Source organism: Methanobacterium formicicum DSM 3637, from assembly GCF_000302455.1.
GTDB classification, from domain to species: Archaea; Methanobacteriota; Methanobacteria; order Methanobacteriales; family Methanobacteriaceae; genus Methanobacterium; species Methanobacterium formicicum_A.
Map to the genome: position 1 here is coordinate 1 of NZ_AMPO01000002.1, position 230,686 is coordinate 230,686.

214 protein-coding genes and 1 tRNA gene (1 of these 215 cut by a window edge) are annotated in these 230,686 nt (G+C 35.2%); 107 read left to right on the top strand and 108 right to left on the bottom strand.

Going from position 1 to position 230,686, the window contains the following annotated elements:
* Positions 1–544 precede the first annotated feature (544 nt).
* Entirely contained in the window at positions 545–2,314 is a 1,770-nt protein-coding gene (locus A994_RS02680) for an ABC transporter ATP-binding protein (protein WP_004029730.1), read from the top strand.
* A 45-nt stretch (positions 2,315–2,359) separates the two neighbouring features.
* Here A994_RS02680 and A994_RS02685 read toward each other — a convergent pair whose 3' ends face one another.
* The gene (locus A994_RS02685) at positions 2,360–2,659 is read right to left on the bottom strand and encodes a hypothetical protein (RefSeq protein ID WP_237739688.1); all 300 of its coding nucleotides are present in this window, start codon (positions 2,657–2,659) and stop codon (positions 2,360–2,362) included.
* Between the two features lie 185 nt (positions 2,660–2,844).
* Between A994_RS02685 and A994_RS02690 the strand changes: the two genes are divergently transcribed.
* The 11 genes from A994_RS02690 (at position 2,845) to A994_RS12810 (ending at position 11,802) form a co-directional block, all read left to right on the top strand.
* The gene (locus A994_RS02690) at positions 2,845–4,044 is read left to right on the top strand and encodes a nucleotidyltransferase domain-containing protein (RefSeq protein ID WP_004029732.1); all 1,200 of its coding nucleotides are present in this window, start codon (positions 2,845–2,847) and stop codon (positions 4,042–4,044) included.
* A gap of 124 nt (positions 4,045–4,168) precedes the next feature.
* Positions 4,169–5,158, top strand: a complete 990-nt coding sequence (locus A994_RS02695) for a glycosyltransferase family 2 protein (RefSeq protein WP_004029733.1) — start codon at positions 4,169–4,171, stop codon at positions 5,156–5,158.
* Complete coding sequence (gene pssD, locus A994_RS02700) at positions 5,155–5,598, top strand: PssD/Cps14F family polysaccharide biosynthesis glycosyltransferase (protein ID WP_004029734.1); 444 nt, start codon at positions 5,155–5,157, stop codon at positions 5,596–5,598. Before A994_RS02695 ends, pssD begins: the two co-directional genes overlap by 4 nt.
* The gene (pssE, locus tag A994_RS02705; protein WP_004029735.1) at positions 5,595–6,068 is read left to right on the top strand and encodes a PssE/Cps14G family polysaccharide biosynthesis glycosyltransferase; all 474 of its coding nucleotides are present in this window, start codon (positions 5,595–5,597) and stop codon (positions 6,066–6,068) included. Before pssD ends, pssE begins: the two co-directional genes overlap by 4 nt.
* 2 nt (positions 6,069–6,070) lie before the next feature.
* Entirely contained in the window at positions 6,071–6,778 is a 708-nt protein-coding gene (locus A994_RS02710; RefSeq protein WP_048204037.1) for a glycosyltransferase family 4 protein, read from the top strand.
* 31 nt (positions 6,779–6,809) lie between these two features.
* Positions 6,810–7,184 (top strand): glycosyltransferase, encoded by a 375-nt coding sequence (locus A994_RS13610; RefSeq protein WP_081580317.1) that lies wholly within the window; start codon positions 6,810–6,812, stop codon positions 7,182–7,184.
* The gene (locus tag A994_RS02720) at positions 7,184–8,356 is read left to right on the top strand and encodes a glycosyltransferase family 4 protein (RefSeq protein ID WP_004029736.1); all 1,173 of its coding nucleotides are present in this window, start codon (positions 7,184–7,186) and stop codon (positions 8,354–8,356) included. The genes A994_RS13610 and A994_RS02720 overlap by 1 nt, the downstream gene beginning before the upstream one ends.
* 123 nt (positions 8,357–8,479) lie before the next feature.
* The gene (locus tag A994_RS02725; RefSeq protein ID WP_004029737.1) at positions 8,480–9,121 is read left to right on the top strand and encodes a nucleoside/nucleotide kinase family protein; all 642 of its coding nucleotides are present in this window, start codon (positions 8,480–8,482) and stop codon (positions 9,119–9,121) included.
* Positions 9,114–9,728: a nucleotidyltransferase domain-containing protein gene (locus A994_RS02730; protein WP_004029738.1), complete on the top strand. Its 615-nt coding sequence runs from the start codon at positions 9,114–9,116 to the stop codon at positions 9,726–9,728. Before A994_RS02725 ends, A994_RS02730 begins: the two co-directional genes overlap by 8 nt.
* A gap of 30 nt (positions 9,729–9,758) precedes the next feature.
* Positions 9,759–10,874 (top strand): glycosyltransferase family 4 protein, encoded by a 1,116-nt coding sequence (locus A994_RS02735; protein ID WP_004029739.1) that lies wholly within the window; start codon positions 9,759–9,761, stop codon positions 10,872–10,874.
* A 49-nt stretch (positions 10,875–10,923) separates the two neighbouring features.
* Positions 10,924–11,802, top strand: coding sequence for a pentapeptide repeat-containing protein (locus A994_RS12810; protein WP_004029740.1), 879 nt, complete (start codon positions 10,924–10,926; stop codon positions 11,800–11,802).
* Positions 11,803–11,848: 46 nt separating this feature from the next.
* Here A994_RS12810 and A994_RS02745 read toward each other — a convergent pair whose 3' ends face one another.
* Both A994_RS02745 and A994_RS02750 read right to left on the bottom strand, forming a co-directional pair.
* A complete protein-coding gene (locus A994_RS02745) occupies positions 11,849–13,627 on the bottom strand; it encodes a hypothetical protein (RefSeq protein WP_048204039.1) in 1,779 nt (592 codons plus the stop codon).
* An 8-nt stretch (positions 13,628–13,635) separates the two neighbouring features.
* Positions 13,636–14,901, bottom strand: coding sequence for a glycosyltransferase (locus A994_RS02750; protein ID WP_004029742.1), 1,266 nt, complete (start codon positions 14,899–14,901; stop codon positions 13,636–13,638).
* Between the two features lie 588 nt (positions 14,902–15,489).
* Here A994_RS02750 and A994_RS02755 point away from each other — a divergent pair.
* Positions 15,490–16,647 carry a hypothetical protein gene (locus tag A994_RS02755; protein WP_004029743.1) on the top strand — a complete coding sequence of 386 codons (1,158 nt, stop codon included), beginning with the start codon at positions 15,490–15,492 and terminating at the stop codon, positions 16,645–16,647.
* Here A994_RS02755 and glf read toward each other — a convergent pair.
* From glf to A994_RS12815, 9 genes are all read right to left on the bottom strand, one after another.
* Positions 16,644–17,789 (bottom strand): UDP-galactopyranose mutase, encoded by a 1,146-nt coding sequence (gene glf / locus A994_RS02760; protein ID WP_004029744.1) that lies wholly within the window; start codon positions 17,787–17,789, stop codon positions 16,644–16,646. The genes A994_RS02755 and glf overlap by 4 nt on opposite strands.
* Before the next feature lie 8 nt (positions 17,790–17,797).
* A complete protein-coding gene (locus A994_RS02765; protein WP_004029745.1) occupies positions 17,798–18,691 on the bottom strand; it encodes a glycyl-radical enzyme activating protein in 894 nt (297 codons plus the stop codon).
* A complete protein-coding gene (locus A994_RS13230) occupies positions 18,672–20,762 on the bottom strand; it encodes a glycyl radical enzyme domain-containing protein (protein ID WP_337465626.1) in 2,091 nt (696 codons plus the stop codon). Before A994_RS13230 ends, A994_RS02765 begins: the two co-directional genes overlap by 20 nt.
* Positions 20,756–22,027 (bottom strand): flippase, encoded by a 1,272-nt coding sequence (locus A994_RS02775; protein ID WP_004029747.1) that lies wholly within the window; start codon positions 22,025–22,027, stop codon positions 20,756–20,758. The genes A994_RS13230 and A994_RS02775 overlap by 7 nt, the downstream gene beginning before the upstream one ends.
* Positions 22,028–22,090: 63 nt before the next feature.
* Entirely contained in the window at positions 22,091–23,185 is a 1,095-nt protein-coding gene (wecB, locus tag A994_RS02780) for a non-hydrolyzing UDP-N-acetylglucosamine 2-epimerase (RefSeq protein ID WP_004029748.1), read from the bottom strand.
* Positions 23,186–23,194: 9 nt separating this feature from the next.
* Positions 23,195–24,304 carry a DegT/DnrJ/EryC1/StrS family aminotransferase gene (locus tag A994_RS02785; protein WP_004029749.1) on the bottom strand — a complete coding sequence of 370 codons (1,110 nt, stop codon included), beginning with the start codon at positions 24,302–24,304 and terminating at the stop codon, positions 23,195–23,197.
* Complete coding sequence (locus A994_RS02790; protein ID WP_004029750.1) at positions 24,301–25,851, bottom strand: Gfo/Idh/MocA family oxidoreductase; 1,551 nt, start codon at positions 25,849–25,851, stop codon at positions 24,301–24,303. The genes A994_RS02785 and A994_RS02790 overlap by 4 nt, the downstream gene beginning before the upstream one ends.
* A gap of 261 nt (positions 25,852–26,112) precedes the next feature.
* On the bottom strand, positions 26,113–27,456 hold the full coding sequence (locus tag A994_RS02795; RefSeq protein ID WP_004029752.1) for a phenylacetate--CoA ligase family protein: 1,344 nt from the start codon (positions 27,454–27,456) through the stop codon (positions 26,113–26,115).
* Positions 27,457–27,549: 93 nt separating this feature from the next.
* Entirely contained in the window at positions 27,550–28,689 is a 1,140-nt protein-coding gene (locus A994_RS12815; RefSeq protein WP_004029754.1) for a CapA family protein, read from the bottom strand.
* Positions 28,690–28,997: 308 nt separating this feature from the next.
* Here A994_RS12815 and A994_RS02805 point away from each other — a divergent pair, with 308 nt between their 5' ends.
* The gene (locus A994_RS02805; RefSeq protein WP_004029755.1) at positions 28,998–30,344 is read left to right on the top strand and encodes a nucleotide sugar dehydrogenase; all 1,347 of its coding nucleotides are present in this window, start codon (positions 28,998–29,000) and stop codon (positions 30,342–30,344) included.
* Positions 30,345–30,443: 99 nt separating this feature from the next.
* Here the strand turns inward: A994_RS02805 and A994_RS02810 are convergent, their stop codons facing one another.
* The gene (locus A994_RS02810) at positions 30,444–31,358 is read right to left on the bottom strand and encodes an SDR family oxidoreductase (protein WP_004029756.1); all 915 of its coding nucleotides are present in this window, start codon (positions 31,356–31,358) and stop codon (positions 30,444–30,446) included.
* A 499-nt stretch (positions 31,359–31,857) separates the two neighbouring features.
* Here A994_RS02810 and A994_RS02815 point away from each other — a divergent pair, with 499 nt between their 5' ends.
* From A994_RS02815 to A994_RS02830, 4 genes are all read left to right on the top strand, one after another.
* Complete coding sequence (locus tag A994_RS02815; protein WP_004029757.1) at positions 31,858–32,889, top strand: CPBP family intramembrane glutamic endopeptidase; 1,032 nt, start codon at positions 31,858–31,860, stop codon at positions 32,887–32,889.
* Between the two features lie 113 nt (positions 32,890–33,002).
* Entirely contained in the window at positions 33,003–33,707 is a 705-nt protein-coding gene (locus A994_RS02820) for a nuclease-related domain-containing protein (protein ID WP_004029758.1), read from the top strand.
* A gap of 99 nt (positions 33,708–33,806) precedes the next feature.
* The gene (locus tag A994_RS02825; RefSeq protein ID WP_004029759.1) at positions 33,807–34,019 is read left to right on the top strand and encodes a type II toxin-antitoxin system HicB family antitoxin; all 213 of its coding nucleotides are present in this window, start codon (positions 33,807–33,809) and stop codon (positions 34,017–34,019) included.
* A complete protein-coding gene (locus A994_RS02830; protein WP_004029760.1) occupies positions 34,012–34,230 on the top strand; it encodes a type II toxin-antitoxin system HicA family toxin in 219 nt (72 codons plus the stop codon). The genes A994_RS02825 and A994_RS02830 overlap by 8 nt, the downstream gene beginning before the upstream one ends.
* A 459-nt stretch (positions 34,231–34,689) precedes the next feature.
* Here the strand turns inward: A994_RS02830 and A994_RS02835 are convergent, their stop codons facing one another.
* The 3 genes from A994_RS02835 to rfbA all read right to left on the bottom strand — a co-directional run bounded on the left by A994_RS02835 (position 34,690) and on the right by rfbA (position 37,500).
* The gene (locus A994_RS02835; RefSeq protein WP_004029761.1) at positions 34,690–35,256 is read right to left on the bottom strand and encodes a Rossmann-fold NAD(P)-binding domain-containing protein; all 567 of its coding nucleotides are present in this window, start codon (positions 35,254–35,256) and stop codon (positions 34,690–34,692) included.
* Between the two features lie 323 nt (positions 35,257–35,579).
* Positions 35,580–36,230, bottom strand: coding sequence for a DUF998 domain-containing protein (locus A994_RS02840; protein ID WP_004029762.1), 651 nt, complete (start codon positions 36,228–36,230; stop codon positions 35,580–35,582).
* A gap of 394 nt (positions 36,231–36,624) precedes the next feature.
* Positions 36,625–37,500, bottom strand: coding sequence for a glucose-1-phosphate thymidylyltransferase RfbA (rfbA, locus tag A994_RS02845; protein WP_004029763.1), 876 nt, complete (start codon positions 37,498–37,500; stop codon positions 36,625–36,627).
* Positions 37,501–37,791: 291 nt separating this feature from the next.
* Between rfbA and A994_RS02850 the strand changes: the two genes are divergently transcribed.
* From A994_RS02850 to A994_RS13235, 8 genes are all read left to right on the top strand, one after another.
* Complete coding sequence (locus A994_RS02850) at positions 37,792–38,100, top strand: hypothetical protein (RefSeq protein WP_004029764.1); 309 nt, start codon at positions 37,792–37,794, stop codon at positions 38,098–38,100.
* Positions 38,093–38,470 carry a toxin-antitoxin system TumE family protein gene (locus tag A994_RS02855; protein WP_192812692.1) on the top strand — a complete coding sequence of 126 codons (378 nt, stop codon included), beginning with the start codon at positions 38,093–38,095 and terminating at the stop codon, positions 38,468–38,470. Before A994_RS02850 ends, A994_RS02855 begins: the two co-directional genes overlap by 8 nt.
* Before the next feature lie 336 nt (positions 38,471–38,806).
* Positions 38,807–40,378, top strand: a complete 1,572-nt coding sequence (locus tag A994_RS02860; RefSeq protein WP_004029766.1) for an MFS transporter — start codon at positions 38,807–38,809, stop codon at positions 40,376–40,378.
* A gap of 323 nt (positions 40,379–40,701) precedes the next feature.
* Entirely contained in the window at positions 40,702–42,162 is a 1,461-nt protein-coding gene (locus tag A994_RS02870; protein WP_004029768.1) for a sensor histidine kinase, read from the top strand.
* 37 nt (positions 42,163–42,199) lie between these two features.
* A complete protein-coding gene (locus A994_RS02875; RefSeq protein WP_004029769.1) occupies positions 42,200–42,733 on the top strand; it encodes a hypothetical protein in 534 nt (177 codons plus the stop codon).
* Positions 42,734–42,831: 98 nt separating this feature from the next.
* Positions 42,832–43,119 carry a hypothetical protein gene (locus A994_RS02880; RefSeq protein WP_004029770.1) on the top strand — a complete coding sequence of 96 codons (288 nt, stop codon included), beginning with the start codon at positions 42,832–42,834 and terminating at the stop codon, positions 43,117–43,119.
* Positions 43,116–43,484, top strand: a complete 369-nt coding sequence (locus A994_RS02885; protein ID WP_004029771.1) for a toxin-antitoxin system TumE family protein — start codon at positions 43,116–43,118, stop codon at positions 43,482–43,484. The genes A994_RS02880 and A994_RS02885 overlap by 4 nt, the downstream gene beginning before the upstream one ends.
* 67 nt (positions 43,485–43,551) lie before the next feature.
* Positions 43,552–43,704, top strand: coding sequence for a hypothetical protein (locus A994_RS13235; RefSeq protein ID WP_237739689.1), 153 nt, complete (start codon positions 43,552–43,554; stop codon positions 43,702–43,704).
* A 67-nt stretch (positions 43,705–43,771) separates the two neighbouring features.
* Here the strand turns inward: A994_RS13235 and A994_RS02890 are convergent, their stop codons facing one another.
* The 3 genes from A994_RS02890 to A994_RS02900 form a co-directional block, all read right to left on the bottom strand.
* Positions 43,772–44,284 carry a metal-dependent hydrolase gene (locus tag A994_RS02890; protein WP_237739690.1) on the bottom strand — a complete coding sequence of 171 codons (513 nt, stop codon included), beginning with the start codon at positions 44,282–44,284 and terminating at the stop codon, positions 43,772–43,774.
* Entirely contained in the window at positions 44,250–44,714 is a 465-nt protein-coding gene (locus A994_RS02895) for a hypothetical protein (protein ID WP_004029773.1), read from the bottom strand. The genes A994_RS02890 and A994_RS02895 overlap by 35 nt, the downstream gene beginning before the upstream one ends.
* A 365-nt stretch (positions 44,715–45,079) precedes the next feature.
* Positions 45,080–47,494, bottom strand: coding sequence for a PAS domain S-box protein (locus tag A994_RS02900; protein WP_004029774.1), 2,415 nt, complete (start codon positions 47,492–47,494; stop codon positions 45,080–45,082).
* Between A994_RS02900 and A994_RS13240 the strand changes: the two genes are divergently transcribed.
* The 5 genes from A994_RS13240 (at position 47,479) to A994_RS02920 (ending at position 52,539) form a co-directional block, all read left to right on the top strand.
* Entirely contained in the window at positions 47,479–47,637 is a 159-nt protein-coding gene (locus tag A994_RS13240; protein WP_157787251.1) for a hypothetical protein, read from the top strand. The two genes, A994_RS02900 and A994_RS13240, sit on opposite strands and share 16 nt — an antisense overlap.
* A 405-nt stretch (positions 47,638–48,042) precedes the next feature.
* Positions 48,043–48,627 carry a rubrerythrin gene (gene rbr / locus A994_RS02905; protein ID WP_004029775.1) on the top strand — a complete coding sequence of 195 codons (585 nt, stop codon included), beginning with the start codon at positions 48,043–48,045 and terminating at the stop codon, positions 48,625–48,627.
* A 193-nt stretch (positions 48,628–48,820) separates the two neighbouring features.
* On the top strand, positions 48,821–49,198 hold the full coding sequence (locus A994_RS02910; RefSeq protein WP_004029776.1) for a desulfoferrodoxin: 378 nt from the start codon (positions 48,821–48,823) through the stop codon (positions 49,196–49,198).
* A gap of 446 nt (positions 49,199–49,644) precedes the next feature.
* A complete protein-coding gene (locus tag A994_RS02915; RefSeq protein ID WP_004029777.1) occupies positions 49,645–50,139 on the top strand; it encodes a hypothetical protein in 495 nt (164 codons plus the stop codon).
* Between the two features lie 222 nt (positions 50,140–50,361).
* On the top strand, positions 50,362–52,539 hold the full coding sequence (locus A994_RS02920) for a DHH family phosphoesterase (protein WP_004029778.1): 2,178 nt from the start codon (positions 50,362–50,364) through the stop codon (positions 52,537–52,539).
* 206 nt (positions 52,540–52,745) lie between these two features.
* Here the strand turns inward: A994_RS02920 and A994_RS02925 are convergent, their stop codons facing one another.
* The 6 genes from A994_RS02925 to A994_RS02950 all read right to left on the bottom strand — a co-directional run bounded on the left by A994_RS02925 (position 52,746) and on the right by A994_RS02950 (position 60,665).
* Positions 52,746–53,417 carry a UbiA family prenyltransferase gene (locus A994_RS02925; RefSeq protein WP_004029779.1) on the bottom strand — a complete coding sequence of 224 codons (672 nt, stop codon included), beginning with the start codon at positions 53,415–53,417 and terminating at the stop codon, positions 52,746–52,748.
* Positions 53,418–53,570: 153 nt separating this feature from the next.
* Positions 53,571–54,350, bottom strand: coding sequence for a helix-turn-helix transcriptional regulator (locus A994_RS02930; protein ID WP_048204041.1), 780 nt, complete (start codon positions 54,348–54,350; stop codon positions 53,571–53,573).
* Between the two features lie 555 nt (positions 54,351–54,905).
* Positions 54,906–55,547 (bottom strand): endonuclease III domain-containing protein, encoded by a 642-nt coding sequence (locus A994_RS02935; RefSeq protein WP_004029781.1) that lies wholly within the window; start codon positions 55,545–55,547, stop codon positions 54,906–54,908.
* Positions 55,548–55,633: 86 nt separating this feature from the next.
* Positions 55,634–56,101, bottom strand: a complete 468-nt coding sequence (locus tag A994_RS02940) for a GTP-binding protein (RefSeq protein WP_048204042.1) — start codon at positions 56,099–56,101, stop codon at positions 55,634–55,636.
* Between the two features lie 209 nt (positions 56,102–56,310).
* Entirely contained in the window at positions 56,311–57,732 is a 1,422-nt protein-coding gene (gene aroA, locus A994_RS02945; protein ID WP_004029783.1) for a 3-phosphoshikimate 1-carboxyvinyltransferase, read from the bottom strand.
* 176 nt (positions 57,733–57,908) lie between these two features.
* A complete protein-coding gene (locus A994_RS02950) occupies positions 57,909–60,665 on the bottom strand; it encodes a valine--tRNA ligase (protein ID WP_004029784.1) in 2,757 nt (918 codons plus the stop codon).
* A gap of 334 nt (positions 60,666–60,999) precedes the next feature.
* Between A994_RS02950 and A994_RS02955 the strand changes: the two genes are divergently transcribed.
* Positions 61,000–61,356 (top strand): hypothetical protein, encoded by a 357-nt coding sequence (locus A994_RS02955; protein WP_004029785.1) that lies wholly within the window; start codon positions 61,000–61,002, stop codon positions 61,354–61,356.
* A 245-nt stretch (positions 61,357–61,601) separates the two neighbouring features.
* The gene (pheT, locus tag A994_RS02960) at positions 61,602–63,272 is read left to right on the top strand and encodes a phenylalanine--tRNA ligase subunit beta (protein WP_004029786.1); all 1,671 of its coding nucleotides are present in this window, start codon (positions 61,602–61,604) and stop codon (positions 63,270–63,272) included.
* A 156-nt stretch (positions 63,273–63,428) separates the two neighbouring features.
* On the opposite strand, the gene A994_RS02965 is transcribed toward pheT, so the two are convergent.
* The 7 genes from A994_RS02965 to argC form a co-directional block, all read right to left on the bottom strand.
* The gene (locus A994_RS02965) at positions 63,429–63,839 is read right to left on the bottom strand and encodes a secondary thiamine-phosphate synthase enzyme YjbQ (protein WP_004029787.1); all 411 of its coding nucleotides are present in this window, start codon (positions 63,837–63,839) and stop codon (positions 63,429–63,431) included.
* Between the two features lie 200 nt (positions 63,840–64,039).
* Positions 64,040–64,744, bottom strand: coding sequence for a DUF169 domain-containing protein (locus A994_RS02970; RefSeq protein ID WP_004029788.1), 705 nt, complete (start codon positions 64,742–64,744; stop codon positions 64,040–64,042).
* A 309-nt stretch (positions 64,745–65,053) separates the two neighbouring features.
* A complete protein-coding gene (gene pyrI / locus A994_RS02975) occupies positions 65,054–65,527 on the bottom strand; it encodes an aspartate carbamoyltransferase regulatory subunit (RefSeq protein WP_004029789.1) in 474 nt (157 codons plus the stop codon).
* 229 nt (positions 65,528–65,756) lie between these two features.
* Positions 65,757–66,968 (bottom strand): preprotein translocase subunit SecD, encoded by a 1,212-nt coding sequence (locus A994_RS02980; RefSeq protein WP_004029790.1) that lies wholly within the window; start codon positions 66,966–66,968, stop codon positions 65,757–65,759.
* A complete protein-coding gene (locus tag A994_RS02985) occupies positions 66,965–67,807 on the bottom strand; it encodes a protein translocase subunit SecF (protein WP_004029791.1) in 843 nt (280 codons plus the stop codon). Before A994_RS02985 ends, A994_RS02980 begins: the two co-directional genes overlap by 4 nt.
* A gap of 349 nt (positions 67,808–68,156) precedes the next feature.
* Positions 68,157–68,651, bottom strand: a complete 495-nt coding sequence (locus tag A994_RS02990; RefSeq protein ID WP_004029793.1) for a flavodoxin family protein — start codon at positions 68,649–68,651, stop codon at positions 68,157–68,159.
* Between the two features lie 474 nt (positions 68,652–69,125).
* Positions 69,126–70,136, bottom strand: a complete 1,011-nt coding sequence (argC, locus tag A994_RS02995; protein WP_004029794.1) for an N-acetyl-gamma-glutamyl-phosphate reductase — start codon at positions 70,134–70,136, stop codon at positions 69,126–69,128.
* Between the two features lie 412 nt (positions 70,137–70,548).
* On the opposite strand from argC, the gene A994_RS03000 reads away from it, so the two are divergent.
* Positions 70,549–71,931 carry a hypothetical protein gene (locus A994_RS03000; protein ID WP_394295003.1) on the top strand — a complete coding sequence of 461 codons (1,383 nt, stop codon included), beginning with the start codon at positions 70,549–70,551 and terminating at the stop codon, positions 71,929–71,931.
* A gap of 158 nt (positions 71,932–72,089) precedes the next feature.
* Here the strand turns inward: A994_RS03000 and A994_RS03005 are convergent, their stop codons facing one another.
* Complete coding sequence (locus tag A994_RS03005) at positions 72,090–72,740, bottom strand: DUF166 domain-containing protein (RefSeq protein ID WP_004029796.1); 651 nt, start codon at positions 72,738–72,740, stop codon at positions 72,090–72,092.
* Positions 72,741–72,947: 207 nt separating this feature from the next.
* A complete protein-coding gene (gene argB, locus A994_RS03010) occupies positions 72,948–73,829 on the bottom strand; it encodes an acetylglutamate kinase (protein ID WP_004029797.1) in 882 nt (293 codons plus the stop codon).
* A 424-nt stretch (positions 73,830–74,253) separates the two neighbouring features.
* Here argB and A994_RS03015 point away from each other — a divergent pair, with 424 nt between their 5' ends.
* Complete coding sequence (locus tag A994_RS03015; protein ID WP_048204043.1) at positions 74,254–75,006, top strand: P-loop NTPase family protein; 753 nt, start codon at positions 74,254–74,256, stop codon at positions 75,004–75,006.
* Between the two features lie 155 nt (positions 75,007–75,161).
* On the opposite strand, the gene A994_RS03020 is transcribed toward A994_RS03015, so the two are convergent.
* From A994_RS03020 to A994_RS03050, 7 genes are all read right to left on the bottom strand, one after another.
* On the bottom strand, positions 75,162–75,854 hold the full coding sequence (locus A994_RS03020; RefSeq protein ID WP_004029799.1) for a hypothetical protein: 693 nt from the start codon (positions 75,852–75,854) through the stop codon (positions 75,162–75,164).
* A gap of 397 nt (positions 75,855–76,251) precedes the next feature.
* Positions 76,252–76,602 carry an ArsR/SmtB family transcription factor gene (locus A994_RS03025; protein ID WP_004029800.1) on the bottom strand — a complete coding sequence of 117 codons (351 nt, stop codon included), beginning with the start codon at positions 76,600–76,602 and terminating at the stop codon, positions 76,252–76,254.
* 366 nt (positions 76,603–76,968) lie between these two features.
* A tRNA-Gln gene (locus A994_RS03030) sits at positions 76,969–77,040 on the bottom strand.
* A gap of 337 nt (positions 77,041–77,377) precedes the next feature.
* Positions 77,378–78,310 carry a PAS domain-containing response regulator gene (locus tag A994_RS03035; RefSeq protein ID WP_004029801.1) on the bottom strand — a complete coding sequence of 311 codons (933 nt, stop codon included), beginning with the start codon at positions 78,308–78,310 and terminating at the stop codon, positions 77,378–77,380.
* A 273-nt stretch (positions 78,311–78,583) separates the two neighbouring features.
* Positions 78,584–79,024, bottom strand: coding sequence for a response regulator (locus A994_RS03040; RefSeq protein ID WP_004029802.1), 441 nt, complete (start codon positions 79,022–79,024; stop codon positions 78,584–78,586).
* A 3-nt stretch (positions 79,025–79,027) separates the two neighbouring features.
* Positions 79,028–81,673: a PAS domain S-box protein gene (locus A994_RS03045; protein ID WP_004029803.1), complete on the bottom strand. Its 2,646-nt coding sequence runs from the start codon at positions 81,671–81,673 to the stop codon at positions 79,028–79,030.
* A gap of 191 nt (positions 81,674–81,864) precedes the next feature.
* Positions 81,865–82,176: a hypothetical protein gene (locus tag A994_RS03050; RefSeq protein WP_004029804.1), complete on the bottom strand. Its 312-nt coding sequence runs from the start codon at positions 82,174–82,176 to the stop codon at positions 81,865–81,867.
* A gap of 1,631 nt (positions 82,177–83,807) precedes the next feature.
* Here A994_RS03050 and tsaA point away from each other — a divergent pair.
* The 7 genes from tsaA (at position 83,808) to A994_RS03085 (ending at position 90,248) form a co-directional block, all read left to right on the top strand.
* Positions 83,808–84,203 carry a tRNA (N6-threonylcarbamoyladenosine(37)-N6)-methyltransferase TrmO gene (gene tsaA, locus A994_RS03055; RefSeq protein WP_004029805.1) on the top strand — a complete coding sequence of 132 codons (396 nt, stop codon included), beginning with the start codon at positions 83,808–83,810 and terminating at the stop codon, positions 84,201–84,203.
* A gap of 513 nt (positions 84,204–84,716) precedes the next feature.
* On the top strand, positions 84,717–85,307 hold the full coding sequence (locus A994_RS03060) for a hypothetical protein (protein WP_004029806.1): 591 nt from the start codon (positions 84,717–84,719) through the stop codon (positions 85,305–85,307).
* A gap of 220 nt (positions 85,308–85,527) precedes the next feature.
* A complete protein-coding gene (locus A994_RS03065) occupies positions 85,528–86,226 on the top strand; it encodes a sulfite oxidase-like oxidoreductase (protein WP_237739691.1) in 699 nt (232 codons plus the stop codon).
* 124 nt (positions 86,227–86,350) lie between these two features.
* Entirely contained in the window at positions 86,351–87,775 is a 1,425-nt protein-coding gene (locus A994_RS03070; RefSeq protein WP_004029808.1) for a B12-binding domain-containing radical SAM protein, read from the top strand.
* Positions 87,772–88,605 (top strand): hypothetical protein, encoded by an 834-nt coding sequence (locus A994_RS03075; protein WP_004029809.1) that lies wholly within the window; start codon positions 87,772–87,774, stop codon positions 88,603–88,605. The genes A994_RS03070 and A994_RS03075 overlap by 4 nt, the downstream gene beginning before the upstream one ends.
* 334 nt (positions 88,606–88,939) lie before the next feature.
* Positions 88,940–89,815: a hypothetical protein gene (locus tag A994_RS03080; protein ID WP_004029810.1), complete on the top strand. Its 876-nt coding sequence runs from the start codon at positions 88,940–88,942 to the stop codon at positions 89,813–89,815.
* Positions 89,816–89,966: 151 nt separating this feature from the next.
* Positions 89,967–90,248, top strand: a complete 282-nt coding sequence (locus A994_RS03085; RefSeq protein WP_100222245.1) for a protease htpX — start codon at positions 89,967–89,969, stop codon at positions 90,246–90,248.
* A 72-nt stretch (positions 90,249–90,320) separates the two neighbouring features.
* On the opposite strand, the gene A994_RS03090 is transcribed toward A994_RS03085, so the two are convergent.
* Both A994_RS03090 and A994_RS03095 read right to left on the bottom strand, forming a co-directional pair.
* Positions 90,321–90,659: a zinc-ribbon domain-containing protein gene (locus A994_RS03090; protein WP_004029812.1), complete on the bottom strand. Its 339-nt coding sequence runs from the start codon at positions 90,657–90,659 to the stop codon at positions 90,321–90,323.
* 329 nt (positions 90,660–90,988) lie between these two features.
* A complete protein-coding gene (locus tag A994_RS03095; RefSeq protein WP_004029813.1) occupies positions 90,989–92,731 on the bottom strand; it encodes an ABC-ATPase domain-containing protein in 1,743 nt (580 codons plus the stop codon).
* A 155-nt stretch (positions 92,732–92,886) separates the two neighbouring features.
* Between A994_RS03095 and A994_RS03100 the strand changes: the two genes are divergently transcribed.
* Positions 92,887–94,383 (top strand): PP2C family protein-serine/threonine phosphatase, encoded by a 1,497-nt coding sequence (locus A994_RS03100; RefSeq protein ID WP_004029814.1) that lies wholly within the window; start codon positions 92,887–92,889, stop codon positions 94,381–94,383.
* A gap of 80 nt (positions 94,384–94,463) precedes the next feature.
* On the opposite strand, the gene A994_RS03105 is transcribed toward A994_RS03100, so the two are convergent.
* Positions 94,464–95,006 (bottom strand): manganese efflux pump MntP, encoded by a 543-nt coding sequence (locus tag A994_RS03105; RefSeq protein WP_237739692.1) that lies wholly within the window; start codon positions 95,004–95,006, stop codon positions 94,464–94,466.
* A gap of 310 nt (positions 95,007–95,316) precedes the next feature.
* Between A994_RS03105 and A994_RS03110 the strand changes: the two genes are divergently transcribed.
* A complete protein-coding gene (locus tag A994_RS03110) occupies positions 95,317–95,967 on the top strand; it encodes a tetratricopeptide repeat protein (protein ID WP_004029816.1) in 651 nt (216 codons plus the stop codon).
* 284 nt (positions 95,968–96,251) lie between these two features.
* On the opposite strand, the gene A994_RS03120 is transcribed toward A994_RS03110, so the two are convergent.
* The 4 genes from A994_RS03120 to A994_RS03130 all read right to left on the bottom strand — a co-directional run bounded on the left by A994_RS03120 (position 96,252) and on the right by A994_RS03130 (position 101,211).
* On the bottom strand, positions 96,252–96,632 hold the full coding sequence (locus A994_RS03120) for a hypothetical protein (RefSeq protein ID WP_004029817.1): 381 nt from the start codon (positions 96,630–96,632) through the stop codon (positions 96,252–96,254).
* 566 nt (positions 96,633–97,198) lie between these two features.
* Entirely contained in the window at positions 97,199–99,565 is a 2,367-nt protein-coding gene (locus A994_RS03125; RefSeq protein WP_004029818.1) for a PAS domain-containing protein, read from the bottom strand.
* A 464-nt stretch (positions 99,566–100,029) separates the two neighbouring features.
* Entirely contained in the window at positions 100,030–100,188 is a 159-nt protein-coding gene (locus A994_RS13245) for a zinc ribbon domain-containing protein (protein WP_004029819.1), read from the bottom strand.
* 528 nt (positions 100,189–100,716) lie between these two features.
* Positions 100,717–101,211, bottom strand: coding sequence for a hypothetical protein (locus A994_RS03130; protein WP_004029820.1), 495 nt, complete (start codon positions 101,209–101,211; stop codon positions 100,717–100,719).
* Between the two features lie 371 nt (positions 101,212–101,582).
* Between A994_RS03130 and A994_RS03135 the strand changes: the two genes are divergently transcribed.
* From A994_RS03135 to A994_RS03145, 3 genes are all read left to right on the top strand, one after another.
* Complete coding sequence (locus tag A994_RS03135) at positions 101,583–101,960, top strand: hypothetical protein (RefSeq protein WP_048204045.1); 378 nt, start codon at positions 101,583–101,585, stop codon at positions 101,958–101,960.
* 213 nt (positions 101,961–102,173) lie between these two features.
* A complete protein-coding gene (dmpI, locus tag A994_RS03140; protein ID WP_004029822.1) occupies positions 102,174–102,362 on the top strand; it encodes a 4-oxalocrotonate tautomerase DmpI in 189 nt (62 codons plus the stop codon).
* Positions 102,363–102,560: 198 nt separating this feature from the next.
* Complete coding sequence (locus A994_RS03145; protein ID WP_004029823.1) at positions 102,561–104,699, top strand: thioredoxin domain-containing protein; 2,139 nt, start codon at positions 102,561–102,563, stop codon at positions 104,697–104,699.
* 72 nt (positions 104,700–104,771) lie between these two features.
* Here the strand turns inward: A994_RS03145 and A994_RS03150 are convergent, their stop codons facing one another.
* Positions 104,772–105,164: a CopG family ribbon-helix-helix protein gene (locus tag A994_RS03150; RefSeq protein ID WP_048204046.1), complete on the bottom strand. Its 393-nt coding sequence runs from the start codon at positions 105,162–105,164 to the stop codon at positions 104,772–104,774.
* 148 nt (positions 105,165–105,312) lie between these two features.
* Between A994_RS03150 and A994_RS03155 the strand changes: the two genes are divergently transcribed.
* The 3 genes from A994_RS03155 to A994_RS03165 all read left to right on the top strand — a co-directional run bounded on the left by A994_RS03155 (position 105,313) and on the right by A994_RS03165 (position 108,012).
* Positions 105,313–106,200, top strand: a complete 888-nt coding sequence (locus A994_RS03155) for a metal ABC transporter solute-binding protein, Zn/Mn family (protein ID WP_004029825.1) — start codon at positions 105,313–105,315, stop codon at positions 106,198–106,200.
* A gap of 187 nt (positions 106,201–106,387) precedes the next feature.
* Entirely contained in the window at positions 106,388–107,152 is a 765-nt protein-coding gene (locus A994_RS03160; RefSeq protein WP_004029826.1) for a metal ABC transporter ATP-binding protein, read from the top strand.
* A 56-nt stretch (positions 107,153–107,208) separates the two neighbouring features.
* The gene (locus tag A994_RS03165; protein ID WP_004029827.1) at positions 107,209–108,012 is read left to right on the top strand and encodes a metal ABC transporter permease; all 804 of its coding nucleotides are present in this window, start codon (positions 107,209–107,211) and stop codon (positions 108,010–108,012) included.
* 150 nt (positions 108,013–108,162) lie between these two features.
* On the opposite strand, the gene rpiA is transcribed toward A994_RS03165, so the two are convergent.
* The 3 genes from rpiA to A994_RS03180 all read right to left on the bottom strand — a co-directional run bounded on the left by rpiA (position 108,163) and on the right by A994_RS03180 (position 110,804).
* Positions 108,163–108,879 (bottom strand): ribose-5-phosphate isomerase RpiA, encoded by a 717-nt coding sequence (gene rpiA, locus A994_RS03170; protein WP_004029828.1) that lies wholly within the window; start codon positions 108,877–108,879, stop codon positions 108,163–108,165.
* 248 nt (positions 108,880–109,127) lie between these two features.
* Positions 109,128–109,559, bottom strand: a complete 432-nt coding sequence (locus A994_RS03175) for a UPF0179 family protein (protein WP_004029829.1) — start codon at positions 109,557–109,559, stop codon at positions 109,128–109,130.
* Positions 109,560–109,757: 198 nt separating this feature from the next.
* The gene (locus A994_RS03180; protein WP_004029830.1) at positions 109,758–110,804 is read right to left on the bottom strand and encodes an NAD(P)-dependent glycerol-1-phosphate dehydrogenase; all 1,047 of its coding nucleotides are present in this window, start codon (positions 110,802–110,804) and stop codon (positions 109,758–109,760) included.
* 704 nt (positions 110,805–111,508) lie between these two features.
* Between A994_RS03180 and proS the strand changes: the two genes are divergently transcribed.
* The 5 genes from proS (at position 111,509) to A994_RS03205 (ending at position 116,282) form a co-directional block, all read left to right on the top strand.
* Positions 111,509–112,915 carry a proline--tRNA ligase gene (gene proS / locus A994_RS03185; protein WP_004029831.1) on the top strand — a complete coding sequence of 469 codons (1,407 nt, stop codon included), beginning with the start codon at positions 111,509–111,511 and terminating at the stop codon, positions 112,913–112,915.
* Between the two features lie 136 nt (positions 112,916–113,051).
* Positions 113,052–113,741, top strand: coding sequence for an ARPP-1 family domain-containing protein (locus tag A994_RS03190; RefSeq protein ID WP_004029832.1), 690 nt, complete (start codon positions 113,052–113,054; stop codon positions 113,739–113,741).
* 198 nt (positions 113,742–113,939) lie between these two features.
* Complete coding sequence (cofC, locus tag A994_RS03195; protein WP_004029833.1) at positions 113,940–114,611, top strand: 2-phospho-L-lactate guanylyltransferase; 672 nt, start codon at positions 113,940–113,942, stop codon at positions 114,609–114,611.
* A complete protein-coding gene (gene thiD, locus A994_RS03200) occupies positions 114,608–115,375 on the top strand; it encodes a bifunctional hydroxymethylpyrimidine kinase/phosphomethylpyrimidine kinase (protein ID WP_004029834.1) in 768 nt (255 codons plus the stop codon). The genes cofC and thiD overlap by 4 nt, the downstream gene beginning before the upstream one ends.
* 109 nt (positions 115,376–115,484) lie before the next feature.
* Positions 115,485–116,282 carry a zinc-ribbon domain-containing protein gene (locus tag A994_RS03205; protein ID WP_004029835.1) on the top strand — a complete coding sequence of 266 codons (798 nt, stop codon included), beginning with the start codon at positions 115,485–115,487 and terminating at the stop codon, positions 116,280–116,282.
* Positions 116,283–116,434: 152 nt separating this feature from the next.
* Here A994_RS03205 and A994_RS03210 read toward each other — a convergent pair whose 3' ends face one another.
* The 10 genes from A994_RS03210 to A994_RS03255 all read right to left on the bottom strand — a co-directional run bounded on the left by A994_RS03210 (position 116,435) and on the right by A994_RS03255 (position 123,194).
* The gene (locus A994_RS03210; RefSeq protein ID WP_004029836.1) at positions 116,435–116,773 is read right to left on the bottom strand and encodes a hypothetical protein; all 339 of its coding nucleotides are present in this window, start codon (positions 116,771–116,773) and stop codon (positions 116,435–116,437) included.
* Between the two features lie 132 nt (positions 116,774–116,905).
* Entirely contained in the window at positions 116,906–117,337 is a 432-nt protein-coding gene (locus A994_RS03215) for an ACT domain-containing protein (RefSeq protein WP_004029837.1), read from the bottom strand.
* Between the two features lie 157 nt (positions 117,338–117,494).
* A complete protein-coding gene (locus A994_RS03220; protein WP_004029838.1) occupies positions 117,495–118,796 on the bottom strand; it encodes a phenylacetate--CoA ligase family protein in 1,302 nt (433 codons plus the stop codon).
* A gap of 513 nt (positions 118,797–119,309) precedes the next feature.
* Complete coding sequence (locus A994_RS03225) at positions 119,310–120,017, bottom strand: superoxide dismutase (protein ID WP_004029839.1); 708 nt, start codon at positions 120,015–120,017, stop codon at positions 119,310–119,312.
* A gap of 142 nt (positions 120,018–120,159) precedes the next feature.
* Positions 120,160–120,846: a peroxiredoxin gene (locus tag A994_RS03230; RefSeq protein WP_048204047.1), complete on the bottom strand. Its 687-nt coding sequence runs from the start codon at positions 120,844–120,846 to the stop codon at positions 120,160–120,162.
* A gap of 329 nt (positions 120,847–121,175) precedes the next feature.
* Entirely contained in the window at positions 121,176–121,688 is a 513-nt protein-coding gene (locus A994_RS03235) for a ferritin (RefSeq protein WP_004029843.1), read from the bottom strand.
* 109 nt (positions 121,689–121,797) lie between these two features.
* Positions 121,798–121,959, bottom strand: a complete 162-nt coding sequence (gene rd, locus A994_RS03240; RefSeq protein ID WP_004029844.1) for a rubredoxin — start codon at positions 121,957–121,959, stop codon at positions 121,798–121,800.
* A gap of 310 nt (positions 121,960–122,269) precedes the next feature.
* Positions 122,270–122,428 carry a rubredoxin gene (locus tag A994_RS13020; protein WP_004029846.1) on the bottom strand — a complete coding sequence of 53 codons (159 nt, stop codon included), beginning with the start codon at positions 122,426–122,428 and terminating at the stop codon, positions 122,270–122,272.
* 15 nt (positions 122,429–122,443) lie between these two features.
* On the bottom strand, positions 122,444–122,602 hold the full coding sequence (locus A994_RS03250) for a rubredoxin (RefSeq protein ID WP_004029847.1): 159 nt from the start codon (positions 122,600–122,602) through the stop codon (positions 122,444–122,446).
* 145 nt (positions 122,603–122,747) lie between these two features.
* A complete protein-coding gene (locus A994_RS03255; RefSeq protein ID WP_004029848.1) occupies positions 122,748–123,194 on the bottom strand; it encodes a pyrimidine dimer DNA glycosylase/endonuclease V in 447 nt (148 codons plus the stop codon).
* 574 nt (positions 123,195–123,768) lie between these two features.
* Between A994_RS03255 and A994_RS03260 the strand changes: the two genes are divergently transcribed.
* Positions 123,769–124,161: a hypothetical protein gene (locus A994_RS03260; RefSeq protein WP_004029849.1), complete on the top strand. Its 393-nt coding sequence runs from the start codon at positions 123,769–123,771 to the stop codon at positions 124,159–124,161.
* A 61-nt stretch (positions 124,162–124,222) separates the two neighbouring features.
* Here the strand turns inward: A994_RS03260 and A994_RS03265 are convergent, their stop codons facing one another.
* From A994_RS03265 to A994_RS03275, 3 genes are all read right to left on the bottom strand, one after another.
* A complete protein-coding gene (locus A994_RS03265) occupies positions 124,223–124,618 on the bottom strand; it encodes a universal stress protein (protein WP_004029850.1) in 396 nt (131 codons plus the stop codon).
* A 211-nt stretch (positions 124,619–124,829) separates the two neighbouring features.
* Positions 124,830–125,381, bottom strand: coding sequence for a flavin reductase family protein (locus tag A994_RS03270; RefSeq protein ID WP_004029851.1), 552 nt, complete (start codon positions 125,379–125,381; stop codon positions 124,830–124,832).
* A gap of 508 nt (positions 125,382–125,889) precedes the next feature.
* Positions 125,890–127,623: an ABC transporter ATP-binding protein gene (locus A994_RS03275; protein WP_004029852.1), complete on the bottom strand. Its 1,734-nt coding sequence runs from the start codon at positions 127,621–127,623 to the stop codon at positions 125,890–125,892.
* 625 nt (positions 127,624–128,248) lie between these two features.
* Here A994_RS03275 and A994_RS03280 point away from each other — a divergent pair.
* The 7 genes from A994_RS03280 (at position 128,249) to A994_RS03310 (ending at position 133,112) form a co-directional block, all read left to right on the top strand.
* Positions 128,249–128,773 (top strand): nicotinamide-nucleotide adenylyltransferase, encoded by a 525-nt coding sequence (locus tag A994_RS03280; protein ID WP_004029853.1) that lies wholly within the window; start codon positions 128,249–128,251, stop codon positions 128,771–128,773.
* Positions 128,770–129,210, top strand: a complete 441-nt coding sequence (locus tag A994_RS03285) for a molybdenum cofactor biosynthesis protein MoaE (protein ID WP_004029854.1) — start codon at positions 128,770–128,772, stop codon at positions 129,208–129,210. The genes A994_RS03280 and A994_RS03285 overlap by 4 nt, the downstream gene beginning before the upstream one ends.
* Positions 129,211–129,299: 89 nt before the next feature.
* A complete protein-coding gene (locus A994_RS03290) occupies positions 129,300–130,457 on the top strand; it encodes an HD domain-containing protein (RefSeq protein ID WP_004029855.1) in 1,158 nt (385 codons plus the stop codon).
* 206 nt (positions 130,458–130,663) lie between these two features.
* The gene (locus A994_RS03295; protein ID WP_004029856.1) at positions 130,664–131,224 is read left to right on the top strand and encodes a UbiX family flavin prenyltransferase; all 561 of its coding nucleotides are present in this window, start codon (positions 130,664–130,666) and stop codon (positions 131,222–131,224) included.
* Positions 131,221–131,784, top strand: a complete 564-nt coding sequence (cbiT, locus tag A994_RS03300; protein ID WP_004029857.1) for a precorrin-6Y C5,15-methyltransferase (decarboxylating) subunit CbiT — start codon at positions 131,221–131,223, stop codon at positions 131,782–131,784. Before A994_RS03295 ends, cbiT begins: the two co-directional genes overlap by 4 nt.
* Positions 131,785–131,913: 129 nt before the next feature.
* Positions 131,914–132,681 (top strand): hypothetical protein, encoded by a 768-nt coding sequence (locus tag A994_RS03305; RefSeq protein WP_004029858.1) that lies wholly within the window; start codon positions 131,914–131,916, stop codon positions 132,679–132,681.
* 227 nt (positions 132,682–132,908) lie between these two features.
* A complete protein-coding gene (locus tag A994_RS03310; protein ID WP_237739693.1) occupies positions 132,909–133,112 on the top strand; it encodes a pseudomurein-binding repeat-containing protein in 204 nt (67 codons plus the stop codon).
* Positions 133,113–133,376: 264 nt separating this feature from the next.
* Here A994_RS03310 and A994_RS03315 read toward each other — a convergent pair whose 3' ends face one another.
* The 5 genes from A994_RS03315 to A994_RS03335 form a co-directional block, all read right to left on the bottom strand.
* The gene (locus A994_RS03315) at positions 133,377–134,000 is read right to left on the bottom strand and encodes a molybdenum cofactor guanylyltransferase (RefSeq protein ID WP_048204048.1); all 624 of its coding nucleotides are present in this window, start codon (positions 133,998–134,000) and stop codon (positions 133,377–133,379) included.
* 182 nt (positions 134,001–134,182) lie between these two features.
* Positions 134,183–135,673: an IMP dehydrogenase gene (guaB, locus tag A994_RS03320; RefSeq protein ID WP_004029863.1), complete on the bottom strand. Its 1,491-nt coding sequence runs from the start codon at positions 135,671–135,673 to the stop codon at positions 134,183–134,185.
* Between the two features lie 401 nt (positions 135,674–136,074).
* On the bottom strand, positions 136,075–136,788 hold the full coding sequence (locus tag A994_RS03325) for a (5-formylfuran-3-yl)methyl phosphate synthase (protein ID WP_004029864.1): 714 nt from the start codon (positions 136,786–136,788) through the stop codon (positions 136,075–136,077).
* 128 nt (positions 136,789–136,916) lie between these two features.
* A complete protein-coding gene (locus A994_RS03330; RefSeq protein WP_004029865.1) occupies positions 136,917–138,116 on the bottom strand; it encodes an LUD domain-containing protein in 1,200 nt (399 codons plus the stop codon).
* Entirely contained in the window at positions 138,109–138,921 is an 813-nt protein-coding gene (locus A994_RS03335; RefSeq protein WP_004029866.1) for a (Fe-S)-binding protein, read from the bottom strand. The genes A994_RS03330 and A994_RS03335 overlap by 8 nt, the downstream gene beginning before the upstream one ends.
* A gap of 155 nt (positions 138,922–139,076) precedes the next feature.
* Here A994_RS03335 and A994_RS03340 point away from each other — a divergent pair, with 155 nt between their 5' ends.
* The 6 genes from A994_RS03340 (at position 139,077) to A994_RS03365 (ending at position 144,917) form a co-directional block, all read left to right on the top strand.
* Positions 139,077–140,075, top strand: coding sequence for a glycosyltransferase (locus A994_RS03340; protein ID WP_004029867.1), 999 nt, complete (start codon positions 139,077–139,079; stop codon positions 140,073–140,075).
* Positions 140,076–140,142: 67 nt separating this feature from the next.
* Positions 140,143–141,492, top strand: a complete 1,350-nt coding sequence (locus tag A994_RS03345; RefSeq protein ID WP_004029868.1) for a glycosyltransferase — start codon at positions 140,143–140,145, stop codon at positions 141,490–141,492.
* 153 nt (positions 141,493–141,645) lie between these two features.
* Positions 141,646–141,894, top strand: a complete 249-nt coding sequence (locus tag A994_RS03350) for a glycosyltransferase family protein (RefSeq protein ID WP_004029869.1) — start codon at positions 141,646–141,648, stop codon at positions 141,892–141,894.
* On the top strand, positions 141,866–142,891 hold the full coding sequence (locus A994_RS03355; protein WP_004029870.1) for a glycosyltransferase: 1,026 nt from the start codon (positions 141,866–141,868) through the stop codon (positions 142,889–142,891). The genes A994_RS03350 and A994_RS03355 overlap by 29 nt, the downstream gene beginning before the upstream one ends.
* A gap of 64 nt (positions 142,892–142,955) precedes the next feature.
* Entirely contained in the window at positions 142,956–144,137 is a 1,182-nt protein-coding gene (locus A994_RS12820) for a glycosyltransferase family 2 protein (protein WP_004029871.1), read from the top strand.
* 102 nt (positions 144,138–144,239) lie between these two features.
* Entirely contained in the window at positions 144,240–144,917 is a 678-nt protein-coding gene (locus tag A994_RS03365) for a class I SAM-dependent methyltransferase (RefSeq protein ID WP_004029872.1), read from the top strand.
* A gap of 109 nt (positions 144,918–145,026) precedes the next feature.
* Here A994_RS03365 and A994_RS03370 read toward each other — a convergent pair whose 3' ends face one another.
* Both A994_RS03370 and A994_RS03375 read right to left on the bottom strand, forming a co-directional pair.
* A complete protein-coding gene (locus tag A994_RS03370) occupies positions 145,027–145,881 on the bottom strand; it encodes a glycosyltransferase family 2 protein (RefSeq protein ID WP_004029873.1) in 855 nt (284 codons plus the stop codon).
* 166 nt (positions 145,882–146,047) lie between these two features.
* Entirely contained in the window at positions 146,048–147,496 is a 1,449-nt protein-coding gene (locus A994_RS03375) for a flippase (protein ID WP_004029874.1), read from the bottom strand.
* Between the two features lie 657 nt (positions 147,497–148,153).
* On the opposite strand from A994_RS03375, the gene A994_RS03380 reads away from it, so the two are divergent.
* Entirely contained in the window at positions 148,154–149,269 is a 1,116-nt protein-coding gene (locus tag A994_RS03380) for a glycosyltransferase family 4 protein (protein WP_004029875.1), read from the top strand.
* A 392-nt stretch (positions 149,270–149,661) separates the two neighbouring features.
* Positions 149,662–150,861, top strand: coding sequence for a glycosyltransferase family 4 protein (locus A994_RS03385; protein ID WP_004029876.1), 1,200 nt, complete (start codon positions 149,662–149,664; stop codon positions 150,859–150,861).
* A gap of 91 nt (positions 150,862–150,952) precedes the next feature.
* On the opposite strand, the gene A994_RS03390 is transcribed toward A994_RS03385, so the two are convergent.
* From A994_RS03390 to A994_RS03400, 3 genes are all read right to left on the bottom strand, one after another.
* Positions 150,953–151,327 carry a DUF2304 domain-containing protein gene (locus A994_RS03390; protein ID WP_004029877.1) on the bottom strand — a complete coding sequence of 125 codons (375 nt, stop codon included), beginning with the start codon at positions 151,325–151,327 and terminating at the stop codon, positions 150,953–150,955.
* Between the two features lie 15 nt (positions 151,328–151,342).
* Entirely contained in the window at positions 151,343–152,062 is a 720-nt protein-coding gene (locus A994_RS03395; RefSeq protein WP_004029878.1) for a glycosyltransferase family 2 protein, read from the bottom strand.
* Between the two features lie 74 nt (positions 152,063–152,136).
* On the bottom strand, positions 152,137–152,724 hold the full coding sequence (locus A994_RS03400) for a flavodoxin family protein (protein WP_004029879.1): 588 nt from the start codon (positions 152,722–152,724) through the stop codon (positions 152,137–152,139).
* Between the two features lie 516 nt (positions 152,725–153,240).
* On the opposite strand from A994_RS03400, the gene A994_RS13145 reads away from it, so the two are divergent.
* From A994_RS13145 to rfbD, 9 genes are all read left to right on the top strand, one after another.
* Positions 153,241–154,611, top strand: a complete 1,371-nt coding sequence (locus A994_RS13145) for an MnmC family methyltransferase (protein WP_004029880.1) — start codon at positions 153,241–153,243, stop codon at positions 154,609–154,611.
* A 165-nt stretch (positions 154,612–154,776) separates the two neighbouring features.
* On the top strand, positions 154,777–156,759 hold the full coding sequence (gene tgtA / locus A994_RS03410) for a tRNA guanosine(15) transglycosylase TgtA (protein WP_004029881.1): 1,983 nt from the start codon (positions 154,777–154,779) through the stop codon (positions 156,757–156,759).
* Complete coding sequence (locus A994_RS03415; RefSeq protein WP_004029882.1) at positions 156,759–157,112, top strand: nascent polypeptide-associated complex protein; 354 nt, start codon at positions 156,759–156,761, stop codon at positions 157,110–157,112. Before tgtA ends, A994_RS03415 begins: the two co-directional genes overlap by 1 nt.
* On the top strand, positions 157,113–157,859 hold the full coding sequence (locus tag A994_RS03420; protein ID WP_004029883.1) for a metallophosphoesterase family protein: 747 nt from the start codon (positions 157,113–157,115) through the stop codon (positions 157,857–157,859).
* Between the two features lie 4 nt (positions 157,860–157,863).
* Positions 157,864–158,886, top strand: a complete 1,023-nt coding sequence (locus tag A994_RS03425; RefSeq protein ID WP_004029884.1) for an NYN domain-containing protein — start codon at positions 157,864–157,866, stop codon at positions 158,884–158,886.
* Complete coding sequence (locus A994_RS03430; RefSeq protein WP_004029885.1) at positions 158,887–160,095, top strand: flagellar hook assembly protein FlgD; 1,209 nt, start codon at positions 158,887–158,889, stop codon at positions 160,093–160,095.
* 139 nt (positions 160,096–160,234) lie between these two features.
* Positions 160,235–160,561 (top strand): hypothetical protein, encoded by a 327-nt coding sequence (locus A994_RS03435; RefSeq protein WP_004029886.1) that lies wholly within the window; start codon positions 160,235–160,237, stop codon positions 160,559–160,561.
* A gap of 319 nt (positions 160,562–160,880) precedes the next feature.
* Entirely contained in the window at positions 160,881–162,074 is a 1,194-nt protein-coding gene (gene argJ, locus A994_RS03440; protein ID WP_004029887.1) for a bifunctional ornithine acetyltransferase/N-acetylglutamate synthase, read from the top strand.
* A 315-nt stretch (positions 162,075–162,389) separates the two neighbouring features.
* Positions 162,390–163,226, top strand: a complete 837-nt coding sequence (gene rfbD / locus A994_RS03445; RefSeq protein WP_004029888.1) for a dTDP-4-dehydrorhamnose reductase — start codon at positions 162,390–162,392, stop codon at positions 163,224–163,226.
* A gap of 256 nt (positions 163,227–163,482) precedes the next feature.
* Here the strand turns inward: rfbD and A994_RS03450 are convergent, their stop codons facing one another.
* Entirely contained in the window at positions 163,483–164,718 is a 1,236-nt protein-coding gene (locus A994_RS03450; RefSeq protein WP_004029889.1) for an LL-diaminopimelate aminotransferase, read from the bottom strand.
* Between the two features lie 647 nt (positions 164,719–165,365).
* Between A994_RS03450 and A994_RS03455 the strand changes: the two genes are divergently transcribed.
* Both A994_RS03455 and A994_RS03460 read left to right on the top strand, forming a co-directional pair.
* On the top strand, positions 165,366–166,769 hold the full coding sequence (locus tag A994_RS03455) for a Mur ligase family protein (RefSeq protein WP_004029890.1): 1,404 nt from the start codon (positions 165,366–165,368) through the stop codon (positions 166,767–166,769).
* A gap of 358 nt (positions 166,770–167,127) precedes the next feature.
* A complete protein-coding gene (locus A994_RS03460) occupies positions 167,128–168,186 on the top strand; it encodes a HEAT repeat domain-containing protein (protein ID WP_004029891.1) in 1,059 nt (352 codons plus the stop codon).
* A 126-nt stretch (positions 168,187–168,312) separates the two neighbouring features.
* On the opposite strand, the gene A994_RS03465 is transcribed toward A994_RS03460, so the two are convergent.
* A complete protein-coding gene (locus A994_RS03465) occupies positions 168,313–169,803 on the bottom strand; it encodes an MBL fold metallo-hydrolase (RefSeq protein ID WP_004029892.1) in 1,491 nt (496 codons plus the stop codon).
* Positions 169,804–170,376: 573 nt separating this feature from the next.
* Here A994_RS03465 and A994_RS03470 point away from each other — a divergent pair.
* Together A994_RS03470 and A994_RS03475 are read left to right on the top strand one after the other, a co-directional pair.
* A complete protein-coding gene (locus A994_RS03470; protein WP_004029893.1) occupies positions 170,377–171,291 on the top strand; it encodes a 3'-5' exoribonuclease YhaM family protein in 915 nt (304 codons plus the stop codon).
* A 105-nt stretch (positions 171,292–171,396) separates the two neighbouring features.
* Positions 171,397–171,558 (top strand): hypothetical protein, encoded by a 162-nt coding sequence (locus A994_RS03475; protein WP_157787253.1) that lies wholly within the window; start codon positions 171,397–171,399, stop codon positions 171,556–171,558.
* 363 nt (positions 171,559–171,921) lie between these two features.
* Here A994_RS03475 and A994_RS03480 read toward each other — a convergent pair whose 3' ends face one another.
* A complete protein-coding gene (locus A994_RS03480) occupies positions 171,922–172,137 on the bottom strand; it encodes a TIGR04165 family Cys-rich peptide (protein WP_004029895.1) in 216 nt (71 codons plus the stop codon).
* Positions 172,138–173,150: 1,013 nt separating this feature from the next.
* Between A994_RS03480 and A994_RS03485 the strand changes: the two genes are divergently transcribed.
* The 5 genes from A994_RS03485 (at position 173,151) to A994_RS03505 (ending at position 177,701) form a co-directional block, all read left to right on the top strand.
* Entirely contained in the window at positions 173,151–173,828 is a 678-nt protein-coding gene (locus A994_RS03485) for a peptidoglycan-binding domain-containing protein (RefSeq protein ID WP_004029901.1), read from the top strand.
* Between the two features lie 375 nt (positions 173,829–174,203).
* Positions 174,204–174,704 carry an NUDIX hydrolase gene (locus A994_RS03490; RefSeq protein WP_004029902.1) on the top strand — a complete coding sequence of 167 codons (501 nt, stop codon included), beginning with the start codon at positions 174,204–174,206 and terminating at the stop codon, positions 174,702–174,704.
* A 240-nt stretch (positions 174,705–174,944) separates the two neighbouring features.
* Positions 174,945–175,220 (top strand): hypothetical protein, encoded by a 276-nt coding sequence (locus tag A994_RS03495; protein WP_004029903.1) that lies wholly within the window; start codon positions 174,945–174,947, stop codon positions 175,218–175,220.
* 754 nt (positions 175,221–175,974) lie between these two features.
* Positions 175,975–176,790, top strand: coding sequence for a peptidoglycan-binding domain-containing protein (locus A994_RS03500; RefSeq protein ID WP_237739694.1), 816 nt, complete (start codon positions 175,975–175,977; stop codon positions 176,788–176,790).
* Positions 176,791–177,266: 476 nt separating this feature from the next.
* Positions 177,267–177,701, top strand: a complete 435-nt coding sequence (locus A994_RS03505; RefSeq protein ID WP_157787254.1) for a hypothetical protein — start codon at positions 177,267–177,269, stop codon at positions 177,699–177,701.
* Between the two features lie 337 nt (positions 177,702–178,038).
* On the opposite strand, the gene A994_RS03510 is transcribed toward A994_RS03505, so the two are convergent.
* The gene (locus A994_RS03510) at positions 178,039–178,563 is read right to left on the bottom strand and encodes a PsbP-related protein (protein ID WP_004029906.1); all 525 of its coding nucleotides are present in this window, start codon (positions 178,561–178,563) and stop codon (positions 178,039–178,041) included.
* A 263-nt stretch (positions 178,564–178,826) separates the two neighbouring features.
* Here A994_RS03510 and A994_RS03515 point away from each other — a divergent pair, with 263 nt between their 5' ends.
* The gene (locus A994_RS03515) at positions 178,827–179,315 is read left to right on the top strand and encodes a HEPN domain-containing protein (RefSeq protein ID WP_004029907.1); all 489 of its coding nucleotides are present in this window, start codon (positions 178,827–178,829) and stop codon (positions 179,313–179,315) included.
* Positions 179,316–179,390: 75 nt separating this feature from the next.
* Here the strand turns inward: A994_RS03515 and A994_RS03520 are convergent, their stop codons facing one another.
* The 6 genes from A994_RS03520 to A994_RS03545 all read right to left on the bottom strand — a co-directional run bounded on the left by A994_RS03520 (position 179,391) and on the right by A994_RS03545 (position 183,959).
* Positions 179,391–179,606 (bottom strand): hypothetical protein, encoded by a 216-nt coding sequence (locus A994_RS03520; RefSeq protein ID WP_004029908.1) that lies wholly within the window; start codon positions 179,604–179,606, stop codon positions 179,391–179,393.
* Between the two features lie 229 nt (positions 179,607–179,835).
* A complete protein-coding gene (locus A994_RS03525) occupies positions 179,836–180,066 on the bottom strand; it encodes an InlB B-repeat-containing protein (RefSeq protein ID WP_004029909.1) in 231 nt (76 codons plus the stop codon).
* Positions 180,067–180,778: 712 nt separating this feature from the next.
* On the bottom strand, positions 180,779–181,528 hold the full coding sequence (locus A994_RS03530; protein WP_004029910.1) for a zinc ribbon domain-containing protein: 750 nt from the start codon (positions 181,526–181,528) through the stop codon (positions 180,779–180,781).
* Between the two features lie 164 nt (positions 181,529–181,692).
* Positions 181,693–182,232 (bottom strand): PsbP-related protein, encoded by a 540-nt coding sequence (locus tag A994_RS03535; RefSeq protein WP_004029911.1) that lies wholly within the window; start codon positions 182,230–182,232, stop codon positions 181,693–181,695.
* Between the two features lie 436 nt (positions 182,233–182,668).
* Positions 182,669–182,953 (bottom strand): hypothetical protein, encoded by a 285-nt coding sequence (locus A994_RS03540; protein WP_004029912.1) that lies wholly within the window; start codon positions 182,951–182,953, stop codon positions 182,669–182,671.
* Between the two features lie 349 nt (positions 182,954–183,302).
* The gene (locus A994_RS03545; RefSeq protein WP_004029913.1) at positions 183,303–183,959 is read right to left on the bottom strand and encodes a DUF998 domain-containing protein; all 657 of its coding nucleotides are present in this window, start codon (positions 183,957–183,959) and stop codon (positions 183,303–183,305) included.
* Between the two features lie 448 nt (positions 183,960–184,407).
* Here A994_RS03545 and A994_RS03550 point away from each other — a divergent pair, with 448 nt between their 5' ends.
* Complete coding sequence (locus tag A994_RS03550) at positions 184,408–185,775, top strand: MFS transporter (RefSeq protein ID WP_004029914.1); 1,368 nt, start codon at positions 184,408–184,410, stop codon at positions 185,773–185,775.
* Between the two features lie 239 nt (positions 185,776–186,014).
* Here A994_RS03550 and A994_RS03555 read toward each other — a convergent pair whose 3' ends face one another.
* The 3 genes from A994_RS03555 to A994_RS03565 all read right to left on the bottom strand — a co-directional run bounded on the left by A994_RS03555 (position 186,015) and on the right by A994_RS03565 (position 187,783).
* The gene (locus tag A994_RS03555; protein WP_004029915.1) at positions 186,015–186,698 is read right to left on the bottom strand and encodes a hypothetical protein; all 684 of its coding nucleotides are present in this window, start codon (positions 186,696–186,698) and stop codon (positions 186,015–186,017) included.
* Between the two features lie 251 nt (positions 186,699–186,949).
* Positions 186,950–187,423 carry a hypothetical protein gene (locus A994_RS03560; RefSeq protein ID WP_004029916.1) on the bottom strand — a complete coding sequence of 158 codons (474 nt, stop codon included), beginning with the start codon at positions 187,421–187,423 and terminating at the stop codon, positions 186,950–186,952.
* A 21-nt stretch (positions 187,424–187,444) separates the two neighbouring features.
* Positions 187,445–187,783, bottom strand: coding sequence for a hypothetical protein (locus A994_RS03565; protein ID WP_004029917.1), 339 nt, complete (start codon positions 187,781–187,783; stop codon positions 187,445–187,447).
* Positions 187,784–188,255: 472 nt separating this feature from the next.
* Between A994_RS03565 and A994_RS03570 the strand changes: the two genes are divergently transcribed.
* Both A994_RS03570 and A994_RS03575 read left to right on the top strand, forming a co-directional pair.
* Complete coding sequence (locus A994_RS03570; protein WP_048204049.1) at positions 188,256–189,638, top strand: MFS transporter; 1,383 nt, start codon at positions 188,256–188,258, stop codon at positions 189,636–189,638.
* 111 nt (positions 189,639–189,749) lie between these two features.
* Positions 189,750–190,475 carry a TIR domain-containing protein gene (locus A994_RS03575; RefSeq protein WP_004029919.1) on the top strand — a complete coding sequence of 242 codons (726 nt, stop codon included), beginning with the start codon at positions 189,750–189,752 and terminating at the stop codon, positions 190,473–190,475.
* Between the two features lie 643 nt (positions 190,476–191,118).
* Here the strand turns inward: A994_RS03575 and A994_RS03580 are convergent.
* The gene (locus A994_RS03580; protein ID WP_004029920.1) at positions 191,119–191,535 is read right to left on the bottom strand and encodes a hypothetical protein; all 417 of its coding nucleotides are present in this window, start codon (positions 191,533–191,535) and stop codon (positions 191,119–191,121) included.
* A gap of 699 nt (positions 191,536–192,234) precedes the next feature.
* Here A994_RS03580 and A994_RS03585 point away from each other — a divergent pair.
* Complete coding sequence (locus A994_RS03585; protein WP_004029921.1) at positions 192,235–194,250, top strand: FUSC family protein; 2,016 nt, start codon at positions 192,235–192,237, stop codon at positions 194,248–194,250.
* 166 nt (positions 194,251–194,416) lie between these two features.
* On the opposite strand, the gene A994_RS03590 is transcribed toward A994_RS03585, so the two are convergent.
* Positions 194,417–194,977, bottom strand: a complete 561-nt coding sequence (locus tag A994_RS03590; protein ID WP_004029922.1) for a hypothetical protein — start codon at positions 194,975–194,977, stop codon at positions 194,417–194,419.
* 341 nt (positions 194,978–195,318) lie between these two features.
* Entirely contained in the window at positions 195,319–198,207 is a 2,889-nt protein-coding gene (locus A994_RS03595; protein WP_048204050.1) for a DUF11 domain-containing protein, read from the bottom strand.
* 180 nt (positions 198,208–198,387) lie between these two features.
* Between A994_RS03595 and A994_RS03600 the strand changes: the two genes are divergently transcribed.
* Positions 198,388–199,509, top strand: coding sequence for a tetratricopeptide repeat protein (locus A994_RS03600; protein WP_004029924.1), 1,122 nt, complete (start codon positions 198,388–198,390; stop codon positions 199,507–199,509).
* A gap of 156 nt (positions 199,510–199,665) precedes the next feature.
* On the opposite strand, the gene A994_RS03605 is transcribed toward A994_RS03600, so the two are convergent.
* Positions 199,666–202,509: a DUF1156 domain-containing protein gene (locus tag A994_RS03605; protein WP_081580322.1), complete on the bottom strand. Its 2,844-nt coding sequence runs from the start codon at positions 202,507–202,509 to the stop codon at positions 199,666–199,668.
* Positions 202,510–202,713: 204 nt separating this feature from the next.
* Between A994_RS03605 and A994_RS13250 the strand changes: the two genes are divergently transcribed.
* The 3 genes from A994_RS13250 (at position 202,714) to A994_RS03615 (ending at position 204,225) form a co-directional block, all read left to right on the top strand.
* A complete protein-coding gene (locus A994_RS13250) occupies positions 202,714–202,920 on the top strand; it encodes a hypothetical protein (RefSeq protein WP_157787255.1) in 207 nt (68 codons plus the stop codon).
* 329 nt (positions 202,921–203,249) lie between these two features.
* Positions 203,250–203,819, top strand: a complete 570-nt coding sequence (locus A994_RS03610) for a nucleotidyltransferase domain-containing protein (protein WP_004029926.1) — start codon at positions 203,250–203,252, stop codon at positions 203,817–203,819.
* Positions 203,809–204,225: a HEPN domain-containing protein gene (locus tag A994_RS03615; RefSeq protein WP_004029927.1), complete on the top strand. Its 417-nt coding sequence runs from the start codon at positions 203,809–203,811 to the stop codon at positions 204,223–204,225. Before A994_RS03610 ends, A994_RS03615 begins: the two co-directional genes overlap by 11 nt.
* Positions 204,226–204,423: 198 nt before the next feature.
* On the opposite strand, the gene A994_RS03620 is transcribed toward A994_RS03615, so the two are convergent.
* A complete protein-coding gene (locus tag A994_RS03620; protein WP_004029928.1) occupies positions 204,424–205,116 on the bottom strand; it encodes a zinc dependent phospholipase C family protein in 693 nt (230 codons plus the stop codon).
* A 391-nt stretch (positions 205,117–205,507) separates the two neighbouring features.
* Here A994_RS03620 and A994_RS03625 point away from each other — a divergent pair, with 391 nt between their 5' ends.
* Positions 205,508–206,257: a hypothetical protein gene (locus A994_RS03625; RefSeq protein ID WP_004029929.1), complete on the top strand. Its 750-nt coding sequence runs from the start codon at positions 205,508–205,510 to the stop codon at positions 206,255–206,257.
* Between the two features lie 68 nt (positions 206,258–206,325).
* On the opposite strand, the gene A994_RS03630 is transcribed toward A994_RS03625, so the two are convergent.
* The gene (locus A994_RS03630) at positions 206,326–206,679 is read right to left on the bottom strand and encodes a Rieske (2Fe-2S) protein (RefSeq protein WP_004029930.1); all 354 of its coding nucleotides are present in this window, start codon (positions 206,677–206,679) and stop codon (positions 206,326–206,328) included.
* A gap of 346 nt (positions 206,680–207,025) precedes the next feature.
* Between A994_RS03630 and A994_RS03635 the strand changes: the two genes are divergently transcribed.
* Positions 207,026–208,012, top strand: a complete 987-nt coding sequence (locus A994_RS03635; protein WP_004029931.1) for a tocopherol cyclase family protein — start codon at positions 207,026–207,028, stop codon at positions 208,010–208,012.
* A 20-nt stretch (positions 208,013–208,032) separates the two neighbouring features.
* Here the strand turns inward: A994_RS03635 and A994_RS03640 are convergent, their stop codons facing one another.
* The 3 genes from A994_RS03640 to A994_RS03650 form a co-directional block, all read right to left on the bottom strand.
* Positions 208,033–209,070 (bottom strand): virulence RhuM family protein, encoded by a 1,038-nt coding sequence (locus A994_RS03640; protein WP_004029932.1) that lies wholly within the window; start codon positions 209,068–209,070, stop codon positions 208,033–208,035.
* Between the two features lie 339 nt (positions 209,071–209,409).
* Positions 209,410–210,423, bottom strand: a complete 1,014-nt coding sequence (locus A994_RS12825) for a pectinesterase family protein (RefSeq protein ID WP_004029933.1) — start codon at positions 210,421–210,423, stop codon at positions 209,410–209,412.
* Positions 210,424–210,625: 202 nt separating this feature from the next.
* Positions 210,626–211,114 carry an ROK family protein gene (locus A994_RS03650; protein WP_004029934.1) on the bottom strand — a complete coding sequence of 163 codons (489 nt, stop codon included), beginning with the start codon at positions 211,112–211,114 and terminating at the stop codon, positions 210,626–210,628.
* Positions 211,115–211,291: 177 nt separating this feature from the next.
* Between A994_RS03650 and A994_RS03655 the strand changes: the two genes are divergently transcribed.
* The 3 genes from A994_RS03655 (at position 211,292) to A994_RS03665 (ending at position 213,568) form a co-directional block, all read left to right on the top strand.
* On the top strand, positions 211,292–211,735 hold the full coding sequence (locus A994_RS03655; RefSeq protein WP_004029935.1) for a GNAT family N-acetyltransferase: 444 nt from the start codon (positions 211,292–211,294) through the stop codon (positions 211,733–211,735).
* Between the two features lie 226 nt (positions 211,736–211,961).
* Positions 211,962–212,738, top strand: a complete 777-nt coding sequence (locus tag A994_RS03660) for a class I SAM-dependent methyltransferase (protein WP_004029936.1) — start codon at positions 211,962–211,964, stop codon at positions 212,736–212,738.
* Positions 212,739–212,926: 188 nt separating this feature from the next.
* A complete protein-coding gene (locus A994_RS03665; protein WP_004029937.1) occupies positions 212,927–213,568 on the top strand; it encodes a hypothetical protein in 642 nt (213 codons plus the stop codon).
* Between the two features lie 355 nt (positions 213,569–213,923).
* Here the strand turns inward: A994_RS03665 and A994_RS03675 are convergent, their stop codons facing one another.
* Together A994_RS03675 and A994_RS03680 are read right to left on the bottom strand one after the other, a co-directional pair.
* Positions 213,924–214,106, bottom strand: a complete 183-nt coding sequence (locus A994_RS03675) for a DUF2683 family protein (protein ID WP_004029939.1) — start codon at positions 214,104–214,106, stop codon at positions 213,924–213,926.
* 299 nt (positions 214,107–214,405) lie between these two features.
* Entirely contained in the window at positions 214,406–214,891 is a 486-nt protein-coding gene (locus A994_RS03680; RefSeq protein WP_081580323.1) for an ADP-ribosylglycohydrolase family protein, read from the bottom strand.
* 172 nt (positions 214,892–215,063) lie between these two features.
* Here A994_RS03680 and A994_RS03685 point away from each other — a divergent pair, with 172 nt between their 5' ends.
* Both A994_RS03685 and A994_RS03690 read left to right on the top strand, forming a co-directional pair.
* On the top strand, positions 215,064–215,612 hold the full coding sequence (locus tag A994_RS03685; protein WP_004029941.1) for a hypothetical protein: 549 nt from the start codon (positions 215,064–215,066) through the stop codon (positions 215,610–215,612).
* A gap of 227 nt (positions 215,613–215,839) precedes the next feature.
* Positions 215,840–216,409 (top strand): hypothetical protein, encoded by a 570-nt coding sequence (locus A994_RS03690; protein WP_004029942.1) that lies wholly within the window; start codon positions 215,840–215,842, stop codon positions 216,407–216,409.
* Between the two features lie 376 nt (positions 216,410–216,785).
* Here the strand turns inward: A994_RS03690 and A994_RS03695 are convergent, their stop codons facing one another.
* The 7 genes from A994_RS03695 to A994_RS03725 form a co-directional block, all read right to left on the bottom strand.
* Positions 216,786–217,304, bottom strand: coding sequence for a DUF1802 family protein (locus tag A994_RS03695; protein ID WP_004029943.1), 519 nt, complete (start codon positions 217,302–217,304; stop codon positions 216,786–216,788).
* A 106-nt stretch (positions 217,305–217,410) separates the two neighbouring features.
* Positions 217,411–218,382 carry a restriction endonuclease gene (locus A994_RS03700; RefSeq protein ID WP_004029944.1) on the bottom strand — a complete coding sequence of 324 codons (972 nt, stop codon included), beginning with the start codon at positions 218,380–218,382 and terminating at the stop codon, positions 217,411–217,413.
* Positions 218,340–219,341, bottom strand: coding sequence for a hypothetical protein (locus A994_RS03705; RefSeq protein ID WP_004029945.1), 1,002 nt, complete (start codon positions 219,339–219,341; stop codon positions 218,340–218,342). Before A994_RS03705 ends, A994_RS03700 begins: the two co-directional genes overlap by 43 nt.
* A 626-nt stretch (positions 219,342–219,967) precedes the next feature.
* Positions 219,968–222,415, bottom strand: a complete 2,448-nt coding sequence (hsdR, locus tag A994_RS03710) for an EcoAI/FtnUII family type I restriction enzme subunit R (RefSeq protein WP_100222247.1) — start codon at positions 222,413–222,415, stop codon at positions 219,968–219,970.
* On the bottom strand, positions 222,384–223,748 hold the full coding sequence (locus A994_RS12830; protein WP_157787256.1) for a restriction endonuclease subunit S: 1,365 nt from the start codon (positions 223,746–223,748) through the stop codon (positions 222,384–222,386). The genes hsdR and A994_RS12830 overlap by 32 nt, the downstream gene beginning before the upstream one ends.
* Positions 223,749–223,756: 8 nt before the next feature.
* A complete protein-coding gene (locus tag A994_RS03720) occupies positions 223,757–225,262 on the bottom strand; it encodes a class I SAM-dependent DNA methyltransferase (protein ID WP_004029949.1) in 1,506 nt (501 codons plus the stop codon).
* A 923-nt stretch (positions 225,263–226,185) separates the two neighbouring features.
* Positions 226,186–226,536 carry a hypothetical protein gene (locus A994_RS03725; protein ID WP_004029950.1) on the bottom strand — a complete coding sequence of 117 codons (351 nt, stop codon included), beginning with the start codon at positions 226,534–226,536 and terminating at the stop codon, positions 226,186–226,188.
* 527 nt (positions 226,537–227,063) lie between these two features.
* Here A994_RS03725 and A994_RS03730 point away from each other — a divergent pair.
* Complete coding sequence (locus A994_RS03730; protein ID WP_004029951.1) at positions 227,064–228,074, top strand: Fic family protein; 1,011 nt, start codon at positions 227,064–227,066, stop codon at positions 228,072–228,074.
* A gap of 84 nt (positions 228,075–228,158) precedes the next feature.
* On the opposite strand, the gene A994_RS03735 is transcribed toward A994_RS03730, so the two are convergent.
* A complete protein-coding gene (locus A994_RS03735) occupies positions 228,159–228,509 on the bottom strand; it encodes a hypothetical protein (RefSeq protein ID WP_004029952.1) in 351 nt (116 codons plus the stop codon).
* 128 nt (positions 228,510–228,637) lie between these two features.
* The gene (locus A994_RS03740; RefSeq protein ID WP_004029953.1) at positions 228,638–229,273 is read right to left on the bottom strand and encodes a SatD family protein; all 636 of its coding nucleotides are present in this window, start codon (positions 229,271–229,273) and stop codon (positions 228,638–228,640) included.
* Positions 229,274–229,435: 162 nt separating this feature from the next.
* On the opposite strand from A994_RS03740, the gene A994_RS03745 reads away from it, so the two are divergent.
* A protein-coding gene (locus A994_RS03745; protein ID WP_004029954.1) for a helicase C-terminal domain-containing protein crosses the window boundary here: on the top strand, positions 229,436–230,686 show its 5' portion. 516 nt of this gene lie beyond the right edge of the window; only the first 1,251 of its 1,767 coding nucleotides appear in the window; the start codon lies at positions 229,436–229,438; the stop codon falls past the right edge of the window.

Consider the following 230,686-nt stretch of genomic DNA (forward strand, 5'->3'; position numbering starts at 1 on the left):
TTGTCCGTTGGCTGTGCCCCATACTTCTTCGGTTGGTTCGGTGTTTGTGGGTTCTGTTTGTGTGGGTGCTTGTCCGTTGGCTGTGCCCCATACTTCATCATATGAGGCTGCAGTTACAGTTCCACTAATTATTATAATGCCTGCAATGATTAATACAAACAAAAACATTCTTTTCATTTTGAATTGATTTTTAATGATCATTTATAATTACACTCCCATCCCGGACTTCCAACATTATTTCATTATAGATCCCTTGTTTCACAAATGGTTATATTTTCGAATAATTTTGGTGACAATTATCACAACATGTTGTGATTAATGTCACGAAAAATTAAAGATTTTTAATATTATCGAGTATAATCCTAATTAAATTGTTAAAATATTATTTAAAATAAAATTGAATAATATAAACATTCAAAATCAGATAAAAATTCTTAATAATAAAATAATGTATTGATTTAAGGATTATTAGTAGAAATACTCTTTTTAAGTAATTAAGAATACTAATTATATGTTGTTCATGGATCGTTAATAGCGTGATATCATGGTTAAAATTATTAATTTCACAGATACTAATTTATCAGGTCAGTTCACTCGAAGTTTAACTCAGTTAATGCCTAGAAAGATTGCTCTGGCCATTGCTTTGATGGTAATAATCAGCTTCAATGAGGCAGTTAGCTTGCTAGTTCTAATTCCTCTCTTACAACTGGTAGGCTTGGATGTTGGCCAGGGATCATTAGGACAACTTGCAGGATTAGTTTCTGGATTTTTCACATTTTTTGGACTACAACCCACCCTCCTCATGGTCCTGATTATTTACGTGATTGTGATAAGTTTCAGTGCTCTATTAACTCGGTACCAGACTCTCAAAACCTCTGAAATACAGTATGAATTTGCCGCCCATTTAAGGAAACGTCTTTACAATGCAATTATCAATTCTTCATGGCTCTTTTTTTCACGTATGAAGTCATCTAACTTTGCCCATGCTCTTACCAATGAAATAGAAAGGATAAGTACTGGAACAGGTCAGTTTTTGACCTTCATTGCTGGGATCATGATTCTAGTAGTTTACATTGTCTTTGCTCTGGAACTGGCTGGTGTTCTTACTGGTGTTATCTTTGCAGTGGGGGTTGGTATTCTTTTAATCCTCCGGAGAAGAGCATCCCGCTCCAGATCCAGTGGTGAGGAAATTACCACAACCACCCGTGATCTGTATTACTCTATCCTGCAGCATCTGGATGGGATGAAGACCATCAAGAGCTTTGGGATGCAGGAAGAAAACATGGAAATTTTTTCTAAACAGACTAACCAGGTAGCCAGTAATTATCTGAATACTATTCGGAGTTATGCTGATGTTAAGCTGTTGTTTGATGTGGGTACGGTGATTGTACTGGCAGTAATGGTCCTGGTTTTAATTCAAGTAATCCACCTACCAACGGCCAGTTTGTTCCTTTTAATTTATCTATTTGTGAGGATGATACCTCAGTTTTCAAGTATCCAACGAGCTTACCAGTACTTCACTAACATGTTACCAGCATTTGGTAATGTTATGGGACTGGAAGAAGACTGTCTTTTAAACAGTGAATCAGTTCCATCTGGAGATAGTCCTCAGGAAATTATCCATCTTAAAAAGGAGGTACGGTTAGATAATGTTTCTTTTTCCTATAGGGGTGGAGAACACTTTTCAATTGAAGGTATGAACCTTTTAATTCCTGCTGGTAAGACCACAGCCATTGCAGGACCATCAGGGGCTGGTAAAAGCACAGTTGCCGATCTGGTAATGGGCTTGGTGAAACCAGATAAGGGGCATCTCAGTGTAGATGGTACTGTTATTTCAGATAAGATCAACTTGTGGAGGGATCAGATTGGATATGTGGCTCAGGAAACATTCCTCTTCAATGAAAGTATTCGTTTTAATTTACTCCTGGCTCATCCTGATGCTGGTGAAGATGAATTGATTGAGGTCCTTAAACTGTCGGCATCATACGACTTTGTGAATAAACTTCCTGATAAAATGGACACAGTAATTGGTGACCGTGGTGTTCGATTATCCGGAGGAGAAAAACAAAGACTGGCTCTGGCCCGGGCACTTCTTAGAAAACCCTCACTACTCATTATGGATGAAGCCACCAGTAACTTGGATTCAAAGAATGAAAAGAAGATATTAAAAGCTATTGATGCACTTCACGGTGAAATAACTATTCTGATGATAGCTCACAGATTTTCTACCATTAAAAATGCGGATTTTATTTATATGGTTAATGATGGGAATATTTTGGAGTCAGGGACTTGGGATAAATTTGCTAGAAAATAAAAAAAAGGATGGTTTGAAATGTGTGAGGGAACAAATATGTGATTTTTAATATTCTCCCTTGGCTGATAGAACTTTAACTTCAAATGTAGCTATTTTTTTATCAGGGTCTTCAAATCGAGCATAAAAATAGGATTTGTCATTGGCAGGTAAATTTTTAGGCTCCATGTAAGGAGTGTCATTCACTGCAAATATGGCACCATTTGAGTAATAGGTAGTGATCGTTATTTTAGGCTCCAGTGCTTCGATTGGATTCTGGTTAATTACATACCCATAAACGTAATATATTGAATCATTTTTTTCGCTGCGATTGCCTACAGTGTTGTTGGAAATTTTAATGGCATCCATAGATAGTTTCTTCTCTCCCCATGTACCATTAGCTTTTGTGTTATCAATACAACCTGATATACTTGTTAGATAAATACATATTAAAAAAATTACTATAATAATACTGATTTTTTTCATAGTATATAGTCCTAAACTTGAATTATAAATTCTTTTATAATCAAAGGATATAAATCAATTGTTAATCAATGCAAAAAAAATCAATTCAAATTGTGATTCTTGTGGATTCAATTATTAAACTTAAAAATGAAGAACAAATGCTGTTGCAATGTGCCCGTACACAAATAAATTATAATAATCAAAAAAAAATAATTTCACTGGTTAGATCAGGATTAGATTGGGAGTACTTGCTTAAACTAGCAGTAAAGCACAAATTGCAACAATTATTGTATTGGCAAATTAATCAAATCAGTTTAGTGGAATTACCTCCGGAAGTTTTTAAATATTTAAGTATTTTTTTCAGAAACAATGCTACTAAAAATTTATTCTATATGAAAGAAATCTTAAACATTGTTAATATGTTAAGTGAAATGGATATAATCTCATTTCCTTATAAAGGTCCAATTTTAGCACAACAAGTTTATGGTAATCTTTCGATGAGACAGTTTGGAGACCTTGATCTTTTAGTTAGAAAAGAAGATGTGACTCCAATTAAAAAAATCCTTATTTCCCAAGGTTATAAACCTGAATTCGATCTAGATCCAATTCAAGAACGAAATTATCTTAATTCGCAACGTGAATTAAAATTCATCAATGAAATTAAAGGTGTTTCACTTGAACTGCACTGGAAATTTTCTGGAATTTTTCTTAATTTGCCACGAAATGCTGAAAAACTTCTTTTAGACAATTTAAATTCAATTAATATTGGTGGAGTTTCCATTCCAATTATTTCTCCTGAAAACATGGTTTTGATACTTTCGATACACAATGCCAGTCATTATTGGAGCCGTTTATCGTGGTTAGCTGATATTGCTACCTTAATTGATAATCAAAAAATTGAATGGGCATATGTATTAGAAACAGCCCAAAAACTTTCTATTAAACGTATTTTATTGATTAATCTATATTTATGTCACATTCTTTTAGATTTAAAACTTGATAAAAATATTATTAGTCTTTTAAGCAACATGTCAATTATAAAAACATCCAATATATTTATTAAGAATATTTTTTCACCTAACGTTGAATACACTTTAATTGATAATATAAGGGTCAGTATGAAAATAAGGGAAAATAAGGTTGATGGGCTTAAAGATTGTTTTATTGGTATTTTTAATCCATCTTTCTATGAATTAAACAATTTAAAATTACCTTCATCACTTTTTTTCTTATATTATATTTACAGGCCCTTAAACCTTCTGAAAAGATATAAATTATTTAAATTTTAATGGATGAATAAATATTTGGGAGAGTATCTAATCAAAAAGATTTAAAAATTAGATGATATAATTAAATAATGATTTAAACTAATTAGTTAAGAGTAGATTAGTAAATTAAGGATGGACAATTTTAATGACCATATCAGCTACTGTTATCATAGTAACACATAATCACAGGGGTTACATCGAGGAATGTTTAAAATCAATAACTTCTAGTAAATCACTAGAAATCATTGTAATAGATAACCAATCTACGGATAAAACTCCAGAATTTGTAGAAAAATGTTTTCCAAATGTTAAATTAATTAAAAATCCAAAGAACACTGGTTATGGTGCTGCGAATAATATTGGGGCGAAATTAGCATCCAATGAACATTTAATCATTTTAAATCCTGATACTATGCTTGATCAGGATTCAATTGATCATCTATTAAAACCTTTAGCTGAAAATCCGAATATTATTACTATACCGAAGGTATTGATCTACAATGGAGAAATGATCAATACCTGTGGTAATAAACAGCACTTCACAGGAATGGCGTTCACACGGGGAGCAAATGAAAAACCGGAAGATAGGAATTCTCCAAGATTTGTTAATGGACTTTCAGGAGTATGTTTTACAATATCCAAAGAAAACTTCATGAAATTAGGTGGATTTGATGAAAACATATTTCTTTACATGGAGGACTCCGAATTCTCATGGAGGGTTAACGCCGCAGGATTGAAGATATTCTATGTTCCAGAAGCGGTAATATACCATGATTACGACTTTAAAGTAACACCTAAAAAAATTTATTATGTTGAAAAAGGACGTTACATAATCTTGCGCAAATATCTATCTTGGAAAGAATATATCCTGCTTTCACCATCACTTTTAATGACCGAAATCCTAACTGGAGGTTATGCAATTCTTAATGGTCCAAAGGGAATAATTGCTAAACTCAAAGGATCATATGAAGGTTTAACCATAGATGTGGACAAAATAGATTCCAATAGGGAAATATTATTATCAAATATGAATACGAGAATTCCTGAACTTGAATTTAATTTTAGTAAAATCTTCAGTCTTTTGAGAACCATTGCAAATTTTACTTACAAAAAGAATCGCAGGTTACTAGAATGAAAATAGCTTTAGTTTGCTCCCATGGAGGACATTTGACTGAAATGTTATATCTCATGGATGCATTTCAAGATCATGAAATTTTCTTTGTAACCTATGATAATTTCAGGACCAAAGATTTAGGATATAAAAAATATTTACTTCAAAATATTGGTACAAGCCCCCTAAAAATGAGCAAAGCCTTTTTAGAATTTATTAAAATATTATCTAAAGAAAAACCTGAAATGATTATTAGCACGGGTTCTGAAATAGCAATTCCTGCTTTCTTTATAGGGAAAATATTTAGGATAAAAACCGTTTTTATTGAAAGCTGGTGTCGGGTTAGCACTAGATCTGGAACTGGAAGGATAGTTTATTCTCTTTCAGATCTTTTTTTGGTGCAATGGCCTGAACTTTTAGAACTCTATGGCAATAAAGCCAGATATGAGGGTGCGTTAATATGATATTTGTTACAGTAGGCACCCACTACCAGGGTTTTGATCGTTTAATTAAGAAAATGGATGAAATTGCTGGTTATTTAAATGATGATGTTGTTATGCAGATAGGTAACACAGATTTTGAACCTGAAAATACTGAATGGTTCAGATATTTGGATTACAATTCTATTTTTGGGATAATGAAAAAATCGGACATTGTTATTTGTCATGGGGGAGCTGGCACCCTTTTAGACGTTTTAAGCATGAATAAAAAGACAATTGTTGTGCCTCGACTAAAAAAGTTCAAAGAGGTTTACGATGATCATGAGTTGGAACTTGCAGAATCCCTGAAAAATGGAAAAATTTCTATAGTATATGATATTGCAGATTTAGAACATCATATCAGAGAATTTAATGATTCGTGTAATGGAATCCCTAGGAAAAATGAAAATTCAAAACTTATTGATTTTCTTAGTGGATATCTAAAAGGGGATTAAAAATGAGGATTGCAATGCTAATTTCCAATCCATTCCCCCCGGAAGAGGGAATTGGATATTATGTTTATAATTTATCAAAAAAATTAATTGAAAAAGGTCATGAAGTAACAATTATTACTCGTGGATCCCTAAAAACGCACTCAGAAATTTTCGAAGGCATTAAAATAATGAAAGTTTCTTTTTTACCATTATATCCATTTCATGTTCAGTTTCACAGCTATTTTGTAAACAAATTATTTAATTCCATTGAGGATGAATTTGACATAGTTCATATTCATACACCTCTCACCCCAATTATAAAAACTTCATTACCCATAATTACTACAATACATGGCTCTATGGTAGGTAATGCTAAAGATATTGAGATAGTAGATTTAAAATCTTTAGGAACAAAATTTCTTACAAAATATATTAGCTATCCTCTTGTTTCAAAATTAATTACGTGTTCTGATTGTGTAACAACTGTATCAAATTCTGTGAAAAATGAACTAGAAGAATACTATTCTTTAAATAATGTTATGGTGATTGAAAACGGTGTTGATGAGGGAGAATTTATTCCTTCTAATAAAAAGGAGAATTATATACTTTATGTAGGTCGTTTAAGTTATGGTAAAGGTTTATTTGATTTATTAGAAACTGCAAAGAAAATTAGCAAAGATTATGATATTAAATTTTATTTAGTTGGTAAAGGAGAACTAGAAAAAAATTAAAAAAAGAAGTTAAAAAGAAAATTTAACTAATGTGAGATTTTTGGGAAGTTTCAAGCACAAGGAACTTGTTGAAATATATAAAAAAGCTGACTTATTCCTTTTTTTATCTTATTACGAAGGATTTCCCACGGTTGTTTTGGAAGCTATGTCATCAGGGTTACCAGTTTTAGTAAGTGACATTGAAGCCCATAAAAATTTTTTGATAGATTTTGAGAATGGGGTTTTGATTAAAAAAGGATCTGCAGATGATGCTTCACAGAAAATTTCTTTGGTACTGAATAATCCAGATCTAAAAAATAAATTAGGAAAAAACGCTAGAAAAACTGTGGAACAAAAGTTTACTTGGAACAAAATTAGCGAAAAATTTGAAAGAAAATATCTGAAGATAATAAACGGTGATCTCTAGTGAAAATTGCCATTATTTGTCCTGAGTTTCAAAAATCCAATATTAGAAAACTGCCATGGAAATATATTTATGAAATAGCCAAATACCTTGGTAAAGATCACATAATCAAGATAATCACAGATTCCGATAAAAAAGATGTTGACGAATTAAATATCGTCTCTGTAAATCGATTATTCAGACCTCTAAAAGGAGAAACAGATGAATTGTTGCATATTATTAAACAAGAAAATCCAGATAAGTGTATAATGCTTTTGGGATTAAGTAGTTTTCTAAGAAAAGAATTCAAAATTAACAAATCAGTTATTGGAATTTTTACTAGTCCCCTATATTCTTTAAGAGAACTAATAAAGAATATGGGGATAAAAAACTCATATAAATACAGGAAATATACAGTAATACACTATGTAAACGCATTAATCCCTAATTATTTCATCAGGAAATGGGAAGGAAATTTTGAGAAAATTATATTTTTGAGTAATGATACCTGCAAAAAACTCGTCAAAAAGGGATTATCACCTGAAAAAGCATTATTCGTGCCTCCGGGGCTTGATGAGGAGTTTTTAGTCATGCCACAACTTGAAGAAATAAATGAAATCAAAAGTATAATTAACCCTAAGAATGTACCAATCATCATGTATTTCACATCTCCTTTAACCTTAAGGGGAACAGATATTCTTGTTGAGGCATTTGCAAAAGTTAGGAAGAAAATGTCCTGTAAATTGGTTTTTCTATCAAGACTTGATTATAATGAATTATTAATGGAAGAAGAGATTTTAAATAGAATAGCAGAAAAAAATGACATTAATGATTCAATTGAAATTATTTCAAAATATCTTAGTCCAAAACAGTTAAAAGAATATCTATCTACAGCAAGTATTATATGCCTCCCTTTTAAGATTGTTATATCTGACATACCTGTGAGTGTATTAGAATCAATGGCTCTTGGAAAGCCAGTTATATCGACTAATGTTGCTTGTATTCCTGATATTATGAAAGGGAATGGTATTATTGTTAATGCGAATGATTCAGAAGATCTTGCAAATTCTATTCTTCAATTATTGGATAATGAAGATTTAGTAAAGAAAATGGGAATTAAAAGTAGAAATTATATGGAAAAATATCCTAATTGGATTCAAGTTGGGGAAAGTTTAGTTAAAATAATTGAGGATTAACAGTAATTAATTCAGAAAAAATAGATTAATGAATATTATTAAACATTGCGAATTCTGAATAATAATTTAGGTGTATATCTATTTATAACAATTTCATAATATTGCAAAAAAAGAGGATGTTTAATGGAAAAATCATTAATATGCGTTATTGGGCCTGATGGAACTGGGAAAACAACTCAAATAGAACTTTTGATAAACTATTTTGAAAAAAATGGATTCCATTATAAATATCAATGGTTACGTTTTTATCACTTTTTTTCATTACCTCTATTATTGTTGGCTCGTTTTTATGGATTAAGTGAGGTAAAAATTTTAGATGATGGTGAAAAAATAGGATATCACTATTTTCATCGTTCTAAACTGATTTCACATATTTATCCCATCTTATTATTTGCGGATACTTTTTTATTAATTTTTTTTAAAATATATCTCCCATTATTATTTGGCAAAAAAATTATATGTGATAGGTTCATTTATGATACTATCGTTGATTTGATGGTGTCTACTTCTAACTATGAGTTATATAAATCAAGAGTTGGAAAACTCTTTTTAATGCTTATACCACGGAATAAAAAAATATTTTTATTAATTTCTAATGAAACTACTTTAAAAACTAGGAGAGAAGATATTAAAAAAGATAGAAATATAGGTCTTAAAATTGAACTTTATGAAAAATTGGCCAATGAATTCAATCTAAAAACGATTGATACACAAGAATCTATTAATTTAGTACATGAACAACTCATAAGGGGTTTGAATGAATAAATTATATAACAAAATTTTAAACGCTAAATTCATCCCTAAAACTATAGGGGTATTAATTGTGATTTTCATAAATTGGTTATTCCAAAGCTTGCTTTATATGGGAATCACTGAAAAAATTTTAAAAATTTTCATAGATTTAGTTCTCTTTTTAGGATTTTTCGTTATTTTTAATCATATTACAAATTTTATATCTGCAATTGTCATTTCTTTTATAATTGCACACACATTAAACTGGATTTTTAATGGTCACATATTTGCTCTATTAAAGACATTTGGTAACATTAAAACTGAAACTGAAGAATTTAGTTTTTATTTGGATAATCTCAAAAATAGAAGTACAAATGAAAGCAGCATACTATTGGTAGCCACATTTGGTAGTATGTCACGAAAAGAGTTGAAAAAAACTTCAGATTTAGATATAAGGGTAATTCGTAAAGAAGGTTTTAATAATGCTTTAAGATCCTCTTTTTTTGTCTTATTCGAAAGATCTAATGCTTTTTTTAATAAATTTCCTCTTGACATTTATTTATGTGACAATATGGATTGCATTGAAAAATTAAAAGAGTCTCCTGTGCCAGTATATGATCCAAATCAATTATTGAAATAAAGTTTAGAATTATGATAAACTGTGATTATTATGAAGAATATAAAGATTTGTATAGTATCTGAATATGCATTACCATATCTTATTGATAATTCTGGAACGGGTGGGGCGGAATTACAAATGTTTTTATTGGCAAAGGGATTATCAAAACGACATTATGATGTAAATTTCATTGCATTAGATGAATTAACAGGCACTTATGAATTTAACGGAATAAAAATTTTTGTGCCCTATAACAATAAAAAAAATAGTGGTTATACCCATTTTAATTTAATAAACCTTTATAAATTTGTTACAATTTTAAACAAAATTAATGCTGATATCTATATTTTGAGAGGTGGATCTCCATTAACTTCTATTATTTCTTTTTTTGCTCAATTGAAGAATAAAATTTTTATTTTTTCATCTTCTTCTGATGCAAATGTTAGCACAGCCCTTGAAATAAATAATATTAAAGATTTTATAAAACTACCTTTTAGATATGGTGTTAAAAATTCTACTCAGGTCTTATGTCAAACAACTCATCAAAAAAATCTTTTAAAAAAGTATGTTTCCAAAAAAGGTTTTGTTGTTCGAAACATGTTCCAATCCTCCGCAACAAATTTTGAAATTGAAAATAAAAAATCAGTTTTATGGGTTGGAAGATTAATACAAGGAAAATATCCGGAATTATATTTAAAATTAGCACTTAAACTACCTAATTATAATTTTAAGATGATATGTAGTCCTTTAAGAGGTAATGAAAAATATTATAATAAAATTAAAAATGAGGCAATAGGTATTGAAAATTTAGAATTCATAGGATTTGTTCCACATAATGAAATATTAAAAAACTTTGTTGATGCTGCTCTGTTCGTAAACACTTCTGCTTCTGAAGGGTTTCCAAACACTTTTTTAGAGGCTTGGAGTTGTGGTACTCCTGTTTGTTCATTGAACTGTGATCCTGATAAAATCATTTCAACATATAAATTGGGGATAAATGTTGATAATTTTGATGAATTAGTTACTAAAACAGATTTCCTTTATAAAAATGATAAATTAAGAAATCAATTTTCTAAAAATTGTATAATGTATGTTAAAAAATATCATGATTTTGAAACAATCATTGATCAGTATGATCATTTATTTAAGAATTTAATGAAAATATAATTCTTCTTTAATCATTTATGATAAAATAAATAACTTTAAATGTGGAAAAATGAACCGAACTGAAATCAGGAGCAAAATTATACTTTTGCTCAAAAAAAATAAGGATGACGATATCGCCTTGATTTTTAATGAAAATTTTGATAAAATTGATTTGAGAGGACTATCGATTGAAAATTTAATATTAAATGACATAAATTTGTTGAATATGTTTAATAATGGGTCTTTTTTCAATAAATGTAATTTTAACAATGTTAATTTTTTTAATTCTGATTTTAGGGGCGTAAAATTTAAAGATACAACTTTTAATAATATAAAATTTCAAAATTCTCAAATAATTGGTGCAGAATTTGTTAATTGTACTTTTGAAAATATTATATTTTCTAAATGTGATTTAACAGGTTCAAATTTCCTCAAAAATCGATATAAAACTCCATTAAAATTGGAGTTATCTAATATGTACAATACTGAATATCAAAAAAGTTATTTTAACAATTTGTCTAGTTTAAATATTTTAGATTATTACTATCACAAATTTTGCATGTTCTTTAAAAAAAATAACCTAAATTTAATACTTTTATTGTTTTATCTAATGTTTAGAGTCATTTTAAACTGTGATATTCCTCTACATTTGATAGAATTAGGGAAAAATGTTAGATTTGCACATTTGGGATTTAATACAATTATAGTAGGACATACAAAAATCGGTAATAATACTTGGATTGGGCCTAATGTTAACATTTTCAGTAGAAGAAAAACTCGGATAAAAATAGGAAAAAATGTAGTTATTGGCATTGGTGCAAAAGTGAGTGCAGATATTGGGGATAATGTAATTATAGGTGCTGGAGCATTAGTTTTAGATGATATACCATCAAATTCAACAGTATATGGTCAAAAATCAAAAATTATGATAATGGAAAATACAGACTGATTTCCTACATCAATTATTACAGAATTTCATTCACATATTTCCCTATTTATTTTTTTATAATTAACCATGTATCAAATTCTCCATTGGAATATAATTTATTTACATTTTGATCATAATTTAACTTTTCAAAATCGGTTGTTGACCATCTAATATTTGCTAACTCCGGAAAAACATCAATATAATATGTTTTGTCTCTCTGAGTTAAAATCAAATAAACATTTTTGTCATAAAATTCAGACAATGATGTCGAATTGTTATATCCAAAATGATAAGGTACAATGTTCTTTTTATACATTATTATATTTTTTTGGTTTATTCCCAAATACGCTGCGAATCTATCCGGATCAATAGAAATACCCGAAATAGGTGTTTTCACATTTCTATCCTCAAAAAACCAATTAAATCCAATTATTTCTGATTTACTTGTTTCTAAAGATGTTGAAAGGCTGTAATGTGATGGATACGTAGTTAATGACCCATTGACAAATATTAATAATAATATTAGTGCTATTGCGGATAAATAAATATTTTTATAACTTTTAATCTTTCCTATGATCTTATATAAAAAAAATCCTGAGATAATTATGCAAAAGTAAGTTATATATATTAACATACGAGTGGGCCCAAAAAGGTTTAAAAAATAGAAAGAAATGAGTGTTATACCTAGAATAATTAAGGGGAAATATAACATTAAAAGATTTTTCATTCTTTCGTTTTTTCTTTCTTTCCATATAATAGGAAATGCCAAAACTGACATAATAATAAAAAATAAGGGACCACCATATGTTTTCAAGCCATATTCAACGATATTATATCCAAGATTATTTGCATAAGCTGCTTGATTGCTTAATTTTGAGATTGAAGTTGGACCTCCTTCCGAAATTAAAGTATGAATGTTAATTAAAGTTTTATCCCATAAATAAAATGAGGAAATCCAAGTGATGGTCCACACTCCGACTAAGATGATTAAAGTAAGGCTGATATTTATAATAACATCTTTTCTTTTCGAATACTTTTCAGAAAAAAATGCGAATCCAAGCAAGGAAGCTACAATAAGTAACATTGAAATTGCTACAACTGGATGGAATGGTGGTAATAAAAAAACCATAATTATCAATAAGATTCTCCATTGGATACGATTTTGTTCAGTTAATATACTTTTTATTAAAATCATCATTACCAATGGAAAAAATAAATTTGCTAAATGATTTGGAGTAAATGAGATATACCACCCTAAAATAAGTGTACAACTAAAAATAGTGGCTAAAATGCTTTTTTTATAATCTTTAAGGATGGAGTTTGATAGTACATATACGAAAGGTATGCACAATATTTCAAAAAATAATGGCAGTATCCAGCTTGCTGAATTTAATGAAATATCTGAGATAATTAAAAATTGGGACGAAAATATATGTAAAATCGGATAAAAATTGGTTTTTTCAAAAAATCCATATTTTAAAATATAATTTATTTTATTAATATGATCAGAAGGATCTCCTGACATGTTCCATAGGAAATATCCTTTCATTATCGCCAATGATAAAACTAGAATACTGCTAAAAGTAACTAAAAAAAATCCTAAAAAGATATAATTTTTATTAAATTTATATTTCATGCAGTATACTACTATAAATGTACCTAAAAAGAAATTTAAGAATACTGCTATCCAAAAAATAATATCTGTAGTCCTATAAATTGAGGATTCAAAACCAGTACTTGGATTTTTAGATATTATTAATAAAGAAATTGTTATTAATATTAAGCTTATTATACAACTTATTTTAAATAAATTGCTTGGATTTCCTATGTTTATTCTATTGAACATTTTATAACCTATAAACTATCTAGAATATCTGAAAATTTTTTTGCCATGGATTTATGGTTATATTTATTTACTTCATTTTTAAGACCATGATAACTGACTTCTTTGTTAACAATGTAATCACCATAAAATCTTTCCAATTCTAATTTAATATCGTTTATATTATCTGTACTTATTCCTGTATTAGTCTTTTTAAGTAATTTTTCAATAACGCCATTTTTAACGCCTATATGGAATATTGGTCTTTCAGCGGCTAGATAATCAAAAAGTTTTCCTGTAAAAAATCCTTTTTCTCGAGGATCGTTTGCTGTTATTAATAATAATAATTGGGCTTCTCTTTGTTTTTGGATGGATAGATCTCTTGAAATTTCTCCAAAAATCTCTGTAACTTCAGATAAATTATTTTTTTCTATATCTTTTTCTAACCAGTCTTCTTTAGGTCCATAAAATTGTAATTTCATATCTTTTGGATCGATGATTCCATCTGTGATTAATTCATTAATTGAAATAAGCAAAGGTTCAGGATCTCTTATCCCATTATATAATGTTCCGGTGTAAGTTATCGAGAATTTTTTGGATATTTCAGTGCCTGGATTTATTTGCTTTGGATCGAATCCATTCATAATTGTATAAATTTCTTTATCATTATGAATTTCATTCAGTTTCTCTTTTAAAGGATCAGAAATAGTAGTTATTGCTTTAGCTGATTTTAATGTTTTTATTTCCAATTTAGTATCTAAATGCTTTCTAATTTTAGAATAATTTTTATAATGATTTTGTGACCAGAGATCTCTATAATCTGCAATCCAGGGTAAATCATGATTTTCACTTAGTTTTTTAGCAATAAGATGACAAGTTGCTACGGGGTATGTGCTAACGATTGCATCAAACTTATTCTCTTTTAAAAGTTTATTTCCAGATTCTAAAGCTGGTTTTAACCATCCTTTATGAGTATCTGGGTATGTAACTATTTCAGACGAAAATTTCACAAAGGAATTTAAAAAACTTTTTTTGTTTTTGTTATTATTAACTCCAATGTTTCCTTTTAATGCAGTTCCATTTGTGAAGCCTATTTTTTTTTTCCATACTGAAATTATATCTTCTTCATAATTAGTTTCGACAGAATCAAACTCAGATGATTTTGAATGAGATTTAACCGTTAAAATAGTGGGGTTCCAACCAAATTCTTTTAAATATTTCGCTAAGCCCCTCATACGGACTGAACCTATTACTTGATCATTATTAAAACTGTAACTGATTATTAAAACCCTTTTCATATGATATCTCCAGGTATTAAATGCAGAATTATTTGGATATGTTAATTGTGTTCTTTTAAACTGAATATATTAATTAATATGATTAAATTTTCTATTTTTGCTCGTTTCCAGCGCAGGAACTATGTATAATGCTACTTTAAAACATTTGATAAAATTTCATATAAATTTTCTTATTTTAAATTCATTTTAACAAGTGCATTACATTAGAATATCTTTATATGACTATTATGAATTTAAATGTTAATTATCATGGAATTTTAAATCATTTTTTTTGGAAAATTATTATTGATTAATTTTATTTAATAGCTTTATTTTATGTATATTTTCCATTAGATTGTTATAATACTTTATTTAGTGTTGATAAACATTTTATTTGACAGATATTATTAATAAGATCAAAATATGACATAAAAATGTTACTCATTATAACATATTAATTTGTTTGTTTTTCAATTATTTATGGGATTGAAAATATATTTAACAGATGAAAATGATTATTATGATGATTTCACAAGATGATGATTAGCATTAACATTTTTATCATCTTACTATTTATTATTCTTATAAAAAAAATCAGGGTGAACAAAAATGAGACTTCTAAAAATTGGATCTTTGAATATACCTAAAAATAGATGGTTAGATGCTTTAGAGGTGTTTGATAAAATTTATGTTTTATGTTATTTGAATGAAAAAGAAATTATAGATGATAATATAATTTACTTGAAATTTGGCTCAGGCGGTAAACCTAAAAAAATAGTCAATTTCTTTTTATTACGTATGATTAAATTTTTCAATACAAGGAATGAAGGATTGTTAAAAGTTTTTATATTTTTCCTAAGAATATTTAACTTAAATATCTTCAAAAGAATTCAATCCATTGATTTTGACTGTGTTCATTCGAGTTATAATGATTTTGATGATTCTGGATTATTAACGCTTTTATCATATCCTTATATAAAAAATAAGTCTATTACTAGAGCTTACAAAGAGACTAGGCCAAAATGTAATATAATTGAAAAATTAAATTTTGAAATTGCAAATAGGGTAGTATTTAATCGAAATGAAAATAAATTGTATTTTTTTAAAAAATATGAGAAAATTGATTGGAATAAAAAAAATATCATTACTGGTTTGGATGAAGATTTTAGATCAGAAAAAATCATTTCAAATATTGTTTATGATGGTAAATTATCATTTTTAGATAAATTTCCGCATGTAGTGGTGTTATCAGGTAGAGTGATGTCAGATGATCATAATGAAAGAAGTGGAACAAGGCTAAATTATATTCCGCTTATAAGAAATTTTTTAAAAAAAGGTTTTATTCTTCATTTGCACACACAAAAAATGATTCCTGACTCCAATGGTATTAACCAATACGAAAAATTGAAAACTCAACATCCTAACTCCTTTTTCATTGAAGATCCACTAGATTTCGAAAATTTTCCTATAGACTCATATAGAATCCTTAGTCGTTATGATTTTGGAATTTTACATAATATTAAGGAGAATGAATCTGTTTCTGAATTCGATAAAATAAACATCCCACATCGTTTTTATGAATATCAAAATGCAGAAGTCCTACCTATAGTTCGCAAAGGTAGTACCCTTGTAATGGAAAAAATATTCAACGAATATCATTGTGGTTATGTATATGAAAATATAGAAGAATTAAAAAAAATAGACATAAAAGAATTTAATTTTATGAAAAGGACATTTAAAGAATATATTGAGATTTTATACAGTTAAAATTCTTTTATTTTTTCAAAAAGTTTCAGGGCGTTAAAGATTACCATATCCATATTGTAATATTTGTAATCTGCAAGCCTCCCTAATAAGAATAGATTTTCTATTTTGTTAGCTTTTTTAAGATATTTTTTATAAATTTCATAGTTTTCATTTTTTGGTATGGGATAATAAGGAATATTTTTGTTTTTTTCATATTCTTCAGGTATTTCCTTTGATATCGTAGTTTTGTCATGTTTTTGAAGGGTTAGATGTTTATATTCAGTTATCCTAGTAAATTCATAATCATTGGGATAATTGATGGTACCGACTTTTTGATAGTACTCGATTGGATGTGTTTCGAATATAAATTTTAACGAACGATATTTTAATGTACTATACTCATAATTAAAAAGCTCGTCAATCATTCCAGTGTATATAACTTTACCCTTGAACGGTTTTGCATTGAAAAATATTTCATTATTTTTTATTTTCAATACATCGTTAAAACTAGTTTTTTGACTTATTTGAATCAAATTATTTGATAACAAGTTCTTAAAGAGATTATGATATCCTTCTTTTGGAATACCTTGATATTTATCATGAAAATAGCGATTGTCATTGGAGATAATTATAGGAAGTCTTTCAGTAACTGAGGGATCAAGTTCTTCTGGTTTAATACCCCATTGTTTTTTGGTGTAATTTAGAAAGACCTTTTCATAAATGAAATCTGCAACAAACTTTAAGTCTTTATCATCATTCCTCCTTAGTTCTAAAATGGATACTTTTGAACCAAACTCAAATTCATTTATCAACTTTTTTTCAATATATTCTGCTTCTTTTGGAGGTAGTAAATCATGAAGAGTGTTTAAGTTAAATGGTAAAGGCACATTTTTATTTTCGATGTGTCCTAAAACATGATGCTCGTAATTATTCCATTCCGTGAATTTTGATAGATAATCCCATACTAATTTTATATTTGTGTGGAAAATATGTGGACCATATTTATGTATTAAAATACCATTTTTATCATAACAATCAGCACAATTACCTCCCAGGTGGTTCCTTTTTTCAACAATTAAAACTTCTTTTTCTAGATCATTTGCTATTCTCTCTGCGATCACAGAACCGGATAATCCTGCACCCACTACTATGAAATCAAACATTATAACCTCTAAATCTTTAAAACTTTTACTTCTATTCCTAAATCAGACTCTAATTTTGTTTTTAGATTATTAATCTGGTCTTCTTTTATTTGATATCTAATAAAGTCCAAATTGAGACTTTCATACTTATTTTCAGCAAAATTATGCACTTTTAATATTTCTATTTTTTTAATTTTGTTCTTAGAAATGAATTGAAATAACATTTTAAGATTTTTCTTATTGTAAGTGTGCGGATAAACTAAGGGGAATCTCAATTGGATTTTATTGTTTTGAATAGCTTTAAAGTTATTCAAAAAATTTTTTATGTTTCCATTTAAAATATCTAAGCATTGGTTTTTTTGAAAAATTTTGATGTCCACTAACCAAAGATCGACATAGTGTTTAATGTAATTAAGATATTCTATAGGGGCAAATAGTGATGTTTCAATTGTCACATGAATTTTTTCATTTTTTAAAATTTTTAAACAATCTACCAAATTGGAAGATTGTAATAAAGGTTCTCCTCCTGAAAAAGTAACTCCACCATTACTAGCATCAAAATATTTTTTGTCTTTTTTAATTTGATAAACCAATTCTTCAACTGTTAATTTCTCCCCATAAATACCAATTGCCTGAGTTGGACATATTTCAATGCATTTTCTGCAATTAAAACATTCAGATTCGCCTTTAATTTTAATTAAATCACTAGGTTTTACTATTCTATTCACATCACATATATTTACACATTTATCACAGCTTATGCACTTAGATTTTTGATAATAAAATTCTTGTGTATTGTTAATGTTCTCAGGATTGCAACACCATGGACATTTAAGTGAACATCCTTTTAAAAAAATAGTAGTTCTTGTTCCAGGTCCATCTTGTAGACTAAATCGTTGGATATTAGTAATTAATAGACTCATACTGCAAAGCCCTTTTTATTATAAGATCTTTATACTCTTCAGGTAAATCCTTGAAATATGCACTAAATCCCCATACTCTTACGATGAGATTAGGATATAATTCTGGATTTTTTTTAGCCTCAATTAATTTTTTAGGTTCTACCACATTAATTTGCACTTGCATTATCCCATTTTCAAAGGAAGTTTCTAATAAATTCAAAAACTGGTCTTCAAATTTATCTAAAAAGTTTTTTTCTACCATTAAATCAGTAACTGCACCATTAAATGCTTTTTCATAATGAAGTTCTGAAGCAAAATTAGTGATAGATGTATAGGATATATTAGTAGTGTTTGAAAGGGGGGATATGTGAACTCCAAAAGCATCACCATTTTTTCTACCATCAAAAGAGGCCATATAATTACTACCTGATGAAATAAAAGCTGGACTACTCAGGCCAAATTTATACTTACCCTTGAATTTGTTTTTAAATTGACATAAGTACTTATAGAAAGAAGAGAGTATATCATTAGTGATAAATATAATATCTTTTTCATCATCACAGAATTTTGTTCCTTTATTCTTGAGTTCTAATATTAAAACTTCGTTTTGTTCAAAATTACTGTTAATTATCGGGTAAATCTCAGATAAATCTAGAGTTCTATTTTCAAATACTATTCTATTAATATTGGATAATGCATCTATAGTATTACCTAAACTTACTGTTAACAAACCCAAATTATTATACTTAGCCCCACCTTCTGATATATCTGTTCCTTTACTTATACAATCATCAATGAAAATAGATAACAGTGGAGATGGGCGGATATTAATATTATTTAATCTTTCTATTGTATCTCTAATATCAAAATATAAGCAGTCTTTATAATTAACCATAAGTTCTTCAAAACTATTAATATTTATTTCACCATCATGGATTTTTTTTAAAAGATCATTAAGTGGGTTTAAAAAATTTATATAATCTATATTATTTTGATCAAGAGATTTTCCAGGAATTAAAGGTTCCCAACAAGCAGAAGTAACATAATCATAAGCATCTTCTTTTTCATAACCAAACATAATTAGAGATTTAATTATAACATCATCATTAGAAAATAAAGGGTAACCTAAACCTTTTTTTAAACATTTGAGTGATCTTTTCAATAAATTTTTAGGAGTATTAGAGTGAACTCTTAAAATAATCTTTGGATCTGGGATTTCTAGTTCTTCAAGAGCAGACAGAAACATGTAAGTTAAAATGTTAGAAGAATCAGTTCCATCCGGATTTATTCCACTTAAAACAATAATTTGGCCAGTATCCCCAAAAAATAAGTTACTTTTAAATTTATAATATTTATGAAGAGTTTTAAGAAATTCTTTAATTAAAAATTTAGCTTCTTCTTCAGTAATTTTGTCGTCATTTAAATCTTTTTCTAAAAATGGATATAAAATTTGATCTAATCTACCTAGGCCGACTAATGAATGTCCATTAGCCCATATAATGGAATTAATGAAAAGTAACGATTGAATTGCTTCCTTAAAATTGTCCGGAGGATTTAAGGGGACATTCGAAAAAATACTGATAAGATCTTCTATATTTTTATGGGGAGTTTTTGTCTGAGTTACTTTAAGAAAATTTAAGTATTTTATTCTTAAAGCATCAATAGTTTCAACAAACTGATTTAAAGATTTTAAATAGGAAATTTTGGATTTATCTTTAACATTAAGATCAATGTTGTTTTTAATATCTGTTTTTATTCCAATTAATCCTTTATTAAGAATATTTTGATAATTTATAGTAGTATTGCCTAAAACACGTTTTCCACGATTTTTATAGATTTTTCTTGTAAGATAATCTATGTTATAAAAAAACGTATCGTCAGTTTTGTGTTGTATGTGTATGTTTTCACATAACTTTTTAAATAGCGAAATTTCTAGATGAATTTCATTAGTTTCATTAGAGCTAATAAACTTGATCTTAGGTAATTGTTTTATAAAATCGTAATCATTATCAAGGCTATTACGAATATTTAACAGTTCAGTAATATAATACTGGTAATTATTTCTAATATAATTGAGGTTAGTTGTTATAATATTTTAACCCTCCTTAAAATAATATATTCTATAATACAAATAAGGAATTCGGTTGTAACAACTGCGATGGCTGCACCAATAGACCCTAATAGTATTATTAATCCAACTAATATGATAACATTGAAGATTCCAGCGAAAACAATTATTTTTGAAAACTTTTCTTTATAACCAAATGCTACCAATCCTTGAATTCCAAGCACATTATTTATTCCAACTGCGAAAACAGTGAAAATTAGAATTTGCAATATGGGTATACTTTGAGCGTAATTTTCACCAGCTAATAATTTTATTAATATTGGCGCACATAATGCAACAACTATTGATAATATAAATGTTAGGGTTCCCATAACTATTAAGATCTTTTTTAAATCTTTTTTTGCTTTGATTGGATTTTCAGATTGCAATCTGGAAATATAGGGATAAATTGCTTGGCTTATAGGACTTATTAAACCTTTGAATGCGCTTGTAAGTGTTTCAGCCACAGTGTAATATCCCAAAACAGCATCACTTACAAATAGGCCTAGAATAAATCGTGTTGATGTTAAGTAAAGACTTGATCCCAAAGTAGAAATATACAAATGGAATCCCTCTTTAAATTGATGAATTATATCATCTAAGGTTGGCCTTATAAATTTAACATTAAATTCTTTGTTTATAAGTCTTAAGGAAACTAATCCTATTATGAGGCTTCCAAATGAATTTATTAATGGAACATATAAATAATCTGATGATTCTTTTACAAATACGAATATTGAAAGTGTGTAAATTATACTTGTTCCAATATTTAGTATAGTTATATACCTCATTTTTTCCATACCTTGAAATAACCAATTTGTGAGGAGTAAATCTCTTCCAATAAGTATTCCAAATGTAAAATAGTATAAAATCCAGTTACTTCTGAAAATATCAAAACTAAAAACAATGATTGTCATTATAATTAAACTTATTGTCATTAAAATTATTTTCACGATGAAAATTGAACTAAAAATCTCAGAGATTTTATCATCATTATCTCTATTTAACGAAACTTCTCTTGTCGCAGATAAATTAAATCCATAATCTGTGAAAGTTTGGAAATATGTTATAAAAGCGGCCGCAAATGCAATTTGTCCATATTTATCTGGTCCAAGAACTCTTGTCAAATAGGGGAATGTTATTAATGGTAAAATATAGGTTAATCCCTGCAAACTGAATAATGAAACTATATTTTCTATAATTCTTTTATAATTTTCATTATTTAATATTTTTTTTAGATATTTTATCATATAATCCCTATAAACTATTATAATTATAATTATTAAGAATAAAATCGAAATTTAGCTTTGACATCAAAAAAAGCCAGTTATGATATTTTCTATTTTCGTAGATGCATTTCCATCACCAAATATATTCTTATATTTATTTGAGGTTTGGAATGTTCTAATGGCATTTATTATCTTGTCGCTATTGATAAAACCATTATTCACATTATCAAAAATTTTATTTTCTCCTTGTTGGACTGTTTCAGGCCACCCTGTAGATGTATCAACAGTAATACAAGGGACTTTAGCAAAATAGGCTTCTTTTTGTAAACCACCTGAATCCGTCACAATTATTTTTGAATTTTTTGTAATAAATAACATATCTAAATATCCAACTGGTTTAATGAGATGTATGTTGGGGGATTTGATTAATGTGTCCATTAATTCATATTCTGTCAAAAACTTTTTAGTCCGTGGATGTAATGGGAATAAAATATCTGTTTCCTTTGAAATTATTAAAAGTGCATCAACTATATTTCTTAAGTTTTTTTCCACATCAGTATTCCTTGCTCTATGGATAGTTACCAGAATATAATCCTTTTTTTCCAAATTCAATGTATCCAATATTTGTGAACCTTTTTCGGCTTTTTTAAGGAAATATTTGAAGTTATCCAGCATAACGTCTCCGGTTAAGTAGACTCCTTCAAATAAACCTTCTTTATTCAGATTTTCCATAGCTCTTACTGTTGGGGCGAATAAGAGGGTTGAAATATGGTCCGTCATGACTCGATTTATCTCTTCAGGAACTGATTTATCATACATCCGGGGGCCTGCTTCAACATGAGCTATAGGAATTTGTAATTTGGCTGCAGATAAAGCACCGGCCAATGTAGAATTTGTATCTCCATATAATAAAACAAGATCCGGATTTTCAGATGATAGTAATTTCTCTATTTCTATCATCATTAGACCAGTCTGATGAGCATGGCTACTGGATCCAATTCCCAAATTGTAATCCGGTTGAGGGATTCCCATTTCTTCAAAAAAAACTTCTGATAATCTTTTATCATAATGTTGACCCGTATGAATAAGAACTTCTGTATGATTTTTCCTCAATTCTTTAGAAACTAGAGCTGCCTTTATGAATTGTGGTCTTGCACCTAAAACTGTAAAAATTTTCATGTAAACCCTCTAATTATCAAAAAATTCCAAAATACAATCAATTACATATTTTTGCTCTTCTTTTTCCAATTCTGGAAATATTGGTAATGATAAAACTTCTTGACAGGCCTTTTCACTATTTGCAAAATCTCCATCTTTATAATTTAAAGGGGAGAAACAAGGCTGTAGATGGAGTGGTAGGGGGTAATAAATGGCAGTACTAACCCCTTTATTTTCTAAAAATTGTTTTAAAGCATCCCTTTGAGAGTTTCCAATCCTTATTGTGTATTGATTAAAAACATGTTTTTGATTTTCAGGGGTGTAAGGTATTTTCAATCCTTCAACATTCATTAAAGATTTATTATAAAATTTGGCATTTTTTATCCTTTCATCTGTCCATTTGTCTAAGTAATCTAATTTAACATTTAGAATGGCTGCTTGGATAGCATCTAACCGGCTATTGTAACCGATAACATGGTGATAATATTTAGGTTTGGAACCATGCACTCTTAATGTTCGAATTTTATCTGCTAGTTCATCATCATTGGTGGTAATTACCCCTCCATCCCCAAAACCCCCAAGATTTTTTGAGGGGAAAAAACTAAAACATGTAGTTCCCATTGATCCTATTTTAGATCCATGGTAATTAGCGCCAATGGCTTGAGCTGCATCTTCTATTAAAGCCAAATTATTATCTTCTACTAATTCAATGATAGTTTCCATTTCTGAGGATAAACCAAAAAGGTGAACCGGTATGATTGCTTCAATATCCTTATTTTGCTTGAGAGTTTTCTCAATTTCATGGGGATTTATATTGTAAGTTTCTGAATCAATGTCGACAAACTGTGTAATTCCCCCTGCATTATGAATCGCGCCAGCAGTAGCAAAAAATGTGAAAGGAGATGTGATAACTTTTTTTGATATATCCTGTGCTCGCAATGATAATAAAAGTGCGTCAGTTCCACTGGCAACACCAATTGCATTCTTTGTGCCACAATATTTTGATATTCGATCTTCAAAATCTGCAACTATATCTCCCAATATAAAGCTTTGAGAATCTATGACTTCTTGAATTGAATAGTCTATTTTTGATTTGATTGTTTGATATTGTCTTTTAAGATCAAGTAGTGGCACATTCATTGTATTATCCTCACAATATCCATTGATTTTTCATATTTTTTCCCACAACTACAAGTTGCTAAGTTATGTGTGAATTTTAGTTTTAGGCCACATTCACAAATCCAACCTATTTTTTTGGCCGGATTTCCTACAACTATTGCATAGTTGGGAACATTCTTTGTTACAACTGCACCTGCACCAATAAGGGAATATTTGCCTATTTCATTACCACAGACAATGGTCGAATTAGCACCGATAGTTGCTCCTTTTTTGATTAAAGTTTTTTTAAATTCATTTTTACGTGATATGAAACTCCTAGGGTTAGTTACATTAGTGAGAACCATTGATGGACCTAAAAAAACATCGTCTTCCACTTCAACACCAGTATAAACTGAAACATTATTTTGTATTTTAACATTGTTTCCAATAATTACTTCAGGTCCTATCATAACATTTTGGCCAATGTTACAGCTTTCACCAATCTTAGCTCCAGCCATTACATGTGAGAAATGCCATATTTTGGTTTTTACACCAATTTCGCAGGGTAAATCTATTATGGAACTTGGATGTACGGAATAAGATTCACTTTGAATTCTTACATTTTCCCCTTGATTCTCTAATGATCTTTGGGATTTTTCTAAAACTTCAAGAACTCTTAATCCTTCTTTACCATCAGTTTCAGGGGATTTTCTTGATTTTATACAATTTAAGAAGTGTTTACATTCTTCTTTCAATGGTTCTTTTTTTTCAATTTTTATGATCTCTGCGTCTTTTTTGTGTGGTACTGGAATTCTATTAACCCATTCTATTTCATGAGGGTATATTGAAAGTTTTTCAGAAGAGACATCATCAAAAACAGCCATTTTTTTACTTCCAACCACCACTAATTTTTGTTCTTTATATGGATGGAGCCAGCTTACAAATATATGGGCTCTAACTGCACTGGAAAATTCCATCATGGTCATTGTAACATCGGGGATGTTTTTGTTTAGATAAGTACCCTGGTGACATGATATTTTTATGGGCATCTCATTTAGAAGCATAAGTATGATTGATATGTCATGAGGGGCAAAGCTCCATAAAATATTTTCTTCTGTTCTAAATTTCCCCAAATTCAGACGATTTGAATATATATATTGTATTTGACCTAATTCTCCGTGATTTATCATTTGCTTCAGTTTCTTTATTGCAGGATGATAATGGAGAATGTGTCCCACCATTAATATATTCTTATTTTCGCTTGCTATTTTAACAAGTTCTTTTCCTTCGTTGACATCAAGTGAAAGAGGCTTTTCAACAAAGACATCTTTCCCACATTTCAAAGCTTCTTTAACCATTTTGTAATGTAAAATTGCAGGGGTAGAAATAACAACTCCTTTTATCTCATTATCTTCGATAATATCTTGAAATGAAGTAGTTGTCTTAACTTCAGGATACTTTAATTTGTACTCATTTAGCATAACCTCATCCAAATCACAAATAGTTTTAAGGGCATTTAAGTCATGAAAATTTCTGACTAAATTTTTTCCCCAATAACCACTACCAACAACTGCAATTTTTGTTTTCATAAGCATAACCTTTATATTTTGAGTATTATGAATGATATGATCTTCATTAATCTGATATCTATAATTTGCTCTTTAATATGTTGATAATTCAAATTGCTATTGTAAATCTTCTTAACACTTTTAATATATAATCATATTCTTATTATTCACAAATAATGAGATTATAGATTCTAAATTGAAGATATTACTAACAATGAAAAACTAAATTGTTAGCCTTTCCTCCACATATTATCCAAGAAAATTATTTGAGTTTATAATTTTTTAACAATCTGAAACCAAAGATTTTGTATAGAAAAATTTTCCACTAGGTGTTTTTGGTATTTCTAAAACACAATTCCATTCAATATTGCAATTTTGACCCATTACCAATTTTATTTTTTCAATTATATTCTTTTTTGCAGTTTCATTCAATAAATCGGTTACAACTAAAATTTGCACATCTCTATAATCTCTTTGTATAAACTGAAATTGACTAATTGAACCTTGACTGCAATATAGGCCAATTAGGTGTATAAAATATTCTCCAGCAATTACAGTTCCATCTTCCAAGATGAAATGTTCAGTGATTCTACCATCAACTTTTTTTAGTGTTGGCAATACGCTTCCACATTTACATTTTTTAGGCCCTAAAGTTGCCATATCGCCATTTTGATATCTTAAAAGAGGCATAGAATAGTTAAAAAGATTTGTAATGATAACTTTTCCTGTTTTTGATGTTGAAACGGGTTTGTTGTTTTTATCAACAATTTCTATCAGATTAGGAGGAAGTATATGCATTAAACCTTCTTTACATTCACCTGCTAAATTACTTACTTCTCTAGAACCATAAAAATCAAATATTTTTGTTCCAAATGTTTCTTCTATTAATTTTCTCATTTCACTATTTAAGGTTTCTGCCGAACCTACAAGCACTTTAGGTGAGTAAATCTTGGTTTTTTTTCTTTGAATATGTTTACATAATTCATATAAAGAACCAGAATAACCTCTTATAATATCCGGTTTGTAAGAGTTTATTTTTTTAATATATTTATCCATGTCTTCAGTTGACATCTTATAACTGTTCAAAATAATTGTGTTAGTTATCCAATTAAACATTTTAGATTTTAATCCGATATTTCCTTTAAAAACATCTCTTTCAGATCCCCAAATAATTATCTTTTTTACATAGGGCTCCTCAATGTTCAAGATATTCTTATAATAATAGTAATTTGAGGCAGATGCATATTCAGAATAACGATAATCTTGAATAAATCTTATAGGTTCTCCGGTAGAACCTCCAGAATAGTTATAACGCCATTTTCTTTCATTATAGTCTTTAGAAATCAACTTTTTTTCATTATTTCTTATATTTTCTTTGTTGAGAATGGTTAAATTATTAAATTTATTTAAATCAACTTCTCTTCCGTTTGATAAGCTTATTTCATTAAAAATATTTTTGTAATAAGGAACATTATTATAAGAATGTAAAATTAAATTTTTAAGAGATTTGTCTCTAAATGTGATTAAGTCCTCTTGTGATTTAATATTATTAATCTCTTGGTATGTATTATCCGAAAAATTCCCTAAAGTGTTTTTCAACGTTTTGTAGATGAATGTTTTAACCATACAAATCTTTTTTTTATTTCAATTATTAAAATATTTCATTTAATAGCATAATTGATTTTCATCAATTAAAATTCAATATAATTATAATCAATTTTAATATTTATTATAAATTTTTTCAAGAATAGATAGCAACAATTCACGGTGAGATTCACATCTAATCAAGTTTAATTTTGTACTCACTGAATTTTTTGAAATAAAAACTTTAACAGGTATTATCTTTGAAAAAATCCCAATTAATAAATTTTTTGGTAAATAATTAAAAATCAAAATATTCTTTTCTTGAACAGCACAAAAATTATTCCACTCTTTTTCGTATTTAATTTGATCATTTAAATTTGATTTATAATTCTCTATTTTTTCAATAAAGATTTTTTTTTCTTTATCTTCAAGTATTTTAACACCCCCCTCTTCTATGGACTGACGATATGGAATAAGATTTAATGATTTTAATTTTTTGTTTTCTACATTAAAGTCCATAAGAACTGCGTAACCCTCGCACCAACCGGGTAATGGATTAATCTTGTCAAAAATAATATTTCCTAAGCTATAAATAATTGGTTTATCTTTATAGAATTCGTATGCCCCGGGAACATGAGGGTGATGACAAATAATTCCATCAACACCACAATCTATAAAATATTGGCAGACTTTTCTTAAACCCGGACGTGGATATTGGAAATATTCATTTCCGCCGTGTATTGTAACAAACACAAGATCAGAATCTTTCTGAGCTTTTTTAATTTGATAAGTAGTATCAATGGGATCTAATGGTGCAGCACCAGCAGTTAAATTGTTGGCAATACAGAATTCGTGTTCTGCAACAGCAACTATTGCTATTTTGATACCCTTTCTTTTGATAATAAGTGGTTTTTGTGCATCTTCAATATTCTTGCCAACACCAACATATTTCAAATTATATTTTTTGCATGATTTTATCGTTTCTAGAAGACCGCCCTCGCCATGATCATTTATATGGTTATTAGCCAAACCAATAACGTCGAATCCTGCTTGTGATAATGATTTTAAACACTTAGGATTGACTTTTATCACTGGACCACTTTTCAAAATAGGATTATTTACATTACACGCTGGTGCTTCTAAGTTTATGAATGATATGTCAGCTTTATTAATATCTTTAACAAGTTCTCCAAACACGTCTGAACCTTTCTTAATAACCATTTTTTCGAAACGTTTGATTGGGGCAAAATCACCACAAAATATCAATGAAACCATTTAATCACCTTATTGTATTTTTTAAGTTAACTCATCATATCCATTAATAAGGATTTGCATTACTTGGGATTATGAATTTTAGGGAATTCTTTTATTTAATAATTATAATTCTTAAACTTGTTAATGGATGTATAGTTTTCGGGTTTAGAATAAACTTTAACATAAAAATATCAACACCCAATAATTTTATAGTCCCATTGAATCGAAAATAATATTTAAATCAATCTTTAAAGTAAGTGTAGATGAATTTTAAAAAATAAAATTTGAATATATTATTTTGATTACAAAAATAAAAATTAGGTGCAGAAATGTATCAAAAAATATTAGAGAAGATTAAAAACAAGAAATCAACCATTTGTGTTGTGGGATTGGGCTATGTTGGCCTCCCAACAGCCATATTCTTTGCAGAAAATGGTTTTAATGTAATTGGGGTAGATGTTAATGAGAAGAAACTTAACATGATAAATAAGGGGATTTCACCTTTAGGGGAGCTGGGTTTAGATGAAAGGCTCCTTAAAGTTGTTCAAGATAAAAAATTGGTCGCTAAATCAAACCTCACAGGTGCTACTCGAAAATCTAATATTATTTTACTTATTGTACCAACACCAGTAACTTCATCCAAAGATCCTGACTTATCTTACATAATATCTGCTGGTAGAGATATTGTCAAAGGGCTGGATAGGGGCAAATTGGTTGTATTGGAATCAACTGTTTATCCGGGTGTAACTGAAGAAACTCTTCAACCTATTTTGGAATCTCAAGGACTTAAAGCGGGTGTAGATTTTGGGTTGGCATATTGTCCTGAACGTTACAATCCTGGAGATGATGCACATTCTCTTGAGAAAGTAGCTCGTGTAATTGGAGGTATAACTCCAGAATGGGCTGACATTACTCATAAACTTTATCAATTCATCATTGATGAAGAAATAACAGTTTTACGTAATATTAAAACTGCTGAAGCTGCTAAGGTTATTGAAAACACCCAGCGTGATTTGAATATTGCTTTGATGAATGAACTGGCCATGATCTTTGAAAAGATTGGTATTGATGTTATGGAAGTTATTGAAGGTGCCAGTACCAAATGGAACTTCAACGCTTACTACCCTGGTGGTGGAGTAGGTGGACATTGTCTACCCGTAGATCCTTATTACTTGGTTAAAAAGGCTAAAGAACTGGGATATCACTCTAAAGTTATAGCTGCGGGTCGCACTATCAATGATTACATGCCAAAGCATGTTTTTGGACTGGTAACTGATGCTCTTAATGATAATGAGCGACCAGTCAAAAATTCAAAAGTGGTTGTGTTAGGTTTATCCTATAAAGAGAATGTGGGTGATGCTCGTGAATCGCCATCTGCAGAGTTAATCCATGAACTCGAGCATAATCAAGCACAAATCACAATAGTGGACCCTTATATTCAAGAAACAGCAGTTTCCGGCATACTGGAAAGTGATGTATACACTGCACTAGAAGATGCTGATGCTATGGTGCTTATGACTGCTCACCATGAATTCAGGGATATCGACTTTGAAAAAGTAAAAAATCTAATGAAAATCCCCATTATCATTGATGCCCGGCGAATATATAACCCTGAGAAATTAAGAAAAATGGGATTCTATTACAGTGGAGTTGGAGCAGTAAACAACTCCCATTAATTCCTCATCAAATTTATTTTAAAATTTTAATATATACTTCTTAAAAATAGATTGGGGTATGAATTTTTTCGTGATTAGACATTATTGATGATTTTTTTATCACTTTTTTGTTGCAAAAAATTTGATAACATTCTCCAGATCCTTTTTGAAATCATTACTGGGACTGTATCCATGTGATGTTATTTTATCGATATCTGCCATGGAGTGTTTAACATCCCCTGATCGGGGGTCAGTGTATTCAGGGTTAACATCCACTTTTAATAGATCACCCATCATACCAGTTAGTTCATTAAGTGTGGTTCTTCTGCCGCATGCTACATTGTAAACTCCCTGCATATTTGTTTCACATGCTAGGATATTTGCCTGAACCACATTCTTCACGTAAGTGAAATCCCGGCTCTGCTCCCCGTCACCAAATATAACCGGGGATTCTCCATTCATAATCGCTGTTATAAATTTGGGAATGACTGCTGCGTAGTGGGAGTTAGGATCCTGCCTTGGTCCAAATACATTGAAGTAGCGCAGACAGACTGTATTCAATCCATAAATATCTTTGAAATTTTGGCAGTACAACTCACCAGTGGCTTTAGTAGTAGCATAAGGAGATTTGGGATTTAGTGGCATGGTTTCAACCTTTGGCAGTACTGGTGTGTCTCCATACACTGATGATGAAGATGCACAAACCACCTTCTTCACATCACAATCACGGGCTGCTATAAGAACCTTCAGGGTCCCTGTAACGTTTGCTTCATTGGACCTTAATGGATCCCGCACACTCCTAGGAACACTGGGTAATGCTGCTTGGTGTAGTACATAATCTGCGCCCTCAAAGATTTCATGAAGATCAATGGCTGTTATGTCTCCCATTATTAAGCTTATTTGGTCAAGATCGAAGTTTTCAATATTTTTATGTTTTCCTGTGGCCTCGTTATCCACTATGAAAACCTGATTATCCGGGTATAATTCTTCCACTATGTGGGATCCTATAAATCCCAGTCCACCAGTTACTACCACTTTTTTGTTTTTAATAATACCAATCTCCGCTTTAATAAAATTTTAGTCAGTTTAAAACTTTTTAAATCTTCTTTCATTAAATTTATCGTTTATATTGTATTTATTAACTCAAAAAATGTTCAATATATCCAGAACTATGAGTTTAGTTTAATATGTATTGTAATTTATTTAATTAAATTCTTTTTTTGTATCGATAATTCTATTCTATTATTAGGGTATTGTTGTTCTTATCTGGTTGTTCTTATCTGGGACACATTTTCTTGGATAGAGTAAGTTGTAAGTCTAAAAATAAGTAGTAAATCTTAAGGGGTTTTTTAATTTTTTCCTCAAGCTTCAATTTGAGTATTCACATACCTAAAAATTGAATCAATGGATATAATAACACATTAAAAGTTCAAAAACCCTCTAATTCCACAAGTGTCATGATTTAAAGTCACATATTTATAATACTACCGACAAATTGTCATGGTAAATCTATTTATTAAATGGGAGGCTTTATTTGGAGAATCTAATCAACAGGGGACAGTTAAAAAAAGAATTATACACGTTCTTAGCCATCACTTTTATAGCAACCTATCTTCTTCAGTTTTATATTTATCATATTGCTGGTTACATACCCTCTCCACCATCACAGGTGTGGAGTACCACCCTGGCATTGAGCATGTTCATACCTGCAACCAGTGCCATTATTTGCATGATCTACTTTAAATCCCGGGCACTCACCAGAGAAGTTAAAATAGTATTCACATTTTTCATCCTTTACGCAGTTCTATTTGCCTATGAAAACTACTGCGGACCAGTTATGGGGAGTGTGATGAATTTACCTGCTCTTTCAACCATCATTGCAGTTGTTGGAATGATAACCGTAATCGTGCTGAACCTGAAAAAGAAGACTCGGGAAGGTCTGTCTGCTTCAAAACTATCCTTCGGTTGCAATCGTAAATACTACCTTATTTTGCCATTGATCATTTTAGGTATACTTATCCTTGAATCGGTTATTCTCTTTTTAACTGGATCTGGTTTGCCTTTGGATGATTTTAACATTTATGAGTTTTTAATAACACTGGCATCCTACTTTGTCATTTATTTCTTTGCAGCATGGACCTTATATTTCGGGGAAGAATTTGGATGGCGGGTGTACCTTCAGGACAGGTTATTCCCACTTCTAGGTGGATATAAAGGTGTTCTGGTGCTGGGAATTATATGGGGCATCTGGCATTATCCCATGAATGCCATGGGATACAACTTCCCCGGACAACCCATTCTGGGCAATGCCCTTATGACATTATTCACCATCATCTTTGGCATTATCTTAAGCTACGCAGTGCTGAAGACAGGGAGTGTTTGGATAGCTGTCATAATGCACCTGATCAATAATAAACTGGCAGCTGTTGTTGCAGTATACATTGCCTATTCCACTGATGCCCTGCTGGTTAATACCCTGAGCTGTGTGCTTCTGGGAATATTTGCACTGGTGCTTTTAAGATCTAAAGTGTGGAGGAAAGCTGGAAACCTTCCAGAAACCCCCTGAAAATCCAACAATACTCCAGTATTTTAACATTATTTTTTTAAAAGGGGACACTAGTTTTTTTAAAAAAGAGAACATTATTTTAAAGGGACATAGATTAAAGAAATCACGGAGTGATGCACATTTCCAAACAGAAATCACATGTAAAATCCAAGGTATCCCATTACACTAAAATAACCTTACTGGGAATAATTTTCATATTAATCGGGGTCTCAGGAATTATTCTCTTTATCCGGACCCTGGAATTACTCCAGGTATCCATACTGGCCTTACTGGCCATTGCAGGAGTGATCATATCTGAATATGGATGGTCTAAACGCAAGATTTGGAGTAAAGGGGCTAGGGGTGAGAAGATAGTGGCCCAAAAACTTAAAAAATTACCCAAAAAGTACACTGCTATTCGGGATGTTAAAATACCAAACATGGGTGGTGACATTGACCACGTGGTGGTGGGACCCACTGGGATCTACGTTATTGAAACCAAAAACTACAAACCCACCTACATCCCTGATGAGGACTGCTGGTACCATACATCCGGCAGAGTATCCGATTTAAACCCGGCAAAGCAGGTGAAATTACAGGTCTCAAAGTTGAATAGTTATCTTGAACCCAAAATGAGAAAAAAATCAGGTAAAGCAGTTATTTTCCCAGTAATATCTCCAATAAACCATAATTTAATCTTAAAAAATAAAATAAAGTCTTATGAAATCATTTACCCTGAGAAACTGGTTCATCACATATCCCACCGGCGGAAAATTCTCAATTCCAGTGAGGTTAAGGAGATAATTAATATCTTAGCTGAGTATGGTAGTATAAATTAGATAGGTTAATATAAATTATATCTGGTGGTATAAGTTAGGTAGGGCCTGTAAGATCTTTAAGTATATCTTTTTATGTATAAAAGGACATAACATTTATTCATGAAATACACTATAATCCTTGAAAAAGAAGAAGAAGGAGGTTACTCCGCTCAATGCTTGGAACTTCCAGGGGCAATAAGTCAGGGAGAGTCTAAGGAAGAAGCCATTGAAAATATAAAAGTGGCTATTGAACTTGTGTTAGAAACACTTGATCTGGAAACTAAAAGGTTAAGTAAAGTCAACGAGATCTCCAGGGTGGAATTGAGTGTCTAAGAAGCTGCCCACAGTTTCTGGTAGGCAAACCGTTAAAGCATTGGTAAAATTAGGATTTACAGTTAGAACTGGTAAAGGGGACCATGTTGTTTTGCAAAAGGATCATCGTGTATTCTCGGTTCCTTTACATAAAACTCTTAAGAAAGGAACCTTGCGGAAAATACTTAAAATAGCTGATGTAACTGTTGAAGATTTTAATGAAATGTTGTGATTTACTTATTCATCTCAATTTGCTAAAATATTATTTTTATCTTGAGAATATTTTTTTTTAACTTTTTCATGACTGATGGAGAAATTATTTAGTGGATAATGAAATAACCTAAATTTTTCCCAGATTTTAAATTATTGGGCTGCATTTTAATCAAAAAGACTTATCCGGAAACAGTCTAATGTATGAACAGTCTAATGTATGAACAGTCTAATGTATGAATAGTCTAATGTATGAACAGTCTAATGTATGAACAGTCTAATGTATGAACAGTCTAATGTATGAACAGTCTAATGTATGAACAGTCTAATGTATGAACAGTCTAATGTATGAATAAAAGGTCATCATAGAAAACATAGCGATCATAGAAAATTTCTATGTTTACTATGAATCATAATGTTCATATGATACACTTAGAAAAATAGAAGGAAAAAAGATCATCATTCTCTTTGAAAATCTTATTCAAACCCTGTTTTCTTTTTTGTTAAAATATTCCAGCTGGTCATTAATAACATCACTGAGACTGCACTCGATCTTCCCACCAATCTTCTGGATCTTACGGTTATCACACAGTACCAGTGGAATCTCGGCTGGTCTGAACCTATCTGGATTAAATTCAATATTAATTGGTCTTGAGTCGGTGGTGACTTTAATACCCTTATCCTGGATGGTGTATTCCAGCTGGTCTTCCAGGATCATCTGGTCCACCCTGGTTTTATCGAATTTTACTCCGAAAAGGGGATCGTTATTCAATTGGGCAGGATTATCAATTGTTTTATCTGCATCACCATTAAGGGTTTCAATCCGGTTTACGTTCCATCCTGCCTTCTCCAGTCCTAGTAATATGTAACTTAAGACCGAGTTGCATCGCATGGATCCCTGGTTGTAAACCTCACAGCTCTGGCCCCGGTCTGCCAGCACCTGGTATCCATGGATAATATCAGTTACATGGGACCAGTCCCGGCAGGCATTCAGGTTTCCAATAGTTATCCCGTCTGTTTCCTCGTATTTTATATGGAAAGATAACATGAACTGGACACCTCTGGATGAGAAACAGATGAACTTTTGGTGTGTATCTGGAGTAAATGGTGTATTAAATACCTTATAATCTTAGTGAACTTAAAGTAACTTGTGTAAATAAATACACTTAATTAATGAGTGTACTTGAAGTAACTTGTGTAAATAGATACACTCAATCAGAGAATAGTGAATTGGTATTCAGTTCCAAGTAGATAAAATAAATATGATTGATTATCCTTAACAAAAATTATTTACGCGTGTTAATTACTTGATTAAAATATATTTTTTGGGATGACCTCGTTGAATATTTATTAAACGAGTTTTAAAATATTTTATTCTGTGGGTTTAGTTTTAACATTGTCTTGTCCTCTGCTTGTCAGGTATCCTCCAAGAGCAGCTAAATATATGATGATGGGATATGCGACGAATCTTTCATTGCCTCCAATACCTAGATATGCAATGAATGGATTAGCATCTCCAGAACCCAGGATAATTAGTAGTAGGACAAGTATAAAAGACATTAAACCCATTACTAAGGATACTATAATCATAGGGATATTCAAGTTTAGTCTGTAGCTGAATAGGGTTGCAAGACTTCCAAAGAGGAATGTTACCAGGGCAAAGAGTAAGTGTGTATTTCCAGTGTATTGTGGGAATAATCCAACGCCTATGGCACCTGCTGAAGAAATAGCAAGACAAACTGAGAAAATACGGGAACCGCCACTTTTGAGGATTAAATAGACTGTTGCAAGGCCTAAAATTCCGAAAAGTATAACGCTAACGTTAAAGATGATGGCTGATGGTTCTACTAGGGGTATGGATCCTCCAAGTGTGCTTAATGTGTTGTTTGCAATACTATACCCTGGAAACTGTGTTTCCGCTAGGTTAACTGCTAAAAGATACTGTAAAGCGCTTATGAATAATATAATTCCTGCAATTTTATAATATCCTGTTTCTTGTTTGTTTTCATTTTGAACATTCATAAACCTCACCTTAAACCTACTCCTTTTGACATATTAACGGATAATTTTCAGATATAATAAGTTGTTTCGTTGAAGTCATCCAAAGAATATATCTGTTAAATAACCCATATAAACCTGTTTTATTTAACAATGTGTAAATTTACTGGGTGGTGCTGCTTTTCATGGCTTTGAGGAATATAGTATTGATTTAGAAACTGTTTAAACTGTTTTAATCAGGAAAATTGTGCTGTTAAAGACAGAGTAAGATTTTTAACTGATTATAGGAATTTTTCATCAAAATAAATCTGGATAACTATTATTTTCATAGTTCCTCAGAAAGAATTAGCACAACAATAACAAAGAAAAAAGGATAATAAAAGAGGGGTAGAAATAATCATGGAAAAATAACTTTAAATCATTTAAACTCACCATTAATGAGTTCAACCAGATAATCTCCATAATCCGTCTTCTTAAGAGTTTCAGCCAGTTCCAGAACAGTTTCTGCATCGATCCATCCATTGTTGTAGGCAATCTCTTCCAGACAGGCTACGAAGAAGCCCTGTCTTTTTTGCAGTGCTTCAATGTAGTTACTGGCTTCCAGGAGTCCGTCATGGGTTCCGGTGTCCAGCCAAGCCATTCCCCTTCCTAGTAATTCCACTTTTAACTGTTTCCGTTTAAGGTATTCCTCGTTAACTGAGGTGATCTCCAGCTCTCCCCTATCGGATGGTTTTACGTTTTTAGCTATGTCCACCACGCTGTTATCGTAGAAGTAGAGTCCTGGTATGGCGTAGTTGGACTTGGGATGCGCGGGTTTTTCTTCCAGGGAGATCACGTTACCCTCTTCATCAAATTCAACCACTCCAAAAGCCTTGGGATCCCGTACGTAGTAGCCGAAGATGGTTGCCCCTTTTTCCATGGATGCTGCCCTTTCCAGTATTTCACTGAACCGGTGACCATGGAAAATGTTATCACCCAGTACCAGGGCCACGTTATCATCGCCGATGAATTCTTCACCTACTATGAATGCTTCTGCTAGTCCCCTTGGTTTTTCCTGAACAGCGTAGGAGAAACTGACTCCCAGCTGGCTGCCATCACCCAGGAGATCCTGATATTGGGGAAGGTCCCTTGGTGTGGATATGATCAGTATATCCCTTATACCGGCCAGCATGAGCACTGACAGGGGGTAATAGATCATGGGTTTATCGTAGATTGCCAGTAACTGCTTGGAAACTGCCTTGGTTATGGGATAGAGTCGGGTGCCAGAACCTCCGGCCAGGATAATTCCTTTCATAATCTTGAACCTCTTTAAATCTTCATCAAATAACTCTTTAAATCAAATAACTCTTTAATATTCTTTCTTCAAGATAACTCTTCAACCTTATTCATCAACCAGTTTTCTATCAGAAAAATGATCTTAATACATCTATCATTAAATTTTATTCATTATCATTTCTAGTTTATAATATTTATTTAATTTTGTTAAACTGGTACAGGAAGTTTTATATTTTTAGGGAATTATCTTCAGGCTTCATTTGACAAATTTTATTAAATATCATATATTAAAATAGTATAAGTGATTGTGATGGTTGATGTCGTTAATAAAATAAGGATCCTGGAAGAACTGGCAAAACTTGGAGGGGAAGATGAAGTATTCATCCTCACAATTGATAAGTTAACCCGTTATAAAATGGATAAACTTGATGAGGATCTTAAGGAAATTGAAGCCCAAATGAGATCATTTGAGGAAGAATATGGTCTGGATTCTGATGAATTCATATTGAAATTTGATAAAGGTGAGACTGAGGATAATATTGACTTTATGGAGTGGGCTTCCCTTTATGATATGAAGAAGAGGATCCACAATAGGCTCATGCTCCTTGAGGGTGCCTAGATTGATTCAGAGTTACTTTTCATCAGTTAAAACCGCACTAATACTCTCAACTGCCATTAAACATTATCATATAACTCGAGAGATGGTAAAAGATCTTGAGGGTTACCTGCGTATCCAGGCATCCCTGGTGGATAACGGTCAGATGGATATTTTTATTTATGTCACTTCCAATTTGAAAATAACTCTTGAAAAGTACAGTTTTCACTGGCAGGATAAGGATAAAAAGTTAGTCATGCGCTGGGATAATGCACCTCATCATAGGGAATTGGAAAACTTTCCCCACCATCTGCACCTGGAAGGAGAAACCCGACCTTCGACAGAACCTCATTTTATGGATGTACTTAGAGAATTAGAAAGAAGATTAAAATAAATTCATCAATAATTGTGTTAATTAGGTTTTTTTGCATTACCATTTTGTTAAAATTACCATTTTCAGTTAAATTTGTTAATTTTTTGTTCCGATTTTTAATTTTAGATTATAATTTTAGATTGATTATAATTTTAGAGAATAAAATCACAGGATTTTTAATATTTCCCGTATATTTTCCTGTTGTTTTTGGCCTATCCATAGTATGAAAAATAAATTATTATCAATATCCGAAAACTTTAATATAGTATAATTTAAATGATACCATGTAATAACAAATAATGAAATAATTGCTATTTGCAATGTTACTCAAATAATACTAATCCCTGGGGTGTATTGGTGGTAGAAAAAGTTAAAACTGGCTGGATGGCTCTTTTTGTTATTTCTTTATCCTTGTTCATAATAGGTCTGGACAGTACCTTCATGAACGTGGCCATGATGTACCTGGTGAAGGACTTAAACACCACCCTGGGAAATGTGCAGTCCATAATAGCAGTTTACACTCTGGTTATGGGTTGTTTCGTCCTGTTCGGGGCTAAACTACAGGATGTAATTGGTAGGAAAAGAACATTCCTGACCGGGGCCATTATCTATGGAGTCGGAACCATAATCGCCGCAACCAGTATGAACAGTGGCATGTTACTACTGGGCTGGTCAGTGATTGAAGGATTCGGAGCAGCATTGATGCTGCCAGCCACATCAGCAATAGTCACCTCCACCTACTCTGGAACCAAACGAACCTTTGCCCTGGGATTCACCGCTACCATCTTCACGGTCTCAGTAGCGATTGGTCCATTACTGGGTGGTTTTTTAACCACATTCTACTCATGGAGATGGGGCTTCGGATTAGAAGCCATAATTGTCCTCCTCATTCTCCTGCTCTCTAAGAGCCTGGTTGAATCAGAACACCCACTTAAGTTTTCTGACATAAACCTTAAAGGGGCCATACTCTCTGCAGCGGGAATTTTAATAATTATCATCGGTGTCCTGCAGTTAAACACACCTTCGTCATGGCTTAACTACTCCGGGACCATCATTAATCCTGCAGGGTTTGCAGTGGCCATGGGCATGATCCTCATTGGAATTATTCTCCTGGTTATATTCTACTTCTACCAGAGAAGACTGATCCGGCAGGATAAAAAACCATTCATGAACATCAATATTCTTAAAACACGTCCCTTCACTCTGGGTATTATATCAGTGGCCATTATGTCCCTGATCATGGCGGGAGTGTTCTACATTGTACCACTTTATGTGCAGACCAGATGGGCAACCACTGCCCTTATGACTGGTGTGATACTCCTGGCAGCTCCATTGGGGAGTCTGATATTCTCACTCAGCGCCAACAAACTAACCGGCTACCTGAAACATAACCACCTGGTGTCAGTAGGGTTTGTTGTTTCCATGGTTGCGGTTTTAATGCTGTATCTTTCATTCCTGAATTATGTGAATTTAACCATGTACGACCTTATTCCCGGTCTTTTCATTTTAGGGGCAGGCCTGGGGTTAGCCCTTCCTAATCTTAACAACATTGTTCTCTCCAGTTTAAAGGAAACCCAATATGCAGATGGTTCTGGAATACTCAGTACCTTCAATAATGTGGGTTCATCTGTTGGAACAGTTGTGATTGGACTTATTTTCTTCATAGCCGTGTACTTCAGTGTTGCCAGTTCACTTCCAGTTGAATATCCTCAGTATCAGAACCAGCAGGCTTTAAACCATGACATCTACTCATGGATCGATCAGGTGATACACCCCAATATGGCCAAGATGGAAAATGACTCTAACCTTCTCACTTTAACCTTAAAATCTTCAGCTCAGGGAATGCAATTAGCATTCCTATCCTCAGCAATCTTACTGCTGGTAGGGTTCCTTTTATCTCTGTTTATTAAACCTCCCCCTATGGAATGATTAAATTTTATAGGGGTGATTTAAGAAATTTGCCATTTATGTGGATTTAAACCCTTGGAATTACAAATGGATGAATTAAGGAATTGATTAATTTTTTATTGGTAAATTACCAAGTAACTGCATATCAAGGTATTGACTTGAGGATAGAACCCTCTTATTTGGTGAGGTTAATTCTTTTTGGTGATAAGGAAAACCCTTTTTGGTGGGTATATGACTTTATCAAAAATCGCTTTATCATCAACCCAAAAAAAGTTAAAGATGAAACTGTAACCATTAAACCATAAAAACATGAAAGAAATAATGGATTATTTGGAGTTATTATTATGAAGCGAGATTCAGAGCGGGAAGAACTTCAAAGAAAACTTCAAAAAACTGAAGAAAGGTTGGCTAAAACCCAGTCCGACCTTAATTACCTGGAATCCATTGTAAAACACACTGAAGATGCTATTGTGGCACTGGGTCTGGACGGGACCATATTAACCTGGAATCCTGCTGCAGAGACTATATATGGTTACACACCACGTGAAGCAGTGGGTAACAGTGTTTCCATGGTAATACCACCCTACAACAGTGATGAAATATCTTTAATCCTGGCCTGGATTAAAAGTGGTGAAAGGGTAACTCATTACGATACCCTCCGTCGCAGGAAGGATGGATCCATTATTAACGTCTCTATCAGTGTTTCCCCGATTAAGGATGAAAATGGGGAGGTAATAGGAGCATCCAGCATAGCCAGGGATACCAGTACCAGTAAAAGAATGGAACTGCAACTCCAGGAAAGCGAGGAGAAATTCAGGGAAGTGTTCAACAATGCCAACGATGCTATTTTTCTCCATGAAATTAAAAATGATGGAACACTTGGAAAATTCCTGGAAGTTAACGATGTAGCCTGCCAGCGCCTGGGATACACCAGGGAAGAACTGCTACAGATGACTACCTGCGATATTGACTCCGAAGAAACCACTAAAACACAGGGACCCTGCGTGGAAAGGCTTTTAAAGGAGGGTAATGCTACCTTTGAGGCAGTTAACCTGACCTGTGATGGGAAAGAAATACCAGTGGAGGTCAATGCCCATATCTTCAACCTTCGTGGTGAAAGGATGGTTCTTTCCATTTTAAGGGACATGACCCGTAGGAAAGAGTATGAAACCCAACTACGAAAGTCCTTAAATGAAAAGGAACTCCTGCTTAAGGAGATCCACCACAGGGTGAAAAACAACCTCATGGTCATCAGCAGCCTCCTGAACCTTCAATCAAAATATATTAAGGATAAAGCAGCCCTGGAAGTATTCCGGGAAAGTCAGAGAAGGGCACGGTCCATGGCACTCATCCACACCATGTTATACCAGTCCACTGACCTGAAGTGTATTAACTTCGGGGACTACATCACCAAGCTAACCCTGGAACTTTTCCGAACCTATGTAACCAGTGATAACATCCACCTCAACCTGGATGTGGGAAATGTACCCTTGGATATAAACACTGCAGTACCCCTTGGCCTCATTGTTAATGAACTGGTCTCAAACAGCCTTAAACATGCCTTTCCCGCAGGGGAAGAGGGTGATGTGACTGTCAGATTCCATAAAGATGGGGATAACTACACCTTCCAGGTGGCAGACACTGGTAAGGGATTTCCCGATGATCTGGATTTTAAGAAGACCAACTCCTTGGGAATGCGTCTGGTGAACACACTCACCCACCAGGTTAACGGAGAAATAGAATTAAACACCACACGGGGCACATGCTTCACCATCAAATTCTCTGAAGAAGAATACGGATCCTGATTAAGACTTAAACCATTCACCAAAATAAGGTTCACACATGACATCACGTAAAATATTCATCATTCCTGCTGTTTTATTGCTGGTGGTGGTAGTTGCATTTTTCACCTACACTCCGGCCTCACCCACCACTGCAACTATCCCCTCAGGATATGCTGCAGTGAACAACTCCCAGTTCCAGCTGGAAACTGGCTGGTACCAGAACTTCACCACTGGCTACCAGAAATCAGCCAAACTCAACTACAATGGAACCACCCTGCCAGTTTTAATGGTGATGGTTAACCAGTTCCCGGATGAAGCCAGTTACCAGCAGGCCTACAATGGTGAAACCGAGAAAATCGCCTGGCACGTCACCTCCTCTGGAACAGAAAACAGGGAAGGAATAAGTGTTAAAACCATTCAGGTTACCCGGGATGGTGGTGGAGAAAATGTTAAATCCTACTTCTTTGAGAAAAACGGGAAATATTACCAGGTGGAAATAGATATAACCTCATCTGACACTGCACAGTTTTTCAACAGTGATAAATATCATTTGGAGGCAATGGTGAATACCATAATCAGGACTATTAATTAGTTTTTATCAGTAAAAACTGGGGTTTTTTCTTCAGGGAAAATTATAATAAAACAGAAGTAAAATAATAAAGTATTAGATTAATAAACTGGTGAATTCAGATGACTTTAGATGTTAGCGACACAGCAATGCCTGAAGAACAGGTGAGAAGTGCCGTTATTGGGGCTTTGAAGAATAGGATTATTGAAATAGATATTAAATTAGATGATCTTAACCAAAACCTGGAATATTTTCAACGTAAATATAATTTAGAAAGTGAAAATTTCTACCAACAATTTTGCAGTGGTTCTCTGGGTGATGAGATGGACTTTTTAGAATGGAAATCATCATGGGAGATCTATCAGGAACTTATATTAGAAAAAAAGGCTCTTTTAGAGGCTTTGGGATGATCGGAGCGTATTTTGAATCTTTAAAAAAACAAGCACGAAGTTTCCGATTATTAAAAGAGTTTAAACTTATCCGTGAATTTGTTGATAATAATAAAGGTTTCATTAGATTTAAAATGAATCTCGTTGATGGATCAGAAATTCATGTTTTTGAATATGTTACAATAAAACTCGAAAAACTCGATTACTCTTACCATTTGCAAGATAAAAATAAAGATTTAATAGTAAGATGGGATAATGCCCCTCATCATACAGAATTAGAAAACTATCCTCATCACTTCCATGATGGACAAAATGTAAAAGGAGTTCCAAAAAAGACTTTTCTAAATATTCTTGATGATATAAGTCAAATTTTAGAAAATCAATAATTTATTGTTCTTTTATTTACTAAATCTAAGGTTTGAAATATTTATTGATGGAAAACAATTTTTTAAGATGGAAAGTGAAATAATGAAAACCAAATCATATTCTAATTCAGATGAGAAGGAAATCCAAATTATAATGAAATTATCTGAAAAATCTTTATTTTCATTTTTAAATGGGGAACCCGATATCTATTCCATTGAGGATATTAATATTAAATTTTAACTGGATGGATTCTGACAGTTATTTTTAACTGGATTCTGGTAATTTCACAACATTCTTTTTTTCTCTTTCATAACGTTCTTTTTTTCTCCAACCATCCTGAAACCAGGTAAACCACCAAAGCAATAACCAGGGCCAACATGGTAATGTAGAAATCATCATTGGGAACCAGGTTCAGGGAAAATCCCATCCAGCTGACTGGATAGAACAGGTACATTCCATATCCCACCTGTATCAGTAGGAGGTCCAGGGCATAGTGGGTCAGGATTCCCATGGACAAAAACAGGAAGGCTGTTTTTTTCTCCCTGAAAAAGAGACTGGCAATCCCTGCAATGATGAAAGTGCCTATTGGCAGGTGGAAAACGTAGAGTAAATTCCACAAATTGTAACCAATCACATCTGAGAATACGGCAACTTTAATTGCATCCGGGAGGATGGAACCAATCATAACCAGGGCAGTGTTAGCCGGGTTAAACTCAGAATACCTGAAACGGAGCACGCGGCAGATTGTCCAGGCCACTGCCACGTGAACTATCCAGTCAGGCATATTATCGTCTCCTGAATTCACAACTTTTCCAGTCAAAAGACCAGTACCTGTGGAATATGTACAGCAGGAAAATCAGGGCCACTAATGAACGTAAGAGTACGAAAATATATTTCCAGTACTTATTCACTTCTATCCTTTCCACATTGATGATGGTGTTGTTGGGACCAAGAACACCCACCAACGACACTTTATCATCAGCACTGACTGGAGTATCGCTAATGATCTTCATGTTAACCCAGTGGCCGTAGAAGTTTTCAGTTGTCTGGAATCCTCCATTAAAGGTGGAAGTAACAGTCCCACCAATATTCACCACTTCTCCCTGGGGATAATCTGTGAGTATGGCCTCATAAGATGGGTATTTAAGGTGGTTCGGGTATTCTGAGACGTAGTATGTGCACAGCCCGGCCAGGACAATTATCAGAATGATCCCGGTTAAGATCCTTTTTATGGGTGAATCCAGTTTCACTTGAAATCAATACTCCAGTAAAAATTGATATTAACTGTTTAGTTTTATATTTAAAATTCTTTTATGTAAATAAAGATTTGTTCACATGAATATCGATACATAAAAGAAATGATTGGAAATTAAAACAAGTATCTTTATCTTTTATAATGGATGGTATCGTTTACACCGGATTTAACTTTTCAATGGGTGTTTATCTTTTAGAAGGATTGATATCTTTTAGAAGGATTGATATCATTTATATGGATTAGATTGTAATGGATTAGATTGTAATGGATTAGATTGTAATGGATTAGATTGTAATGGATTAGATTATAATGGATTAGATTATAATGGATTTTATCTGTCTTTTTTTAAAATTAGTCCCTCTAATTATTTTCAGAGGAAGGTTTAACCCTTTCTTTATACTTCTGTTCATGAATGGTTATATGGAAACTAGTTCCACTCCCATTAACCAGTTTAATCTCACCATCTAACTGTTGTACCAGTGTGTTAACCAGTTTCAGTCCCAGGCTGTTGGTGTTGTTGAAGTCCAGGTCACTGGGAAAACCTGTACCATTATCACTTACTTTTAAATGATAAACACCTGCTTCATCTGCTTCTTCAAGGGATATGTTGATCTCACCCTTATCCCGGTCACTGAAAGCGTACTTCAAACTGTTGGAGACCAGTTCATTGATTATAAGTCCCAGGGGAACTGCAGTGTCAATATTAAAGTAAACTTCTCCCACATCTACTGTGAAGTTTATTCCTGATTGGACGGTGTAACTGTGGAACAGGTTCATGGAAAGGCTCCGGATGTACTCGGCAACGTTTATACGGGCCAGGTTATCAGTCTGGTACAGTTTCTCGTGGACCAGGGCCATGCTCTTCACCCTGCCCTGGCTTTCCTGGAGGATGTTATCAGCTTCAGCATCATGAATGTGGCTGCGCTGTAAGTTCAACAAGCTGCTTATGATCTGCATGTTGTTTTTCACCCGGTGATGTATCTCCCGTAGTAACAGTTCCTTCTCATTCAATGATTGTTTAACCTTATTTTCAGCGTTCTTACGCTGAGTTATGTCCAGGAGGCTTACCACGCTATCGGTGGTACCGGGGATTACCGAGGCAGAAAGCATGATCTGTTTTTCTTCACCCCGCTTATTCAGAAGACGGAACTCATATTCAGAGGGTATACTTGTTTCCTGGTCCTCAGGGGACGTATTAGTTCCCGACTCTTCAGATAGATTTTTCCCTGGTTCCCTGCGGAGTTTATGGTACTTTTTCATTTTTTCCCGGTCATCTGGATGCACAAAGTCTATCCAGCTTAAGTTATTCTCAATCTCCTTTACATGGTAACCACTAAGGGCTTCAGAACGCTTGTTGGCCATGGTGATAATGGTGTCCTCACCTACAATGATGGTGGCAGTACCAGTATTCTCAAATATGGTCCGGTAAAATGTTTCAGATTTAGAAAGAGCTTTTTCAGCTTTCTTACGTGGGGTCTGGTCAATAACGGTACAGATCGCCCCATTAAACTTACCATCATTAAACTGGGGTATAATCCATCCGCTCTGGTATGATTTTATTCCAGTGGGACTGGTAACACTGATAGAATCATAATAAACCGGTTTTAGGGTTTCTTTAGCTTTACGATAGTACTGTTTCATCTGGCCGGTAGAGGAATCTGGCAGGTCATCCAGAATATGTAAGCCCTCCATATTCTCTGTTTTAACCCCGGACAACTTCTCCATACCATTGTTCATGAAGTAAAGCCGATCTTCACCATCAGTAACCCATATCCCCTCGTTAATACCTTCCACCAGACTTTCGTAGAATTTTTTCAGATTTTGACGTTTGAGGTTTGCTTCTTGTCTCTGCCGGTCCATCTGGTTAAGGATCTTTGCATTCCAGATAATAACCATGGTTAAAAAGGCCATGGAGATTATAATACCTAAAACATCACTAAAATGTTCACTGTATAAGTTGAACCTCTGTCCTAGGTTAATTAGGATGTCCATGAGGAATACTGCTACCAGGGTTGCTGGGAGAAGGCGCCTGGCCATGAAACCGCCACTGTTCTGGGCAGTGATCCTTCCCATATAGCTGCGGTCTGGGTAGAGGCAAAGGATGCCAATGGATAGAATGATATGTATCACTGACGAGAGAAAAGCCATCTGCACAATCAAATCCATTGTGTAAGAATTGTTGATCCCGTAAAAATAGGAAGTTAATCCCATCAATGCTAAAAAACCTGACAAAAATGCTAAAGTTTGCATGATGTTGGGTTTATACTTGTAACTGGCCATTAGAATGGCTATACCAAGTATTGTAAAATTAAAAGCACTTAATACTCTACTTTGCCCGGTTAAATTAATATTTCCAGGTAAATAACTGATTAGTAACTGTTTCATACCTAAGTTCAGGCCGGTGGCGTATTCCAGTAAGGTTAAAACACTCACAAATACAGTAACCACAGCAAGGATTCTGGAAACATTCAGGGTCCATGATTTGGATTGGTGATTTAGAAGGTATAAACAGACACCGGCAATGATGAACAGGAATGCGCTATTAATTTTGCTTCCAGGAAATCCCAGGAACTCTCCCTGGAGTAGGGGTATGTTTAAAAACCATCCTAGGGTAATAATGATTCCTAAAACAATCACTATCAATGCACAGGCTTGTGAATATATTTTAAAATTAGAAAGACGATTCAAGTATATGGATAGCTGTTTTTCATCATCTTCCAGGGGTACTTGATCTGGTTTTAGGGGTTCAAAATCATCCCTTGACTCTTGTTCCATGGGAAAAATATCCTCCAAACTATCCAGGATTTTTGATTATAAATACTACTCTTCTAGCCTTTTCATCATCGAACAATACTAAGAAAGTATGGGGTCCGGCTACCATGACCAGTCCAAATCAACTGGATATGGGGATCATTTAACACCTAATATATTAAATTATTATTTGTTAGTTGAATAATAAATATTGATAGGTTACTGGTTATTGTTTTGTCTAAATATGCGGTATAGTATGGTACAATCCCTCATTAAAAACGGTTAATAGAATTCATGAATTGGAGATTAAAATCATCTTCTTTAATGATAGCTTAAAATTCATTCATCTACCTTTATTTATCTACCCTTTATTTATCTACCTTTATCATCTACCCTTTATTCAGATGCACCTGTTTATCAGATTCATTGTTAAATCGATTTTTTCAGTAATAAACACTGTTTATGATGATAATGCATTCTTTAATGATAATATTTAGGTTTAATAATAAATACCGGGTTTAATGATAAAAATTTATAAACTTTGATCTCCAATAGTCTATATGGTGTTGATTATGGAAAAAACCTTAGAAAACCTTACCAAGGCGTTTATTGGTGAAAGTCAGGCTAGAAACCGTTACAGTTTCTACGCGAAACAGGCTACAAAGGATGGTTACCCTCAAATTTCTGAGATATTCCTGGAAACTGCTGAGAATGAACGACAACATGCTAAATGGTTATTCAAACTGATCCAGGAAGTTAAGGCTAACGTGGATCTGGAAGATGATGAAATACACGTGGAAGCTGAAGCTCCATTAACAATTGGTGGCACCGTAGAAAACCTGAAAGCCGCCATTGCAGGGGAACACTACGAAAACAGTGAAATGTACCCAGAATTTGCTAAAGTAGCTAAAGAAGAGGGGTTAAACGCTATAGCACGAAGATTAATGGCCATTGGAAAGGCAGAAGTTCACCACGAGGAAAGATACATCCAGCTCCTGGAACAGGTGGAAGCCGGTACTCTGTTTAAAAAGGAAAAAGATGTCTCATGGACCTGTCTCAAGTGTGGTTACTCTGTCACTGGAAAACAGCCACCAGAAAAGTGCCCAGCCTGTGATCATCCCACCAAGTACTTCTTCATTCGCTGTGAAGAATACTAAAACGATTCTTGAACTAATTCCTCACTGGAATTAGTCACCCCATTTTTTTTTGGGAATATTTAAATTCAGGTAATCAATTTAAAAATTCAAGTAATCAATTTAAAAAATTTGTAAAGGTTATTTAAAATTTTTTTTACATTATTTAAAATCCATAAAACAATTAAAATCCATAAAACAAAAATTGAGGGAGTAAATGACTGAAAAAGGACAAATATATCGCTGTGATATTTGTGGAAACATAGTGAATGTTTTCTGCGAGGGTGCAGGCAAACTGGTTTGTTGTGAAGTGCCCATGGAACTTTTAAATGAGAAACAGGATGCAGATGGTGCCATAAAACACCGACCAGTGATTGAAAAATCAGATGTGGGGGTTAAGGTTAAAGTGGGAGAAGTACCTCACCCCATGGAGGAAAATCACCACATAGAATGGGTGGAACTGGCCACAGCCAACCAGGTATTCATACAATTTTTAAAGCCAGGTGACCAGCCCGAGGCAGAATTCCCAGTAGATCTAGAAACCGGTCTTAAAGCCCGGAGTTACTGCAATATCCACGGATTATGGAAATCATAACTGTGGAATAATAACCATTTACTCATTTTTTCCATTTTTTTATATTTACCATTAATTCAAATCATTTATTCCAATTCATAATTCAAAACTATTAATAAGGAATTCAGTACTATTCAATTTATATTCCAGTTAATTTAGAGAATGTTTAAATCATATTCCCATTGATTGTCTCATATTCAAAATTATCTCAACTATCCGATGGGATATTTAAGATATATAAAAACTAATTATGGGATATTTAAGATACATCACAGCTAATTATGGGATACTTAAGTTATATTCCAACTAATCTATAAGACATTACAAAATTATATTCTAATGGGATATTCAAACTTTTAACAGTCAAATATTTCAAGTAATCCATACATAATAGATTTATAATTAAATTTCATGGAGTTTATAAGTAAATTTGTGGTGTAAATAAATTTAAATAATGCAGGTGTGTTATGCGTAAAATAATTCTTATCTTTGCATTGGTAATGGTAACTGTTTCCTTATCTGGATGTTTAGACACTCAGGTGGCCCAGATAGAGCAATTAACTGATACTATTAACGATCACATCATCTCTGGGGATGCTTACTTCAACCAGGCCGCTACCAGCACCAACAACTACCAGTACGAAACAGCACAGTCACAGGTGAATAACGCATCATCTGATTTTAACCTGGCACGATCATCCACCCAGGAGGCATTAATATATGCCAAAAACCTCCAGGACCAGGTTTACATCAACTACCTGCAGATAACCCTCCAGGAATTGGATGCCAAGATCAATGCCACCAATGAGCTGAAGGTAGCAATACCACTGTTCTCCAGGAATGACACCAGAACTGGTAATACACACGTTGATCTGGCCAATGGATACATGGACACCTCCCTGGAATACCAGAAACAGAGGGAGGATATAGTACAGCAGAATCCAACCAAGTTCAAATCATAAATCAGTGATGGGAATTTTAGAATATAATAATGAATTTGATAGATTGTAAATAATAGGATGAAAAGAAACTACTTGAATATTAAGAAAAATATTAGGAAATACTAAAAAATACTAGGAATACTAAAATCTAATTAATTATAATTACTTTAATTATTAAGTACGAAATTAGAATCATATTTTGCGAGAATCAATTAAATAATCTATTTTTTGAGGTTAATACTCATGAAGAAAACATGTTCATTGTGTAAAGGAAAAGGACGCAAGGTTGTAAGCTATAAAGTTTGCGAAGCTTGCCATGGTACCGGAGTCTCCGGTGAAGTAGATATAAAAGGCCATCTAAAAGGCCTGTCCGGAGGAGCAAGAGAACGCTTCCAACTGGACGAAGAACAGGAAGTACCCTGCAGTGTCTGCAGTGGTAAAGGAGAAGTTGAAGTCACCGAGGAATGCTCTGAATGTTCAGGAAAAGGAGAAATCAACCTGTGCATCAAATGCGGTAAACATATAGAAAAAGGAGACTATTGCGATGACTGTCAGGACAAATCCCTGGTCTACATACTGCACCCTGCCTCAGAAATGAGCGACCTGGAAGTGGGAGAACACTACAAGGGAAAAATCACCAGGGTAGAAGACTACGGTGTATTTGTAAGCCTATCTAAAAAACTTTACGGGCTTCTGCGTCTGAGAAACCCACCATACAGTGTGGGTGATGAATTAATAGTCCAGATCATCGAGATCAAACCCCGCAGGGGAGAAGTGGACCTGGCCCCGGCTGCCATCAAGGGAACCTACGAACTGGTGAAACTCAAAAAACAGATGCCACGCACCAAGATTGCAGATCTAAATCCCAAAATTAAGGGAAGAAATGTATCTCTGGTAGGGGAAGTGGTGCAGATCCAGCAGACCAGTGGTCCCACCATCTTCACAATCTCCGATGAAACCGGTATCACATGGGCAGCAGCCTTTGATGAACCAGGAGTAAGGGTCTACCCCAACATCAACATAGATAACATGGTGGAAGTCCTGGGTGAGGTCTCCCTCCACGGGGGTAAGATCCAGATAGAATCCGAGAGTATCGAACGCCTCCATGGATCAGAAGCAACTGAAGCCAGGCAACGCATTGATGAAGCACTGGATAAACGTGCCGAACCTGAAAATACCGAGTTAATTCAGGAAGCACCTATAATCCAGAAATTAAGACCGAGACTGGTTAAAGCAGCTAAAGCCATAAGAAGGGCAGTCATGGACGGGCGCAGCATCCTGGTACGTCACCATGCAGATGCTGATGGGATCTGTGCAGGTGTGGCAGTGGAAAAAGCAGTCATACCACTCCTCCAGGAGATCAACCCATCCAACGATGCAGAATGGCACTACTTCCGTAGGTCACCCAGTAAAGCACCATTCTATGAAATAGAAGACGTGGTGAAGGATTTAAGCTTTGCCCTGGAAGATCTGGAACGCCACGGACAGAAACTACCCCTCCTGGTACTGTTAGACAACGGTTCCACCGAGGAAGATATCCTGGCCCTTTTAAAGGTTAAAATATACGACATAGAAGTGGTGGTGGTGGACCACCACTACCCTGGAGAAGTTACCGATGGCCGAGTGGCAGTGGATGAATACGTGGATGTCCATGTGAACCCCTACCTGGAAGGGGGAGACAGCCAGGTCACAGCCGGTGCCCTGGCAGTGGAACTGGCCCAGATGATCAACCCTGATGTAAAAGACCGGCTCCTGCACCTGCCGGGTATTGCAGCAGTGGGTGACCATGCCCGCTCACCAGAAGCACAGTGGTACATTGATCTGGCAAAGGAAAAAGGATACGACCTGGAAGACCTGGACAGGATTGCCACTGCTATAGACTTTGAAGCATTTTTCCTGCGCTTCATGAATGGCCGGGGAATTATGGACACTATACTGGGACTGGGTAACAGGGAAAAACACACAAAACTGGTGGATGCGCTCTACAAAGAGTCACAAAGGCGTGTGGAATGGCAACTGGCAGCAGCCCTGCCCAACCTCAAAACCCAGACCTTCCCCAATGGAATCATCTTCAGTGTCCTGGATGTGGAGAAGTTCGCCCATAAATTCACCTACCCTGCCCCGGGAAAGACCTGTGGCTTCGTGCATGACTCCATGGTCCAGAAGTACGGTGAGGAAACACCAATTATCACCCTGGCCTACGGACCTGACTTTGGAGTTATAAGGGCCACCGATGCAGTTAACGAGATATTTGGATTCAACCTCAATACCATAATCCAGGAGCTTCTAGGTGAAATTCCAGAAGCAGGTATTGATGGTGGTGGCCATGAATGTGCCGGTAGTCTAAAATTCGTGGAAGGACTATCCAAAAAGGTCCTGCAGAGCTTTGCAGGAAAAGTTGCCGGCTTAAAAGCAGCATAATCGCCCCTATTTTTAGGGGATTTTTTTATTTCTTACCCCTTTTTAATTAAACAGTTTATTAAATATTTTTTTAGTGATAAAATAATTTTTCAGCTATTGAAATACTTCTTTTAGTTATAAAAATAGTTTTTTTTAGTTATAAAACACTGCTTAACTAATTTCTAACCTTTGCTATATTTTAATCTGCAGAAAACTGATGAATACTATCAGATCCACTCACCATCCACCAGGATATCCATTTGTAGGCGGTTTTGGTTACGTGAAAAATACAGTATATAGCTGTAGCCATAGATTATGCAGAATATTAAGGGGATGATCACCACTATCTCAAATAATCCATAGACCATGGAAATGTGGACCAGGATTAACAGCGTGGAATTGAGAACCAGGAGAAGTTTTATGGTGTGTAATTTACCCACAACCACAGGTATGGTCCGAGTTCCAGTTTCCCTATCTCCCTCCACGTCCATTATATCAAAGAGTACGGTGTTAATGAAACTTTTTATGAAGAATAAATAAAATATCAGCAGCATAACCAGTATATTGATATTATAACCTACTATGGGGAGGAATGTGTTACCCACAGTCCAGCTCAGGGCAACAACCAGACTTTTAACTGCAAAGATGTCCTTTAGCCTGGGAATTCTGGGGGTAAGTTTTACACTGTATATTACTCCAGCCAGTAATGGGAAAAGGAGTATTAAAAGTACCTGCCATCCATACAGTAATCCTATAATCACCGCCAGGGCATAGGCTGAAACAGTGGTGCATTTGAACAGTTTTTCATGGCCGGAGATGAGGTCTGATCGTTCCGGTGTATTTAGCTGGTCTTCTTCGGTGTCAGTTATCTTGTTTATACTGTAAACTGAGTAGATCACCAGAAAAGTAGACAGTATTAGAGAATAAGATGGGGGATTATCGTATAAATAAAAAGAAAAAAAGTTTTTAAACAGCCATTGAGGGCTATAAAAACTGAGCTCGATGTTAATATTACAAAGAAACGTTTTATTCGAAAAAAACGTTTGAAAAATTCAAAGTTCGAGTTTCTGAGCCTGGTCCCTATAATATTCAAATAGCTGGTTACCCCAGGTAACTGCGCCATGATCATCACTTATCAGATCTCTGGTGTTATCATAATTTCCATTTTCATGGAATAAACCCAGTGATAAATATTTATTGGTAACAGTGAACGCAATTTTCACATCGGGTATAACCCAGAATTTGACCTTATCCTGCGACATAAAATTCCGGAGGTACTCTAAATTCTCACTATCAATACCTTCCATGGTCTGGTCGACTATATCCTGGGTCAGGATGAGTTCTACATTTATACCATGCTCAATTACTAATTTTTTGTAAATATCAATGTAATCGAAACGGAAAATAGGTGAAACACCTTTAATATATTCTGCTCCCGATATTATCTTCTGGTAAGTTTCATGTGGTTTGAAAATTTCCTCAGACTCTGATTCAATCAGTATGGAGTTGTGGAGATCCCCTATATTCTTTATTAATTCCGGGGGAATGCAGCTCAGGTCATGTTTAATCCACAGTTTCTGAAATTTACTAATAGCAGCATTGGTTTTTATGTTTTCAATGAGGTTGGTGGTAATGATAGTACCAAGTGAAGTCAAGGCGTATTTTTCTTCTTTCTTGGTGGTTATTTTCCTTTTTTCCAGTTCACTGAGGTTATGGGATAAAGTGGAACTGCTGATTCCAGTCTTTTTTTTCAGTTCGCTCATGTTTTGGAGACCTTCACTGAGACAGATTAAAATAGTAACTCTAACTGAAGAACTGGATGTGTATCGCATGAGGTCTTTTGTTTCGGAATAGATATCAAGATAATTAACATTAATATTAACTGCCCCCGATTTTTTTTGTTATTATTACAAATTACTTATGAATACAAAATACTTGTATTTACAGATATTTGTATTCTAAATACTGTATCCTAATTTATAATGGTCATATAAAAATGTTAATATTCACTAATATTTTTATGGGTAAGTACTAAATAAATTACATTTTACCCATGTAAATCCCATTTAAAATTAATAATATGAATTTTAGCTTATCTTCCACTTAATTGGGGGTTATTTTAAAAATTGTATGGTTAAATTGACTTTAATTCTTTATTTAAAATAGTATTGATGTTTAATTCGACTATGGGTGATTAAATTTTCTTATTTTATTATTCCTTTAGTACATTTAATTTATTCTTGTATCTTATCAATTCTTGTATCTTATCATTTATCATTTTTTATCAATTCCCTTTATTCCTTCCCTTTTTCAATTCCCCTTATTAATTCTCCTCATCATTTCTCTCCTTATTCTCCTTCATCAATTCCTCTTATTCCTCCCTTTATTTATTCATCCTGTTCTTCCAGTTCCTGGTAATAGTCACACAGTTCCTGTAGGGGACATTCCTCGTGTCTAGGAGACTGGGGTCGGCAGATGGTCTGTCCGAACTGGACCATCAAATCATTTAATTCAATCCAGTACTCCCTGGGAACTATTTTTTCAAGTTCTGCTTCAGTTTCTTCAGGGGTTTTGGTGTTAACCAGGCCCAGTCTGTTACTTATACGGTGTACGTGCACATCCACTGGAATTGCTGGTATTTGGAAACCGTAAACCAGCACGCAGTTGGCTGTTTTGCGCCCCACACCGGGTAATTCCAGGAGGTTTTTCATATCATCCGGGACCTGACCTTTGAATTTATCAAGGAGCTTGCGGGAAACTTCCACAATACGCTGGGCCTTAACATGGTAGAAACCTGCTGGACGGATCAGTGGCTCCAGGAGAGTTGGATCTGCCTCAGCAATCTCATTAATGGTGTGGTATTTGGAAAAAAGTTGTGCCGAGGCCCGGTCTGTATTATCATCCCGTGTTCTCTGGGATAATATGGTCCTGATCAGGACCCGGTAAGGGTCTCCATCTTCAAACACCCGTAGATCATACTGCTGCTGAAGACGTTCCATAATTAAATCCACACGTTCATCTAAATCCATAAATGGTTCCCTTCTGGTGTTTAACAATTGTTAATGATGATATTAGAATAAATAGATTTTTTTTAATGGGTAAATTGACAAAATAATTATTTATTGGATTTAACCAGTTCTAGAAGAGTTTCTACTCCTTCCATTATTCCCTCTCCTTCCTGGGCAATGGTGGGAATTACAGGGGCTTCAGAATCTATCTCCAAATTACCTGGTTTTAGGTCCTGTTTATTGGCGAAAACAACGTAAGGAACCTGGAAACCGTTCAAACGTTCGAGTATTTCCTGATCAGTGGATGTGATCCCGTTACTGTTGTCCACTACTAATATTGCTCCGTCTAAACCCTCTGAGAGGATCCTGCGCATGAAGCGGAAGCGTTCCTGACCAGGGGTTCCGAAGAAGTGCACTTTTTCACCATTTATCATGGTGTTACCATAGTCCAGAGCAGTGGTGGTTCCATTGTATTCAACTTTGGCCCTGTTGTTACAGATATGTTCTAAAGTAGTGGTTTTCCCAGAGTTATAGGTGCCCAGAACCACGATTTTGGTTTCCTTGTTGTGTTTCATTTTAACCGCCTGCAAAAAATATTTCCAGTTTGCATGAATATTCAAAATCTTTTTCATTTATCAGTGCATAATACCTATCCCTTACACGTATCATTCTATTATCTTATTTAATAAGTATCTTTTAATAAACTATTCCATTATCTACTCTGGTTATTCCTATCTTATGCACTGGTAATTTCTATTTTAAAAATTGAAAAAGAGTAACGGTTTTAGATGATTTTGATGGGGCATCCCAAACCTTCCATTACCTGGGGGAAGTTGGGGAAAGATACTCTGTGAGCAGCTGCACCTTTGATGTGCACTCCTCCAGTAAGGAGTCCTACCAGTGTGAGGGCCATAACCAGACGATGATCATCGTGGCTTTTGACCACACCACCATGTGCTCCTCCCTTAATAATGAGACCATCCTGCTCTTCAGTCACATCTACTCCCAGTTTGGTTAATTCAAGGGCCATGGTATGCACACGGTCAGTTTCCTTAAACCGGGCGTGTTCCACTCCGGTTATATGTGATGTTCCCTGGGCCACTGCAGCCAGGGCAGCTACTGTAGGCAGGAGATCCGGTGAATTTTCCAGGTTAACATTTATTCCATTAAGATCACAGGTTGATTTAGTGGTTTTTGTCTGATCATCACTGGATGATAACTTAGCATTGGATGATAGTTTATCACTGGATAATGACTCAGCATTGGATAATATTTTGTCACTGGTTAATGACTCATTGTTGGATAATGGTTTATCACTGGATGATAATGTTCCTTTCACTGTAACCTGGTCTTCCTTAATAATGATTCTGGCTCCCATTTCTTGGAGAATATCCAGTATTATCTTATCGCCCTGCTTGGATTCAGAGAAGAGGTTTTGAACAGTTACTTCTCCATCCAGTATTGCAGCAGCACTTAAAAGGTATGATGCTGAGGAGTAATCTCCTTCAATGGTGTAATCCCTGGCGTTGTATGTTTGTTTATCAAGGTGGAACTTGTTTCCGGGGTCCTGCTGGCAGTGCACCCCGAACTTTTCCATGATATCCAGGGTCATCTCCACGTAGGGTTTGCTCTTAAATTCTCCCACTACCGAGAGGTCCACCGAGTTCTGGGCGTAAGGTGCTGAAAGGAGGATTGAGGAGATGTATTGTGAACTCACATCACCCTTAATCTGGGTTTTTCCTCCATAAAATCCATTTTTTATAACCATGGGTGGTAATCCATTTTCTTGGGTGGAATAGGCTTTCACTCCCAGTGTCTTCAGGGAGTTCAGGAGGTCCTGCATGGGTCGCCCGCGCAGGGAATCATCACCAGTGAGCACGGTACATCCTGGGGCCAAGCTGGCCATGGTGGTGAGAAAACGGAGGGTTGTGCCACTATTTTTAAGGTCCAAAACATTTTGGGGTGTTTTAAGGTCTCCTCCTGTTCCCGTAACAGTGCACAGGTCATCTTGAATTTCAATTTCGCATCCCATGGCCTGGCAGGCTTCCAAGGTGGCCAGGGTATCTGCAGAGTAGAGGGGATCTCTTAAGCAAGATTCTCCTTCAGCCAGACATGCCACTAATAAAGCACGGTGAGTGTAACTTTTGGATGGTGGAGCTTTAACCACTCCTTTTATTTTGCTGGCCTTTTCTACCTTTAATTCCACCTTTATCACCTAATTTCTTTAGTACCTATTTTTAGTACCTATTTTTAGTACCTATTTTTAGTACCTAGTTTTAGTACCTAGTTTTAGTACCTAGTTTTAGTACCTAGTTTTAGTACCTAGTTTTAGTACCTAGTTTTAGTACCTAATTTTAGTGCTTAGTATCTTCAGTTGATTCCTCAGATCACCAGTTCTATGACCAGGTCCAGTTCTTCCATCAGGATTAACTCAACTTTCTCCCCGGTGCGACCTACCAGTTCTTTGGTGGTGGAAATATGGTCTGCAGTGATCTGGGATCCTTCAATATCAATGAAACCATCCTTTTCCATGTTTTTGGCTATTTCCTGTGGTTCACTGGATTTTAGGTATTTCACAATAACTGGGGCCTGTCCCTTGAACTCCGGTCCAATCTTATCCATACGGGGAGTAACTTCCACCACTATCTCCCGCACGTCGGGTTTATCCGTGGTTACTGCTAACTCTTTAACACGCATCGTGCCCTGGATATCTTCCTTGAGTGTTGAAACCTGTTTGTAGATTGCCTGGGAACTGGTGTGGATGGTTGCACCCTTCAGTGGGGTGTTAAGGGGCATTTTCTTGCTGGCTTTAAACCTTCTTAACTCACCAATAACTTCTGCTCCCAACTGACCCAGTTCATCCGCTGCAGGATCAAGCAGTTCTTCCACTACTTCTGGCCATTTTTCCTGATGAATACTCTTGAATCCCTTAGTTTGGTATTTTAAATCATCATTCAACTCAATTTCCTTCAAATCATTCTCCTTCAATCCCATTTCCTCTTCTTCACTACTGCCATATTCCAGGTAGTAATGGATCTCCTCAGTGAAGTGGGGGGTGAAAGGGGCCAGAAGTTTTAAAGAGGTTTTAATAACTGTGTTCAGGGTGTAAAGTGCGGCTTGTTTTGAGTCGCCCTCATCATCTGTGTAAAGTCGGTACTTAACTGCCTCAATGTAATCGTCACAGAAGTCATGCCACACGTAGGCCTGGATACTGTTACGGGCTTGGGCAAAGTTGTACTCTTCCATGGCCTGGGTAACTTCCCCTACCAGCTGGTTTAAACCAGAGAGTATCCACTTATCCAGTGGCTTAAGGGTGGTTTTAATATCTTCCATCTTTGCAGTGTCTTCACTGTAACCTTCCAGGTGCATGTTCACGAATCGGAAGGCATTCCAGAATTTCCTCAGGAATTTGTATCCGTGCTGAACATCCTTCCAGGCGAAGGGCACATCTGATCCTGGTACACTGTTGGCAGCCCAAAGGCGCAGGGCATCGGCACCGTACTCTGTCACCACATCCTCGGGGGCAATGACGTTACCAAGAGATTTACTCATTTTATGCCCATCTTCACCGAAGACCATACCATTTACCACCACATTCTTGAAGGGTGCTTCTCCAGTGAGGGCTAAGGTTCGGAGGATGGTGTAAAATGCCCAGGTACGTATGATGTCGTGTCCCTGCTGGCGGATGGTGGCAGGGAACAGGTCCTTATATTCTGGGGATGGCCAGCCAGCAATCACCAGTGGAGTGATGGAACTGTCCATCCAGGTGTCCAGAACATCCTCCTCTGGGATGAATTCAGTACTTCCACACTTGCAGGGCTTTGAAGGTTGTGTCTGGGTGGGGTCTATTGGTACTTCCTCTTCAGAGGGTAGCATGACCTCTCCACAGCTCTTACAGTACCATACTGGTATTGGTGTGGCGAATATCCTCTGCCTGCTTATGCACCAGTCCCAGTCCATGTTACCGGTCCAGTTTAAAAGACGGGTTTTCATGTGCTCTGGCATCCAGTTCATGTTCTCCGCAGCTTCCTCCACCCTGGAGTTTAACTCTTTAACTGCCACGAACCACTGTTTTTTTACCAGGATCTCTATGGGTGTTTTGCATCTCCAGCACTGTCCCACATTCTGGTCCACTTTCTCTTTACGGGTGAGGAACCCTTCCTTATCCAGGTCTTCCACTATTGTTTCTTTACATTCTGCGAGCGTGAGTCCTGCGTATTTACCACAAACATCCTGCATTATTCCCTGTTCATTTATGGCCTCGATGATGTCCAGGTTGTAACGGTTAACCCACATTACATCGGTTTTATCCCCGAAGGTACAGATCATAACTGCTCCGGTACCGAATTCTGGGTCCACCTCTTCATCAGTGATGATCTCCACTTCCCGGTCAAACAGTGGTACCTTAACCTTCTTACCGGTGAGGTGCTGGTAGCGTTCATCTTCTGGATGTACCACCACTGCCACACATGCTGCCAGTAATTCTGGCCGGGTGGTGGCGATGGGCACACCAGATTCTTCGGTGCTTGAAGGAAATTCAAGGTAGTTGAGGAAGGTTTCGTTTTCTGTGTACTCAACTTCGGCAAAAGCGATGGCGGTTTCACAGCGGGGGCACCAGTTCACCGGGTGCACTGCCCTGTAGATGAGGCCCTCGTGGTACATTTTCAGGAAACTGAGCTGGGTCTTCTCCTTGTACTCAGGGGTCATGGTTACGAATTCTCGTTCCCAGTCCTGGGAGTATCCCATTCGTTGCATCTGGGTTTTCATACCATGGATGTTCCCTTTGGTGAGTTCAATGCACATCTGTCGGAACTCTTCCCTTGGCACGTCGTTCTTTTTAATGCCGTGAGTTTCTTCAACTTTAACCTCTGTGGGCAGTCCATGGCAGTCCCATCCCTGGGGGAACAACACTGAATATCCCTGCATACGTTTCCATCGGGCTAATAAATCCATGTATAACCAGTTTAGAACGTGTCCTATGTGGATGGATCCAGTAGGGTATGGTGGTGGTGTGTCTATTATGTAGCGGGGACGTTTTTCATCCTGGTTGAACTGGTACAGCTTCATTTTCTGCCAGGTAGCCTGCCAGTTTATTTCATTCTCGTGATTGTAGTCCTTGGGAACCTCAACTTTATTCATCTTAGGTCTCCTATTAATGATAACTCATTTGTAAACTCTAAAATCAGCCAAATTAATAGCTAAATTAATACAAATTAATATATATGCCTTCAAGTTAAGTATTTCTATAGTTTATTAAACTAATGGATATATTTTTAACTAAGGAATATAATTTTTATTCAATGGATATAATTTAATTTATAGCATTTAATTTATAGCTTATATTATAGCTACATGATATAAAATTACGTTGGATATACAATATATAATTAAAAAATTCAATATATTGGATAATTAAAAAATTGGAAAAATAAGTTATCGTATTTAATAAGTGGAAAATACCGGTGAACGAATTATGGAAATGTTGTGGTTTTACATTGCAGTTATCCTGGCTATAAGTGATGAAGTGCACAGTCAGATCTTCTGGAAAGTGTTCTTTGATTTTTACGTCTTACTGGCAGGAATGATTCAGAAAATAGTGGGTTCCACCATCCGAATGTGGATGTTTCACGAAGTTCTGGAGGCCATCTTCCACTTCGTACTGTTATCTTTACTATTTTTCTCCCTGGAAATAGGATTACTGGCAGCGTTAATTCACCTGGTCATTGACCTTTACCACGAAGCAGCTGGACTGGAGATGACCTGGTTACAGCACCGTGCACTTCACTTCACTGTGGAATCACTGTTCTTCATCATGCTCCTGGGTATATGAACATGTGATTTGATCCACAGTTTTAATTTAACCTACAATAAATAGTATAAATTACTTATAAATTCACTAATAATGATTTATCAGTTTTAGTTAAGCTCAAATCATATTTTAAACCGAAAAATTAATCTCAAATTATAATTTGAAATTGAAAACTAATCTTAAATTACAATAAGAACGTGAAATTAAATTTAAATCGTAATTTATACTTAAAAAAGTCACATAAAAAAAGATAAGAGGAAAAAGTTATGCCTGTTATAGAATTTACTTACACTGACCTGGAAGAATTGTTAAACCGATCCATAGACAGGGATAAACTAATCGATCTTCTCCCCATGATCGGGAGTGATATTGAGGGTTACGATGATGAAGGGGTTAAAGTGGAGTTTTTCCCCAACCGACCGGACTACCTGAGTGTGGAAGGGGTGGCCCGGGCACTTAAGGGATTCCTGGAAATAGAAAAAGGAATACCAGAGTACCCGCTGGAACCATCAGGCACCAGTATAACCATAGACCCTGGACTTGAAGGTATCCGACCTTACACTGCCTGCTGCCTGCTATTAAATGTCAATTTAACCGAGGACAAACTCCCTCAGATAATGGACTTCCAGGAAGACCTGCACTGGGTAATAGGACGGGACCGTAAAAAAGTGGCAATCGGAATCCACAACCTGGACGTATTGAAGGGACCCTTCCGCTACCTGGCAGCGAAGCCTGATGAAACATCCTTCGTACCCCTGGAAATGGATGAAGAGATGACCCTCAGGGAAATTTTAACCGAACATAAGAAAGGAAAATCATACGCCCACCTGATAGAAAAATATGACCGGTTCCCTCTACTGATGGACTCAGAAGGTAACATTCTTTCCATGCCACCAATCATCAACGGAGAGTTAACTAAACTCACCACTGACACCAAGAACCTCTTTGTGGATGTCACCGGCACTGACCAGCAGGCAGTGGAGCGAACCCTTAATATAATTGCCACCAGCTTTGCAGAGTCAGGGGCCACCATAAAGACCATGGAAAACATCTATCAAGATGAAACACTGATATTACCTGATTTAACCCCAAAAGAACGCACTGTTAGTGTGAAAAATGCAGTTAAGTTGATTGGAATTCCACTCACAGCCGAAGTGGTGGCAGAATCCCTGAGAAAGGTACGATTCGATGCTACAGTTGTTGATGAGGACACAGTAAAAGTACTGATCCCCCCTTACCGTGCAGACATCCTCCACGAAGTGGATATAATCGAAAACGTTGCAATTGGCTATTGTTTCCGGAAAATAGAACCTGAAATACCCAGGGTGGCCACTGTGGCCAGGGAAGATCCTTACATGGACTTTGATCAGAATGTCAGGGAGATCATGAATGGTTTGGGCTTTGCTGAGGTTATGAGTCTCATGTTAACCAACGAGGAGAACCATTACCATAAAATGAAACTCCCAGAGACTGAACGGGTGGAAGTAGCCCAGCCCATAAGCCAGGACAGGACCATGATCCGCCAGAGCCTTCTCAATGGTTTACTGGAATTTTTAGAAGATAACAAACACGAAGAACTTCCACAGAGAATCTTTGAAGTTGGAGATACTGTCTTCCTGGATTCAGAAAAGGAAACTAAAACCAGGGGTGTTAAAAAGATGGCAGCAATGATCACCCACTCCCAGGCCAACTTCACCGAGATCAAATCAACCAGTGATGCACTGATAAGTAACCTGGGACTGGAAATGGAGATTGAAGACCTGGACCATCCCAGCTTCATCCAGGGCCGATGTGCCCGACTAAAAGGAGTGAAAAAAGAATCATCTGAAGTATGTGTTGAAGGATTCTTCGGTGAAGTGAACCCTGAAGTCATACGGAACTTTGAACTGGAATATCCAGTGGTGGCAGTGGAAGTAGAGTTTAAAACTCTTAAATAAGTTTAAACACCGGAATAAGTTATCTAGAAAAAGTTTATCTTATGGAATAGTTAAACACCGGAATAAGTTTAAACTCTTGAATAAAATTTTCCGTGATCAGTTAATTATTGGTTTAACCCATAAATTGGTTAACCATTGGTTTAACTGATATTTTTTTTATTCTCCCATCACTGTAACTGTTAATTTCCTCTGCCGTGGACCATCCAGTTCCACAAAGAAAATACTCTGCCAGGTTCCCAGCATCAATCGACCATCTTCAACAGGAATGGTCTCACTTCCCCCTAAAAGGAATCCCCTGATATGACTGTCGGCATTATTATCAATACGGTCGTGCTGGTAACCTGCACCCTCTGGAACCAATTTTTGAAGGGCTAGCTGAAAGTCTTTCACCAGGCCCGATTCATTTTCGTTAATAACCACACCTGAAGTGGAATGGTGGCTGTAAACATTCAAAAGTCCCTCACTGATACCACTATTTTTAAGGACAGCCTCCACATCCTGGGTTATATCATGGATTTCCACTCTCTGGGATGTGTTTACATTCACAGTATCACGTTTTAAAACCATTAAAAACTTCCCCCTTTGTTGAATTTTTTAAGAATTTTTTAGAACAAATTAGATTTAGAACAATTTTAGAACAAAAATGATTTTTTTAGGAAGTATTTTGGAATAAACTATTTTATTGATATAATTTTTTTCCAGGATTTTTTTAGTAGGATTTTTTTAGTAGGATACGAATTTTTTTGTTAAGAATAAAAAATAAAGATTTAATCTGATTGGAATTCCTCCGGTATATGTACTTCAGCGTCTCCTGCAGAACAATGAGGTATGGCTGCTATTAAGTTGTGTATTCGTTCATAGGGTACTGATAGGAAGATAACATCTGCTTCAAACCCTTGATGGCTTCTAGCAGTCCAATCCCCCACACTCATATTTGTATTTCCACTGATTATGGTGTAAACTATTGCGGAATGACATAATGCACCTATAATTTGTTGTTCCGGTGATTTACCATCCCAGTATGTGTCGAGTGTTATAAGGCGACATGCCTGTTCGGCATTACATAAAAATAAAATCATATCTGGACGTATTTCAGCCTTATCCAGAGGACATAATACAATCCTATCTGCTAAATCAGTGGCAGGTGGTGATGTTAGGGTTCTCATTCTTTCAAAAGAAACTATGGAGCTTGTAAGTTTTTCCCCCTTGGTGAGAAAGTTCTGTAAACTTCGTTTTTTCTTTCCAGTGTGGGGCTCGATAAAACCACAGTACTGACTACCACCGGGACATGTGGAAACATTCTGGTCAATGATGAAACTTTCTCCCTGGCTTACAAGTTTCATTGCCTTACAAATTGATGTTTTTTCATATCTCCCACTTGAAATTTCCTCATTTGTAAAAGAAATAGCCATAGGTTCATATTTTAATTTGAAGACATTTTTAAAAACATCTGCCTGTTCTTTATAACTCATTTAACCATTCACCCCTCTAAAATTAAATTAACTGTTGTTTCTTTTTAACTATTGATTTCCTTTTATTCATTAATCCAATTAATTTTTTTCTAAAAAACTTCATGGAAAAAAGGAACTTATAGGATTGATAGGATTCGAAATCTGGATTGAAAATTAACAACTTGTTTACAAAATAAAATGAAAATTTTATGAAAATAAATTCTTAATAATGTTATAATCTTAATAATAAATTCTTAAAAATAGTTTAGTCTTAAAATAAAATTTGAAAATAGTTAATTCTTAAAATTTAATAAATAAATATCAAAAAACCTAAAACACTCTAAACTGGGCTTCCACTTCGGCCTGATCCATGATCCGTTCACAGTAATGGCAGCGGAGTATCATTGGTTCCTTCTGCAGTACGGTGAAACGGGTGGTTACTGGTTCATCGGTGTTGGTGATGCAGTTCGGATTGGAACAGGTTAGAATATTGTTAATTTCATCTAAAAGATTTACTTTTCCTTTTCCAACTATTTCATAATCTCGAATAATGTTTATAGTGGCATTAGGTGCAATGAGTGCGATTTCATCCACTTCCCTTGATGCCAGTTCCCTACCTTCGATCTTGACTATGTCTTTGTTTCCCATTTGACTGGACTGCACATTCATGGCCAGAGTCACCGCTATTTTAGGACTGGGTAATCCCAGTATTTTAAGGACTCTAAGGGCTTTGTTAGCACTGATATGGTCAATTACTGTTCCATTTTTAATTGGTTTTACCTTTAATTCCCGGGGAGTTTTCATGTTTTATCCTTTCTTTTTTCTAGGAGAAATATATTCTGATAATATTTTATAAGATTATCCCTTAGACTATCTTCCTGATAATTATGGGAGAATATGGAGATTATGCAGGGAAAATATGCGAGAATAAAAAGAAGTATGCAATTTTTTTTAAAAAAAGAGTGGAAAATAGGAACGTGTTAATTCCTATTTTGTATCCATTAAGTTAGTTCCTTTTTTGTATTCATCGTGCCTACCCTTTTGGATCCAGCATCATTTCAATGAATTTGGCGTACACTGGTCTGGTGATGAATATTCCAATGAGAACTCCCAGAACCGTGGTGAAAGCAAATCCAGAAAGCACACCTATTCCTGATGCTCCTCTGCTGAACCCGATATAGAACAGTGGTAGCATGGCAGCGATCAATGTTCCTGCAGCAGCAAATATGATGAAGAATGCGCTTTTTATCTGTTTACGCACACCAGAGATCTTTTTCTTCTCACTGAATCCCTTGAGCACCTCATCAGTGATGATGATCTGGTCATCCACCCCTGTACCAATGGCAGCCAGTATACCGGCAATGGCAGCCAGGTCAATGTTCCAGTGAATCACCGCCGCAGCTCCCAGTATCAGGATAAGTTCAGCTATACTGGTTAACATGATGGGAATGACCAGTATGGGGTTACGGTAGCGTATGATTATTATGGCTGAAATAACCAGAAGGGCTAATACTCCAGCTATAAGGGCACCGTTTACAAATTGTGAACCTAATTCTGCTGATACGCTGCTAACTCCTACAATTTTAACTTTAACGGGTAATGCACCGGACTGTAAGAGGGTGTGAATACTTTTGGCCTGGGTCTGTGCCTCTTCCTTGGTGGATTCAGTTCCACTGATCTGAACATCTGTTGATGGTTGACCATTGGCCAGTTCAGCAGAAACCTCTGGAGAGGTAATCAATTCATCATCAAGGTACATATCCACTGGAACTCCGGCCTGACCTTTAGCAACCTGTGCAAATCTGTTGGCACCATCCAATGAAACGGTGAATGGAACCTGCCATTCAGTTCCGGTAACCTGATAAGTTTTCACCTGGGTGATGTCTGATCCCACCAGGGCAGTCTGGTTGTTGATTTTGGCCTCGAATTTACCGTTACTTCCAACGATCTTGGCCACATCATCTGGTTGGACCCCTGCTATTTCCACTATAACATTCTGGTTTCCACTGGGGTACACTTTAACGTCTTTAACCCCGAAAATGTTCAACCGCTTATCCAGAACCGATGTAACTGTGTTCATGGTTGCAGTGTCCACTGGTTGATCCAGCTGAAGCTGTATTGTTGATCCACCTTTTAAGTCTAAACCTTGCTGTATGCCTAAAACGGAGATTGCACCTATGCTGGCAATAACCAGAACTATCAGAAGTAGCACTCGTTTATCTTTGAGGAATTCATTGAGCTTCATTTGCGTGCCTCCACGTACCATCTGAGTATTCCAAGGTTCATAAGCCAGGTAGCCATGATATCGGCTATCAATCCAATGATTAGGACTGCTGCAATATCTGCCAGTGTCTGGGCAGCTGGTATCATGAAGACAACCACCAGATACAGTGCTACCATGGAACCAATGGCTGCTGCAGCCATGGTCAATCCTGTCTTCATTGCTTCAATTGCCCTTTGAGTCACCGTACCCTCTTTCCTTTTAAGTATTCTGGTGGTGAGGAGTATGTCGGTGTCTACACTGTAACCAATAAGCATTAACAGTGCTCCCACAGAAGCAATTGAGAGTGGTATGCCAAACAGGCTCATTCCACCAACTGCAATTATAATGTCCGAAAGAGCAGCGAAAATAACTGCCAGGCTGGGTACGACATCACGGAAAATAATGAACACAGTTATGCTCATGAAGATGAAAGCAAAAGCCAGAGCATAATAGATTTGTGTCATTGCTTGTTGACTTAAAACCGCACCCACTGATTTATAGCTCGTTATTGTTCCAGTTCCATTTAATGTGGAGGATAATTTAACCACATCAGTGTCACCCACAATATCCACAGTGGCCTGATTGTTGGTAATAGATTTAACCTCTACGGTCTGATTCGGCAGCCCAGCACTGATAATTGATTGAAGTTCGTTCTGACTAACAGATTTATCCAGTTGTATAACTGCCACAGTCCCACCTTTAAGCTCAATACCCTGATTAAGGCCCATAGTGGCTATTAATAACAGGGCAATGATGGTGATCACCACTGGAATGGCGATAAGTGGTTTGTATGATTCCAGTAACCTTTCAAATGTTATCAATTTAATCACCAGTCGTTCTTGTCATGTTTTTTCTATAGTAAATCTATATTTTATGAAGATTCAATTGGGATAGAATATCATTTTAAATTCGCCAATAACTTTTAAATTGCTCTTAGGAGATTTTTTCTATTGGAATTTTCCTATTGGAGATGTTTTTATTGGAGATTTCTTATGCCAATTGTTTCAACTAACTTAACTGTAAATCTATCTAATTGTAATATTATACACTTCGTAGATATACGCTTCATTTTTATGTGGTCATTAGTTTAAGTCAGTGTACAATTTCATTTCAATAATAATACAATTTATTTTATTACTATTATAGTCTGTAGTTCTGTCTAAACATTATTTATATTCCATATATGGGTAGATCTTCATCCTTGACAATCTCTTTAACTGCTTCGGTGAGTTCTTCAGTTTTTTTATTGCCGGTTTTGACCTGGAATGATTTGATCATACGCCCTCCACGGGGCTCTATTTTCTCTTGCATCCGTTCAATTACTTTCCGGCCCCCTGAACTTCCCATGGTGGCAAAAAGAATCACATCCTTACCCTGGAAGTTACATTGATCAATTAGGGTTACTATTGCTGGTGCTGGTTTACCAGCCCATGTGGGACTTCCCACGTATATCAGGTCATAATCAGTTAGATCCACTGATTCAGGTTTTATTAAAGTTTTATTCTCACGGAATGCATCTACCGAAGCTTTAATATAATTCATGGCCCCTGCTCTATTATTCAGGTCGGTTACTTCTAAATAATCTGCGTTAACTTCCTGGGCCAGTGTTTTGGCTACCAGGGCAGTTTTCCTGGTTCGTGAGTAAAACAGGATCATGGTTTTCATAATTTACCTCAAAACTCAAATATATAAAGACTTTTTTTAAATATAAGTGATATCTTCCAGGACTTGTAAACATTCCAGAACTTGTTAAACATTTTTTAAGACTTAGTACATGTTGAAACTTCACTGAGAATGATGGCATATCGTATGTGTTGATAATCTCTGGTTATGTAAAGAATAAATGGGTTTACTAAGTTTTAATGGAATTTCTCACTTTTATCTCTTCTTCTCATAAAATATATGAATCAAACTTTATAAAGGTTTAGGGATTGATGTTTCCCTAAAATTCCCTAAAATAAGATGGCCGTTTCACCTTCATTTAATGATCTAAAACTGTTGTAGGGGATGCAAACTCTCTATACTAAGATACAAACCACCTTATTTTAATGATTAAACACCCTTACAAGATGCAAACCATCTATTATAGGAGTGAATCATCTAATGAGTAAATCATCTATATAGATGAAAATCATCTATTTAAGGATGCAATCCACAACTTTCCAGCGACATGGTTTCCGGGAATCCGCACATTAGGTTCATGTTGGCCACTGCTGCACCGGAAGCACCTTTAGCAATGTTGTCGATGGCAGAAACAACAACTAACCTACCATTATCATCAATTTCAAAGCAACCTATATGGCAGAAGTTGGATCCTCGCACCGAACTTAAGCGTGGAATTTCACCAGCATCCAGCACTCGCACAAATGGTTCATCCTGGTAATGGTTTTTGTACATCTGTTGAATCTCTTCTGATGTTACCTCCTGGTTGGGGAAGGAATGGAGGGTGGTTATAATGCCCCTGATCACTGGTACCAGGTGTGGGGTGAATGAAACACGAACATTACCAAATTTCTGGAGTTTTTCCTGAATTTCAGGCATGTGCCGGTGGGTGGTGACTGCGTAAGGCACTATGTTGTCGCTGATATTTGGATAATGAGTTGCAGGTGTGGGTTTAATCCCTGCACCACTCACACCACTTTTTGAATCAGCTATAATAGTGTCCACCAGTCCTTCTTTTACCAGTGGAATACCAGCCAGTATGGATCCAGTGGGATAACATCCAGGATTAGCAACCAGATTAGCTTTTTTGATCTCCTCACGATACATTTCCGGTAATCCGTAAACTGCGTCCAGGGGTTTTTTGTGTTTGAGGCCGTACCATTTCTCGTAAATACTGATATCATCGAAACGGTAGTCTCCACTCAAATCAACTACTTTAACCCCGGTTTCCACCAGTTGGGGGACTATGTTCATGGAAGCACCGTGTGGTGTGGCAGTGAACACCAGGTCAGCATCTATATCTCCTGGAGCTTTGTCTTCAAATTTTAAATCCAAATCCTGGAGATGTGGGTGTACCTTTCGAACTGGTGTATTAGAATACTGTCTGGAGGTAGCAGCTACTACTTCCACTTTCTCATGATCCTTGAGGAATCTTAATAGTTCCCCTCCAGTGTAACCACTGGCTCCGATAATCGCTACTTTTAACATAATTTCTCACATACTTTTCTTGGTGTTTTGGCCTATTAAATATTATATACAATTTTCATGTACTTTTTCATATTATTAGATTTCAATTGGATTTTCATATTATTAGATTTCAATTGGATTTTCATATTATTAGATTTCAATTAGATTTCAAATTGTTAGATTACACAATTTATGATCACTATTCTTTGTTCATCATTATGAGTAGTCAATAACTTTTCTGAAAATTGATAAAAATATCTTCAAATCAGGTATTTATAACTGAAACTGTTATTTTTAAGGGGTTAAATCGATTTTAAAAAATTATCAATTGCTTATTCTCAATATGTGTTATTTATCTTGTGAAGGTGTGTTAATGGGTTGATTTTATATATAATGAGATATATTATAAACATAAATTATATTAACAGTAAAGGTGAAGGTCTTGGGATATTTAGTTTGCGATAAATGTCATGGAAAATACCGATTGAAACATGGGGAGTCACCTAGTGATTTTTCCAGATGTTCCTGTGGTGGAAATTTGAGATATGTCAGTGATGTTGATTCACTACGTTCGTCATCTTCTTCAGGTTTCGGGTTCAAGATAGCTGTTAACCGCAAAATCCTGGCTGGTATTATCTTTGTTTTTCTATTAATTGCCGCGGCTGTTGCTATTGGCTTTTTAAATCCCCTGGGTAATGCTCAGGGAGCTAATTCCACCAATAACAATAACCCGAACTACTTTACTGATGTTCAGGCGGCACCTCAGAATGCTTCCATGGTGGTTCTGGGAGCTACTAACATTCAGGTTCCTCAGGGAGCTACTGTGGTCACCCAGGTGGACCGTGTGACTAAGGATCCAGGAAGTAAACTCAACAACAGTTTGAGTCCGGATTTCAAACCTACTTCTCCTTCGCAATTAGTTCCCTGGATGGAAGGTGCAAGGGTGAAGGAACTGATGAATTACGCCAATGTGACGGTTATACCTGCCACCAATGTGCCGGTTAAGAAGATCAACAACACTTGGTATGGGCCGGATGATAAGGGCAATTATGTCTATGCGGTTGACCCTGGTAAAATGACTGATTTAAGGTCAACTGATGCAGGTAATGGTACCAGGATGGCAACAGTCACCCATGGTATGAATGTCATGGTTCCAACTGCTGTTAATAACCATGCGTTTTTAGTGGTAGCCTGCGGAGATCTACCCGGCAAAGCTCAGGCCGAAGCTTACATGAACACCAAGGGAATTAACTGTTACGCACCCTGTGACCGTTTCACCTGTAATTTACTAGACCAGAATTCATCAGGAACTTCACTGGGGACCATGCCCATAAGGGCACTTAAAAATGGTAAAGGTGCAGTTATTGGAGCTCAACCCATCTACATGAATACAAAAGAAAAGATCATTGTTCAGACCACTATAAAAGGTTACCCTGACCAGTACTGTGACACACCCAAACGTTACTTTGATTCTTTTGAGAAAACTTACGGGGTAACCCTGAATAAGGTTATTGTGGACGCCAATGTAGGGCAAACCGGTGCTGTAGTGGATGCAGCTGAGAAAAACGGTGCTAATATCATTGCAGTTCGTGTTTTAAGTCCTAAAGACAAGGCTCCTGTTGAAGCATGGCTTAAAAAAGATCCTAACCACAGGGCTGTACTGTTCCACTCTGCAGCTTATGAACCTGGATACTCCCTGTTTTTCGAATTCCCCAATCAGGTTACCGGTGATGACACCAAACCTGTATTCATCAAAAATGTATCACAATCCGATTTGCAGGATAGATTCACTAAGGTTAGAAGCCTATGGCAGTAGTTTCGGGCGGAGTTTAGGATATATCTTTTAATTTAAGATAATATCTTTTAGCTTAGAATAGTATCTTTTAGCTTAGAATAGTATCTTTTAGCTTAGAATAGAATCTTTTAAACTAACTCCCCATGAGTAACAGTTGCCAGTTGGGTTCTTTTTTTCATTTATTTTTTCTTTTTATCTAAAGCTTCCTGGAATGCTTCCTTATGGAAGTTAGCGGCCATTTCCTTTTTACATTCATCATCGGTGAAAAGTCTCATTTTAGGAGCACGACAGGGATAATGTTGTATTCTAAGCCCTGCTTTAATGGGTAATGTTTCGGTGTTTTCCCCCACCATTTCCTCTGCCACGAATCTGGTGCTACCACATGGTGAACAGCGGATTACCTCCACATCAACAACCTTATCTCCCTGACAGTTAACCCTAACCACAGGCCTACCAAACTTGGATACGAACTCATCAAAGATGGGATTACCATTCTCAGTTAGGTCGCACATGTTTTCAGGGCAGGTTACATTACCATAACTTTCCAACTGGTTTTTAAAACCTTCTCCTCTCCAGGCACCAACGATTATCCATTCCACTTTACTGTGAAGAGCATCCACCAGGTCAAGGGTAAGATCTGGGTGTAATACATAGGTTAAAATAATATCCGCCTTTTCCAGACTGGCAATAGTTTCAGATGGAAGATCAATTTCATCCATGAAAGCTGAAGCCGGTGCTTCCATTACAATATATTCACAATCAAATTCCTCTTTAATAGTTGCATATGCCCTTTCACCGTAGGCTCCATCTGTTACTATGATTATTTTCATAACAATCTCCCCTTCTTTTTATTCTGGAAAACCCATCTGGACTATTTTTAAAACCATTCTAGACTATTTTTTATATATATTGATTATTAAAAAAAATGTGAAAGTGTTTTAAATTAATCTGCTTTCAATTAATCTGCTTTCACTTAATTACTTACCTTTTAATTACCTTCCAGTAATCTAATTAATTTAATTTTCAATGACCGAATATTATTTGGTGATCATGGTTCCAATACCCTGTTTGGTGAATATTTCCAGGAGCACGCTATGTTTTATCCGTCCATCGATTATATGGGCAGATTTAACTCCGTTTTCCAGGGCACTTATACAGGTAAGGACTTTGGGTAACATACCATCACGGACTGTTCCATCTTCAATCAGATCCATTACTTGGGATATGTTGACCCGCTTAATGAGACTTTCAGGGTCAGAATGGTCGCGTAGGATACCTGGCACATCGGTGAGTATGATTAGTTTCTCTGCTCCTACTTCCCCACCTATTTCACCTGCAACTGTATCTGCATTTAAATTCAAGGTTTCACCTTTATCATCCACTCCAATGGGGCTGATAACTGGTATATAGTTGTTTTCAGTTAGGACTTTTAGGATTTCAGGATTGATGGATTCAATCTCCCCCACTAATCCCAGGTCCACCATCTGTTCTTCACCAGTCTCCTGATTCACCACTATCTGTGGGGAGCGCTTGCGTGCCTTAAGTAGCATGTTATCTTTACCAGAGAGTCCCACGCCCTTACCTCCGTGTAGGCCGATGTTTGACACGATTTCGGTGTTGATTTTACCTACAAGTACCATTTTCACGATATCCATGGTTTCCTGGTCAGTCACCCGCAGTCCTCCGATGAACTGAGGTTCTTTACCCAGTTTGTTCATGGAACGGGAGATTTCTGGACCTCCTCCATGGACTACGATTGGTTTCATCCCCACGTACTTCAGGAGAACGGTGTCTCTGGCTGTGGAACTTTTGGCAGCAGCGTCGATCATGGCGTGGCCACCGTACTTAATCATGATCTTTTTCTGATGGAATTTTTTGATGTAAGGCAGGGCCTCGATGAGAATGTTAACAGTTTCCATATTTAAACACCTATTTAAATATATTGAGACAATTTTTAGTGTTTCAAGGTTTAAACTTATTTTTATAAACTATTTTCTGATAAAAAACCTTATTAATTTTAAATAAACTTATTTATTTTATTATTTCAACTAAATTCTTTTTATCTGTAAGATTTATGATCTTCTTCAATTATTAATCTATTGTGCACTATATTTTTTTGCTATTGATATTTTCTCTAGCCATTCATATCTTCTTTAATTATATTCTATCCAGAATCTGATATTCTAAATTATTCTAACTTGCAAATAACTCATATTCTAAATTATTTTTACTTACAAAATCATTTCATTAAAGTGAGGGGATGATCTGGATATGATCTAAAGATATCCCTAAAACTTTAATCAAAATGATAAGTGGATTTATATTATAAACCAAAATAATAACATGGCAGAGTATAAGGTACAGTCAGAAAGGGATAGTAATGACTTTGTATTTACCCGGTCGTTTCGGAAGATATACCGCATGTTCCTCAGTTTAAAAAACAGGAAAGGGCGCTTCGTGTTAATTATTGGGACGCCTGGAACTGGTAAATCTGCCAATATATATTCTGCCCTGAAGATCCTGGACCTTAATATTTATGATCCCACCCTTTTTTTGGATAACATGAAAATGAGTTCTTCAGAGGTTTTTGGTGAGTTTTTCAAAACCCTTCGATTGGATCTGGGTGTTAAAACCAATGAAGAAATTTATCAAAAAGTAGCAGAATATGATGCAGTGCTACTGGCAGATAAACTACTCGATTCAGAATTTTTAGATGAAAACAAATTTGGATTAAGTCTTTGGACTGAAAATAATGGCATCAACGCCTTTCCATTTTACATTAAAGTTTTCAGAGAGTACTTAAAACACCGCAAGGATCTTGAGAAAGTTAACGTTGTCATCCAGACTGCATTCATGGTCAAGATAGGTGGGGTGAAGTACGATTTACTCACAGATTTCAGTATTCTGTCTATGATTTTAGTATTTTTAATGAACCTCTTTTTTGAAGTTATCCAGATATCCTATTCTGAAGAAGAAACCGTTCAAATAGTTTTAAACAGTTTCCCGAATGTGGATGAAGAGGAGATAAGGTCATACATTGTGAAATATGGATGCAAACCCCGTTTCATATTCGAAGCTTTGGAGAAAAGGGATTAGATCTAAGTTTGGATAAATTGAAGCATTATAAAATTATCATAAAATAATTAGTAGCTTTTTAAACGAGAAAAAATAATTATGTTTTAAAAAAATGGGTTTTAAAAAAATGTCAAAGATGATCTCCCTCTTGGGGGATTAATCATCTTTTAATTGCTTTATTTGAAGTTTATCATACCTTCCTGGTAATAGTTTTGCAGTTGAGAGGCGTGTTGCAGTTCAAAGGAGGCATAGGGGTCTTTGAAGTAGGGCATGATCATTCCTCTTAAAGTGTAAACATAGGCTGGTATGATTCCGTATTGTTTCCTTACAATGTCGAAGTATAATGGGAACCCACACCCCTGGGCAAACATTGGATTGTCTTTACGGGCAGTTCCATGCCAGTACATGGGTATTGGTCCGTTCTGACCATTCGCTTTAGCAATGGCGTACAGATAATTCAGGGCATCATCCAGGTTGTTGAAAACTTTACCATCCGTTTTGTATTGGTATCGGCCATCTGGTACTCCGAATAATGCTATTTTAAGTGAATCCCAGTAGTTGGTTGCTCCTTCTGCACCGGTACCCTGGGTGTCCACGAATGCCAGTTCCAGTATTTCAACGTTTCCTTCTTTGTAACAACGGTAGTTGGAGTCACCGGCAAAGTGCACCACCAGAATAGATTTGGAACCACTTTCATTGGCATATCCCGCCAGCATTTTAGAGTGAAGGTGTCCAGGATACATGTCTGGGTTGGCCACTTTTACAAATGCCAGTCTTCCTTCTGGTGTGATTGGACCATTCATGGTCGAAACATATGCGTAACCTACTATCAGCAGGAAAATTGCCACTACCACTAATAACCATTTCATTTAATTTACCTCTTAACTGGAAATTATTATTCAAATATGTTCTTTTAATCCATCTAATTCATTAATTCTAAATAGCTATTAATTATTCAACTATCAGCTATTAATATCCACTATCAGCTATTAATATCTAAATATCCATTTATCCCCAAACTATCTCTTTTTAATATGCATATCTATCCACTATACCTTTTTATTTGTATTATATGGTGTTTTTAGTTTTTATTCCCTTACTGGTTTATTATTTTCTCTATTTTTAGTCAATAACACCTATAATTCATTTAAAATTCGGTTTTCCTCTAAATTGTTAATAATTTTTACCATAAATTAATTTTTATAATCAATGGATTCTATCATCAATGGATTTTTTTTATAAATGGATAAGTTTGGTTAATTTATTTCATGGGGTAAGTTCTGCTTCCATTTTTATCATGTCTATAACCCTGGGGTCTGCAATGGAATAATAAGCCATTTTTCCTTTTTTACGGAATTTAACAAGATTTCTATGTCTTAATAATCTTAGTTGATGTGATATTGCAGAGTCTGTCATCTCCAGTACTGCAGCCAAGTCACAGACGCAAACTTCTTTCAGTATGAGTGCGTAAAGTATTTTCAATCGGGTAGGATCACCTAGTACTTTAAAGTTATCTGAAATCATTTGAAAGGTTTCATCATCTAGCATTTGTGATTTAACTTCTCTAACTGAATCTTCGTTGATGCACTGAACATCACAAACATCTTCACCTTTCATTAGAATCCTCTACTAGCTTCTTATTAACCAATGATTAAATCCGTTCCTTGAATTATTAATATTATATTTTTAATTGTTCAATTATTCCTTTATATGTTTGTATAAATTGTAATGATGGTGATGGTGTGAATAACTCAAATACAAACTTACAGTTTGGGAAAAATCATGCACCGACTTAATTCTTCAAATTTTATTGGATTTGCAGGGCTTAATAAGAGTGTATTGATTTCATAGGGATTAATATATGCATATTGACTTCATAGGTCTACAGAAAATTGTATTATGGAATTATATGGAAATTACATTGGGTATAATTATAAAAATTTTTTATTAACATACAAAAATCGCAAAATATGATAAAAAAGATAGTCCCTAGCGGAGTCGAACCGCTGTCGCGAGATCCAGAGTCTCACATGATTGCCACTACACCAAGGGACTAGATCAACGTTATGCGGTTTTACAATATATACTTTACCTATTAGGAAGTACTCAATTTCATGTCATCCTTAATTTTTACATAAAAAATACTTAATTATGGCCCTTTATATTCATTTATATTAATATATAATCATCTAAAATCATTTTACATAATTTCTAACCATACTTAACTGATTTAAAATAGTAAAATGATTCTAAATTATCAAATGGTCTTTTTTAAGATTTTTATGTAATTTTAAGTAATTAATATGAATTAATCCATTTTATGTGGAATTTTACCCATTTTTGGGGAATTATCATTTGGGTATGGGAATTATTCATTTGGGAACTTTATCATTCAGGTGAATTTATCATCAAATTCATCAACAGTGCTGGTTTTCATATTGGTCTTGTGGATTAGTGGTTTCATGGCTTCCACCATATTTCCCATTATCATAAAAAAGTCCCGGTCTTTTTCAATCATGGCATCCATCAGTGATTTTTCAATCCCCTTCCTTGAGCTGATATCAGTCATAATGGAGATAGCACCTAAATAATCACCGTTAGATTTGAATAATGGATTAGTTGATACTAGTACCCATAGACTGGAACCTTTTTTGTCTAAAAATTCTAATTCATATGTTTTGGCTAATTTTTTCCGGTATTCATGTTCTTTCTTGATTTTTTGTAAGTGTTTTTTAAAGCATGATTCTCCTTCTGGATTGGTGAACTGGGAGATATCTTTGTTAAGCATTTCGGTTACAGTGAAACCTAACATTTTGGCCATTTGTTTATTAACATAACTCAATTGATTCTGGGAATCAACAAAGAAAACTCCTGAATGAATTTTTTCAACCATCAAACGGTATTTTTCCTCACTTTCCCTGAGCTGGTGTTCGATGTGTTTTCGTTCAATGGAGTAGTTTATGCATCGGGCCAGTAACTTGCTATCAACCTGTCCCTTAACCAGGTAATCCTGTGCACCTTCACCTACAATGTCTATGGCAAAGTCCTCATCTTCCAGTCCGGTGAGTATTATTATGGGTATTTCTGGTACCAGTTTATGGATTTGATTAAAGGTTTGGGTACCCTGGCTGTCAGGTAATTGAAGATCCAGTAAAATTATATGGAAATCATTTTTACTGATGGCATCCACTCCTTCAGAAAGGCGCTGGGCATGGAAAATATTGAATTGAATTTGGGGGATTTCTCTGAACATTTCATTTATAATTACAGCATCCCCGGGGTTATCTTCCACCAACATAACGTTAATATTTCCTTTAATTCTCATGGTATCGCCTGATCATCATTTTAATCTATTAGTACCCTTGTTAAGTCATATGAGTTATAATCATGTAACTGATTGTATTTTTTACCTCACCATATTTAATCATTAATGATTTTCTTTTATCATTATTGTATTACTCTGATTTAATTCCAATCCTGTTAATTCATTATTTATAAACCAACTACTGTTGGAGCCGAAATAACAGTCCAATCCCGTTATCAATTATTATTAACCGTGGTATTTTATTTGTAATTTGATTATCTTATTTATACAGGGTTATCGTGGTGGTAGTTTTACAATATCCAGCCAGAATTCACCAATATTTTGAACCACTTTGATCAGGTGGTCCAGATCGGCTGGTTTTGCTATGTAGCAGTTGGCGTTGTTCTTATATGTTTCAATCAGATCCTCATCCCTGATGGAGCTGGTTAAAACCACTACTGGAATACATTTCAAACTATCGTCTTTTTTAATTTCCTTTAAAACATCCCTACCATCTTTTTTTGGCAGGTTCAAGTCCAGCAATATCAAATCCGGGACCCTTGTGGGATTATCCCCTTCCAGACGGAGCATTTGCATTGCTTCCTCTCCATCACGCGCCACATGTAGTATGTTTCTAATTTTGGCTTCTTTGAATACTTCCTGGATTAAACGCACATCTCCAGGGTTATCTTCAACCAGCAGTACTTCCACTGATTTGTACAATTTATATTTCATATTTCACATCTCCATGGGGATATTGAAATAAAAAGTTGATCCTTGGCCGGGTTGTGACTCATACCAGATCATCCCTCCGTGTCTTTCTACAATCCTTTTAACAATGGCTAAACCAATACCGGTTCCTTCGTATTCGTCCCTGGCGTGGAGACGCTGGAATATTTTAAAAACACGTTCGCCATGTTTGGGATCAATTCCAATGCCATTATCTTCAACTTTAAAAAGCCAGTCTGTGTCTTTTTTTTCTGCCGAAACGTGAATTGTGGGACGTTCTTGGTTATTGTATTTTATGGAGTTACTGAGTAGGTTCTGGAAAACCTGCACCATCTGAGGATAATCTGCCCTTACTACCGGGAGATTATCATAACTGATATCTGCATTATTTTCTTCAATTAAAAGTCGTGATTCAAAGGTTATCTGTTTCAGGATCTCTTCTGTATCCACCTCTTCAAATTTACCAGTTTTTCGTTCAATCCTTGAATATGCCAGAAGATCGTTTACCAGTTCCTGCATCCTGGCTGCTCCATCAACTGCGAACTGGATGAATTCATTTGCATTTGAATCCAGTTGATGTTCATAACGTCTTTGCAGGAGCTGGAGGAAGCTAGTTATCATCCTCAATGGTTCCTGAAGGTCATGGCTTGCCACATAGGCAAACTGTTCCAGCTCTGCATTGGATCTTTTTAACTGTTTCAATGTTTCCTGCAGTTCCTGTTCTGCGATTTTACTGGGGGTGGTGTTAATGGCAATGCCTATTATCTCCTTGGGTTTACCATGAAGATCATAAGACAATTTGCCCAGTGAATAAACCCAGTGTACCGTCCCATCCTGCCAGATGGTTCTCATTTCTACTTTGAAATCTTCACCGAACTGCAGTGTCTTTTGAATGGCATCTTTCACCTTTTCCTGGTCATCAGGGTGTACTACATTTAAAATATTTCTGAAGGATGTGTCAGGGTTAGGTTCTACTCCAAAAATATGTTTGTATTCGTTAGTCCATTCAATTAAGTCATTTTCAAGATCCCAGAACCACATCCCAGCACCTGCACCTTCAATAGCCAGGCGTAATTTTTCTTCAGACTTTTTAAGGGCATTTTCTGCCTTTTTAATTTCAGTTATTTCCAGGGCTGCTATGTTAATACCTATAATCTGATGGGAAGAATCTTTAATTGGATACCATTCTTCCATCCAAGTGCGGGAAACACCAGGCTGGGCAGGGGTTATACCGCTAAATTCTCTGCTTAAAAAGTTGTTTTTCCTTTCAAATATTTCCTTAGCTGCGGATTCTGCCTGTTCAGCTAAAAATGGTATTATTTCATGAACTGTCTTCCCAATATGTTCATCTGAAGGGATACCATTCATTTCTGCCATACGATCATTGATACGCACGAAGCGCAGGTTACGATCCAGGACGCATAAACCAATGGGTGCTGAATTGTAAATTGCTTCAATTTCTTTGAGACGTTTTTGGGCGGTGTTTTCACTTTGGTGAAGTATTTCTTCCATTTCCCTACGTTTGGTCACGTCCCTTAGGAAACTGTGCACGAGACCATCACCTTCATCTGAAACAATGCTTGATTTGATGTTGTAATAACAGATTTTCCCATCTTTTTGTTTGAAATCTGCATCAAATTCAATAATTCCGGTGTTTTTCAGTTCTTCTACTCGATTATTTTTTTCAAACATCATTTCAATGCTGCTGAATTCATCGAGGTTAGTCCCAATCATATCTTCAATGCTAAATCCTACCATCCTGGCGAATTTTTCATTGCAGTCATATAGGTTTCCTTCAAAATCATGGATACAAAAACCATCATCCATGTTTTCCACAATGGAACGGTAACGTTTTTCACTCTTTAAGAGTTTTTCTTCAGCAGTTTTACGATGGGTAATATCTTCAATCATCCCATCAATCCATTCAATGAAACCATTTTCATTGAAATGTGCTTTTGCTGATATTGAAACCCATATTGGCTGGTTATTTTTTTTCTTAAGATGAAGTTCCCTACTGATTACCGATCCATTCTGCTTTAAATCTTCTAAAAAAAGTTTCCTCTGCTGGGGGTCCATGTAAAAATCTATGACCTTTACTTTCATGATTTCCTGGGTAGAATCGTATCCAAACATTCTGGCAAATGCAGGGTTCACCTGGATAAAATAACCACTTGGATCACTGGTGTTGCGGTAAATGCCTACATTGAGATTTTCCACCAGGCTCCTGAATTTCTGTTCGCTTTCCAGGAGTTCCTTTTCAGCAAGAATACGGGGAGTTATGTCTTTAAAAGATTCCATAGCTCCTAAAACATTACCTTCATGATCTTTGATTGCAGAGGTTGTGAAGTGTAAATATTTCCCATTATTATCCATATGTGGATAGAAATTTTCAGCTTCATAGGCCCCTTCTACCAGTTCTGATTTTTGGTAGTCTGGAAACCAGTATGAAAATTTTTCCATATCCCCATCAACCAATAAATCAACCATGCACGGTCTTTTTGAACTGTAAAACGCTTGCCAGTGTTTATCTGTTCCTATGATATCTTTTGACCTGATTTTACTGAATTTTTCCAGTGCTTTGTTCCAGTAGATAACTTTATGATCACGGTTAATCCCAAATTGAGGTACTGGTGAGCTATTGATTAGGGCGTCCACACCTATTATTTCTGTAATTAGTTTTTTATCTTGATTATTGTCCCCAGTAATGCAGACCCCTCCTCCACATATATTTAAGTATTTACTTATTTTTAAGGGATATAATGCTGTTTTTTAAGATTTTAACATTTATTTAAATGGGTTTAGTTTTTGGTTGATTATGGAGGATTCAAATTACAAAAACCAATAATTTATTTATTATTTTTTTTATTCAATGATTTTAAAGTATTAATTGTTAATTCCTGTTCTAAAAATCGCAATCTTTCGGCTAAAAAATCCAATACTAATTTCCTTTCGTCAAAGGGAACATCTTTTTTGGATAGCATGTTAATTAATTCAGTAGTACTTCTGACTGATTGTGTGCCTGCTTTTTCATCCATTAACAGGATATCTCTTTTACCTATTTCCTTTGATGGTGTAACACACACAGCTCCAAGGAGGTTACCATTTTTGTCCATCACATCCATTGAACTGGAGTATTTCTGTTTATTGTGTTCAGTCATTTTCAATCACCTTAATCCAACTTAAATCACCATGATAATTAAATCTTTGGATATTTATTTTATAATAATAATATTAATATTATTAATACTTATGGGTATATTTTTTTGAGTATATATTGTTCTGTTTGTATTCTATTTTTAGATAATAACGTGTTTTAAATCATTGAACCAGATTTATAACTGTAATCTGAATTTATCTATGTTACGAACTAGTTTGATCTATAAAATGAAATGAAACAGTTAAAATGAAATAAAACACCTAAATTATTCTCTAAACCCTTAAAAATTGAGAATTTAGATAAATTGATTTAACTGCGTTATTCTTAAAACGAAAATGTAAATTAAGATTTTAGGGTAATATAGGAGAAGTAAGGTCCCTGAGGCCTTAGGGCCTCCGGGACGATGCCATGTCATGTCCTTACGGAGGCGGTGTAAAGGCATGAATTTTAATTCATATTATGATCCAGAAGGATTACAACATGATTCTAGGGTCGTTTAATTCACCTAATTACATCTTACTACAACATAATATTTAAATATTTGTATTGGGTTGGTGGAATGTCTTAGAATAGGGTTAAAATACTGAAAAATCATCAGTATATTCCTGGAATCTATTTAATTCTCTAAATAATTCTTGATTTGATTTAAAACTTTCTAATTTGGATAAGTTAATATTTACATTAACTGATTCGTGAGAATTATTTTTTTTGTGAATATGGTCACATTAAGGTTTAAGCGTAAGTGAAATGAAAATCATTTAAAAAGGGGGTGAGGGAATATTAAGGAAATTAAGGGATGATAATAATGAAAAATCTCATAAAAAAACTTTAAATAGTGAAAGGCTTCTTAATATTAAAAAAATTCTGAATGAGGGCCCATCTAAAAGTGACACCAGCAAATAGTCTTTCAATTAATTAATACAAGATGATGTGGAATAAACTGAGCAGTATATATCTTGATGTTCCCTAAAACTTAATTATATTTTCAAAACTATTTTTTATCCTTTGGTTAAGTATTCCTCAGCTGCCTGAAATTTATTAATCAATACACGCAGTTTTGCTATTTTTATCAAGGTAAGTGTTAGCCATCAAAAATATTCATTGATAAAAAGATTATTAAGAAATAATTTTATTGCTATTATTCCTTAATATTCCAATATAAAATTTGTCAGGCCTCCGTAACTTATATAAGGGATGGTATACAAGTTTAATTTGCAAATACTTTATTAAGCCACGATCAATGGAGACGCAATAGCAATATCTACTATTTGCCTCCCTAAAATTATGCCCGCAGGGCCCATCAGACTCCCCATTCTAAAAAAAACCCTGCGGGACTCCATTGATATTAGACTGGTAAGATTCTCAATTGAAATACTATTTTTCATTGATATTATTATACAAAAATTAATTATTCTGAACTAATTATAATGAACTCATTATTTTATTAGACACTCATATTTTCAATAGAATCCCCCTTTTATTCTAAAAAAAATCATCAATTATTTTAAATTATAAAAAACATAATCTAATTATTAATTTATTTACCTTAAACAATATATAAAGAGATTTAACACAACTTATTAAATTTCAATGGACTAAATTGGGCAGATTGATAATGTTTGGGGGTTTAAAATGAATGTCAAAGCAATAGGTTTGGTTAATTCACCATTTAAGGTTAAGATGGGATCTCCTCATCAGGGTCGTTTTTCAGATGAAATGAGCACTATAACAATTTTCAAAGAGTATGAAGATGCACTGGAAGGAATTGAGAATTTTAAGAATTTTATGGTGATTTACTGGATGGATCGTGCTGATTCTGTTTCTTTGAAGGTGGTACCTCATGGTAAAAAAGAGAAAAGAGGGGTTTTTTCCACAAGGGCACCGGTGCGGCCAAATCCTTTGGGATTATGTATGGTGGAACTGGTGAAAAAAGAAGGAAATATTCTAACTGTTAGATGGCTTGATGCCCTTGATGAGTCACCAGTACTGGATATTAAACCATTCGTACCTGAAATTGATTGTCCCTGATCCAAGATTTTAACTTTTTATTTTGTTAACTTTATTTTCTTGTTAACTCTTTAGTCTCCCAATCAGTTTAATTTTAGTCTCCCAATCAGTTTAATTGGATTTTCATTCTCTTATGTTTTCCTGATTTCTTCTGGCAATTTATTTATCATTTCTTCTGGTAATTATTTATCATTTTCCTTAAATTTACCCTCTAATTTCCGGGGTATACCGATTTAGGGATTAAAATCAATAAATTGCCTTAATTTTGCACTAACCTGTAGTAATTTAACATAATCATCTAATCTTACTCTATTAATCCATTTTATCCTCATTAATCATTTTTTAGGAGAATTTTAAAACTGGAATATTTAAAATAAAATTTTTTATAGTTAGTGGTTATAAAGAAACTTACTTATATTTAGTATATCAATATAACAGAAGGATATAAAAAAGGGAATTTATGGTTTTTCCCGATTTAATTAAAATAATTTTAATAGATATATTCTTCATTTAAATGATGGTTCAAATGTAATTTTGAGGAGAGGGGATTTTGGACTTCAAATTAGCTGCAGAACTTACCAGGCAAATAAAAAAGTAAAAGGAGTTATTTCTGTAATCTATCCTGGTGCTGCAGCATCTAAAACATTAACTGGTACCGATCTACTGGTGATTTATTCAAATAAATCAGAACATTCGTTCCAGAAGGTTAATGACCTTTTGGCTGGAAAATTCCAGGTAAAACATGTCACCCTTGATGAGTTAGGGAATAATCCTGAATTTAATGCAGCTTTAAGTGGGGAAGGAGTTCTCCTTTATGGCAGGGCAGTGAATATAACTGCAGAGGATATGCAGTTAAAATCACGCGTTATTTTAACTTATAATACTACCAAAATGAATCAGAATGATCGGAATAAACTTAACCGGGCTCTTTATGGGGGTATATCCACTTACCGAAAGAAAGGGGAAAGAATTGTCAAGGAGTACCCCGGTATAATCAGTAAGATCAATGCACAGAAATTGGGTAAAGGAGTTTTAATGGTGGATCGTTTCAATTCATCCCTTATAATCCAAATTTTAAACACATTTAAAGCCCAATGGAAAGAAATCCCTGTCTGGACTTATTAAATTCCCATTTATGTTTTAAAATTTCATGATTTTAATCTTTTTACTTGAAACGTAGAGTAAATAAAGAAATTTACTGTAAAACTGGGTGTTATTGAAACATTATTAGTGATGTAAAACGGGTTGTAATGAAAGTAGATAGTGATAAAAAAAATAATAGGGAGATAAATGACTTTTGTCTGGATCTGCATTAAGGAGATATTTTCAACTAATGGGGGATGATATGTTGAAAAAAACCTTAAAAGAAATGTTTAAATGGAATTCAAAAACAAATCTGGATGATGAAACTGTTGAATCTATTTTGAAGGATGAAAATATTGTTATAAGTCCGGATACTCAAAGGGAGGTTAGAATTCCACCGGGCCAACACGAAGATAAAAGATGGCCTGTATTACACGCGGGTTCAGTTAACAGAGTCGATCCATCCCAATGGAAGCTGAAAATTTGGGGTCTGGTTCAAAAAGAGAGGGAACTGGATTTTGCTGATTTCATGGCCCTTCCACGGGTTCAAGTTTTCTCAGACATACACTGTGTCACTACCTGGTCCAAGTTAAATAATTTATGGGAAGGAGTAAGCACATCCACCATTAAAGAACAGGTGGAAATACTCCCTGAAGCCAGATACGTCATGGTACACGCTCATAAAAATTTTACTACCAATCTATCCCTGGATGATTTCTTCGCCAGTGACGTGCTACTGGCAACCCACCACAATGGAAACGCCTTAAATTCCAAACACGGAGGACCAGTGAGATTAGTGGTTCCCCGATTATATTTCTGGAAAAGTGCTAAATGGGTTACAGGACTGGAATTTATGGCAGAGGATAAAAGGGGTTTCTGGGAATCTACTGGTTATCATAACCATGGTGACCCCTGGAAAGAAGAGCGTTACAGCTGGCAGGAAACAGATCTTAAATTATAAATCTAATCTTAATATAACTCCAATTTCAAATTATAACTCTAGTCTCAAAAATAACTAATCTCAAAATGTGAATCTTTCTCAAAAATATAATTACAAGGATAGAACACAAGAGAGGTCTATTTGAATGAAAGTATTGTTTGTTGAACCACCCAAGGTATTCTGGTTTGTAATGGGAGAATACATGCCCCCACCCTTAGGAATACTCCAGTTAGCATCATACTTGGAGTCTAAAGATGATACATGGGAAATTGAAGTGGTAGATTCCCAGGCGGAGGGGTTTGGCTGGGAAAAACTGCAGCGGCACCTGGAACAGGCTGAAGCAGATGTGGTGGTAGTCAGTGCCCTGGCAACCTGTAACACTTTCACCATCTTAAGAACACTGGAAATAGCTAAAAAGGTTAATCTTGAAGTTAAAACAGTGGTTGGTGGTCAGCATTTCACTGCACTGGCAGATGAGAGTCTTTCTACCTATCCAGAAATTGATTTTGTAGTGCGTGGTGAGGGAGAAATCACCCTCTATGAACTGGTAAAAAGTCTGGAAAATGACCAATCACTGGTAGATGTTAAAGGATTATCCTTCCGGAATGGTTCAAAAATCATCCACAATCCACCCCGTCCATTTATCAGTAACCTGGATGACCTTCCATTCCCGGGTTACCATTTTGTTCAACAGCATATGAAGAAGTACAACTTCAAAATGATGGCCTACTCCGGTGCAGGATACGCCCTGGTGGAAGCATCCCGTGGATGCGCCTATAAATGCACATTCTGCTCCCAGTGGCAGCACTGGGGAGGTAAATGGAGGCCAAAATCCCCAGTTAGAATCGCCGATGAAATGGAACACATCTACCATGAATACGGTATCACCTTCTTGTGGTTAACCGATGATAACTTTGGTCTGGGTAAAAGAACCAGTGCACTGTGTGATGAATTGATTAGCCGTGGACTTTCAGAGAACTTAACCTGGTTCATGCAGGCTCGAAGTGATGATATCATAAAAAATAAGAAAAACCTCCCTAAAATGAGAAAAGCGGGTAACTACTGGATAATGGCCGGTTTGGAGCGACATGATAACCAGGTGCTGCAGGATTATAATAAAGGGATCAAATCCAGTGATGCCAAGCTTTCCATGGATCTATTGAAGGAAAATGACATTTTTTCCCAGGCAACACTCATCACCGGTGACCGAAAGGACTCCCATGAATCAATCCAGGGGTTACGGGATTTTGTTAACTACGTGGATCCGGATTTAGCAATTTTCATGATCCTGACTCCATTCCCTGGAACCGAGCTTTATGAAACTGCCAGAAAGCAGGGATGGTTGGAAGAGGATAACTGGGCCAACTACGACATGGTACATGCAGTCATGCCCACCGAACATTTATCCCGGGATGAGGTCCAGGAAGAACTTTACCAGTGCTACCGCAGTTTCTATGGTAGCATGAGGCGGAGAATTACCGGTGTGTTTTCACGTAATAAATTCAAAAGACAAACTTATCGTTACATGGCAGGCCAGGGTCTCCTGCAGGCATTGAGGGATCTGTATTGATATCAAAAATCCCGTTAAGTAAAAAGATATTCCTGTTAACTACAAAGATATTCATAAACCAGTTCAGGGAAAACAATTTTAACATTCAAAACATTTTCCTCATTCTAATTTCATTTTCAGGAATTTTTTTCCTGGTAGCAATGTACTTATGGTCGCCTCAATCAACTGCACCTTCAACATCACATTACTCCCTTAACAAATCAATTATATTACTCCTTTTCATTTTGATCTGTTTTTTAGGGATTTTTGCAGCCCTCTACCCTTCAAAATGTAAAACATTACTGAAATTTCAAAATGATTCCAAGCAAAAAACCAGTCAGGGTAACATACAGTCTAAGCAAAAAACCATAAATCAGAGTAATATACAGTTTGCAGGCCACCACCCTGATTGTGGTAAGTTTTCTTCACACACATTAACCATTAATGGGAAAAAATATTGCCCTGGCTGTTTTGGTCTTTCTGTAGGTGCATCCATTGCTATTGTAGGAATGGTGGCTTACTATTTTATGGCATATCCTTTGATTGGATATACTTCAATCTACGGGGAAATATCATTCTGGATTGGGGTCTGCACTGTATTTACTGCATTGTTAATTATTATATTCTTAAACGTAGGGATAAAATTGAAATTTATTTCCAACATAGCACTGGTCACCGGATCCTTTCTAATATTAGTGGGACTGGATATTGTTAAAGGAAATTTAATAACCGAATTATATTTCATTATATTGGTTATATTCTGGATTTTAACCAGAATTGCAGTTTCTGAAACTAGCCATGAAACAATATGTCAGGATTGCCTGAAAAAATCGGCCTGTGTTTATGAATAATACATTTAATATCGTATTTAATCTTAACTCTACGTGTCAGGTGTTTTTAGTTTAACTGGCCACAAAATTCCCAGCTATAATCAAAAAAAATTCCTTAACTACTAAATATTCTAACGATAAATATTTCTGTTGTATTGTGATACATGAATATTATTCTTACTTATATGGTGATACAATATAACTTCAATATAACTTCATGTATGGGGCACAATTTCTGTTATATTAGGTTAATGAATTGTAAATGGGTTACATTAGAATTAGTGTCTTAGATTGGATTAGTGTCTTAGATTAGTGTTTAAATCGATAGTGTATTAGATTAGAAGGAGTGTCTTAAATGGGTTATTTAATCTGTGATAAATGCGGGGGTTATTATGAACTTCAACCTGGAGAAAAACCAGAAGATTTCAGTAATGAATGTGAATGTGGGGGAGAATTAATTTACTCAGATACTTTTGATGTTATCGAAGAAAATGAAGGTGTTTATACAAGTAATGAGGGTGTTAGTGGAGCAGGTAATGAAGGCCTTCATGCAAAACAAATTGATGATGAAAATAATGAAGATGCCGATGTTATGGATGTTTCTTCCAATGGAGAAGATCTTATAATTAATGACCTAAGTAAAACATCTGAAGATTATAAAACTTCGTCAAATAAGCCCGTTGAAAATTATAATGCTTCATCAAGTAAAACCCTTGAAGATCATAATGTTTCATCAAGTAAAACCCTTGAAGATCATAATGTTTCATCAACTAAAACCCTTGAAGATCATAATGTTTCATCAACTAAAACCCTCGAAGATTTCAGAGCATCATCAATGGACAAAACATATGTGAAAGAAATTAAACTGGCAACACAAGTGCAGGAAATATTGGAAACTAAAGGACATTATATAATTAAGGGAAATGGGAATTCAAAATTTATTAAAATCCTTAAGGAAGGAATAGAAACTGATGATGGGCAATTAATCCGATTTAAGAATATTATCAATATTGAAGATAGTTTAGAGGGCAACAGTAAACTAAAAATCAGTTCAGAAAAATCCGGTCTAGGTAACTTGATTTCAAACGGTTATCAAATATTTTCCCCAAGAAAGGTGACCTTAAAAATCAAACATACTGATGGTGAAATTGAATTAAAAGATGTTAAATCACCTGATGCAAAAAGATGTGTTAGCTTCCTAAAAAGAAGGTTAAATAAGAATAACTCATAAATAGTAGTTGGGAGCCATAATGTTAATTAGGAGCATTATATATGAGTAGAATTCTCTTTGATCATACAGAATATTTATCTAGATCACATTTTCTTTGGGTAGGATTATTTCCAGTAACATTTTTATGATTTGTTAAATAATGGTGGTTGAAGTGGTATCTAACGAAGAAATAAAAAGGAAACTTGCTGAAAAGAGGAACCCTAATAGAAGGAGTATAACCGAAAGTGGGACGGTTTCTAGTGAGGAACTGAAGGAAAAGTTCAGGGCAAAAAGAAATAAACAAATCGAAAATCACGGTTATCTGGTCTGTGATACCTGTGGTGGATACTACCAATTAGAACCAGAGGAGTCACCTGATGACTTTAGTGATAAGTGCGAATGTGGTGGAAAGTTAAAACACTCAGAAACAGTCAACCTCAATCAAGAGCTTTAAAACCTTAATAAACAGTTTTTATACTTTAATTGAATTTAAAGTGGTTTGAGAATAAAAGGAAAAAATTAATGATTATCTCCTTTTACTGGAACTGTAAATTGCACCTACTACTATCAACAGACCTACAATGATGATAATTGCGGGCCAGATATAATTCCAAATGTTCTGGAATCCTGTAAATGATGCCACACCTATTAAAATTAATATAATTCCACCTATAAGTGGTCCAATTACATTACCGTGGGGAAGTCCGAAACATTCATTCCTCTGACGGTAATATCGATCATCACGGTGGTGGTGACGGCGTCTTCCATCATAATCATCCCTGACATCCCGCAGTGGTTCTCCACATTTAGAACAAAATTCAGCATCATCATCATTTTTAGTACCACAATTATGACAGTAAACCATGAAATCACCTCTAATATTTGTTGATTAAATTATGTTATTATTGGTTTAAAATATTTCCTCTAAAAACCATTTCCCTTAATCCATTTCATCCATATATTTCAGGATATTATCGCAATTAATATAATCCTGGCATTACTGGATTAATCATCAATTTACTAAACAAATAATTACAGTAACTGGAAAATACATGAAATCCCTGTCCTTGAACAGCATAATCATGTTTTAAACACCCCTTACCAGATCTAATTATATTATTTCTAATTGTTAATTAATCTTCAAACATCATAATTATCTATTGCCCTTAATTATCTATTACCCTTAATTATCTATTACACTAATTTATCCACTTTAAATGTTCGCAGGCGATTCATAGCTGCAGCAATCTCGTACCTACGTGGTTTTGTAAGATTGTGGGGTCGTTCACGCCCAGGTGGAGTCAAAAAATCAAGTCCTTCATCATTGATCTGCTTTTCAAGATAATCCAGAACACCGGCCAGGGCACTGTTTTTAGAATCATTTTTACCTGAATTTCCATTACAACTTTGTACACAGGTTTTATGGAACTGGTAAAGAGCGTAACTGATGGCCCTTGTCTGTCCGGATTCAACCAGCTGCTCTACCTGGGAAAGATCAACAGTTTGAGAACCAATAATCAGATTAAAAACACCCCTACTATCCAGTTTCAATCGTTTTCCTTTATACGGTTTGATGGATCCAGGATGAGGATAACGCTGAGTGTAACCGAATTTACCCTTAGATTCTGTTTCACGTTTATCTGGCACCTCTTCTGAAACCCTCCGGGCCTCCATGGTAACGTTATGGGGCTGGTAATTATCCATCATAATCACAGTATCTGCCTTCTGGAAATAATCACCGGATCCACCCATTACCAGTACTGAAGAAACTCCATGGTCCATGTAAAGCTCATCAACACGGTCAATAAAAGGTGTTATGGGTTCTTTATCCTTTTTAACCAGACGCTGCATTCTTTCATCTCGGATCATGAAATTGGTCGCGGAAGTATCTTCATCAAATAAAAGAAGCTTCGATCCTGCTTCCAGTGATTCAATAATGTTGGCAGCCTGTGAGGTAGAACCAGAGGCATTTTCCGTGGAAAAACTACTCGTATCCCCAATTCCAGGAGGATTATGTATAAAACTACTAACATCAACCTTTTCAACACTACGCCCATCTTCGGCCCTGATTTTAACCGCATCTGCCCGTGTAACCACCTGCTCTCTGCCATCTCCAGGTATATGGTTGTAAACACCCAGCTCCACAGCCCGGAGTAAAGTGGACTTTCCATGGTAACCTCCACCCACAATAAGACTAACACCTTCTGGAATCCCCATACCTATAACAGAACAGTCCTGTCCTGTTTCCATAGCAACCTGGAGTGATAGTGGTGATTTGAACGGCAAAGCATTAGAAAGTGGCCTATCTGAAACACCACTTTCTCGGGGAAGAACAGCACCATCTACAATGAAAGCCACCAATTCATGCTCTTTAAGCTGGCTACGCATGTACTCAGCATCTTCAAAACTTTGAACATGGTGGATTAATTCATCTGAAGGAAGATTCTCATAAAAACATGAACCGGAAACAATTTCGGGTAAAATCTTCATCAATATCCTCTGAGCTTCACGCCCCATTATTCTCCTGCCCCTTGCGGGTAAACCCAGCAGGAAACGAATCTCCAACTTATCTGGACTGATATTCACACTGCTGCGCTGGAGTATTTCCTGATTACCTGCATCAATATGTATAATACCACTTTTCCCACTTCCTCTTTGGTTGTCTGTGAACTTTCCAATACTCTTCCTGAAGGCCCGGGAAATGTAATCTTCCAGTGCTATCTTCCGGGCACTGTTCTGGTGAAGTTCGGCAGGGAATGAATTCTCATAAACTTCCACTACTAACCGTGAAGGGCTGGCAAAGGGATCCCTCTGCACGTGTTGAATTGTGAGGGAAAAGAAATCAAAATCATAAGTACCCTTAAGATCCAGATACGCTTTGTATCCTCTTCCATCAATTCGATTTAAAATGGAGACTATTTTTTCTTTCTGTTCCATGTTACTGATCTGTGTTAAATTTATATTTACAGATATGGCTATTTTACAGAATACTTTTTAACTACCTTATGAAAATGTATAGTAATGGCTAAATTACGTTTAGGTCATGATCGAACTTTTGCTACCACAATGTTCATTAAAGGAGTTTAAGGGCAATGTCAAAAACCACATTAAAAGACAGGATTCACACTATCAGAGATTACCTGGCTGGGGATGAAGAAGTTCCTATTATGTACATTCATGCCATTATGGCTATTATAGGCAGTGTAAGTGTTCTTTTAATTCTACAATTTCATGAAATGCCAATGTCCTCAGTGCAGCACAGTCTCCTGGTGCTGGTGGAAAAAGCATGTGTGATAGTGGTTATTGCCTATGTGGTGAGCCGTTTAAACGTTTTCACCGAGGTTTTGGAGGGGAAGTTCACCATTAAAAATCAGGCCATTCTTATCCTCATTTTTGGGGCAATTTCCATCTTTGGAACTTATTCAGGAGTGGAGGTTTTCGGGGCCATGGCCAATGTACGGGATCTGGGTCCCATGGTGGCAGGTCTCATAGGAGGTCCTATTGTGGGACTGGGTGCCGGTTTAATTGGTGGATTGTACCGTTTGAGTTTGGGTGGTTTCACAGCAGTACCCTGTGCCATCGCCACCATACTGGCCGGACTATTTGCTGGTTTAATATTTCTCATTAACAAACGCCGCTTTGTGGGAATCTTCTGGGCGGTGGTTTTTGCGGTTTTAATGGAAGCACTGCACCTTCTCATTAACCTGGCCATTGCCAAACCATATTACATGGCACTGGCAGTGGTGGAGGAGCTCACCATACCAATCATTGTATCCAATGCACTGGGAATGTTCATATTTGCATTTATTATCTCCAACCTCCTCCGGGAAAGGGAAACAATAAAGCAGAGGGACCTATATTTTGATGAACTGGAACGTAAAAAACATGAACTTAAGGTAGCCAGTAAAATCCAGAAGAGCTTCCTACCTGAAGAATTACCATCCATCCCAAATTTTAGTGTTGCGGCTTTGAATATCCCTGCACGTGAAGTTGGGGGTGATTTTTATGATTTTGTATCCATATCACCTGAAAAAACTGGTATTGTTATTGCGGATGTTACAGGGGATAGTTTCCCAGCATCACTGCTCATGGCACTTTCCAGAACCATAATCAGGGGAGAAGCAAAAAATCAGAACCCTCCCGCTCTTTTAAAATATTTGAACAACCTGATTGCAGTTGACATTGGTCCTGAAATTTTTATAACTATCTTATACGGTGAACTGGACTCTAAAACGCAGTGTTTTACCTATGTTAATGCAGCTCACAGTCCTCCATTGATTTTCAGGAACAAAACAAACCAGTTAAGCGAGCTTGTAAAGGGGGATAAATCCCTGGGCCGACTGGAAAATATTGAGCTTGAAAAACACCAAGTGAAGCTTGAAAATGATGATTTACTATTATTCTATACTGACGGGGTTATAAAAGCTTTAGAAAGACCAGAATCTTCAGGGAAAGAACTATTGGGACAGATAATCATTCAAAATCATGATCTTTCACCATCAAAGATTTTAGATGTTATTAAATCAAAAATAGATTCATATGATGTAAATTCTAATGACCTGGTTCTGGCAATACTAAAAGCTGATTAAACATATTAAAAGTTGATTGAAGATAATGATAAAGTTAAATTCACATATGCTCTCTTAATTTTCTTAATGATATGATTAAATTATAACATGGTTTCCAGAAGGATCTTAATCCCGATTGCAATCAGGATCAATCCTCCTAAAACCTCAATTTTGCTTCCGAAAAGATGTCCTGCTTTTTTTCCAATGTAAACTCCTATAAATGATAGCAGGAAAGTTACCAAACCAATAATCAGGATGGGTAATAGTATAGGTGTGTTTAAAAAGGCAAAGGTTACACCAACTGCAAAGGCATCGATACTGGTAGCAACTGACAGAATTAAAATATCTCGGATGGAGAAAACCCTGCATACATCCTCATCTTCGTCTTCTTCTCGTAATCCCTCGTAGATCATCTTTCCCCCAACTAAGGCAAGCAAGATGAATGCAATCCAGGGTGCCCAGACTTCAACCAGTGCAGCTAACTGTTCTCCTGCCAGCCAACCAGCTACTGGCATTAAAGCCTGGAATGCTCCGAAGAATATGGCAATGGTAAGGGCGTACTTCAGGTTACATTTAAGAATCATTCCCCTGGTGATGGATACACTGAAGGCATCCATGGCCAGACCTACTGCCAAGAAAAACATTGAAAAAATATCCATATCTAATTCCTGTGCGCACACCACTTATATGGTTATGCTTCATAAAAACCGATTATAAATTCTCAATATGTTAAATATTTTAAGTTAAATAAGTCTCATTAGTTAAATAATTCCCATTAGGTTAATTAATTCCATAATATGTTAAATATTTCCAGTACGTCATGGAGAATTTAATGGAAAAAAAGATTAACCATCAGGAAGTATTTTAATCCATACTCAGTTTCGTACAATACTTTATTTGATTTAAGAATTTTTTATTTTTTAAATATATGCAACGATTTCCTGGTGATTTTAATTGGATCCTAAAGATAATCAGCAGAAAGATGATGAAAAAGAGAATGAAAATGAGATTATTACCCTTTTGAAGAAGGGTAATGAACTTTTCGCCCAGAGAAGTTATAAAGCCGCTCTTTTATACTTTGATGATGCACTGGTACTGGACCAGGATAATGCTAAGATATGGGATATTCGTGGGGTTGCACTATCTCGCATTGGACTGCTGGATGAAGCCCAGGAATCCTTTGAGGTAGCACTTGATCTTGAACCCGATAATGCCCAGGCATGGTCTAATCTGGGAGTTTTATATGCATCCCGTGCCCGTTTTGATGAGGCCATAAATTCATTTGACCACTCCCTGGAACTGGAAAAAGATAACGATGGGGCCTGGAATAATCGTGGGTCTGCCCTTTTTGGTTTGAAAAAATATAAAGAGGCCCTAGAATCTTTCACAAAGGCCACGGAACTCAACCCAGATAATGCTCAGGCATGGGCAGGTAAAGGTTCAGCCCACAACTTCCTGGATGAATACTCTGAGGCAATCGAGGCACTGGAACGCTTCATACAGCTTGCATCCGCCACCTTTTCTCCTCAAGTCGAAGAAGCATGGGCATTGATTTTTGAGCTGAAAATGAAAGTTGCTGAAAACAGGTCAACAGAAAAAGAATAATATTTTAAATCATAATCTTATTATTTCATAGTAAATAGAAACTTCCAGAGAATAAGTGGGGTTTGTAGGGGGGAAAAATGGCTTATCTCTGGAAGCACGTTTCTGGTTTCAACCAAAAATAGAGTTGAAGGTAAAGGTTGAAACCTATGGGTTTTGGTGTGTACTAGACACACATGCATATCTACTGATATTCTACTATTTAAATGTTTTGGTGATAATGATATTCCTATGGTATTTCGTTTTATTGTATTTTGTAAAATCAGTAACCTTTACCTAATAGTAACCTATCCATCAATAATATTAGGAAGCACTTCCTTCAAAACTTCCATATTCTCTTTCTTTAAAGGTATTACCAGTCTTTCGCCATTATAATCAAATTTAAAACGAGTAATTGGTGATCCATATTCTATATTGGATATTTCACTTAAGGGGTACTTAATGACTTTACCAGTTCTTTCGGTGCCCCAGAAGTTTTTTCGGTATTCGATTAAAAATTCATCGGTTAATTCCAGGTCAAAAGAGTCATCCTCTAAAAACAGGACTATGTTAGTGAGATCTCTATCGCAAACCATACAATTGAGGGAGTTATCCGGGTTTGCAACTCCACATTCAGGGCAGACTAGTGTAAATAGAACCATTCCTGGTTCATTATCTGGAGAGGTCATAGTCTAAGTATTGTTCTTATGCAGTATAAAAAAATTATTCAAATAAAAAATTGTTAAAACAAAAATAAAATGGTATTCAGGTTTTTATCGTTTGAGTTACAGTTCAATCATATTCAACAATTATATCCTGATATTTAATTAGAAAGATATTCTCTTAGAAAGATATTCTATTCGGATAAGAAATAGACAATAAATAGAAAAAGGTGTCCTGAAAAGGAAGAGGCGGCGGATTTCTTCCCCTTCAGGACAGGGGTCCGTTAAGGCGGTGGATAAGGCAATATCCAGTATTTTAGTACATAAATAATAATTGCTATTAGTCAATATTCACTTTCCAGGGTAATGTTGTTCATCACCTGGCTGGATTATTGCCTCAGTTATACATTCTTTTCACAAACAGTTATAATTTTAAGATGTAGATGTGAAAAATATCACAAAAAGAGAAGATGGAGTTACAAAATTGTTAGTGTATGCTAAATTAAGCAGCATAACATAGTAATGCGAAACCCGGAAAAGTGAAAATCTATTCTGCTTTTTTAACAACATTTTAATCTATTTTTGCTCTTTTATCACTCTTTTTTCCGGTTATTTTCCAGATTCCGAACCTTGGTAATATCAGTGGCTATACCAATCCTGCGGTAGATCTCCTTGTTATGGTTAATCACTGGGAAGGCCCTGACTTTTATCCACCTCACTTCTCCATCAGGACGAAGAACTCTGCATTCAATATTTTCCCTGTGCTTAATGGTCCTACCATTTTTCCCGAAAATATAGGAAATAAATTCCTCCTTATCTTCAGGGTGCATGGATTCAATCCAGGATCTGGGGTTCTGGTAAAGGGTTTCTATGTTTTGACCCCATATCTTTTTATAAGCAGGGTTCATGTATAGTATCTGTCCAGTAAGGGGGTCAATGATCCAGAAGACCTCTTCGATGTTATGTGCCATTAACTGGAAGATATCTTCCCTCATCTTAAACTTAAACTCATTTAACTTCCTCTGGGTTATGTCACGAATGATGAATGTGGTGTACACATCCCCCTCTGCTTTCCATGTATTGAGTGACATCTCCAGTGGGAACTCACTACCATCCTTTCTAAGACCAAATGACTCAAAAACATTTCCCATTTCCCGGGCGTGCTGGTGAAAAAAGTCTAGTTTTACCTGAAAGTCTTCCATGTGCCGCTGTGGAATGAGTGTTTCCAGATATTCACCCAGTATCTCTTCTTCCCTGTAATCGAAAATTCTTTCCAGGCTGCTGTTGGAGAAAACAATTTTTTCTTCACAATCAATAATGATGATGGCATCTACTGCGGTTTGAGCCAGGTTTCTGAACTTTTCCTCACTGGTTTTTAAGGCATATTCCACTCTTTTTCTTTCGGTGATATCATCCAGGACATAAATTAAACCAATAACACTATCATTCTTGTTTTTAATTGCGTTTGCCTGTATGTGTACTGGGAAAATTCTCTCTGACTTATCAGTCATTTCCAATTCCCCATCCCAGTTATTACCATTCATTATAGTTTGGAATATGTATCTTCCCAGTTCCTTATCTTTAAACAACTTCACCGGGCCCATGGGGATGTTCAGTTCTTCCACTTTATAACCGAACAGTTTGTTGAAGGATTTGTTTTGATAGAAATGTGAACCATCAGACATTGCTATCCCTATGGCATCCCCAGTACCTTCTATTCCCGCCAGTATGCGCAATAACTGGTTTTCGGACTTTTTACGCTCGGAAATATCCCGGGATATGGACATGATCATTTCTTTTCCCTGTAAATCAAAAAGATGGTTACTGATCTCGGTTGTAATCAATTCCCCCTCTTTGGTAAACTGCACAGCTTCAAAAGTTGCCCTCTTATCCCGGCTTAATTTTTCCATAACTTCCGGCATCTTCTTCTTTGTTTCCTGATTAATAATATCTTGCGGACCCATAAGAAGTAATTCTTCTTTGGTGTAGCCCAGTCTCTGGCAAACCACATCGTTTACTTCACAAAAATTACCCGGTAATCCATTATCAACATGGTGGAGAGATATTCCATCATTAGCATTATTGAAAACTTCCCTGAACTTCTCTTCGCTTTTTTCCAGTGCATTCTGTACCTTTTTCATTGGAGTAATATCCCGGGCAATAAGCTGCACCGCTCCAATTTCCCCATTTTTTAAAGGCATGGGCTGGATATTGGTGCTGAAATAGTATTCTTTGCCCTTGATAACGGTTTTACTCTCAATAACACGTCCTGCACCCGTTTCGATAACTGTTCTTATACTTTTCATCTGGGAATCTGCCTGTTTCTGGGGAAAGATTTCCCACATGGTTTTTCCCAGGAATTTTTCCTCTTCACAGGAAAAGAAAATAGCAGCGCTTTTATTCACCAGAAGAAATTCCCCGTGGTAGTTGATCATGGCGATGGGGTCATCTGCGTTTTCAATTAAAATGCGGTACTGGTCTTCACTTTCCTTTAGTGCCAGTTCCATGTTTTTCTTGTAGAACGCACTTTCCACTGTTAATAAAAGTTCACGGGGATTATATGGTCTGGATAGACAAATTTGATTTCCTTTTAAATCTATCCTTTCTGGATCCTTACAATCAGAATTAGAGGTAATTAAAATGCGAGGAATGTTATAAGTGATATTAATGTTATTTGGTCCCTCTAAAAATGTTTTTAGTTCTAAATTTTCCTGCAATTCTTCATCCATTATGATTAAATCAACTGAATCTAGATCGAGTGAGGTTGTATCAACCAGATTTGCAGTACTTTTTCCTGAACTTACCTGTTGACCGTTTTTGTCACTGTTTGAAATTTCCCACTGGGGATTTTTCCAGTTAAATAATGTTAATGGTCTGCAATTACCTGAGGAAAGAATCTGGTTGATTTTAAGAGCTTCAGTATCATTATCCATGGCGAGAATTATATTTGTTCCAGACATGGTAATTACCAGTTTTTATTGGTCATACTCTAAGTTATCAATTACTAATGAGAATCAAATGGAAAATTATAATAATGAAAGCTTTTCGATTTTTGTGTAATACCAAATGAAGAATAGATATCATTAGTGGGTTATTTAGTATGAATTGGAATCATATGATTTCAAAACTTACCTTGAATATTATATCATTACCTTTATTTTCCCACGAAACAATTTCAAAATACAAAAACTAGACAATATTAACCTACCATTAATGGTATTAGGAGATAAAAAGAGTATAATTTAAATAAAAATTATTAGTTTTAAAAAATATGAGTTTAATTATTAATTAAATTCTTTTATCTTTAATAAAAACGCCAATCACTCCACCTATAGCTCCAATTATAAAATATATAACTAATATTCCTATTGCAGCTATTGTTGCTCATTAATAAGGGGGTGGCATGTTAATTCTGATTTTAATCCTAAAATAGCATTCCTCCCCTATCTAGTACTGTAACTTTTGTTTTACTCTCAGGATATTTTTCTAAATTTTCACCACACTTATGGCAGAAATGTGCCTTATATTGGTTCATAGTTTTGCATTTAGGACAAAGTGTTTTAAAATAGGAATCATTGTACATGTTATTCTCCCTAAAATTTCATGATTCGAGGTTATCAAATAAAGGAACTCAATTGAAAATCAATTGATCTGGGAAGCATAAAACTATCAGTAGTAAGTAATATATAAATTATATTAAGATAGAATCAAAGTGCGAAAATAATTGATTAATTCTCAAAATTCCAAATTATATTTTAATTTTAAATGCAAATAATTGATGATCTGAAGTTGAGTAAAGTGTACTTCGTAATAGTATCGTTTAACGAAGTAAACTTATGCTGTTTTTATAGATTTTTTATTAATATGATATTTTGTATATCCATATCACAAAAATGTAGAAATGCTTCTATTTTGATGACTTGGGCTATATTATTTGATTATTTTACACAGGTTTCACCATTTTTTATGAAAATGTGGTTTCACCCTAAAATTTGCACTGTTAAACCGGGCAGATTATTTAAATTTGGAAAAAAAATTAACAAAAAAAAGACTTGATTATAATTTAATAAAAATCAATCAAGCGCATGAATATTAATAATCGAATAAAATATTACCTGTCGCGCTTTTTATATTCCTGGTAACTATCCGGGAACCGTCCCAGGGCGTGATCCCTCAAACCACGTGTTTCCAGATCTTCTATGACCTTAGCTCTGAATTCAAGCTCTTCATTTGCTTCATCCAAGTGATTCTTGGTTACAAACAGTCTGTGTTCTGTTTTGTGATGTTTCCTTTGAAGTTCCATGTAGTTATTCAGTTTCAAATCCAGTTCTTTAAGCTCAAAATCTTTTATCTGCTTTTTGAGTAGTTTCTTCTCTTCAATCACATCCAGTATGATTTCCTGGTTGTTGGTCACCTTTTCCTTGAAGAATACTATCTCCGATTCTTTTTTAGCTAATTCCATTTCCAGCTCTTTAATTCGAACTTTATCATTGGATGATACTTTTTTCCCTTTATGTTCATCATTGGGATTTTGAGTTAAAGATAATGATTCTGCGGGTTGTTCGTTTTTTGTATTCTCCTTTTTCTGGATAGAATTGTCTTTCATGTAAGTCTCCTAGTAAGATTTTAATGAGTTATTAGTATAAATTGCCCAAGTCTTTTTGCATAATCATTTCCTTTTTGTATAATTATTGTATGCACGATTATATGAAATAGCACATCTTTTCCATTAGTTATACTGATAATTTTGTTGTATTAATATCACAAAATATATTATTTCAAGTTTTCACTCAGAAAAAATTATTTATAAGTAACCATTAGGCTACTACTTTCAGTATTTGGAATATTTTTTAAGATGATCGTCAATTTACTATTTGTACTGATTTTTAAAAGCCTTAAACTAAAAGTATAAATGTTAAATTATTATATTATTATAAAATTATATTCATTAATTATTATGTAGAAGGCTTAGATCATATGAATAACCAAAAAGCAATCGTATTTTTATTATCCTTTATTTTTGTATTATCTACTTTTTCGGGGGCAGTATCAGCTACAATGGGTGGTACTAATCAGGGAAGTGATGTTTTCGCTTTTATAAATGATACTTCGCTAAATTATACTACATATCATAATAATTCTACTTACATTCATTCAAAAATAATTACAAAAGAGACACTACCAGACAACCTTGCTTCAGAACCCACAGATCAGCAAATTAAGAAACAGAAAGAAGGCCTCGAAAATTTGCGAACAATCAGCACTAAAGGTCTTCCACCTAAAAGACCGGATGAACTGGTGGCAATAAACATAGAGAAAATGTACTCTATGATTAAAATGCTAAAACCAAGATAAGTCGTATTTCATCATCATTCTATAAAAAAATCTTCAAGTAATTAAAATTGAGTAGTTAAAATATTAATTCTATTAATTTTTCATTAATTTTCAATGATTTAATTAAGTTTATGACTCGGGAAACTTATAATCTATACTCAATGAATTAAGGAAACTCCACTCAGTAAAATGTGGAAAACACATGTGGAAAACTCGTAATTTGGAGGTAAAATCATGCCAGTTATAACCATAGATGCTCCCCCAATGAACAAGGAGCAGAAAAGGGAATTAGTAAGTTCATTTGCCAGAACCGCCAGCAAGGTAATGAACCTTCCAGTATCGGCCATGGTGGTCATAATTCGGGAAGTAGAATCAGAGAATGTGGGGACCGGAGACATCCTGCTCTGTGATCGTGAACCCTAATGGACCATGCATCCTAGGTAAATTAAAAATCCTGGTGAAAATAAAAAATTTATCTTTCAAATTGATGAATATCTCAATTTAAAGAATTTCTCAATTTAAAGAATTTCTCAATTTAAAAGAATTTCTCAATTTGATAAACATTTAAATTTGGCGTAAAAATCCAATTTAATCCTAAATAAAATATCATTGGCGATAAAAATGTCCCTTAACCCTTCCCCAGAATCTGGAAAAAACCAAAACCATCTTAAAAATGAAAAAAGCCCTTACTTACTTCAACACGTAGATAACCCTGTAGACTGGTATCCATGGGGTGATGAAGCATTTAATAAGGCTAAAAATGAAGATAAACCTATATTTTTATCAATTGGTTACTCAACCTGCCACTGGTGCCATGTCATGGCCAGGGAATCCTTCCAGGACCCTGAAATAGGTGATCTCCTAAACCAGGTCTTTGTACCAGTTAAGGTTGACCGGGAGGAAAGACCTGATATTGATAGTGTCTACATGACCGTCTGTCAGATGATCACCGGCAGTGGGGGATGGCCACTCACAGTTATCATGACTCCTGACCTGAAGCCATTCTTTGCAGGAACTTACTTCCCCAAAGATACAGGTCCCAGGGGAACAGGCCTCAGGGACCTCATATTAAATGTCAGAGATTTATGGGACAACAAAAGGGGTGAATTGGTTAAATCAGCCGAAGAACTGACCCATTCACTCCAGCAGATATCTGAAGGCCCACTACCTCAAACTGTAAAAGGGTCCCAGGGATTTCCAGAATCAAGCCAAGAATTAGGTGAAGAAATTTTAAAACAAGCTTACCAGTCACTCAGCGATAACTTTGATGAAAAATACACCGGCTTCGGGAATAATCAGAAATTCCCCACACCCCACCACCTGCTTTTCCTTTTAAGGTACTGGAAACATACTGGTGAAGACATGGCTTTAACCATGGTGGAGAGAACACTGGATGCCATGAAGAAAGGGGGAATTTATGATCATGTTGGCTTTGGTTTTCACCGTTACACTGTAGATCGCCAGTGGATGGTTCCACACTTTGAAAAGATGTTATATGACCAGGCCCTCCTGGCAATTGCATACACCGAAGCCTTCCAGGCCACCGGGAAAACACAATACAGGGAAACAGCAGAAGAAGTTCTTGAATACATTTTAAGGGATATGAGATCACCTGAAGGTGGATTCTATTCTGCTGAGGATGCAGACAGTGAAGGAGAAGAAGGCAAGTTCTACCTGTGGACTCAGGATGAAATCATGGACCTGTTGGGTTCTAATGATGGAGCCCTGTTCTCGGAGATTTACTCTGTTTCAGAGGAGGGAAACTTCAAGGATGAAGCCACACGAGTTAAAACCGGTAAAAACATACTTCACAGGACTCAAACCTGGGATGAGCTTTCAAAAAAACTGGGAATCTCCACTGAAGAGTTATGGTGGAAAACAGAAACTGCAAGGGAAACATTGTTTCATGCCCGAAAATCAAGGATACATCCTCATAAGGATGATAAGGTCCTCACTGACTGGAATGGGCTGGTCATTGTAGCCCTAGCACTGGCAGGTAATTCATTCAAAAGAGAAGATTATTTAATGGCAGCTGGAGATGCAGTGAAATTTATAATGACCAAACTGCACCATCAGGGGAGATTAAAACATCGCTGGAGGGATGGTGAAGCTGCGGTGGATGGTAATCTTGATGATTATGCTTACCTTATATGGGGATTACTGGAACTATATCAAGCTACATTCCAATCAGAATATCTTGAAATTGCCCTTAAACTTAATCAAACCCTTCTGGAACACTTCCTGGATCATGATAATGGTGGGTTCTATTTCACCTCAGATTTCACTCAGAAAATCCTGGTAAGACAAAAAGAAGCCTATGACACAGCATTACCCTCTGGAAATTCAGTGCAGATGATGAACCTGGAGAAATTTTCCTTAATAATTGATGATATGAAAATCAGTGAGAGTTTCCATGGTTTGGAATCATATTTCGCTTCAATGATAACACAATCACCCTCTGCATTCACCATGTTCTTATCAGCAATAATCCTCAAGATAGGTCCCTCCTTCCAGGTTGTAATCTGTGGAGAAAAGGACAGCCCGGACACCCAGGTATTGTTAAACACAATTCAAAAAGAATATCTGCCCAATGTAATTTTAATCCTCAACTCAAGTGATGATTCATTGATAAATCAGATTGTCGGATCTCTGGAACATAAAACTATCGTTAATGGTCAGGCCACAGCATATGTCTGTGGCAATGGCACCTGCCATGCTCCAGTAAACAATCCAGATGATTTAATCAATATTTTAAAATGAAATCCGTCAATTGGGAAATCCGTAATTAATTATTCCTGAGATAACGGAAATTATTCCGGAGGTAAAAGGAAATTATTCCTGAGGTAATGGAACCAGTTTAGAATATAAAAACTTGATGTTACGATTTAATAGACGGGAAAGTTCCCTCATCCTCCCTGCATCTCCCTCCAGGATAAAAAGTTCCAGGCACTGGTTCTCCTGAAGATGGCTGTGTATCTGGGTGTTGATAATATCCTCAAAATTATGCTTTATCTGGGTAACCTTGTCCTCTGATTTTTTGGGATGGATTAAAATAAGTATGGAATTAATATATCCTTCTAAATTCTTTTTTTCATCATTATCTGCGATTAAAAGCCGAGTACTGGCTCTGAATATTTCAGAACGGCCAGAGAATCCAATATCATCCTTCAGAGCATCAATTTCATCTAGAAGTTTTTCACTGAGGGACACGCTAATTATGGCCATGCCCTTAGTATTAATAAAATAATATAAAAACCTTGTTAATTTTTATTAAGAAAATTTATAAATATTAATAAAACTATATAATATTACATAAAATTATCCCTAAACATGATTTTCTTTAAATAATGAATCATTCACGGTGACAATTATTATGGAAAGAAAAAAAATTCTCATTATTTTAATATTAATATTATTATTTATTTTACTGGCATTCACCATTTATTTCTACACTTCCACTGGAAATTCCAATGGATCATCTAATGGTAAAATAGGAGTTGTGGTAACGGTGGGACCCCAGGAAGAGTTCGTAAAACGAGTAGGTGGGGACAGGGTGAATGTAACGGTGATGGTACCACCTGGTGCAGATCCCCATACCTACGAGCCTCTTCCCAGCCAGATGAAACAGGTTCAGGATGCCCAGATCTACTTCCAGGTTGGATCAGGTATAGAATTCGAACTTACCTGGATGGACAAGTTGACCAGTATGAACAGTCAAATGAAGGTGGTTAACAGTTCTGCAGGCATCCAACTCATACCTAACACTGCAGAAGCTGAAGAGGGTAGCGATCCACATGTGTGGGTTTCACCCAGAAATGCTAAAATCATGGTGGAAAATATTTACCAGGCCCTTGTGCAGGAAGATCCTCAAAATAAGGATTATTACACCAAAAACAGGGATGAATATTTAAAAGAACTAGATGATCTGGATAAGAATATAACCCAGACCATGTCTGGTAAAAACAATACTAAAATAATGGTTTACCACCCTGCATGGGCTTATTTCTGCAAGGATTATAATCTCCAGCAAGTAGCCATAGAACAGGCAGGAAAAGAACCAACACCTCAAAATATAGCTTTTTTGGTTGACACAGCTCGTAATGAAAGTATTAAGGTAATTTTTGTCTCCCCTGAGTTTTCCACCAGCAATGCCCAGGTAATTGCCAATGAAATCGGGGGTAAAGTAGTGGTAGTGGATCCACTCAGCCGTGACTACCTGGAAAACATGAAAAATGTAGCAGAAGCATTTGCAGCTACTTAAATTCCATAATTATTAACAATTTTAAGAGTATTTTGATAAAAATGGTTCATAATAATGGCAATATGGTAAAATAAGTTAAAATAAGGATATGATGGTAAAGTTGATAGAATGAGGATATGCTGGTAAAATAGTATAGAATGAGGGTAATGTGGGTTAAATAGTTCAAAATAAGGGTAATGTGAGTAAAATGGTACAGAATCAGGGCCTGGTTAACAATGCGGTTGAAATGGAGAATGTATCTTTAAAGATTAATAATCAACCAGTACTCACAAATATTAACCTTAACATTGGGTTGAATGACTTTTTAGCCATAATCGGCCCTAATGGTGGGGGTAAAAGTACCCTTCTTAAGGTCATCTTAGGACTCACAAAAACAGATCATGGTCAAATTTCAGTATTTGGAAACAGACCTGGAAATCCCCATAACCCCATTGGCTACCTCCCCCAGCATGTATCTTTTGACCCTGATTTTCCCATAAATGTCTTTGACACAGTCTTATCCGGGAGGTATCATGGTTTTTTCAAAGGTTACTCCGATGAAGACTGGGAAATGGTCAAAAAAGCTCTGGAAGAAGTGGGTATGATAAAGCTGCGGGATCGTCAGATGAGCCGACTTTCCGGGGGTCAAATGCAGCGTGTTTTCATTGCACGGGCACTGGTAAGGGAACCTAAACTACTGCTTCTGGATGAACCCATGGCCAGTATCGACCCTGAAATGCAGAATTCATTCTATAAACTCTTATCCCAACTTCGAAAGAGGATGGCCATAGTCCTGGTAAGTCACGATGTAGGTGCTGTTTCCACCCAGGTGGATAACATTGCCTGTTTAAATCAGAAACTGTACTACCATGGTCCGGTGGAAAACTCGGGAGAGGGATTGGAAGCCGTTTATAACTGTCCGATTGATCTTATAAGTCATGGAATTCCTCACAGAGTTCTGAAAAAACATTAAATTTTTTAAAAAAATAAAAATTATAAAAAATTCTATACATCTGGAGATTGATTTAATTGACTGGAATACTTGAATACACTTTCATGCAGAATGCATTCCTAGCCGCAGTTCTGGTGAGCGTGGCCTGTGGATTGGTGGGGACTTACGTGGTTGTTAAGCGCATAGTCTTCATCAGTGGGGGAATATCCCACGCAGCCTTTGGGGGAATCGGACTGGGATACTTCCTGGGAGTAAACCCCATACTTGCAGCAATACCATTCAGCATAGTGTCCGCCCTGTTAATGGGATTAACCAGTAAAAAAGTTAAAATCAGTGAAGACACAGCTATTGGTATACTATGGAGTCTGGGAATGGCCATAGGAATAATATTCATCAACTTAACTCCAGGATACGTGCCTGATCTCATGAGTTACCTTTTCGGAAGCATACTCACCGTTCCACTTAATGACCTGATCATAATGTTCATTTTAGATGTTATAATTATCTTCATGGTTCTTTTATTCCGAAGGGAATTTCAGGGCATCTCATTTGATGAGGAATTCAGTCAGGTGATGGGTATCCCTACCACAGCTATTTATCTCCTCTTATTGTCCCTGGTGGCACTATCAGTGGTGGTTATGATTAAAGTGGTGGGAGTTATTCTGGTAATAGCCCTTTTAACCATCCCCGCAGCTATCGCTAAACAGTACACCTATAATCTGGGGCGGATGATGATCCTATCGGTGATCCTGGGAATGATACTCACAACAGCCGGTCTTTACCTGTCCTACCTTTTCAACCTGGCTTCCGGAGCAACCATTGTCCTGGTTCTGGGATTGGGATTTTTAGTTTCAGTATTAATCCAGAAGTTAATGGAATAATACTCTGCTTTAATGATGGAATAATAGACTAATATGGACCATAATCATGAACTGCTACTAATAAGAGAATTTAAACATTATATTTAATTGATTGAAGAATAATTGATTGAAGAATAAATTATTATAAAAATAAAAAAAGAGTTGAGTGAATTATTTTTTCAATGATTTGACTCCTTCAGATGTGGCAATCAGTACCTGGTCCGCAATACCTGCGAATATACCATTTTCCACCACACCGGGGATACTGTTAAGTGCTACTTCCAGTTCATGGGGTTTAGGTATCTCCTCAAACTGAACATCCACCACAAAGTTATTATTGTCAGTTATAACTGGACCATCTTTCATCTGGGCCATTCTAAGGGAGGGCACACCGCCTGCTGTTTTAATCCATTCTGTTACTGGTCGGTAAGCTGATGGTATGACCTCCAGTGGCACTGGAAAATCTCCAAGTTGTTTAACCTCTTTGGATTCATCTACAATGACCAGGAATTTACCTGCTGAGGAGTCAACGATCTTCTCTAAGGTGTGAGCAGCTCCTCCACCTTTTATGAGATTCAAATCAGGATCTACCTCATCTGCACCATCAACAGCCAGATCAGGGAGGTGTTCATCAAGGGTGGTTAAAGGTATTCCACAATCCCTTGCCAGGAAAAAAGACTGATATGAGGTTGGTATTCCCATAAGTTCAATTTCCTCTTCTTTGATCCTTTCTCCCAGTTTTTGAATAAAGTAATGGGCAGTTGATCCAGTTCCCAGTCCCAGGACTTGTCCGTCAGAGACCATCATCGCTGCTTTTTCGGCAACTTCCTTTTTAGCATCATCTACCAGCTGGACAGCTTCCCAGGCAACTTCTTTTTTCGGATGCATATGTTATCTCCATTTAACTTAAAATATCAATTTGATTAACAAATATAATTTAGTCATTTAATTATGCAAAATACAGTTAAAACTCTATATAAAATACAGTTAGAACTCCATTATAAATTATTCCGTATGAATCTAATTCATAGTTTTAGAGTTTTTTACTCTTATATTACAGGGTTTACTCTTAATATGGGGGTTTACTCTTAATGTGGGGTTTATTCTTAAACTTGAATAAAATTAATACTCATTAATTAATATCTGAGCATGACCACGCTGAGGTCGAGTCCTTTAGGACATTTTTCACTGGGTTTTCCCATTTTCTTTGCGATTTTACATTTATCTTCAGGGTAAAGTCCCTCTGGAAAGCAAAGATCACGCAGTGAACACTCTTGGTCACATTCAGGGGGGCTAAAGACAATATTAGAACCTTCAAATGCACGTTTAGAATTAATAGCAGCTTTTATTATGGCTTTTTCCACGTCTACCACTTTAACCTTACCACTATCATGAACCATACAGGGATGTTCTGTGTTTTTAACCTCTCTTATACGGTATATTCTACCCTCTTCCAGGGATTCAATACAGGTTGCTTTGAAGCGGCAAGTATCACACTGGCTGGCTGCCCCATAATGCATAAATTTAAGTCCTTTTTCTGCTAAATTGTTTCCGATGAGGGTTATCATTATCTATCCACTCCATGGAATTAAAAGTCTCCCTGCCCCTAATTAATTAGTTTAATAAATATTAAATTGAGTTTTTGATGTCACCTTTTTTTAGGTAATCTCCTATTCATTCATGTATATTTTAAGTTCATGTGTAATTCCTGGTTCATTTTTTGTAATATTATTAAGTTTTAAACATTAATTCAATCTATTACTCCTTCAATCTATTACTCCGGTTTTACGTGCCAGTTTTATGGCTGCAGCTTCAGTGAGTCCCCTATCACCAAGGATAGTATACCTTTCCTTGCGAATGTTGTGGGCCTTCATAAGAGCTTGAATAATATACTCTGGTTCTATTCCAAGTTCTTGAGCATTTACTGGGGCTTTAATGGTTTTAAGGGTGTCACGGATGAATTCCCAGTCACCACCATGGAGGTACATCATCATTATGGTTCCTACCCCACATTGTTCACCGTGAAGAGCGGGTTCTGGAGCTATAATGTCCAGTGCATGGCTGAATTTATGTTCAGCTCCACTGGCTGGTCTGCTGTTACCAGCAATACTGATGGCCATTCCACTGGATATAAGTCCCTTGACCACAATGGCTGCACTTTCAATAAGACCCTCTTTTATATGGCCTGCAGCTTTTATTGTTGTTTCAGCAGTTATAAGTGATAATGCTGCTGCAGAATCACTGTAATCTTCATTTAACAATCTATGGGCAAGTTTCCAGTCCAGGACTGCAGTGTAGTTAGAGATGATATCCCCACATCCTGCTGCTAAAAGGCGAAATGGGGCCTGACTGATGATCTGGGTGTCTGCTACAACTCCTATTGGTGGTTCTGCAGATAAGGAAACACTCCCACCCTGATTTTTGATGGAAGCACGGGGAGATGAAATACCATCATGAGAAGCTGCAGTGGGAATGCTCACAGAGTGAGTTCCAGAACGAGTTGATGCCATTTTGGCTACATCAATCACTTTCCCCCCACCAACTCCCAGAACAGCACTCATATTTTCCATATGATCCTGAACTTCTTCCACTGCATCCATGGATGGTTTTTTAATTATAATAGTTTCCACATCAAATTCATGATCCTGAAGGCTGCTGATGACAGATTCTCCAGCAATTTTCATTGTTCTGGGTCCACTGGCCACCAGTACTCTACCACTGAGCTTTAAATCCTTACAGATTGATCCAGTTTCTTTGAGCACTCCGGGTCCGCTGTGGATCTCCCGGGGTAATTTTACCCGATTAAAATCCATGTAAATCTCCTTTTATAATATCCCTTCTATTAATGCTTCTAGCAACGAATTAAATGCTACTGATTATTATTCAGCCATTTAAATGATTTTTTGATCCTTCAAACGAATGAAATATTTACCTAAATTTCATTAAATTAATTAAAATATCCATACTAATCTTTAGGTTAACAGATAAAATAATTTTTGATTTTATCTCCTCTAATCCTAACTATATTTAGTTGGGTAAACCGGAAAATATGATGTAATTGTAGGTTATGCATGATTTAGTGTCTAATAATGATTAAGTGGGAAAAAGTTTGTTAAATCATCCCTGTACTCCATTCATTCAAAACATTTATTATGGCCCATATTAAACATTAATTGTTAACATTTATTTGAATACTTTTGTAAATTTAATATACTGATGTAAAACAGGAATAGAGATATTAGTAACATATAAATTAGGAATAAGAAAGAATAAGAAGTCCCTCTTTTATATAATATGATTAAGAATTGTACTTAAAATTCAGATATATTAATAATTGTTAGTTAAAATTCAGATATATTAATAATTGTTAGTTAAAATTCAGATAATTAAGAAGTATTATTAAAATTCACAATTAAGAATTGTTAGTTTAATGAATCTTAAATAAATTAGCTGCAGATCATTTTATTCCTATTTAAAAAAAATAAAATTATCAAATTAAGTAAATTATGGTGAAGAAATGTCCGAATTCAGTGAATGGTTCCATAATATCCTGGAAGAAGCAGAGATAATCGACACAAGATACCCAATTAAGGGAATGCATGTGTGGCAGCCTCAGGGATTTAAAATAAGAAAATATGCACTTTCCCTGCTTAAAGAAATTTTAGATGAAGACCACGAAGAAGTACTCTTCCCAATGCTCATACCAGAAGATGAACTGGCTAAAGAAGCAATACATGTTAAGGGATTTGAAGAGGAAGTTTACTGGGTAACCCATGGAGGTTTAACACCCCTTAATAAAAAACTGGCTCTCAGACCCACCAGTGAAACAGCCATGTATCCCATGTTTGCATTATGGGTACGCTCCCACACCGACCTTCCCATGAAATTTTACCAGGTGGTTAACACCTTCCGCTATGAAACCAAACACACCAGACCCCTAATCAGGGTCAGGGAAATAACCACCTTCAAGGAAGCCCACACCATCCACGCAGATTCTGAAGGTGCCAGTCAACAGGTTGAAAGAGCTATTGAAATATACAGTTCCTTCTTTGACCAGCTGGGAATACCCTACGTGGTTACCAAACGGCCAGAATGGGATAAATTCCCCGGTGCTGATTACACCATGGCCTTCGATACTCTCCTACCAGATGGTAAAACCCTACAGATAGGTACAGTCCACAACCTGGGCCAGACCTTCGCCCGCACATTTGACATCACCTATGAAACAGCAGAAGGAGAACACGAATATGTTTACCAGACATGTTATGGATTATCTGACCGTGTAATAGCATCAATCATTGGTATTCATGGAGATTCATCTGGACTGAACCTTCCCCCTGCTGTGGCACCATACCAGATAGTTATTGTACCGGTACTCTTCAAGAAAACTGCCCAGGAAGTCCTGGACTTCTGCAACCAGTTAAAGGATAAAATTAAAAAAGCAGGTCTCAGGGTTCACCTTGATGATCGTGACATCAGGGCTGGTAAGAAGTACTACGGATGGGAGATGAGGGGAGTACCACTACGCCTGGAAATAGGACCAAGGGATATAGAAAATAAGAAAATGGTTGTAGTGCGCAGGGACACCCTGGAGAAAGAAATCATTGATTACAATGAAGAGACACTTATCAATGATTTAAACAACATCCTAGGAAACATTACCCAAAATCTCAAAACTAAAGCATGGGAAAACTTCCAGGATAACATCCGTCCTGCAGAGACACTGGAAGAAGCCAAAAACATCATCACAGATGAACAGGGAATTGTATCCTTCCTGTGGTGTGGGGATGAATCCTGCGGCAAGGAAATTGAGGAATACGTGAATGTTGATATTCTGGGTGTAAAGGAAGAGGCAACAGAAGGTAAATGTATAAAATGTGGGAAAGATGCCCGTAATGTGGCCCTTCTTGCTAAAACATATTAAATCCCTTCTTTAAATCCATTTTAGAATTCTCAAGTGCTTATAACTATCCCTAAAACTTTGATTAAAATTATTAAGTACAAAAATAAGATATAAATAACAATATAATAACATCCATCTGGTGTTAAAGGGGTAATGTATGAATATACGGGTAATCTTACTGATAATGGTAGTAGTGCTCTTTGCAGCTGGATGTGGGGCCATGAGCTTCCTTTCTGGCGGTGGAACCACACTGGAACAGGCCTATGATAATAAACAGGTTGAAATTGTTCAAAGTACATCTGCTGGTGCTATTCCCCACAACGTCACCATAAATAATAATGGTACCAAACCGGTGATGGTGGATAAAGGAACCATTCTCAAAAGTAAAGAATCACAGGACCTGGTTATCATTGATGATAAAAAAGTAAACCCCAACAGCAACGACACTGTACAGGCATACTGCATAGAACCTGATCAAAAAGCAGTTCCAGGATCCACACTATACCCAGCAGGAACAGTATCCAACCAAGTCAAACAGATCATTGACACTTCCAACCCTTCAGACCTTCAAAACGCCACCCAATCCCAGATGCAGATATGGATCATTGCCAGTAAAGGGAATGTTGATGTCTATTCTGGTGAATCAATGGCAGTAGTACAGACTCAGAAAACAAAATATTACCTGTTAAAGGAAAAACTGGATACTGCTAAAACAGATGTGATGAGCCGTTTCAACCTTACTTCAGATGCAATCGGAAACATTTCCTTAACCGCAGATTCAGATAACAGTGCCAACACCTGGGTCAGTGACATCAGGCAATGGTTCAAGAACACTCTGGGTATATAGATAACTCCAGGTATTAGATAACTCCAGGTATTAGATAACTCCAGGTATCTTCGGTATCTAAACCATTAGACTCCAAGTATCTAAATATAGATTACCTTAAATTCCGGGTATCTAAATATAGATTACCTTAAATTCTTGGTATGTTAATATGGATTTACCTAATGAATTCTGCATACAACCTTAAACAAATTGATTGACATGACCAAAACATTTGCAATAATCCCTGTTTCCAGGTTTTCTGAGGCAAAAACACGACTATCGCCCACTCTTTCACCACTTGAGAGAGAAAATCTTCTTAAATCCATGTTAATGGATGTTATAGGGGCAATAAGTGGCAGTGTGGATCAGGTTGTTGTTATAAGCTCAGATAAAGATGTACTCAATTTTGTAGCGGATTTAAATGTCACCTGCCTTCCTGAGAAGGGAAAAACAGATCTCAACGGTGCACTGACCCAGGCAGTGGAGTGGTGTTCAAACTATGCCAATCAGGTGCTTATTGTACCTTCAGATGTCCCCCTCATACATCAGGACCAGGTTCAGGAAATGATTGAACTTTCGGATAAATGGCCAATGGTCATTGCCCCAGCCAAGGGTGGTGGAACCAATGCCCTTTTATGTCCTACCAAGGATATAAAGATGAAATTCGGGGATTGGAGCTTTTTCGAACACCTGAAAGAAGCAGAAAATGCAGGGGTGTCCTGGTATATCTATGACTCTTTTTACCTTTCCCTGGATGTAAATACCGCGGAAGACCTGGGAGAGATAATTATTCATGGTTTCAGAACACAAACCCGTAAATTTCTAAAAAGCATTGGCCTACAGGTTAAATCAAACCATGGAACTGAACGTTTAATGGTGGAGAGAAAATGATAGCCCTGTCCATTGCTGGTTTCGACCCATCTGGAGGGGCAGGGATCCTGGCTGACGTGAAAACATTCCAGGCACTGGGAGTTTACCCCACTGCAGTTATCACCGCCCTCACTGCCCAGAATGTGAAACATGTGGGTGGTGTGGAACCAGTTGACACGGATTTTGTGGCCAAACAGATAGACCTCGTAATGGCTGAGGAAGATATACAGTATGCTAAAACTGGTATGCTCTATTCCGGTGAGATGGTGGAGATGGTGGCCAGGAAAGTAAATGAATACCAGTTGAAACTGGTGGTGGACCCGGTACTGGTAGCTGGTTCTGGAGGAACATTATCCAGAGATGATCTAGCCAGATCTATTAAAAAACACCTTTTACCACTGGCAAAATTAACCACACCCAACATCCATGAAGCAGAAGTACTGACTGGTTTGGAAATTAAAAATGAGGAAGATGCCGCTAATGTGGCCTGTGAACTGGGGAAATTATGCCCCACTGTAGTTACAGGTGGACACCTAAACGGGCGGGATATTTTTTATGAAAATTCTTCAAATGGAAATGATATAAATTTTATTGAAGGAGAGATCATTAAAACCAGCAACACCCATGGATCAGGATGCACCTACTCCTCAGCAATCACTGCTTACATGGCGATGGGAATAAGCATGGTTGAATCCCTTAAAAAAGCATCCCATTTTACTAAAAAAGCCATAGAAAATGGTGGTCATGGTACTTTAAATCAGATGTGGAGACAAAATCAACTATAACCCATTAATGTTATAATATCGGAATCTTATGATAGTATTCATTAGATATTTGAAGCTTTGATAAATAAGTTTTGACAAAATAAAAATAGGAAAAAATTGAGGTGTGTTCATGGTTTCCAGTGAAGAAATAAGAAGAAGGTTAGAAGCTAAAAGAAGAGGCGAAACATTTTCTGAAGTAAAGAAGACACCCCCATCATCATCAGCATCGAAAACTTGTCCTGAATGTCAGACATCAAACCCTGAAAGTGCTAAATTCTGTGTGGGATGTGGGGCGCCACTGGCAAGAGAAGAAACTCCAACAACTTCCAATGAGGTTATTCCATCCCCTCCCAGTGAAGTAACTCCACCTGTTTCTGGTGAAGAAACACCTACAGCTACTCCAACATCAACTGCAGATAATTTTAAACAATGTCCTTCCTGTGGTCAGAAGAATAAACTTGACGCCAAGTTCTGTATAATATGTGGACATAAATTTGAGAATGAATCGGTCTTTGAGAATGAATCTGTTACAGAAAAACGCCTGGAACCGTTAGTTGAAGTGGTGGAAGAGAAAAAAGAAGTTCCTGTAGCTGAAACCAAACCCATTGTGTCACCATCAGAGGATGAGGCGGATTTACAAGAACCTGTAACTGAACAGGAACCAGTTGAACCCCCTGAAACAGAAACTCAAGAAAAATCAGTTATCCCTGAAGTAAAGGTTCCCGAACAGTTTAAATCCGCCAATAATGTTCAGCCAGAAGAAGAAATAGCTCCTGTGGAATCTGCTGAAGTTCAATCCAAAGAAGAAACTGCACCCGCTGAAGATCCTGTGATGCGTATTAAAAAAGCCAAAGAACTTCTGGATATAGGTGCAATAACTCAGGAAGAATTTGACAAGATTAAAAACAAGTATCTAGATTTGATATAATGCATTAATTGGTAAATAAGGAAATTTTAAGAAAAATGAAGATTAAAGGGGGGGAGAGAGAAATGATCCTCTCCTACTTTAACTGCATTGTATAACTCAGGTTAACGCACAAGAAATAACCAAAAAAAATTGTTTAATATGTCATTAAGATTTTATTTCAAGTTGCATTTGTTTTTATATTGTTGATATAGTTCATCTAGCTTTTTTTCAGATTGAAAAATATTAAAAATTACATTATACAGTTTAGAATCATTTTCAATACAGGTCGACAAATGTGGAACAGCTTTGGTAACACCAAAAACACAGCCACAATCTTGACAATAATAATAAAAATATGTATCATCAAAAGTTATATAAGATGCATTCGATGAACAAATTGGGCATTTATCATAATCCTGATCATTTGGGCCACTATTACTTAAAAACACATAACCCCCCAAAAAAATAACAATTAAGGTTATAACTCCAATAACTACTCTTTTATTAACCATTTAATCACTTTGCAATATTAATTAGCACTATTAATTGTAATCATATCAGATCTTACAAAATGTCAACTGTATATTGGAATTATAGTTCTTTAAACAGATATGATTAAAAAAAATAAAGGATAAATAACGTATTTAAAGGAGTTTAATCTCAGCAGCGGATAATATGTTAATTCCACTTTCTTCCAGGGCATTTATACCAGAATCAACATCTTCTGTGCGCAGTACCACTATGGCCTTGTCACTTTTTTTCTCTACAAAAGCGTAAAGGTATTCCACATTAATATCAGCTTTATTTAAAACACCAAGAAGTTCATCCAGTCCTCCGGGTTGGTCCATGACTTCCACCGCAATGACTTCGTTGACCTTTACCACGAAGTTATCTGCCTCCAGGGCTTTCTTTGCTTCTTTTGGATTGTGGACTATCATGCGCAATATGCCAAATTCAGAGGTGTCAGCTATTGAAAGGGCCCTGATATTAACACCAGCATTGGAAAGAACGTTCATTGCCTTTCCCAATCTTCCTTTCCTGTTTTCAAGAAATACAGATATCTGTTTTAATTTCATTCTTTTATCTTCTGACATATCCATTTCATCCCCTGTAAATTTTATAATATATCCTATTAATTTTATATTATATTTCAATAATTGGATTTTATCTTTATTAATTGGATTTTAAGTCCCAGTTATATCATTTATGGTCTTTAAATCAATGTAAACTGAATTAATTCAGTCCTCTCTTGTCAATAACCCTGACTGCTTTACCCTCACTTCTAGGCAGACTACGCGGTTCCACTAGGGTAACATTTACCCTGAGTCCTATCTCATCGTGTATCTGTTTTTGTATGGATTTTTTAACCTGTTCCACGTGTTTGACTTCATCGGAAAATAGTGCAGGGGATGTTTCCACCTGTACTTCCAGTTCATCCAAGTGTTCTGGTCTGCTGGCAATGATCAGGTAGTTTGGTTCCATTCCAGGAATCTTGAGGAGTGCCCTTTCAATCTGGGATGGGAATACAATAACTCCCCTGACTTTGAGCATGTCATCGGATCTTCCGGTTACACGGTCCATCTTTATGTGGGTTCTTCCACAGCCACATTCACCCTTACGCAGGACAGTGATATCTCTGGTTCTAAAGCGCAGAACAGGCATACCCTCTCTGGTAAGAGTGGTTAGTACCAGTTCTCCCTTTTCCCCCTCAGGTAGTGTTTCCAGGGTCTGTGGGTCCAAGATCTCAGGGTAGAAGTGATCATCAAAGATGTGCAGACCATTCTTTTCCATACATTCATTGGCCACACCAGGACCAATGATCTCGGTGAGTCCGTAGATATTAAGAGCATCAATGTCCAGTCTTCTTTCAATTTCATTCCTCATCTCTTCGGTCCACATTTCAGCCCCGAAAACCCCAGCTTTGAGTTTTATGTCATCTTTAGGGATACCTTCCCTTTCCAGTACCTCGGAGATGTACATGGCGTAGCTGGGAGTGCAGGTAAGGATGGTACTTTTAAAGTCCTGGATTATTTCAATCTGGCGCTTGGTGTTCCCGGCGCTGATGGGTATTACAGTGCAACCCAACTTCTGACCACCGTGGTGTACTCCTAATCCTCCAGTGAAAAGACCATAACCGTAACAGTTCTGTACTATGTCCTTTTTGGTGGCTCCAGCCATGGAAAGTGCTCTGGCAATAACTTCTCCCCATAGTTCCAGGTCTTTAGGGGTGTAACCTGAAACAGTGGGTTTACCGGTGGTACCGGAGGTTGTATGGATCTCCACAATCTCATCAGTACTGACTGCAAACATTCCAAAAGGATATGCTTCCCTTAAGTCGCTTTTAGTGGTGAATGGTATTTTTTCTATGTCTTTAAGAGTTTGAATGTCTTCAGGGGTTACCCCTGCTTCATCCAACTTCTTCCGGTAGTAGGGTACGTTTTCGTAAGCCCTTTTAACAACATCCTGTAATCTTTTAAGCTGTAATGTTTCCTTTTCCTGGGCTGGCATGCACTCAGCCTTTTCATTCCAGATCATATTCTACACCTCTAATGGACCATAATAAACCTTTTAACGAATAATTTATTTAATAACTAATTTTATCAGTAGAATAACTTTATCATAGATTGTAAACTTATGATTTACCATTTAAGTCATACTAGGATTTACCATTTAAACATAACCTATGATTTTACCCTTTAAGTTAAACCTGTGATTGCCATTTAATCATCTATTTTACATTACCACTATAAAATAGATTATATTTATCTATTGTTAATTGACTGCACAACCTTGATCATTATGGCTATTTGAAATAATGGGGTTGATGAAAATATTTACAAATATCAAATTATTTTATAAAATAAGTTCATAAGAATAGATAAAATTAATTAATATAATAGATTATTCAGTTCTGTTATATTGATACGCAAATTATAGTTATTATAACAGACTTAAGGCTGATGAGAATCAGGTATATCACACAAGAATCAGTATCACAAAATCCACTCATTTGCATAAACTAAAAAAGAGAAAAAATAAGAAAAGAAATTATTTCTTATCAAAGGATGCTATCCAGTCATCGAAGTTATCCCTGAACTCTTCGATTTTCATGTCCAGCACCCTGCGATTATCCACCAGGTTTAAACTGTTTGACAAGAGTTCAATTTCCAGACGACGGTTAATTTCTTCCCAGTTTACGATGTTCCAGAATGCACCCACGTAGTCTGGGCGAACATTCTTGTAGTCCAGGTAGTAGGCGTGTTCCCATACATCCAGGACCATTAGAACCCGGAAGTGTGGTATGACGTTGACGTTGTGTTTTTCAATCTGGGTGATGAACAGTCGGTCAGTTCGGCGGCAGATGGTCAGGGCTGCCCATCCTGATCCTTCGGTACTAATTGCGGCCTGTGAAAATTCCTGTTTAAACCTTTCAAAGGATCCGAAGTCCTTTTCAATGTACTTGGCAAGGGTTCCAGTTGGTTCACCTCCACCTTTTGGAGCAGGGGCCATGTTTTCCCAGAACATTTTATGGAGTACGAATCCACCCACATGGAATGAAAGTTCCTTGGCCACAGCCTTAACATCAAACTCTATGCCTGGTCTGCTGTCAAATTTATCTAAAATTGCATTAGCCCCATCCACATATGCTTGGTGGTGTTTATCGTGGTGTATCTGGAGTTGTTCCTCTGAGATGTATGGTTCCAGATCTTTGTATCCATAAGGAAGTGGGGGAAGTTCATATTTCTTTTTTGCCATTGTTTATCACCCTTTTTTGTAATACGTTTATAAAAACTTATTAATCTCTATTTGGTCTGGTCCAATCTTCTTTTTCTGATTTATAGTATATTTGTCCCGATTTATAGTACATATCCGGAAAATTTTCAGGAAATTTAGCTATTTACCATTTGTAGTAGTTCCTGTAACACAGCCACCAGTCAAAGCATTTGTACTCTCCTGGCCTTTCCAATGCAGCATCAATATCTGCTGGTGGAGGAATAATCAAACCCTTACCAATAAGTTCATTGCAAGGCCAGTTGGCTGGTATGGCCACACCCTTCTCTTCTGCTGTCTGGAATCCTTCAACCATTCTTAATATTTCATCTAAGTTTCTACCCAGCTCCTGAGGGTAGTATAAAATGGCGCGGATGATTCCTTCAGGGTCAATGATGAACACAGCCCTTACAGTGTTGGTGCCCTTGTTTGGGTGTATTAATCCCAATTTATCCGCTACACGACCTGTGTCGGCGATTACAGGGAATTCTATGTCTATATCGAAGTTTTCTGCTATCCACTGTATCCATTTGAGGTGTGAGAAAACCTGATCTACTGAAAGTCCAATGAGTTCGCAGTTCATCTCCTGGAAAAGATCATAACGTAGCTGGAAAGCCACAAATTCTGTGGTACACACCGGTGTGAAATCTGCAGGATGACTGAATAAAACAAACCATTTCCCCTTGAATGCTTTAGGTAGTTTCATCATTCCCTGTGTGGTTTGAACTTCCATTTTAGGGAACTTGTCTCCAATAAGTGGCATTCCTTTTCCTTTTTTCTTAATTTTTCTTAGTTCGTAAACTTTTTCTCCCATTGTTTACCCCCTTCAGGTATACTAATGCAGTGTTATTTTTCTTTCTGTTTTTATTTATTTTTTATTATTCCAATCTGTAGGGCACTGATTGTGAAATTTAATTAACATAAAATTAATGTAAAAATAAAAGTGAATACTCATAGGAATAAAAAATATGATCCCGGGAAAAATCAGAAATAAAATGGTTAATTTTTATGTATTACACTAGAAAAAGAGCCAATTTAGTATTATAGTTAAATCAATTTAGCATTTACTGTTAATAATTCAGCATTTGAGTTAAAAATTGAATTTCATTTAAAATTGAAAATAAAAAAAGGTTGAGTAAATTATTACTCAGAAGCGGTAGGTGGGTTGAATATTCGTTGTGCTAATTCCTGGTCCAGCATGTAAATTCCACTACCCGATTCTCCGGCTAGTTTCACTTTTTGCAGGACGCCACTGGCAGATTCCTCTTCTTCAACCTGTTCAGCCACGAACCACTGTAGGAAGTTGTTGGTGGCATGGTCCGACAGTTCAAGGGCCAGATCCACCAGTCCATTTATGAGGCCGGTGACCATCTGCTCGTGTTCATACACATGTTCAAAGGCAGCCACAGATGAATCCCATTCGCTCTGTGGTTTTTCAATCTCTGCCAGGAGCACACGGCTCCCTCTCTGCACCAGGTAATCATAGAACTTCATGGCATGACTTAATTCTTCCTGGGCCTGGACACGCATCCAGTTACCAAAACCAGGGAGATCCTGATCTTCAAAGTAAGCCCCCATTGCCAGATATAGATAACCAGAGTAGAGTTCCCGATTCAACTGGTAATTCAGGGCCTCTTCCATCTTTTCATCTAACATGTCTTTTCACTTCCATTAAAATGCATTTAACTCATCAGTAGACATACTTATCATTTCAGCTACTAATTGCAATAATTGTTTTTTTTAAAAAATTTATTTTAAATTATTTTTAATCTACTGGTTCAAACAAGTCTTTATCTGCACCACACATAGGACAGACCCAATCATCTGGCAAGTCCTCAAAGGCGGTTCCAGGTTCGATTCCAGCCATGTCATCTCCTACTTCAGGGTCGTAAATGTATCCACAGGGTTTACAAAGGTATTTTTGCATAATATTCCACCTCTTTTTTTAATAGTTTCATGATTAATTCATGAAATTCATATTCTTAATTTCAGGCAATTTTAATTACTAAGGTATGGATCTTTATTCATTACCACGGATTCATTGTGGTATGGATCAAAAAAATATTTTAAGTTTAGATATTTTAAGTTTAGATATTTTAAGTTTAGATATTTTAAGTTTAGATATTTTAAGTTTAGATATTTTAAGTTTAGATATTTTAAGTTTAGATATTTTAAGTTTAGATATTTTAAGTTTAGATATTTTAATTTTAGATATTTTAATTTTAGATATTTTAATTTTAGATAGGAATAAATCGGAATTTTCCAGCACCACACTTGGGACAGTTCCAGTTATCTGGTAAATCCTCAAAAGCAGTTCCAGGAGGAGTATTGGTTCTTGGTTCCCCTGCTTCAGGGTCGTAGATATAATTACAAACCTTACATTTGTACCTTCTCATTACCTTACCTCCAACTTAAATTGCAATGAAACGGGTTTTATTAGCCCCACAATGAGGACAGAACCAGTTATCAGGCAGGGTATCAAATTCAGTTCCAGGATCAGTTCCATTACGCGGTTCGCCGGATTCACTGTCGTAAATATAGCCACAAACTTTGCATTTGTATCTGCTCATTTAACCACCTCAATTAATGCTTATTCTGGAATTGCAATGAATATTCTGAGTTTATTTAATGGTTAATTTCAAAGTTTAACCTGTAACTATCATTAATTATTATACACATCTCTGGTTAATAATCATATGGGTAATGTTAATCTCATTATTTCTTTAATTTCTCCCAAATCTCAATATCTCCGGGAATAACATTTAAAATAGGGTTGGGAATGGGTGAATCCCCCTGTTTCAATAGTTTATTTATTTCCTGATATCTTTTATTGTCCCTTTTTTTGAGTTTTTTCTGAAGGTGTTCCAGTTCATAGGATATCTGTCCACTGGTAACTGGAATCTGCTTAGAAGTACGTTCGGTTCCTATTTTATCATGGTTAAAATTGTATCCTCTTCTATTTGCTTCCAGGTAAACATGGTTTAAGTAAGTATCTAAAAAAAGAATGGAGTGATCCTGTTTCCTGAAACGAATCAATTGGGGATGATTAGTGTAACCTTTGGTTTTCCCCTTTAGAACTGCCCTGGCAAGTAAACCCTCTCTCCATAGTGCTACTAACCCTTTACTATCTAAATATTTAGGATGGAGGCTCCAGAGTCTCATGATTCCACTCTAATATCTTATTATCCTATTTTTAATTTAGAATATTTAACCAGATATAATACTCTTATATATTTTATAACTATTAAATTTATGTTTATTTCCTTTTGCAAACTGCATTTATTTGGATAATTTTATTTTAAAGCTTAACTGAGCATATTTATTCTTTTTTACATTATTTACTTGATTTAATAGGAGTAGGATAAACTATTTTTTTTGTATATAAATGTATGATGGTTATAATTGAAACTAGCTATCGGAGGTGATAATCTGGATATATGGGCACTGATTTTAGTTTTAGGAGCATTAGCAATTCTTCATATAATGTATGGAGTTAGATATGTTTTTGTTGAGAAAAAACAATACAGTAACTAATTTTTTTTCAAAATTTTTATGTTTATTTTTTTAATCAAGTTTTATTGACATATTTATTGATTATAAATCATTGCCTGAGATCAATATTATCCATTCAATTTGCCTTATTTTAAATGAAAGTTATATGGAAAAAAATAAGTATATGTATTACTGATTTAAAATTAGTATATTATGAAATAAAAATATTAAGGAGGGGGATAGATTGAAAATACTTCATATTGGATTGTTAGTTTTAGTGATTGGTTTGGTGGCGGTATCGGGATGTACTTCAAGTAATAACAGTAATAGTAATTCCAATGGTAACTCGTCCAGTTCAAATGCATCAGCTTCTAATGATGTTAATATTGTGGTAAGTTATTCTGGTAGTTGGGCTGTTGATGTAAGTGGTCCATTTGGATATCGTTCATTATCTGGTACCGGAGATCAAACCAATAATATAGGTAGTGTGACTGGATCTGTAACTGCTGCTGCTCGTAAAACAGAGGGTGGTAATGGACTTCTAACAGTTTCAATAACTAAAGGTGGAAAAACACTTGCCTCACAAAGTACCTCTGCTCCATGGGGCGGGGCTACTGCAGTTGCCACTGGCATCTGATTTTTTTATTTTTTTATTTTTTTTGGGGAATTAAAGAGATTTAAAAAAAGATTAAAAAAAATTATTTTACCAGCATCACTGGTACTGATATCTTTTTTATGGCATTTTCTGCTACACTACCCATTATAAGCCTTTCCAGACCGGTTTTACCATGGGTGCTTAGTATTACCAGATCTGCACCTGCCTTCTGGGCAATTTTAGCCATATCATTGGTAGGGCTTCCAACAATCAGTATCTCATGGACATCCACATCCATTTCATTACCCTTTTTTTGCACATCCCTTAAAATGCTTTTACCCTCTTCTTCTAACACTTCATAGGGATATATGAGTTTATCATCAATAATGTGAACTGCTACAACTACAGAACCCAGTTTTTTGGCCAGGGCTAATGCAGTGTCTTCAGCCTTTTTAGAATACTCTGATCCGTCAGTTGGAACCATTATGGTGTTAAACATTTTTTTATACTCCTGTTTCATTATTTATGGTGTTCACTAAATTTTTAATATTCAGTTTTGGATTTTTCAATATTCAGCTTTAAATTTTGCAATACCCAATTTTTATTTTAATATTTTTTTCCCTGTATCTTTTGTATTGCATCAATCCACTTATTTTATTCCCTTCCCATTATTAAACTCATATTTACAGGAATTATTCCTAGCACCAGATTCAATCCACTTTCCGGCGATGATCTCCCACCACAAAGTCTTTTCCACCTAAATGGAGAATGGGGTTCACAGATTCCACATCCAGAAGTCCTTCCTTAATGGCGTCTTCACGGACACCAACTTTCAAAACCCGACCAACTATTAACTGGTGATCACCACATTCACGGGTAAATTCAACCTTGCACTCCATATGAGCCACACATTCTTTGATCCAGGGTGGTGTAACTTCAAGGGAATCCATTTCAGTTAATTCTGCTTTTTCTATTTCACTAACTCCCTGAGGGAATTTTTCACCGGTAACCCAGAGTTCATTGAGGATATCTGCGGTGGGGATGTTCACCACAAATTCATTAGTTTCTTCCAGGTTCTGGTAAGTGTGGTGCCGGGGAACTGATGCCACAGCGATTAATGGGGGATTCACAGATACAGGCATGGTAAAAGAGAATGGAGCAGCGTTCACTTCTCCTTTTTTACTCACCGTAGTCACTATTATAGTTGGGCGGGGTGCCAGTACCCGGTAAAAACTTTCAACATCTAGTTTTTTAAATTTCATTGAAAAACATCTCCTTGATTAAATCTCACTTGGTTAATATTATTCAATTGGCATCTATTAAAAATTCAGTTTTGTTAATTCAGTTATTAAAAAAACTAATTGGAATTTTAAACTAATTGGAATGTTAAAATTTCAATCTATTAATTAATGTAATTAATCCAATTTCTATTCAATCAAATAAATATTTCTATAATTCAAATAATAAATTCAATGTGGATCAATCTCAATATTTCGGCCAATCTACGTACCATGTTATCTCCATGAACACCATACACGTGATTAATCGTTAAGAGCACTCCTGAAATAATATCAATCTTCAGAAATCTCCAAATATGATTAAACTACTGGAAATGCTCCTGAAGTTTTATTAATCATATTGGATACTTCTAAATGTTTTAAATTAGTGGAATGCTCCTGAAGTCTGATTGATCTTTTGGATACTCCTGAAATGTGATAACTTTCTGGAATATCCTTATATGATTGATCTTCAGGAATACTACTTAGTTGATTAATCTTCCAGTAATTTTTCCTTCCACAGACTTATATCCTTAAGATAATCTGCTCCACAGCTTTTTATGAATTTTTCACATTCTTCATCTGGATCTCCATCTCCAATGAGTTTACCATTATCCATACGAATGGCACGGGTGGCTAATTCATTGATGAAGTCAATGTGGTGGCTAACCATGATTATGGTGGTGTTAAATTCCTTATTTATTCGTTTAAGGGAGTTAGAAACCATACGCAGGGTTATTGGATCCAGATCTCCGAATGGTTCATCTAAAATCAGGACTTTGGGCTTGGTTGAAAGTACCAGGGCCAGGGTAGCTCTAACCTTTTGACCACCGGATAACTCGTAGGACCTGCGGTTTAGGATATCCAATGGGAGATTCAGTGCTTTGAATATGGGCTCAGCGTATTCTTTCACCTCATTATCAGGGAAACTGGGGAAAAGAGTGTCTAAAATACTTCCAGATAATCCTAACTGTTCCAGGCGCTGTTTTGCTTCGTTTTCGGGTAGATCAGTTAATTGGTAAAGAACATCCAGTGCCAGGTCACTGATACCCATCTCTTCTGCTTTTTTCTTAGCTTCATCCACTACTGTTATTCCTTTGATTCCCAGTCTTCCTGCTATCTGGTCCCTTATAGTGGCATGGTGTACCAGTGCAAACTCCTGGTGCATGAATCCCATCTGGCGGCGGATATTCATTCGGTTAATTCCTGGTTGGTGCATGTCCACCCATTCACCATCCAGTTTAAAGGAAACAGTACCGGCATCTGGAATATCAAGACCACCGATCATACGTAGCAGTACTGTTTTACCCGCACCACTCTGTCCAATAAGGGAAACTATCTCACCATCACTAACATCAAAACTCACATCCTTCAATTCCAGGACGTTACCTGCCTTAAGAAGATAGAATCTTTTTTCCAGATCCCGTGCTTTAATTACAGAATCGCCAATGTCTTCAGGGTCACGTTTTGGTAGTTCCCCTTCCATTTTCTGGAGGAATTCCTTTATTATCTTATCAGGTGTTCCTTCATCCACCACTTTGCCTTCATCCATTAGAATCAGTCTATCGGAGAGGTAATGATGAATTTCCGGAAGGTGGGATACTAGGACAACTGTCACCCCTAAATCCTCATTTATTGCTTTAATTGCATCTAAAATTTCCTGTTTAGTTTTAGGACAGGACATAGTTGCGGGTTCATCTAATAATAAAACTTTAGGCTTTTTAGCAAGCTGTCGGGCCATTATAAGTCTCTGTTTTTCACCACCACTTAATACTGGAGCGAAATGAGTGGCTTTATGATCCAGGCCCACCACTCGTAGAATTTCCATGGCTTCATCCTCAAACTCGCTATAAGCAAAGTCAAAATCAGTTAAAGCTTCATCCCCATATTTAGTACCATAAAGCTTTCTAACAACATTGTTCAAGGCGGTTTCGGACCATAATCCGAAAGAACGTTGCAGATGAATGGCTGTTACCTTACGCAGTTTCCTGGAATAGTAAGTGGTGGATTCAGGGGTTACTGTCACATCATCAATTGTAATTTTCCCTTCATCGAATGGTTCCACACCTCTAAGGACTCTTAAAAGACTGGTTTTACCGGATCCACTGGTTCCAATAATACCAACAATTTCTCCCTTTTTAACTTCCAGATTAACCTGATCCAGCGCCTTAATTTCGGGACCTTCCTCCATGTGGTAAGTTTTTGATAGATTTTCAACCTTTATCATCCTGTATCACCCATTATACATTGTTATGTTTATAATATTGAATTAGTCTCTTTGAATTGAATTAGTCTCTTGAAATCAATTAGTCTCTAGAAAATTCATTTTTCATTGAAGTATCAAGACTGATCTCTTTTCATATTAAACTTAATCTCTTTTTAATATCCCATGATATATAGATGTTGTTTGGTTTTTTAAATTAACTATCATAAACCTCTTTTAGAATTAATCTCCCGGGATATTAACTATCTTTTTAAATATTTTGGCTTTATAATCACTTCATTTTTTTTAATATACTTATTTCTGTATTCAATTTACTTTATCTTCTCTAATCATTTGTTATTCTGGAATTTATAAGTGCCCCCTTTAAATTAGCTATCTTGAGCCATGTTTGGTTAATTATTTATGCGGGTTGAAAGAGAGAAGTATTTAAAATAAAAATCATCATAAGAAAATTTAAATCACGGTAAAATTGACATAAAAATGATCATAAGATACTTTACAAGAAATCTATTTAAATCGATATATAACATATCTAGTTAAGTTTCAAATCATGTATTAAATCTAAATACAATTTTCAGTGATATGATACGTGATTAATTCTATTACCCTACTAATTTGGTGTTTTACTATGAGAGGACTTCTGGTTGGGAGAATGCAACCCGTGCACAGGGGACATATCCAGGTTATTGAAAGGATCCTGGATGAAGTGGAAGAAGTAATCATTGGAATAGGCAGTGCACAGGTCAGCCACAGTATTAAAGACCCCTTCACAGCAGGTGAAAGGGTGATGATGATCACCAAGGCCCTGGCAGAAAATAACGTGGATGCTTCACGTTACTACGTTATACCAGTGCAGGATATTGAATGCAACTCCATCTGGGTGGCCCATATGGAAATGTTAACACCCCCATTTGAACACGTGTATTCCGGTAACCCTCTGGTACAGAGACTTTTCACTGAAAAGGGATACCAAGTTACTGAACCACCATTATTCAATAGAAAAAGTTATTCTGGGACAGAAGTCAGGCGAAGAATGCTTTCAGGCGATAAATGGGAAGAATTAGTCCCACAATCAGTGATAAAAGCCATTAATGAAATTGATGGTATTTCCAGAATTAAACAGTTAGCTAGACGTGAGGTAAGCGAAGTATGATAATAGCCAGAATTATTTCAGATTATGAAGAAATCATCACCTTGAATGATTTAACCAAACAGATTAAAAAAAGCAGCTCTATCCGCGAGTGTGGTGCTATATTCACCTTTGAAGGAATTGTCAGAGGTAAAGATGATGCTAAAACCACGGATAAACTCGCACTCACCACCCCTGACACTGCAAAAACTGAAAATGAACTTGAAAACATTTTAGTTCAGGTTCAGGAAAAACACGGGGTGAACGATATTGCAGTGGTTCATTATCTGGGTCAGTTCAAGCCAGGTGATCCTCTATTCCTGGTGGCAGTATCTGGAGGGCACCGGCATGAAACCAGGGCTGCACTGGAAGAAATAATTGAAAGGGTTAAATATGAACTGGACTTTAAAAAAGTGGAAGAAGGCAGTGCAGGCAGTAACATCATCATGTCTGGGGGTTAAATTAAATTTAGTATTAAATAGGGGTTCTAAATTGGAAATATCATGGTATAACATATGGGGGTTACATATGAATTGCATGGGGGTTACATATGAAGTCTATCCGGGATAGTGTCCATGGGGACCTTCATTTAGAGGAGTTTGAAGTTAGATTAACAGATACTCCTGAAATACAGCGCCTGAGAAGGATCAAACAGCTAGGATTCACTTACCTGGTGTACCCTGGTGCCAATCACAGCCGTTTCGAACACTCCATAGGAACCATGTACCTGGCATCAAGACTGGCCCGGAACCTCCAGCTGGATGAAGACACCCATACCCTGGTGCGAAGCTGTGCTCTGCTCCATGATGCTGGTCACGGACCGTTTTCTCATGTATCAGAACGGGTACTTGATTCATCCCACGAAGAACTAACCTCTAAACTCATTAAAGAATCACAGTTAGGAGATATTTTATCTGAAAAGTTTTCAGTGAAGGAAGTTTTAAAGGTCATCAATGGCGAAGGTCCTCTGGGGCAGATAATATCTGGAGAACTGGATGTAGACCGTATGGACTACTTATTACGGGATTCTCATTATACTGGAGTTGCTTATGGAGTCATAGATGTGGAGCGACTTATTTACAACATGAAACTGGATGATGGAATCCTCCTCCTCCAAAGTAAAGGTGTTCAGGCTGCTGAATCCATGCTACTGGCACGATATTTCATGTACCCCAGCGTTTACCAGCATCACACCACCCGAATTGTTAACTCCATGTTCAGACGGTGCCTGGGGAAACTCCTGGAAAAAAAGGTTATCAATGAACATGAAATCTACCGTTACGATGATACCGATATTATTTCACTGGCCAGATCAGAAGAAGGTTACATTCAAGATATTATGGGGAGATTGGATACCAGACAGCTTTACAAACGAGTATATTCTCTGAAATTTGATGATATTGATAATCCTAAACGTATATTCCAGATGAGTGATTTGACTATCCAGAAAGTAGAAGAAGAGATAGCTGGTGATCTGGGTGTTGATAAAGATTTTATACTGGTTGATGTTCCAGAATATCCAATTTTCCATGAAATGTCCACTCCTGTATCTCTCAATGGAGACACAGTAATGCTGGGGGATATTTCCAACCTGGTTATGGCCTTAAAAGATGTCCGTTTCAACCATGCGGACCTGTGTATATATCTCCCTGAAGAATACGCAGATTCTGCCTCTAAACTTAATTTTATTGATTATTTGAATCTCTAAAAAAAGAATAATTGAATTCATATTCCTAAAACCGGATGTAAATATTGGGATTCAAGAATTTTAGGATGCAAGTATTCTGAATACAGGTATTTGAGTATATTTGGTATTTTGATGAAAAGGGTAAATTAATCAGATAGAGTACCTGAATAATTTATTTACTTGAATTATCTCATTAGAACAGTTATTTAATAAAAAGGTATGATAAAATGATAGTGGTAGCTATTACTGGAGCTAGTGGAGTTGTTTACGGTGTAAGGCTCCTTGAAGTTTTAAAAGAGATGGGGAAGGAAACCGCCCTGGTGGTAACAGAACCGGCACGGATCATCCTCAAATATGAAATGGGAATGGATGAAGACCAACTACGGAACCTTTGCCATAAATTCTATGAACCCGGAGACCTCACCAGTGCCATTAACAGTGGTTCCTGTAGATTTGAGTCTATGATCATCGTTCCATGTACTATGAAAACCATATCTGCTATTTCAACCGGTTTTGCAAGTAATGCTGTTACCCGAGCAGCGGATGTGGCATTAAAAGAGAGGAGAAACCTGTTACTGGTACCAAGGGAAACACCGTTACGTTCGGTTCACCTGGAGAACATGCTCAGAATCAGCAGGGAAGGTGCCATTATCCTACCTGCAATGCCTGCCTTTTACCATCAACCCCAGAACATGGATGACCTGGTGGATTTCCTGGTGGGTAAAATACTGGATGTCCTCCACATTGACCATAACCTCTACCAGCGATGGCAGGGAGAGATCCCATGATCCCGGATGATGAGTTCATCCAGACCAAGAACGTTCCAGGGCCTACCAAGGAAGAGGTAAGGTGCCTGGTGATGTGCAAAGCCAATATATCCTCACAGGACACCGTGGTTGATGTGGGATGTGGTAGTGGTGGATTGACACTGGAATCAGCCCAAAGAGCATTAAATGTCATTGCATTTGATAAAAATCCTGAAGCCATAGATTTAACCCGAAAAAACCTGGAAAAACACGGTTTAACCAGTAAAGTTCAGCTTTTGGAGGGAGATGCCCTCCAGGTACTGGAAGGTATTAACTCCTTTGATGTAATTCTCGTTGGTGGTAGCAGTGGTGATCTTCCCCTAATAATAAAACAGGGATATGAAAAGCTTAAAGAAAATGGTAGAATTGTGATAACATCCATTCTCCTGGAAACTAGAGTGGAAGCAGTTAATGCCATTAAAAACATTGGACTAGTACCGGATGTGATTGAAGTAACCATTGCCAAGGGTAAAATCACAGAAAGAGGAACCATGATGATGGGAAGAAACCCCATAACCATTATCTCAGCGGTGAAGGTCTAACTGTAAAATGTTAAGCTGTAAGGTAAAAATGTTAATAATCTACACTTTCCGGGATTAACACTTCTCCTGATTAAGATTAGTACTGATTCAAAATTGATAATAGATAAAAATAGAAAATAGGTGAAATTAATGAAATTATCCAAATATTTTGGTTGGAAGGTGAAACTGGGAATATTCCTGATATTCCTTTCTGCCTTACTGTACTTAGCTAATTTCCTCATCTTCCATGACCTCCATGAGGTCTTGTTTTATATAGGTATTGATACTGCCTTTTTACCCATTGAAATACTCTTCGTGGTGCTGGTAATTGAAAATGCCATCAGTAGCAGAGAAAAAAAGCAGATGATGGAAAAGCTGAACATGGTTATTGGTGCCTTTTTCAGTGAAGTTGGAACACACATCTTAGGATCAATAACCAAATTCGACCCGGACACAGAACACATAAGGAATGATCTCTTAATCAACGAATCCTGGTCCGAACAGGATTTTAAAAATGCTAAAAAAACCATCAAAAACTTCGATTACACACTTCATATTAACGGTGGATCTGAATCCATTGAATTTTTGGTCAATGCTAAAAAGTTCCTGGTAAATGAAAGAAAATTCTTACTGGCATTACTGGAAAACCCTAACTTACTGGAACATGAAACCTTCACTGAACTACTCTGGGCAGTTTTCCACCTTATGGAAGAACTGGAAAATAGGGATGACCTGTCCAAACTTCCCAAAGCAGATTACAACCATCTTGCCGGTGATGTGGTCCGAGTATACAGTCTCCTGATAATAGAATGGTTGGAGTACATGGAACACCTCATGAACAACTATCCCTACCTGTTCTCACTGGCCATCAGAACCAACCCATTTGATCCCAAATCACATGTTGAAATATCAGATTAATTGAAAAAATATGAGAGTAGGATTACTATAAATTCAATAGTAGGATTATAACAACTTCAACAAATTTCCTATTTTTTTTATTCTTTGAAATTATTTAAAATCATAACCGAACTGGTTTATAACAACCGAGTATTTCCGCAACCTTTTTAAGTGGTGCTACCAATAAAATTAAAAAACTAAATGTGGTTGATTTAATGGAGAGTTTAACTCTCGAGCAGTACAGAAAAATGGTGGATAAGGTATTAGAGTTTAAAAGGTTGAATGGAGACCTGCCTGACTATGCGGTTGTTGAAGGCTGCCGCATTGATAAAAGAGAATATATAGACATGATTGAAAGGGTAAACAAGTTCTTCCTTGAAATGGGAAGAAACCCCGGAAGCGTGGACATCACTCCTCTGGAAGATGTTCCTGCAGTGGAAATTTTAATATAATTCAAACCAATTTCACTGTTTATTTCCCCAAATCATCAAAATCTCTTAAATCCATAAAAATGTGTAATCTCCTTTTTTTACCTATCTAGGATTATCTAAAATAAGTAAAGAGTTCACAGAGATAAATTACTTTATAAATTCTATTAAGGCAATAATTGATTTTAAATCTTTATTTTGAGTTAACATACTACAAATTTAGTTTTATAACTAACAGATAAATCATTAATTTAAGATTTAACCATTAAAATAAATTTAAAACGTCATCTATTTTCTCAAAGATGTAGGTACATCATCTGGACGATTTAAATTAATAAAACTCTTTTTATCTGGATCTAAAGTTTTAACATCAACATAGGCCACATTCAGTTTATCCAATAATGATTTAACATTTCTAAAACCCTTTTCAAGCCGATCTTCAATTAGGGGAATGCATTCTTTATGGTAATATGAATGTAATGGTTCGGTTAATCCATCCGGCCACACTGGGATTATGGCTTGAACTTCACTTTCTGCAGTTAATTCAAACATTTTATTTACAAAAAAATGTGAGATAAAAGGAGAATCACAGGGTAATAGTAGGGCTCCTCCTGATTTTATATTTAGTAAACCAGTGTATAATCCAAAAAGTGGCCCCTGATCAGTTTCAATATCGGTGACCATTTTAATTTCAGTGTTATGCTTATTTTTTTCAGTTTTAAAGTCATTAACACATTTTTTATATAAACCAAGTTGTTTTTCATCTCTTAAAACCAGTACGATCTCATCAACAATATCCATAACAATCTCTAAAGTATGGATAATCATAGGGGTCCCATTTAATTTCATTAATCCCTTATCCTGTCCCATACGTCGGCTCTGACCACCACAAAGGATTATACAGGACTTCATGAACTTTTTAAACCTCATTATTTGATTATTTTAAAACATAGGGTTTCATTTAATACGAAATTCATTTGAAAAATAGTGTTACCGGTTAAAGAGTGGTTAATTAGTAATCATCACTTGAACTACCTTTTAATACCCTTTTTACTTTTAATTCCTTATTTTTTAAAAAAAAGATTTCCCCAACTCTACATGAGTCGGGTTGTGGGGTAGTTGGGACTTTCATTGGTAATTAACAGGTCGTGGGGGTGACTTTCAGTCATACCACTGGATGTGATCCTGACGAATTTGGCTTTCTCCCACATCTCTTTAATATTAGCGGCACCTGAGTATCCCATAGAAGCTTTAAGACCACCCATAAGCTGGAATATCACTTCATTCACCGGTCCTTTGAATGGTACAACCCCTTCAACACCTTCAGGTACCAGTTTTGCGTGTTTCATTGGCCCTTTAACTTCCTGGAAGTAGCGGTCAGTTCCTGCTCCGGAACCACCAGTCATGGCACCCAGTGATCCCATTCCACGGTACTGTTTGAACTTTCGACCGTTCATTATAACCACATCTCCAGGGGATTCAGTGGTTCCTGCCAGGAGGCTTCCCACCATCACTGCGTCTGCTCCCACGGCTATAGCTTTGGCAACATCTCCTGAGTATCTTAATCCTCCGTCACCAATAACTGGAACTCCGTGTTCATGGGCCACATCCGCCACAGAGGATATGGCAGTTAACTGTGGAACACCCACACCTGCTATTATTCGGGTAGTACAAATTGAACCAGGACCTATACCTACCTTAAAACCATCAATATCTGCACCGGCAATGATTGCTTCGGCTGCTTCACCAGTTGCAATGTTACCCACCAGCAGGTCTGCCTGGATGTTTTCTTTCATTTTCTTGGCAGACTTTATAATATCCGGCTTGTGGGCGTGAGCCACATCCATGGCAATGATATCTGCCCCGGCCTTATCCAGTGCAATGGCTCTTTCCAGGTCAAAGGGGCCAGTGGCAGCGGCAACCAGGAAACGTCCGTCAGAGTCTCTGGCAGCATGAGGATGTTTTTTACGTTCTAATATATCTCTGATGGTAACGATCCCCACTATTCGGTTATTTCGAACTATGGGTAATCGTTCTACCTTGTTGTCGTAGGCAATGTCCAGTGCCTCCTCTGGAGTGGCTGATTCGGTGATGGTCACCACTTCCTCAGTCATGAATTCCCGGACCTTTTTCTCGGCATCAGAGTTTATAATGGGCTTTATATCACGTCTACTGATAATACCGATTACCTGTCCATTATCCACAACTGGAAGACCACTGACATCTTCCATGTCCATCATTATACTTGCTTCATGGATGGAAGTATCTGGAGAAGTGGTTATAACATCTCTTATAGTGAGTTCCTCGGAACGTTTGACTTTTTCAACCTCTGCCAGCTGTTCTTTGATGGTCATATTACGGTGAATAACTCCTAGACCACCTTCCTGGGCCAGCGCAATTGCCATATTAGCTTCGGTAACTGTGTCCATGGCAGAACTCACAACAGGGATGTTGAGGCTGTAATTTCTCGATACCCTGCTTTTAGTTCCCACATCTTTAGGTTCAATATTAGATATGCATGGAACCAGTAAAAAGTCATCAAATGTGTATCCTTCCGGGGCTTTGTTTAATTTATCTGAAAACATAACATTTCTCCTCCATTCCACCTGAAGTGGATTAAAAATTAAAAGTGAATTTAAAATCACCAGCAGTGACCTTTTCCATCACCGTTGGATTCAACCTGTGATCACCTCTCTCTATAATTATTTAGAGATAGTAGTCTATTAAGTTTAGCTGGTATTGGAAAATATTTTATCCCATTTTTTTAAAAAGTTTATATTTTTTAAAAAGTTTTATACCAACTAGTTATGGTAAGTACTTTGGTATTTACCTTGATTTTAAAGCTTTTATGCTATCATTTCTAGGTTTATACTTGTTAGAAATGTTTATGCCTTTAAAGGTTACCTTTTAAAGGTCTCGAACTTTTTAATTGATTTATTTCAGGGATCTTTATAATTTTAGGGACCCTTTAATAATTCTTTATTTTTTATAAACTTTTCACCAGATGTTTCAATTTAGCTACAGCTTCATGGTGGATGTGTCCGGTGTTTCGGTCACCACCAACACAGGCTGCACCACGTATTCCAGCCACATCGCAACCAAGCTCTGCAAGTAGGGGTAGTTGTTCTTCGGTGACAGATCCTGCCAGTGCGGATTTAAGGCCGTATTCATGTATTTCAGTAGTGAATTGGGATATGCTTTCCTCATTCATGAAATCGAAGAGGGTCTTACCATCTTTAACTGCAGTGTCTACCATGGCCAGGTCTGCTCCACTGTCGGCTGCTACCCTTGGGATATCCATGGGATCAACTGCACCAACTCGATGTGCATCGGCGTATCCTGATGCCACTACAACTGCATCTTCATCAAATTCGTGGACAGCTTTAACCACGTTTTCCATTACTTCCAGAGCTTCAGAGTAGTTTCTGGTTCCGTATAATCCTACTTTGATGTAATCTGCTCCTGAGACAACTGCGCCGGCAGCTGCCAGGGCTACTGTTCCTGGTTTGTAAGGGACATCTCCAAGAGTTGCACTAACTTGCATGTCCTTGGGGGTTATTTCCCTGATGTTCTTAATGACCCAGGGGAAATTAGCACCTAATGAACCTTCTTTAGGATTTTTAACGTCAATTATATCTGCACCGCCATTTATGGCTTCTCGTGCTTCTTGTGTGTTTATGGGACTGATCAAGAGAAGCAAATATGATTCCTCCTATTCTATTAATTATCAAGTCTTGTAACTAATATTTAAAACCTATGATTGTAAGTATGTGAATATTTATTTTTTAATTTTAAATTAATTTATTCTCTCTTGTTTTATTCCGTTAACTATTTAAATGGCGTTCCTGATTTTTTAATATTATTTCGAATATTACCATGTTCTTCAGGGTATTTACCTTCTTTAACAGATTCTTTCCTTAAATCCTCTAACATATCATTTATTGGTATTTCAACCGGACATTCCATAGTGCACTGACCACATAATGTACATTTGTAAAGGCCTGAATCATAAGAGACTTCACCATCAATAAAGTGGCTTAGAACTATACCTTTACCACCTAAATGACGTAAATAACCGAATTCTGGGCCGAGGGTAGTGTATACTGGGCAGTTAACAATGCATGCTCCGCATCCAATACACCATAAACATTTTTCCTTCTCTTCAAGAGCCTGGGTTCGGCCATTATCTAAAAACACCACAACTACCCTTTTAGCACCGTACATGTCTTTCAATATGATCTGTTCAATATCTGCAGTTTTTGATGGGGAGGATATAACGTTCATGTAGGCCGGGACTTTTTTCCCGGTGGCGTAGATGGTTTCCAGTTTCACCACTGAAATTGCATCCTCCACTGTGGGCACCAGTTTATCAATACCTACCAGGATAATGTGGAGGTCCATCATGGTGAGCAGGCTTATATTACCTTCATTATGAACCATTACCAGTGAACCATCCTCTGCAGCTACTGAATTAGCACCAGTTATTCCAACACTGCAGTGGGGAATTTTTTCCAGAATATCGGTTTTCACAGCATCAAGAATAGCCGTAGGTTCAGCTTCAATTTCCCTTCCAAATTCGCAGGATATAATTTTAGAAATATTTTTCATATCCAGGTGGCATGCCGGCCCAATAGGGTGTGTGGGTCTACTTTTATCAAACTGTACAATTCTATCTCCCAGATCAGTTTCCAAAACTTCTATTCCATTTTCTTCAAGATATTCTGTGAGTTTTATTTCACCGGCGGTGTTGGACTTTGATTTGGCAATGAGATCTTCAGTTTTAACTAACTGATGAATGGCTTCCCTAGCTTCATCGCCATTTTTTGCAATGATCACTTCAATCCCATTATCAATCAGGTTTTTTTCTGCTTTTTCAAGTAGCAAAGATAGCTGTTTGATGGAATTTGTTCTGATCTTTTTAACCCTTTCTTTTAAATTGATAGTAGTTTCATCCTGAAGGAGGACTTCCCGTCTTTGGTTCAATTTAGTGAAGGAACGGTTCATAATGGTGAGTTGGGATTTATCCATTGGAAACCCCCTGGTGTTTATCCGATACAACTTTTTCCTTTGATAATAGTGCATCACTTTTCAGTGTACTATTTTCCTCTGAGTTTAGTGTACCTCTTCCCTTTAGGTTTATTGTATCGTTTTCCCCTGAAAATAATGCATCACCCAACAACATGAACTCGGTGAGATCCATAACCTTCATTCTATCCGATTCCAGATTCAAAACACAGAACGGACAGCAAGTGACCATCAGATCCGCTCCGGTTTTAAGGGCTTCATCAATTATTTTATTTGAAATTTCTGATGATAATTCTGGATAAGCGGACTTAACTCCTCCACCTGCACCACAGCAACTGGCATGTTCACCAGTTTTATCCATCTCCACCAGTTCTGCTTTTTCACCTATTACCCGGCGCGGTGCCTCATACTCTCCACAGTGCCGTCCCAGGTGACAGGGATCATGATAGGTAACCTTCAAACTCTCCTTTTTTGTCCTGATTTTCCCTTCTTTAATCAACTCTTCAAGAAGCTGACTGATATGGGTAACGTCCAATTCTTCCCCAAAAACTTCAGAGTAATCCTTTTTCAGTGTACGGTAGCAGCCAGCACAGCTAACCACTATTTTTTCGCCCTTAAGTTTTTTATAAGTGTTTATCATTAATTTGTGGGCATCTTCCTGGAATCCAGTGCGCAGTAGAATTGAACCACAGCAATCTTCATCTTGGAGGATTTTATAGTCTACCCCTGCAATATCCAGAATTATTTGGGTATTTCTGGAGATATTTTTAAGTTTATCACGGGCAGTGCAGCCCTGGAAGTATATCATGATTTTCATCACCCTTCATGATTTCTATCATCTTAAAGTCACACATATTAGACAATATTAGACAAATTGATTTATCAATAATGGTGATAGATTGTATTTGAGGATATTTTAATTTAAGGGTGTTAATATTCCGGATTTATTCAAGAGGTACATTCATGAGTAAGATTGACGTAATAATTGGGGTCCGAAATGAGGAAAAACACCTGGAAAGGTGTCTTACCAGTTTGCAAAATCAAACTATCACTGATATTCAAATTTTCGTTATTGACGGTCAATCTTGTGACCGGACACGTGAAATTGTTACAGAAAAAATGAAGGATGATCCCCGTATAAAACTTTTTGATAACCCCCATGTAATAATTAGCTCGGCACGGAACATTGGAATTAAAGCATCAAAAGCAGAATACATAGCCTATCTTGATGGGCATTGTTACGTAAATAATGACTGGTTGGAAAAATTACTGGAAACCTACCATGCCTTTGAAAAAAAGTGCAAAGTGGGTGGTGTTGGTTCCACCTATGCCAGTCCTGATGATGACACCAGTTATGGGAAAATAGTGTCCTCTGTTGTACGTACACCCCTCGGGGGGATGGGAACTGCATACAGCGCGGATAATAAGATAGAAATCGTGGAGTCTGTTGCATTTGCTATTTACAAACGTTCCATAATCGAAAAAAATGGAATATTCTATGATGAATCCATGACTCAATGTGAGGATGCTGATTTCAATTATCGATTGATAAAAAATGGTTATGTTCTATTAAAACACCCCCAAGCATTAGTTTACCAGTACCGGCGACCAGATACTTCACAATTTTTCCGGCAAATGGTAAAGTATGGAGAGGGCCGATGTAATTTTGCACATGAATACCGGGAAACTTTAAATATTTTCCATTTAATACCACTTTTATTTGTTATTTACCTTCTGATTGTCATTTTAAGCTTCTTCATATTCCTGATTTACTCAGGTAGCCTTGAATTATTTATAATAATCTTGGTACCACTTTTGATTTATTTTTTTATAGATGTAATATATACATTAATTATCATATTCAAGTCCAGAAGTTTAAAAGGTCTTTATGCTGCTATAATGTACCCTTCAATTCATATTGGCTATGGAATTGGTTTTTTAAAAGTAATATTAAAGAAATGAAGTTTATTTAACAATGTAGATAAATTTAAAGTAAGGATAAAAAATTGCAGAAAAAATGGTCATTTTTATGATAAATAATATTTTGATCATAGTGGATACATTGAAAATTGGTGGGGGATCTGATAAATTCGCCGCAATCCTGGGAACTGAATTACATGAACAGGGTTATAATATTTCCTATTTAGCCCTGATGGATGGTAGCCCTAAATACAGTTTTAAAGGGGATTATTACACTCTTAATGAGAGTGATATTTATGGTAACAATTTTAAACGTGGATTGGATCTTTTAAAATATTCATCCAGAATTAAAAGTATCTGTGAAGACCTTAAGATAGATACTGTAATTTCCGCGGGTGATCCAGCAAATTTCCAGGCACTCCTAAGCCGGTATCTTTTCGGGAATAAGGTACGCCTCATTATAACCCAGCATATGAATCCCGGAATATTCCTGGATAGTCCCATAAAATACAGATTAATCAAATTTTTCTATCCAAAGGCTGATAAAGTGGTGTGTGTTTCCAGAGAAGTGGAAAGAATCCTTAATAACGATTATGGAATTGAAAATACATTAACCATATACAATATGGTGGACATCCAAAAAAACACCAGATTGGCCATGGAAGAATTACCAGACAAATATAGGTCATTATTTGAGAGGAATAACCAGTTAAAAGTATATGCAGACCACAAAATACAGGAAAGAAGTTCTATCCATAAAAATCTGGGGAAAAATACTGACCATACAAACCATGAATGGAATACTGATGATGAAGGGATTAATGGTCCAGAAAACCAGGAAGGAAAAACTCATTTTAACTTCATTAACATGGGTAGATTAGACCGGCAGAAGGGGCAATGGTTTTTAATTCGCAGTTTCAGGCAGGTGGTGGATCAATATACAAATGCACAGTTGTTCATTCTGGGTGAAGGCGATTTAAGGGAGAAAATGGAAGATTTAATCCTGGAACTTGATTTGAGTGAGAATGTGTTTCTTTTAGGCGATCAGGAGAATGTTTTCCCATTCCTGGCCAACAGTGATTGTTTTGTTTTCAGTTCCCTCTGGGAAGGCTTACCCCTGTCTTTAATAGAATCACTCTCAGTTAATCTTCCGGTTATATCAACAGATTGCAAAACCGGCCCCAGAGAAATATTATGCCCTGAAATAGATTTGGATGAGACAATAACTTATCCCTATCTTGGTGAATACGCAATTTTAACTAAACCATTTCCCAATGAAATCATCTTTAAAAATCTTGATGAGGTTTCCCTCAGTGAATCTGAGCAAATATTATCGAATATAATGATTAAAATGATTGGAGATCCAGATATAAGAAAAAAATATACTCATGGAGAGTTAATCACCCAAAATTTTTCCAAAGAAAAAATTGTAACTCAATGGAATAAATTACTAAAATGAATTATCAATATAGATAATTACCTGATAGATACCTTTATTAAAAATTAAGATATCCGGGACAAGATATCCTGCGAATAAACCTGTAAAACAGTTTAAGTTATTATTGAATATTTTACAATATTAAAGTGGATAAAAAATGGGATTATAAAAAAAATGAAAATTTTAATTTTAGTAGAATCACTTAAAGTGGGCGGAGGATCTGAACGTTTCGCTGCAATACTAGGCACAGAACTGTATAATCAGGGTTATGACGTTTCATACTTAACCTTAATGGATGAAAACCCTAAATTCAAATTTTCTGGCGATTACTACACGCTTAATGAGGGTTATATTTATGGAAATCCCCTAAAAAGAGGGATTGATCTTTTCAGGTATGCACCCCGGATTAAAAAAAATCTGTGAAGATCTGGAAATAGAAACTATAATTGCAGTGTCTGAAGTTAGTAACTTCCATGCAGTTTTAAGCCGTTGGCTTTTTGGAAATAAGGTTCGTATTATTCTATCTCAACATATGAATCCCGAAATATTTTTGGACAGTCCTTCCAAATTCAGGTTAATCAAGTTCTTCTATCCACGGGCTGATAAGGTTGTGTGTGTTTCAAAAGAGGTTGAACGAATCCTTAATGATACTTATGGTATTTCAAATACATTAACCATCTACAATATGATGGACATAGAAAAGAACATTCAATCATCTCTTGAAGAACTTCCTGAAGATTACAATGAGTTATTTAAAGGAAAGATCCACGAATTTAAAGGTAAGACCAATGAAAATGGAAAGATTGAAGAAGAAACTTTTAACTTTATTAATGTGGGTAGATTAACCAGACAGAAGGGGCACTGGTTTTTGATTCGGAGCTTTCGGCAGGTGGTGGATAAACACCAAAATGCCAGGTTATTTATTTTAGGTGAAGGTAATTTAAGGGAGAAATTGGAAGATTTAATCCTGGAACTTGATTTGAGTGAGAATGTGTTTCTTTTAGGTGATCAGGAGAATGTTTTCCCATTCCTGGCCAACAGTGATTGTTTTGTTTTCAGTTCCCTCTGGGAAGGCCTTCCTTTATCATTAATAGAAGCAATTACAGTGAATCTTCCAGTTATATCTGCAGATTGTAAAACCGGACCACGTGAGGTTTTATGTCCTGAGTTTGATTTTAATAAAACTGTTAATTACCCATATTTGGGTGAACACGCTATCCTTACCAAACCATTTCACAATGAACTTTTATTTAAAAATTTAGAAGAATCACCATTAAATGAATCTGAAAAAATGTTATCCGAACTGATGATTAAAATCATTAAAGATCCTGATTTCAAGGAAAAATATTCAAATACCCGTGAACTGGCCGATAATTTTTCCTATAAAAAGATCATTAAAGAGTGGGACGGTTTATTATAAATAATCTTCAAATTTCGAATTATTTAAACTTCGAAAGTGTTAAAAATAGTGCACGGTTATTAACATGGAATCATTAGAACCAATAATTAATATGAAATCTTCAGAATCAGAATTAAAAGGAATTCCTTACCCTGATTACCCTTTAGTTTCTATTATAACACCAACCTACAATCATGAAAAATTCATAGGAACCTGTATAGAAAGTGTCCTAAAGCAGACTTATCCAAACTGGGAGATGATCATAGTCGATGATGGTTCTGTTGATGGAACCGGAAGTATAATTAAAAAATATAATGATAAAAGGATTAAACACGTAAAACAAGAAAACGTAGGTATCTGGAAATTGAATGAGACCTATAACCGGGCTTTAAATTTAGCTCAGGGTGATTTAATTGCTATTCTAGAAGGGGATGATGCCTGGCCCAAATATAAATTAGAAGAACAGGTGAAAATCTTTGAAAAACCGGAAGTAGTACTGAGCTGGGGAAGAAAGAATACCATTAATGATAAGAATGAAATTATTTCCTTCGACCTCCCTAGCCTTGAACCTTTTATGCACATGTCCCAGGAAGAGATCATACGAAATCTTCTTATTTATAATTTCATGCAACCATGCACGGTTATGATAGATAAAAATGCGTTATTATCAATTGGAGGATTCCTGCAGTATGAAGACGCACCTTTTGTTGATTACAGTACTTTTTTAGAACTGAGTTTGGAAGGTAAATTCTATCCATCGGACCTGGTAATGGGCTACTGGAGGAAGCATAAAGCACAAGTAACCACTACCCAGGAGATTGAAATCACCAAAGCTTTCATGATTTCCGTTGATTTCTATGAAAAAATGGATTCATCCCTTAAAGAAGCTGTGAAATTTAACATAGATGATAAATCAAAATTTCATGAAAAAATGTTAAATGACCAGATTGCAGTATCATCTAGATTATCTCTATTAAATGGCAATTGGGACGAAGCAATTACCCAATATAAAGGTGTATTTAGAAATGGGGATTTTTCAGTCAAATTACAAGCATTCCTTGGGATTATCTGTGCTCTTTGTAGGAGGGATCTTGAGTGGTTAGCAGTAATAAGTTGTAAACCCAAACTACGTGATGCTTCAGGTGAGTGGGAAACAACGGTATGTGATAAAAATAAAAATTTAACGGTGTTATTCAAAATACAAATTTTTACTATGAATCTTTTCCGACGATTATGTCATAAGCCTATATTAATAGTAAATTTATAGGTAAAATTGTGGTTATTTAATATATGTTAGATAATTTCTAAGAAGATTGGTTTATGGAATTATTAAATTAACTGTTTATGATCTAATGAATAACAGGAAAACATGGGGGAGAGTGTTAAAGTTACAGATCAATTAATAAAAAATGACTTTGATTTTGGATGGAAAAAATGGTATAAACCTCCTTTTTACGCTTATTTGGCCCTGAAATATCAAAAAGGTGATGTTTTAGACGTGGGATGTGCGACTTGCGAATTATACACGTTTTTAAAGAGTAATGGTTGGGATAATAAGTATTATGGAATTGATTTAGTTAAATATGATGATTATGAGTATCCTGCTGATGTTAATCTGATTGTGGGCAATTCATCAGAAATTGAATTTCCGGAAGTGGATACTGTAATTTTATATAACATACTTGAACATGTGGATGATCCCTTAAAATTACTTGTTAATTCCTTAAAATCCACAAGAAAAAACGTACTTATCAATATTCCTAAAAGGAATGAAGAAATGTGGATTAAATATGGTCTTTTTGAACCACATCAATTGGATAAAACCCATAAACATTGTGGATTCTCAAAAGATGAATGTTATAATTTGATCAACCTGGCGGGGGGAGAAATAATAACTTATCATGAGGCCGGGAAAATAAATGCAATGAAAACAATAGGATTATGGAATAATGTAATCCCTCGTGGAATTACATTTTTAATGGGCAAAGTTTTTTCTTCAAAAACTTACTACCACGACATATGGTGTGAAATAAAACCATTGGGATGATGATATTAATAGTTTATAATGGCTTAATTTTTTAATTTATTTGAAAAAAAGTAGTTAATAATGAAAAAATGGTATCAGATTAATTCCAATAAAATAATGATTGTTTCTATTATTTTTTAGTATATTCCAAAAGGAGTTTATCAACGATTTTTAAGTATTCATCTCTTACTTTTTCCCGGGTATCGATTGTATTGTATTCTTCCATCAAGGTTAACTTTAAATAAACAGTTAAATTATAAATAACCGCTAATAAACTGAGAGAAAGCCCTCTAAAACCATCTTTATATGCTTTCTGGCGTATATAATTACTAAAAAAAACATTTAATAATCTAAATAACAGTGATATAATGTTTTTTTGTTGATTTTGTTTTTCTTCGTTTTCAAATATATTTTTAGATTCTATGGATGTGTACTTATTAAGGCGATCAATATAATCTTCAAAATCTAGGTAACTGAAGTGAATGAATCCTTCGTGGGGATCAGTTATCTTATATATTCTGGCATCTTCATTTATATTGTAAAAATCGTGGATTTTTTCTCCAAAATTCAGGTATTTCCTTTTGAAAAAACGTGGTTGTAAATCGTCTAAAGCTCCCCAACCCATATTATGTATTTGTTTGCCTGCAAAATAGTTGTTACGAGGAATATAAATTACATCACCGCAATCTTTTTCTATTATTTCATGTAATTTATTCACTAATTTGAGTGGTACTAACTCATCAGCATCTACAACAAGTATCCATTCATTTGAAGCTTTTTCTAATGCAAATTGCCGCGCAGGATCTGCATAACCCATTCTCTTAAAGAAGAAAATTTTATCAGTGTATTTCCTGGCTATGTCAACAGTATTATCCTCACTGTACATATCCACTATAATTATCTCATCAGCCCATTTTACAGACTCTAAACAGTTTTTAATATTTTTTTCTTCGTTAAAAGTGTTTATGATAATTGATATTTTCATTTAATCAGCCATATTAATTATTTCATTCTTGTTGTGATTTAATATTATTTTACATGCCTCAGGCAATATTTTTTTTGTTCTTTGATACATATAATTTGCAGTATATTGAATATACGTAAAAATTTAACAAAATTAACAATTATCAAAGGTTTTAACAACTTGGAATTTATTTATCCATATATTTGCCACGTATGTCCTTAAATATTTCTTTATCACTTTTAGTGAATGATTTAAGGAGAATTAAAACTGCAAAGTAGGTTATGGTGGCAATTATTATAATTACCCACAGATTAACTTTAACCATGATGGTTTTAATCAATATAATGGACAATGCCATGATAAAGCTGGCTATAATTGGTTTCAGGAGAACTTTACGCAGTTTAATTTTGCATAAATATTTGGAGATTAAATGGTAATAAAACAGGAATAAAGACAATTCTGTAATTACAGTTACTACTGCCGCGCCAATATAACCATATTTAGGAATAAAAATGAGGTTTAATATAACATTTAGCAGCATACAAATAAAACTTATTCTCATAGTCTCGTGCTGCCTGTTTATTGATATTATTGAGGCTCCTATGACATAGCTCACGAATATTATGGGTATGGCCCATATTAATATCTGGAGTATGGGTATTGCCTGGATGTAACCTGATTGGAACAATAATAAAATGATCTCATTAGCTAAAAGGGTTGTCCCAACTGCTATTGGAATTCCTAGCATGCTCAAATATTTGAAAGATTTATAATAAGAGAATTGCAAAGATTCTCGAGAATCAATATGGAACTTAGAGAATACTGGAAGTATGGCAGTGGCATAAACTGAAGGAATAAACATTAAAGCTTCTAATAATTTATAAGCAGCACTGTAAAGTCCTGTGGAAACATCCCCTGCTAAAAAAGAGAGCATTATTGTGTCAATTTTAAAAGCAATCACTGCAAAAATACTGGACACAGCAAGGGGATATGATTCAATGATCAATGATTTCCATAGTTTCAAATCCAGCTCGAAACGGGGAACCACAAATTTCCAAAGACAAATAGCAATATTGAAGAGTAAAATGAGGAAGTTAATGATTAAAAAGACCATTGCAAAGGCTAAAATGTTTGAATTATAATAAATCGCGATATAAATCCCTGCAAACATTAGAATACTGTAAAGTACCGTTGCTATTGATTGGTACTCCATTTTTTGGTAGGCCTGAAATGCTGCGCTGAATGTTCCAGATATTACACCGAAAATTAGAGCTGTAGTAATAATGTATATGACAGTGGATGATTGCTGATCGTGTACAAATAACTGCACTATTATAAAAGTCGCTATTAAAGTAACGATGGAGAAAATTAGCTTTATTATAGTTATGTTACCAATATATTTGCTGGCAAGAGATTTGTCCCTTGCTACTTCACGAACTGTTAAAGTGGTTAAGCCAAGGTCAGTAAATATGGTTAATATTCCAGCTAAAGCTAAAGCTGCAGAAATTATCCCAAAACCAGCTGCTCCCAGATAATTTGCATAGTTGAGTGTGTAGAAGAAGGCTAATAAGAAACTTAATACCTGGGATATGAGGAGCAGACTTGTATTTTTGGCAATTTTTTGAGTAGTGTTCATATTATCTTAACAAATTAAGTTGCATTATTGAAATTAATTTCAAATTCTTTATTAATCTTTTTTACTTATTTAAAGAATTTTTTTATCCCCTTTGTATAGAAGTATGGATTGTGAGAATTTTTTCTACTAGTTTTTTCCAATTGGTTTTTATATTTTATGATCCAACTAAATTAACAGAAATTATTATTATTCAATTTTTATTATAATAATTCTCTTATTAATAACCAGTAAACCCTCTTTGATTATAATAATTATTTTTAGTACATTATATCATTATACATCACAAAATTTTCTGTTAATAGGAATGTGGCATGTTTAAGGGGTTAATTAAAATTTATGAAGTATAAATGAGAGTTTATAATCCTTATCTTCGTATAAAAATCATATTCCTAGAAGAAATATTGGAATAAAGTTCACGGTTAACTATTATTTAAAGGATAATATAGATACCGAAAACTATTATTTAAACAAATATCTAGGTATAATGAGGGGTAGAACTCTCTTCAGATATTTTTGAAGCCCGAGTATGGTTTTTAAATATTAGCATAAGTAACTTTATGTTAGTATGGTTTGTCACAAGGATAACTATAGGTAAACCCATAAATTTAAGTAATTTTATTTCATTTTTCCTTTAAAAAAAGAGTTATGTGATTATTAATGAAAGTCGGTATTCTTTCGTGGAGCATTGATAGATCAAGAACAGGTGTAGATAACTATCTCTACAGTCTTCTGAATGAAATGCATAAACTGGGTTATTCAAAAAATATAGATTTAATTCATCATAAAAAAAACAATGATCCCATATATAATGAATTTAATGAAATATTGATACCTAAAATACCATTATTAACCAACACAATAGGTATGCCTCTGGCAGTGAAAAATTCTGGGGTAGATATCTTGCATTTCCCGTTCCATTGGATCAACCAGACTACTCCTTTTTTTATTAATTATGGTGTAAAAAAAATTCTGACAATACATGATTTAACTCCAATCCTTTTTCCAGAAATGTTTAAATTTCATATTGGACGTTCATGGGCCTTTCTATTGAATATTATCAAGAAAAAAGTGGATTTCATAATAGTTGACTCTTATAATACTCGTGAAGATTGTATCAAATATCTTGGCATTCCTGAAAATAAAATAGGAGTAACCCACCTTGCAGCTGATTCGAGATATTGCCCCTTAAAAGATAATTTTAAAGAAGATTTGAAAAGAGACTACAACATCAATTACAATTTCATTTTACATGTTGGCACAGTTGAAGCCAGGAAAAATATCACATCTATCTTAAAATCCCTTTATAAGATAAAAAAGAGGGGATTGGATTATAAATTAGTGAACATAGGTGCAATGGGCTGGAAACATGAAAATGTACTGGAAGAAATTCAAAAATTAAATCTTCAAGATGATGTGATATTTCCAGGTTATGTTCCTGATGATGACCTCATTAAGTTTTATAATGCAGCTGATTTGCTGGTGTATCCTTCTTTCTATGAAGGTTTTGGTTTGCCTCCATTGGAGGCCATGGCTTGTGGCACTCCTGTAATAACATCTAACACTTCTTCACTGCCTGAGGTTGTGGGAGAGGCAGGAATCATGGTAGATCCCCTGGATGTAGATGCTTTAACTGAATCAATTTATCAAGTTTTAACAAATCCTAATTTGCAGAAGGATATGCAGAAGAATGGGTTGGAAAGGTCTAAAATGTTTACTTGGGAAAAAACTGCCAAAAAAACATGGAAAATATATGAAATGATAAACGAGATTTAAATACAATAATACCATGAATTATATGGATAAATTATCAATTAACGCCATTATTGATTAAACATAAGGGAAAATGTATGGGAAATATAAGATGTACTTAAAACTACTGAAAATCTGGTTGAAATGGTTGATTTTAATGAAATATCCTATTTAATTCCTGAACATAATTTCCCGGCTATAAATTGATAGATAATGTTAAGATAAAAAATGTTCACCTGGGAAAAACTGAAAAAACATTTAACATATGAAAATCTTTTAAAAGGTGATTAATAAGATATAATATAATGGAGTTTATGGCTCTTTTATTCGAAAAAACTCTTCCATAAACTTTATAAATTTATAGAAGACAATTTAACTCATTAGCTTCCAATTATTCAAATCAAAGGTTTAAAACAATGAAAATAGCAGTTTTCCATAATCTACCTTCAGGAGGGGCAAAAAGGGCATTGTATAATAATGTAGATTTTTTGGCTAAAAACCACGAAGTTGATGTTTTTATCCCCTCAACTGCAAATGAAGATTATTTACCCTTGAAAGATATTGTAGATAACTTAAATATTTTTGAGGTAAAAAATACTATTCCTGGTTTTTTTGTTTCAGCTTTGAAATATTTTCCGGATACAATTCCTATAACTGACCTTGAAAAAACCCAAAAGAACATTGCAGAAGCTGTAAATAAAGGAGATTATGATGTGGTACTTTGTGAACAAGACAGGCACACTATGGCACCTTTCTTTTTGAAATACATTAAAAAACCACATGTTTATTACTGTCAACAAACGTTCCTTTTCCGCAATGAAATTTCCAGAATTCTTTTTGAAAAAGCTGGTTTAAGAACAACGAACAATTTAGGAAGTTTCCGTTTAAAACTTTACGGTTCCCGTATGATCTCCCTTGACCGGAAACTCTCAGAATACTCCAAATATACAGTTGTCAATTCTTTTTTTTCACATGAAGCTATTCTAAAAAGTTATGCTCAAAATTCATTTGTTTCATATTTGGGAGTTGACACAGATTTATTTAGACCCATTGAGATTCCTAAAGAAAATTTTGTACTATCAGTGGGGCAATGCCTACCTGAAAAAGGCTTTGATTTTATTATTAAATCTTTAGCAAAAATTGAATCTGCAATACGCCCAGAACTAATAATTGTATCCGATCAGGGAAATATTCCCTGGAAAGAATATTTAGTAAATTTGGCAAGTCAATTGGATGTTAAAATAAAAATGTTAAGTTTAATCAGTGATGATGAATTAGTCTTACTGTACAATCAGGCAAAGATAGTGGTTTATGCATCCTATCTTGAACCTTTCGGTTTAGTTCCAGTAGAAGCAATGAGCTGTGGAACTCCAGTTGTTGCTGTGAAAGAAGGTGGGGTACGTGAAAGTGTTATTCATGATTATACTGGAATTCTCACAGACAGAGATGAAGTATTATTTTCTAAAGAAATCTCTAAACTACTTTTAGATCCTAGCAAAATTGAAAAATTATCTGAAAATTCAATTAAGGTTGTTAATAATTTTTGGACCTTTGAAAATTCTGGAAAAAGATTATTAAATCATTTAAACCGTGCTATGGATTTTTCCGATGAGTAGAGTAATTGATCATAACTGTGATAATACTCCTTTAAATTGAGATAACTCTTTTGTCTGGTACTGTTATTTTTTCCTCAATTGTTGGAATACTTTATTTTTCTTGTGAATCTTCATGAGAAATATTTTTATGTTTATCTTTTGTTTTGCCTCTTTCCAACGCTATCTCCCGGACTAAACTGCTTATTTCCCCTTCAACATTTTCAATAAGGTTGTATATTTTGAATATAAAATAATAACAGCCTATGAGTCCTATAATTAGGATAAGGTCTAAACCTCTTCCGATTCCAGTTATACTGGCCAGGGCTGATGTGGTGTCAGGATCGATTGAAAAGATAATTAAAAGTAACCAGATAACAATCCATACTATTAACATGTTAAAAGACATTTTTGCGTCTTTAAACCTCATAAAAGTTATTAATATTCCAATTATCCCTATAATTATTCCTATGTACTGGTACAATATCATTGACACGCGCTCCTGTTATTTGAAAACATTTCTAATTAGCCTGGCCAATATTTTTAAACCCACCCTGGTGTTAGTACCCTTAGAGAGGGAATAGTCAGTGTAAATAGTGGTTATGGGCACTTCGACCATGCGCAGATGTTTTCGCCCTACTTCTCCAATTATCTCGGAAGAAACTCCGTAATCTCGGGAGTGGAGTTCCATTAAACCGGCTGCTTTCCTGTTAAATGCACGGAGACCCGATTGGGAATCCTCAACATTCTTTCCATAAAAAATAAGAGTGATTAAGTTCATCACCACGTTCCCGAACTTCTTATGGAATGGCATTTCATTGAAGTTCCTCTTCCCAATCACTACATCTGCTTCATCATGAATCAGGGGCTGGCAGATGGGTAGAATATCCTGAGAATGATGTTGACCATCAGCATCAAAGGTAATGATTATAGTAGAGTCATGGGTAAGTGCAGCTTCAATTCCGGTTCTCAGGGTTGCTCCCAATCCTCTGTTAATAAGATGCCGGTATAAACTTACCTGGGATGGATACTTCTTTAAAAAATTCAGGGAAACCTGGTAGGTGTTATCAGTGGAACCATCATCAACCACAATCAGATTAAAACCAATATCAATCAATTCTTCCATAACCTCTTTAATGGTTTTTTCTTCATTGTAAGCAGGTAGCACTATGGATATGCCTTTTTGTTTCTCTGATAATTTTTCAAGGGGTTTGGTGTCTTTCAAATCTAATTCTCCCTGTGATTAGAAAGTTAACATAATTTTGTATTGATTATTAAATGTGTATTGATTCTGAAAGTTTAATTTTCATTGATTTTCATGGCCAGTTCTGCTACTCTTTTACCCAGGTTACGAGAGGTTTGAAGGCCCACTTCATCACTTTCTGAGGCTTCTTTGGCACTTCCAACTCCAGTTCCACCATAGTGAGCCAGGGGAGCACCATCCCCAACTATTATAACATCATGGATCAGTAGAAAGTCGTGGATAGTAGATATTGTAGTTTCTTGACCACCGTTACGTGATCCTCCAACAGCAATTGCACCACCAACCTTATTTTTCAATTTGAAATCCATACGGAGAGGTCTTGACCTGTCTATTAACATTTTTAGCTGAGAAGTAACACTACCAAAGTAAACAGGACTACCAATGATCAGCCCATGGGACTCCCTTATTTTTTCCAGTATTCCACCCATATCATCATATATAGCACATTCTCCAGTTGCTTTACATATGTCACAGGCAATACATGGTTCAATTTCAGCATTTCCCAATTTTATGAGTTCTATCTCGGCTCCAGCATCTTTAGCAGATTGAAGAGCTTCTTTTACCAGATTTTCAGTGTTACCATTACTACGGGGACTTCCCACAATTCCAATGATCTTGACCAATTTGACATCTCCTGAAATTTTCCTTATACTTTAATTTTTGATGCAATTTTGTACAATTAAAACTTTAACCATTTGAAATATATTAATAATAATAAACCTAATTTGTAAAAATGATTTTAAATAAAGTATATAATACAAATTAAGTATATTTACATAGTTCTTAAGTAATGTATATTTATTGTACTTCTACATTTTTGTCCATTAACAAATTTTTAACAAAAATTTTATAATTAAATCAGTCCTTGAATCTCGTTTACATAGTCATATTTTTAATATATATCTCTTAAATTTTATCTCTATCTTCAAATTAAAAAAATGTTTATTCGAATCTCAAAACTTATTTAATCTCAAAAAGTAACCCATTGCTATGATAATTTTAATCTTGCTTACAATAATTATTTAATCATGTGTACTAAGTTAAATCAATATTTTATATTGAAATTGACTCATTTGTATCGAAAATTGACTCATTTAAAAATTTAATGTAATTTAAAAAAAATTTAAGAGTTTTCTTCTATGGAAAATAACAAAAATTCATTTTACACTCCTTTGACCCCTGAAGAAAGGGCCATGGACATAGTTAGGGAATGGTCATTAAAAGAGAACAAAGGAGATAAAAATGCACGTAAATGGGCTAAATCAAAAATTAAAGATTATCTGGTGGAGACCTCCGATGGTACTTACACTTTGCAGTCTGAAGAGATAAATGAGTCTCGAGAAACAATGCACACTACTCATGGTGCCTTTCGAGAGGCCCGTGAGAAATTCGCTAAACCCGCAAATCTAAGGGATAAGAAAAACATTGCAATTCTGGATATTTGCAGTGGGCTGGGTGTTAATGCAGCGGCAGCTTTGGAACAGGTTCTGGACCTTCTGGGGGAAGGTAAGATAGAACAGGTGAAGATGGATCTGGTGGAAATATCATGGGAAGTTTTAGCTGCAACTCTCTTAATACCAGATCCTTCAAAAGATAATCCTTCAAAAGATAATCCTTCAAAAGATAATCCTTCAAAAGATAATCCTTCAAAAGATAATCCTTCAAAAGATAATCCCTCAAAAGATAATCCCTCAAATCCTCATTCAATAGAAGCCTATCGCATAATTCGAAAAGCCATAGAAAATTACTTAATAACTTCAGGAGTCCTGTCATTTTCACACGAGATGAAAGAAATTCCATCCAGTGTGGATATCCGTTTGCACTGTGAGGATGCTAGGAAAATGATTATGGAACTTCCAGAAACCCAGTGTTATGATGCCGTATTTTTGGACCCTTTCAGTCCTCATAAATCGCCCGAGCTTTACAGCCAAGAATTTTTAGCTAAACTTGGAAACTCACTTAAAAAAGAGGGGGTTATTTTAACCTACACTTCTGCAGCTCCAGTGCGCTACGCACTCATTGATACTGGTCTGGAAATAGGAGAAGGACCTGCTTTGGGAAGAAGTGGTGGAACTATTGCTTCTTTCACATTAAACAGAATTCCCAAATCTTTGAACCAAAGCGATGAGCGCATGATTGCCCTATCTGATGCTGGAATTCCCTTTAGGGATCCGGATCTAAACTCTTCAACTGATGAAATAATTGAAAAAAGACAGCTTGAGAGGATGGCTTTAAGAGGCCACTATAAAATGGCATCAACCGTTAAATCACCGGTTTATCTGGCCAGTGATCTGGAGGATATGAAAATTAAAAGACGGGTGCTCAAACATCTGGAAAAATTCAATATTAATGAATTAAATTCATTAAAAGCTCGTTATCTGGTGTGTCCCCAGTTTTCAAATTGTATATGTTGCTGTGGTCAGAAGGGTAATTCCAGTTCCAGAGAAAGAATCAAAGAGATGGAGAAAAGATTAAAGATAGTAGCTAAGGGTAATTTTAAAGATGAGTAATTTTAATGATTAACAAATAAAAATAACTATAAAATTAAATAATATATTCATTAAAAAGTATTGTAATTAAAAATTAGAGAATATTCTACTTGAGATGTACTTATTATATTGACACTAATTTGTTTGAATTCTATTATTTAGATATATTTTTATAAGGTGAAAAATTTGAGCTTTGAAATAAAATATAAAGATGCAAGGGGCCGAGTAGGGACCCTGAAAACACCCCATGGAACCATAAAAACCCCAGCACTCATGCCAGTTATACACCCGGGAAAACAAACCCTCCAGGTTGCTGATTACGGGGCAGAGGTTGTGATCACCAATGCCTACCTCATCTATAAAAATGAGGATCTAAGGGAAATAGCACTTAACGAAGGTGTTCATGAATTAATTGATTTTCCAGGACCAATAATCACAGATTCTGGATCATTCCAGCTCTCTGTTTATGGGGATGTTCAGGTTTCCAATCAGGAAATAATTGAGTTTCAGGAAAAAATAGGAACAGACATTGGAACATCTCTGGATATACCCACCCCTCCATCAGTTAAACGTGAACGTGCAGAGAGAGAACTGGAAATCACACTCCAGAGAGCAATTGAATCACTGGAAGTCCGGGATGAATTAATGCTTAACTCAGTGGTGCAGGGCTCTACCTTCCCTGACCTGCGCAGCAAGTGTGCTGATGCACTGGGAGAAATGGATTTCCAGGTCCATCCCATTGGAGCGGTGGTTCCACTCATGGAATCCTACCGTTATAAAGAGTTAGTGGAAGTGGTCATGGCATCGGTAAGTCATCTACCAGATTCACGACCCCGCCATCTTATGGGTGCCGGTCACCCCATGATATTTGCCCTGGCAGTGGCCATGGGATGTGACCTGTTTGACTCTGCAGCCTACATTCTTTATGCAGAGGCTGACCGTCTTTTAATGCCCAATGGAACATTAAAACTTGAAAACCTCTATGAAATGCCATGCTCATGTGAAGTGTGCACCAATTACACTCCAGAACAGTTGCGGCAGATGGAAAAACCCGAAAGATCCAAATTACTGGCCATACATAATTTAAGGATTAGTTTTGCTGAGATGAGAATGATCCGTCAGGCAATTGTTGAAGGAAGCCTCTGGGAACTGGTTGAACAACGTTGCCGTGCCCATCCATTCCTCCTGGAAGCACTGCGCACTCTTAAAAATTACTCCGAGGATCTGGAAAAATACGATCCTCCCTACAAAAAATCAGCATTCTTCTACACAGGCCCGGAATCCCTCCATCGTCCAGAGGTATACCGCCACCTGAAGAAGATGAAACAGACTCCTCCTAAAAAGAGTGTTTTACTTCTTCCCCGGAGCGGTAAACCTTATTCTGAACGTCTATATGATATTCCAGAAAGATTCTATCGAGTTATCCGTCAACAGGAAAGTCTTGATCAACTGGAAGATATGCAGGTAACTGTGGTTGATGTGCCATTTGGGGTGATCCCACTGGAACTGGATCAGGTATATCCACTGGCCCAGAATGAATCACCAGATAGTTACGATGAAGATTCACTTAAAATGGTTCGAAATATTCTTTCCGATTATCTGGAAGGCTTTGATCAGGTCATAATTAGTGAAGAGGTAGTGGAAGCATTCTCTCTCAACAAAAAATATCCACTGGAGGAATACCATTTCCCTCAACCATTAAATATTGTGGTAAATGAGCAGGAAAGAATAAAAATGATAGCTGATTACCAGTTCGGAGCAGGTTCAGGGGAAGGTCTTTTTAGTGGAGATGTGAAAATTGTTAAAAGCAGAAAGACAGGGAAAATACGTCATGTTTATGATGATGAAGAACTCATCGCCACTTTAAGGGCAAGTGATGGTGTTTTTGTACTGGCCAGGGAAGGTGCTCGCCGGTTGCACCGATACCTCCCCTACCCTAAAAACAGGGTGGTGGTTAATGAAGATGCGGAACCATTTGCCCGGGAAGGAAAAAGTATATTTGCTAAATTCGTTATAAATTGTGATATAGATATCCATGCAAAGGAAGAAGTTTTGATAGTAAATGAACAAGACCAACTCCTGGCCTTTGGAAAGTCAATATTAAACGGAAGAGAAATACTTGATTTTAACACAGGTCAAGCAGTAAAGACAAGAAAAGGAGGCTTTTAATGTTACCTGGCGCAGGAATGAACCCCAAACAATTAAAACAAATGCAAAGAGCCATGAAACAGATGGGCATGGACACGAAAGATGTTAAAGGTGTCACTGAAGTTATCATTAAATTTAAAAATAAAGAACTGATAATCACTAATCCCAAGGTTAACCTCATGAACTTCATGGGTCAGGATACCTATCAGATATCTGGAAAAAGCACAGAAAGAGCAATTGAAACTGAACTTATAATACCCGATGATGATGTGGACCTGGTGGCCACCCAGACCGGGGTCAGTCAGGAAGAAGCTAGAAAAGCCCTGGAAGAGACTGGTGGTGACCTGGCTGAGGCTATCCTGAGGTTAAGTTAAATGGCATTAATTGCCCATATTTCCGACCTTCACGTGGGATCCCTATCCTTCCGTGAAGAACTGATCCTCAATGTCATCGACCGGATCAATGAGATGGGAGTTGATGCCACCATTGTCACTGGAGATCTATCTGATAATGGATATTACAATGAATTAAAACAGGCATCAGAATATCTGGAACAGTTCAAAACACCACTTCTAGTGGTGCCTGGAAACCATGACTCCCGCCACCTGGGAAACATCTGCTTTGAGGAACTTATCAAAGATAGGTACGGTACACTTAAGGTTAAAAATCATGGATTCAAAGTTATTGGACTGGATAGCAGTGAACCCGATCTCAACTTCGGTAAAGTGGGCAGGTCACAGCAGAGTTTCATGGAAAAAGCCATGAAAAACGCATCGAAGGAAGGATTATTTAAAATCATTGCATTACACCATCACATTATTCCTGTACCCCGTACAGGTCGTGAAAGGAATGTTTTAAGTGATGCTGGTGATATATTAATGTCATTAATTGAAAATAAAGCAGACCTGGTTCTGTCAGGTCATAAACATGTTCCACATACATGGATAGTTCATGAAACTGTTTTTGCCACTGCTGGAACAGTTTCTTCCTTTAAACTCAGGGGGAAAGATACGCCCTCCTTTAATACAATTAATATAGATGAAGAACATATAGATATCCTCTTGAACACTGCCGATGGTGAAACCCACCCTCTGGCAAAGTATGAAAACAGGTGTAGGTGATTGATTGCAGGTAATTGTGGATGCATCTAACGTAGCCCACTTCGAAAAAAGGGATGGAAAACCAAGCCTAAAAAAATTGCTTAAAGCAGTAGAGGCACTGGAAAAATTAGGATACCATCCTATTCTCATCGCTGATGCGTCGCTGAGACATGAAATCGATGAGAAGGAAGAATTCAACAAACTCCTTGATGAGGAAAAGGTACATCAGGTACCCTCAGGCACCAATGCTGATCACTACATTCTGAATCTGGCTGAAGAGGAAGATGCTAAAATTTTATCCAATGATGCCTTCCGCGAGTTTTTCGATGAATTCAGGGATATTAACAGTCGCAGAATCCCATATAGCTTTAAAGGTGAGAATATAGTAATTGGGAGCTCTGCTCAACCCAAAAAGATTAAAAATATCCTGCAAAAGATTTCTACCCAGATCCTATCTGAGTTTGAGAAAAAGGGATATGAATCGTATAAACTGAAGAAAAATAAGAAACTTTCAGGCATTGCAGTTGCTAAAGAGGCAATTGACCGTATATCGAAGACTAATGATGAGGGTATAGATTCTAAAATTGAAGGAATGTTCATGAAAATACCCCTGTTTGATAAGGTCATGAAGATGGTTGAAGATGCCGAGAGAACCAGTGACTTCATCATCTTTGTACTGGTCAGCCCACGCGACTACCGGGACGCGGTAAGAAATGCAGGTAACATTGCAGTGACTGTCGGGGATCGTTTAAAATTAGATCATGCTCCCCTGGTGGCGGTTCGTAACGATTTATTCACCAAACCAGGGACTTTTGAGTTGAATATTATTTACTCTGATGAAATACTGGAAGAATCACCATTTGATGTTAACATCACCATCAATGATCATGACTACTCCTTTGTCAAGAAAAACTCAAGAAACATAGCCAGCACAGTCGCTGCACGGTTAGGAACATGGAAGTTCCCTATAGTATCAGTAAAACCGAGCATGCTAATGGAAAAACCAGGACACTACGATATAAATCTAGACAAGGGAGGAGACAAGTAAATGGCAGGCAACTACCTGTTGAGAACGTTATTTGGTTTCCTCTTGAAACACCGGGTTTTAAGTATAGGTACTAAATATTATCCTACCAACGAGAAAGAAACCGAATATGTGGAGATGGTGAATTACACCCGTACCATGCTCCTGGAAATAGAAAGAGCTAACATAACCACGGAAAACATCTTTCATAATCTTTTAAAAGAAGTGGGACGAGGGAATATACCCGAAAATCGCAGATTCGTTGAAATCAAACCTGCTGAAAATGATGTAAATGAATATGCTCTTTTAAGTAACATAATTATGGGTAGCGACCGTTACCTTTATGTGGAAGTCTTCGGAGGTAATAAGGGAATCATCGACCAGTTCGTTCAATTCATCCAGAAAGAAAAAGGTACAATTGTTGAACGAAGTAACACCGAGATTGTATCCCGGCTTCTATCCAAAAACGATGCCATAAGAGTAGGTGTGGAATTAATTAAAATGGGAATGGAAAAGCAGATCGATGTTCGGGCAGCAGCTGGAATGACTGGAGCTGCATCCATTGAAAGATCCATTAACCTCAACAAACAAATTGGAGAAACTTCAGGAGTAGGATTCACCAAACTAGGTGGGGAATTTGCAATCGTTTTCTCCAGTAAAATAACCAAACTGGAAGGAACACCAGCAGTTTACGATAATTACCTATTCATCGATGCCTTTGACTCCACCCAGTTCATTGAAGAACAGGGTCGTGACCGACTGGTGGAGATCATGAATGAAGTTAAAGATTTCATTGAGAAGGAATGTAACGGTAGAATTGAAGGATACCGTGAAGGAGGGGATGACTTAATTGCCAATTTACCCACCAAAGATGCTGCACTCCGAGCTGGTATCGACTCAGCATGGCATGCCCTCAATAACGGTGCTAGATTACGTGTTGGAATTGGTAAAAGTCGTCGAGAAGCTGGGGAAAGAGCTCAAATGGCTGATGACATCAAAATATGGAACAACTCACCAGTAATGGTCTTTGATCTGGCTGATGGAATTTATGCCTATTACATACCCTCAGAGTTCAGTCGTGCGGTCATTGAATTTATGCAGGAGAAAACTGGTCGCATAGTTCTGATATTTGTCTTCGTCTTCATAGTCACCCTTATTGGTTGGAATGTGGGCTACTGGGAGTTTGGATTGGTTGCCATTGCACTGGCTTTACTCTACGCACTTACAGCGTGAGCAAATCTCATTTATTTAATTTTAAGGAAATGAACATTAGTTAGGGATCCTGTGAAAGGGCCCCTTCCCTAACGAAATCTTACTTACTAATTACTTAATAATTAGATTATACTTATAATGTGAAGAAGGGTTTGATTATATGAAAGAAGAATTAAAGGGAAAGGCAGCTGTTGCCCTGGTGATATCCTTAATTGCATTTGGATTCGGAACAGGGGCTAGTATGTTCACTAATTTTAACCTTGGCAACAACAACTACACCGGCCTAAATATCAGCACACCCAGTGAATTACCAGTTGTTTACAATGTCAAAAATACCACTACCCCCAACACTACCACTCAATCCAATGTACAAACGCCATCATCATCTTCTTCCAGTTCAGATACAGTTTACGAGGAACCAAATAATCCCAACACCAATTCACAAACCAACAACAATCAGTCAACAAATGTGAATAGGTCAACATGAAGTTAATCAGTATTAAATGATAAAATAATCATATTATTCAAATAGTCAGTGTCAGATAATAAAACAGGACTAAATTAATAAAATAATCATTATCAGACTAATCTGCATTAGGCGATAATATAATGCATTAGAATAAAATCATGCATTAGATAATCGTACATAGATATAGGCATGAAATCATACATTAGATTATCATACATAGATAGAGACAAGAAATCATGCATTAGATGATAAAATCAATAGTTATAAATTTCCCGATCATTAATTATTTTCTAGAATGATGGTTAATAGCCAGATTACCTGACGGGTGGGATGATAAATGAAAAAAATTGAAGGTGGAATATGTTCAGTGGAAGGTGTAAAGGCAGCCGGGGCCTGTGAAGATAATTATGGAGTAACAGTTATCCATTACCCTGGAAGCAGTGCTGCAGCAGTGTTTACCAGAAATAAAGTTCAAGCCGCCCCTATTATCATCACTCGAGAATCTGTTAAAGATGGGAAACTATCTGCTATTGTTGCCAACAGTGGTAATGCCAATTGTTTTACTGGTAAAGAAGGTATTCAACACGCCCAGACCATGGCTTTTCAGGTGGCTGAAGAACTGGACATCCCACCTGCTGATGTAGCAGTTGCATCCACCGGGATCATCGGACGCCAGTTACCATTACCTATTATCAGCAAGTTAATCAACCATTCACTGCAAAGACTCTCAAATTCCCCTGAAGCATCAAAAAATGCTGCAGAGGCTATAATGACTACTGACACTTATCCAAAGGAATTTGCAGTTGAAACTACTCTAGATAATGGTAAGACCATACGTATTGGTGGTATTACCAAGGGTTCGGGAATGATAGCTCCTAATATGGGGACCATGCTTTCATTTTTAGTCACTGATATTGAAGCTAGCCCCAGTGAACTTGAAGAATCATTAAAGAAATCTGTGGAAAAAACTTTTAACATGGTAGTTGTGGATGGTGACCAGAGCACCAATGATATTGTTATCTTATTATCCCGTCCTGGACATGGAAATATTGATGAGAAATTCCAGGAAGCACTGGACTACCTGTGCAGTGAGCTGGCCAAGATGATGGCCAGAGATGGTGAGGGTGCAACCAAATACATGGAAGTTGAAGTTAAAGGTGCTAAAACTTTAAATGAAGCCAGAATTGCAGCCAAGTCCATTGTAAAATCACCTCTGGTAAAAACTGCCCTTTTCGGGGCTGATCCAAACTGGGGCCGTATCGTGGCGGCGGTGGGATACTCCGGAGCCATCATGAACGAAGACACCATTAGCGTTCGTTTAGAAGAAGGTGAACGATTTGTGGATATTGTAAATAATGGTGAGATAATGGCCTTTGAAGGGACCGAAGAGCTTGAACTTGCAGAAAGTATTATGGAACGGGAAGAAATTAAAATAACCGTTGATCTGGCAATAGGAGATTATAAAGCAACGGCTTATGGTTGTGACCTTAGCTACGAGTATGTAAGTATCAATTCAGAATACTCCACATAAATAGAATTTTTATTAAGACTATTGACAAAGCAACAGCTTTGATACTGTATCAATCTTTGATACTGTATCAATCTTTGATACTGTATCAATCCATATCTTTTCAAAAAAACAATATCTTTTTAGAAAATCTCAGGATTTAAAATCTCGGTTTTAAATAAAATATAATAAGTCATGAATTTAAAGAATTTAGAAATTTGATGAATGAATCCTATAAACAATATATCATAAATTGGAACAATAATACCATTTATTAAATTATGTAGATATTAAGAAGTTATATTGGTATTAAGTAGTTTTCAAGGAGTTTTGGAAAAAATGAAAGTGATGATTATAGGTGCAGAAGGAATGTTAGGGCACGATCTGGAAGATATTATATCTGCTGAACACGATGTAAGCACTACTACCATTCACACTCTGGACATAACTGACATTGATAAGACAGTTGAAACAGTGAAAAATATCAATCCGGATGTGGTGGTACATGCTGCAGCCTTCACCGATGTTGATGGAAGTGAATCCAACGCTGACTTAGCATACCATGTAAATTCACTGGGAACCCGAAATGTAGCAGTGGCCTGCCATGAAGCAGACAGTGCCCTGGTTTACATATGCACAGACTATGTTTTTGATGGAACCAAAGGCACATCCTACCGTGAATATGACCAAACCAATCCACTGAGTGTATACGGACAGACCAAATACCAGGGGGAAGTTTACATCCGTGATATCCTGGATAAATTCTACATTGTCCGAACTGCCTGGTTATATGGTTATCATGGTCCCAACTTTGTCACTACCATGTTAAAATTAGCAGAAAACCATGATAGCATATCTGTGGTCAGCGACCAGATAGGAACTCCCACCTACACTGTGGATCTGGCTAAGGCCATTAACCAACTCATAACAAAACCAGCATACGGTATTTACCATGTAACCAACAGTGATCACTGTTCATGGTATGAATATGCCCAGCTGATCTTTGAAAATGCAGGTATTGAAATTGATTTAAAACCGGTGACCACTGAAGAATTTGGTAGTCCAGCCCCACGGCCTTTATATTCTGTTTTAGATAATTATAACTGGAAAATGGAAGGTTTCCCTGAGATCAGAAGTTATAAAGATGCTTTAAAAGAATATATGGGACTTTTATAAACCCTGATAAGTTCTTTATGCAATTTTAATCTTTTTTTAAAATTTTTTTCTTTTATTTTAAATTTCAATTAATTTAAATCCTTAATTTATTTAAATTAACTTTTATCTTATTAAGTCATTTTTTTTTAAAAAGAGTGTATATTTTTCTAAAATTATTAAGAACAAATGATAAAATTTTTTAAGAACAAAAAAAGGGTTAAAAAAAAGAAAAATTTTTTATCTAAATTTGATTTCCCAATATTAATGGGTAAGATATTTAGAGGGATAACTTGGATATTCGTTCCATGGCTTTTTCTGTATTTTCCAGGGTGTTAAATGCGGTTAATCTAAGATAACCCTCACCACTAGGGCCGAATCCCACACCAGGTGTTCCCACTATATGGGCTTCATCAAGTAGAAGGTCGAAGAATTCCCATGAATTCATATCACCGGGAGTTTTAACCCAGATGTAAGGGGAATTAACTCCACCGTAAACCCTTAAACCAATATCTTTCAAACTGTTCCGGATAATGGAAGCATTTTGCATGTAGTAATCAATGGACTCCCTGATCTCAGCACGTCCTTCTGGTGAGTAAACTGCACAGGCAGCCACCTGTATTGGATAGGAAACACCGTTGAACTTGGTGGTCTGGCGGCGATTCCAGAGACTGTTAAGTGAATGAGGGTTACCTGCACTGTCAAAGCCCATAACTTCCTTAGGAACAACAGTGTAAGCACAACGGGTCCCAGTGAAACCAGCATTTTTAGAAAAGCTCCTGAATTCAATGGCCACTTCACGAGCGCCTTCAATCTCATAGATGCTGTGTGGAATGTTATCTTCCTGGATGTAAGCTTCATATGCAGCGTCAAAGAGAATGATTGAATTGTTTTCACGAGCGTAATCCACCCACTGTGCCAGTTGTTCGGTGGTCAGTGCCATACCCGTAGGATTGTTGGGGAAGCATAGATAAATCAGGTCCACTGGTGTTTCTGGAAGTTCAGGGATAAATCCATTCTCTTCAGTACAGGGAATGTAAACCAGTTTCTGGTAGCGACCATCATCCATCATGGGGCCAGTTCTTCCTGCCATAACATTACTTTCCACGTAGACCGGGTATACTGGATCAGTAACTGCTACAGTGCTGGATAGGTCAAATATTTCCTGGATATTACCAGTATCGCATTTAGCACCATCACTGACGAAAACTTCATCAACGGAAAGATCAATTCCACGCGGAGCGTAATCATTCTTTATAATTTCCTCAATCAAAAAATCATAACCCTGTTCTGGACCATAACCCCGGAATGATTTAGCATCACCCATTTCCTGCACAGCTTCTGTGAATTTTCGAGTTACAGCTTCAGGCAGGGGTCGAGTTACATCTCCAATACCCATCCTGATAATGTCAGCATCGGGGTTATCATTCTGGTATTTTTCTACCCTCTGGTTGATTTCAGAGAAAATATAGTTGCTTTTAATTAACAGATAGTTTTCATTGATTTTAACTGCCATATACAAATACTCCTACGGTTTTTTTCATGAATAAAGTTTTTTATCAGTAAGTAATTATTATATTATTATTAAGAATAAGTAAATCTATTTTCTTTAATTCATTAATTCAAATGATTCATTATCATTGTATTTTAATCAATCACTCTATTTATCAAAAGATTCATTATCATCCATTTCCTTAATCAAATTTGAACTTGCCTCTATTTATCTTTTTTTCAATAACATTTCATGTTATTATTTACGAGAGTTAATGGCATTATTAAGCTTGTATAAATCCCATAATTTAAAAATTCTTGTTGCTTTCGGTATTGATAATTTAACATGTCTTTCTCGTTTTATTTAAAAATTATCATGAATGATTGGCTCAATCATGAACTGATTGGTTAATGAATATCAACTTTTTATAGGTGGTATGGGTAAAAACTAAATATAGTACCGTTAAGATATATTTAATGGGTAATATAGTTAGTAGGTTAAAAATGTTATAGAAAGAACCTACAGTACTATTCAATTGAGTTTAATTGGATTGAATAGTTTTTTGGGGGATGAATAAAGTATTTTATCATTTAGAACTGGTTTATATAGATTATTTTATAAACTTAAAGTATATTTATCGGGAAGATTAATTTAATTGTGGAGAATTTAACATGAAGTGTGTTGTAATAGGTGCAGGTAATGCTGGGCGACCAGCTGCCAGGATTTTAAATTATGCTGGTCACCAGGTTCAAATAACTGATGAAAAGGAAATGGAGGATTTTCCAGAGAGTGTGCAAAAAACCCTCCATAAAATGGCCGAAGAAGGTGTTAATCTTCATCTGGGGCTTGATGACCCCACCAATATTGAAGATGTGGATGCAGTGTACATTTCTCCTAACATACCTAAAGATTCTCCAATCAGACATTACTTGATTGATAATGAATTAAAATTAATTATAAATCAGGATATAGCTAAAATTATGGATACTGCCATAAATGTTGATGTTATAGGAGTAACCGGGACACTGGGAAAAACCAGTACTACCCATATCATATCTGAAATCTTTGAAAATGCTGGATACAATGTTTGGACCTGTTCATCACTCTCAGGCAATTTACTCAGTGAAGTGATTGTGGATGGAATTATCAATGGTGATCACCTCAAAAGTGATATAGCTGTGTTGGAATTACCCCATGGCACTATCCGACTTTTATCTGAGTTAAAACTTAAAGTGGGTTTAATAACCAATATTTATTCGGACCACCTATCTGAGTTTGAAGGTTCCCTGGAAAAATATATCAATAGAAAGTTAATGATAGTTCCTTCCAGTGAAATGATCGTTGCCAGTTCACAGTGCAGGGACAAACTCAAGGAACTTACTGTATTATATTACTGCTCACAGAACAGTGATTGTGACGTCTCGGGATACCTTAAAGATGGGAACATTGGCATCAAATATAAATTAAAGGGAAGAGAAGGGGAATTTGAAACAGAATTCAATCTAAAGGGATACTACTTCGAAAATTCTCTTGCTGCAGCAACTGTTGCTTTAGCTTATGGTTTGAAAGAAGAATCAATAAAGCAAGGTTTAATGAAGTTTAAAGGAATTCCTGGACATTTAGAATACATAGGTAACTATTCTGGGCGTGATGTCCATTTCGATGCGGCTTTTGTACCTGAAGGTATTATTTCAACTTTAAAACAGTTTTCACAGGCTGATGATTCTGATCTGATAATCTTAATTGACAATCCTGACAGTACCAATCCCCGTGACAAGTTCGAAATCGGGAAGGTACTGGGAGAATATGCCCAGGTGATCATTGCCAGTGGATATAATGAAACCACCGGTATACTGGACATGAAATCAGCACATGAAGTACTGGAAGGGGCAAAAGATTCTGATGCACTAAAAATAGCCACAGAAGACATGATCACTGCAGGTGAGTACTCCATTAAACATTCCAAACCTGGAGATATCATACTGCATATTGGTCCCGGTGCAATAACCAATTATGAAGATCTAAAATCTAAAATGATGAAGGGCATAGAGGAAGGATGTAAAAAATACTCTTAAAAAAAGGAGATTTTTCAGTTACAATCTACATTTAACAGGATAAAAATTTCCTATTTTTCCATTCAACCTTCACATTGTTAAAAAATCATATTAATTATTATTTCCAGTTAAATTTTCATATATTTTTATTTTTGAGTGACAATTTATTTGATATACGTATTTAACGCCATACTTAGAAATTTTTAAAATCAAATATTTCCATTTTTTATTAAAATATTACTCTTTCTATTATTTATTCATTATCTAAGTCATAATATTGAGTAGAAACGGAGTAATTGGAAAACATTATTTAGAAGAAAAAACATGATTTAAAAAAGTCTTCTAAAAAATTAAGTTTATTTCATATAGGTGTAAAAAAATGGGATATTTGATATGTCAAGACTGTGGTGGTTATTATAAACTCGAAAGGGGCGAATCAAAGGAAGATTTCGTCTCATGTCAGTGTTATGGTTCTTTAATATATGTTGAGAGTCTTGATGAATACTTAAACAAAACTAATGATTCAAATAAAGACTATGAACCTATCAATCATGTTCAACTGGATAACTTTTCTTCCTATTCGGATTCACACTCAGAAAGTGGTTTTAGCGGTGAAGATCCTCAAAAAAGTGAAAATCCTAAACCAAAAAAAGAAATATCCGAATCATTAAGTTTTTCATCTTTCAGGGGATATGGAGAAAATTCCTTGGTAAAAAACAGAAATTATTACCGAGAAATCAGTTCCAAAGAGATAAAACCCGATATTGCTAAATTAAAGCGTGTTAAAGATGTTAACGGTATAATTGAGTCTTTAAATTACGATGATCCTGTTGTTAAACTTGATGCAGTACAGGCACTGGGTGCTATAGGTGATGAAAGGGCATTAAAACATTTGGATAAAATAAAAAATGAAGAAAAAGGTATCCTAAAAACTTACTCTCAAAATGCAATTTTTCACATAGAATCCAAAAACAAAGGACTTAAATCACAAAACCGTGCTTATTACAGGGAAGAGTATTATAAGAAAACTACAGGATTAGTTAGTGAAATTAAAGACATTACTACAACTAAAGCAAGTTCTAAGACTAATAATCTTTCTGAAAAGGATAGTCCTAAAAACGATGTTTTTAATGTTGACACATCTAAAAGAGATGCTTCTAATGTTGTTACGTCTAAAAGGGATGTTTTTAAAAATGATGCTTCAAAGAGGGATGTTTCTAAAGATTATGATGCTAAGAAGGAAATTGTTTATACTAAATCCAATTCAAAAATGGGCCAGATTAACCCAATGAATGAGACTGAAGATGTGAAGGGTGATGACATTTACTTCATAAAGTTTTTGGGTATTAAAAACACTGATAAACCATTGATAGGTTTTATTATCCTTTTTGTTGTATTTTTAGTAATTGGGGTCATTCTCACAATGGGTTCCAATTGAGTTATCATTATTAGATTGAGTCTCATTTAGAAATAAAACCAGGTTTAGTTCTTTTTTTTAAAATTGTTTACTTTCTTAATTAAGCTTATTTCCCAATTCTCGTCTTATCTCATCAGTTATTAATGACTATTTGCGCAATGTGGGATAAATCACATCAATCCCATCATCCTTGAGTTTTAGGAATTCATTTTTGTGGGTAGTATGAACTGGATATAATTTATCTGGATTTATTTCGCGTATCATCTCCAGTATCTCTTTCCCGTTGGCGTGCCCAGATGCATGGAAGCATTTATTTTTCAGGGGCAAGTTGAATAACTTTAGCCATTCTCGAACCTTCCTCTCATTAATTTCCATCTGTTCATCAAAAGGCTCGGTGCTGGACTTAATATATACACCATTTACCGGTTTAATATCGATAAGTTCCTTTAACTCAAAAAAGTCACATCGGAATATGTAATCTTCAGGATCTTTCCGGAGGTCCTGGTAAGTCAGGACATTATCATTCTCCAGTAATCCCCTTTCCCATTTCTTATAGTCCCTTAGGCACTGTGCTGATTCAATGTCACTGGCACACAACCATTCATCATCCACACAGGCAAAACTATCCTCACCCAGAAGACCCCAGCCCTTACGGGGTTTATAAATCATAACCTCTGATAAATCAGGATATTCATTGCTGATTTCGTTGAATAATTTCAGGATATAAGCCTGCTTAAGACTCACCACCAGTTTCCTTCCAGTGTCTTCAGCAACTTTATAAAAAGTTACAAGACGGTCCAGATCCCTTACCGGGTAATTAACAACCACCAATCCTTCACACCTTTCAACAGCATCAACGGCACGATTTTCAATTTCAATCTCACTGATATTCCGTTTACTATCAATACGGGTACCCTCACTGATCATAATGGTGGGCTTGGCTTTCTTGGCTTCTTTAATGAATTTACGGGTCAATTCTGGATGTCTTCCATGGAAACGAAGATCACCAGTGTATACAATGGTTTCATCCTCATTTTCACATATAAATGCCGATGCACCAGGCAGTGAATGGTCAACAGGGGCGGATTTAATACTAAAGTCTCCAATTTCAAACTTTTTATAGGGATCCATAATGTTAATGTCACGGTCAACTATGTTGGCCCTGGACCTCATGTAACCATCACCACGTTTTTTCGGTTCCAGATAAAAGGATTTTTTTAAATGAAGATACTCGGAGAAGGATGCTGAACCAGTTTCTTCCAGAGCCCTTAAAATTAGATGCGATTCCTTGGTTAGATAAATAGGAATATCTTCCCGTAAGTGATGGACGTAAGCAACATGGTCCACGTGGGAGTGGCTGATGAGAACTCCATCAACTGAGGGTTTATCTGGGTAGGGTAGGCCAACGTGACGGAGGTAATCCTCCCGATAAATGCCTTTTATATAGGGTAAGAGGCCCAGCTCTACAAAGTCGCAGATTCCATTGGCTTTCCGTGGTTGCAGGAATTCAGATAAATAATCATTAGCATGTGAAAAGCCCATTCCAAAATCAAAGAAGAAAGAACTTTCATTACCCTGGACTCGGATTTTATTTCCCCCAATTTCATCCACACCACCAAAAAAATCAATACTGGTCACATAAACACCTCTGATATAATTTCCATGATAATTATTACCATTACCTGTTTTAACTTTATTCTTATTTTCATTATTAATTTACATGCTTTTATTTAGAAATGATCTTAGAAATAATCCCGATATATTCGGTAGTTATCCCCAATATCATCTTAATTTCTTGGAAAATATTTTCTTGGAACATATTCACATGTCTTTATTTTCATGATTTTAAAAAAAACGATAAATGTTACTGATCTTTTTATCCTTCTTTTTTAGTTATTCGTATTTTTATTCATGATTTTGTCCTGTTTTCATAATCCGGTTATTTCATAATAGAGTTGTAGGAATTATCAATCAAAAAAAAAGAATTATTAATTAAAAAAAACTCTCAATCGAAAAAAGATAAGTAATCAAATTAAAGTTTAATTAAGAATTCTGCTAAACTGAGATTAACTGTTAAACTAAAATTAGAATAACCACTAAAAATAACACTAGAATATATCATTCTAAACCGTGTAGATGTTATTGTTTCAGATCTTTGATTGGTATTTATGTTAATTGGATATTTGATGTAAATTTAAGGATGGAGGCTTCATGTTAAAAAAAGAAGAGGATTTCATTGAAAATTTAAACAGTGTAAGAAGGATCAACACATCATTTGTCATTGCCAGTGCAATTATCAAAACAGCTAGAAATGGGAAGGACTACCTTGAATTTAGCTTAACTGATAAGACTGGTGAAATAACCGCCAGGATGTTTCCCAATAGGGATGCTAATGATATTTTTGAAAATATTAATCAGAAAAATATCTACGCCATAACTGGTAATGTTGATGAGTTCCCCCGCAATTCTCAGAACTTCAGTATAAAAATCGATAGTTTCCAGGAATTGGATGAAGAAGAATACCAGCTTGATGACTTCATCCGCACCTCAGATAAAGACCAGAAAGAACTAATGGAAAAAATTATCAGCACTATAAAAGGTATCGAAAATGTTCATTTAAAAAATCTTCTCAGGGCTTTCTTCTGTGACTCGGACTTTGCTCAAGAATTTTCCAAAGCTCCATCTGCAAAAATTTACCATCATAATTACGTGGGAGGATTATTAGAGCACACTGTGGAAGTACTGCAGTTGTGTAAAACAGTCTGCCAAATCTTCCCTGAGGTGGACCAGGATTTACTCTACACCGGGGCAATACTCCACGATGTGGGTAAATTAAAGGCTTATGACTATGATATGATAAGTATTGATATTTCCAATGAAGGGAAAATGTTAGATCATCTCTTTATATCTGCAGATATGGTGAAGGAAAAGATAAGCTCTCTGGATGAGGAAATGCCTGAAAATCTTCAAACCCAGCTTTTGCACATGGTATTAAGCCACCATGGTGAAGTTCGAAATGGTTGGGGGTCACCGGTTGATCCTAAAACTCCTGAAGCAGTGGCACTGCACTACGCTGACAATTTAGATGCCAAGGTAAAGGGGTTAATCCAAAAATTAAAAGGTTAATTTAACTTTTTAACTGTTTTTTTTATGTGGGGGAAGTTAAAAGTTTTATGGCTTTTTGAAAACTTACAGTTAAGGGGTGTAAACTTACAGTTAAGGGGTATAATTATGGCGATGGATGATATTGACAGAGAATTAGAAAAATACCAGAAAACTCTGGAAGACGAAAAGAAAAAAGCAGCCCGTATCAATTTGGCATTGTTATTACTCCTGATTATAGTAATAATTGTATTTGTATTCTCATTATGGCGTTATCAAGCTTTGAATTAAATTGTTGAATTTAGGTTAATTTAGATTTAGATTTCAATTCATTTAGTTTTTCTTCAATAAGTTCATCAAAAAACTTCTCTAACTTCTTATCCAAATCATTATAGATAACCCGATCATCCGCCATTATCCACCCGCCCAAAATTCAATATAATAATAAATAATTAAGGTGGATGTAATATAAAGTTTATGATAAAGAACTTTATTGGTAATTAATGATTCTAAATGCAATAATGATTCTAAATAAATAGAAGATTCTTTTAAAAGTTTTAAAACTTTGATAATATTTTAAAAAAATCAAATAATGAACTGTTAAAATATTTAAAAAGTAAAAAATGGTTTGATTAGTTTTAAACAGGTAAGATTTTATAATTCGATTTTTTTTACTTCCTGCTTTAACTTCCTGTCTTTGCAGAATTCAAATACATGACCACATTCACTGCAAAGTATTACTCCTACGTTTCCATCTGGAATATGTGGAATGTAACAGGTGTCTACTGATGTTTGTTTCTTTCGCTGGGAAACGGTCTTATCTTTGCAACCACATACGGGACATGCCTGGTTAAGTTCTTCTGATTTCATTTAACTCCTCCCTCATCTACTATTTATGTGATCTTTTAATTATCTTTTTTTCTATTTATTCGAGATAAAAGCACATTCAGATATCAATTGGGTATAATTATCATCACTTTACGATGATAACTTTTTAATCTAAATTAATATATCAATAATCTTTTTATTTTTAATTTAGAGATCATCCATGATATTAGTTCGTGCGTTCTCGAACGTATGGTTATATGCGAACCAATGTATATAAAGTTTTTCATTAATTATAATTTCTGAAAAAAATATGTATTGTATAAGGTATTTAATTCATAATGTATTCCACATCAATATAATACATTACAATCTAAATTGTGAAATCTATTATAAAAATCAATTTTTATGGAAAAAGTGAGTAATACCAATTAACTTTTTCCTTAACTTGATGTATTACATTTAATGTATTACTTCATCATTATTACTTATTTTTGATAAATATTTTTCTTAAAAATGATCTGTTGTATTGATACCAAAAAAATAGGATCGCTGGATGTAAAATTCATTTTTTAATAAAATTCTCTTAAATAAGTAATAAATAGGTTTTAAGTTTTAAAATAGTTTAAATTTATCATTGAAGTAATTTTAAGAATTTAAACGAAATTTAACAAATAATCCTATCTAATCAACTGCTTCAAGATAGGGGTTTCATGGTAATGGATAAATCAATGGTTACATGTGGGGTAAAATTGCCCTAATCATGTTTTATTTTTTGGATTTAGCCATGATTTGATGATTTTTAAGCAATTTAAACCTCCTTTGGTCTCTTCCAATTAACGCTTCAAAGAAAACTTCTAAATGCGCTTTATTTAAAAAAATAAGCTTAAAAATGGCCTAAAAAAACAAAATAAACCGAAACCTTTATATAACATGTCCAATGAACTGTTGGTGTTCATAAAGTCCTACATCATTTATTTTAAGATTTAGGACACGGAGGCGATAAAATTAGGCGAAATTTCACACAAGCAATAGCAGTTGCATTGTGTGCACTTTTCATGGTAATCCCATCTGTGGGAGCCGCGGAAAGTTCAGATACTGGAAATACGGTCGTGACCAACGCGAGCACAGACCAAGACTTGAAAATAGGAATGACTGGAGATAATGTCACCGAACTACAGACCTGGTTACAAACCCAGGGATTCTACAAAGGTAAAATCGATGGTGAATTCGGAAACTACACTGAACAGGCAGTAAAAGCATTCCAGCAGTACGTTGGAATCAAAGAAGACGGAATTGTGGGTAACATTTCCCGTCAGAGTATGAAAGACCTGGTCAACGGAAACATCCAAACATCCACCGGTACCTCAGGTAGTTCCTACAGTAAAACCGGTAGTTCAACATCATCTGGTGCAGCATACGGAACCAAAAAATCTTACTCAAGCTCCTCAAGCTCATACAAATCCGGCTACAAATCTAGTAGCAGTGGATGGAGCAGTGGAAAAGGAGTAGGAGATTGTTGGGACAACAGTTACGCACTTTACGATGAACTAACAGCATCTGGTCAGTCCGCAAGGATCGTTCAGTACGCCAACAGCTACGTTTCTAACCATCGTTCAGTACAGGTTTGGGATGGTAGCAGCTGGGTTGACTATGACTACAAAGGTAATGGCTACTCAAACAGGTACTATGCTACCAGTGGTAGTTCATCTGGAACAGTTATAGAAAGTAGTTAAAAAAACCCAATTTCGATAAAGAAATATCTCAGCAGTTGAAAGTTAACAACTGCTGATAAATCCCTTTTTTTTAAACTTATCTTTGAATATCTTTTTGGTTTTTTAAATACTCAAATAAATAAATGAATTTTTTACACCTAATCAAGATTATACTCAATTTAATGAACAGTCAATCTTAATTTTGTAATAATTTTCCCCGACTTGGTAAAGAAGAGTATTAATGGGAATATTTCCCACCGAAAAGAGTTTTTATTTAAACTATTTAATATAGGATTAAATTAATAATCATAGATGAATATTAAGAATTTAATCATTAAAACCAAGAAGTTAGCCATTAGAATCAAATATTAAGTAAATATGGGGCGAAAAAAGAAGATGATAGACTATGTTTTTGGTCTGTCAGTGAGGGTTTTACTCACTGATGAAGATAATAAGATCCTGATTCTTAAAAGATCAACAGATTCTAAGACCAATCCTGGAAAATGGGAATTTCCAGGGGGAAAGGTAGATCAAGGGGAATCATTTGACCAGGCCCTTATCCGGGAAGTATATGAAGAAACCCAGCTTAAAATCTCACTGGAACATGTTGTTGGCATTTCTGAGCAAAATTTACACCTTATCCGGGCAGTACATATTATAATGTCCGGTAAAATCATTGAAGGTAACCTAACTTTAAGCAGTGAACACGAAGGTTATGCTTGGGTATTTTTCGAAAATTTGGATAAATATGAACTGGCGGACTGGCTAGATGATTTTGTCAACAATCAGGAAACCGTTGAATCTTCTGAAAGTAATGATATTAACCAGGTTACCAATACAGTGAAACCATGGTTGAAATCAATCCAGGGTTCTATGGATAAAATATTAAAACGCTAGTTTCATTTTAAACTTTAGTCACATTTTCACTATTTTTTTCATTTTCAATACATACCACTATTTTCAGTAGGTAGAATAGTAATTTGTATGAACATTAAAAGAATATACGAACAAAAACATTTAAAACATTTAATAATAAAATAGTTTTTTAATAATAATCCATCAAATCTAAATCAGAAGACATGGATTCTAAATAGTTATGGTAAATTTTTTAGTGAAAGGTTGAAGGGGAGATTGCTAGTGACTTTAGAGAAACTGGTTAACGAGCGGAACTATATATTAGGGGAATTGAAAGCATATGAAGACCTTCAATTAGCAATGGAGAAGATAAAAAGGTTTAACATGGAAAATTTTAGTGAAACCACCCTGAAAGTCTATGATACCAGCAGTGATCCTGAACTGGAGGAGATCACTGAAACAGTTGTTGCCATGAAAATCGATGAACTGACTGATTATCTTTTGAAGATATCAGAAAATATTAATCGAATAAAAATGGACGAATCAACTGAATCATAATTGTATCATTGATTCTGAACAATTTACAACAAAAACAGGATAAAATCTAAAATAATCTTCTTTTTTCATAAGCTTTCCATTATAAATTTTTTTCAATAAAAATTAACTTTAATAGTCTTATTTACAATTCTTATTGGCATATTAATTTTTTATTAACCTATTTTGAGCATTATACTTAAATAACAATATTTTAAATGATTTAAGATTGGATTGTCATCCTTAAATGTGAAAAATCTATTGAATATTATTGCAAACCGGAAGTTACCTTCCGATAATGATTATTATAAATCTTTTAAAAAAAGGGTATTTTTTATTAATAATTGAAAATTTCACCTGGTTAGGTGAAAAAGGGCTCTAAATCGTTTAAATTACATTAACTTCAATAATAAGTATTTTTAATTAACAATCTAGATTCAAAGGTCTTTAATGATTTAACTGACTATTAGGGGCGTTTTAGGCTTTATAGGGGATAATATGGTATCAGAATAAAAGAATTGGAAATATCTATTTTCCTTAAATAAAGATTAAATAGGGCTAGTTACCTCAAAATACTAAAGGAAGCAGCCGGTCCCAGATCGTTAAGTTAAATAACCTCATAGCGTGTCTTAAATCCTAAAAAAAGCCCTCTATGGTCCGTTTTTCGAGATTTTTTTCGAAACCTTTATAAGTCATGTTGTTTTAATCAAAATGTAGTAAATACAAACAAGCCCTATACAATATTTTTATAGGCTACGGAGGCGGTATAATTAAGCGAGTGAAGCGAAACTCTACCTACGCAGTATTATGTATGTTATGTATGGTTGTTGCTGTGGTCCCGATTTCGGGTGCTGTGGGTGACCAGGATAATAGTGCGAATGGTGCCAGTCCTGCCAGTGGTTTGAAGGTTGGTGTTACAGGTGCTGAGGTTAATGAGGCTCAGTCTGTGATTGTTAATAACAAGCCGTTTGGTGAGAATTCAAGTAAGATTTTAGGAAATAACACTACTACTAATGGTTCATTGAAGCTTGGAGCTACCGGTGATAAAGTTAAAGAACTACAGCAGTGGTTGACTGATTACGGTTACTATTCTGGTGATATTGATGGTGTTTTTGGTAATGACACTGAAAAAGCTGTTAAGGAATTCCAGGATGAAGCTGGTTTAATTGTTGACGGTGTTGTGGGTAATGATACTAAAAATGCCATGGCGAACTGGGATAAGTATTTAGCTCAGGTGCAGGCAGCAGCCGGTGAAAGTACCAGTGACACTAGTTACAGTTCAAGTAAATCAACATCCAAGAAAACCTATGCAACCGCAGTAAGAAGCTACACTAAATCCTACAGTAGCAAATGGAGCAGTGGAAAAGGAACCGGTGATTGCTGGGATAACAGTTATGCACTGTACGGTTCATTAACTTCTTCAGGTACTAAGGCAAGAATCGTTCAGTACGCCAACAGCTATGTGAGCAACCACAGATCTGTTGAGGTCTGGAATGGTAACAGCTGGGTTGACTATGACTATGCAGGTAATGGTTATGCTCAGAGATACTATGCAACCAGCCATGATTCATCAGCTACTGTGATTGAAGGATAGTTAAACTCTTAAAATAAGTTAAACTCGTAAAATCCAATTTGTTTAACAGTTGTAATAAACAACTGTTAACTACCCATTTTTTTAAAAGATCTTTATTCTGTTTTATAATTACTCTTGAAATAATGATTTTAGCAGAAAAAACATAATTTTAGCTATATTCACAGAAACACAACTATTGATAAATAATGTTAAAACTTATCAGTAATAGCGAAATTAGAATTTTATAAAAACAGTTTTAAAAAAATGATATAATAAATTTATAAAGATGTTAAAATTTACTTAAATTATTATATTAACTTTAAACTTGCAGATAGTTTTAAAATGTTAGACTAAAATTAATTAATCTACATTTAATCTAATCATAATCACCATTTATAAATTGAAAATCAGTATTGCTGTGAGGGATGTAAACGAAAAAATATCGATCAATGATAATAATCCTTATCTTAGGAGCATTTATCTTAGTAACAGTTTTTATGAGTGGATGTACAGATCTCACTGGAACTGCAGCAACGGTTAATAAAACCAGCACCGGGGGTAATTTTGAAAATGAATGGGTGAAATTCCAGTACCCCTCCCAGTTATTCATTGTTGATAACTCCAACAGCACCAATTGTAAACTTGAAATTTACAACAGTTCTAACACCATCATTGAAAACATGATTGGTGAAGTATTTTACTGTAAAAGTAATAGGACTGATTTATCATCCTTTACTAAACGAAAAAGTATCACTATAGGTGGTAAATCTGGAATTAAAATTGAAGACAATCTCCAGGTTTGCAGTTACGTTTTTCTGAACTCCGACTACACTGATGTTCCAACCTTGATATTGAACTTCAATGCACAGAACTATCTAGATACCTACCAGAAAATAGCTGACACCATGGATATAAAGAAAATTCCCACTTAACTCATAAAAGTGAATTAAATCATATTCCAATCTCAATTGAATTATTTATAATTCAATTATTTTTTTTAGTACGATTATATCAATTGTAGTTCAATATATCACTTTTAGTTTAATTATATCACTTTTACTTGGATTATATCACTTTTAGTTCATTATATTTGTTATAGTCCAATTGAGTCACAAGTAGTATTTTTGGTTGGTTATAATTCATTATTTTATATAACTTTATTAGTTTCACGTTGATTTTTTTAATAATAAAAAAAATTTTTAATAATAAAAAATCATTATAAAAAATTTCATTATGAAAACAGATTTTCATCCAAAAAAATAAAAAAATTTAGCTTCCAGTCTGGAAGCTATTGAGTATATGGTCTATATCACTTTTCAGGTTCTCCAGTGACCCCCCAGTTACAAAGGATATAGTGTAGATGTAATTGTCTTTACTGAAGATTACCAGTTTAACTTCACCTAACTTACCCCTTTCAGGACCTCCCATTTCATCAATATCCAGTACTGTGGCCTGAACACCATCAATACTGCGATTGGTTTCATTGAAGACCTTCCCGGTTGTGAAGTATATATTATTATTTTTAACTTGGTCCATTGAAGTTCCATTAGCTGAAATGCGGGTAATTGTAACTACAGAACGGTTAGTGGTATTTTCTGTACTGTTTTTTTCCCCTTGAATTAGTTCACCAGGGGTACGTTCTTGAAATGCCCATCCATTGGGATAATTGAATGAGATCTCATTTCCATCACTATCTTTACTGGAGTAATGAGTTCCAGAGGTCATTATATTGTAACCCAGAACCAGCAATATTATTAAAACTACTGTGATTATCGCAATGAATTTTTTCTTCAAATATCACACCTCAAATAATTAACTAATTCCAATATATAGTTAAACCCTAATAAAAACATGTCCCTAAACAATCAAATAGGTTTAAATCTCAAACAACAGGTTTATAGGGATATTTTAAATAGAAAATATCATTTTTCCCCAAACCATCAGCCGAAAATATTTATTATAACTTCTGATATAGTAGTACTGTAAGTTTGAAGTGGCCAAAAAGCCCGGTTATTGGATTAAACCCATATTGTTCCTATTTAAAAATGGTGGTAAGTTTGGACAAAATTGATGAATTATATTACGAGGGTCATCTCAAAAAAATTGAAGCTTCTCCATTAAAAAGTGCATTATCGCATAAAGAAGCTAAATTATGGTTAAAAGAAGCTGAAGAAACTTTTGAAAGTGGTTTTTATCGTTCTTCCAGGGTTTCAACTTATATGGCTGTTCTACATGCAGCACGTTCTGTTACACTTCGGGATGGTGTGGAAGTGGAAAATCCCAAGTTTCTAGTTGATTACCTGAAAAAGTACTGTGATGAGGGAAAACTGGAAACCGGATGCCTTGATGTGTTAACATTGATACTTAACCTTCACTACCAGGATCAACACCAATTTCAGGCAACCAGAAATCCTGAAGATTTAAGACAGGCCATTGAATTTGGGCATGAATTTATAAATTGCACCAAAGTTTTAATGGAGAAAACAGGAAGACTGCCACGTTCAGTTATAAAAAATTCCCTTAGGGAAAATCAATTTGTAAAATAAAAAAACTTTAACTAATTCTAATTTTTGGATTTTAATTTCCAGATTTTAATTTCTAGAGTATAATTTTTAATTTCATTATTTTTTATTGTGCTCTTCAATTTCTTTATTTTTCTTTAAATCCAGTACATCACGATAGATTTCAACCTTTATTTTATCTATTGAACTGGAATTAGGATTATGTTCCAAAGAATCAAGTTTTTTTTCAATGGCTTCAATATCTCCCTTATCTTTAAGTTCTTTAAATTTTTTATCCACCCTTTCAATGTCTTTTTTAAGATAATCATAGGACATGAAAAAAACTCCTGTAAATTGGATATAAAGCTAATATTCCTATCTATTCTTAATGTTATATCCTTTTTTCCCTGGATTTTATATAGTGTATAGATTTATTCTATCTATAAATAATATTTTCATGTTAATATTTTATTTACGGTATTTACAGTTTTTTTAATGAATAATAAGTTATTTGCTGTATTTAATGGTAAATGGAGTTTTTTTGGTATAAATTTAAAAAAAATCATTAAATCTTTGAAAAAGTAACATGAACCTCTAAATTATCCCCTTCAGCAGTAACCCTGAATTCTTTTGTACCTCCATATAACTGGTTACCATTTACAGACCACATCTGCACCTGGTATCCAGGTTCTGGTTTAGCATGAAGATAAACATGACTGGATTTTTCTACTATAATTTCTCCTTCTGGACTGATTTTACCGTTATCCCCCGCACTTATTGACACCTGACAAGTCATACCATTCACCCCATTATGAATATGAGTATTAATAATTAAAATTATGAATGTTATAAATTTTTCCTGTCATTGATGGTTACTAATATTATTCCGATACATTATGAATATTCTGATATTATAATAATTTATATAAAAATTTAGTAAAATTAAATAATTTCTTTACTTGTTAAACAGGTATTAAATCTGAAAATCATTGAAGTATTTTCCTGTGGTTTAATTAGTATAGTGGTTGCAGATTTAATAGTCACATCTTTGTACCTTAAGGATCCTTGAAGGTAACTATCATTAAATGGTGTGGCTATGGTGGGAAGGTATCATTATGATCAGTGCGGGGGGACTGATGATACCAGAGCATCCATTTTTGCTTGGTTTAAATATTATGGAGAAACTAATTTCCATCAATTAGATCAGTCAAAACCCTACTCGTTCACTATCTGGAAAAATTTACCGATAAATAAATGCTTTTACAGTATAATAATTATTTAAATGATGAATTTTTCAACTTGCGCTCAACTTAATTGCATATTCTAAAATCAGGCTATCAAATATGGACCTATTTAATCAGGGGCCAATTTACTTAAGAAATAATTTATAAGATTTATAGTAACATTGTTAATCTAAAAATAAAAATAATTAATGAAAAAATAAAACAAGGTATTATAATCTTTTACTTAACTCAATGATGATTCTGGTAAATTTTTAGTTCAGGTCATTAAGGGTGCTGGTTTCTATGTTCAAGGTGGCCACCACATTCACATTCATCAGAGAAGTCTTCTGGTGATTCCCCTTTTTGAAGTTCATAGTATCCCCCACACTTATCACAGACCAGAAAATGTTGTTCTTTCTTTTTAGGTTTGATAAGACTATTTGAACTGTTTTTAGAGGATGATTTATCCAGGAAACCTCCTAAATCTTTCATCAAGCCCCTTCCAGTTTTTTCCACATCTTTCATCAATCCGAAACCAGTTTCTTTAAGGTCTTCCATGGGGTCGTTCCGGTTTTTAACGGTTCTGTTAGGGGGAATACTGGTTGAAGGAATTTCAGTTTGAATGTTCCCGGTTTGAACGCTGGTTGTTGGTGTATCACCTTTATATTCATAGATATTTGTACCGCATTCTGTGCAGAATTTAGTTCCAGGTTCAATGATAGCGGTGCATTTAGGACAATTAGTGATTGGTTCTGTTTTAGCCCCGCACTCAGTACAGAACTTGTCATCTGGTGTCAGTTCTGCATTACACTGGGGACAGTTAACTGCAGTTTTAACACTTTCAGTTTTCTGGATTGTATTTTCCAAAGGTTCCTGTGGAATATTTTCAATCTCTGAGACTGTTTCTGCAACAGTTGATGGTGTTTTTTCCTCTGCAGGTGTTTCTCCAACTGGTTTACCACACTCAGTACAGAATTTTGATCCTGGTTGAATTTGAGCATTGCATGCACTACAAACTTCTAGTGAATTTACCATAATAAAACCCCTCATTTATTCAATATTTTATTTTAAATAAATCTATATTCTACATTAGTTTAATTAATCTAAATATATATCTTTAAACTACTTGTTATCTTAAATATCAGATTCCTTTTAATTTTAAAATTCTTAATTTAAGACTGTACCCTATTGAGTATTAACTAATTTAGCATATTACCTTTAATACGTATTGATCCCACCACTACATTCATGGCAGGTTCTACCTTGGAATAATAGTTATCTTCCGGCACTTCACTGGAACTTATAATATAAGTCTGATTATCTTTTGAAAAAACCACCAGCGAGGATATGTAATCTGGACCCACCCGGAGAGAGTCATTTTGTGCAGTATTTTTATAAACCAGTTTTTCGCCCTGTTGACCATCAACTTTCACAGATTCCCTTTTAAGCACCTGAAAACTGGGATACTTAACAGGATAATTATTGATATACCATTCTATAATTTTTGAAGTATCACTGTCGCTGCTTTGTATGGAAATAATGTTGCTGGATGAATTTTGGGGTTTTAAACTGACAATAGCATCACTGGAGTTTGAATTATCTACAGTCCAGTTTTCGGGAATTTTAAAACTTAAAATACTGTTTTCATAATCTCCTTCCAGGGAGGTACAGCCGGAAATAACAACTATGAATAAGGAAATCACCAGCATCATGATTAAAATGATTTTTTCAGAAGACATGAGATTTTCCTTGATTTGATTATTTTTCTTCTTTGATTAATTCAAATCCCTTTTTTTATCCAATCTCTTTTTATATCCAATCTCTTTTGCATAACCAATCTTATTTTTATGTCCTTTCAATTTTTATATCTGTCATTTTATTTTATTTCTATCCTCATGATTAAAATTATTGAGAGAGTAAAGTGTGGTTAATATGATTTAATACCAGAAAAAATCAGAAAGAATACTTAAAATCGCTATATTTAGTTAATAAAATGATAAATATTGAATCTATAAAATGAATAAATAATGTTTGATAAATCATCCTCAGAGAATGTTAAGGTTAGGATTATCAGTTAAAAAAAGTAGTTTAAATATGGAATATTAGGTTTGATAGTCCATATTATTCTATTTAATCGGTAATTAAATTATTTATTTCTATTTAACCCATAATTGTCTATTTAGCAGGATTTATTAAGACAGTTACTGGTTTTTTACTGTGAGAACTCCCTTTAAGTACCAGATAGAAGGATCTATTCTCTTTAATTCTTTCTAATCTCAATGGACTCAGCAGAGTATGGAAAGATTCCCCAACATCCTTCAGTTCTATTCCTTTATTTTTTAGTAATGGCATAATATACTTATTTAAAACTGTCTGCTGCTGTTTCCCAAGTAACTGGGGTTGTAAAGTCATTTTATAAGGTATAGTATGTATTTGAGATTCAATTATATGTTCATTCATGTATTATGCCTCCAAAATTTAAAATAAATTGTTCCTTAATCTAAGGTAAGTTGTAAAACAAATTAAATAATCAAATAATTCTCCTAAAAAACCTATTTTTAAAAATGAACTCATTTTAAAAATAACTTGCACCTGGAGAAATGAAAAAATATTTATTTCACGAGTTATATTTATTGGTCGATGTGGTTAATTAAACCTTCGTTCATATAATCCAACATCACTAACACATTTTTAAATAATAAATTGCACTGTAATTGATTTTGATGAATTAATATTTGTTATTTAGATAAACCAGATTTTATTATGGGTTTAATAACATTTTTAGCATGAAATTTTATTTTAAAATTATTTAAAAATATCCATCGGTAAACCGTATTCTCACCCAGTCTTCTCCCCTGCTGGTTAAATATCCACCCAGTGCAATGAGGTATAGTAAAACTGGGTAAACTATGAATCGTTCCGCACCCCCGATGGTTAGATAGTTGATTAGTGGGTTACCTATTCCCCATACCAGACCACAGATGATAATCATTAGGGCTGTGAAACCTACCACCAGGGACACAATTACCATGGGAATGTTTAAACCCAGGCGATATGAAAATATCACTGCTAAACTCCCAAAAATGAAGGTTAAACTGGTAAATAATATATGGAGGCTACCGGTGTAACTGGGAAAGACACCTATGCCTATTGCACATAAGGAGGATATGGCAAGACATGCTGAGAAAAGCCTGCAACCTCCACTTTTTAATATAAAATAAACACTGATTAAGGTCAAAACTCCCAGAAGTATCACACTGATGTTGAAGACGGTGGCAGAAGGTTCCACTGGAGGAACAGTACCTGCCAGGTGGCTGAGGGTGTTGGTGGTTGTGTATCCTGGAAACTGGGTTTCTGCTAGGTTAACTGCCATGAAAAACTGCAAAGCACCAACCAGCATAATTATACCTGCAATCCGGTAGTAATCCTTATCCGGACGAAATATACTGCCTCTTTGTATTTTCATTAAATTGCCCCTCCCTAGTGATTAATATTTAATAGGATGTGTACCCTGTACAATTTGTTCCCCTACCAGATTTAGCTACCTCGCTAGAATATCTAACGCTAGAATATCTAAATCTCTAGATTATTTAACTCTAGATTAGCTATATCTTTAGATTATCTAATGCTTGATATTTAATCTCTAGATTGGGTTAACTTACCAGATTGGGCAGCTAAATTATTTTCTAAATTATATTATGTTATTTCTGTTTATTAAAATATGATTCAATTAACTGTATTCTGAGCTAACTTCTGAAAATATAAATAAAATTGAAACAATAATATTCAGTGAAGGAGTAATTTCATTTCAGTGAGGAAATTAATTTCATTTAATGAGAGAGCATTAATTTCATTCAGTGAGTAATTTCATTTTTTAAAAAACTTTTTTTAAGTTTAAAATTAAAACGGTGTTTATGGAAGATCAGGGTAAAAATCGTATACTTATTCTCCTCTTTGTGGGTGTGTTCATGGGTTCCCTTGATATCGGGATCGTGGGCCCGGCACTCCCTAGTATTCAATCATTTTTCACAGTGGATGACAGACTCCTTTCCTGGGTGTTCACCATTTACATACTATTCTTCATGCTGGGAACACCGGTCATGGCCAAATTATCCGATATATATGGTAGGAAAGCTATTTACATCCTGGACATCCTCTTATTTACCATTGGTTCTATTGTAACCATAACTTCATTCTCATTTGAAATGCTCCTAGTTGGGAGGGCTATTCAGGGTCTGGGTGCTGGTGGAATATTCCCGGTGGCCAATGCCTTTATTGGAGATATATTCCCTCCTGAAAAACGGGGAGGTGCCCTGGGAATCCTCAGCTCAGTGTGGGGTTGGTCCAGTGTAATGGGGCCCCTGCTGGGAGGCCTACTCCTGCAGTATGGTTGGCAGTGGCTGTTCATCATCAACTTACCCATAACCATCGCTGTAATACTGGGAAGTTTCTACATCCTTCCCAGTGGTGAGAGAAACCATGAAATCACCTTTGACTGGAGAGGTATAATTGTACTGGGTGTTCTGGTGACATTCCTGGCCTATGGTATCAACCAGATTGACACCAACCATTTCACCAGCAGCATCATGTCACAGGATGTCCTGCCCTATCTGGTTTTAAGTGTGGTGCTGCTTCCATTACTCTGGAAGATTGAAAAAAATGCCACCAATCCATTAATCCAGGTTGATCTTTTCAGGAGCAGGGAAGTTAGACTGGTTAACAGTATAATGGTTGGTACTGGATTGGTACAGGCTTCTACTGTTTTCATTCCTGCCTTTGTAATCACTGCATTAACCTTCTCATCACAGGCCGCCAGTTTCATGTTAGTACCACTGGTCCTGACCATGGCACTGGGTGCTCCAGTTATTGGCCGACTCCTGGATAATTACGGTTCCAGGAATATTATGCTTATTGGGTCTATAGCAATGGCAGTTGGACTTTTCACAGCCAGTATATTCGCCGAAACATTTTACATATTAATATTAGCCAGTATCCTGATTGGTGTGGGTATGAGCACCACCATAGGCTCTCCACCCCGTTACATAATGCTGGTGGAAAGCCCACCCTCTGAAAGAGCATCAGGACAGGCCCTCTTAAATATCATAACCAGTGTAGGGCAGCTGGTAGGAGGAGCACTAGTGGGAGCATTCATTGGATCCTATGCTGGGGAACTGGTTGGATACCAGTATGCATACATCTTTATAGGGGTTGTGGCTATTGTAATGACCCTAATTGCTGCAGGGCTTAAAAGTAAGGCTGAACAGGTTAAGAGTGCTTATTAAAGTTTATTTTAGCACTATATTCTTACGTATGAGGCTGTTAACAATTAAAATAGAAACTTTTCAAAATTTAAAAAGAATACTGTAATGAGTAAAATCCATTTTTATCTTTTCTTGTTAGTTTTCAAATAAAATAAAGGCAGTTAATGGAGATGGTAAATGATTAGTTTATAGGTTGCAATTTTTTGTTTTTGGATTGTAAATTTTGAGTGCTTTAACTAATCATGATCAAGATATAAAATTTATTGGAAATCAACAGATGGCTTCAACCGGTGCAGTTGGTCCAGGGCAGTTTTGTAGGCATTTTCAGTTATCTTACCATCATCCATGGATGATTTCAGTTCAAAAGCAATGTTCTTCACAGTTATCCTGTCACCTTTGTTGCGCAGATGTGAGTAAGCCATTAGGATTATGGGGTCTTCCTGTGCCAGATCATAAATAGTTGCCGGGCTTTGTTCTTTAGATTCGGTTTTAACCATGGCATCTTTAACCATTAAATTAACGGTTTTGGCATCAGAATTAACCGAGGAAACTGCTTCTAGTGTGATGCTTGAAATGTGCTGATTAACTGTTTTCCTGAACCTGCTGAAATTCACAGAATAATTTTCCTGCCAGTTTAAGGGCGTTTTATTCACCACATGGTTCAGGCTATCAATGAAGGTATAAAACAGGCCACCATTTTCACCATAGATATTATCAGTTTCTGGATAATATGGGGTTACAAATTCACAGACCCACTTATTGAGTTTTTTCTTATCGGTTATTATAACATAGAACTCTGCAACTTCCCTTTTACCCATGGGACTTTTTTGAAACTCTCCAATTACAATTTCACCACTTATCTGGTCACCAGACTCCAGTTCATTTAAGAACTTGGTCTCGTAATTTTCCATATTTTTACTATCAGTCAAACCAAAATCCAACATCTAATCACACCCCTGTTAATTGTGATTATTTTTTCAATTACTAAATGGACACTCTTTAAATTCTTAACTAATATCACTTTATTTTCTATTATTCCTTTAATTCTTAATGAATAATTTTATTTTAATTCTTTTTTGCTTTAATTCTTTGAATAATCTTTAATCCGTAAATGGATCTTTTATCCGTAAATGGCTATATTTTTTTAATATCATTAATTTCATAAGGAGGATTTTAGTATAATAAATTTTATTATTTACTCTTCATTTTTGTCCGGTTTGTTCTTTATTCCCAGAATATCCCAGGTTTTGAGTATCTTCTTTATACCGTGTTCAGTACTCAGCACCCTGCCCAGCATGGTACCAGCAGTGAGGCTGAAGATCAAACCCAGTAAGGGAGTACCCTGGATCCAGTAAGAAAGATAATGGGTTCTGGTGAATACAAAAACCAGGTAACAGACCAGGATCACCCCTCCAATCCAGTCGATCCTGCCAATAACCTGGTTGGTGTCTTCATCCCAGTTCAGGCGGTACATACGGCTAACCAGTGTCCCAATTCCCAGGCCAATGAGTATTCCTCCTGCAGCCCAGGCAATGGTGTAGGCGCCCTGAAGGACTTCAAATATTATCACCAGCAACATAACCAGCATTACCACAGTGTAAATCCGGATTCTACGGACCAGTCGCGGATCCAAATGGCTGATCACTGTTGATTTATCACTTTTTTCCATCTTTTACCCCTACTATTATAATTAATCACCCATTAAAGAGTTGTAACTCATTTTAATATATGGTAATAGTTGCATTAATTCTGCTTCACTGGTCACTGTAATTTTTGTCCATTTTTTAACCGTCCTCTTCCCTGCCTGGAAATAGAGAGTGTTGGTCAGTTTCTGGAGACCTTTTAGTTCGTCGGGTTTTAATTGAGTGATAACTATTCCATTGGTTACTAAGAAGACGAATATCTTCTCATCTACCATATAACAGGGACAGCCAAACATTTTTTTCGTGGAAACATCAGGCCAATCCATGATTTCCTTTTCTAATTGAAGACGAAGTTTTCCGGAAATAATTTCATCATAGTATTTCATACTAATACCAACAGTAAGCGCTTCATTCCTGTAACAATAATTCCAAACTAAATACATCTATTTCCAAATTAGCATAGTCTAATGGAACCATAAATAATTCTCAGAAATTAACAACAAAATCTTTTTCATCATTAATGATGGATTTTCAGCTATTAATCTCCCTTTTTAAAATTTCTATAGATAATTATGGATTTTTATATTAATAAAACAAATCTTCAATGTAAATTTACGTTCCAAATTATTAATAAATCAGTAATAAAAGCGTATTTAAGATTATTTTAATTGAATACATAATTTATTAAGTTGAATTTTCAGCTTGGATCTTTACTTTTATCAATCATATTCCTTTTGATAAAATTTTCAATCCTTTTTTTAACTCAATACTTTTATTTTAATTAATGGTCCTAGGCTAATTATTGGGCATCGGCATAAATGGTATATTTTTTTAAACTGAAGTTCCATAATTAAACATATGGATAAACGGCACAGAAATAGAATTTTAATTCTAATTTTCATTGGTGTTTTCATGGGGTCCCTGGATATAGGGATCGTGGGTCCAGCACTTCCTGCAATCCAGGGACAGTTTGGTGTTAACGAACGACTGGTTTCCTGGATATTCGCAATATACATCCTGTTTTTCATGATCGGCACGCCTTTAATGGCTAAATTGTCTGATATTTATGGTAGGAGAAGTATTTATGTCCTTGATATTTTCATTTTTGCCCTGGGGTCGGCGATAACCGTTACTTCCGTCTCCTTTGAACAGTTGCTAATTGGTAGGGCTATTCAGGGGTTCGGGGCAGGGGGCATATTCCCGGTGGCCAGTGCATTTATAGGGGACACCTTTCCCCCGGAAAAGAGAGGTGGAGCACTGGGAATAATTGGTTCTGTTTGGGGTTTATCTGGAATTTTAGGACCAATACTTGGAGCATTACTCCTTAATTATGGATGGCAATGGTTATTCATCATTAACATACCAATAGCCGCAGTTATCATTGCTTTAAGCTTTTACATATTACCCGTAACCAAAAGACAGGCAAATGTTAGGTTTGACTGGCAAGGCACTGTAGTTTTCGCATTGATGGTTGGCTCCCTGGCAGTGGGTGTTAACCAGATCGATACTGCTAACTTCACCAGCAGCGTATTATCCCTTTATGTATGGCCATTCCTGGCGTTCTCTGTAATATTATTACCACTTTTACTGAAAGTGGAGAGAAATGCTCTTGATCCAGTAATCGAGATTGATCTGTATAAAAGTTTAGAGGTGAAAATAGCCACCAGCATTGCCATTGGAACTGGTTTATGTCAAACTGCCATTGTATTCATGCCTGCCCTGGCTGTGGTAGCACTAGCACTGACCACATCCAATGCCAGTTTAATGGTTATACCCCTTGTCCTGGCCCTTGGAGTCAGTGCCCCGGTAATTGGCCGGTTACTTGATAAATTCGGTACGAAAATGGTTATGTTTGTTGGTACATTCACTCTGGCGGTGGGATTATTCATGTTAAGCTTCTTTGCCAGTAACTTTTACCTGTTCATACTATCTGGTGTGGTGATTGGAGTGGGCCTGGCAACTGTGCTTGGATCTCCCCTGCGTTACATCATGTTAACCGAAAGCCCAGCAGATAAACGGGCTGCAGGTCAGGCTCTGATAAATTTCAACGCCAGTGCAGGGCAGCTGGTCGGTGGTGCCATGGTAGGTGCAGTAATAGGATCTCAGGCGGATAAGCTAACTGGTTACCAATCAGCTTATATTTTAATTGCTTTTTTAGCAGTGGGTATGATGCTGTTGACATTGGGCCTTAAAAATCGTGCCAAACAGTTAGAAACCATGAAACTCAATCAGGAACAGTAATTCCAGGGAATTATCATAGTTTGGTATTTAGATAAACATATTTAGTATTTAGATAAAATTTGTTATTTCGATAAAAAAATATATTATTAAATTCAGGGTTAAAAGATTACCATGCAAGCTAAAACTGTAATTTATCCTGCAGCTGCCCTATTTAACGGGAGGGAAACCTATTTCAACTCGGTATTAGTGGAAAAACTCGAAAAATTGGGTTATAAGACTAATTTTCCCCAGAGAGATGGTTTTGAATTTGGGAACTTGAAAGAAGTACTCAGTGGGATGGTCCCTGCTGGTCAGATAAATTCTGCAGTTTCAACTGTGATTTATTACCTCGATATGGGGGTTTTACTTAAAGGTAGTGATGTTATTCTGGCCAATCTTGATGAACCTCTGGATGAGGGGATGGTTGTGGAAGCATCCTACGGGAAATTAATGGGTAAATTTGTTATTGGAATCCGAACAGATACTAGAAGTCCATATGGTAGTCCAGATGATGATTATGGGGCCATGCATTTTTTCCCAGCTTTCCAAACCCACAGATTCATCTCCCATTACATGCCCTCCAGAACACCCCAAGAAAGAGAGACTCAAATTGATGATCTGGCCTTAAAGATACATGATATTGTAATGGAAGCTAAAGTATCTCACCAGGAGATACTTCCAGATTATGCCAGTTATAATCCCAACTTAAAACCGGTTTTTGAAGGTGCAGACATCCTGTTTCATGATATTGATGATATTCACTCATCCAATGGTCTTGAAACAATTGCATCCAGGTATATTGAGAATAAAAAGAAATTGGAAGAAATAATGCCTAGAATATTAGATAAATCAATCTGATCGCACACATTATCTTATTTCTATAATAAATCTAGTAACTGGAAAAAGATAACCAGTTTAGGCTTCACTTTTGATTCTATCTTCACCTAGTTTTTATATAACCATATTATACATCTCTTATTGAAGATACTATCTAAGACTAATAAATTATTAATTCATGTAGATTTATTCCATTATTAAAGATTTAAATCACTTTGTTATAGAGTATATGATTTTAAAATTCTAAAAAAAATTTAGGGAGCCTATATTTTGGTTGAGAAGCAGCATATAAAATTTATAAATAAAAATATTGGTTATCATTACAATTTGGATTATACCAAATTCTCTAAGTGTTAATATTTATTTTAATATTTTTTGAAGTTGTTTATGTCATAATTCTGTTCTTAAGAGGTATTTTTACTCTTGTAACTCTTTTTAAAAGATTAGGTTTGTTAAAGATCGTTAATAAATTATACGATGATAAAAAACCCTAATATTGACTATTTTATCAGCTTATTAAATATTAAACAATTTTAAATCTTGCTATTGCTATGAATCATTACTATTGTTTGACTAAATCGCGTTAGTTTGGAGTAATTGTAATAATTGAATTTTTTTCAGTAAAGTTAGGTTAAAAAATTAGTTCCATAATTGAAACAGTATCTTATTCATCAAACTTATCCATAAACTGAATTTCTGATAAGCAACTATCAATTAAAAAGTTAACATGATCAATACGGTAACTGTATTCAGATTCTTCAACAATAAATAAATCTGGATCATTCTCATCAACCACAGCTTCAAACAGGGGCATATTATGATAAAAGCCTTTATACTTATTCAAAATTAAAGATTTGTCTTTTCTGGCTTTTTCCAAATCATGATAAATTTCATTTTGTTCTTGCCTTATTTTTGATTTCATTTTGAGCTTTTTTTGATGAATTTCACGTAATTTAATAATGGAATTTGTCTCAATAGATAAAATACAAGCTAAATCAAACAAATCTTCCATTTTAAATGGTGATGATTCAATCTTTTCCAGTAGTTCTGGATCCATTTCTAAAGTTATTTCTTTTCTCATTGTAATCAGAATATGATAAACGTTTTTTGGGAGTGGGAGATGACTTTGGCAGCCACATCCAACTTTGTAAAAATTCAGGACACATTAAAGCTTATTTTGTCTTAAACTACTTCAAGGTTATTTGTATGTTGTTATGCTATGTTTTGATTATTTATATAGTTAACGGATCTTAATTGATCCTTAATATGCCCATTATATTTTAATTATACTTTAATATCTAATAAAAATAAATGCATGATAATGTATTGGATTTAAACACATTCTAATACATTTAATGACCAAAAATCCTCAAAAAATTGAAGTCATATTAAACTGATCATCTCCACATGAACTTTAAAAAAAATTAGCCATTAACTTCAAAATAAATTTCAGATAGATTTTCACCATTTTTCAATTGTTTAAAGTTTTCTTGTGTAGTAATCCAGTCTTTTTTGGAAATTACAATTGGAAGAATGATTTTTGTTTCTTTATTGCATTTCCCAAATTTCAAAATTAAAGAAAATAATTTACCATCCTATAAAAGTGATCAGATTTGAGAGTTTCTCTGAAATGGAAAAAAATAATCCTTTAATAATTCCTATTTATATCATATTTTTAATAGATAAAAAATAGTATTTTAGTCAGATTCGTATCTAAGAGGCTCTTATTAAATTAATAAAATCTTTAAAATTTCTATACTCAAAATTATTCGGTGATAGGATGGAAAAGAAAAATTTCACTAGCCGGTGGAAACTCCCTTCAAAACCCACTGGCCCCATAGAGTGGGGAAAGGCTATAAAATCAATTTTACTAATTTTTCTGGCGGTTATAATAGCTCAATTAACGGGATTAGGAGATGGAACTAAGTTAATAATGCTTATAACCCTCAATGCCACTATAATTATTGACCTACCCTTACCCTTCCGTAAAATTATACAGGTAACGTTACTGGGATTCTTTTTAACACTTCTAGCCTTCATATGTTCATTTTTATCTCTTTCAAGCCTACCGGTTTTCCTTTTATTCACCATTATCCTGGCATTTTTCTCCTCCTCCCTGTTCATTTTCAGTGAAACCGCAGGTTCACTGGGCTTTCTAATATTTATTAATTACATATTCTCGGTTATATTCATTAACCAGACAGTTAATATCCGTGAATGGCTGCTTTATATAATTTTATCATTCCTTGTTGCCAGTATCCTCCTGGTTCCCCGGGCACTGGGAAGAAAAACCGACATCTTACGGATGATTTCCACAACATTCCTACCTGAAACTTCATTGGAAAGGGTCTTGTCAACCAGGCAGGCCCTGTCAGGATTACTGCTTGATGAGAGGGATTACAATCTTTTAAAGATTGGAACATATTTAACCCGATACCGAACTTACAGTAAACTTATCATATCTACTATGGAATGCCAATCACAGCTACTATACCATGGTTTCATGGATTCTGTGGATAAGGCCAGTATAAAAATCGCATCTCACATTACCGGTACTCCAGGGCAGGTTGGTTTAACTTCAGTTCATCTGGAACTTGAAAAAGTAGAGAAAGGATCTGAATATAAAAATAAATCTAAAAATAATTCTGTTTTTGAGGGAACTAACCCTATAAACTTATTGATTAGGCTCAGATTTTTACTGAAGCGAGCAAATGAATCATTATTAGTGGAGTATCCTACGGTTACTAGAAAATCATTTTCCTCACCACGCAACAGGCTCAGTGAAGTGATTGCTGCAAACTTTAATCTGAATAATATGTACATTCACCATGTTCTGCGATTTTCATTAGCTCTCACCCTGGGGCTCCTGGCAGTGTACTTATCACCCTACCATGATAGGGATTTTATCTGGATTACCATGGGTATTTTGATCATAATGAAGCCGGATGTAACCAGCACCATTAACAACTTCATATCCAGGGTTTTATTCAATTTCCTGGCAATTATACTGGTATTAATTATGGGATTGATTTTTCCTCATGACATCCTCCTACTGCTGGGTTTCCTGATGCTGTTTTTCTTCAGGGCATTTTTCCCAAATTATATGGGACTATCACTCATGGCCATAACTGTTTTTGTGGCCTTAACCTGGCCCACCGGGCCTCTCTGGGGAAATGCCCTAGCCAGAGTCATTGACATAACCCTCGGTGGAATCATTGCATTTTGCTGTGCTTACCTGATCTGGCCAGGTAAGCAAGCTGTGAACATCCCGGAACAGATCGCTAAAAACATCCGCGCCAACTGCGAATTTGCAGAAAACATATTCCAGGCAAGTTTTGACGATACTAATGATGGAATAATTTCTAAAAGTTATAGAAAATATTTACTTGAGGAAAAGAACCTGGAATCATCCCTGAGGAAAGTTGAAGATACCTTTCAGGATGTGGGAGAAGATATATGTCTATTCAGGGAACTGGGTGTTATAAACCGTAAGTTATCCTCAGATCTAACCGAAGCCAGATCATTACTTGAGTCTGGAGAATCGATTAAAGATATCACAAGATACTCAGAACAGTTAACCAGTGCCCTGCGAGAAATAGCTTTATCTGTTGAGAAAAATGTTATTTTACCCCCGGTTACAATTGACCGGATTTCAGATAAGGGGGATATTTTAGAAGAAAATATTGAAAACTATTTGAACATGATAATAAATGATGTTCATTACCTTCAGTTAGATGTGGAATTGGCCCTGCGTTTGGGAGCGTTTAAAAAGTACAGTAAATCTGATTTAGCTTAAAGACAAGTATTAGAATTTAGTAATATGTATAGGGATATTCTATTTTAATTTGAGTTAAGATTGATTTATTCAAGGATAACTAATTAAAAAAAGAGAGATCAAATCAAAAGAATGATTGGAGATTATCCTAGTTTTTGATTTTAGGATAAACTCTTAATTCCGTTGATTATTTTATGGTAACAGAATCCATGATATTCTGTATTATTTGCTGATTTTGACTGGTATTGTTACTGGGGGTTGCAAATATAATGTAGTAAGCCGTTTTATTGTCTTTGGTGAAAACATAGGTAGTTTCATATACTGTTAAGTTTGAAGAAGCTCCAGTTCCATTGTAGGTATAAACAATAGCTTCATAACCGTTTTTAACTGTTGTTCTGTTAATATATGGGGCTGTATTGGCTTCTTTGATTATGTAATTGTTGTTCAACTTATCGGCTGCTGCTGTGAGGTTGCTATCTGTGATATTGGCCACTGCAATTTCCATGATGAATGTATAATTGTTGATGGATTGGCCATCAATGAACACTCCAGTTATGTTAAAACCAGATTGATTGGCCATGTTCTGATCAGTTATGGGGATACTGATTTCAGTCCAGTTTCCAGGATACTGCAGAGACAAACCATCTTTATCAAACGTTTTATAACCGTTAAAAGTACAACCAGATACCATAACGACACTCAATGCCACGATTAACATTATTATGATTGTTTTGTAATTAACCTTCATTCCCACACCCCTAAATTGTTAAATATGTATTAATGTAATCCTATTTATGGCTCTTTTTAGTATAAAAAATATTTTAAAATAGTATAAACCATTTTGTTGGATTAATATAACAGAAATTACTTAAAATCATTAATATTACAAAATCAAATTAATTACAATTTTTTGTTATATTACAATAACAAAAATATTCAAAAATTGTTAATCATTAAAAACTCCATATACGTCATAAAAACGTACAATAAAACTTGAAAAATCACCAATTCATAGAACAGTCTGGGTAAAATTTATTTAAATAGGATATACTTTTTAAAAAAATAAAAAATAAAGGAAATAAGTTTTTCTTATCTCCTTCTACTAACTGCTAGTCCTGTGAGGATAGATAAGGCGCTTAATGCGAGAGGGACTAAAGGTGTACCAGTGGCTTGCATTGGCACGGTTTTAGCACTTACTTCTGCATTTTCCTTTGGTATCTGTACATTTACACTTGCAGAGTATGGTATTATGGGATCGTACTGATCCAGCGAGGTAATAGTAGCGGTGAAAGGAACTCGGTTACCTGCAACAGCTGCTGTAGGCGTAACATAGAGTTTTAACACTGCACTAGTACCGTTAGGGATTGTTCCGATATTCCATAGACCATTGGCATAGGTACCTGTACTTGCCCACCAGTTATTTAAAGTTAAACCGGCAGGAATAGGGGCACTTATAATCACATTTGTAGCATTACTTGGTCCATCATTAGTCACAGTTACTGTGTAACAGAACTGTTCACCCACTTTTGGCATAGGATTGCTGGTAGCTACTGTCAGATCTAAATCTGCAACAGGTTCCAGGAAAGTAGCACTGCCCATGTTGTTGGCCATGTTCTGATCAAATAATTCAGAACCTACCACAGCAGTGTTAGTCACCATGGATCCCAGTGCAGGATCAACAGTGCAGTTGATGTTTAAAACAGCCGATAAAGTGTTGTTTAAAACACCCACATGCCACCATCCCGCATTGGCACCAGTAACAAAATATTCACCCTGGGATGCAACTGCATTGAGGAAAGTCACACCTTCTGGGAGTAAATCATAAACCCACACATCACTTGCATTTTCAGGGCCATAATTGGTAGCCACAATGGTGTAGGTAACGATCTGCCCAATAGCTGGAGTGATATCATCCACAGTTTTGATTACTCCCATATCAGCAGCCATAACCACATCTACTGATGCAGTGCTGCTGTTATGGAGATGGGTTGGATAGTATGTACTGGTAGTTACATTGGCGGTGTTGTTGATGGTACCCTGATGTACGGGTACGGTTCCATTGAATTTCAACAGGTAATTAGCACCGCTGGTCATGTTTCCAATGTTCCAGGTGAGCTGATTTAAAACCCAGCTCACATTGGGGTCACTGCTTATCCATGTTGCTCCATTATTGTAACTGGTTAAAACCGAACTGGTTGAAACCACCAGATTATCCGGCATGGTATCAGTCATAACCACGTTACTGGCACCGTCTGGTCCATGATTGGTAACAGTTATCACACCAGTGATATTAGCTCCGTACCAAGTAGTGGTAATAGGATTACCACTTGCATCGGTGAACTGTTTAGCGATGGACACATCTGCTGCCGGTGGAATGTTAATGGAACTGCTGGCAGTTTGCCATGATGGTTCAGATGTTGGAGTTGATTGGGTTTCAGTTACAGTGTTATTAATGGTAACGTTGCTTTTTAAGACATGTACAGGTATTTGGAGGTAATAGTTACCATTACTGTTCAGGGTCCCAATTGACCAGGTTAAGGTGTTTCCAATTAAGTTCACTGAACCGGCAGGGCTCACCCAGTTAAACGGCCATCCATTACTTACCTTGATGTTGGAAACATCCACACCTAAAGAGGTGGGTATCACATCGGTTAATACAACGTTGGATGCGACATCAGGGCCGTAGTTATAGGCTTGCAGGTAGAGGTAAGCAGTGTCCAGGTAATTCAAGGTGGTGTAACCAGGGTAACTTGGATTAACTCCAGTAACATCACTGTACCATTTCCAGACACTGGTCTGGGCATCTAAAGGTGGCACTGTAAGAGTTTTGCTGTCTGTTTGCAAGTTTGGTTTTGATGTGGGAGTGATCTGATTCAGGGTCACGGTGTTGGTGAATGTGGTGTTGCTTTTAACCACCTGAATAGGTATCTGCAGGTAGAATTCATCACCAAGGTTCAGGTCACCAATTCTCCAGGTAATTGTGTTAGTACTATTGTCAAAGTTCACTGTTCCACTTGGATCCACCCAGGTAAATGGATTGTTATAACTTACCTTAATGTTGGATAAGTCCACAGCAAGTGCGTCAGGTATAACATCAGTGACAATCACGCCAGTGGCATTATCAGGGCCATAGTTATTGGCTTTCAGGTAGAGATATGCGGTATCAAGATACCTTAAGGTGCTGTAACCAGGGAAATCTGGATGATCTCCAGTAACATCACTGTACCATTTCCAGACACTGGTTTGAGCATCAGGAATTAATTGTATCAGTGCACTGGCCTGGTCGTTTAACTGGTTAGGATCACTACCTCCCTCATCTTTGGGAAGTGGTGTTAACTTGGTTACTGTGTTGTTAACCAGATTGTCAGTTCCATGTATGGTGGCATTAATGAAGAGGTACTGTGTAGTAATCTCATTAAGAGTATCTTCTGGATATAACGTTTCTGTAGTCCATATGCCAGAATCTGGGTTCCATACTGAAGTTGAAATATGCCAGGTTCCATCAAAGTACCAGGTCTGCCAGTTATTCAGGGTGAAATCAGTAGAGCTTAGCACGTTGTAGATGTTAGCAACGTTAACACCAGAAGTAGGTTCTGGGCCGTTGTTGTAAACATATATTGCTAACCAGACTGTATCCCCATCATGGGCGGTGGTTATTGGGTTATAAGTCTCTCCACCCAGATAGTTAGCTGGATTGAAAGTTGAATTGTAGGCATCAATAGTGACACCAACATCTGGATCTGGAATGGAAGATGATGAATTAGTGGTATTGGTTGATTGTTGGTTAGTAGTTGTTTGTTCATCTATTTGCGTATCAGATTCTGCAGGTGGAGGGTTATCTGCCATGTTAGATTGGGTATCTAATGACGAAGTATCATTATTAGCTGGTTCTGCAGCTGTTACAAAGCCAGAGAAAGCTATAGCTAATGCTACTGTCATTAAAATAAAAACAATTCCCTTTCGCATGTTCTTTTGCACATTATCACCTCCCCCTAATTTTTAACATGCACATCAATATTGTCACTGATACTATTTATATTATTATAATAATAACAAATGATACTGGAGAAAGTGTATATTTAGGGGAAACACTAATATTAGATTATAGGAAATCTAAAACAGATAAATAGACTTCAACCATCATTTAAGAGGATTTGAATGAAGTACGTACTATGCAAAGAATGTAAAGGTTATTACATACTGCAGGAAGGAGAATCTATAAATGATTTTGGAAACTGCAGATGTGGGGGCGAGTTAGAGTACGTTGAAACCCATAGTGAGAATCTAAACAAAAATCAGGACTGGAATGAAGATGAATCCGAGAAGTTAAATGGTGGTTATTTACAGTGTGATAAATGTCATGGGTACTACGTATTACAAAAAGGGGAAAAACTGGAGGATTTTATAAAATGCCAGTGTGGAGGAAAGTTAGAGTACGTTAAAACCCATGATGAGGTAATGAGAAAATTCCAACCAATGGATGAAGATCTTGAAACTGATTACCAACAGTTTAACAACAGGGGACTGGCTCTTTATCATAAGAAAAAGTACTCCCCGGCCATTAAACTATATGATAAGGCCCTGAAGATCCATCCAGATTTTCCAGAAGCCCTGAACAACAAGGGAAACGCCATCATTCAGATGATAAAAAATAAAAAATCAATGGAACGGATCAAAGGATATAAACAGGCCCTTTCCTGTTATAATAAAGCCCTGGAGATTCAACCTTCCAATTTAGATATTTTAAACAACAAAGGATTAGCCCTGGCTTATCTGGGTGATTATGAGAATTCTTACAAGGTCTTTGAAGAGGCAGTGAAGATCGATCCACATGACCTGGGAACCAAGATAACAGGTAAGAAAGTATCCCAAATCATTACAAACCAATACACTCAAAAAGGTTATGATAAACTAAAAAACGGTAATTACAATGAGGCTGTAAAGTATTTTAACAAATTACTGGAAATTAAACCGGATGATATAGATGCCCTGATGTATAAAGGCGGGGCAATGTTTGCCACCCGGAACTATGAAGCGGCAATAAAATGCTTTGATGTGGTGATCTACATTAAAAAAGACCATTCCATAGCATGGTTCAGTAAGGGAGAGGCACTGGAGCGGTTAGAAAGATATGATGATGCAACCCTGTGTTATGAAAAGACTGTGGAAATCAGTTCCCAGCGAAGGGGAAACCTCAAGGCCGAGAACATATCACCGGTACTGAACATGGACCTAATTACCGATGCACAGGAACATATAAAGAGATTAAAAGGATTATAAAGCAAATAAAGAGATAATAATGTAATATAGAGATTAGGCTACGGGGATATAAGTAAATATAAGAATTATAAGTAAATATGTCAATTACAAGGAAAATAAAGGGATTATAACGAAATCGTTAAACTGTTAATAAGATTGTTAAACTGTTAATAAGATTTAAATAAGTGAATCTCTTATGCTTTTTTCCACGATATCCCTGGAATTTATGATACCCTCGGATAATTCCTGTTCTAAATCCTTAAATCCTATTTTTGATAGGGTGGAAATGATATTAACATAGTTTTTATCTGGATTCTTTTTGAGGAATGATTGAACTTTACTGATTCCCACCATCTCATAAAGATTCAAAGCTATATGGGCAGCATCAATCTGGTATTCAATGTTTATATCTAGCCTTTCATGGAACTGGAGGATCTTCAACCCCTTCTTGCGGCCTTTTTTAATCATCTTGATAAATCCTGCTCTTTTAATAGTTTCCAGATTCATATCCAATGTTTTGAGTATTAAATTAGCAGTATCCACACTCATCCCATCCAATCCGCTCAGCCGGCAGAAGAGGTAAAACCTGGTGGGTGTATCCATATCTTCATATTCTGTTGTGAATTGATTGAGAACCCAGTGCATGATTTTTTGTTGAGAAACAGTTAATAAATCAACTAAATTAAGATTTCCATTATTAGGATTAGTCTCTTTATCTCTTGCTCTCTTAATTGATGGAATTTCTCCAGAAATATCATCATCCTGGCTTAAAATGTATCCTGCCAGAGAAATGGTGAGGTCTGTTCCCCGGAGACCATAATCCCAGAATTCTTTGATCCGGCTTTCCAGGGATTCAGGATCTACCTTTTTAACGAGATTTTCAATGGAAAATATTTCACATTTGTTGTTATGGTTTACTGTACTGTTGTTGTTACTTTTTCTTACACCATAGGTGTTATCTTTTCTTTCAGGGTTTACATTACTTTTACGGGCTACCACAATCAGGGATGACTTGAAAGAAGCAAAATCAGCAAGTATAGGATTTCTGGGTTCCTGGGTATGGATAGGCCAGAGGGCGGTTATCTTAAAACCAGATTCCAGCAACACCCCTAAAAGATGTTTCCATGATTTAAAGTTTTCCGGTTGGAAATAAAGAACCAATAATCCCTCATCAGTAAGCAAGGAATGGAGTTTTTGTAATGATTCCTGGAATAAGTAGTTGAAGTATTCAGTGGATCTTATCCCACTGATGGAAAGATCCTCAGTTTTAGGGGATTCTGAGGGCAGATCACTGCAGCAACCTAGGGCAGATTTTTCAAAAACATAGAAAAAGTCACTCATCTCTGCATACTGCACATCATCCCTGTAGGGTATGTGGGTTACAATCAGTGGTGATTTGAAACTGGACTGGAGAATGGACTCATTCCTGATTTTCAGACCACTTGTACCGGGGTTATGGATTGAAGTTTCCAGACCACCTTTACCTGGGTTATGCATTGAACTTTTCAGACCATTTACACTTGGATTAGGGATTGAACTTTTGAGGATATTTGAACTTTTAAGTATACTGTTTTCTGAGTACTCCAGACCCTTTAAGATTTCATCTTTTATAACAGTTAAGCTGCCTGAACTTGTTACAAATGGGTTGGTTTCGGTGTGATCCCACAGTAAAGGAATTCCAGGTTGTGAAACTGTTCCAGTGATGTTTTCCAGTTTCCGGTTGTACCGGGTAGACCGACAGTTTCGGTTAATATGTTTACCCACCATAAATGCAAGGTAAGTTATCACCGCTCTGGTGTAATCTGCTTCTTCAGTTACGGAAGCACGGTATGTGGAGTTACTTTTTCTAGAATTATTGTTTTGATAGTCACTTTTTTCAGAATCACTGTATTCTTTGATGGATTCAATAAGATTGCTGAACAATATTTTTTGCCGTGGATTCAGGAGTTTGTGCCAGTACTTGAGGTACGGTTTCACATTGTTTTTTCCCCTAATATCATCGGGAATTTCATCCAGTGGGAGTAAATCCTGAATATGAATGTAATCATCAATATCTTTACTAATCTCTCTGGCCTTTTCCATAGCTTTCAAATCTTCACTGGTGGGTAATGAGTACTTTTTACCATTTTCCCCTAAGGTGACTGTGGCCAGGAGCATTTCATCCTCGTTTTGCATTATTTCACGGAGAATGTAATTTCCGCTTAATGTTTCGTTACATTTAAGACATTGTGCCTCTCCCCCGGATATATTACCCTGTGGTGGTGTGCCTTCATTATTAATCGTGAATTTTATCTGGTCTTTATGGATGGTGTAATCCAAGTATATTCTTTTCTTGCGGCGCTTTGCCAGCCACCACTGGCTTACCAGGGGATTTTGAAAACCACACTCCGGGCAACGGACAACCCATGCGTGGAGGTATGTTGCCACATCCTGCCCATTGTTCTGGGGGTAAAACTCTTTAAGAGAATCAAAGGCTTCCTTAATTATGTTTTTAAAAGTTTCATCCAGATCCAGCCACAGTTTCTTACTGTATCTGGCAGGATACTCGATGGTTGCCTGCTGGATCAAACAGGCCAGGGGACTGTAATCACCAGATAAAACATCACATCCAATCTTAAGGGATTCAAAGGGAATACTACCCGCCCCACTAAATGGATCTAAAATTAGGGGCCTATCAACACCTAAATCCTCTTGATAAATACTTTTTAATCTTTGAACTTCTTCCTTGGTTAAATTATGATTGTAAGCTCTTTTTTGAGGTTTTTCTAATTTTTGAGTAGAATTTTCATCCGATCCGGTTACTTTAGACTCTTCAAGTCCCATTAAGGATTGAAATTCATTGAGGGGGAAGTCTTCTGGTAAAAGTGCTGCCAGGACCATGGCCCTGGCGAGAGTTAATGGTGTACGGTTCCACCAGTGATGTATGCCAAAAAGGGGTGGACGGCCATCCTTTTCTTTACGGGTTTCGTCACTGATTAAGTCCAGTGGGAAAATGTTTTCAATGAGTCTTTTTTTACCTATTTAATAGCCCCCCATTTCATTAAATGTGATTGTAATTTATTATTTTTTGGTATTAAAATTGTGACAATAATATTAATGAACTTCACAGATATAAATGATAATGGATATCAGGAAAAAAACAAAAACATTGGTCATGCATTTGCTAAGAAGTTTATGCTAAAACTATAGTTAAGGCTGAAACTAAGGATTAGGGCAGATTATGATATGCCTACCTACCCAAAAAGAGGCCTGGTTGTGATCTGGTTGAAGTCTATGCGACGTAGATATGTATGCACTTCGATAAATTCAGGATCCTTCTGGAGAACCTGGTGTATTTCATCTCCTCATGAAAGGATTCTAAATGTTAGTTCACTTACTGACTTTCTGGTGAAGGTTGACGTTAGTATGCTGGAAGGTGAACATCACACGTAGATGAACTTTAAAATCTTAAGAACCATGGCTGTTATTTTATCACCGGCGATCTGCAACTAAAGTTAAGATTAGTCAGTGGGGCGCTGATTGTAAGTTGTTGATCCGGATTAGTAATGCCAATAAAATTTTACTTGTTATATTGATAGTGTTTGATCGCAAGTATAGGTGTTGCTGCTGATGTTTACTTACCAGCAAGCACCATTTGCCAACAATACAACCCCACATATATTATTAATAAATAAAAAATTATTAATACTATGTTATGGTATTATTGAGTGATATGGGTTTGTTGAATAAATTATTTATACAATTGAATACATTTTTTATTCATGCTAACTAAACTTTTCACATCAAACACCCGGAGTAAAATTATCACCATTTTCATGTTAAATCCCGATGATGAGTTGTATGTCCGGGAAATTACCAAGAAAATCAGTGAAAACATAAACTCAGTCAGGAGAGAACTGTCTAACCTGGAGGATATGGGTCTTTTAGTAAGTAGAAAAGCAGGGAATCTTAAATATTTCAGGGTGAATAAGGATTTTTATCTTTACAGTGAACTTTACAGCATGGTGATGAAAACTGAAGGTGTTGCCAGATTATTAAAGGAAAATATTGAAAAATGGGGTCCGATCAATTTAGCTTTTATCTATGGATCCTTTGCATCCCAGAAGGCAGACCAGAATAGTGATATTGACCTTTTTATAGTGGGATCTATTGATGAAGCGAATTTTATCCGAGAATTAAACTCTTTAGAAAAAAAGTTGTCTCGTGAAATAAATTACATCACAATATCCAATGAAGAATACCAGGAAAAAATCGATAATAAGGATCCATTTATTAAGGAAATACTCCGTGAACCAAAAATAATAATTGTGGGTGAATTGGATGTTAAGTAGACTGGAAGAAGAGGGGTTCATCAAAAAATTACCACCTGACCCTCGAAGAGTAGAAAATTCTCTGGATTTAGCTCATAGAGATGTTGATACTGCTACTAGAATGTTAAAAAATGAAGATAATGATTGGGCTTTTAACATAGCTTATAACTCCATGCTCCAATCAGTCAGAGCTTTAATGTTTCACATGGGTTACCGGCCTTCAAGTAAGAACTCACATATTGCAGTGGTAAGGTTCACCGAAATAGTTTTGGGGGATGATTATTCTGTTTTGCTGGATAGAATCCGCCGTAAAAGACATCGAGCTGTTTATGATATCGCTGGAACAATATCAAATTCTGAAGCCCATTTTGTGGTGGAAATGGCATTAAAGTTGATTCAGAGAGTTGAAAGTGAATTAGATAAATAAGTGCAGTTATTTTAATATATAAAAATCATATATTGAGATCTCAAGAATAAATTTCTTAGATATCCATTTCACCTCACCTATTTAAATTTTTATTGATGAAATTAAACTTGATATCTCAAATTTATAATAAAACACTCTTGGTGTTATATTGATATAACAAACAATTAATAATTTTATGAATATTCACTTTACCTTTTTTTAGTTATTATGCCCAGAAAATAATCCCATTATGAAATCATACAACGAAGATAGTATGTTTGAGTTACTGGTTGTGGAACTGGAAGTGGCATTAACGTTTATACTGTTAGAGATAGCTGATAGTGTAACAGAAGCTGCATCATTGAGGTTATTCTGCACAATTTTTTTGTCTTTAGTTTGCATCCATTCATTCCAGCTGACCCCGTCCTGGTTGTAACCATTCTCCATTAAGGTTTTTAAGTCTCCAGTTTTGTAGGTGGCAGTGGGTTTGAGTTTACTGCCCTGATTTTCATAACTGCTGTGATCAGAGGATGATTCCTTACTCACACCGTGTGGTGCAGAGAAAGTGTCAGATATGTAGTGAGAGGCAACCCCATAATCGTAACTGGCATCCTGATAATTTCCAGCATCATAGGCAGCTTTCCCTTTATCTAACCATGTTTTGGCTTTTTCATAACTTTTAGGGTAGCTGTGGTATGTTTTATCATTAAAAACCTTATCTGGAACTATTGATGCATTTTCCATGACTTCCAGGTTCAGGTTTTTCTGAACATCTGAGGGCAATCCCTGGTAAACAGTGTCTATGATCTGAGAGTGAGTATCCCAGCTCCATGCAGAGGCGGCAGGAATCGTGCTTAATATAATTATATTTAAAATTAAAAATACACGGAAAGTTAAAATTGATTTGTTCATGCCTTTAATTAAGTATATTAAGTGATATAACTTTTAGGATAGGTTAATGTCGTGAGTTATCCTTCTAATTTCATATTTCCCAATTCATTGGTTCCAAGAAAGGATACCCGAATAATGCATTAACTTAAAATACAAAATATATTTTTGTAAATCCATATACTGAGAATATCTTTGTATTTAATCTGGTTAACTCTACTTTTAAAAGGAATTGGGTTTATTTAATATAGAATAAGCCCAAAAAAATACAATGATAAATATTTGTTAATTTTTTAAAAAAAAATTATGGATCTAGACTATAGTTACTACTTGAAAAAAATCTAAATACATATAAAGGGCGATTAAAATTAAAAACAAATGGATATTATCATTCATAATACTGTTAACTCTGACAATGGGTTGTGCAGCGGCAACTGGTAATTATAGTACCATTAAAGCCACAAATGGAGGACTGCCTGTACCATACACCAGTCCGGTAACTTCATTGTACCATATCCCTCCAGTCTGGACTGGATTTATAGTGGGTTACTATATTAACCCCGGTACCACACCCTTATCTCAAATTAACTTCTCAGAATTAAAAAGTGCAGGGATTACAGATGTGTACGTTCTGGTGAGAAATGATAATTACTTAACCATACTGCCTGATGCCAAAGCAAAGGCGGATGCTGTTGGTATAAAAACTCATGCCTGGGTATTTCCAGGTTTTACTCATGCATCCCAGGTTGCAAATATGAAAATAGGAGTTCAGCTGGATATGGAAACATATGATATGCCCAAGAATCTTTCACTGATTAAACAAATGAGACAGGACACTCAGGGAGTAACCTTCTCCATTTCCACCAAACCAGATAGGTGGGATGATAACCAGTATTATTACCTGATTGCACCCTACTGTGACTACATAGTCCCCATGCTCTATATAGGTGACTACAATAACACCATAGCCGGTTTAAAAAACTGGGCCACAATATATAACTTCCTCCTACCCGGAAAAATAGTAATTGGGCTCCAAACCTATGATTCATACCAGAATGTAACCCCACTGAGTAAAAATAGCCTGTTAGCAGAAATCAAAACAGTACAGCCCTATAGCCGCGGAGTAATCCTGTTCAGGTATGGTTTATCCAATTTCAGTGGGTAGGTTAAATCTATTTTTTTTATTATGGAAATTATAAATATTTATTTTTGAAATGATAATCCATAGTTCTATTAGTATGGTAGTTCAGCAAAGACCTTATCATCTTCCACTTTAATTTCATAGATTTTAAGAGGTTTCGGAGACTTGAATAATTTGGCTATAGTTAATTTGAAACCAGTAAAATCTGTCCAACGAATAACTTCGCCATTTTTTAAGTTAAATTTGCTGTGATGTACAGGGCAAGTAATTATTGTACCTTCTAATGTGCCCTGAGAAAGATTACCACCCATGTGAGGGCATTTATTATCCGCTACAAAAAAGTCATCACCGGATCTAGCTATTAATATATCAAAACCCTCTAAAACCAGTTTTTTCATTTCACCATCATCTAAATCATTTGTTTTACACACTTCTGTAAAAGCCATATGGTTTCCCCCTTATTCCCAATATAGTCAATTTAAAAAATTTACCAAAAAAGGTTATTCTTGGATCTCCTAATCCTCTTTTAATATATTATGTGTTTTAATACAGTAATTTCTTATGTTTTTTAGCCAATAATCTGGCAGTTATATCTGGGAAATTATTTGGGGACTGATAGAAAATAATTAACACAAACCAATCAAAAATTTAATTGGAAACATCGTATCATATAAGATACTAGTTTGGTAGGTTAAATTATTCCATTATAGAAAAATCTATAATAACGTGTTTTTATAATTCTATTTAATCATTACAATAAGATAATGGAACTTATTTGATGGGGGAGCTGATTTGCTGGGGAAAATCTGGAAGCCCGAAGTTTTTCAGGGCCGAGGAAAGAAAAAGGACTATTTTGAAGGATGGTACTTCAAATCTGTTTCTCAAGATGAAAAAATAGCTTATGCTATAATCGTGGGTGTATCCATCACCAAAAAAGCTAATAAATCCCATGCTTTTGTAATGTTGTTGGATGCACGCAACCAGGATCTCCACTACTTCCAGTATCCCCTTTCTATCTTCTGGGCGAGTAAGGAAAAGTTTGAAATCAAAATTGCTAATAACTTTTTCAGCCTCAATGAAATAAACCTGGATTTGGATGATGGAGAGACCAAAATTACCTCTAAAATGAAATTCGAAAACATTGTTCCATGGCCAGTTAAAAAATTATCCCCCGGAGTTATGGGCATTTATGCCTTCATCCCTTTTATGGAATGTTACCATGGGGTTTTAAGTTTCAACCATACAATAAAGGGATATGTCACCATAAATAATGAGAAAAATGATTTCACTGGGGGAAAAGGATATATTGAGAAGGACTGGGGTTCATCCATGCCCTCATCATGGATCTGGATGCAAACAAACCATTTTGATGAAGATGGTTTATCCCTTTTTGGATCTATAGCCAAAATTCCATGGCTCGGTAATTATTTTACCGGTTACCTATTCGGCTTATTTCATAATAACAAGCTATACCAGTTTACAACATACAATGGGGCTAAAATCGAAAAGTTACAGGTTACTGATGATAAGATCAAAATTAGAATTGTTAAAGAACCATTAGAACTAGAAATAGACGCCAGCCGGGATGAAGGAGTGGATCTTCCTGCACCCAAATTAGGGGAAATGACGGCTAAAGTTAACGAATCCCTCCGATCCAGAATAAACATAAAATTATTCAGGAAAAATAACAATGACAAATTATTAATACTATCCGGAACCGGTAGAAATGCAGGTTTAGAGTTCGTGGGGGATATAAACGAATTATTAAAGGGATTTTAACACATTAATTTTTAAAAAATTTAAGTGTTATTGTTCCCTTTTTTATCCAAATACTTCTTAAACACTACCTTATCAAAATCAGAGATATAATCTTTATCCTGGATTTTCCGGTACTTTTCAAATTCTTTACTGGCAATTTCCTTGGCCACCGCATGGGAAACTTTTCCAGGATTCTCGAGAATATCGTATTCATTGAATTTAAGGAAAGCATCTAACCTTGATGCCCAGTCCTCCATGGACATAAGTTTATGTCTTTCTGCCTGGTTTTCTGCATAGTCCAGGTACATGTTAACGATACGATTCAATTCCAAAATCTCTTCTTGGGATAAATAGTTTTTAGCAACACCCGTGTCTGTTTTTAGTATTTTACCTTCTGGTGCATTCTTCCAGTTGGTGAGGCCCATATTCTTTCTGGTGCTGTCAGCTCGTTCTGATATGATTTCTGCTGCAGTGTGATGGGTGATAGCCCAATGAAGTTTATTTTGAACAGTTGCATAGAAAGTCCGGGTTATCTCAGCGTCTTTATTATAATCAAAGCTGCACTCTGCAAAGATATCGGTTATTTTCTGGTAGAATCTACGTTCACTGGCCCGGATTTCACGGATCTTTTCCAGTAATTCATTGAAGTAATCCTTACCGAAGCGAGTACCATTTTTTAGAAGTTCCTCATCCAAGACGAAACCTTTAGTTATAAATTCGTTTAGGACATTAGTGGCCCATATTCTGAATTGTGTAGCTTGTTTAGAGTTTACACGATAACCTACTGCAATAATTGCGTCTAAATCATAAAAATTTATCTTTCTGGTAACTTCTCTATTACCCTCTTTTTGAACTATTAGGAAATTCCTAATAGTTGACATTTCATTTAATTCCCCTGTTTGAAAGATATTTTTTAAATGTTCATTTATGGTTGCTGCGGTCACATCAAAAAGTTCTGCCATTGTTTTCTGTGTGGACCACATGGTGTCGTCTTTTAAAAGAACTTCGATTGTTGCCGCCCCTTCATCACCCTTGTAAAGAATTATATTATTTTTTTCTAATTTTTGATCTTTGGCCATAGATCTCAACCCTAAAATATTTACTCCTGTTTTGTATAAAATTAACCCTCATGAATTGTTTATAAGTTTTACTAGTTTTCCCCGTCTTTAGTATCATTTAATGATAATTTTTGTGTGTATTTTACTATGATCATTACAAGTTTTGATAGTTGTCATGGAGAGTATCTGAGAAGTAAAAGAATATAGACTTAATAACTAAAAATGGTTTGAAAAAATAACTAATGTATTATTGAAACTTTATAAAGGGCCCAATAAGATTATTATAGTTCTAATAATGGATTTTTGTGTAGATCACTTGAAATATTGGGATCTATTTCCCAGTGAAACCCCCGGATATCTTTAATTCCAGTTTACCCCTTTATGAGCTGTTTTTAAACAGAATATACTTATAATCATTAAAATAGCCAGGATTATATAGTTCACTGGGGTCCCGGTTTCTTGCATCCCTATTAGTTCCTGGTTCTTCACTCCTGTTAAGTCCTGGTTTGTGGAGGGGTTGCTGGATATTTTTTCTGATGATGCGGCCTCGAGTATGGTTGGATTTGTATCTTCACTTTCTGTGGGGTCAACTCCGCCTCTTTGATTGTTAATCGGCCCATAAACATCATCCAATGTAGGGTAATTACTGGATTCACGTGTTGTACCGTCACTGTAATATATTTTACCCCCTATAACAGTGTTATTAGCATACACTGTGCCGGAGGTGAAGATCTGTGTGCCCTGGAAACGGGCTTTCTCATTATCATCTATAATAGAATCATCCAGGAACATGGTACCCTTGTGGTTGGCAATTCCACTCCCATAATAAGCATAGTTAAGGGTGACATGTGTATTTTTCAGGGTTAACACTGATGCAGAACCATAGTTGCAGATTCCCCCACCAAGCTGGCCACGGTTACCTATGACCACCGAGTCTTTCAGGGTTAAAGTGCCCTGGTTATTGATCCCTCCACCAGAATGTGCATTACCCCGGACAAAATTAAATCCACTGATTTCTACTGTTACCCCGGGGCTGATCTGGATACAGCTGTCCTTATTATCCCCATCAATATTGGTGGTTGAGCTTCCAGCACCAACCAGGATGACATTCTTGGTTATTTTAATGTTTTCAGTGTAAGTACCGCTGGCCACGTTCACCACACTGTTATCCGGTGCTGAGTCCAGGGCGTTTTGAATGGTTTGTTTGGCGTATATCCATTCAGTCCCATTATTCAGATCACTCCCAGTGCCTCCATTCACGTATAAAGTGGATCCATCTGCGGCAGAAACCGTGCTAAGAGAGAATAATAAAACTAAACCCAGAAACAGGGTCGTGATGCTTATACTGTTGGCATGAGAGGGTGATTTAATCATTTTTTACATCCTATTTTTCCAGATTACTGGAAATATTCCAATTACTGGAAGTATTATGTTAATAGAAACACTGTTTCTTTCTTAATGAAACATTATTTCTTCTTAATGATATTGTTTGCTTACATCTATAAAAATAGTTATGGAAAACAAATTATGAATTTTTAGGATGTTTTAAATGATTATTTATAATTTAATATTCTTTTTATTTCTCACCTTCAATTTCTTGACGTTTCTCATCTCTTCGGGCAGAAGCACTCTCAATTTCCCTTCTAACTAAATTGATTAATTCTCCACTTTCTTTAAGATCAGTTTCAACTCCATTTACCGAAGGATTTTGATATTCAATGGCCCCTTTAGGAGAAAAATCATCTTCAGATACTAAAACCCCAAAAGAACGGTCAATTGCTGGTTCTATAACCTCATCCAATGGATTGTCAAGTCTCTCTTCAACATCAATATTAAGAACAGATTCAAGGACTTCCTGGGATATTTCCGGGCCGAAACCAATAACAATAATCTCCCGGGGATCAAATGCATTTATCACTGTGTAAAGACGACCCAGTGGTGGTTCAGGTTCTATATAAGAATCAGAATCTATTCCAAACCCGGTAGTATGGAACCAGGCCCGACGAAAATCTTCGTATGTTTTCCCCTCTTTCAACCTTCTTTTTATCATAGACACCATCATCATTTTTAAAAACCCCCATTATGATGTTATTTGGTCAATTTTTCCCGGTTCAGTGCCATCTGTTACTTAACACATAAATATTATTATGTAGCACATGATTAATTATAAATGTTTAACGTGCCCCACTTAATATTCTAGCGGATTTAGTGTTTGGAATAATTTTTACTAAAAAAAGATACCATGAAAATAGAAAAAATTATTGAAAATAAGAAACAGTTCCTGGACTTACTGTTGTTGGCAGACGAGCAGGAAGATATGATTGACAAGTATTTGCCCAGTGGAGACCTGTTTGCTTTATATGATGATGATTTGAAGAGTGTTTGCGTTGTAGTACAGATAAATAACGAAACCTGCGAGTTGAAAAACATAGCAACATACGAGAAATATCAGGGTAAGGGGTACGGTAGAGCATTGATAAATTTCATTTTCGATTTCTATAAAAATGACTACAAAACCATGCTTGTGGGGACAGGTGAAACCCCTGCCATCTTGTCATTTTATGAAAGTTGTGGATTTCGTAAGTCCCATCGAGTAAAGAATTTTTTCACAGATAACTACGACCACCCCATTTTCGAGGGTGACATACAGCTTGTTGACATGATCTATCTTAAAAAGGATTTATAGGAATATGATATGATTTATCTTAAAAATGATTTATACAAATAGCAGGAAATGTATATACAGACGAAATAAAAACGCCGAAGAAATAAGTACTACCTCTATCATTGTTTTGACTCAGTTACAGATGCCAGTTCCACTATATGCTTCAATTTCATATACATGACGGTTAAATGTCAAGCAGGGTTGAGGTAAGGAAATTTACAGATAATAAAATTAAGGGGATTAGTTTATGAGTAACGATAACCAAACGATTCACGAATTTGATTTGAATATTATTTTTGATTATTTTTCAAATACCCCACGTCAAGGACCGGGAAGTCCCGAAATAACCCTCAAAGCTTTGAGTTTTATAGATGGTCTTACCTCAAATTCCAAAATTGCTGATATTGGTTGCGGAACAGGCGGTCAAACAATGGTGCTGGCGCAAAACACAACCAGTAAAATTACCGGGATTGATTTATTCTCTGATTTCATCAGACAATTTAACCAAAACGCCCAAAAACTAAATCTTCAAGAAAGAGTGAAAGGTATCGTTGGCAATATGGAAAATCTTCCCTTTCAGGAAGAAGAACTGGACCTGATCTGGTCAGAAGGCGCAATTTATAACATTGGATTTGAACGTGGATTACGCGAGTGGCGAAAATTCCTTAAAAATGGAGGATATATCGCAGTTACAGAAAATACCTGGTTTACCCAGGAGCGACCCACCGAAATTCAGGACTTCTGGCAGGAAGCCTATCCTGAAATGGATACAATATCGGGCAAGGTTGCTCAAATGGAAAAAGCAGGTTATCTCCCCATTGCCACTTTCGTTGTCCCTGAAGATTGCTGGATCGATTATTATGAAGTTCAAAATCCCCAGATGCAGGAATCTTTCCTGGAAAAGTACAAGGGCAATAAATCCGCAGAAGAATTCATAGCCTATCAGCAATATGAGGCGGAATTATATCGTAAATACAAAGAATATTATGGGTATGTGTTCTATATCGGGAAAAGAATCAGATGATGACTGCCTTTTAGGCGTTGTTATCTAATATTTCTTAATTTTTTTTCCGGGTCCAGATCTTCTAATTTCAATAATCAAAAATTCTGTGCAAAAGTTTCTTACAATCAATTTCATAATCGTATCATTAACAGTTCAGTTGATAGTTATTTACAGTGGGTAAATCATTATTAAAATGTGGGGGTGAGAGTTTGAATTCAGAGGAAATAGTTCAAAATGCAACTGGCAAATTGAAAGAAGATTTTCGAAAGAACAGAGATTGTTTTTTCAATGAACATGATTTGCATCATGTATTTTTCTGTCAGTTATCCCAATTAGGGAACCTGATACGGCCAGAATATCCAACAAGAAGACGATTTTTTGCAGATAAGGAAGATTCTATTGAATATATTAGTGGAAAGCATTCATTTGCTCCTAGGGGTGAAAATGTTCCTAAAAGTTCCAGGAGAGGGCATTACGACTTTGCCATTTTGGATGAAGAATTTTACCTGGAATTTAAAGGTTTAAGTGATCGGTTTGAACGATTATCCAGTAAAAACGTGGACACTAACCTAGACCAGGAAGGCAGGAAATACGTGGATATTGCCATAGAATTTAAATATGTAACCGGGCAATGTCAGCGTGAAAATATTGAATTTTCTATTTTCAAGCTTAAAGAAGCAGAAGAAGTTAGGAAGAAGATATTTTTAGTTTTCATCAGGAAAGAGGGAATAAGCCCTGAAAGATACCAAAAGATTATCAATTTCTTAAACCGGATGAAAGAAGAATCAAAAGGGGAGATAGATATGGAGATCATAGAGGCTGATGATGACCGGCAGGTTTTGTTTTCTTAAATGTTGAATTAAGCCGGGAAAACAAGATTGATACAAAAAAGGGTACATTTAATCATAAGATTTCTTATACACCCGATTGTGATGATCATAGTCATAAACAATCAATAATTTATTTCTAGTATCTACCTTGAATATAATTACAAATGATTTATTAACATGAACTCTTTTGTAATTTTGTAAAGGTGCTCTGAGGTTCTTACAATGGTTAGGGTTGAATTCCAGATTGATTGCAATTTGCCGAATTTTAGATAGGACATTGTTATAACCATTTGGATCTTTAACTTTTAGTTTATCCATAATAGTCTGAAAAGATGGATCAAAGGCTATTTTATACATAAAATCCAGAAAAAAAGAGTTATTCATCAACAAAAAGATCATCAATATTTTTAATCAGAACAGGCTTTTTATTTGCCTTCTCGATTCTTTTGATCTTTTCAACGTACTCAGGACGGAGCTCGGGCTCATTAAGATCTTTTTTCCCATGAATGTTGGAGGTTCTTTTAAATTCATCCTTTTTCATGCCTGAAGAGCTTTGCATAAATCATTAATCTCCTGATTGTATTATATATGAAACTTTGTATTATATAAAAAAATCCATTTACTATTTCTTCTCATGTTTTTAGTAGATAGATGATTTTTGGTTGTCTTTTGAGTACTTATCTTTCAAAAGGGATATGTCAAGATCACAGCTTGAATAAGCTATTTTGGAATTATTTTAGTCTTTCAATTGATTTTTTAAATGCGAACAGTTACCTAAACCTGACTAAATTATTATAGTTTTTATTTTTCCATCTATGTTTTTATTATTAATATAAAATTTTTTATTATTATAGTTTTCTAATTACTCATGAATAATCCTTCTATAATTGATTCAATTAAATCAAGCTTTTTAAGGCCTTTTATCCATTTTGTGGGTATTGCACTTTTTGCGTAGTAGGCCCCGGCCAGCTGACCATAAATAGCACCAGTGGTATCAGCATCTTCACCCAAATTCACCGCCAATAAACAGCCTTCTTCAAAGGTATCTGATTTATAAAAAGCCCACAGGGCAGCTTCCAGGGATTTAACCACAAAACCACGCCCACGTATTTCCGGCGGTTCTTTATGTTTAAAGGAACCACAAGCAACCTGGTCGATCTCTGTTACAAGGGGGTTTTCTTCCCAATATCCTGGCCAGGGTGAGTACCGTGGGGTGAGAAGTTCATCCTTGGATTTCCCGATAAGTGCACCGTGGATTAATCCTCCCATATAGCGGCAGGCATCCACTGCCATGGGGTGTTTATGGGTGGTGCATGAAGACCGGGCTGACATTTCCAGTGCCATAAGGGGTTTAATAAGCAAAATAGGGTTACATTTTCAACCGATCTTGTTTTTCTGTATTTGAATTATGGGATCAAAAGATCAGATTAATATTGGAACATAATAAAACTCATCGATTTATTTAAATATTATTAATCATAATAACGAATTAAAAACTAATAACAATGGGGGAATTATGATTTCACAATTACCTGACTTTAAATTAAATTATGTTAATATTGAAGGGAAAACTTTTTTGGAATTTATTGCAGAAACTGGTGAGATAATTTTATCTAACAAGCTAATTGAAATAGAAAATATAATTTTACATGTTGGTGATGATATTTTCATTGAAGGAACGTCTAAAGAAGAGATAACTGATAGGGCTAATTTTGATTTAAAGCTAGTTAGTAATGATAAGTGGAAAATTCGAGTATCAAAATGTGCTATTTTTAATAAACAAATTCCTTCAAATAGATTTAAAGCACGTGCAATAACAATTAAGGCAAAAAAAGGTGAAATTAGTAATACAGATGTCATAAAACAATATCAATTACTAGAAGGATTAGAATTTGAATCTCATAGTGATATAACATTTGGATCACCCATATTAAATGGTTTAAAGCTGATTAAAGATGAAGTTTCCTATTTTCCTCATTCATCTGGTTTTTTTTATGTGAAGATATCTATGAAAATGTTCAAAATAAATGGAAATATCACTTTGATAATTTTTATTTTCTTTTAAGTTTTTTTTCCTCAAATTTTGTTGGTTTAAGGATTTTATTTATTGAAGGAGATAAATACCAAGAATTCACGATATCAACTTTAAATGAAACTAGTGGGAATGGAAGTAGTATATTTTACGCTGATTATCCTAATGAACTCGGTGTATTCTTAAATTCAACATATGATAATTTTATAGAGTTAAAAAATAAATTGAATCTTATATGGGTAATAAATTATTACATCTGGATGAAAAATCAGAGCTATATAGAATCTAAATATTTATTAGGTTGTGTTTTACTAGAAACATTAAAATATGCTTATGCAGATCATTTTAAGAGTTATGAAAAGAAAAAAGATTTTTTCTATCGAGAAGGGACAACGGAGCGGTATACATTTAAGGACCTGATTTATGAAATATTTTCAGAGTTTGATATTAATATTAATAAACTTCAAAGTTGGATTGATCAGGTAGAAGATGGATTCTATCATATTCGGAGTGATTTGAATCGATATTGCATAAAAGAATTAGGAATCAAAGGTTACAATTTCGATAACCAATTGTTCAATGAATTATGTTCTTCACATAATATTCAGTTTAATGAAAGTTTTATAGAATATTTAACCAAGTATCGTAATGAAGTTATTCATACAGGGAAAATTGGAACGACATATCCTCATTTAAAGTTACATTTAAATTATTTGGAAATAAGTATTGAACTTCTTTTAATGAATATTTTAGGAGTTAATTGCCTATATTGGAATTCACCTGATGACTGTTGGAGTAATTCATTAGATTTATTAAATAGATTAAAGTGAAATTTAGAAAAGAATTTCTCCGGGATAGGGCAAATTTGAACCATAATCTAACATTTGGCCCAATACTCACAGTGTATTTCACTATTGTTGCTTTTCTTAACTTCTACAATAGTGGGAATACCGTCGTGATCTAGTACGAAAATATCAATATTGTCAATTTCACAACTACACAAAGCCATTTATGGCCTAATGAAGATGAAGATAATATAGTATATTATTTTGCATTAATTAGGGCAGTTGAAAATCGTATTGTAACATCCCTCAATTATTTGACGAAAATAAAGATGAAATATAAAAGATTGGATTTGAAGTTGTAGACCAAAATAACCTTTAATTAATTTTATTTATTTTATATGCAGATATTCATAAGATAAAATTACTTTTCTATTTTTTGAACTATTTTTGAGAATTCAGAATCTGTTAGGGTTGGTTTAATACCTTCCAATGATACAGGCTCTAATAAATTAGCATATTTTATACCTCTAGTACGCTCAGCCATAATCGGTTCTTTTAGTTCATAAACTCTTAAAATCCAAACTTTGGCCTTTGACGTGCTCATATAAGATCCAACGTGTTCATTAGTCCAGATATAATAGTTTTCCAAAGAACTTATTCGAGATACAGGTATTTCAATAACTTTTTCAACTTTTGCAAAGTATTTGACCAGAGATTTCCTGTTTTCTTTTTGAGGAAAGGCGTTTTCTTCAACAAAATCCCAGTATTTTGTTTGGAAGCTTTCTAAGTAGTTATCTTTAAGGGCATAACTAACAGTTGGATAAAGAATAAAATTAGGTAAAGTAGTGTTATAGTTTCTAATAAGAATTGTTTGTTTTCCTTGCCCTAATGCTTCCACAGTAGCATTCCATTCATTTAAACTCTTAGTAATTTTTCTCATTTCAACCCCTCATTTATATTATTTATACTAATATTAGTAGTATTATTCAGCTATTTTAATTTTTATATAAACAAGAATGGAATAATTGTTTATTAATTATTTAACTTTAACTTAAATGAAGTTCTCGATTCCTTTTTCGTAATATAGTTAATAGACTGATTCCATCCGATATTTGGTAAAGATCTTCCAATGTTAAGACAAGTATTTTAGCGTTTTGCTTAAAAAAATTAACTAATTCTCCTTGAGCATCAGTTTTGAATTTTCGCTCTCCTGTAATTCCTGATTTGGAAATTAATATGCCTGTTTGGAATTTTCTGTTAACCATATCTGCCCCAAAATCTCTTATTTCACTCGCTCCAATTGCAGATTTCCAATTTTTACATTCTATAGGTATTAAAAGTCCTAATGATGTTAAAAATGGATGAAAAGCATTATTATTTTCTGATACAATATCTAATTCACTTGTAGGTGTTCTTTTATTTCGTTCAACGATTTCAAAGTTAGCAATATTTGTAAAAAGATATTCACCTAAATTTTCCATACTGTTTTTCTTTTCATCATTAGTATTTGCATTAATTACATCTAAAAGCAATAAATTGAATTTATCAATGTCTATTATGAAAAACTCATCATCTACTAACGATGAAAATTCTATGTTATTAAACGCATCGTTTAAATTTAAATTAGTAGTGTTTTTATCTATAACTTGATCCTTAACATCTTGTACTTGAATTTCATTTTCAATAGTTATTGTAATCCAAATATCTGAGGATGTAGGTATAAATTCATTACAAATATCACAGATTTCGCAAATAACTTTATCAGGGATATCTTTCAATGAGGACAATGTAATAACATCACTAGAACATTCTGGACATGTTATTTCATAGTTTATATTTAGATATTTTTCTTTGGATAGCTGAAATATTATTGACAAGATATCCTCTTCAGACATTTCAGGCAGTTCTTTAGAAATCAATAATGGTGAAACTCTTTTTAAACCAGCAAATTTGTTCAAGGTCTCTTTTACTAAATCTATGCTTCCATTATATCCTGAACTTTCTGATCTGTAGAACATGTTTCATCTTCCTTTAGATTTAATCCTTTAATTTCTTTAATTTTTTCCAGAACAGAATCTATTTCCATTTCTCTTGATTGTGTCTTAAAATGCAATTTACCTTGCTTTGCATTAATCTGGAAACCAATATTTCTAGTACGTTCATTTACTTTGGAATCAAATTGAACATAAATACCTGTACGTTCACAAGTTCCCAATATATCATCTCTTTGAGAATATAAATTTTCTTCCCTTAAATCACTATCTTCACTAGCAGTCATCCTTAAAGAGCTAATACCTCCAGAAAGAGACTTCATTGTTGCATTTCTAAATTTACTAGCCCATTCAATAATTTTATCTAATTCATTTTCATTAAACTTAATGTCAATATGTTTTAAACAATTAGCTTCTTCATTTAATTCTTTTCTTACTTTACAAATGATTTTAGATAATTCTGCGCATGTTAAATTTGCAAGAGAATGATCTCTAGTTCGTATTTCAACTAATCCATCATTTAAGTGTATGATTATTAAAATTTTAACAAGGGGATAGAAATCAATTATCTCTTTTGTTTCAGCATCTATTTCATTTATTTTCTTTCCTTTAGATTCTAAATTTATCTTAAGTTTTTTTTGTTCTAGAATTTTTACATCTGCTACTTTAAATTTAGAAAGTGCATTAGAATTTTCTTTGGTTAATTTATTTAGCTCCCCTCTCAATTTTTCTAGATTTTCTTTTTTTTTGAACTCTGAAATACTACGTAATTGAAATAAGTTAATTGTAGATCTACCTGCATCTTTAAATTGTTTATACACACTTTTTATTAATTCATATTCTGCTACATCCGATAAAATGTCAATCAATTCTTTATTCTTCATATTTTTTGATATTTCATTCATTTCAGCTAGTTCTACTAATCCATCTCCAGGAATATTTCTTAGTAACTTGATTTTTTCTTCTTTAGTTTTATTTCCAGACATAAATTCCCCTCATTAAAATAAAAGCTTTAATTAAATTATTAATAAAATATAGTATACATAAATTTGGTTTTATTTTATATTATTTACATATTATACCATTATTCTAGTATTATTAAATAAAAAATTCTTTAAAATGATTAATAATTTTTAAGTGATATTCCAAAAATATAATTAATTAAAGTCATTGAATCATTGATTGATTAAAAAAGTAATTATGGCATTACCAATTTGTTTTTACTCATACTCCAAAATTGTTGATGAAACAGATAATCTAAGAAAAAATATAAGTTTATAAAAGTTTTTGATTTGAACTTCATGTTTGGAATAATTTAAAGCAAATTGTGACAGTCATTCTGAATAGTCCATCTTATTCCGTTTTATGTGAGTGTACGTAGTTGTTCAAGACATCTGTAATCCCTTTAGAACGTACTGAGTATCCTTCATTTTTAAATACTTCATCTAATTCATCTATAAGCTTATCTGGCAATGTCATACATATCCTCATTTTATTCCCCCTTATTATTTGTATTATTATTAGTATGAAGTAATAATTATGTTTTTCGGTAAGCATAATATCATTACAATTCTTTAAAATCCCGGATATTAAAAAATATGATTTTGATGTGTTACAATGTAGTTATTTTATTTTTATAAACTCCTTTCTTAATTCCTGTAATGAATTTACCAATGTTAAAAGGGCCTAATTCTTTATTTAATATTGAATAAGCCTTTCTTTCTTTCATATCTTCAAGAAGCAATATATTAGGAGTTAAATTATCAATGCCTCCTTTTTTATATTTTTCTAGAATAACAAATAAAATTTCTCGTACTTCTTCACTATATTGATTTATATCATTCATGTGATGATTTAAATAATATTTCACTCTTTCATCTCGGGTGATTATGGGTGTATCAAAAACTAAGTGAGAAATAACATCAAACCCGTCAGAATCATGCATTTTTTCAATAGTCTTAATTAATTCTATATCTACATTCATTTCACTAAGTTTATCTAAAAATAATTTCCTTTTATTATCATTTAACCATAAATCTTCTAATTCTTTGATATTATGAGCTTTTTCAATAATATTATTTTTAGCAAGTTTTTTATATTCTGCAAAAGCAACAGTTTCACCATCAAATTCAATTTCTATTTCATCAGTAATTAATACAGGTATACCACTAACGATAATTCTTTTAACTGTGGAAGGAGCATTATTTAATTCAAATATATAATCATTAATTTGTGGTTTTATTCTCCTTCTCAAAGTTTTATATTCATTTTTAGAAATATAAATACCTAAACTATCATTAGAAGGGAGATTTTCAACCTTAAAGTAACCATTAAGATTTGTATATGTCTCTTTAACCCATCTTCCTACTTTCATTTTTATTTTAGCATCAAAAATAGGATTTTGCTCTTCATCCAATACAAATCCTTTGATAAATTTATCAAAAGGTTCTATAGGTTTTTCAACTTCCGGCAATACAATTTTTGAAGGTATATCCCATTCATCAATTAATCTAGTTGAATTTGTAAAGTCAATAATCCTAAAAAATCCTTTGTTATCAGCAATTCTAGATCCTCTACCAATAATTTGCTTAAATAATACTGTAGAATTAATGGGTCTCATAAAAACAATATTTTTAAGATGAGGGATATCAACACCTGTAGAGAGAAGATCTACTGTAGTAGTAATCAAAGGGTATTTCCTTTCAGAATCCCTAAAAAGTGTAAGATCATCTTTATCTTCATATACAACTTTAGTTGCAAAATCTTCGTTTTGTGTTAGCCTATTTAAAGTATCTTTAACGTTTTCAGCATGAATAGTATTAACACAAAATATTATGGATTTAGATTCATCATTAGTACTCCTTAATATTTCAAGGAACTTTTCACACATTTTTTGTGTCCTATCAGGTAGTATTATTGTTCGTTCAAACTCAGAAGGATTATAAAATTGTTTTATGTCTTTAATGTTAATATCATCATCATATATAATTTCATCAGCCCTTGAAATGTCTACACCGTCACGATCAACATTTAAATGAATTTTATAAATTTTATAAGGCACCAAAAAACCATCTTCAATTGCTTGGGCAAGTGAATATTCGAATACAGGATCCCCAAAATATTCATAAACATCAATATTATCTTCTCTTTTTGGAGTAGCAGTCATCCCTAAATGAAATGCTGTTTTAAAATGATCTAAAATATTTCCCCAATCTCCATACCTTGAACGATGGCATTCATCAATAATAATTAAATCAAAAAAATCATTTTTAATCTCTTTATAAATTTTATCTGAATATAAACTTTGATAAGTTGAAAAATATACCTGTCTATTCTTGTTGAAATTTCCTGATTTTATTTCAAATCTTGAATCACCAAAAGATTCATAGTTTTCATAGGCTTGGTCACGTAAAAAAACACGATCGGTTAAAAAGAGTATCCTTGAGAAATATCCACTTTTTACTAGTTTCCATACAATTTGAAAAGAAACAAATGTTTTTCCTGTCCCTGTTGCCATTGTTAAAAGAATTTTGCTTTGACCCCGAACTATACTTTCTAAAACAGATTTAATAGCAGTATCTTGATAGCTTCGAATTTTTTTATCAGCTTGAATATAATAAGGATGTTCAAGTGGAGAAACATTTCTATTTTCTAAATCTTTATAATCTTTATAAATCTGATAAAGTTCATCAGGTGTAAAATAGTTAGTTACAATCTCTTTTTTTGGAATTCTTCTATCATATAATATTAATCGTTTTCCATTAGTTGCATAAGAAATAGGAACATCAAGTCTTTTTGCATAATCTTTTGCTTGTGATTCTCCCTTTTCTGCGGGCAAACTTTCTTTTTTAGCTTCAATTACTCCAATAACCACATTGTTCACTTTAAGTACGTAATCTGCAAATTTTTCAGAAGGTTTAATTTTATATTCTTCACCTTCTACATAAAATCTATTTTGAGAAATTCTGTATTCTCGTTCTATATTTTCTTCTTTCCATCCCCTATTTTTTAGTTTTGGTTCAATATGTTTAGTTTTTGTTTCTGCTTCGCTGATCATCATAATTGCCTTTGAATGCATTTTTCAAGACATTTTCCTTTAAATATATGAATTTTTCAAGTTGTAATTCTTGTAAATTGTTCAATTTTTGTAGGACCTTATTAAATTGATTTAGATAATTTACGATTTCATTTTGTTTCTTTAAATCTGGTTTGTTATCTTTATAAGGTATTGGAAATGCAAATTTTTTAAGAATACTTTGATTTATATTTGATTGAGCATTACCTCTACCTTTATTTAAAAGTTTTCTTGCTTTATATTTTAATAGATATGCTAAAAATTCATTATTAATGTTTTCATTTGGCTTTATGCCAACAATAGCCTGATTAGTTGCTGCAGGTATTTTTAAAATACCCACTTTACCTATACTTGCAAATATAGAAAAAAGAACAGTCTCTTCATCAAATAATTTAGCCGAAGAATTATTTAATCCGTTTTCTGTTATTTTTTCATCAGTTTCGTTAATATAAAATTGATTTTCGGTAATATCTGAGATTTTAACCCAATTGATAGTTCCATCATTCCAATAATCACTTATTTTTCTAGAAGGAGTCCCTCCAGACATAATTTTTTTAGATATATCTTTATTACCTAATTCAATGAATTTCCAGTCAGGATCATTATCATATTTTTTAAAAAAATCGTTTAAAATAGTTTCAAATAGCATATCTGTGTTTAACACAGCTTTTTCTCTTAATCTTTCCATAACACTAATTTCATCAAAAATAGAATCAATCTTTTCTACTAATTTATTTTGTTTCTTAAGATCAGGTATTCCACCATTATATGGTAAGGGGACCAAAAGTTCTTTAAGAAAATCTACAGGAACGCGTTTATGACCAACAGCCCCTGTAAATTGCTTTTTGGCATTTTCTCTGGTTTCTAAAAATCTCAATAAATACCAAATCCATTTTTTATTAATATTTTTTTTTAATCGAATGACATGAAATTCTGTAGAACCAAAACCTATTCCATTTTTTAGATTATTCACTATTACACACTTACCGTTTTCCATACAGGGAGTTATTTTTGCAAATATAATATCTCCATCCCTAAAATAAGTGTAACCTTTATAGACATCTGCAATATTCTTTAAATCTAATTGAATAATTTGGCCTGTTATTCCATCAATATTCTCCATTGGAACAAATGAAACTTCAATATTTTCATCCAAAATATCCCTAACTTCTGTTTTTTTAGGATTAATATGAGATATAGTTTCATCTCCAAGTTTAACCCATTTCCAATCAGTGGGTAGGGTATATGGGCCTTTAATTTTGTTATAGTCTCCAATAACTCTTTCTTTGCTATTTTCAACTATTTTTTTGGTTTCCATATGACTCACTATAAAAACCTCTTTAGGTCACTTATACAATCTTTGATTTCATTATTTAATTCTTCAATTTCTAAAACTAAATCTTTAGGGTTTTCATAAGTGTAATCATCAGTTTCATTTGGATTTTTAGCTAATAAATTATAATCGTTATTTTTAATGTCTTTAATGGGCATAATCCAACTATTCTCAGATAGTTTTCTCTGTTTTAACATTTCAAGTGGTTTCATGAAATTATCTTTAGTTATTGGATTTGTTTTGGAAAATTTACCTTTTAACTCATAATACCATATTTCTTTTGTTGGTTGACCTGTTTTTTCAAAAAATATAATATTAGTTTTTACACCGGTACCCATAGAAGTGAAAACACCTTTAGGAAGAGATACTATTGAAAATACATTAAATTTCTCTAGAAGTTCCTTTCTAATAAGTTTGAATGTCCCTGATCCAAACATAATCTGTCCTTCAGGAAGAATAATTCCAACTTTTCCTTTATCTTTAATTTTTCTCATAACATATTGTAAAGATAGAGCTTCAGTAGCACTTGTGTGGTACATAAAATTGTTTTGAACTTGTAGATTTTCTGTTCCCCCAAATGGAGGATTAGTTATAATTAAATCATACTTATCATCTTTAGAAACACTATGCACATCTTCCATGAGAGTATTTCTCCTGTAATAATTAGGATTCAATAAACTATGTAAGATTAAATTCATCGTTCCACAAAGATAAGGTAATGGCTTTTTATCTTGCCCAAAAAATGTATTTGATTGTAATAAATCATTATCTTGAATAGTTATGGATGATCCTAGCTCTTCTTTAATATATTTAAATGATTCAGCTAAAAACCCTCCTGATCCACAAAATGGATCATAAATTTTCATTCCAATTTTTGGTTTCAATGTGTTTACTATAAATTCAACTACAGGCCTAGGAGTATAAAATTCTCCACTCCATCCTGCTTCATTGCCCATTTCTAACAATAAACCTTCATAAAACTGGGATATAATATGGGTATCTTCATAATTATTAGGATTTATATGGTCAATTTTGTCTATTACATCTAAAAAGTTATATGTAGAGCGCATTTTATTTCCAGAAATTTCAGAAAATATCTGAGCTATTTTTTCCTTTTCTGAAGTGCCAGAAATGCTTTTTAAGTAAGGAAATAAAATATTATCAATAAAATAAATTAGTGTATTTTCAGGGTTATGTAATTTAGAATATTCTTCATCAATGTTTTCAGTGAAATGAGCTAAAGAATCTTTAGATTTGCCAATCCAATCCCTGTGGGCCCAGTTAGACCATCTATATTTTTTATCTATTATCTCTATATATTTGGTCTGATTTATCTCAGCTATTTTTTCTAGCTCTTCTTCAATACCTTCAAAAATTTTTAGAAATAATAACCATGATAATTGTTCCATGTAATCCGTTACACCAGATGTACCGTCATCTCTTCTTAAAATATCACAAGCAGATTTTATTTCACTATGAACTGAGCCTCTTCTTACCATTTTTCCACCATAAACTCAAATAAATATATTTGAACAACATGAATATTTAAGTATATTCACAAAATTAACAATTTATGTATTGCATTAATTTTAGTAATGATAAATATTTGTAAAAGGGTAATGTCACAGATTTAAAAATTAATTATAAATTTTAAAAAATATAAATAAATATTGTAAATCAACATACTTTTTATTAAGTATTTTAATAGTGAACTTATAGTTCATACTTTGGTGTTTTTTCAATGTTTAATGAATAGCAGAAAAGAAACAGACATGGATTTACTGGGTAGAGCAGCTCTGGAACTGGAATCCTGCTGTGTAGAGCTTAGTGTGGCACGTTAATGGCCATTTTAAAAACTTTAAATAATATATATAGATATCAGTGGATTTTAGCCCACAGTAGAGAGACATTTAAAAACCACTAAAGGACTTTAGAAGAGTTTATTGGGTCATTCTTATTTATGAAATAATTGAAGAAAATAATACGTACTTCTTTTAGATTATAAGCACCATGACAGGTATATTAATTGCCGAAATTTCCGAAAAAGCATTACTAAGAATGTATGTCACTTAAAATCAGTCCCACCTCACTAAATCTGGTCAGGTAACCCTTCAATCATTTTGTTGATGCCTGAATCTCACTGACCATATATTTCGTTAAAAATAGTGATTAGCAATTAATCTATTCCTGGGTTTAGAAGTATGATTTCCCTTAATAAATCAATAGTTATTCCTTTTGGAGGTGTTCCAGGGTTCCCTATTTCCATAGTACTGTCAAATATTCTAACCTAAACATTTCCTGATGGTCGGTAGTCCGGTGACAGATCTAATAAATGAAAATAAAATACTTACAATAAGATCCATGAAAACTTCCTGGCACCCTCCTTGGCTTAGAAAGTTCAAAAGAACAATTAAGGGGCTGATTAAGCTACTTTTTTAATACTTGAAGAAATAACCGATTCACCCTCATGTAAGTCATCTTCACCAGAGAGTTGTTTGCTTATTTCTATTTCTGCAAGCTCCTTCTGGAAGGTCATTAAGGCATGGGTTGTTTTTGATTCCTGGTTGAGAGTGTAAAGTTGTGCACTGCCAATTTTACGTGTAGGTTTAATTATCTGATAGGTTTCCAGTTCATCCAGTAATGTGTAAAGTGTGCGTCTGGAGATTCCAGAAGCTTCAGAGAGATCTTTTTTGGTGTACTCAGACCAGGGATGGGTGATCAATATTTCTATAACTCTAACTCTTGGATAGTCTCCCAAAATTTCACTTAGCATATAGTCACCTCACTCTGTTTACATATTAGTCACTGAATGTATATATAATAACCAATATATTTATTATTAAATATAATTAAAATATTATTATAGTTGATTTTGAGACTGAAATCTTATTTAATTTACTCTGGATGGGATATGTTGGGGGGAGACACACCTCGGAAGATAATGTTATCAAGAATTTTCCTCGTGACGAACGAAAAAAGGCAAAAAAGGCCTTGAAAAATGTTATAATAAAGGATATCTCATACTTAAACCAACACATTATGGTCAGGAAGTAAGTATCAATCCTCGTATGTTAAAAGAAATTCGAAAAATGCCGGGAATAAATGAAATGGAAAAAGAGTATAGTATTTAACTTTAATTTTATTATTTCATAACAGATAATTCATTCATTGTAAAAATCTGAGGTAGTCATAAAGGAGTCAAATATTTATAATAAAAAATACAAATAGTAGTCATGAAAGTAGTCGAATATATAGATCGATTGTTAAATTAAACAAAAAATTTCCAAGGATTTTGAAAAAATGTTCAATCCATGTTTCACATATAACCACGAATTGGTAAATAAACTGCTTGAAATTAATTCCATAAGGGATTTTATTGTCAATGCACCGGTTGTACTGGAAATGGAATTGTCACTAAAAAAAGATGCGCTTCTAAAATCTGCACATCACTCCACTGCAATTGAAGGTAATCCCTTATCCTTAAATCAGGTGGATAAACTGTCTAAGGGAATCAAAATTCAGGGACAGAAGAGGGCTATGCAGGAAGTTCTAAACTATCTGAATGTGCTTAAAAGTATGGATAGTTATATTGAAGACGGGAAAATTACTAAAAAGTGCGTTTTAAAGCTTCATGAGAATATAACTCATTACACTCTGGAATATACTTATCTTGAAGGCCAGTACAGGAGCGAACCGGTTTATGTTGTAAACCAGGAGGGTGATGTTGTTTTTACTCCTCCTAATGCCAATCTGGTACAGGGCCAAATGGAGGACCTCCTGGAATGGATCAATAACTCATCTGGCAAATTAAATGCAGTTATTTCTGCAGGTATAATTCATTATGAATTTGTAAGAATACATCCCTTCGTAGATGGTAATGGAAGAACTTCAAGGGCACTTGCTGCGATCTACCTGTACCTGAGGGGATTTGATGTTGATTTTACTCTGGATGAATACTACAACAGCAACAGACAGGCATACTACCACGCCCTGAACTCGGTTGATCAAAAGACTCAGGATCTAACTGATTGGCTCTTATATTTCCTGGAAGGATTTTTAATTTCTTTACGTGAGATTAAGGACAGGATAATGTTATTTCCCTCAGGTGCACCACAGAAAATAAGATTAACAGAAAAAATGTTGAAAATCTTAGAATACCTGCAATTAAACGGCAGCATCACTAACTCAGAGGTCCAGAAGCTCTTAAATATCTCTCGTCAGGGAGCTTATAAAGATTTACGGAGTTTAATGGATAAGGGTATTATAGAGAAGAAGGGTGGAAGCCGGTCCACCTATTACATCTTAAAGTAGTCAAATAAGTAGTCGTTTAAGTTGTCGAATGTTAAATTGAGTTAATATTATGATTTATTTTAATATTTATTATTTGTTCAATCATTAAAAAGAAATGTTTCCAAAGATTAATTTAAATATAACACCCACTACCAGGGCAATAGTGATACTGGTAAAGGTCCCCAGTAAGTAATATTCAGCAAAGTCCCTGTCATTTAACTCACGGAATCTTGCAATGGACTTAGCAGCGAATATAATAGAAATAGCTGCATATTGATTTGTCAAAACAAAAGTAAAAATAAGTATTCTTTCAAAAATACCAATTAAAGTCCCGGCTCCCTTAATACCACTATTTTCAATCTTCGAGCTATATGGTTTAAGGAATATTTTTATGGCTATTCCCAAAATTGAAACCAGTGAATATCCTAAAATCAAAATAATAAGTTGTATAACCATTGAATCATCTTTATTAGCGTATCAACACTCAATTTTTGTTGGACAATCAATATGAAGTGATCCTTATTGGGATCAATATGAAAATTGATCCATATTAGGATCAATATGCGAATTGAACATTATTGGGATCACCTCAATGAATCATCTATAGTTTGAAATTCTTTTAGTAGTACCTGTTCTCCATATTTAATTAAAGTGTAATTACCAACTTCTAAAGTCTTATAAATATTGCGAACATTAATTTCAAATTCACTGGCAGCCAGTTCAATAGCCTGTCTATTTTCACCATGTTTTCGGTAAAATAATATAATTTCAATGCGTCTTTGACTCCAACTCCAAATAATTTCTAATATAAAATTAAACAAACATTCCATTAAGTCATTATTGTTAAAATGGCTTTTAAATCCTATCCATCTTCTGTTCTTCTTGGTGATTAATAAAGCTTCAGAAGAAAAGTGAAATGTTTCTCCATCAATTTCCTGAACATAATCACTTAAACTGGTAGAAATAGAACCAATTCCCACCCCTAAATAGAAAGGATGATTGATTTTTTCTAAAAGGGAAAAATAAATATCAAAAAGGATATCCAGTTGCGTAATCATTCCCTGAAAACCATCTCCACCTATAATTTTAAAGTCAGATACCACATATTCACTATAAGTAGAATTAATATACTCAATAGCTTCTTTTAACCTTTGCTGAGATGTATTACGGTTTTCAATTTTTTTAGAAGATTTCAAATCACCAGTTAGAACTATGTACATGATATTCACTTTTTAAGGTACTGATTACTTACTGCGGATTCCTTTGTATTAAAATTTAATACCTTTTTCATATATATAAATTTACATTATATGGGGGACTGTAAACTACCGAAAATATTTAATTATCCACTGTTTAAAAACAACATTATTATGAGAGGTTAAATGCCACTTAAATGCCAAGAATGTGGGGAAATACTCAAAAAAGGGTTAATTATCTGCCCGGAATGTGGTCGTAGGGGTGTTTTTGTTAAAGATAACACCGTAGACACATACTCTGCTCTTATAGAGAATTTCCCCTCCTGGATGACTCCCCGCCCCCAGCAAGAAACCATCCTGAAGAAAATAGCCCAGGGACTGGATGAGGGCTATCATTACATCCTCCTGGATGCAGGTACAGGGATAGGTAAATCTGCCATTGCCGTGACCCTGGCCAATTACTTCTCCTCGGCGTATCTCGTGACCATCACCAAACAGCTACAGGACCAGTACTATAATGACTTCAAGTTCCAGGTTTTAAAGGGCAGGAATAACTTTGACTGCATTGAGGGTATGGTTTTCAAGAACACCACCTGTGATGATGGTCTCTGCCAGACAGCAGACTTAGTCTGTGACCATGGAATAAGCAGTAAAGGAGAATCACTATGCTTCTATGACCTGCGGGGCCAACCATGGTACTTCAATAGTGACAACCCCTGCCATTACTGGTTACAAAAAGGTAAATCAGTACAGTCACCTATCACCTTAATGAATTACTCCTCATTTTTCCCGGAAATGAATTACATGGACCACTTTGGAGAAAGGGTCCTGGCAGTCTTTGATGAGGTGCATAACATGGAAAACCAGGTCATGGACCAGTTAAGCCTGGAGTTATCCAATAAAATCCTGAAAAAGGATTTTGATGAATACATGGATAGGTTAAGGGAAATTGACGAGTTAAATACCATCCCCCAGTTAAGTGAGGATGATTTAACTGAGGATGTTGATTTCTGGAAAGAACACATTGCCAAATTTAACGATGCCTACAAATCCATACTCAAAGTTCCGGATGTACCATTAAAAAAGCGTAAATCTGTCCACCGGACTATTAACCGGTTATCAATGGTTGAAAGTGAGCTGGAGGATCATCCCAGGGAGTGGGTGATTGAGGCCAACCAGAAAGCAAAGATGGTTACCTTCAAACCAGTAGAGGTCAGCCGTTTTGTGCAAAGGTACCTCTTAAGCCATACTGATTACTGTCTCCTGATGAGTGCCACCATCCTCAGTAAGGATCACTTCTGCAAGTGGCATGGAATCAACCCTGAAGATGCATTGTATATCCAGGTTAAGAGCCCTTTTAAAATAGAAAACAGGCCTATTTATCTTAAAACCACTGGTAGAATGTCCAGTAAATTTATTGACCAATCCAAACCCCTC

Coding starts and splice junctions, on each gene's coding strand:
- A994_RS03415 (WP_004029882.1), top strand. CDS start 156,759: ATGTTACCTGGCGCAGGAATGAACCCCAAACAATTAAAACAAATGCAA.
- A994_RS03505 (WP_157787254.1), top strand. CDS start 177,267: ATGAGTGGATGTACAGATCTCACTGGAACTGCAGCAACGGTTAATAAA.
- A994_RS02935 (WP_004029781.1), bottom strand. CDS start 55,547: ATGGATTTAGATGAACGTGTGGATTTAATTATGGAACGTCTTCAGCAG.
- pssD (WP_004029734.1), top strand. CDS start 5,155: ATGAAAATAGCTTTAGTTTGCTCCCATGGAGGACATTTGACTGAAATG.
- A994_RS02965 (WP_004029787.1), bottom strand. CDS start 63,839: ATGGTTTTAAAACGTGATACTGTGAATGTAAACACATCCCAGAGAGTG.
- A994_RS03450 (WP_004029889.1), bottom strand. CDS start 164,718: ATGGCAGTTAAAATCAATGAAAACTATCTGTTAATTAAAAGCAACTAT.
- A994_RS03675 (WP_004029939.1), bottom strand. CDS start 214,106: ATGCAAAGCTCTTCAGGCATGAAAAAGGATGAATTTAAAAGAACCTCC.
- A994_RS12830 (WP_157787256.1), bottom strand. CDS start 223,748: ATGGAAACCAAAAAAATAGTTGAAAATAGCAAAGAAAGAGTTATTGGA.
- A994_RS03220 (WP_004029838.1), bottom strand. CDS start 118,796: ATGATCTGGAATGAAAAGGCTGAGTGCATGCCAGCCCAGGAAAAGGAA.
- A994_RS02775 (WP_004029747.1), bottom strand. CDS start 22,027: ATGATAAAATATCTAAAAAAAATATTAAATAATGAAAATTATAAAAGA.
- A994_RS02940 (WP_048204042.1), bottom strand. CDS start 56,101: ATGAAACACAACAAGGAAACCAAAATCGTGGTTCTGGGCACCTATAAC.
- A994_RS03475 (WP_157787253.1), top strand. CDS start 171,397: ATGGCGATGGATGATATTGACAGAGAATTAGAAAAATACCAGAAAACT.
- proS (WP_004029831.1), top strand. CDS start 111,509: ATGTCCGAATTCAGTGAATGGTTCCATAATATCCTGGAAGAAGCAGAG.
- A994_RS03540 (WP_004029912.1), bottom strand. CDS start 182,953: ATGAATGAACATATAATTGAATCTCAAATACATACTATACCTTATAAA.
- A994_RS03525 (WP_004029909.1), bottom strand. CDS start 180,066: ATGACTTGTCAGGTGTCAATAAGTGCGGGGGATAACGGTAAAATCAGT.
- A994_RS03310 (WP_237739693.1), top strand. CDS start 132,909: ATGGTGGATAAGGTATTAGAGTTTAAAAGGTTGAATGGAGACCTGCCT.
- A994_RS03180 (WP_004029830.1), bottom strand. CDS start 110,804: ATGGATTTTAATCGGGTAAAATTACCCCGGGAGATCCACAGCGGACCC.
- A994_RS03460 (WP_004029891.1), top strand. CDS start 167,128: ATGGGATATTTGATATGTCAAGACTGTGGTGGTTATTATAAACTCGAA.
- A994_RS03575 (WP_004029919.1), top strand. CDS start 189,750: ATGCAAGCTAAAACTGTAATTTATCCTGCAGCTGCCCTATTTAACGGG.
- A994_RS03345 (WP_004029868.1), top strand. CDS start 140,143: ATGATAAATAATATTTTGATCATAGTGGATACATTGAAAATTGGTGGG.
- A994_RS03250 (WP_004029847.1), bottom strand. CDS start 122,602: ATGAGCAGATACAAATGCAAAGTTTGTGGCTATATTTACGACAGTGAA.
- A994_RS03315 (WP_048204048.1), bottom strand. CDS start 134,000: ATGAAGTCCTGTATAATCCTTTGTGGTGGTCAGAGCCGACGTATGGGA.
- rfbD (WP_004029888.1), top strand. CDS start 162,390: ATGAAAGTGATGATTATAGGTGCAGAAGGAATGTTAGGGCACGATCTG.
- A994_RS03740 (WP_004029953.1), bottom strand. CDS start 229,273: ATGTACATAGTTCTAACTGGTGATTTGAAATCTTCTAAAAAAATTGAA.
- A994_RS03695 (WP_004029943.1), bottom strand. CDS start 217,304: ATGAGAAAAATTACTAAGAGTTTAAATGAATGGAATGCTACTGTGGAA.
- A994_RS03235 (WP_004029843.1), bottom strand. CDS start 121,688: ATGTTAGATGAAAAGATGGAAGAGGCCCTGAATTACCAGTTGAATCGG.
- A994_RS03385 (WP_004029876.1), top strand. CDS start 149,662: ATGAAAATAGCAGTTTTCCATAATCTACCTTCAGGAGGGGCAAAAAGG.
- A994_RS02755 (WP_004029743.1), top strand. CDS start 15,490: ATGAGACTTCTAAAAATTGGATCTTTGAATATACCTAAAAATAGATGG.
- A994_RS03435 (WP_004029886.1), top strand. CDS start 160,235: ATGAAAGAAGAATTAAAGGGAAAGGCAGCTGTTGCCCTGGTGATATCC.
- A994_RS02820 (WP_004029758.1), top strand. CDS start 33,003: ATGCACATTTCCAAACAGAAATCACATGTAAAATCCAAGGTATCCCAT.
- guaB (WP_004029863.1), bottom strand. CDS start 135,673: ATGTTTTCAGATAAATTAAACAAAGCCCCGGAAGGATACACATTTGAT.
- A994_RS03265 (WP_004029850.1), bottom strand. CDS start 124,618: ATGTTTAACACCATAATGGTTCCAACTGACGGATCAGAGTATTCTAAA.
- A994_RS03065 (WP_237739691.1), top strand. CDS start 85,528: ATGTTGAAAAAAACCTTAAAAGAAATGTTTAAATGGAATTCAAAAACA.
- A994_RS03040 (WP_004029802.1), bottom strand. CDS start 79,024: ATGAAATATAAATTGTACAAATCAGTGGAAGTACTGCTGGTTGAAGAT.
- A994_RS02875 (WP_004029769.1), top strand. CDS start 42,200: ATGACATCACGTAAAATATTCATCATTCCTGCTGTTTTATTGCTGGTG.
- A994_RS03340 (WP_004029867.1), top strand. CDS start 139,077: ATGAGTAAGATTGACGTAATAATTGGGGTCCGAAATGAGGAAAAACAC.
- A994_RS03580 (WP_004029920.1), bottom strand. CDS start 191,535: ATGAGAAAAGAAATAACTTTAGAAATGGATCCAGAACTACTGGAAAAG.
- cbiT (WP_004029857.1), top strand. CDS start 131,221: ATGATCCCGGATGATGAGTTCATCCAGACCAAGAACGTTCCAGGGCCT.
- A994_RS02915 (WP_004029777.1), top strand. CDS start 49,645: ATGCGTAAAATAATTCTTATCTTTGCATTGGTAATGGTAACTGTTTCC.
- A994_RS03585 (WP_004029921.1), top strand. CDS start 192,235: ATGGAAAAGAAAAATTTCACTAGCCGGTGGAAACTCCCTTCAAAACCC.
- A994_RS03145 (WP_004029823.1), top strand. CDS start 102,561: ATGTCCCTTAACCCTTCCCCAGAATCTGGAAAAAACCAAAACCATCTT.
- A994_RS03205 (WP_004029835.1), top strand. CDS start 115,485: ATGGTTTCCAGTGAAGAAATAAGAAGAAGGTTAGAAGCTAAAAGAAGA.
- A994_RS02765 (WP_004029745.1), bottom strand. CDS start 18,691: ATGAGTCTATTAATTACTAATATCCAACGATTTAGTCTACAAGATGGA.
- dmpI (WP_004029822.1), top strand. CDS start 102,174: ATGCCAGTTATAACCATAGATGCTCCCCCAATGAACAAGGAGCAGAAA.
- A994_RS03690 (WP_004029942.1), top strand. CDS start 215,840: ATGAAAAATCAGAGCTATATAGAATCTAAATATTTATTAGGTTGTGTT.
- A994_RS03720 (WP_004029949.1), bottom strand. CDS start 225,262: ATGGTAAGAAGAGGCTCAGTTCATAGTGAAATAAAATCTGCTTGTGAT.
- A994_RS02680 (WP_004029730.1), top strand. CDS start 545: ATGGTTAAAATTATTAATTTCACAGATACTAATTTATCAGGTCAGTTC.
- A994_RS03570 (WP_048204049.1), top strand. CDS start 188,256: ATGGATAAACGGCACAGAAATAGAATTTTAATTCTAATTTTCATTGGT.
- A994_RS03380 (WP_004029875.1), top strand. CDS start 148,154: ATGAAAGTCGGTATTCTTTCGTGGAGCATTGATAGATCAAGAACAGGT.
- A994_RS03730 (WP_004029951.1), top strand. CDS start 227,064: ATGTTCAATCCATGTTTCACATATAACCACGAATTGGTAAATAAACTG.
- A994_RS03225 (WP_004029839.1), bottom strand. CDS start 120,017: ATGGCAAAAAAGAAATATGAACTTCCCCCACTTCCTTATGGATACAAA.
- A994_RS02725 (WP_004029737.1), top strand. CDS start 8,480: ATGGAAAAATCATTAATATGCGTTATTGGGCCTGATGGAACTGGGAAA.
- rfbA (WP_004029763.1), bottom strand. CDS start 37,500: ATGAAAGGAATTATCCTGGCCGGAGGTTCTGGCACCCGACTCTATCCC.
- A994_RS02840 (WP_004029762.1), bottom strand. CDS start 36,230: ATGAATGTTCAAAATGAAAACAAACAAGAAACAGGATATTATAAAATT.
- A994_RS03550 (WP_004029914.1), top strand. CDS start 184,408: ATGGAAGATCAGGGTAAAAATCGTATACTTATTCTCCTCTTTGTGGGT.
- A994_RS03210 (WP_004029836.1), bottom strand. CDS start 116,773: ATGGTTAATAAAAGAGTAGTTATTGGAGTTATAACCTTAATTGTTATT.
- A994_RS02885 (WP_004029771.1), top strand. CDS start 43,116: ATGATCGGAGCGTATTTTGAATCTTTAAAAAAACAAGCACGAAGTTTC.
- A994_RS03015 (WP_048204043.1), top strand. CDS start 74,254: ATGGCAGAGTATAAGGTACAGTCAGAAAGGGATAGTAATGACTTTGTA.
- A994_RS03660 (WP_004029936.1), top strand. CDS start 211,962: ATGAGTAACGATAACCAAACGATTCACGAATTTGATTTGAATATTATT.
- A994_RS02970 (WP_004029788.1), bottom strand. CDS start 64,744: ATGAGTTATAAAGAACAGGCAGATGTTTTTAAAAATGTCTTCAAATTA.
- A994_RS03290 (WP_004029855.1), top strand. CDS start 129,300: ATGAAGTCTATCCGGGATAGTGTCCATGGGGACCTTCATTTAGAGGAG.
- thiD (WP_004029834.1), top strand. CDS start 114,608: ATGATAGCCCTGTCCATTGCTGGTTTCGACCCATCTGGAGGGGCAGGG.
- A994_RS03640 (WP_004029932.1), bottom strand. CDS start 209,070: ATGGCCAAAGATCAAAAATTAGAAAAAAATAATATAATTCTTTACAAG.
- A994_RS03735 (WP_004029952.1), bottom strand. CDS start 228,509: ATGGTTATACAACTTATTATTTTGATTTTAGGATATTCACTGGTTTCA.
- A994_RS02825 (WP_004029759.1), top strand. CDS start 33,807: ATGAAATACACTATAATCCTTGAAAAAGAAGAAGAAGGAGGTTACTCC.
- A994_RS03685 (WP_004029941.1), top strand. CDS start 215,064: ATGATTTCACAATTACCTGACTTTAAATTAAATTATGTTAATATTGAA.
- A994_RS03095 (WP_004029813.1), bottom strand. CDS start 92,731: ATGGAACAGAAAGAAAAAATAGTCTCCATTTTAAATCGAATTGATGGA.
- A994_RS02730 (WP_004029738.1), top strand. CDS start 9,114: ATGAATAAATTATATAACAAAATTTTAAACGCTAAATTCATCCCTAAA.
- A994_RS13020 (WP_004029846.1), bottom strand. CDS start 122,428: ATGAGAAGGTACAAATGTAAGGTTTGTAATTATATCTACGACCCTGAA.
- A994_RS03480 (WP_004029895.1), bottom strand. CDS start 172,137: ATGAAATCAGAAGAACTTAACCAGGCATGTCCCGTATGTGGTTGCAAA.
- A994_RS03700 (WP_004029944.1), bottom strand. CDS start 218,382: ATGTTCTACAGATCAGAAAGTTCAGGATATAATGGAAGCATAGATTTA.
- A994_RS03625 (WP_004029929.1), top strand. CDS start 205,508: ATGGGTTGTGCAGCGGCAACTGGTAATTATAGTACCATTAAAGCCACA.
- tsaA (WP_004029805.1), top strand. CDS start 83,808: ATGAATGTCAAAGCAATAGGTTTGGTTAATTCACCATTTAAGGTTAAG.
- A994_RS03295 (WP_004029856.1), top strand. CDS start 130,664: ATGATAGTGGTAGCTATTACTGGAGCTAGTGGAGTTGTTTACGGTGTA.
- A994_RS03125 (WP_004029818.1), bottom strand. CDS start 99,565: ATGTCTGGAACAAATATAATTCTCGCCATGGATAATGATACTGAAGCT.
- A994_RS03330 (WP_004029865.1), bottom strand. CDS start 138,116: ATGGATAAATCCCAACTCACCATTATGAACCGTTCCTTCACTAAATTG.
- A994_RS03600 (WP_004029924.1), top strand. CDS start 198,388: ATGAAGTACGTACTATGCAAAGAATGTAAAGGTTATTACATACTGCAG.
- A994_RS13145 (WP_004029880.1), top strand. CDS start 153,241: ATGGAAAATAACAAAAATTCATTTTACACTCCTTTGACCCCTGAAGAA.
- A994_RS02805 (WP_004029755.1), top strand. CDS start 28,998: ATGTATCAAAAAATATTAGAGAAGATTAAAAACAAGAAATCAACCATT.
- A994_RS03005 (WP_004029796.1), bottom strand. CDS start 72,740: ATGAAAATAATCATAGTAACAGATGGAGCCTACGGTGAAAGGGCATAT.
- A994_RS13235 (WP_237739689.1), top strand. CDS start 43,552: ATGGAAAGTGAAATAATGAAAACCAAATCATATTCTAATTCAGATGAG.
- A994_RS03335 (WP_004029866.1), bottom strand. CDS start 138,921: ATGATATACTTCCAGGGCTGCACTGCCCGTGATAAACTTAAAAATATC.
- A994_RS03490 (WP_004029902.1), top strand. CDS start 174,204: ATGATAGACTATGTTTTTGGTCTGTCAGTGAGGGTTTTACTCACTGAT.
- A994_RS03305 (WP_004029858.1), top strand. CDS start 131,914: ATGAAATTATCCAAATATTTTGGTTGGAAGGTGAAACTGGGAATATTC.
- A994_RS02690 (WP_004029732.1), top strand. CDS start 2,845: ATGCAAAAAAAATCAATTCAAATTGTGATTCTTGTGGATTCAATTATT.
- A994_RS03080 (WP_004029810.1), top strand. CDS start 88,940: ATGGGTTATTTAATCTGTGATAAATGCGGGGGTTATTATGAACTTCAA.
- cofC (WP_004029833.1), top strand. CDS start 113,940: ATGACCAAAACATTTGCAATAATCCCTGTTTCCAGGTTTTCTGAGGCA.
- A994_RS03455 (WP_004029890.1), top strand. CDS start 165,366: ATGAAGTGTGTTGTAATAGGTGCAGGTAATGCTGGGCGACCAGCTGCC.
- A994_RS03705 (WP_004029945.1), bottom strand. CDS start 219,341: ATGTCTGGAAATAAAACTAAAGAAGAAAAAATCAAGTTACTAAGAAAT.
- A994_RS03120 (WP_004029817.1), bottom strand. CDS start 96,632: ATGACCTCTCCAGATAATGAACCAGGAATGGTTCTATTTACACTAGTC.
- A994_RS13250 (WP_157787255.1), top strand. CDS start 202,714: ATGCCTACCTACCCAAAAAGAGGCCTGGTTGTGATCTGGTTGAAGTCT.
- A994_RS03390 (WP_004029877.1), bottom strand. CDS start 151,327: ATGATATTGTACCAGTACATAGGAATAATTATAGGGATAATTGGAATA.
- A994_RS03275 (WP_004029852.1), bottom strand. CDS start 127,623: ATGATAAAGGTTGAAAATCTATCAAAAACTTACCACATGGAGGAAGGT.
- A994_RS03130 (WP_004029820.1), bottom strand. CDS start 101,211: ATGAAAGACAATTCTATCCAGAAAAAGGAGAATACAAAAAACGAACAA.
- pheT (WP_004029786.1), top strand. CDS start 61,602: ATGCCTGTTATAGAATTTACTTACACTGACCTGGAAGAATTGTTAAAC.
- A994_RS12810 (WP_004029740.1), top strand. CDS start 10,924: ATGAACCGAACTGAAATCAGGAGCAAAATTATACTTTTGCTCAAAAAA.
- A994_RS02785 (WP_004029749.1), bottom strand. CDS start 24,304: ATGAATGTGCCACTACTTGATCTTAAAAGACAATATCAAACAATCAAA.
- A994_RS03190 (WP_004029832.1), top strand. CDS start 113,052: ATGAATATACGGGTAATCTTACTGATAATGGTAGTAGTGCTCTTTGCA.
- A994_RS03025 (WP_004029800.1), bottom strand. CDS start 76,602: ATGAAAGGTGAAGATGTTTGTGATGTTCAGTGCATCAACGAAGATTCA.
- argJ (WP_004029887.1), top strand. CDS start 160,881: ATGAAAAAAATTGAAGGTGGAATATGTTCAGTGGAAGGTGTAAAGGCA.
- A994_RS03680 (WP_081580323.1), bottom strand. CDS start 214,891: ATGGCACTGGAAATGTCAGCCCGGTCTTCATGCACCACCCATAAACAC.
- A994_RS03485 (WP_004029901.1), top strand. CDS start 173,151: ATGGTAATCCCATCTGTGGGAGCCGCGGAAAGTTCAGATACTGGAAAT.
- A994_RS02950 (WP_004029784.1), bottom strand. CDS start 60,665: ATGAATAAAGTTGAGGTTCCCAAGGACTACAATCACGAGAATGAAATA.
- pssE (WP_004029735.1), top strand. CDS start 5,595: ATGATATTTGTTACAGTAGGCACCCACTACCAGGGTTTTGATCGTTTA.
- A994_RS02870 (WP_004029768.1), top strand. CDS start 40,702: ATGAAGCGAGATTCAGAGCGGGAAGAACTTCAAAGAAAACTTCAAAAA.
- A994_RS12815 (WP_004029754.1), bottom strand. CDS start 28,689: ATGGTTTCATTGATATTTTGTGGTGATTTTGCCCCAATCAAACGTTTC.
- A994_RS02980 (WP_004029790.1), bottom strand. CDS start 66,968: ATGAAGCTCAATGAATTCCTCAAAGATAAACGAGTGCTACTTCTGATA.
- A994_RS03020 (WP_004029799.1), bottom strand. CDS start 75,854: ATGAAATGGTTATTAGTGGTAGTGGCAATTTTCCTGCTGATAGTAGGT.
- A994_RS03420 (WP_004029883.1), top strand. CDS start 157,113: ATGGCATTAATTGCCCATATTTCCGACCTTCACGTGGGATCCCTATCC.
- A994_RS03355 (WP_004029870.1), top strand. CDS start 141,866: ATGCACCCCGGATTAAAAAAAATCTGTGAAGATCTGGAAATAGAAACT.
- A994_RS03650 (WP_004029934.1), bottom strand. CDS start 211,114: ATGATGATGGTGTCTATGATAAAAAGAAGGTTGAAAGAGGGGAAAACA.
- A994_RS02930 (WP_048204041.1), bottom strand. CDS start 54,350: ATGCGATACACATCCAGTTCTTCAGTTAGAGTTACTATTTTAATCTGT.
- A994_RS02990 (WP_004029793.1), bottom strand. CDS start 68,651: ATGAAAACCATGATCCTGTTTTACTCACGAACCAGGAAAACTGCCCTG.
- A994_RS03230 (WP_048204047.1), bottom strand. CDS start 120,846: ATGGGAGAAAAAGTTTACGAACTAAGAAAAATTAAGAAAAAAGGAAAA.
- A994_RS03105 (WP_237739692.1), bottom strand. CDS start 95,006: ATGTTTTTCTTGGCAGTAGGTCTGGCCATGGATGCCTTCAGTGTATCC.
- A994_RS03555 (WP_004029915.1), bottom strand. CDS start 186,698: ATGTTGGATTTTGGTTTGACTGATAGTAAAAATATGGAAAATTACGAG.
- A994_RS03530 (WP_004029910.1), bottom strand. CDS start 181,528: ATGGTAAATTCACTAGAAGTTTGTAGTGCATGCAATGCTCAAATTCAA.
- wecB (WP_004029748.1), bottom strand. CDS start 23,185: ATGAAAATTTTTACAGTTTTAGGTGCAAGACCACAATTCATAAAGGCA.
- A994_RS03155 (WP_004029825.1), top strand. CDS start 105,313: ATGGAAAGAAAAAAAATTCTCATTATTTTAATATTAATATTATTATTT.
- A994_RS02835 (WP_004029761.1), bottom strand. CDS start 35,256: ATGTTATCTTTCCATATAAAATACGAGGAAACAGACGGGATAACTATT.
- rd (WP_004029844.1), bottom strand. CDS start 121,959: ATGCAAAAATACCTTTGTAAACCCTGTGGATACATTTACGACCCTGAA.
- A994_RS02850 (WP_004029764.1), top strand. CDS start 37,792: ATGGTTGATGTCGTTAATAAAATAAGGATCCTGGAAGAACTGGCAAAA.
- rpiA (WP_004029828.1), bottom strand. CDS start 108,879: ATGCATCCGAAAAAAGAAGTTGCCTGGGAAGCTGTCCAGCTGGTAGAT.
- A994_RS13245 (WP_004029819.1), bottom strand. CDS start 100,188: ATGTACAATGATTCCTATTTTAAAACACTTTGTCCTAAATGCAAAACT.
- A994_RS03470 (WP_004029893.1), top strand. CDS start 170,377: ATGTTAAAAAAAGAAGAGGATTTCATTGAAAATTTAAACAGTGTAAGA.
- A994_RS02745 (WP_048204039.1), bottom strand. CDS start 13,627: ATGTTCAATAGAATAAACATAGGAAATCCAAGCAATTTATTTAAAATA.
- A994_RS03565 (WP_004029917.1), bottom strand. CDS start 187,783: ATGAAATACTATGATGAAATTATTTCCGGAAAACTTCGTCTTCAATTA.
- A994_RS03370 (WP_004029873.1), bottom strand. CDS start 145,881: ATGAAAATATCAATTATCATAAACACTTTTAACGAAGAAAAAAATATT.
- A994_RS02795 (WP_004029752.1), bottom strand. CDS start 27,456: ATGGTTAAAACATTCATCTACAAAACGTTGAAAAACACTTTAGGGAAT.
- A994_RS03135 (WP_048204045.1), top strand. CDS start 101,583: ATGAATAACCAAAAAGCAATCGTATTTTTATTATCCTTTATTTTTGTA.
- A994_RS03520 (WP_004029908.1), bottom strand. CDS start 179,606: ATGTCCTATGATTATCTTAAAAAAGACATTGAAAGGGTGGATAAAAAA.
- A994_RS02695 (WP_004029733.1), top strand. CDS start 4,169: ATGACCATATCAGCTACTGTTATCATAGTAACACATAATCACAGGGGT.
- A994_RS03270 (WP_004029851.1), bottom strand. CDS start 125,381: ATGAAATTTAAAAAACTAGATGTTGAAAGTTTTTACCGGGTACTGGCA.
- A994_RS03285 (WP_004029854.1), top strand. CDS start 128,770: ATGATAATAGCCAGAATTATTTCAGATTATGAAGAAATCATCACCTTG.
- A994_RS03545 (WP_004029913.1), bottom strand. CDS start 183,959: ATGAAAATACAAAGAGGCAGTATATTTCGTCCGGATAAGGATTACTAC.
- A994_RS03255 (WP_004029848.1), bottom strand. CDS start 123,194: ATGAGACTCTGGAGCCTCCATCCTAAATATTTAGATAGTAAAGGGTTA.
- glf (WP_004029744.1), bottom strand. CDS start 17,789: ATGTTTGATTTCATAGTAGTGGGTGCAGGATTATCCGGTTCTGTGATC.
- A994_RS03365 (WP_004029872.1), top strand. CDS start 144,240: ATGGGGGAGAGTGTTAAAGTTACAGATCAATTAATAAAAAATGACTTT.
- A994_RS02920 (WP_004029778.1), top strand. CDS start 50,362: ATGAAGAAAACATGTTCATTGTGTAAAGGAAAAGGACGCAAGGTTGTA.
- A994_RS02710 (WP_048204037.1), top strand. CDS start 6,071: ATGAGGATTGCAATGCTAATTTCCAATCCATTCCCCCCGGAAGAGGGA.
- A994_RS02880 (WP_004029770.1), top strand. CDS start 42,832: ATGACTTTAGATGTTAGCGACACAGCAATGCCTGAAGAACAGGTGAGA.
- A994_RS02955 (WP_004029785.1), top strand. CDS start 61,000: ATGGAAATGTTGTGGTTTTACATTGCAGTTATCCTGGCTATAAGTGAT.
- A994_RS03535 (WP_004029911.1), bottom strand. CDS start 182,232: ATGTCTTCTGAAAAAATCATTTTAATCATGATGCTGGTGATTTCCTTA.
- A994_RS03725 (WP_004029950.1), bottom strand. CDS start 226,536: ATGCTAAGTGAAATTTTGGGAGACTATCCAAGAGTTAGAGTTATAGAA.
- argC (WP_004029794.1), bottom strand. CDS start 70,136: ATGTTAAAAGTAGCGATTATCGGAGCCAGTGGTTACACTGGAGGGGAA.
- A994_RS02910 (WP_004029776.1), top strand. CDS start 48,821: ATGACTGAAAAAGGACAAATATATCGCTGTGATATTTGTGGAAACATA.
- A994_RS12820 (WP_004029871.1), top strand. CDS start 142,956: ATGGAATCATTAGAACCAATAATTAATATGAAATCTTCAGAATCAGAA.
- A994_RS02750 (WP_004029742.1), bottom strand. CDS start 14,901: ATGAAAAGGGTTTTAATAATCAGTTACAGTTTTAATAATGATCAAGTA.
- A994_RS03350 (WP_004029869.1), top strand. CDS start 141,646: ATGAAAATTTTAATTTTAGTAGAATCACTTAAAGTGGGCGGAGGATCT.
- A994_RS03035 (WP_004029801.1), bottom strand. CDS start 78,310: ATGAGAATTAAAGGAAATATTAACGTTATGTTGGTGGAAGATAACCCC.
- A994_RS03150 (WP_048204046.1), bottom strand. CDS start 105,164: ATGGCCATAATTAGCGTGTCCCTCAGTGAAAAACTTCTAGATGAAATT.
- A994_RS03375 (WP_004029874.1), bottom strand. CDS start 147,496: ATGAACACTACTCAAAAAATTGCCAAAAATACAAGTCTGCTCCTCATA.
- A994_RS03100 (WP_004029814.1), top strand. CDS start 92,887: ATGTCAAAAACCACATTAAAAGACAGGATTCACACTATCAGAGATTAC.
- A994_RS02900 (WP_004029774.1), bottom strand. CDS start 47,494: ATGGAACAAGAGTCAAGGGATGATTTTGAACCCCTAAAACCAGATCAA.
- A994_RS02790 (WP_004029750.1), bottom strand. CDS start 25,851: ATGAAAACAAAAATTGCAGTTGTTGGTAGTGGTTATTGGGGAAAAAAT.
- A994_RS03620 (WP_004029928.1), bottom strand. CDS start 205,116: ATGAACAAATCAATTTTAACTTTCCGTGTATTTTTAATTTTAAATATA.
- rbr (WP_004029775.1), top strand. CDS start 48,043: ATGGAAAAAACCTTAGAAAACCTTACCAAGGCGTTTATTGGTGAAAGT.
- pyrI (WP_004029789.1), bottom strand. CDS start 65,527: ATGAAAACTCCCCGGGAATTAAAGGTAAAACCAATTAAAAATGGAACA.
- A994_RS02685 (WP_237739688.1), bottom strand. CDS start 2,659: ATGGATGCCATTAAAATTTCCAACAACACTGTAGGCAATCGCAGCGAA.
- A994_RS02735 (WP_004029739.1), top strand. CDS start 9,759: ATGAAGAATATAAAGATTTGTATAGTATCTGAATATGCATTACCATAT.
- A994_RS03630 (WP_004029930.1), bottom strand. CDS start 206,679: ATGGCTTTTACAGAAGTGTGTAAAACAAATGATTTAGATGATGGTGAA.
- argB (WP_004029797.1), bottom strand. CDS start 73,829: ATGGAAACTGTTAACATTCTCATCGAGGCCCTGCCTTACATCAAAAAA.
- A994_RS03070 (WP_004029808.1), top strand. CDS start 86,351: ATGAAAGTATTGTTTGTTGAACCACCCAAGGTATTCTGGTTTGTAATG.
- A994_RS03430 (WP_004029885.1), top strand. CDS start 158,887: ATGGCAGGCAACTACCTGTTGAGAACGTTATTTGGTTTCCTCTTGAAA.
- A994_RS03175 (WP_004029829.1), bottom strand. CDS start 109,559: ATGATAACCCTCATCGGAAACAATTTAGCAGAAAAAGGACTTAAATTT.
- A994_RS03615 (WP_004029927.1), top strand. CDS start 203,809: ATGTTAAGTAGACTGGAAGAAGAGGGGTTCATCAAAAAATTACCACCT.
- A994_RS12825 (WP_004029933.1), bottom strand. CDS start 210,423: ATGATTAAATCACCCTCTCATGCCAACAGTATAAGCATCACGACCCTG.
- A994_RS03050 (WP_004029804.1), bottom strand. CDS start 82,176: ATGACTGAACACAATAAACAGAAATACTCCAGTTCAATGGATGTGATG.
- A994_RS03215 (WP_004029837.1), bottom strand. CDS start 117,337: ATGAAATTAAAACAGATATCTGTATTTCTTGAAAACAGGAAAGGAAGA.
- hsdR (WP_100222247.1), bottom strand. CDS start 222,415: ATGATGATCAGCGAAGCAGAAACAAAAACTAAACATATTGAACCAAAA.
- A994_RS03590 (WP_004029922.1), bottom strand. CDS start 194,977: ATGAAGGTTAATTACAAAACAATCATAATAATGTTAATCGTGGCATTG.
- A994_RS03655 (WP_004029935.1), top strand. CDS start 211,292: ATGAAAATAGAAAAAATTATTGAAAATAAGAAACAGTTCCTGGACTTA.
- A994_RS03610 (WP_004029926.1), top strand. CDS start 203,250: ATGCTAACTAAACTTTTCACATCAAACACCCGGAGTAAAATTATCACC.
- A994_RS03280 (WP_004029853.1), top strand. CDS start 128,249: ATGAGAGGACTTCTGGTTGGGAGAATGCAACCCGTGCACAGGGGACAT.
- A994_RS03560 (WP_004029916.1), bottom strand. CDS start 187,423: ATGGAAAAAAGTGATAAATCAACAGTGATCAGCCATTTGGATCCGCGA.
- A994_RS03090 (WP_004029812.1), bottom strand. CDS start 90,659: ATGGTTTACTGTCATAATTGTGGTACTAAAAATGATGATGATGCTGAA.
- A994_RS03160 (WP_004029826.1), top strand. CDS start 106,388: ATGGTACAGAATCAGGGCCTGGTTAACAATGCGGTTGAAATGGAGAAT.